This window comes from Sphingobacterium prati (assembly GCF_013167215.1).
Classification (GTDB): domain Bacteria; phylum Bacteroidota; class Bacteroidia; order Sphingobacteriales; family Sphingobacteriaceae; genus Sphingobacterium; species Sphingobacterium prati.
The window spans coordinates 57,805-288,490 of the sequence record NZ_JABJWY010000016.1; the positions used below are offsets into that span (position 1 = coordinate 57,805).

The 230,686-nt window shown below is 41.2% G+C and carries 180 protein-coding genes, 1 tRNA gene, 1 pseudogene and 1 riboswitch (2 of these 183 running past the window's edge); of the genes and pseudogenes, 123 read left to right on the forward strand and 59 right to left on the reverse strand.

What is annotated here, in order from left to right:
- The 5 genes from HPC41_RS04020 to HPC41_RS04035 form a co-directional block, all read right to left on the reverse strand.
- Positions 1-341, reverse strand: partial view of a WD40/YVTN/BNR-like repeat-containing protein gene (locus tag HPC41_RS04020; RefSeq protein WP_246250374.1) — the 5' end (the start) only. The gene continues 682 nt to the left of window position 1, outside the view; the window shows 341 of its 1,023 coding nt (coding positions 1-341); the start codon lies at positions 339-341; its stop codon lies beyond the left edge, outside the window.
- 189 nt (positions 342-530) lie between these two features.
- On the reverse strand, positions 531-719 hold the full coding sequence (locus tag HPC41_RS25270) for a hypothetical protein (protein ID WP_246250376.1): 189 nt from the start codon (positions 717-719) through the stop codon (positions 531-533).
- A 5-nt stretch (positions 720-724) separates the two neighbouring features.
- A complete protein-coding gene (locus tag HPC41_RS25275; RefSeq protein WP_246250379.1) occupies positions 725-976 on the reverse strand; it encodes a hypothetical protein in 252 nt (83 codons plus the stop codon).
- Position 977: 1 nt separating this feature from the next.
- Positions 978-1,151, reverse strand: a complete 174-nt coding sequence (locus HPC41_RS04030; protein WP_172392691.1) for a hypothetical protein — start codon at positions 1,149-1,151, stop codon at positions 978-980.
- 137 nt (positions 1,152-1,288) lie between these two features.
- Positions 1,289-2,311, reverse strand: coding sequence for a substrate-binding domain-containing protein (locus tag HPC41_RS04035; RefSeq protein WP_172392692.1), 1,023 nt, complete (start codon positions 2,309-2,311; stop codon positions 1,289-1,291).
- A 123-nt stretch (positions 2,312-2,434) separates the two neighbouring features.
- Here HPC41_RS04035 and HPC41_RS04040 point away from each other — a divergent pair, with 123 nt between their 5' ends.
- The 9 genes from HPC41_RS04040 (at position 2,435) to dctA (ending at position 16,389) form a co-directional block, all read left to right on the forward strand.
- Positions 2,435-3,919: a xylulokinase gene (locus HPC41_RS04040; RefSeq protein ID WP_172392693.1), complete on the forward strand. Its 1,485-nt coding sequence runs from the start codon at positions 2,435-2,437 to the stop codon at positions 3,917-3,919.
- Positions 3,920-3,921: 2 nt separating this feature from the next.
- On the forward strand, positions 3,922-5,250 hold the full coding sequence (gene xylA, locus HPC41_RS04045) for a xylose isomerase (protein ID WP_172392694.1): 1,329 nt from the start codon (positions 3,922-3,924) through the stop codon (positions 5,248-5,250).
- Between the two features lie 52 nt (positions 5,251-5,302).
- The gene (locus HPC41_RS04050) at positions 5,303-6,979 is read left to right on the forward strand and encodes a sodium/sugar symporter (protein ID WP_172392695.1); all 1,677 of its coding nucleotides are present in this window, start codon (positions 5,303-5,305) and stop codon (positions 6,977-6,979) included.
- Between the two features lie 232 nt (positions 6,980-7,211).
- Positions 7,212-9,164 carry a gamma-glutamyltransferase family protein gene (locus tag HPC41_RS04055; RefSeq protein ID WP_172392696.1) on the forward strand — a complete coding sequence of 651 codons (1,953 nt, stop codon included), beginning with the start codon at positions 7,212-7,214 and terminating at the stop codon, positions 9,162-9,164.
- 124 nt (positions 9,165-9,288) lie between these two features.
- On the forward strand, positions 9,289-9,891 hold the full coding sequence (locus HPC41_RS04060; RefSeq protein WP_172392697.1) for a 2'-5' RNA ligase family protein: 603 nt from the start codon (positions 9,289-9,291) through the stop codon (positions 9,889-9,891).
- A gap of 84 nt (positions 9,892-9,975) precedes the next feature.
- A complete protein-coding gene (locus HPC41_RS04065; protein ID WP_172392698.1) occupies positions 9,976-11,853 on the forward strand; it encodes an Nramp family divalent metal transporter in 1,878 nt (625 codons plus the stop codon).
- Positions 11,854-11,973: 120 nt separating this feature from the next.
- Positions 11,974-13,884: an amidophosphoribosyltransferase gene (locus tag HPC41_RS04070; RefSeq protein WP_172392699.1), complete on the forward strand. Its 1,911-nt coding sequence runs from the start codon at positions 11,974-11,976 to the stop codon at positions 13,882-13,884.
- Positions 13,885-14,075: 191 nt separating this feature from the next.
- Positions 14,076-15,131, forward strand: a complete 1,056-nt coding sequence (locus HPC41_RS04075) for an alpha/beta hydrolase (RefSeq protein ID WP_172392700.1) — start codon at positions 14,076-14,078, stop codon at positions 15,129-15,131.
- A 4-nt stretch (positions 15,132-15,135) separates the two neighbouring features.
- Positions 15,136-16,389 (forward strand): C4-dicarboxylate transporter DctA, encoded by a 1,254-nt coding sequence (gene dctA / locus HPC41_RS04080; RefSeq protein ID WP_172392701.1) that lies wholly within the window; start codon positions 15,136-15,138, stop codon positions 16,387-16,389.
- A gap of 278 nt (positions 16,390-16,667) precedes the next feature.
- On the opposite strand, the gene lon is transcribed toward dctA, so the two are convergent.
- Positions 16,668-19,145 carry an endopeptidase La gene (gene lon, locus HPC41_RS04085; RefSeq protein WP_172392702.1) on the reverse strand — a complete coding sequence of 826 codons (2,478 nt, stop codon included), beginning with the start codon at positions 19,143-19,145 and terminating at the stop codon, positions 16,668-16,670.
- A gap of 345 nt (positions 19,146-19,490) precedes the next feature.
- On the opposite strand from lon, the gene HPC41_RS04090 reads away from it, so the two are divergent.
- On the forward strand, positions 19,491-20,144 hold the full coding sequence (locus HPC41_RS04090; protein ID WP_172392703.1) for a tetratricopeptide repeat protein: 654 nt from the start codon (positions 19,491-19,493) through the stop codon (positions 20,142-20,144).
- 198 nt (positions 20,145-20,342) lie between these two features.
- Positions 20,343-20,897: a ferritin gene (locus HPC41_RS04095; RefSeq protein WP_172392704.1), complete on the forward strand. Its 555-nt coding sequence runs from the start codon at positions 20,343-20,345 to the stop codon at positions 20,895-20,897.
- Between the two features lie 106 nt (positions 20,898-21,003).
- On the opposite strand, the gene HPC41_RS04100 is transcribed toward HPC41_RS04095, so the two are convergent.
- The 4 genes from HPC41_RS04100 to gpmI form a co-directional block, all read right to left on the reverse strand.
- Complete coding sequence (locus HPC41_RS04100) at positions 21,004-23,301, reverse strand: TonB-dependent receptor (RefSeq protein ID WP_172392705.1); 2,298 nt, start codon at positions 23,299-23,301, stop codon at positions 21,004-21,006.
- 258 nt (positions 23,302-23,559) lie between these two features.
- Positions 23,560-23,859: a hypothetical protein gene (locus HPC41_RS04105; RefSeq protein ID WP_172392706.1), complete on the reverse strand. Its 300-nt coding sequence runs from the start codon at positions 23,857-23,859 to the stop codon at positions 23,560-23,562.
- A 174-nt stretch (positions 23,860-24,033) separates the two neighbouring features.
- The gene (locus HPC41_RS04110) at positions 24,034-24,624 is read right to left on the reverse strand and encodes a hypothetical protein (RefSeq protein WP_172392707.1); all 591 of its coding nucleotides are present in this window, start codon (positions 24,622-24,624) and stop codon (positions 24,034-24,036) included.
- Positions 24,605-26,137: a 2,3-bisphosphoglycerate-independent phosphoglycerate mutase gene (gene gpmI / locus HPC41_RS04115; RefSeq protein ID WP_172392708.1), complete on the reverse strand. Its 1,533-nt coding sequence runs from the start codon at positions 26,135-26,137 to the stop codon at positions 24,605-24,607. The genes HPC41_RS04110 and gpmI overlap by 20 nt, the downstream gene beginning before the upstream one ends.
- A gap of 174 nt (positions 26,138-26,311) precedes the next feature.
- Here gpmI and HPC41_RS04120 point away from each other — a divergent pair, with 174 nt between their 5' ends.
- The 4 genes from HPC41_RS04120 (at position 26,312) to HPC41_RS04135 (ending at position 29,227) form a co-directional block, all read left to right on the forward strand.
- Positions 26,312-26,770 (forward strand): DUF4783 domain-containing protein, encoded by a 459-nt coding sequence (locus tag HPC41_RS04120; RefSeq protein ID WP_172392709.1) that lies wholly within the window; start codon positions 26,312-26,314, stop codon positions 26,768-26,770.
- A 75-nt stretch (positions 26,771-26,845) separates the two neighbouring features.
- Complete coding sequence (gene nadC / locus HPC41_RS04125) at positions 26,846-27,703, forward strand: carboxylating nicotinate-nucleotide diphosphorylase (RefSeq protein ID WP_172392710.1); 858 nt, start codon at positions 26,846-26,848, stop codon at positions 27,701-27,703.
- A 16-nt stretch (positions 27,704-27,719) separates the two neighbouring features.
- Complete coding sequence (gene plsY, locus HPC41_RS04130) at positions 27,720-28,370, forward strand: glycerol-3-phosphate 1-O-acyltransferase PlsY (protein WP_172392711.1); 651 nt, start codon at positions 27,720-27,722, stop codon at positions 28,368-28,370.
- A 44-nt stretch (positions 28,371-28,414) separates the two neighbouring features.
- Positions 28,415-29,227 (forward strand): M48 family metallopeptidase, encoded by an 813-nt coding sequence (locus tag HPC41_RS04135; protein WP_172392712.1) that lies wholly within the window; start codon positions 28,415-28,417, stop codon positions 29,225-29,227.
- A gap of 74 nt (positions 29,228-29,301) precedes the next feature.
- On the opposite strand, the gene HPC41_RS04140 is transcribed toward HPC41_RS04135, so the two are convergent.
- Positions 29,302-29,778 carry a hypothetical protein gene (locus HPC41_RS04140; RefSeq protein WP_172392713.1) on the reverse strand — a complete coding sequence of 159 codons (477 nt, stop codon included), beginning with the start codon at positions 29,776-29,778 and terminating at the stop codon, positions 29,302-29,304.
- A 467-nt stretch (positions 29,779-30,245) separates the two neighbouring features.
- Between HPC41_RS04140 and HPC41_RS04145 the strand changes: the two genes are divergently transcribed.
- Positions 30,246-33,497: a TonB-dependent receptor gene (locus HPC41_RS04145; RefSeq protein ID WP_172392714.1), complete on the forward strand. Its 3,252-nt coding sequence runs from the start codon at positions 30,246-30,248 to the stop codon at positions 33,495-33,497.
- A gap of 1,264 nt (positions 33,498-34,761) precedes the next feature.
- Here the strand turns inward: HPC41_RS04145 and HPC41_RS04150 are convergent.
- Positions 34,762-35,262: a helix-turn-helix domain-containing protein gene (locus HPC41_RS04150; RefSeq protein WP_172392715.1), complete on the reverse strand. Its 501-nt coding sequence runs from the start codon at positions 35,260-35,262 to the stop codon at positions 34,762-34,764.
- Positions 35,263-36,885: 1,623 nt separating this feature from the next.
- On the opposite strand from HPC41_RS04150, the gene HPC41_RS04155 reads away from it, so the two are divergent.
- The 13 genes from HPC41_RS04155 (at position 36,886) to HPC41_RS04215 (ending at position 54,499) form a co-directional block, all read left to right on the forward strand.
- A complete protein-coding gene (locus HPC41_RS04155; RefSeq protein WP_172392716.1) occupies positions 36,886-37,698 on the forward strand; it encodes an RNA polymerase sigma factor in 813 nt (270 codons plus the stop codon).
- Between the two features lie 16 nt (positions 37,699-37,714).
- The gene (locus HPC41_RS04160; protein ID WP_172392717.1) at positions 37,715-38,809 is read left to right on the forward strand and encodes a transposase; all 1,095 of its coding nucleotides are present in this window, start codon (positions 37,715-37,717) and stop codon (positions 38,807-38,809) included.
- Positions 38,810-39,199: 390 nt separating this feature from the next.
- On the forward strand, positions 39,200-40,168 hold the full coding sequence (locus HPC41_RS04165) for an Rpn family recombination-promoting nuclease/putative transposase (RefSeq protein WP_172392718.1): 969 nt from the start codon (positions 39,200-39,202) through the stop codon (positions 40,166-40,168).
- Between the two features lie 142 nt (positions 40,169-40,310).
- Positions 40,311-41,036, forward strand: a complete 726-nt coding sequence (gene pxpB, locus HPC41_RS04170; RefSeq protein ID WP_172392719.1) for a 5-oxoprolinase subunit PxpB — start codon at positions 40,311-40,313, stop codon at positions 41,034-41,036.
- Positions 41,026-41,982, forward strand: coding sequence for a 5-oxoprolinase subunit C family protein (locus tag HPC41_RS04175; RefSeq protein WP_172392720.1), 957 nt, complete (start codon positions 41,026-41,028; stop codon positions 41,980-41,982). The genes pxpB and HPC41_RS04175 overlap by 11 nt, the downstream gene beginning before the upstream one ends.
- On the forward strand, positions 41,975-42,733 hold the full coding sequence (locus tag HPC41_RS04180; RefSeq protein WP_172392721.1) for a 5-oxoprolinase subunit PxpA: 759 nt from the start codon (positions 41,975-41,977) through the stop codon (positions 42,731-42,733). Before HPC41_RS04175 ends, HPC41_RS04180 begins: the two co-directional genes overlap by 8 nt.
- On the forward strand, positions 42,730-43,899 hold the full coding sequence (locus HPC41_RS04185) for an NRAMP family divalent metal transporter (protein WP_172392722.1): 1,170 nt from the start codon (positions 42,730-42,732) through the stop codon (positions 43,897-43,899). The genes HPC41_RS04180 and HPC41_RS04185 overlap by 4 nt, the downstream gene beginning before the upstream one ends.
- Before the next feature lie 117 nt (positions 43,900-44,016).
- On the forward strand, positions 44,017-45,153 hold the full coding sequence (locus HPC41_RS04190) for a glycoside hydrolase family 88/105 protein (RefSeq protein WP_172392723.1): 1,137 nt from the start codon (positions 44,017-44,019) through the stop codon (positions 45,151-45,153).
- Positions 45,154-45,159: 6 nt separating this feature from the next.
- Positions 45,160-47,295 carry a glycoside hydrolase family 31 protein gene (locus tag HPC41_RS04195; protein ID WP_172392724.1) on the forward strand — a complete coding sequence of 712 codons (2,136 nt, stop codon included), beginning with the start codon at positions 45,160-45,162 and terminating at the stop codon, positions 47,293-47,295.
- A 268-nt stretch (positions 47,296-47,563) separates the two neighbouring features.
- The gene (locus HPC41_RS04200) at positions 47,564-50,662 is read left to right on the forward strand and encodes a SusC/RagA family TonB-linked outer membrane protein (protein WP_216660652.1); all 3,099 of its coding nucleotides are present in this window, start codon (positions 47,564-47,566) and stop codon (positions 50,660-50,662) included.
- A gap of 12 nt (positions 50,663-50,674) precedes the next feature.
- Positions 50,675-52,219, forward strand: a complete 1,545-nt coding sequence (locus HPC41_RS04205) for a RagB/SusD family nutrient uptake outer membrane protein (RefSeq protein WP_172392725.1) — start codon at positions 50,675-50,677, stop codon at positions 52,217-52,219.
- Between the two features lie 23 nt (positions 52,220-52,242).
- Positions 52,243-53,010, forward strand: coding sequence for a hypothetical protein (locus HPC41_RS04210; RefSeq protein WP_172392726.1), 768 nt, complete (start codon positions 52,243-52,245; stop codon positions 53,008-53,010).
- 25 nt (positions 53,011-53,035) lie between these two features.
- A complete protein-coding gene (locus HPC41_RS04215) occupies positions 53,036-54,499 on the forward strand; it encodes a polysaccharide lyase 6 family protein (RefSeq protein ID WP_172392727.1) in 1,464 nt (487 codons plus the stop codon).
- 45 nt (positions 54,500-54,544) lie between these two features.
- Here HPC41_RS04215 and HPC41_RS04220 read toward each other — a convergent pair whose 3' ends face one another.
- A complete protein-coding gene (locus HPC41_RS04220; RefSeq protein WP_216660653.1) occupies positions 54,545-57,274 on the reverse strand; it encodes a DUF5695 domain-containing protein in 2,730 nt (909 codons plus the stop codon).
- Between the two features lie 574 nt (positions 57,275-57,848).
- Here HPC41_RS04220 and HPC41_RS04225 point away from each other — a divergent pair.
- The 18 genes from HPC41_RS04225 to HPC41_RS04310 all read left to right on the forward strand — a co-directional run bounded on the left by HPC41_RS04225 (position 57,849) and on the right by HPC41_RS04310 (position 93,264).
- Positions 57,849-59,618, forward strand: a complete 1,770-nt coding sequence (locus tag HPC41_RS04225) for a DUF885 family protein (RefSeq protein WP_216660654.1) — start codon at positions 57,849-57,851, stop codon at positions 59,616-59,618.
- 15 nt (positions 59,619-59,633) lie between these two features.
- Positions 59,634-61,070 carry an APC family permease gene (locus HPC41_RS04230; RefSeq protein WP_172392728.1) on the forward strand — a complete coding sequence of 479 codons (1,437 nt, stop codon included), beginning with the start codon at positions 59,634-59,636 and terminating at the stop codon, positions 61,068-61,070.
- Positions 61,071-61,153: 83 nt separating this feature from the next.
- Positions 61,154-63,397 carry a S9 family peptidase gene (locus HPC41_RS04235; RefSeq protein WP_172392729.1) on the forward strand — a complete coding sequence of 748 codons (2,244 nt, stop codon included), beginning with the start codon at positions 61,154-61,156 and terminating at the stop codon, positions 63,395-63,397.
- A gap of 139 nt (positions 63,398-63,536) precedes the next feature.
- Positions 63,537-66,602, forward strand: coding sequence for a beta-L-arabinofuranosidase domain-containing protein (locus HPC41_RS04240; RefSeq protein WP_172392730.1), 3,066 nt, complete (start codon positions 63,537-63,539; stop codon positions 66,600-66,602).
- Positions 66,603-66,714: 112 nt separating this feature from the next.
- The gene (locus HPC41_RS04245; protein WP_172392731.1) at positions 66,715-67,020 is read left to right on the forward strand and encodes a hypothetical protein; all 306 of its coding nucleotides are present in this window, start codon (positions 66,715-66,717) and stop codon (positions 67,018-67,020) included.
- A gap of 278 nt (positions 67,021-67,298) precedes the next feature.
- A complete protein-coding gene (locus tag HPC41_RS04250) occupies positions 67,299-70,490 on the forward strand; it encodes a SusC/RagA family TonB-linked outer membrane protein (RefSeq protein WP_216660656.1) in 3,192 nt (1,063 codons plus the stop codon).
- Positions 70,491-70,503: 13 nt separating this feature from the next.
- A complete protein-coding gene (locus tag HPC41_RS04255; protein WP_172392733.1) occupies positions 70,504-72,402 on the forward strand; it encodes a RagB/SusD family nutrient uptake outer membrane protein in 1,899 nt (632 codons plus the stop codon).
- Between the two features lie 23 nt (positions 72,403-72,425).
- On the forward strand, positions 72,426-73,616 hold the full coding sequence (locus tag HPC41_RS04260; protein ID WP_172392734.1) for a DUF5000 domain-containing lipoprotein: 1,191 nt from the start codon (positions 72,426-72,428) through the stop codon (positions 73,614-73,616).
- Positions 73,617-73,635: 19 nt separating this feature from the next.
- Positions 73,636-74,814: a DUF4998 domain-containing protein gene (locus HPC41_RS04265; protein WP_172392735.1), complete on the forward strand. Its 1,179-nt coding sequence runs from the start codon at positions 73,636-73,638 to the stop codon at positions 74,812-74,814.
- Positions 74,815-74,825: 11 nt separating this feature from the next.
- Positions 74,826-76,847, forward strand: coding sequence for an alpha-amylase family protein (locus HPC41_RS04270; protein WP_172392736.1), 2,022 nt, complete (start codon positions 74,826-74,828; stop codon positions 76,845-76,847).
- A 13-nt stretch (positions 76,848-76,860) separates the two neighbouring features.
- Positions 76,861-77,901, forward strand: a complete 1,041-nt coding sequence (locus tag HPC41_RS04275) for a GntR family transcriptional regulator (RefSeq protein ID WP_172392737.1) — start codon at positions 76,861-76,863, stop codon at positions 77,899-77,901.
- A gap of 20 nt (positions 77,902-77,921) precedes the next feature.
- Positions 77,922-79,517: a solute:sodium symporter family transporter gene (locus HPC41_RS04280; RefSeq protein ID WP_172392738.1), complete on the forward strand. Its 1,596-nt coding sequence runs from the start codon at positions 77,922-77,924 to the stop codon at positions 79,515-79,517.
- 21 nt (positions 79,518-79,538) lie between these two features.
- Entirely contained in the window at positions 79,539-81,779 is a 2,241-nt protein-coding gene (locus HPC41_RS04285) for a glycoside hydrolase family 95 protein (RefSeq protein ID WP_172392739.1), read from the forward strand.
- Positions 81,780-81,791: 12 nt separating this feature from the next.
- Positions 81,792-83,990 (forward strand): alpha-galactosidase, encoded by a 2,199-nt coding sequence (locus tag HPC41_RS04290; RefSeq protein ID WP_172392740.1) that lies wholly within the window; start codon positions 81,792-81,794, stop codon positions 83,988-83,990.
- A 96-nt stretch (positions 83,991-84,086) separates the two neighbouring features.
- On the forward strand, positions 84,087-86,072 hold the full coding sequence (locus HPC41_RS04295; RefSeq protein WP_172392741.1) for a sialate O-acetylesterase: 1,986 nt from the start codon (positions 84,087-84,089) through the stop codon (positions 86,070-86,072).
- A gap of 6 nt (positions 86,073-86,078) precedes the next feature.
- Positions 86,079-88,430 (forward strand): glycoside hydrolase family 95 protein, encoded by a 2,352-nt coding sequence (locus HPC41_RS04300; protein ID WP_172392742.1) that lies wholly within the window; start codon positions 86,079-86,081, stop codon positions 88,428-88,430.
- A 110-nt stretch (positions 88,431-88,540) separates the two neighbouring features.
- On the forward strand, positions 88,541-91,741 hold the full coding sequence (locus HPC41_RS04305; protein ID WP_216660657.1) for a SusC/RagA family TonB-linked outer membrane protein: 3,201 nt from the start codon (positions 88,541-88,543) through the stop codon (positions 91,739-91,741).
- Positions 91,742-91,746: 5 nt separating this feature from the next.
- Entirely contained in the window at positions 91,747-93,264 is a 1,518-nt protein-coding gene (locus HPC41_RS04310) for a RagB/SusD family nutrient uptake outer membrane protein (RefSeq protein WP_172392743.1), read from the forward strand.
- 99 nt (positions 93,265-93,363) lie between these two features.
- On the opposite strand, the gene HPC41_RS04315 is transcribed toward HPC41_RS04310, so the two are convergent.
- Positions 93,364-93,627 (reverse strand): 5-oxoprolinase, encoded by a 264-nt coding sequence (locus HPC41_RS04315; protein WP_172392744.1) that lies wholly within the window; start codon positions 93,625-93,627, stop codon positions 93,364-93,366.
- Positions 93,628-93,693: 66 nt separating this feature from the next.
- Positions 93,694-93,787: riboswitch (SAM-I-IV-variant riboswitch) on the reverse strand.
- A 212-nt stretch (positions 93,788-93,999) separates the two neighbouring features.
- Here HPC41_RS04315 and HPC41_RS04320 point away from each other — a divergent pair.
- From HPC41_RS04320 to HPC41_RS04340, 5 genes are all read left to right on the forward strand, one after another.
- Entirely contained in the window at positions 94,000-94,764 is a 765-nt protein-coding gene (locus tag HPC41_RS04320; protein ID WP_172392745.1) for a DUF3050 domain-containing protein, read from the forward strand.
- 366 nt (positions 94,765-95,130) lie between these two features.
- Entirely contained in the window at positions 95,131-96,450 is a 1,320-nt protein-coding gene (locus tag HPC41_RS04325; protein ID WP_172392746.1) for a TolC family protein, read from the forward strand.
- Positions 96,450-97,508, forward strand: coding sequence for an HlyD family secretion protein (locus tag HPC41_RS04330; RefSeq protein ID WP_172392747.1), 1,059 nt, complete (start codon positions 96,450-96,452; stop codon positions 97,506-97,508). Before HPC41_RS04325 ends, HPC41_RS04330 begins: the two co-directional genes overlap by 1 nt.
- A gap of 2 nt (positions 97,509-97,510) precedes the next feature.
- Positions 97,511-99,088: an MFS transporter gene (locus HPC41_RS04335; RefSeq protein WP_172392748.1), complete on the forward strand. Its 1,578-nt coding sequence runs from the start codon at positions 97,511-97,513 to the stop codon at positions 99,086-99,088.
- 154 nt (positions 99,089-99,242) lie between these two features.
- On the forward strand, positions 99,243-99,767 hold the full coding sequence (locus HPC41_RS04340) for a DinB family protein (protein WP_172392749.1): 525 nt from the start codon (positions 99,243-99,245) through the stop codon (positions 99,765-99,767).
- A gap of 63 nt (positions 99,768-99,830) precedes the next feature.
- Here HPC41_RS04340 and HPC41_RS04345 read toward each other — a convergent pair whose 3' ends face one another.
- Positions 99,831-100,523, reverse strand: coding sequence for an HAD family hydrolase (locus HPC41_RS04345; protein ID WP_172392750.1), 693 nt, complete (start codon positions 100,521-100,523; stop codon positions 99,831-99,833).
- 295 nt (positions 100,524-100,818) lie between these two features.
- Between HPC41_RS04345 and HPC41_RS04350 the strand changes: the two genes are divergently transcribed.
- The 5 genes from HPC41_RS04350 to HPC41_RS04370 all read left to right on the forward strand — a co-directional run bounded on the left by HPC41_RS04350 (position 100,819) and on the right by HPC41_RS04370 (position 105,145).
- A complete protein-coding gene (locus HPC41_RS04350) occupies positions 100,819-101,385 on the forward strand; it encodes a Crp/Fnr family transcriptional regulator (protein WP_172392751.1) in 567 nt (188 codons plus the stop codon).
- Positions 101,386-101,611: 226 nt separating this feature from the next.
- On the forward strand, positions 101,612-103,120 hold the full coding sequence (locus HPC41_RS04355) for a sensor histidine kinase (RefSeq protein WP_172392752.1): 1,509 nt from the start codon (positions 101,612-101,614) through the stop codon (positions 103,118-103,120).
- 17 nt (positions 103,121-103,137) lie between these two features.
- Positions 103,138-103,299: a hypothetical protein gene (locus HPC41_RS04360; RefSeq protein ID WP_172392753.1), complete on the forward strand. Its 162-nt coding sequence runs from the start codon at positions 103,138-103,140 to the stop codon at positions 103,297-103,299.
- A gap of 13 nt (positions 103,300-103,312) precedes the next feature.
- On the forward strand, positions 103,313-103,987 hold the full coding sequence (locus HPC41_RS04365; protein ID WP_172392754.1) for a LytR/AlgR family response regulator transcription factor: 675 nt from the start codon (positions 103,313-103,315) through the stop codon (positions 103,985-103,987).
- A 63-nt stretch (positions 103,988-104,050) separates the two neighbouring features.
- Positions 104,051-105,145 (forward strand): serine hydrolase domain-containing protein, encoded by a 1,095-nt coding sequence (locus tag HPC41_RS04370; RefSeq protein WP_172392755.1) that lies wholly within the window; start codon positions 104,051-104,053, stop codon positions 105,143-105,145.
- 74 nt (positions 105,146-105,219) lie between these two features.
- Here the strand turns inward: HPC41_RS04370 and HPC41_RS04375 are convergent, their stop codons facing one another.
- Genes HPC41_RS04375 through HPC41_RS04385 form a run of 3 tightly spaced genes read right to left on the reverse strand, consistent with a single transcriptional unit; the run spans position 105,220 to position 106,466 of the window.
- On the reverse strand, positions 105,220-105,525 hold the full coding sequence (locus HPC41_RS04375; RefSeq protein ID WP_420240188.1) for a hypothetical protein: 306 nt from the start codon (positions 105,523-105,525) through the stop codon (positions 105,220-105,222).
- Entirely contained in the window at positions 105,483-105,920 is a 438-nt protein-coding gene (locus HPC41_RS04380) for a hypothetical protein (protein ID WP_172392756.1), read from the reverse strand. Before HPC41_RS04380 ends, HPC41_RS04375 begins: the two co-directional genes overlap by 43 nt.
- Positions 105,921-105,974: 54 nt before the next feature.
- Entirely contained in the window at positions 105,975-106,466 is a 492-nt protein-coding gene (locus HPC41_RS04385) for a GNAT family N-acetyltransferase (protein ID WP_172392757.1), read from the reverse strand.
- A gap of 213 nt (positions 106,467-106,679) precedes the next feature.
- Here HPC41_RS04385 and HPC41_RS04390 point away from each other — a divergent pair, with 213 nt between their 5' ends.
- A complete protein-coding gene (locus tag HPC41_RS04390; RefSeq protein WP_172392975.1) occupies positions 106,680-107,129 on the forward strand; it encodes a VOC family protein in 450 nt (149 codons plus the stop codon).
- 77 nt (positions 107,130-107,206) lie between these two features.
- On the opposite strand, the gene HPC41_RS04395 is transcribed toward HPC41_RS04390, so the two are convergent.
- The gene (locus tag HPC41_RS04395; RefSeq protein ID WP_172392758.1) at positions 107,207-107,569 is read right to left on the reverse strand and encodes a DUF4180 domain-containing protein; all 363 of its coding nucleotides are present in this window, start codon (positions 107,567-107,569) and stop codon (positions 107,207-107,209) included.
- Between the two features lie 38 nt (positions 107,570-107,607).
- The gene (locus HPC41_RS04400) at positions 107,608-108,393 is read right to left on the reverse strand and encodes a class I SAM-dependent methyltransferase (protein ID WP_172392759.1); all 786 of its coding nucleotides are present in this window, start codon (positions 108,391-108,393) and stop codon (positions 107,608-107,610) included.
- Positions 108,394-108,547: 154 nt separating this feature from the next.
- On the opposite strand from HPC41_RS04400, the gene HPC41_RS04405 reads away from it, so the two are divergent.
- A complete protein-coding gene (locus HPC41_RS04405; protein WP_172392760.1) occupies positions 108,548-109,381 on the forward strand; it encodes a YgdI/YgdR family lipoprotein in 834 nt (277 codons plus the stop codon).
- 79 nt (positions 109,382-109,460) lie between these two features.
- On the opposite strand, the gene HPC41_RS04410 is transcribed toward HPC41_RS04405, so the two are convergent.
- The 3 genes from HPC41_RS04410 to HPC41_RS04420 are packed head-to-tail and all read right to left on the reverse strand — an operon-like array spanning position 109,461 to position 115,244.
- Positions 109,461-110,558 carry an efflux RND transporter periplasmic adaptor subunit gene (locus HPC41_RS04410; protein WP_172392761.1) on the reverse strand — a complete coding sequence of 366 codons (1,098 nt, stop codon included), beginning with the start codon at positions 110,556-110,558 and terminating at the stop codon, positions 109,461-109,463.
- Entirely contained in the window at positions 110,555-113,845 is a 3,291-nt protein-coding gene (locus tag HPC41_RS04415; protein ID WP_172392762.1) for an efflux RND transporter permease subunit, read from the reverse strand. Before HPC41_RS04415 ends, HPC41_RS04410 begins: the two co-directional genes overlap by 4 nt.
- Before the next feature lie 10 nt (positions 113,846-113,855).
- Entirely contained in the window at positions 113,856-115,244 is a 1,389-nt protein-coding gene (locus tag HPC41_RS04420) for a TolC family protein (protein WP_172392763.1), read from the reverse strand.
- Positions 115,245-115,415: 171 nt separating this feature from the next.
- On the opposite strand from HPC41_RS04420, the gene HPC41_RS04425 reads away from it, so the two are divergent.
- Positions 115,416-116,426, forward strand: coding sequence for a sensor histidine kinase (locus tag HPC41_RS04425; protein WP_172392764.1), 1,011 nt, complete (start codon positions 115,416-115,418; stop codon positions 116,424-116,426).
- A 2-nt stretch (positions 116,427-116,428) separates the two neighbouring features.
- Positions 116,429-117,124, forward strand: coding sequence for a LytR/AlgR family response regulator transcription factor (locus tag HPC41_RS04430; protein ID WP_172392765.1), 696 nt, complete (start codon positions 116,429-116,431; stop codon positions 117,122-117,124).
- Between the two features lie 122 nt (positions 117,125-117,246).
- On the opposite strand, the gene HPC41_RS04435 is transcribed toward HPC41_RS04430, so the two are convergent.
- Entirely contained in the window at positions 117,247-117,597 is a 351-nt protein-coding gene (locus tag HPC41_RS04435; RefSeq protein ID WP_246250384.1) for an OsmC family protein, read from the reverse strand.
- 179 nt (positions 117,598-117,776) lie between these two features.
- Here HPC41_RS04435 and HPC41_RS04440 point away from each other — a divergent pair, with 179 nt between their 5' ends.
- The gene (locus tag HPC41_RS04440; RefSeq protein WP_246250388.1) at positions 117,777-118,388 is read left to right on the forward strand and encodes a Crp/Fnr family transcriptional regulator; all 612 of its coding nucleotides are present in this window, start codon (positions 117,777-117,779) and stop codon (positions 118,386-118,388) included.
- A 5-nt stretch (positions 118,389-118,393) separates the two neighbouring features.
- Here the strand turns inward: HPC41_RS04440 and HPC41_RS04445 are convergent, their stop codons facing one another.
- The gene (locus HPC41_RS04445) at positions 118,394-119,290 is read right to left on the reverse strand and encodes a LysR family transcriptional regulator (protein WP_172392766.1); all 897 of its coding nucleotides are present in this window, start codon (positions 119,288-119,290) and stop codon (positions 118,394-118,396) included.
- A gap of 97 nt (positions 119,291-119,387) precedes the next feature.
- Here HPC41_RS04445 and HPC41_RS04450 point away from each other — a divergent pair, with 97 nt between their 5' ends.
- Together HPC41_RS04450 and HPC41_RS04455 are read left to right on the forward strand one after the other, a co-directional pair.
- Positions 119,388-119,999 carry an NAD(P)H-dependent oxidoreductase gene (locus HPC41_RS04450; RefSeq protein ID WP_172392767.1) on the forward strand — a complete coding sequence of 204 codons (612 nt, stop codon included), beginning with the start codon at positions 119,388-119,390 and terminating at the stop codon, positions 119,997-119,999.
- On the forward strand, positions 119,996-120,286 hold the full coding sequence (locus HPC41_RS04455; RefSeq protein WP_172392768.1) for a putative quinol monooxygenase: 291 nt from the start codon (positions 119,996-119,998) through the stop codon (positions 120,284-120,286). Before HPC41_RS04450 ends, HPC41_RS04455 begins: the two co-directional genes overlap by 4 nt.
- Before the next feature lie 121 nt (positions 120,287-120,407).
- Here the strand turns inward: HPC41_RS04455 and HPC41_RS04460 are convergent, their stop codons facing one another.
- The 6 genes from HPC41_RS04460 to HPC41_RS04485 all read right to left on the reverse strand — a co-directional run bounded on the left by HPC41_RS04460 (position 120,408) and on the right by HPC41_RS04485 (position 124,591).
- Positions 120,408-120,725 carry a hypothetical protein gene (locus HPC41_RS04460; protein ID WP_172392769.1) on the reverse strand — a complete coding sequence of 106 codons (318 nt, stop codon included), beginning with the start codon at positions 120,723-120,725 and terminating at the stop codon, positions 120,408-120,410.
- Positions 120,726-120,895: 170 nt separating this feature from the next.
- Positions 120,896-121,624 (reverse strand): glutamine amidotransferase-related protein, encoded by a 729-nt coding sequence (locus tag HPC41_RS04465; RefSeq protein ID WP_172392770.1) that lies wholly within the window; start codon positions 121,622-121,624, stop codon positions 120,896-120,898.
- A gap of 10 nt (positions 121,625-121,634) precedes the next feature.
- Positions 121,635-122,375 (reverse strand): YggS family pyridoxal phosphate-dependent enzyme, encoded by a 741-nt coding sequence (locus HPC41_RS04470; RefSeq protein WP_172392771.1) that lies wholly within the window; start codon positions 122,373-122,375, stop codon positions 121,635-121,637.
- 9 nt (positions 122,376-122,384) lie between these two features.
- Positions 122,385-122,924, reverse strand: a complete 540-nt coding sequence (locus tag HPC41_RS04475) for a GNAT family N-acetyltransferase (protein ID WP_172392772.1) — start codon at positions 122,922-122,924, stop codon at positions 122,385-122,387.
- A gap of 23 nt (positions 122,925-122,947) precedes the next feature.
- Entirely contained in the window at positions 122,948-123,553 is a 606-nt protein-coding gene (locus HPC41_RS04480; protein WP_172392773.1) for an FMN-binding negative transcriptional regulator, read from the reverse strand.
- 159 nt (positions 123,554-123,712) lie between these two features.
- A complete protein-coding gene (locus tag HPC41_RS04485) occupies positions 123,713-124,591 on the reverse strand; it encodes a DMT family transporter (RefSeq protein WP_172392774.1) in 879 nt (292 codons plus the stop codon).
- A 99-nt stretch (positions 124,592-124,690) separates the two neighbouring features.
- Here HPC41_RS04485 and HPC41_RS04490 point away from each other — a divergent pair, with 99 nt between their 5' ends.
- Positions 124,691-126,148: an aminotransferase-like domain-containing protein gene (locus HPC41_RS04490; protein WP_172392775.1), complete on the forward strand. Its 1,458-nt coding sequence runs from the start codon at positions 124,691-124,693 to the stop codon at positions 126,146-126,148.
- Here HPC41_RS04490 and HPC41_RS04495 read toward each other — a convergent pair.
- Positions 126,145-127,953, reverse strand: a complete 1,809-nt coding sequence (locus tag HPC41_RS04495; protein WP_172392776.1) for a mechanosensitive ion channel family protein — start codon at positions 127,951-127,953, stop codon at positions 126,145-126,147. The genes HPC41_RS04490 and HPC41_RS04495 overlap by 4 nt on opposite strands.
- Before the next feature lie 339 nt (positions 127,954-128,292).
- Here HPC41_RS04495 and HPC41_RS04500 point away from each other — a divergent pair, with 339 nt between their 5' ends.
- Positions 128,293-130,758 carry a glutaminase family protein gene (locus HPC41_RS04500; RefSeq protein ID WP_172392777.1) on the forward strand — a complete coding sequence of 822 codons (2,466 nt, stop codon included), beginning with the start codon at positions 128,293-128,295 and terminating at the stop codon, positions 130,756-130,758.
- Between the two features lie 362 nt (positions 130,759-131,120).
- On the opposite strand, the gene HPC41_RS04505 is transcribed toward HPC41_RS04500, so the two are convergent.
- The 3 genes from HPC41_RS04505 to HPC41_RS04515 all read right to left on the reverse strand — a co-directional run bounded on the left by HPC41_RS04505 (position 131,121) and on the right by HPC41_RS04515 (position 136,547).
- Positions 131,121-133,568 carry an ABC transporter permease gene (locus HPC41_RS04505; protein WP_172392778.1) on the reverse strand — a complete coding sequence of 816 codons (2,448 nt, stop codon included), beginning with the start codon at positions 133,566-133,568 and terminating at the stop codon, positions 131,121-131,123.
- Positions 133,569-133,887: 319 nt separating this feature from the next.
- Entirely contained in the window at positions 133,888-135,807 is a 1,920-nt protein-coding gene (locus tag HPC41_RS04510) for a sensor histidine kinase (protein ID WP_172392779.1), read from the reverse strand.
- Complete coding sequence (locus HPC41_RS04515; protein WP_172392780.1) at positions 135,804-136,547, reverse strand: LytR/AlgR family response regulator transcription factor; 744 nt, start codon at positions 136,545-136,547, stop codon at positions 135,804-135,806. The genes HPC41_RS04510 and HPC41_RS04515 overlap by 4 nt, the downstream gene beginning before the upstream one ends.
- 293 nt (positions 136,548-136,840) lie before the next feature.
- Here HPC41_RS04515 and HPC41_RS04520 point away from each other — a divergent pair, with 293 nt between their 5' ends.
- Both HPC41_RS04520 and HPC41_RS04525 read left to right on the forward strand, forming a co-directional pair.
- On the forward strand, positions 136,841-137,176 hold the full coding sequence (locus HPC41_RS04520) for a hypothetical protein (RefSeq protein ID WP_172392781.1): 336 nt from the start codon (positions 136,841-136,843) through the stop codon (positions 137,174-137,176).
- 503 nt (positions 137,177-137,679) lie between these two features.
- A complete protein-coding gene (locus HPC41_RS04525; RefSeq protein WP_172392782.1) occupies positions 137,680-138,123 on the forward strand; it encodes a hypothetical protein in 444 nt (147 codons plus the stop codon).
- A gap of 11 nt (positions 138,124-138,134) precedes the next feature.
- Here the strand turns inward: HPC41_RS04525 and HPC41_RS25505 are convergent, their stop codons facing one another.
- On the reverse strand, positions 138,135-138,266 hold the full coding sequence (locus HPC41_RS25505; RefSeq protein ID WP_281358779.1) for a hypothetical protein: 132 nt from the start codon (positions 138,264-138,266) through the stop codon (positions 138,135-138,137).
- Between the two features lie 44 nt (positions 138,267-138,310).
- Complete coding sequence (locus HPC41_RS04530; RefSeq protein WP_172392783.1) at positions 138,311-138,463, reverse strand: hypothetical protein; 153 nt, start codon at positions 138,461-138,463, stop codon at positions 138,311-138,313.
- A gap of 351 nt (positions 138,464-138,814) precedes the next feature.
- Here HPC41_RS04530 and HPC41_RS04535 point away from each other — a divergent pair, with 351 nt between their 5' ends.
- A complete protein-coding gene (locus HPC41_RS04535) occupies positions 138,815-139,219 on the forward strand; it encodes a VOC family protein (protein ID WP_172392784.1) in 405 nt (134 codons plus the stop codon).
- 21 nt (positions 139,220-139,240) lie between these two features.
- On the opposite strand, the gene HPC41_RS04540 is transcribed toward HPC41_RS04535, so the two are convergent.
- A complete protein-coding gene (locus HPC41_RS04540) occupies positions 139,241-139,855 on the reverse strand; it encodes an HPP family protein (RefSeq protein WP_172392785.1) in 615 nt (204 codons plus the stop codon).
- A gap of 807 nt (positions 139,856-140,662) precedes the next feature.
- Between HPC41_RS04540 and HPC41_RS04545 the strand changes: the two genes are divergently transcribed.
- Positions 140,663-142,423, forward strand: coding sequence for a tetratricopeptide repeat protein (locus HPC41_RS04545; RefSeq protein ID WP_172392786.1), 1,761 nt, complete (start codon positions 140,663-140,665; stop codon positions 142,421-142,423).
- Positions 142,424-142,543: 120 nt separating this feature from the next.
- On the opposite strand, the gene HPC41_RS04550 is transcribed toward HPC41_RS04545, so the two are convergent.
- Positions 142,544-143,227, reverse strand: a complete 684-nt coding sequence (locus HPC41_RS04550; protein WP_172392787.1) for a YceI family protein — start codon at positions 143,225-143,227, stop codon at positions 142,544-142,546.
- Positions 143,228-143,432: 205 nt separating this feature from the next.
- Between HPC41_RS04550 and HPC41_RS04555 the strand changes: the two genes are divergently transcribed.
- On the forward strand, positions 143,433-143,816 hold the full coding sequence (locus tag HPC41_RS04555) for a winged helix-turn-helix transcriptional regulator (RefSeq protein WP_172392788.1): 384 nt from the start codon (positions 143,433-143,435) through the stop codon (positions 143,814-143,816).
- Between the two features lie 227 nt (positions 143,817-144,043).
- On the opposite strand, the gene HPC41_RS04560 is transcribed toward HPC41_RS04555, so the two are convergent.
- The 7 genes from HPC41_RS04560 to HPC41_RS04590 all read right to left on the reverse strand — a co-directional run bounded on the left by HPC41_RS04560 (position 144,044) and on the right by HPC41_RS04590 (position 151,560).
- Positions 144,044-144,421, reverse strand: a complete 378-nt coding sequence (locus tag HPC41_RS04560) for a response regulator (RefSeq protein WP_172392789.1) — start codon at positions 144,419-144,421, stop codon at positions 144,044-144,046.
- Positions 144,422-145,058: 637 nt separating this feature from the next.
- The gene (locus HPC41_RS04565; RefSeq protein WP_172392790.1) at positions 145,059-145,616 is read right to left on the reverse strand and encodes a hypothetical protein; all 558 of its coding nucleotides are present in this window, start codon (positions 145,614-145,616) and stop codon (positions 145,059-145,061) included.
- Between the two features lie 255 nt (positions 145,617-145,871).
- A complete protein-coding gene (locus HPC41_RS04570; protein ID WP_172392791.1) occupies positions 145,872-148,160 on the reverse strand; it encodes a family 20 glycosylhydrolase in 2,289 nt (762 codons plus the stop codon).
- A 245-nt stretch (positions 148,161-148,405) separates the two neighbouring features.
- On the reverse strand, positions 148,406-148,957 hold the full coding sequence (locus HPC41_RS04575; protein ID WP_172392792.1) for a putative glycolipid-binding domain-containing protein: 552 nt from the start codon (positions 148,955-148,957) through the stop codon (positions 148,406-148,408).
- Between the two features lie 21 nt (positions 148,958-148,978).
- Entirely contained in the window at positions 148,979-150,517 is a 1,539-nt protein-coding gene (locus tag HPC41_RS04580) for an ArnT family glycosyltransferase (RefSeq protein WP_172392793.1), read from the reverse strand.
- A gap of 31 nt (positions 150,518-150,548) precedes the next feature.
- Positions 150,549-151,013 (reverse strand): hypothetical protein, encoded by a 465-nt coding sequence (locus HPC41_RS04585; protein ID WP_172392794.1) that lies wholly within the window; start codon positions 151,011-151,013, stop codon positions 150,549-150,551.
- Between the two features lie 49 nt (positions 151,014-151,062).
- Positions 151,063-151,560: a DinB family protein gene (locus HPC41_RS04590; RefSeq protein ID WP_172392795.1), complete on the reverse strand. Its 498-nt coding sequence runs from the start codon at positions 151,558-151,560 to the stop codon at positions 151,063-151,065.
- 780 nt (positions 151,561-152,340) lie between these two features.
- Here HPC41_RS04590 and HPC41_RS04595 point away from each other — a divergent pair.
- Together HPC41_RS04595 and HPC41_RS04600 are read left to right on the forward strand one after the other, a co-directional pair.
- Complete coding sequence (locus HPC41_RS04595; protein WP_172392796.1) at positions 152,341-152,790, forward strand: protein-disulfide reductase DsbD N-terminal domain-containing protein; 450 nt, start codon at positions 152,341-152,343, stop codon at positions 152,788-152,790.
- A gap of 452 nt (positions 152,791-153,242) precedes the next feature.
- The gene (locus tag HPC41_RS04600) at positions 153,243-154,607 is read left to right on the forward strand and encodes a Gfo/Idh/MocA family protein (RefSeq protein ID WP_172392797.1); all 1,365 of its coding nucleotides are present in this window, start codon (positions 153,243-153,245) and stop codon (positions 154,605-154,607) included.
- A gap of 503 nt (positions 154,608-155,110) precedes the next feature.
- Here the strand turns inward: HPC41_RS04600 and HPC41_RS04605 are convergent.
- Positions 155,111-155,341 (reverse strand): hypothetical protein, encoded by a 231-nt coding sequence (locus HPC41_RS04605; RefSeq protein ID WP_172392798.1) that lies wholly within the window; start codon positions 155,339-155,341, stop codon positions 155,111-155,113.
- Positions 155,342-155,709: 368 nt separating this feature from the next.
- Here HPC41_RS04605 and HPC41_RS04610 point away from each other — a divergent pair, with 368 nt between their 5' ends.
- Complete coding sequence (locus tag HPC41_RS04610; RefSeq protein WP_172392799.1) at positions 155,710-156,450, forward strand: SDR family oxidoreductase; 741 nt, start codon at positions 155,710-155,712, stop codon at positions 156,448-156,450.
- On the opposite strand, the gene HPC41_RS04615 is transcribed toward HPC41_RS04610, so the two are convergent.
- Positions 156,429-156,800 (reverse strand): ferritin-like domain-containing protein, encoded by a 372-nt coding sequence (locus tag HPC41_RS04615; protein WP_172392800.1) that lies wholly within the window; start codon positions 156,798-156,800, stop codon positions 156,429-156,431. The genes HPC41_RS04610 and HPC41_RS04615 overlap by 22 nt on opposite strands.
- Before the next feature lie 288 nt (positions 156,801-157,088).
- Here HPC41_RS04615 and HPC41_RS04620 point away from each other — a divergent pair, with 288 nt between their 5' ends.
- On the forward strand, positions 157,089-158,057 hold the full coding sequence (locus HPC41_RS04620) for an ROK family protein (protein ID WP_172392801.1): 969 nt from the start codon (positions 157,089-157,091) through the stop codon (positions 158,055-158,057).
- A gap of 251 nt (positions 158,058-158,308) precedes the next feature.
- On the opposite strand, the gene HPC41_RS04625 is transcribed toward HPC41_RS04620, so the two are convergent.
- Positions 158,309-158,590, reverse strand: coding sequence for a hypothetical protein (locus HPC41_RS04625; protein WP_172392802.1), 282 nt, complete (start codon positions 158,588-158,590; stop codon positions 158,309-158,311).
- Positions 158,584-159,393 (reverse strand): hypothetical protein, encoded by an 810-nt coding sequence (locus HPC41_RS04630; protein WP_172392803.1) that lies wholly within the window; start codon positions 159,391-159,393, stop codon positions 158,584-158,586. The genes HPC41_RS04625 and HPC41_RS04630 overlap by 7 nt, the downstream gene beginning before the upstream one ends.
- 360 nt (positions 159,394-159,753) lie before the next feature.
- On the opposite strand from HPC41_RS04630, the gene HPC41_RS04635 reads away from it, so the two are divergent.
- Positions 159,754-160,137, forward strand: coding sequence for a hypothetical protein (locus tag HPC41_RS04635; protein WP_172392804.1), 384 nt, complete (start codon positions 159,754-159,756; stop codon positions 160,135-160,137).
- 248 nt (positions 160,138-160,385) lie between these two features.
- Here HPC41_RS04635 and HPC41_RS04640 read toward each other — a convergent pair.
- A tRNA-Leu gene (locus HPC41_RS04640) sits at positions 160,386-160,467 on the reverse strand.
- 333 nt (positions 160,468-160,800) lie between these two features.
- On the opposite strand from HPC41_RS04640, the gene HPC41_RS04645 reads away from it, so the two are divergent.
- Positions 160,801-161,601 (forward strand): 3-keto-disaccharide hydrolase, encoded by an 801-nt coding sequence (locus HPC41_RS04645; RefSeq protein WP_172392805.1) that lies wholly within the window; start codon positions 160,801-160,803, stop codon positions 161,599-161,601.
- A 110-nt stretch (positions 161,602-161,711) separates the two neighbouring features.
- Here HPC41_RS04645 and HPC41_RS04650 read toward each other — a convergent pair whose 3' ends face one another.
- A complete protein-coding gene (locus HPC41_RS04650) occupies positions 161,712-162,929 on the reverse strand; it encodes a mandelate racemase/muconate lactonizing enzyme family protein (RefSeq protein ID WP_172392806.1) in 1,218 nt (405 codons plus the stop codon).
- Between the two features lie 566 nt (positions 162,930-163,495).
- On the opposite strand from HPC41_RS04650, the gene HPC41_RS04655 reads away from it, so the two are divergent.
- The 10 genes from HPC41_RS04655 (at position 163,496) to HPC41_RS04700 (ending at position 175,056) form a co-directional block, all read left to right on the forward strand.
- The gene (locus HPC41_RS04655; RefSeq protein WP_172392807.1) at positions 163,496-163,744 is read left to right on the forward strand and encodes a hypothetical protein; all 249 of its coding nucleotides are present in this window, start codon (positions 163,496-163,498) and stop codon (positions 163,742-163,744) included.
- Positions 163,745-164,042: 298 nt separating this feature from the next.
- On the forward strand, positions 164,043-164,264 hold the full coding sequence (locus HPC41_RS04660) for a hypothetical protein (protein WP_172392808.1): 222 nt from the start codon (positions 164,043-164,045) through the stop codon (positions 164,262-164,264).
- Between the two features lie 581 nt (positions 164,265-164,845).
- Positions 164,846-166,297: a TolC family protein gene (locus HPC41_RS04665; protein WP_172392810.1), complete on the forward strand. Its 1,452-nt coding sequence runs from the start codon at positions 164,846-164,848 to the stop codon at positions 166,295-166,297.
- 11 nt (positions 166,298-166,308) lie between these two features.
- Entirely contained in the window at positions 166,309-167,304 is a 996-nt protein-coding gene (locus tag HPC41_RS04670) for an HlyD family secretion protein (protein ID WP_172392811.1), read from the forward strand.
- An 11-nt stretch (positions 167,305-167,315) separates the two neighbouring features.
- Positions 167,316-168,482 carry an ABC transporter permease gene (locus tag HPC41_RS04675; RefSeq protein ID WP_246250392.1) on the forward strand — a complete coding sequence of 389 codons (1,167 nt, stop codon included), beginning with the start codon at positions 167,316-167,318 and terminating at the stop codon, positions 168,480-168,482.
- Complete coding sequence (locus HPC41_RS04680; protein ID WP_172392813.1) at positions 168,479-169,651, forward strand: ABC transporter permease; 1,173 nt, start codon at positions 168,479-168,481, stop codon at positions 169,649-169,651. The genes HPC41_RS04675 and HPC41_RS04680 overlap by 4 nt, the downstream gene beginning before the upstream one ends.
- A gap of 290 nt (positions 169,652-169,941) precedes the next feature.
- Complete coding sequence (locus tag HPC41_RS04685; RefSeq protein WP_172392815.1) at positions 169,942-170,793, forward strand: universal stress protein; 852 nt, start codon at positions 169,942-169,944, stop codon at positions 170,791-170,793.
- Positions 170,794-171,014: 221 nt separating this feature from the next.
- On the forward strand, positions 171,015-172,292 hold the full coding sequence (locus HPC41_RS04690; RefSeq protein ID WP_172392817.1) for a hemolysin family protein: 1,278 nt from the start codon (positions 171,015-171,017) through the stop codon (positions 172,290-172,292).
- Positions 172,293-172,551: 259 nt separating this feature from the next.
- The gene (locus tag HPC41_RS04695; RefSeq protein WP_172392819.1) at positions 172,552-172,920 is read left to right on the forward strand and encodes a response regulator; all 369 of its coding nucleotides are present in this window, start codon (positions 172,552-172,554) and stop codon (positions 172,918-172,920) included.
- 135 nt (positions 172,921-173,055) lie between these two features.
- Complete coding sequence (locus HPC41_RS04700) at positions 173,056-175,056, forward strand: sensor histidine kinase (protein WP_172392820.1); 2,001 nt, start codon at positions 173,056-173,058, stop codon at positions 175,054-175,056.
- On the opposite strand, the gene HPC41_RS04705 is transcribed toward HPC41_RS04700, so the two are convergent.
- The 3 genes from HPC41_RS04705 to HPC41_RS04715 form a co-directional block, all read right to left on the reverse strand.
- Positions 175,053-175,712, reverse strand: a complete 660-nt coding sequence (locus HPC41_RS04705; protein WP_172392822.1) for an MEDS domain-containing protein — start codon at positions 175,710-175,712, stop codon at positions 175,053-175,055. The two genes, HPC41_RS04700 and HPC41_RS04705, sit on opposite strands and share 4 nt — an antisense overlap.
- Before the next feature lie 419 nt (positions 175,713-176,131).
- Positions 176,132-176,701: a DUF4382 domain-containing protein gene (locus HPC41_RS04710; protein WP_172392823.1), complete on the reverse strand. Its 570-nt coding sequence runs from the start codon at positions 176,699-176,701 to the stop codon at positions 176,132-176,134.
- A 146-nt stretch (positions 176,702-176,847) separates the two neighbouring features.
- On the reverse strand, positions 176,848-177,177 hold the full coding sequence (locus HPC41_RS04715; RefSeq protein WP_172392824.1) for a hypothetical protein: 330 nt from the start codon (positions 177,175-177,177) through the stop codon (positions 176,848-176,850).
- Positions 177,178-177,530: 353 nt separating this feature from the next.
- Between HPC41_RS04715 and HPC41_RS04720 the strand changes: the two genes are divergently transcribed.
- The 7 genes from HPC41_RS04720 to HPC41_RS04750 all read left to right on the forward strand — a co-directional run bounded on the left by HPC41_RS04720 (position 177,531) and on the right by HPC41_RS04750 (position 189,635).
- The gene (locus HPC41_RS04720) at positions 177,531-178,124 is read left to right on the forward strand and encodes an RNA polymerase sigma factor (protein WP_172392826.1); all 594 of its coding nucleotides are present in this window, start codon (positions 177,531-177,533) and stop codon (positions 178,122-178,124) included.
- 90 nt (positions 178,125-178,214) lie between these two features.
- On the forward strand, positions 178,215-179,294 hold the full coding sequence (locus tag HPC41_RS04725) for a FecR family protein (protein ID WP_172392827.1): 1,080 nt from the start codon (positions 178,215-178,217) through the stop codon (positions 179,292-179,294).
- 60 nt (positions 179,295-179,354) lie between these two features.
- The gene (locus HPC41_RS04730) at positions 179,355-182,396 is read left to right on the forward strand and encodes a SusC/RagA family TonB-linked outer membrane protein (RefSeq protein WP_172392828.1); all 3,042 of its coding nucleotides are present in this window, start codon (positions 179,355-179,357) and stop codon (positions 182,394-182,396) included.
- Positions 182,397-182,406: 10 nt separating this feature from the next.
- The gene (locus HPC41_RS04735) at positions 182,407-184,098 is read left to right on the forward strand and encodes a RagB/SusD family nutrient uptake outer membrane protein (RefSeq protein ID WP_172392830.1); all 1,692 of its coding nucleotides are present in this window, start codon (positions 182,407-182,409) and stop codon (positions 184,096-184,098) included.
- Between the two features lie 8 nt (positions 184,099-184,106).
- Positions 184,107-186,110 carry an FAD-dependent oxidoreductase gene (locus tag HPC41_RS04740; RefSeq protein ID WP_216660658.1) on the forward strand — a complete coding sequence of 668 codons (2,004 nt, stop codon included), beginning with the start codon at positions 184,107-184,109 and terminating at the stop codon, positions 186,108-186,110.
- A gap of 4 nt (positions 186,111-186,114) precedes the next feature.
- A complete protein-coding gene (locus tag HPC41_RS04745; protein WP_172392832.1) occupies positions 186,115-187,764 on the forward strand; it encodes an FAD-dependent oxidoreductase in 1,650 nt (549 codons plus the stop codon).
- Positions 187,765-187,796: 32 nt separating this feature from the next.
- Complete coding sequence (locus HPC41_RS04750) at positions 187,797-189,635, forward strand: carbon starvation CstA family protein (RefSeq protein WP_172392833.1); 1,839 nt, start codon at positions 187,797-187,799, stop codon at positions 189,633-189,635.
- Positions 189,636-189,913: 278 nt separating this feature from the next.
- Here the strand turns inward: HPC41_RS04750 and HPC41_RS04755 are convergent, their stop codons facing one another.
- The gene (locus tag HPC41_RS04755; RefSeq protein ID WP_172392835.1) at positions 189,914-190,828 is read right to left on the reverse strand and encodes a diacylglycerol/lipid kinase family protein; all 915 of its coding nucleotides are present in this window, start codon (positions 190,826-190,828) and stop codon (positions 189,914-189,916) included.
- 52 nt (positions 190,829-190,880) lie between these two features.
- On the opposite strand from HPC41_RS04755, the gene surE reads away from it, so the two are divergent.
- Positions 190,881-191,615, forward strand: a complete 735-nt coding sequence (gene surE, locus HPC41_RS04760) for a 5'/3'-nucleotidase SurE (protein WP_172392837.1) — start codon at positions 190,881-190,883, stop codon at positions 191,613-191,615.
- 17 nt (positions 191,616-191,632) lie between these two features.
- On the forward strand, positions 191,633-192,757 hold the full coding sequence (locus HPC41_RS04765; RefSeq protein ID WP_172392839.1) for an aldo/keto reductase: 1,125 nt from the start codon (positions 191,633-191,635) through the stop codon (positions 192,755-192,757).
- 262 nt (positions 192,758-193,019) lie between these two features.
- Here the strand turns inward: HPC41_RS04765 and HPC41_RS04770 are convergent, their stop codons facing one another.
- Positions 193,020-193,955, reverse strand: coding sequence for a class I SAM-dependent methyltransferase (locus tag HPC41_RS04770; protein WP_172392840.1), 936 nt, complete (start codon positions 193,953-193,955; stop codon positions 193,020-193,022).
- Positions 193,956-194,245: 290 nt separating this feature from the next.
- Between HPC41_RS04770 and HPC41_RS04775 the strand changes: the two genes are divergently transcribed.
- Positions 194,246-194,851 (forward strand): NAD(P)H-dependent oxidoreductase, encoded by a 606-nt coding sequence (locus tag HPC41_RS04775; protein ID WP_172392842.1) that lies wholly within the window; start codon positions 194,246-194,248, stop codon positions 194,849-194,851.
- Positions 194,852-194,959: 108 nt separating this feature from the next.
- Here the strand turns inward: HPC41_RS04775 and HPC41_RS25765 are convergent.
- Positions 194,960-195,070 (reverse strand): annotated as a pseudogene (locus HPC41_RS25765) (winged helix-turn-helix transcriptional regulator); the annotation flags it as partial.
- Between the two features lie 685 nt (positions 195,071-195,755).
- On the opposite strand from HPC41_RS25765, the gene HPC41_RS04785 reads away from it, so the two are divergent.
- The 19 genes from HPC41_RS04785 (at position 195,756) to HPC41_RS04870 (ending at position 220,492) form a co-directional block, all read left to right on the forward strand.
- The gene (locus tag HPC41_RS04785) at positions 195,756-195,977 is read left to right on the forward strand and encodes a hypothetical protein (RefSeq protein WP_172392844.1); all 222 of its coding nucleotides are present in this window, start codon (positions 195,756-195,758) and stop codon (positions 195,975-195,977) included.
- A gap of 17 nt (positions 195,978-195,994) precedes the next feature.
- Positions 195,995-197,191 carry a GTP-binding protein gene (locus tag HPC41_RS04790; RefSeq protein WP_172392845.1) on the forward strand — a complete coding sequence of 399 codons (1,197 nt, stop codon included), beginning with the start codon at positions 195,995-195,997 and terminating at the stop codon, positions 197,189-197,191.
- A gap of 341 nt (positions 197,192-197,532) precedes the next feature.
- Positions 197,533-199,704, forward strand: a complete 2,172-nt coding sequence (locus HPC41_RS04795; protein ID WP_172392846.1) for a TonB-dependent receptor — start codon at positions 197,533-197,535, stop codon at positions 199,702-199,704.
- Positions 199,705-199,720: 16 nt separating this feature from the next.
- Entirely contained in the window at positions 199,721-200,197 is a 477-nt protein-coding gene (locus HPC41_RS04800; RefSeq protein WP_172392847.1) for a DUF4625 domain-containing protein, read from the forward strand.
- Positions 200,198-200,246: 49 nt separating this feature from the next.
- A complete protein-coding gene (locus HPC41_RS04805; protein ID WP_172392848.1) occupies positions 200,247-201,266 on the forward strand; it encodes a DUF4625 domain-containing protein in 1,020 nt (339 codons plus the stop codon).
- Positions 201,267-201,660: 394 nt separating this feature from the next.
- Positions 201,661-203,169: a choice-of-anchor I family protein gene (locus HPC41_RS04810; RefSeq protein WP_172392849.1), complete on the forward strand. Its 1,509-nt coding sequence runs from the start codon at positions 201,661-201,663 to the stop codon at positions 203,167-203,169.
- Between the two features lie 337 nt (positions 203,170-203,506).
- Complete coding sequence (locus tag HPC41_RS04815; RefSeq protein WP_216660659.1) at positions 203,507-204,082, forward strand: RNA polymerase sigma factor; 576 nt, start codon at positions 203,507-203,509, stop codon at positions 204,080-204,082.
- 151 nt (positions 204,083-204,233) lie between these two features.
- Complete coding sequence (locus HPC41_RS04820; protein ID WP_172392851.1) at positions 204,234-205,445, forward strand: FecR family protein; 1,212 nt, start codon at positions 204,234-204,236, stop codon at positions 205,443-205,445.
- Positions 205,446-205,637: 192 nt separating this feature from the next.
- On the forward strand, positions 205,638-209,180 hold the full coding sequence (locus tag HPC41_RS04825) for a TonB-dependent receptor (protein ID WP_172392852.1): 3,543 nt from the start codon (positions 205,638-205,640) through the stop codon (positions 209,178-209,180).
- Between the two features lie 21 nt (positions 209,181-209,201).
- Positions 209,202-210,983, forward strand: coding sequence for a RagB/SusD family nutrient uptake outer membrane protein (locus HPC41_RS04830; protein ID WP_172392853.1), 1,782 nt, complete (start codon positions 209,202-209,204; stop codon positions 210,981-210,983).
- Position 210,984: 1 nt separating this feature from the next.
- Positions 210,985-211,914 (forward strand): sugar phosphate isomerase/epimerase family protein, encoded by a 930-nt coding sequence (locus HPC41_RS04835; protein WP_172392854.1) that lies wholly within the window; start codon positions 210,985-210,987, stop codon positions 211,912-211,914.
- A gap of 20 nt (positions 211,915-211,934) precedes the next feature.
- Entirely contained in the window at positions 211,935-213,629 is a 1,695-nt protein-coding gene (locus HPC41_RS04840; RefSeq protein WP_172392855.1) for a right-handed parallel beta-helix repeat-containing protein, read from the forward strand.
- 1 nt (position 213,630) lies between these two features.
- Entirely contained in the window at positions 213,631-214,779 is a 1,149-nt protein-coding gene (locus tag HPC41_RS04845) for a YdcF family protein (protein ID WP_172392857.1), read from the forward strand.
- A 6-nt stretch (positions 214,780-214,785) separates the two neighbouring features.
- Positions 214,786-215,658, forward strand: a complete 873-nt coding sequence (locus tag HPC41_RS04850; protein WP_172392858.1) for a phosphodiester glycosidase family protein — start codon at positions 214,786-214,788, stop codon at positions 215,656-215,658.
- Positions 215,659-215,724: 66 nt separating this feature from the next.
- Positions 215,725-216,792, forward strand: a complete 1,068-nt coding sequence (locus HPC41_RS04855; protein ID WP_172392860.1) for an SGNH/GDSL hydrolase family protein — start codon at positions 215,725-215,727, stop codon at positions 216,790-216,792.
- Between the two features lie 235 nt (positions 216,793-217,027).
- A complete protein-coding gene (locus HPC41_RS04860; RefSeq protein ID WP_172392861.1) occupies positions 217,028-217,531 on the forward strand; it encodes an SRPBCC family protein in 504 nt (167 codons plus the stop codon).
- Positions 217,532-217,665: 134 nt separating this feature from the next.
- Complete coding sequence (locus tag HPC41_RS04865; RefSeq protein WP_172392863.1) at positions 217,666-218,031, forward strand: DUF2200 domain-containing protein; 366 nt, start codon at positions 217,666-217,668, stop codon at positions 218,029-218,031.
- Between the two features lie 297 nt (positions 218,032-218,328).
- Entirely contained in the window at positions 218,329-218,454 is a 126-nt protein-coding gene (locus HPC41_RS25510; RefSeq protein WP_281358780.1) for a hypothetical protein, read from the forward strand.
- Between the two features lie 31 nt (positions 218,455-218,485).
- Positions 218,486-220,492, forward strand: a complete 2,007-nt coding sequence (locus tag HPC41_RS04870) for a BCCT family transporter (RefSeq protein ID WP_343043787.1) — start codon at positions 218,486-218,488, stop codon at positions 220,490-220,492.
- Between the two features lie 100 nt (positions 220,493-220,592).
- On the opposite strand, the gene HPC41_RS04875 is transcribed toward HPC41_RS04870, so the two are convergent.
- The gene (locus HPC41_RS04875) at positions 220,593-221,036 is read right to left on the reverse strand and encodes a VOC family protein (protein WP_172392864.1); all 444 of its coding nucleotides are present in this window, start codon (positions 221,034-221,036) and stop codon (positions 220,593-220,595) included.
- 573 nt (positions 221,037-221,609) lie between these two features.
- Between HPC41_RS04875 and HPC41_RS04880 the strand changes: the two genes are divergently transcribed.
- The 7 genes from HPC41_RS04880 to HPC41_RS04910 form a co-directional block, all read left to right on the forward strand.
- Complete coding sequence (locus HPC41_RS04880) at positions 221,610-224,420, forward strand: PAS domain S-box protein (RefSeq protein ID WP_172392867.1); 2,811 nt, start codon at positions 221,610-221,612, stop codon at positions 224,418-224,420.
- Positions 224,421-224,708: 288 nt separating this feature from the next.
- A complete protein-coding gene (locus HPC41_RS04885) occupies positions 224,709-226,316 on the forward strand; it encodes a sulfatase family protein (RefSeq protein WP_172392869.1) in 1,608 nt (535 codons plus the stop codon).
- A gap of 190 nt (positions 226,317-226,506) precedes the next feature.
- Positions 226,507-226,989 carry a pyridoxamine 5'-phosphate oxidase family protein gene (locus HPC41_RS04890; protein WP_172392870.1) on the forward strand — a complete coding sequence of 161 codons (483 nt, stop codon included), beginning with the start codon at positions 226,507-226,509 and terminating at the stop codon, positions 226,987-226,989.
- 631 nt (positions 226,990-227,620) lie between these two features.
- Positions 227,621-228,262: a MarR family winged helix-turn-helix transcriptional regulator gene (locus HPC41_RS04895; protein ID WP_172392872.1), complete on the forward strand. Its 642-nt coding sequence runs from the start codon at positions 227,621-227,623 to the stop codon at positions 228,260-228,262.
- 12 nt (positions 228,263-228,274) lie between these two features.
- Positions 228,275-229,774, forward strand: a complete 1,500-nt coding sequence (locus HPC41_RS04900) for a phytoene desaturase family protein (RefSeq protein ID WP_172392873.1) — start codon at positions 228,275-228,277, stop codon at positions 229,772-229,774.
- Entirely contained in the window at positions 229,758-230,594 is an 837-nt protein-coding gene (locus tag HPC41_RS04905; protein WP_172392874.1) for a phytoene/squalene synthase family protein, read from the forward strand. Before HPC41_RS04900 ends, HPC41_RS04905 begins: the two co-directional genes overlap by 17 nt.
- A 9-nt stretch (positions 230,595-230,603) precedes the next feature.
- A protein-coding gene (locus HPC41_RS04910) for a sterol desaturase family protein (protein ID WP_172392876.1) crosses the window boundary here: on the forward strand, positions 230,604-230,686 show its 5' portion. Its footprint extends 376 nt past the window's final position; the window shows 83 of its 459 coding nt (coding positions 1-83); the start codon lies at positions 230,604-230,606; its stop codon lies beyond the right edge, outside the window.

The window sequence follows — 230,686 nt, forward strand, 5'->3', positions numbered from 1 at the left end:
ACCTCCTTCCAGCTTCTGCCCGCGTCAGTCGTGCGAAGTATTAAAGCCGGAGAACCAGCAGAGATAATGAGCGCCTCATTTTCATCGAAGGCTTCAATATCCCTAAAGTCGATCTTTTCATAACCAATGGGGTTCACCCATTGCCAGTTTTTTCCGGCATCGGTGCTCAGGCCGACTGTGCCATTGCTTCCACTGATCCAGATTGTTTGATCATCGACGACGTTCAATCCACGATAGCTGCTGTTCCGTTCTTGATTCAACAGCTGAATCGTATTTTTTTGTGCGGATAAAGTTTCGGTCAGAAAGATCTGAATGAAGAAGAAAAAAAAGAATGGTTTCATGTGGTTATACTAGTTATTGCAGTAAATTCAGCCCTATAAGTACATTTAATTCTGTTATATAATTGCAGCAAGTCTATTTGCGTTAAATTCGACGGTATTATTGCATAATTCTGTTCGCATTGATACAGTAAATCTACCTATATTATTTTGACAAATCTAAGTCTTATTTCGATAAATCACTGCCTCTTCTCATTCTCCTGCGCCCTTTTTTAAGATTGTTTTGCGTAATAGCAGAAAACCGACCGTCATTTTTCTGGGTGATTTAAAATAGGGGATACTCAATACCACGAGCAGCGATATACAGGCCGATGTCTCCAATGCACCGCCATAGCCATTGAAAAACTTGCTGGTGTTGAGTAAGATGGTCGTGAAGATCACACCCGCTAAGCCGAGGCCAAAATAAGTAGAGAGCGTGTTTTGGAAACCATACCGATAAAGGATGCTCCGATAAATATGGCCGGAATATATTGTGTTAGATACTTGGACAATAGCTGTGGAAAGAAACTTAAGAAAGCAGATACAATCAACGTCAATAGGGCAGAGGATCGCACAGCCCCCTGTTTGTATCGGGCATTGACATAGTATGTCGCTGTACTTCCAATAATTCCGACAAGGTATAGCATAAATGTTTTCATGTTATTTGAAAAGATAGAGCAATAAATAGGTTAGTGAAACACCTAAAAAAGCCAATGTGCCGAGTTTGCCACCGACCCCATTGAGTAGACTTTTTGAAATGACCAGAAAGACTGCTGTGAACACGCTTGCGGTCAGAATAAAAGAAAAGCCATGTGCAACTTGTGAATTGGACATGCCTACGAAAGCGCCACAATAGATGGCCGCGGGAAGATGAGCGAGATAGCTGGAGCCTTTGTTGATATTCGGGATAAACGATGCTAATGTTCCCGTCAGTGCGGCGCCCAGGACAGGGCCAAGACCAAAGGTATTAATTATTTGTCTATTCCGCCGGTAGATTTTCTTTTTATCAGGATCGGGTCAAGCACAACCTGCTGAATATCCGCATAGGGATCCTTTTGTTTGACCATTTTTAGAAAGAGTTTGGCACATTCTTCTCCCATTTTATTTGCCTGTTGATCGATACTGGACAAGGTCGGTGTAATAAACGAAGAGAAAGTCTGATTCGCAAAACCAATCACACCCGTTTTGGGGATATCGATCTTGGCGGTTTTAAGCGCTTGAATTATGCCCACAGCAGTAAAGTCGTCTCCACCAATAATGGCATCCGGCTTGATGGAAGATTGCAAGATCTGCTGAGTTCCTTTTACTCCCGCTTCAATAGAAAGCTCACCCCGGACAATGAGCTCATCCAGCTGAGGGAGATGAGCTTCTTTCAAAGCAGCTTCAAAACCACTAAAACGATCCCGAAAAATAGCAATTTCTTTGTTGGTGGTGATAAATCCAATTTTTTTATAACCTTGTTCGATCAGATGCATGGTCGCGAGATAGCCTGCTTCAAAGTCATTCAGCTTGACGACAGGAGCCGCAATATCCTTGTGTGTACGGTCAAAGATAATCAAGCGCTTGCCTTGTTTGATAACTTCTTGAAAATGTTCAATTTGTTGGGTTTCCAGAGAAAGGGAAGCGATGATTCCGTCAACCTGAGCCTCCAATAAGGTCTTTACGCCATTTACTTCATCCATATAGGATTCGTTCGACTGATAGAGCAGCAGGCTATAATGATGTTTCTTTAATTCTTTTTCAATACTGTGAACAGCTTCCGCAAAAAAATGGATTTGCATCGTAGGGACGATAACGCCAATGGTATTGGACTTGCCCGAAGAGAGTGAAGAGGCAATTTTATTAACACTGTAATTGAGCTCTTTCGCCTTCGCCAGGACCAGCTGCCGTGTAGCATCACTGATCGTAGGTACATTATTCAAAGCACGGGACACCGTTGAAACCGTGATTCCAAGCGCTCGTGCAATATCATAAATCGTTGTTTTTTTATTCACGCCCCAAAGTAAATAATTTTATTGAATATTTTGGAAAATTCAGAAACATATCCTACTTTTATGCAACCGGTTGCAATGTTGTTTCCGCTTATTGTTTTAAATAACCAGTTTTAAAAAAATCAGATGTATTTTTTAGGTATAGATGTTGGTACTTCTTCGGTCAAAGTTTCGATTGTCGAAGCATCCTCACAACGAAAAGTCTGTTCAGCGCAGTATCCTGCTGTTGAAGCTGCGATTAATTCGCCACAACCCAATTGGGCAGAGCAGGATCCCCTGGATTGGTGGGCCTATTTCAAGCAGGCACTATCCAAGGCAAATGCCACGGGACTGTACGATCCGAAACAAATTACGGCGATAGGTATAGCCTATCAGATGCATGGCCTTGTTGTCGTCGACAAAAATCAGCAGGTATTGCGCAATGCAATTATCTGGTGTGACAGCCGGGCTGTTACCTTGGGTAATAAAGCGTTTGAAGAGATCGGAAAAGAATTCAATCTGAAGCACCATCTCAATTCTCCGGGTAATTTCACCGCTTCCAAGCTGGCTTGGGTTAAGGCGAATGAGCCCGAAATCTATCAGCGAATTGATAAGATCATGCTTCCGGGCGATTTTATTGCCATGAAACTTTCGGGGACGATCAGTACATCCATTTCTGCATTATCGGAAGGTGTGTTTTGGGATTTTCAACAAAATGAGCTGTCAACTACGCTGATGGACTATTACGGTTTTGATCCCAAGCTGATTCCGTCAATATTACCTGTTTTTGCCGAGCATGGTCAAATCAAGAAAGCAGTGGCCGAAGAACTGGGGCTTTCATCCACAGTGACCATCAACTATAAGGCCGGAGATCAACCAAATAATGCGCTTTCATTGAATGTATTACAACCCGGTGAAGTAGCAGCCACAGCGGGTACATCAGGTGTGATCTACGGGGTGAGCGATCAGCTGATTGCCGATCGGGAATCCCGAGTCAATACATTTGCCCATGTCAACTATCGGAATGATGAGATTCGGACCGGCGTATTGCTCTGTATCAATGGTACCGGGATTATGAACAGCTGGGGCAGGAAACTTTTGGGAAAAGATTTATCCTACGATCAGATCAATGCCATGGCGGCTACTTCGCCGATTGGGAGCAAAGGCTTGCAGGTTATTCCCTTTGGCAATGGTGCCGAACGCATGTTGAATAACCAACTGGTAGGTGCTTCGATCTCATCCATTGACCTGAATAGACATGAAACATCCGATATCTTACGGGCTATTCAGGAAGGGATTGCCTTTGCCTTTCGCTATGGCTTGGATATTATGCGTGAGAATGGCCTGTATCCACAGATGATCCGTGCCGGCAATGCCAATTTATTTTTAAGTCCGGTATTCCGTGACGCATTCGTAGGAGCGACTAATGTTCCCGTAGAAGTATACGATCATGACGGCAGTGTTGGGGCAGCCATGGGTGCAGGAATCGGTAATGGTTATTATGCGAATTTCACGGAAGCTTTTAAGTCTTTGAAACCTGTGTATACCGTGGAGCCCCAACATGTGGAACAATACGAAGAAAATTATCAACAATGGAAGGAAATATTAAAAATTAAAATCAATACCAAATAAAAATGAATATTATTAAAGGACAAAAAGAGTTTTTCAAAGGGATCGCACAGATCGAATTTGAAGGAAAAGAAAGTAAAAATGCATTTGCTTTTCGTTATTATAATCCGAAGCAAGTGGTTGCGGGTAAAACCATGGAAGAGTATTTTAAGTTTGCCTGTTCCTATTGGCACTCGTTCAATGGTGATGGTTCGGATCCGTTCGGCGGTCCTACGCACAAATTTCCTTGGGATGAGAGCCCAGATGCAATCACACGTGCAAAGGACAAAATGGATGCCGCTTTTGAATTTATCAGCAAAATGAATATTCCATATTACTGTTTTCATGATGTGGACTTGGTAGATTATACCGACAATGTGCTGGAAAATGAAAAAAGATTGGCAACAATCGTGGATTACGCCAAAGAGAAACAGCAAGCGAGTGGCATCAAGCTGCTTTGGGGTACAGCCAATCTTTTTAGCCATAAGCGTTACATGAATGGAGCGGCAACCAACCCAGATTTTCAGGTATTGACGCATGGTGCTGCACAGGTAAAAGCTGCATTGGATGCAACAATTGCCCTTGGTGGTGAAAACTATGTGTTCTGGGGTGGAAGAGAAGGTTATATGAGCTTGCTCAATACCAATATGAAACGTGAACAGGAGCATCTTGCCAAGTTTTTACACCTAGCGAAGGATTATGCGCGTAAAAATGGCTTCAAAGGCACATTCTTTATCGAACCAAAGCCATGTGAACCGACCAAGCACCAATATGATTACGATGCTGCCACGGTGTTGGGTTTCTTAAGACAATATGATCTTTTGGACGATTTCAAACTCAATCTTGAAGTAAACCATGCTACCTTAGCAGGGCATACCTTCCAGCACGAGCTGCAGGTCGCGATTGATGCTGGAAAATTAGGCTCCATTGATGCCAACCGAGGTGATTATCAAAATGGCTGGGATACCGATCAATTTCCGAATGATATCAATGAATTGACTGAATCCCTGCTGATCATTTTAGAAGGTGGCGGCTTCCAGGGCGGAGGTGTTAATTTTGATGCCAAAATACGCCGCAATTCAACTGACCCGGCAGATTTATTCTATGCACATATCGGTGGAATGGATCTTTTCGCAAGAGCTTTGCTTACCGCCGAACGCATCTTGGAAGACTCTGAATACCGCAAAATACGGGCCGACCGTTATGCTTCGTTCGACAGTGGCAATGGGGCTTCTTTTGAGCAAGGAACCTTGACCTTAGAAGGCTTAAGGGATTTAGCAGTTGAGTTAGGTGAACCGCAAACGATTAGTGGTAGACAGGAGTATTTAGAAAATTTGATCAATAGATATATATAGTTATTCAAAATATTTCTATATTAGGCGATCAAATTAAACCAATTACCAACACATGAATAATTATTTAAGTACAAAAGATTACATCGTTTTCCTGATATACTTTGTCATTGTTGCAGGCTATGGATTATGGGTGTATTATCGTAAGAAGTCAGAATCTGTAGGCTCGAAGGATTATTTCCTTGCTGAAGGATCCCTGACTTGGTGGGCCATTGGAGCCTCCCTGATTGCATCCAATATTTCTGCGGAGCAATTTATTGGTATGAGTGGCTCGGGCTTCAAGATGGGACTAGCGATTGCGACTTACGAATGGATGGCAGCGATTACCTTGATTGTGGTTGCGGTGTTTTTTATACCGGTCTACCTCAAAAACAAGATCTTTACCATGCCCCAATTCTTGCATAAGCGATATAATGGTACTGTCGCCATGATTATGGCCGTTTTTTGGTTACTGTTATACGTTGTGGTCAATCTGACTTCTATCCTTTATTTGGGAGCCATTGCTGTCAGCAGTATCTCGGGTATTAGTCTGGAAGCATGTATGTATGCTATTGCTATTTTTGCCGTTATCATTACCTTGGGCGGTATGAAGGTGATTGGGTATACGGATATTATTCAAGTATTCTTTTTGGTGTTGGGTGGTTTGGCAACAACCTATTTGGCATTGAATCTCGTATCGGAACATTACGGTGGTTCGGGTATATTACAGGGCTATCACCTGATGACGGAGAAAGCTTCTGACCACTTCCATATGATCCTGGATCGTAAAAACGAGAACTACCTGGATTTACCGGGACTTACGGTTCTGATCGGTGGTATGTGGATTGTAAATCTGAACTATTGGGGCTGTAATCAGTATATCACACAGCGTGCATTAGGCGCTGATCTCAAGACAGCACGTAATGGAATTTTGTTTGCTGCATTCTTGAAGTTGCTGATGCCGATTATTGTGGTATTGCCGGGTATTGCCGCTTATGTGATGTGGAAAGATGGATTATTCCAAAATGAAATGATGCAACATGGCGAGGTAAACCCAGATCATGCTTATCCTGTTTTATTGAATCTATTGCCGTCAGGTCTGAAAGGACTTTCATTTGCAGCACTGACTGCTGCGGTAGTTGCTTCATTGGCGGGTAAGGCAAATAGCATCGCCACAATCTTTTCGCTGGATATTTATAAGAAAGTATTCAATACAGAGGCTACTGACAAGAAATTGGTCAATATTGGTAAACTGACAGTTGTTGTTGCCATGATTCTGGCCGTGATCATCGCGCCACATTTGGGTATCGACAAGAAGGGTGGATTTCAATATATCCAAGAGTACACGGGATTTGTGTCACCAGGTATCTTTGCCATGTTTATCTTAGGATTCTTCTGGAAAAAGACGACCTCAAATGCAGCCTTATTTGCGACGATCGGCGGATTTATCTTATCCATTATTTTCAAAAAATTACCGGATTGGGCAGATCTTTCTTTCTTGGCTTCGACGGGGTTTTCAATTCCAAATCCGACAACTGGAGTTTACGAAATTCCGTTTTTGGACCGCATGGGCTTTGTCTTTGCCATTTGTATTATCGGTATGATCATTATCAGTTTGATTGACAACAAGCGTGGTGTGGTGCCTTCCGGTTTGGAAGTAGACACGACGATGTTTAAACCACATAAAGCATTTTTGATCGGAACATTGATTGTTGCCCTATTGGTAACAGCTTTGTATTCAGTTTATTGGTAGGTCCATAGTCAAAAAGGCCGTAAAGAGAGCCCATATCAACTTCGGTTGGTATGGGCTTTTTGTTTTTGGTTTTTAAAAATTTCCTATCTTGTCATTGATAAATCGTGCAAATACTGTATTGCGCTAACCTGTCTGGTAGCTCTGTGTTACAATACAAAGGAACCAAATAGCCGGGCACTGGGCCAATACATGTTTTGTGATAGGAAAAATCAAAAGCTAATTCATGAAACGGATGAAAAGAAGATATACACTATTGACGGCCTTTGTAGCAGTCCTGGCCAACCTTGCACAGGTTCAGGGACAGACACAACGCACTGAGAAACCCCCATTGCATGGTAAGCATTGGATGGCGATTACCGGGAAGCCGTTGGCGGCCACTGCCGGTGCACGGCTATTCCATCAAGGAGGCAATGCGGTAGATGCTGCCTGTGCGATGCTTGCTGCAACCTGCACCATGTGGGATGTACTCAGCTGGGGTGGGGAGACGCAGGCGTTGATCTATCACCCCAAATTAAAAAAGGTGATTGGCATCAATGCCTTAGGGGTCGCTCCGACTGGAGCTACAGTTGATTTCTTTCGATCAAAAGGTTATGAGTTCCCGCCCGAATACGGTCCCCTTGCCGCCGTTACCCCAGGTACCCCCGGTGGTTTATGTTATATGCTGGCACAATATGGAACGAAAAGTTTGGCCGAAGTGCTGGCACCAGCACTAGAAATGGCCGCAGGCTACCCCATTGATGCGCAGACAGCCAACAGTATTGAACGTGGTAAAGCACGCATCAAAGAATGGCCATACAGCAAAAAAGTCTTCCTCGTCCATCAAGGTCAGGAACGGGAAGCGCCCGAAGCAGGGGAGCTCTTTGTGCAACAAGATCTGCTCCGGACACTAACCAAGCTTGTTGAAGCTGAAAAAAAGGCTATTGCGGCAGGAAAGGATCGAAAAGCAGCGATTATGGCCGCCTATGACCGCTTCTATAAAGGCGATATAGCCGATGAATTCGTCCGCGGGAGCAAGGAGCAGGGGGGCTTAATCACCAAAGAAGACCTTGCAAACTGGAAGCCTATTGAAGAAGAGCCTTTAGAGGTCAATTATAAGGGCATTGATGTCTATAAATTACAAGAATGGACACAGGGGCCGGCTATGTTGCAGAGTTTGCAACTGCTGAAAAATTTTGATCTAAAGGCTATGGGGTATAATTCAGCACCCTATATCCATACGCTTTATCAAGTCATGAATTTGGCCTTTGCTGACCGGGATTTCTATTATGGTGATCCTTATTTCAAACCAAAAGCACCTATTCGCGGTCTGCTAAGCGATTCCTATGCCAAGGCGCGGGCGGCGACTATTGACCCACAGCGTAATAATCCACAGGTACTTCCCGGTGATCCATACCCTTATGAAGGGAAGCAGAATCCTTTTACCAGCCTGCTTCAGCAACGGAGCAAACGATTCATGCCGAATACCGAATTAAAGAAGGATTTTGTACCCAAACACGACGTGAGTTTTGCACCATCCCTGCAGTCCATACGAGATACAGCTCGTTGGGCATCAGCGGCACCAGATAGTGTTTATATGGATCGGCTACTGCGTGGTACGACAAGCGTGGAGGCAGCGGATGCAGAAGGCTGGGTTGTTTCGATTACACCAAGTGGAGGCTGGTTACCGGCCTGTATAGCAGGGAATACGGGGATAGGGATGAGCCAACGCTTGCAAAGCTTTGTGCTTGACTCCTTGATCAATCCGTTTAATGTAGTCGCACCAGGTAAAAGGCCACGTGTAACGCTTACGCCATCCTTAGCGTTAAAAGATGGAAAACCGTATCTTTCTTTTGCGGTGCAAGGTGGTGACACACAAGACCAAAACCTCCTTCAATTCTTTCTAAACACGGTAGAGTTTGGTATGACGCCGCAACAAGCCAGCGAAGCCCCTAATATCAACAGCAATCAGCTGTGGCTTTCTTTGGGTGGCACCAAATTAGATGACCGAAAACCGCGCGCGGGAAGTTTGCTGCTCGATAAACGTACAGCCAAGGAAGTCATCGAAAAGCTTGAAAAGATGGGCTACAGCATCCAATTGGGCGAACGTAACAGTGGTCCGATCAATGCGATCTATTTCGATCAGCAGCATGGCACACTCTGGGGTGGTAGCAGCAATAATGGGGAAGATTATGGAATTGGGTGGTAAGCTCTTCAACGCGACCGGAGCTGCTGCAATCGTTGGGCTAAAGGTCAGGCATAGGAGTGATGCCGTTTTGTTATCTCCACCGTATTTGGTATCTTACCTACTGATCAAAAGGTGATTTCTTGTTATGGAGGGTAGTGTCAGTAAATATTCGTTTGTTTTTCAGCCTGATGAAGCTGGATTAATATTGGTAGATGGTTTTAAGCAACGCCTGCGGGCGGCATTGGCAGAAGAATTTCCCGATAAGGACAAGGGCTGGTACCACAGCTGCAATTCCAAAGCTCATGTGACCATTTGTGCCTTTGCGGGGAATGACGGTACCCTGGCAGAGGCCATTGCTGTGTTGCAACAAGCGCTGTTATATGAGCGTAGCCAGTATGTGTATTTTGATCATTTTTCTTCCTTTGCTGGAGGGGCCTTTTACATTGGTCCTTCATTACATGCCCGTAGCTACCTAAGGGAAAAGGCACGAAAGATTGTGCAGGTCCTTGGCCGGTTTGATCTGATCGAGATCAGTGATGAGCCACATATCTCCATCGCTCGCCGGTTGGAGCAAGAGCGACTCGAATTTGCAAAAAAACTATTGCGCTCGGTAGACTTGAATTTTATGTGTACCGGTGTGCATATCCGTAGGTTTAATCCGGATATCGGGCAGTACGAACCCGTTAACTTTGTCAAATTCGGGAATCAGTCGAAAGAAAATTCGGGACAACTTTCATTTAAATTCTAATTATATTACTGTTTAATTGTCTAATACTGTAAAGCTTTTTATCTTTAGCCCTAGCAATAAAAAGATATTGTCCTAATGTAAGCTATGCATCACGACGACTCCCATCATAAATCATTATCCGACATTCACGAAAGTGTGGATGTCAATCAAGGAAAATCCAAATTTAAAAAGGTACTCAGTTTTTTTGGACCGGCCTATTTAATCAGTGTGGGCTATATGGATCCCGGCAATTGGGCGACTGACCTTGCTGGGGGCAGTCAATTCGGTTATGCTTTGATCTGGGTGTTGTTGATGAGCAACATTATGGCGCTGTTGCTGCAGAACCTCTGTGCACGGTTGGGCATTGTACGGGGAAAGGATTTGGCGCAATGCAACCGGGAGACCTATCCCAAGCGCATGAATTTTGTGCTATATGTCCTCGCTGAGATCGCTATTGCAGCCTGTGATCTAGCCGAGGTGCTTGGGATGGCTATTGGTCTCAATCTGCTGTTCGGTATCGACCTGATCTGGGGAGTACTGATCAGTTTTGCCGATACCTTTCTACTGCTTTACTTGCAGAAACTGGGGATGCGCAAGATGGAACTCTTTATTATCGGGTTGATATCTATGATCGGTATGTGCTTTATGGTAGAAATGTTTTTGGCCAAGCCCGATTTTGCGGAGGTGGCAACGGGTTTTATCCCGAGTATTCCCAATAGTGCCGCACTTTACATCGCAATCGGTATTATCGGTGCCACCGTGATGCCACATAACCTCTACCTGCATTCGGCCCTAGTGCAGACCCGGAAGATCGACCGAAATGAAGTCTCGATACGTAAATCATTAAAGTATAATTTTTGGGATAGTGCCATCGCATTGAATCTTGCATTTTTGGTCAACGCCGCAATTCTGATCCTGGCAGCATCAGTATTCCATAAAAATGGGATGCACGATGTCGCTGAATTGGAGGACGCCTACCACTTATTGGGTAATTTACTAGGAACGGAATGGGCCTCGAAACTATTTGCTGTAGCATTGATTCTGGCAGGACAGAGTTCAACGGTAACAGGTACTTTAGCGGGACAGATCGTGATGGAGGGCTACTTGCGTCTGCGGATCAGTCCGACACTGCGGCGTATCATTACAAGGTTATTGGCGATTATACCTGCGGTGCTGGTGATTCTGATCTCTGGCGAGGGCCGGGTAGGGCAGCTATTGATCTTTAGTCAAGTGATCTTGAGCATGCAACTGGCCTTTGCGGTGATTCCGCTGATTCACTTTGTCAGTGACAAGACCAAGATGGGGATCTTTACAATTAAACCGCTGACCAAAGCTTTCGCCTGGCTAATTGCTGCTGTGATTGCGGTACTTAATTTTAAATTGGTCTACGATGAGGTCACTGGCTGGATTGTGGAGGCAAACAATCTTTTGGTCACGGTGTTACTGATTCTAGGGGCTGTTGGTCTGCTCTTTTTGCTCATTATGACCGTATTGATCCCCATTTTGCGTAAATCAAAACCGATCGAATTGGAAATACACCCCCCATTTGAAGCTTTGCACTTTGAGGACAAAGGATCCTTTAAGAAAGTGGTAATTGCGCTGGATTTTTCGAGTTCGGACCAAAAGGTGATCCAATATGCCCTGCAGCTGTCACATCCCGATACCAGCTTTGTGGTGGTTCATATTGTCGAAAGTGCCTCTGTTAAATATACCGGTGAGTCCACCGATGATTTTGAGTCCCGGCAGGATTTAGAACGCTTGAAGCTCTACGCGGATTTTTTGTTGTCCAAAGGGCATCAAACGGAGTATGAACTGGGATACAACAATCGGATCAAGAGCATTGCTGAAGTCTGCGAAAAATATCAGGCTGATCTATTGGTCGTCGGGAGCCACGGCCATACCGGTGTCAAAGACTTTGTATTTGGAGAGACAGTTAACAAGTTGCGCCATGCGGTTAGCGTTCCGGTTTTTATTGCGCAATAAGGCTTTGAGACCTATCCCAAAGGGATACTGTTGATTCACTGTAATTTTATTGCGGAAAAAGTGCAGGGAGGGATCGGTAAGTTCTAAATAATTCTTATTTTTGCGTCATCAAATCAAGATATGAGCGACGCTATTAAACACGAGTGCGGAATCGCACTAATTCGCCTGTTAAAACCCTTATCTTATTATCAGGAAAAATATGGTACGCCATTCTATGGCATCAACAAATTGTACCTATTAATGGAAAAACAGCACAACCGTGGACAAGACGGGGCTGGAATTGCAACCATTAAATTTGATGTTAAACCTGGAAATCGTTACATTTCGCGTTACAGAGCTATGGGCTCAACTGCTGTGGCAGATATATTCGAATATGTACAGAAAAAATTTGCTTCTGTTCAGAAGGCATTTCCAGATCAGTCAAAGGATACCCAATGGTTAAAAGATAATGTCAGTTTTACTGGAGAAGTACTTTTAGGACATTTGCGTTATGGAACGCATGGAAAGAACAGTATCGAAAGCTGTCACCCATTTTTAAGACAAAACAACTGGATGTCACGCAATCTTGTTGTTGCGGGTAACTTCAACATGACCAACGTGGACGAACTTTTGCAACAATTGTATGAGTTGGGACAACATCCAAAAGAAAAAGCGGATACGGTAACGGTGTTGGAAAAAATTGGGCATTTCTTAGATGATGAAAATCAGGATCTTTTTGACCAATTTAAAAAAGAAGGTTACTCCAATGTCGAAATCAGTTCATTGATTGCCAAAAATATCGATGTTTCCAAGATCTTAAAACGCTCTGCGAAGACTTGGGACGGCGGTTATACGATCGCTGGTATCTTTGGTCACGGGGATGCTTTCGTCATGCGTGATCCTGCGGGAATCCGTCCGGCATTCTATTACCAGGATGAAGAGATTTTGGTTGTTGCTTCGGAAAGGCCAGTGATCCAGACCGCATTTAATGTACCTATCGGTGCAGTGAAAGAAATTAAGCCTGGACATGCCCTGATCGCTAAAAAAGACGGCACCGTGTCACAAGAGATGTTTAGACAGCCTGTGGAGCAACGCTCTTGCTCTTTTGAACGGATCTATTTCTCTCGCGGATCGGATGCTGATATTTACAAAGAACGTAAAGAATTGGGTAGATTATTGGTACCTCAGGTATTGGAATCTGTCAAAAACAATATTAAAAATACCGTATTCTCATTTATTCCAAATACAGCAGAGGTATCGTACTATGGATTAATGGACGGTATTAATACCTACGTGCGGGATTTTCAAAAAGAAACCTTGTTAAAACGTTCAGATAAAATTTCTGACGAGGAGTTGGATGATATCTTAAGCATCAAACCCCGTTTTGAAAAGCTGAATGTCAAAGATGCGAAATTGCGTACCTTCATTACACAAGATGCCGATCGTACAGATATGGTGCAACATGTGTATGATACCACTTATGGTATCGTAAAAGATCACGAAGATACCATCGTTGCAATTGATGACTCCATTGTACGCGGTACCACGCTAAAACAAAGTATCCTCACGATCTTAGACCGTTTGAATCCGAAGAAAATTGTAATTGTTTCTTCAGCGCCTCAAATCCGTTATCCGGATTGTTATGGTATTGACATGTCACGTATGGGTGAATTCGTTGCGTTCGAAGCGGCAATTAACCTGTTGAAACAACGTGGTATGGCACATATTATTGATGAAGTGTATCAAAAATGTCTTTTGTCGATGACCCAAGATGTCAATGAAATCGAAAATTATGTGAAAGCCATTTATGCGCCATTTACAGATGAGGAGATCTCGGAAGAAATCGGGCGTATTGTCAGACCACATCATTTGAAAGCTGAGCTTGAGGTCGTATATCAGACATTGGATAACCTACATAAAGCCTGTCCGGCACATACCGGTGATTGGTACTTCTCTGGTGATTACCCTACTCCTGGTGGTAATAAGGTTGTGAACAAAGCCTATATGAACTGGATTGAAGGTAAAAATGTTCGTGCGTATTTTAGCAATTAAGTAATAAAAATATCAGACAAAGGGATGCATTTATGCATCCCTTTTTTTATATATTCGTAGAACGAATGGATAAAAATGATGCAGTAGGCCTCAAAAGGTAGTCACTGAGTTTTGCCAATATATACGTTTATGACTAGATTAACCTTTGCCATGATGCAATGATGGTGTTTAACAGCTTAAAAAATAGCTCCATGAGAGGACAGCTTTTCTATTTTTTTCTTCTTTTTACAATGGTATCCTGTGGGATAACCCATAATGTTCCTAAAGGACCTTATCCAAACTCATTCGATAAGCCGAATATCGTAAATTCATTTGTCGACCAAAATGGTAACTTCTATCCAGATAACTGGCGTAAAACCTATGGTGAGCCACCCAAAAGTGGCGATATAAATGCCTATTCGCTGATGAAGATCGCAACTGAAAAGGGGATAGAAAGCCAGCTGAAAAGTTTTGAAAAGACCCGTATGCTGGCTGTTGGTAGCAAAGTAAAGACAAAAGACCGTGTTTTCATATTTGTGCACGGCTTCAATGCACCGTCGGACGAAGTCAATGAGAGCTATGAATACATGCGCAAATTATTGAAGCTCAATTCCAACAAAGATGAGGTGATCAAATTTTATTGGGATGGTTTGCATACGACCAATCCCTTCGGAGGTGCTAAAGTATGGTTTTCTGCTACTTCGTTTAGCCAAATGGCCGGTGAATTTGGATTGCGGAATTTATTGAATAGCATTCATAATAAAAAAATCATTTTAATTTCCCATAGTCGGGGAGCATCAGTTGTGCTGAGTGCTTTAAGTAGTGCAACATTCAGCGAGAGTTTTGCCAAGGGTACGCTGGAGAACCACAACGTAGATGTTGATGCGGCTAAAAAGCTTGCTGAAAACGGTAATGACATTACCTGTATTATGCTTGCGCCGGCAATAGGCCTCGACGACTTCAAGATAAGGGATGTAATGAATGGAACAGATTCTTTCTGCCATTTAAGCAACCAAGTTAAGAAGATTCATATCACCATTAACAATACCGATGTTATGTTGAAAAAGTTTGTCGGTTTTCTGTCCAATAAATTGAAAGCTACCGATCTGGGCTACAAAGCCGACGTCTGTAATGAATTGGTCAAGCACTATCCAATTATGAAGTATACGGATTTTACCGGCATGAAGAGCCATGAGTTTAATAAATACATACGGAACCCCAAGTTTAAAACCATGTTAAAGGCAGAGGGAATTGCCGTTAATCGTTAGGACAATGCAGCATATTTTTAAGAGTCTCTATTTTCAGGTCATTGTCGGCATATTAGTCGGTATTTTCTTCGGTGCCTTTTTTCCGGATTTTGCAGTAAAGCTAAAACCGCTGGGGGATGCCTTTATTAAGCTGATCAAAATGGTCATCGCACCACTAATCTTCAGTTCGATCGTCATCGGAATTGCCGGGATGCAAGATGTGAAAAAAGTGGGCAAGATCGGGCTGACTTCCATTATTTATTTCGAGGTCATGACGACGATAGCGTTGATTATCGGTCTGATCTTTGTCAATGTAATCCAGCCCGGTACAGGCATGAATGCTGATCCGGCGACCCTGGATATATCATCGGTGTCGCACTATATTTCTGAATCCAAGAAATCGCATAGTTTCATGGATTTTATCATGGATATTATTCCGGAGAATGTCGTTGCTTCAGTGGCCTCAGATAACATGCTGCAGGTGCTGGTTTTTGCCGTGCTTTTTGGAATTGGGATGACAAAAATAGGTAAAAAAGCTTCGGAGCCCGTTATCAATGTCCTACAATCTTTTCTGAAGGTGCTTTTTTCCATTATTAAGATGGTTATGTATCTGGCTCCCATAGGGGCGATGGGAGCAATGGGCTTTACCATCGGGGCATTCGGGATTCAGGCCCTCACCAAGTTGGGGATGTTGATGTTGAGCTTCTACCTGACCTGCATTGTCTTTATCGTTATTGTGATCGGCGCAGTATTGCATTTCTATGTCAAGGTCAATATTTTCAAATTTCTGAAATACATTAAAGGCGAGATTTTAATTGTACTGGGCACCTCTTCTTCGGAATCCGCATTACCGGGGATCATGCAGAAAATGGAGGATGCAGGCTGTGCGAAATCAGTGGTGGGTTTGGTAATTCCGACTGGCTATTCTTTTAACCTGGATGGGACGAGTATTTATCTGACTATGGCGGCAGTATTTATTTCACAGGCACTCAATATGCACCTGACCTTGGAACAAGAAATCACCCTTTTGCTCGTGCTATTGCTCACCTCGAAGGGGGCAGCGGGTGTGACTGGTAGCGGTTTTGTGACCTTGGCAGCAACCCTGCCTGTTGTCGGACATGTGCCTGTGGAATCCGTGGCATTGGTTTTTGGCGTGGACCGTTTTATGAGTGAAGCCCGAGCCATTACCAATCTTATCGGAAATTCGGCGGCAACGCTGGTCATCTCAAAATATGAAGATAGCCTGGATGAGGATTTACTACATGAGAAGCTTGGCTAAAGTAGCACGGCGCCAGACTTACCAAAATTGCGTGCAAGAATAAGTGTCATGAGCGACTGTTAAGGGGAATGTGGCGGGCAAAAACGGCAATAAATAGCTGTTTATTGAATAGATGTGATGTGACAGTAGACGAAATAAAGCTGTCAGAAAGGAAAAAGCGAACCCATCGTGCAATGCGTATGCGTAAAAGAAAAGTAGGAACTGTATATAAGAAAAGGGGGATCCCAAAATGGTGGATCCCCCTTTTCTTATATATATTCGTTTAACTCCTGAGCCAGTTACGACTCTTTTTTCGTATTTTCAATTCCCTGCGATAGATCTAAGGCACCATCTACTTTCTCTTGTAAGAGAGCAAGTTTAATCACCTGGGCCATTTCGGTCACGTAATGGAATTGCATATCTTTGATATAGTCTTCCTTGATTTCAAGAATATCTTTTTCGTTGGATTTGCAGAGAATAATATCTTTGATATTCGCACGTTTGGCAGCGAGGATCTTCTCTTTGATACCGCCCACTGGCAGTACTTTTCCACGCAGTGTAATTTCACCAGTCATCGCCAATTTCTCTTTTACCTTACGTTGTGTAAATAATGATGTCAGCGCAGTGAGCATCGTTACCCCAGCTGAGGGCCCATCTTTTGGAATTGCACCTGCAGGAACGTGTATATGGATATCCCAATGGTCAAATACGCGGTAGTCAATCTCAAAATCGGCAGCATGTGCTTTTAAGTAAGCCAGTGCGATAGAGGCAGATTCTTTCATGACATCACCCAAATTACCTGTCAGGCTCAAGCGTCCCTTGCCAGGGCTTAATGAGGATTCGATAAATAAGATATCGCCCCCCACGGAGGTCCAGGCGAGTCCGGTTACAACCCCAGCGACATTATTGTTCTCGTAAATATCTTTGTCAAAGATAGGTGCGCCCAGTATATCTACGACATCCTGATCGTTGATACTTGGGTTATAATCTTTTTCCATGACGATGCGTGTGGCAATACCACGGACGATAGAGCCGATTTTCTTTTCCAGACCACGCACACCAGACTCGCGGGTATAGTCTTCGATAATCTTTTCAATGATCTTAGCTTTGAGTGCAACATCCTTAGCAGCCATACCGTGCATTTCACGTTGTTTGGGAAGTAAGTGTTTTTTTGCAATCTCTATTTTCTCCTCGATGGTATAGCCATTTACCTCGATGATTTCCATACGGTCCAATAGGGCTGGCTGAATGGAACTCAGCGAGTTCGCTGTCGCAATGAACATCACCTTGGAAAGATCAAATTCCATTTCCACATAGTGATCATAGAAATGCGTGTTTTGTTCGGGATCCAGAACCTCCAATAAAGCCGAAGAAGGGTCTCCTTTAAAATCTGCACTCATTTTATCAATCTCATCCAAGATAAAAACTGGATTGGCAGTGCCTGCTTTTTTTAGCGATTGGATAATACGTCCGGGCATTGCGCCGATGTACGTCTTGCGATGGCCTCTGATTTCAGCTTCGTCACGCACACCACCTAAAGCCATACGCGTATACTTTCGTCCCAATGCCTTGGCGATAGATCTTCCCAAGGATGTTTTACCGACCCCCGGCGGGCCTACCAAACAAAGGATAGGAGCTTTCATATCATTCTTTAATTTCAATACCGCAAGGTATTCGATGATACGTTTTTTTACTTTCTCTAATCCATAGTGATCCTTATCCAAGACTTTTTGCGCTTTATTTAAGTCAAAATTATCTTTCGTCGTTTCATTCCATGGAAGGTCCAGTAGCAATTCCAAATAGTTCAACTGCACAGAGTAATCCGCAGCAGCTGGATTGATACGCGATAATTTTTCAAGTTCTTTGTTGAAATGTTTTTCAATATCAAGCGCCCATTTTTTTGTTTTGCCACGCTTTTTAAGTTCTTCAAGCTCAAGGTCAGGTGTATTTCCACCAAGCTCTTCTTGGATAGTTTTCAGCTGTTGGTTCAAGAAATAATCCCGTTGTTGCTTATCCAGGTCTACGCGTACCTTGTTCTGAATCTGATGCTTCAGTTCCAACATTTGGATTTCGGTAGTCAACAGTTCCAAGAGAAGTTTTGCGCGGTTTTCAACCTTAGGAATTTGGAGCAACTCTTGTTTTTTGATCATTTCGACATTGATGTTTGAAGAAATAAAGTTGATCAGAAAAGAGGGGCTTTCAATATTTTTGATTGCTATACCAGCCTCGCTAGGTAGATTTGGCGAAAGCTGAATAATCTGTAATGCCATTTCTTTTAAGGTCGAAATTGTCGCCTTAAAATGTTTGGTCATTTTAGGTTTTGCTTCGTTGAATTTTTCGACACGAGCCTTGAGATAAGGTTCGGTTTCGACAATCTCCACCAAGTTAAAACGTTGCTTTCCCTGAATGATTACCGTGGTGTTTCCATCGGGCATTTGAAGTACTTTGATGATATGGGCAACGGTACCCACTTTATTTAGTTCTTCAAATCCAGGATCCTCTACTGTCATATCCTTTTGGGAGACCACACCGATTGTTTTACTGCCTTTATAGGCCTCTTTAACCAATTTGATGGATTTATCCCTTCCTACAGTGATCGGAATGACAACACCGGGAAATAATACGGTATTGCGTAAAGGCAAAATAGATAGTGCTTCTGGAATTTCAGCGTTAGCCATGTCGTCTTCATCCTGCTGTGTCAATAAGGGGAAGAACTCTGTATCTTCCGCAACGATTGGAATAGCCTGACTGAAATCAAAAGTTTCGAATTTGCTCATAGTGTTTATTTTGTGTCTTTGGCAGTCGCTGACATGTTGTCGGTAGACCTTCAAATTTTAAGCTTCAAATATTGTTTCCCCTATAGTGCAAGGGAAGTGCCAATTGCTAAAAGGTAGCAAAATTACAAATCTATTTTTTTAGAATAGGAAAAAAAGGCAGGTTAAATAAAATTTATCTGCCAAATGTTGGATAAATAGGCATAATAATTGTAATATTGGAGTGTGAAAGAATAAACGATGGCAGACTCTTACGGAGCTGAAATATTATGGTTATTTTTTCCTAGGGTAATAAACGATCAATAATGATCATAAAGGTATATTGAAAAAAAACGTAACTATTTAGATATGAACATAAAATCACTTAAATTAGGTTTGTTTACAGGAGTTTTTGCTTTGGTTGCACTTGGTGCCAATGCACAACAAAAACAAGCTGAGCATAGCAATGCGAATGTGAGAATGGGGCAAAAAGCTCTTTTGGATGGTGACTTCAAAAATGCAGAGTCATACTTGACAAAAGCTTTACCTGCAGAGGGCAAGGATCCGGATGTCTTGTATATGTTGGGATACTCCCAATTTCAAAATGGTGATTATAAAAAGTCTGCTGAAACATTCGGAAAAGTGGTTGCATTAAACCCTAAAAATGCAAACGCACTATACTTTAAAGCGAAAGCGAACAACACACTTGCTGTTCAAGCTTCGAGCAAAGTTTCAGTAGCTAATAAAGAGCAATTATTGCGTGTAGCAATTGAAGATTATTCAAAAGCGATCGCAATCACGCCTACGGACTCAAAATTCTACCAAAATAGAGCGATTGCCAATCGCGATTTGGGTATTTTGATCGGTACAGCAGGTACACCGAACTATAACAAAGCAATGGCTACAGATGCTTACAATAATGCGATCAAAGATTATGAAAAAGTATTGAGCTTTGATTCATCGAAAAAAGATATTCAAACTGAGGTCAAAAAAGCTAAAGTATATAGAGACAACTTGAAATAATCTATAATACAGAAAAATAAAAAAGGGAAATGCAACTGCATTTCCCTTTTTTTGTGAACTTACCTGCCATATACGTTTTCCATACTATTTTAATTGATTTGTTGGTTTCCGATTGTTGTATCTAGTTTACTGCTTACAAAATTGCAAACGAAATGCTTGGGATACTGTTATATTATTGAATCAACAAGAATTTAGCATATGGAAACGAATCGATTGTCAGCGGAAATGCAGGACATTCTAATCAGTCAAATGACGAAAGAAGCCGAAGCTGCACAAATTTATTTAGCTCTGGGTATATGGGCCGATGATCAGGGCTATGGCGGAATTGCCAATTTTTTATATCGGCATGCGCAGGAAGAAAGGAATCATATGACAAAAATTATGGGCTACATACTCGAAAGAGGAGGTCGTCCCCGAATTCAGGCGATTGCAGCGCCGCCTGCGGACCCTCAAACGTTGACCGAGTGTTTCCAACGTGTATTTAAACATGAGGTGGACAACACCGAAGCAATTTACCGCATTGTCAATCTGGCTATGGAACAAAAAGATTGGGCAACTTGGAACTTCGCACAATGGTTTGTCAAAGAACAGATCGAAGAAGAGAAACTAGCCCTTGAGCTGATTGACAAATTAAAGATAGCGGGTGGAGACCGGGCTTCGGACGAATCCCTGTTTGCGTTGGATTCGTCATTGGAAAGTATGCCTGACGATGTGCCTTTGGCACGGGAGGCAACAGCCGACGATCCTAAATAATGGATGCCCAAATCATGTAAAAAAGGCTTTCCGAGCAATTAAAGTGGTAGGAAAGCACATAAAAAACAGGGATTTCTAAGGATCCCTGTTTTTTATGTGCCTGATTTTATTTTTTTATACTGAGTGGAAGGTAGATTCCGAAGGTAATATTCCTTCCCATATTGTAAACACCATAGCTAGGATCCTCCTGCGATAACCTTCCAGGACGTAATCTGCTCAACGCGTCGTAATAGCGTTTGTTGGTTAGGTTAGAGGCCGTAGCATACAGCTTGACTTGTTGTGTCCCGAAATGCAAGGTAGTACCAATTCCAGCGTTGATCAAAGAATACGAATCTGCAGCTGTTTCAAAAGTTTCGTCGATGCGATTCTGTTTAAAATAATTGTCTAGGCCTACGGATACGTAGAACGCATGGAGGCCATTTATTTTAGGTTCCAGACGTAGTGTGTTATGTAAAACACCGGCGGGAATCAATGCCAATGGTCTATCAAAAGTCTTATTTTGTGCGTATGTATAGGTAAAAGTGTTGTCCAAGTGTACCCAGTTCAAGGGATGGAAGTTTAAACCTCCTTCAAAGCCAAAGAGATTGGCATTCACCTGACCATAGCGATAGACGTCGTAAGTCTGTTCGTTATTATCCTCATCCACGACAGTTTTCGTGTCGCCCTTTTTCGCCGAAGCATAAATAAAATTATGGATATAATTTTCGTAGATTCCGATGCTTCCGGTGACGATACTATGCCCGAATTCAAGGGTGGCATCGGCCTGAAAACTACGCTCTGCTTTCAGGTTCTCATTTCCGATTTCGAACCGCGATGTACCTTCATGTACACCATTGGAGCCAAGTTCTGCCGGATTAGGAGCTCTAAAAGCCGAACCAGCATTTGCTTTGAAGTTGAAATCTTCGCTGAAGCTATGCGTGTATCCTAAGGCACCACTAATGTTGCTGAACTTATTTTTAAAACCTGGAAATTGTTCCTCATCATCGACAAAGAGCTGTTTACCTTTAGTATGAACGAAATCGTAACGTAATCCCATATTAAAGGTGTTCTCGCCCCAGCTTTTCTTGGCATAACCAAATGCACCCAGTTCGATCTGGTCATAAGCAGGGATCAAAAATTCAACGCCTTTATTGATGCTATGTTCCTGACTGGCGCTGATGCCAACAACATGCTGCCAACCGTTTCTTTCCGCCAGGTAATATTTGGCATCCAATGAATAGGTATTCAGATCAAAAAATAAGGATGGGGTTGCCGATTCAAGTTCGCGACGTTGATTTTTTTGGTAGCCCAGATCCAGTTTTAAATTTCCCGAACCGATCACAAAATTATTGTTGAGTGCAAGCTTATAATGTCGGATGTCCTGTTTTGGGAAATCCAATGTCCGGCTTTTGGATTCATTATATAAGGGATCCCCAGGTTCGGCATCGTAAAAACCGATGTTATTTTTGAGGTAGGAGAAGTTAAGGTGTGAATAACCCCATTGTTTATTTAAACCCAGCATTCCACTAAAGCTGGTATTATTAAAGCCACTATTGATGTAATGTCCAGCAGGTGTGCTGAAAGCGTGCGCATTTTGATAAGAACCACGGCCGCGCCATACAAAGCCGTTTTCATTACCCGTGAGCATGAGCGAGTTGTTGGTCAAGCCATTGTTGGTCGAGTAGCTCGAAAGCAATTCCCCTTTTATCTGGCCCGAAGTGGGGACGCTGGGTTCAAGGATATTGATAACACCGCCGATGGCATCCGATCCGTACATCAACGAAGCTGCACCCCGCAATACCTCTACCCGGTCTGGCTGATTTTGGTCGATCTCGATACCATGCTCGTCTCCCCATTGTTGGCCCATTTGCTTCACCCCATCGTTGACGGTCACCACACGGTTGTATCCCAAACCACGGATAACAGGTTTAGAAATACCCTGTCCTGTAGTGATCTGACTTAGGCCCGGTACCTGGCGAGCCAGTGCGTCGATCAGGTTTGTGCCCCCTCCTTGTAATTCGTCTTTGGAGATCACCGAGACAGATGTGCTATTGCGGCGGCTCTGCGCAGTAACGAGCGTACCAGTGACTACCACTTCATTTGTTTCGATAATACTTTCGTTCAATGCAAAATCGACAGTTACATCCTCTGCTGTCAGATCTATCGTTTTGATCAGCGATTGGTAACCAATAAAACGCACCTCGACAAGATAACGTCCACGCGAAGGGAGTGATTTAAAAGAATAACGCCCCTGTTGATCCGAGGAGGTGTTCGAACGGAGTTGGAGCAGCGATATCGTTGCCCCGGCGATCGGTTGATTAGTTTTTGAATCTGTAACCTGACCTGATATGGTTGCAGCGGTAGCAGAAAATAGAAGGAAATAGCAGACAAGCATTAATATGCTGCCCTTAATTTTGAGTTTCATCTGTAAATATTTTTATTCCACCAGTAGATAGCGCTTATTCAAATCATCACCTGACGAATTTAGCGGTTGCATGTACATCTGTCTTGTATATGGCCTTTTAAATACACCGGGATTTATCCAATAAATCGCTTGAATGTGAATGCAAGGGAAATCCATTATGTAAATAGTCAGCACGAACTCGCAAAGGAGTGGTGACTATATTATCATAGTGCACAGCTCATTTTGTTTAAAAAGTTGGTGCTGTACATTGGATAAACGTTAACAAGTTGGGGGACCGCGATTGCCGGATAACAGTGCCCTGACCATCTGATCGCCGGGCACAAAGAAGCCAAATTCTATTTCCCGTTCGGGAAGGGAAAATTCGCTTTGGCTAAAATGAAAGAGTAGCTGTGGATGTGAATTTTGATCACAGATGGAGCATTTGGGATGGTCTGCATGGTGTTTTTTAGGACTGCAGTCCACGATACTTAATGCTGCTGGCTTATGGGAATGGGTATAGACAATGAACTGACCAATTAAAAAGGTCATTAAAAGCGTAAACGCTGCTAATTTGTTCAATGAAATACCGCGCACTTTATTTTTCTAAACTATTGCCTTCGCCGACATATGATGGGTCAAATATAAGGAAAATAATAAATGAAGCAATGATGTTGCATTTATTTATTTTACATGAAGAGGAACAAATATAAAAATGTCTTTATATATGTGTATAAAGACATTTTTCAGCGAGTGCTATTTTTTTTGTTTTACGAATTGCCCGATAATTTCATATTGGTTTGCATCGAGCCCTTGTACATCTTGGAGTTTGACGATACTGTACAATGAATCGCTATAATAATCCAGCTTTTCATTGCTATCATAGAGGGAATTCGCAATTTTTTTATCGATATGGATATGTTTTACCTTCTCGTTGTTGCGATCAAACTCAATCCTGAGCTTCTGTATCTGTAATTCTTTCTTTTTGGCGGTAAACTCTGTTATACAGTCGACAGCTTTGACGTCATATAGTGCGGGGTCAAAGTTTTTACTGATATCTGCCGACTGAAAAGCTGATAACTCATTTTTCCAGTTTGCAATTTTGATTTCACGTTGTTCCTTTTCGCCGTCTTTATTGACCGATTTTAATACCGATGGGTTGAGCTGCTGCAGGCGGTGTGCCTCAGCATTGAAAAAGGAGTCTACCGAAAAAATATCCGTTGTCTTTTTAGATGCTTTCTCGCCTGAGGGGGAGCTGCAGCTCCAAAAAAGCAGCGCACTTCCCACCAATAGTGGAAGTGCGCTGCTTATATTTTTATATAAATTATTATTCTGATACCAATACATTTCCTGTCATTTCAAGAGGGATATCTACGCCCAAGAGTTTGAGGACGGTTGGAGCGATATCACCCAATTTACCATCTGCAATTTTTTTATAGTGATCATCAATTAAGATGCAGGGAACCAAATTTGTTGTATGTGCTGTATTTGGTGAGCCATCCTCATTGATCATAAATTCCGAATTGCCGTGATCAGCCAAGATGATAAATGAGTAACCATTTTTCAACCCGGTTTCCACCACTTTTTTGGTGCATTGATCTACCGTTTCTACTGCTTTTACGACAGCCTCAAAAACACCCGTGTGACCTACCATGTCTGGATTCGCAAAATTCAGGCAGATAAAATCAGGTTGAAGTGTTTCCATATCGTTGACGATCGCTTCAGTAATTCCTTGAGCAGACATCTCCGGTTGAAGATCGTAAGTCGCTACTTTTGGTGATGGAACCAACAGGCGGTTTTCACCTTCAAATTGTTGCTCGCGGCCACCCGAAAAGAAGAATGTCACGTGTGGATATTTCTCTGTTTCGGCAATTCGGGTCTGCGTTTTATGATTGGCTTCCAAAACTTCACCAAGCGTATTTGTCAGGTTATCTTTTTGGAAAACAACGCGTACGTTTTTGAAAGTCTCATCATAGGCCGTCATGGTAACATAGTACAGGTTCAATGGAGCCAGATCATATTCAGGGAAAGCTTTTTGCGTCAGTGCAATGGTAATTTCACGGCCACGGTCTGTTCTGAAATTGTAACAAAAGACCACATCACCTTCCTGAATTGTGGCAACAGCTGTACCATCTGCACCAACCAATGCAATTGGTTTAACGAATTCATCGGTCACCCCTGCATCGTAAGATTTTTGGATGGAGGCAACCAAGTCATTGGATTTTTCGCCCTCAGCTTTCACCAATAGGTCGTAAGCCAATTTAACACGTTCCCATCTGTTGTCACGGTCCATCGCATAATATCTACCGATGGCAGAAGCGAAGGTACCTGAGCTTGTTTTGAGGTATTCCTGCAAATCTTTGACATAGCCGATTCCAGAATTGGGATCCGTATCACGACCATCTAAGAAGGCATGGATAAACACCTGATCACTAGTTAGCCCGGCATGTTTTGCAGCGTCGCAAAGGCCTTTCAGATGTTTGGTGTGTGCATGCACGCCACCGTCAGAAAGCAAGCCGATAAAGTGTACTTTTTTATTGTTTTCAAGGGCATATTTAAATGCATCCTGGATAACGGTATCTGTATTGAATACGCCGTCATTTACGGCTTTATGAATACGTCCTAATTCTTGATAGACAATTCTTCCGGCGCCCAGATTCATGTGGCCCACCTCTGAATTCCCCATCTGTCCTGCAGGAAGGCCAACGGCTTCACCGGAAGCTTCCAGACTTGAATTTGGGTATGTGTCCAATAAATGATCTAAAAATGGAGTATTTGCAGCTTCAACTGCATTTGATTTATCATGTTTTCCGTATCCTAGTCCGTCTAGGATCATGAGTGCAACTTTTTTCTTATTCATCGTATAACAAAGATAACCTTAATTTTAGAATCTATCAATGCATCTTTAAAATCTTCCCTTGTTTATATCTAATAATTTTATAGGTTTGTGGCATAGTTTATGTTTGGTGTAAGCTATGCTACCTAATGATTGATACATCTATTGTGGAAACTGTTCTATTTTATTCTGAGCTATATGAAACTTTTGAGCTATTGCGTATTTATATTTGTCTATAGTCTTTTTATACACACTGGCGCTTCAGGGCATAATTCGAAAGATTTTAATGACTTAGCGCAGCCTGCTTTACAGATCGAGGAATTGTCTTTGGGAAGTATTTCCGAAGAACTTAAAACCTATTTAAGGGAGGGGAATGCAAAGAATTTAGCAAAATATTTTGGATCCAATCTGACCTTATCCATTTTGGGTGAAAACGGGGTGTATACCAAATACCAGTCCGAGATTATGTTGAGTACATTTTTTAACCAGCATAAGCCCAAGACAGTCAAACTGACCCAGGCCAGCAATGCGAATAATGGTTATCAATACTTCACCTTTTCATTGGCTACCGAACAAGCAAATTACCGTATATTTATTAAGATCGGAGCTGGATCCAATAACCAGTCCATCGAGGAACTTCGAGTCGATAAAAATTAAGCCAGACACTATTTTTTTATCATTCTATTTTTCGATTAAAAAATTATTCCACATCTTAGCCCAATAAATTGTATTATGGAGAAGGAAATCAAGGACTATTTGGCGCAATTTGTAAAACAATCAGTCGCGGAAGATGTTGGGGATGGCGATCATACCTCGTTATCCACGATTGCAGCAGGAGCGCAGGGCGAAGCGAAACTGATTGTGAAAGACGATGGCGTCTTGGCGGGTGTTGAAGTTGCCCAGGAGATCATCAGCTACATCGATAAGACCTTAACCTGTGAAGTGTTTATTCAAGATGGTTGTCAAGTAAAAGTTGGTGATATAGCCTTTTTTGTCCGCGGGAATATTCAGAGTATTTTGTTGGCAGAGCGTTTGGTGTTGAATGTCATGCAACGTATGAGTGGCATTGCGACGACAACCCGAAAATATGTAGACCTGTTAAAAGGTACAGGTACCCAAGTATTGGATACCCGCAAGACGACGCCTTTACTCCGTGTATTGGAAAAAGAAGCTGTCAAAATCGGCGGGGGTACCAATCACCGTTTTGGTTTATTCGACATGATCCTGATCAAGGACAATCATGTGGATTATAGTGGCGGAATTGTACCTGCATTGACACGTGCAAACGACTATCGGAAGAAATTAAATAAACCAATAGAAATAGAAATTGAGGTCCGAAATTTTGCGGAACTTGACGAAGTTCTTAACTTTGGCGAAGTGGACCGAATCATGTTGGATAATTTTTCACCTGCGGATGTAGCTAAAGCGGTTGAAATTATCGACCATCGATTTAAGACAGAAGCCTCTGGGGGAATAACAATTGATACGATTCGGTCATATGCAGAGGCGGGCGTCGACTATATCTCCGTTGGAGCTTTGACGCACAGTGTCAAGAGCTTGGATCTTAGTTTGAAGGCCAAATTAATATAAGAACTGATTTAATTTAATGATATCGATTTATTTAGTAATTGCAGTATTACTAGCTTATTTGTTTGGTTCTATACCTACAGCAGTTTGGTTGGGACAAGCATTTTATGGCGTAGATGTTCGTGAGTATGGGAGTGGTAATGCTGGAGCGACTAACACCTTTCGCGTATTAGGACCGCGTGCCGGATCCATCGTGATGTTTGTAGATATATTTAAAGGTTGGACAGCGACAAACCTGGCTTATCTGATTGAGCTCGGGCAGAATACCAGTGATGTTCAGTTTGTTAATTTTCAGTTGGCATTTGGCGTGATTGCTGTGATTGGGCACTTATTTCCTGTATTTGCTGGTTTCCGGGGCGGAAAAGGGGTTGCAACATTGTTCGGAATGATCTTAGCAATACATACACCCGCTGCATTGCTCTGTGTATCTGTATTTATCGTTATCCTGTTGACCACCCATTATGTATCACTCAGTTCTTTAGCTGCAGGTTTTACATTTCCCTTTAGTTTGGCCTTTATTTTTAAGACCACAATTCCATCTGTCTTACTTTATGGGATTGCTATCTGTACGCTCTTATTAATTACCCATCAAAAAAATATTGAGCGTTTGCTAAAAGGGCATGAATCCAAGATTTATCTATTCAAGAAAAAGACCAAAGAAAAAGAATAGGCACAATAATTGCAAGCTCTTATTAACGGATTTAATAGATTATTATGAAAGGAATATATAAGTATTCGGCTATGGTGTTGGCCTGTGCTACACTGGCATCGGGGTTGTCAGGTTGCGCAACTTCAGCTGTTACGGGTAAAAAATATTTGAAATTGGTCAGTGCTGACCAGGTCAATCAGCAAGCTGCATTGGCCTACAAAGATTTCTTGTCAAAAAATAGTGCTAAGGTTGTTACCGGTACTGCTGATGCGGCGATGGTAAAACGTGTAGGCAACCGATTGGCGACAGCGGTCAATCAATATCTGCAGAGCAAGGGCATAGCCAATAAATATAATTTCAACTGGGAATTTAACCTGGTGAAGAGTGATGATGTGAATGCATGGTGTATGCCAGGAGGTAAAGTGGCTGTCTATACGGGGATATTGCCTGTTACGCGCACTGAGGCAGGAATGGCTACCGTAATGGGGCACGAGATTGCGCATGCTATTGAGGAACATTCCGTCGCGCAGGCGTCCAACCAGATGGCTTTACAGATGGGCGGTCAGATTTTGGGATCGGCAGCAGGGATGACCGGTAGCAGCTCCCTTGGTATTTTTAACAATCTATATGGTTTGGGAGGTAGCTTGGCACAGTTAAAATTCTCGCGAAGTGATGAGTCCTCTGCGGATCAAGCGGGTTTGATTATTATGGCATTGGCCGGTTACGATCCCAACGAAGCCATTGGTTTTTGGAAGCGTATGGCAGCGGGCAGCCAGAAGGGCCAACCGGAGTTTTTGAGTACCCACCCGAGTGATGCACGACGTATTGCAGATATCGAGAAACAGATTCCAACTGCGATGCGGTATTACAAAAAATAGAGCGTAATTTAATTATAATAGAAAGGGAGCATCAATCAGATGCTCCCTTTTTTGTTTCAGTCTGCTATTTTAGTTTATATGCCAGCAATAGCATCGGATATTCCTAAGACAACACCGAGCATCAGTCCAAGGAGATTAAATCCGATTGTAATGATGACGATGATTCCGATGAATTTATAGTGTTTTTTTAAGGCATCGAAACAAAGCTCCAGCTGGATACTATCGCGGTTTTCAATGGCTTTTTTTGCCTTTGATCCAAAATTATACAAGTAAAAGATCGGTAGACAGGAGAAAGCCAGTAACAGGAGATAAAGTACTCCGAATGTGGAGAGCGTGCCGGCTGTGACAAATTCACCCTGACCAAGGGATAAGGCACTGGCGCCAAAGATTAAGCTAATCATGGTTATGGCCGAGATCCCGATAAAAATAAAACAGACAATGGCTAAAAAATTAGCCCATTTAGCTGCTGAAGCTAAAAAAGAAAGCCCTGCTGGAGACAATTTAATGTCTGCGGGTTCCTGAAAAGAAGAATTTTGAATACCGTCTTCCATGAAAAGAGAATTATAAAGGTGTGCGAATTTCTAAAAAGTTCTCCGTTTTTAAAAACAGATTTTTATAAAAACCATTTCTAAATAACAATAGTTTACAGTTATAATATAAATACTAGGTTAAGTAGCGCAATTGCTACAAAGAGCGAGTTGATCAATAAAATGCTCGGCTGGTAGAAAGTTAGTGATTTTTTTGAATAAAGACGATGTTGGAATGGAAGAATGTTGTTACAAAAACAATCGATTGATTTGGTGTGGAAAACTATTTTGTTAGGATTTGATTCTTTGCTAATGGCCGTTTAAAAGATGTTATAACGTTTTTTTTGTGCAAAAATTGTGTTAAAAAACAGAGATTTGCTGACGAATAATAGAAAGTGGATGTGTTGTAGTGTGTTAAGTTTATATTAAGTCCTTTGTTATTTGAAATCTCTTAGTAATTTTGCTTAACATTTTTTAACAAATCACATTATATGAAAAGATCTTTACTCTTTTTCGCTCTTGTAATGGCCAGTTATGGTGCTGTACAAGCTCAGGTCACGACAAGTAGCGTTACAGGTATTGTAAAAGAGGCAAACGGCAGTGTTACTTCGGGAGCTACTATCAAAGCGACACACGTGCCATCAGGAACTGTTTATTCGGGTTCTTCAAACTCAGTAGGCCGTTTTAATTTACCAGCAATGCGTGTTGGTGGACCTTATAGGATAGAGGTAACCTATGTGGGACAGAATCCGATTGTTTATAATGATGTTTACATACAATTAGGGCAACCGTATGTATTGAACAGTACTTTTGGAAGTGCTGAAACTGTTTTGGATGAAGTTTCTGTTACAAGGACCAGCGGATCAAAAAATTTAAAAACTGGTGCTGAAACATCAATTTCTAGAAAACAGATGGAAAATTTGCCAACTGTTTCACGTTCAATTGAGGATTTTACAAGATTAACTCCCCAAGCTGATGTAAAAGGAGGTTCTGTTTCAATTGGAGGTATGAATAATAGGTTCAACCAATTTACAATTGATGGTGCTGTTACAAATGACGTATTTGGTCTTAATGCAAATGGATTAAATGGAGGGGGTAGTGGTACTAACCCTATTTCTTTGGATGCGATTGAGCAAATGTCTGTTCAAGTTGCTCCATTTGATGTTCGTTCAAGTGGGTTTGCTGGCGGCGGTATCTCAGCTGTAACTAAATCTGGTACTAATCAATTTCAAGGTTCGGTGTATCACTATTTCCGCAATCAGGATTTTACCGGAAAAACACCTAAATCCTTGGTTAAAGATGGCGAAGAAAGGACTAAGTTAGCAAACTTTTCTGAGAAGACTTATGGTGTGCGTTTAGGTGGGCCAATCATAAAAGATAAGTTATTCTTCTTTGTGAATTATGAACATACTAAAAATAACACCCCTGAAAATTATCCAGTAGGATCGTCCAGTTCCAATTTGTTAGAAGCTGACGCACAACGTATTTATGATATTGCATTGAGTAAATATGGTTATGAAGCAGGTTCATTCACAGATTTAAACGATGAGAATACATCCAATAAAGTAATGACGCGTTTGGATTGGAATATTAATGAAAAGAATAAACTTTCATTAAGATACAACTATGTGGACGGTGTTGATATGGGTAATACGCGGACACAGTCGTCGTTGACTTTCGGTAACGGTGCAATTTTAAAAGATTTTAAGTCGAATACGCTTACTTTGGAACTCAGCAGTCGCATTAATAATTCATTAGCGAACAGTTTTATTGCTGGTTATTCAAGAGTGAGAGATGCTAGAAGTTATAAAGGACAGTTATTTCCAAATGTAAGGATAAACACTACGAGACAAATTGAGGTAGATGGAGATCCTCAAACTTTGTCGGGGACGTATTATTTAGGCGTTGATCCGTATAGTAATATCAATCAGTTAGATCAGGATGTTTATACTTTATCGAATAATCTGACTTGGTATAAAGGGCTTCATACATTAACTTTCGGTACGCACAATGAATTTTATAAGATGTATAATGCTTATACACAAAATTCGAATGGTGCGTTTGTGTTTAGTAATTCCAAAGCAGGAGATATTAATCCTGAAACAGGCAATGCTTATACTGCAATTGAAAACTTTGAAAGAGGATTGGCGAATAGTATGAACTATAGTTATAGTAATACCGATGATCCTCGTCAGGGAGCTAAATTTAACGCATTACAGCTCGGATTTTATGTTCAAGACGAGTACCAAATGCAAGACAATTTGAAAATAACAGCTGGTCTTCGTGTAGATATTCCAATTTATTTGGATAAACCTATGGAAAATACTGACTTTAATAACTCAATTTTAGCAAAGCAATATAACGTACAGACCAATCGCATGCCAAGTGCTCCTCTGATGTTCTCTCCTCGAATTGGTTTCAACTGGGATGTGAATAGAGATCGGTCGACCATTGTACGTGGAGGAATGGGGATATTTACCTCACGGGTTCCTTTTGTTTGGGCAGCAGGTGCCTTTACACAAAGTGGTGCATTATTGGGCGGAAATAGCTTAGGTAATGGTACGGATGCCAATGTTCCATTTATCAGCGATGTTAACAAATTGCCTAAATATGATGGAGCGGTTACGCCATCAGGAAATATTACTGTACTTGATAAAAATTTGAAGCTGCCACAAATTGCTCGTTTTTCTGGAGGAGTAGATCAGGTATTGCCCTATGGAATTAAAGGAACTTTAGAGTTTATCTATTCAAAAAATTTAAGTGCATTCAATTTTAGAGATCTTAATCTAGAGAGACCTATTGGTACATTAGAAGGAGCTGATAATCGGATTGTGTATGATGCAAACAATAATAACCGTCGTGTCTTAGATAACTATACAGAGGTTATTTATGTGAACAACGTGAATAAAGGTTATTCTTGGTCTACGACGGCTTCACTTTATAAAAGCTTCCTATTTGGTCTAGATGCATCGGTAGCCTATACTTATACAGCTGCGAAAGATTTGATCTCTGGTACATCTTCCCAAAATCAATCCAATTGGTATAGAGTTGCATCAGTTAACGGTTCAAATAATGTTACACTTGCCCATAATCCTTTTAGTACAGGAAGTCGTGTTATCGGATTTTTATCTTTCTCTAAAGAATATTTAAAACATTTAGGTACTTCAGTTTCCCTCGTTTATACAGGGCAGTCAGGAGCTAGATTTTCTTATCTAGCAGGAGGTAATCTAACCGGTTATGCAACTTCATCAAGTAATCAGTTTAACTTGATGTATATTCCTAAAGATCAGTCCGAAATTACATTTGTACAGAATGGTAAACAAACGCCACAGCAACAATGGGAAGCTTTCAATAATTTCATTGAATCAAATGACTATCTGAAATCGAGAAGAGGACAATATGCAGAAAGAAATGGGGCAAGATCACCATTTTCACATAAATTTGACTTAAAGATTGTTCAAGATTTGTTTACAAATATTGGAAATACTAAAAATAAGCTTCAACTTTCAGTCGATATTATGAATGTTGGTAACTTATTAAATGGTGACTGGGGTAAGCAGTATACAGGTTCTGGAAGTTTTTGGGATAATAGTTTTGTTCCTGTTGCATTCGCTGGTTATGAAGGAACTACAAAGAAGCCTACTTATAGGCTAAATGACACAAACGGTAATGTACCTTATTATGTTCAAGATCTCTCCTCAAGATGGTCTGCACAAGTTGGTATCCGTTATATCTTCAATTAATTTGAATACATATTAAGAAGACCGTCCTAAATTTTAGGACGGTTTTTTTTATTAGCTAGAAGAGATCAATCAATATATCGAGTGCTAATGGGGCAATATCACCAGCTATTCATAACCAGGGCCTTTCAATTTTATTAGTTGTATTGTATAAAATAGCTGATCTGTTTAGTTATTTGTCTGTGTATGTTATTTCACCGCTCAGATTTCTCTGAACTAAAGGTAATTTAATAATGATTCTACCGTCCGGTTGCAGTCTAACATATATTTTAAGTTGGTTTCGAATGGAACTGCAGTTTTTAATCTTACTGCAGGAAGGAATTTGGAAGTACCATTTTTTAAAACTTCGAAATTTGTTCTCTCTTTTTTGAAAACTAATGCTTTCAAAATTTTTTTCTATTTTCAATGAGTAGTTTATAGAAATATTTTTAAGATAACTTTCGGATGTAAGTTGATATATCTCTGGGTACTTTTTTAAAAGAAAATATATCTCCTTCAAAATCGAGATTGTAGCGGTATTGAAAACCAAAGAATATTTGGAAATGGAAAGGACGGAAGGAATGGCTCTCTTATTTCTTTTTGTTCGCTGTGGAAAGAAGATCGAAAAGATAGATTTTGACGATATACGCTATATAGGATCTGTAGGGCATTATGTTTGCATCCATGCCTGATCATTAATCCTTAAATGATCGCGAAGATTATTTTTATACGGAGAATAAACTGTTTATTCTCCGCTTTTTTTGCGGTAAATAATATTTGTACTTACTGAATATCATTTTGATGTTATGGCAGTCTACATACACGAACCCTATAATTGAGCAGATCTCTAGTAGAAAGATGAAAAGATACTCAATTTATTAAGTGAGGTTCGATTTCTCCAAAGAAATAGCCTGATTGGGGCATAGTTAATCAGGATAAACATTAAAACGGAAACATATTAATACCAAATTATACCTAAAAACAAATTTCAATCAATATTTAGACAGTAGTCAGTCACTGTTTATTCAGTTATTACTGAGTAATCACTGAGCAAGCACTGAACAAGCACTGTCAAAACGCATAATTTGGTCACCACTTGGTCTCCGTTTGGTGCAGCTAAAAATTATTGCGAAAAAAAGGAAAAGCGACGCTTGTGGAAAAGAATAGCTGAGAGTTATAACAAAAGAACCTAAGGTTCTGATCTTTAACCAGAATGGCTGTTGTTTCATTTAATGATGGGAAAGGTATATAAAGCTCTTGCACTCACAGATAGCAAGTTTGGCAATTTTCATTTATATTTTTTGACAGGTTTTGGAGAATGCTTTTTTCGGTATTCTTTATAATTTCCATGTTTTTCGTATTCCAGCGTACCTTCTTCACAGTAACTGCTGAGATAAACAGAAAATTTATTGCTTTGCTCTTTGTTGGCATTCAGCTGTTGGATTATTTCAGAAACACGGCGGGGTATCTCGAAAAAATTGGAATTATAAACAAGATCATCCAGTTCTTTCGTCAGTTCGATACGGCGCTTTGACTCAGGAGGAATATTGTAGAGCGGTGTTAAATCTATTTGTTTTTTGAATATCGTATGTGGTTGAATTTTTAAGGCGCGGCAGATCAGGATAAAGTTATTTAGTGAGGCACCTTTTCCTTTTTCAACAGCTGCTATTGTGTTGGTGGTTAATCCCGTCATATTTGCTACATCTTTCAGTGTGTAGTATAATTTTTCACGTTGAATGCGCAATTGCTCGCCAATTTCTTCCAGTATATTCTCATTGATATCTCCCATAATACAAATGGAAAACTTATTTGCGCATTTTTAGAATAATAATATTTGTATTTTTATTTGTGCAAATGAACATTTGTTTTTATATTTGTTTCAACGAGAGCCGATAACTAAATATAAGCTACAAAAACAGGCTTGGATCGGAAGTTTAATCTGTTGTTGTAAGACTAAAATCTAAAAATGAGAAAATTAAGTGTTAAAAATATCGCAAAGTCACCGGAATAGCATTGATTTCTATTTTATAGACTTGTATCTAGCATCCTATGTTGATAACCCCTATTATTGACGTGTAACTGCCATTCGAAGCATAGGATTAATAATAAATAAAATTATTTGAATCGTTGAAATAGACTCTTTATTGAGTTTATTGAAAAATTGTTTTTGCGCAAAAATAAAGTAATTTTTTTGCGTGAGAGGTGTTCTTTGACTTATTGGTATTGAAAAAGGAGAATATAAAAATATAGGCTGATCGGCTGTTTTGCTGATCGGTTTGATGATGATAGGAGGCATCTTGTTATGCCGTAGGGTGAGCGCAATGGCGACTCACTAAATACCCTTTTTTTTAAAAAGTGTTGAGTTACATTCTACGCTATGTTCTTGATTATTATTGGGATACTAGGAGGTAGGGTGTTAATGATATTGAAATGAAGGTATACGCAACCCTGGATAGATTATTTAAATCACTAAAAACCGGTGTTAATGATATTGAAATGAAGGTATACGCAACCTATCATATTTTCCACATTCATCTGTTTGGATGTTGATGGTCTCAAATAGTAGGGTATACACAACTCGCTGCGAAAGCTCTATAATTGATCAATGATGTTGATGATCTTAAATAGTAGGGTATACACAACTGAACCCACTTTCTCATTTACCAAAGCACAGATGTTGATAATCTCAAAATGTAGGGGATATGCAACTTATAGACATTTATAATGTCATTTATTCCAGATGTCGGTTATATCAAAAAGTAGGGTATATATAAATCAAATCACGTGTAACTGTCTTGCGCCGACAATTGATGATGTCATAATATAGGATATACACAACCTTCCCGTTGCATTCATTACCATTTAAACGATGTTAATGATCTCAAAAAGTAGGTTTCAGGCTATTGACACATGGGTTACTACCGTAATTCCCTTGTATAGTACTTGAAAAGTATAAAAATTTTCAAAATTATATATTGAGGCATCTTGTTATGCCGTAGGGTGAGCGCAATGGCGACTCACTAAATACCCTTTTTAATAAAGATATACAGTTTAATGTTACATTAAGTTGTTGATTATTATTGCGATACCGAGAGGTAGGATTTCGGTGATGTCTAAATGTAGGCTATACGCAACTGGGCGTTTTCATGAATCGCAGTATTAGCTGTTGTTGACCACATAACATAGGGGGGATACACAATAACGAGTTATGAAGAAATAATCTGATAGAGCGCTATAGCATAGCCACCATAACTATTTTAGCCTTTATAACTTTAATATCCAATTCAATACCAATAAGTTTTTATAACAAAACAGCGATTTACGCTTACCCAGCTTCGGTTTCCAAAAAATCCGTCAAGTCCGCCGGAGCTGTGGTAGGTTGCTGATATATTGCTAACCATAAAAACGAATTATGAAACCAATTTTACTAAACAAGGACATAAACGCTGCCATTGAACACCTGCACAATGGGCATGAAAAAGGACTTAAATTTTTCTACCAGAAATTCTATGAACATTTCCTTTTTCGCGCACGCCGTGCCACCGACGATGAATGTACCGGAGAAAGTATTGCGCAGGAAGCATTTCTAAGGCTCTGGCTGTTCCGCGAAAATGTATATTCCGAATCGGAGATCTTTGACTTTCTGAAAGCCCAGGTGAAGTCTGCCATTCAGGCTTTTTATCAGAAATCGCGTAATAGATTTCACCGAAGCTTACTCCGCCTCGACAGCATCGAAGACTATCAGGAGTTTATGCTGGGCTATGAACTGGAAGAGGAAAGCGAAGAAGATATGCTCTATATCGAGCAACTGGAACTGGAAAAGAAAAAGAAAATGGATCAGCTCAATGCCATCCTACCTAACCTCAACAGCGATCAACAGCTCTTTATTCGCCTTTGCCTCAAATATAGTTTTAACTACGAACGTATCGCTTATTATATGGGGAACATCTCCGATTATGAGGTAGGTCTTCAAATCGAGAAAACAATCGAATACCTGCGATCCATCATTCATAGTGAAGAGAAAATGCAGCTCATGGCTAAACCTGTCGAATTTAAATTGAATGGCGAAATGACTGAAGAAGAAGCTGAAGTCTTCCGTATGCGCTATGAACTACAGTATTCCTTTGACAAGATTTCAGAAGCATTGCAACTCGACGGCGGACAGGTGCGTACTTTATTTATCAATGCACACGCAAAAATTAAATCTGTTAAGAAAACGGCATAACTAAACATAAAAAGATATGGCAACTGATACAATGGTATTAACACGTAAAATACAGGTTTTTGTGGATTGTGACGATAAAGAGAAACGATCTGAGTATTTTAAACAGCTCTTTGAATGGCAGGATCTTGTCTTTCGTGGTGCTAATATGGTCATCACCCACCAATATGTACAGGAAAATCTGAAAGATCTGATTTATCTACAAGAAGATGTTAAAATCAAACTAGCCGATCAGGCGAAAGATCCCGAAGGTGTATTGAATACTTCACGGATGAATACAACTTATCGCCTGTTGTCCAGTTATTTTAAGGGACGAATTCCTACGGACATTCTATCACAGATAAACACGGCGTTAATCAAATATTTTCAGGCGGATCGTCTCTCGTACTGGAAAGGTGAAAAATCACTTCGCAATTATAAAAAAGACATGCCGATTCCTTTTTCCGGTAGACAAATTAACTTGAGTAAAGATGAGAATAATAGAGATTTTAAATTCACACTATTCAAAATACCTTTTCGGACTTACCTCGGTAAAGACCGATCGGATAAAAGGGTGCTGCTCCAACGTGCACTCGTTGGGCAGATCAAAATCTGTAGCAGCGCACTCAAGATTGTTAAAGGTAAAATCTTTCTGCTCTTGGCTCTGGAACTTCCCAAAAAGATCCAAGAGTTGAAAGATAATATTATCGCCGAAGCGTCGCTTTCCATTGAACACCCTATTGCTGTAGTTATCGGTAAGGAATCCTTTCAGATCGGCAATAAGGAAGAGTTTACTTACCGCCGTATGGCCATTCAAGCAGCGCGACATCGCTTACAGAAGGCAGCTGCATTTGATAAAGGTGGGCGTGGGCGTAAGCGGAAAATGAAAAGCTTGGAACACTATAATGAAAAGGAGAAAGATTATGTAGATACAAAGCTCCACCTGTATAGTCGGAGGTTAATAGAACTTTGTGTGAAAGCACAAGCGGGTACACTCTTGCTAGTCAACCAATCCAATAAGGAAGAAATTGCAAAAGGCGATGAATTCCTGTTGCGCAACTGGAGCTACTACGGCCTTATCGAAAAGATTAAATACAAGGCCAAAATGGTCGGTATTAACATCATTATTGAATAGTAATTGTAAAAAAAAGAGCGAGCGATGTATAACTACAAGCCTAGACTTGGGGAATACCGAATGAGTTTCGAAGATGGGATCAACAACTAGTACAAAATGTCGATCGTACCAACTTTCTCTTTTGTTTGCTATTTTTCCTAAACTTATTCGCCCCTTGAGTCAAGTTCGGTATACTATTAGCCTATTGTTGGCCTACTGTAGTAGGTACACAATAGGCTAATAGTAGGTCAACAGTAGGTGAAACTTAAAACAAAGCTAGGAAATTATAGAAGGAAAGTGTAATTGAGTTCTGGAGAGAACCATAGTAACGAATATTTATTTTTTTTTGCTAATTATTTTAGTTTTTAAATTATTATTGATTATATTTAATTCATAACCAGTTGTAATGATATGGCCAGTTTAAAAAAGCATCTTGGTAAGTATGTTGATCCACGTACTGATTTCGGTTGGAAGTTTTATTTTGGGAGAGAAGAGAACAAAATTTTATTGATTGAATTTCTGAATAGCCTGTTTGAAGGAGAAAAGGTCGTTAAGGATCTGCGCTATAAGACCGTGGAGCATGATGGAGATCATGAGGACATGCGTCGTGTAGTTTTTGATCTGCTCTGTATTAGCGATGATGGTAAGCATTTTATCGTTGAGATGCAGCAATTATTTCAAGAGTTCTTTAAGGATCGAGCCATTTATTATACTTCAAGACTGATCAATAAACAATTGACTCGTGGCAAGAAAGGTAGCAGTTATTGCTTACCCGAAGTGTATTTTATTGGTATTTTGGAATTTCGAATGGATGAGAAGAAAAGTTTCGAACATCGGGATACAGGTCATCCTTATTTCTATGATGTAGCTTTATGCGATAAAAATACACATGAAATATTTTACGATAAGCTGGGCTATAAAATGGTATCCTTACCTCTTTTTAATAAAACTCCCGAAGAGCTGATAACGGTCATGGACCAATGGCTGTATCTTCTTAAACATTTGAGTACCATGGATAAATTGCCTTCTTTTTTGGATAAGCGAATATTTGGCCTTATCTTTGAAATAGGAGAGATAGGCAAATTAACGGAGGAAGACCTGATGTCATACGAAGCAAGCTTAAAACATAAAAGAGATGCGGAAAGTGTTTTCAATTCGGCGTTAAATGCCGGACGTGAAGAAGGTCGTAAAGTTGGACGTGAAGAAGGTCGTAAAGTTGGACGTGAAGAAGGTCTTGAAGAAGGTAGAAAGGTTGGTCTCGAAGAAGGCAAACATGAAAAAGCTATTGAACTTGCACGTACAATGAAACAAGATGGTATTCCAATGGCACAGATTATGCGTTATACAGATTTAACTGCCGAAGAAATCGAAAAACTTTAGTCATACAGTCTGCTACAATTTTTAATGTCTTATTCTTCGTATGACTATTTGTAAATTGTTTTTTAACTCAAACCACAACCTAATTATTTTTTGATTATCGTGTGGTATTTATAATCTTTGTAAAGATTATAACACACAAATTATGGGAATCCCCCACACGCAATCTTTCGGTATAACCTTGCCTAATTCCATTGGACATTATCCATTAGGGGATCAGGCGCTCGTTCTCTCCTTTGGCGATACAATTTCCGAGGCTGTCAATGCGCGCGTTCGTCAGGTTGCTACGCATATCGAGAACTGGTCGCAACCTGGCATAATCGAATATGTTCCAGCTTATACAACGATTACGATTTATTATGATCCGCTACTAACCTCCTATAATGACTTACTATCTGCCTTGCAACCAATTGTGCGGGATATAGCCGAAAATCAAGAATATAAGCGTGTTAAAAAGGAGATCCCCGTCTATTACAACGGGGAAGATCTGGCTTATGTAGCACAATATAACGGATTGTCTGAGGATGAGGTTGTCCGTATACACAGCGAAGGGGAATACTTAGTGCATATGCTTGGTTTCGTTCCCGGCTTTCCTTATCTGGGTGGGATGGACAAGCGGATCGCAACGCCACGAAAGGATGTACCCCGTCTCAGGATCGAAGCCGGAGCCGTAGGCATAGCCGGACAACAAACTGGCGTGTATCCCATGACGACTCCCGGAGGTTGGCAAATTATCGGACATACACCGCTACAATTATTTGATCTTAGCAAGGAGAGTCCCTCACTCCTTGAAATGGGAGATTGTGTACGTTTTGTTCCCATAACGTATGATGAATTTATACAACTAAAAACAAAAAGCAATGGGCATTAAAGTCGTTAAAGCGGGTATGCTGACTACGGTACAGGACTTGGGACGCTACGGGCTACAACGTTACGGTATGCCCGTCAGTGGTGCAATGGATAGCTATGCGCTGCGCCTTGGCAATCATATCCTTGGTAATCCGGACAATGAAGCTGCAATAGAATGTACAGTCATGGGGCCGACGATTTACTTCGAACAGGAGCAACTTATTGCCGTGACTGGGGCAGATTTGTCGCCCACGCTCGATGGTAATCCACTGCCTATGTGGAAACCGGTTCTCGTCGAGGCTGGTTCATTGATTTCTTTTGGCCGGCGAAAATTTGGTTGCCGGGCTTATATCTGTTTTCAGGGTGGGCTTGACATCCCAGAATTGCTGGGCAGCAGATCGACCTATTGTAAGGGGCAAATAGGTGGTTGGAAGGGAAGACCGCTTCAAGAGGGGGACAGGGTCGCTTTCCGACATTGCTATAAGGGGAAAGATAGCTTGTTTCACTGGAGCATGGATTCAAGCCTATATCCGGACCTCGCTACGAACACCATTCGGGTAATGGATGGGCCGCAATTGGCCTGCTTTGAAAATGCGGGTCAAAAGAGTTTTTTTTCCAATGTATTTACCATCAGCAACAACTCGGACAGAATGGGCTATCGGCTCACATCCAAACCGCTACGGTTTAAAGAACAAAAAGAACTGTTGTCAACGGCGGTGACATTCGGCAGTATACAGGTGCCACCTGACGGCAACGCAATTGTCCTAATGGCTGACCATCCGACCACGGGTGGCTATCCGGTGATTGCACAGGTAGCGACTATCGATCTGCCGCTCCTAGCGCAAAAAGGACCAAATGATCACATCAGCTTTGAACGGATCAGCCTCGATGAAGCGCACAGCCTGTTAAAGAAACAGCATGCTCAATTTAAAAAACTGAAAAGCGCAATCGCATTGAAATATGAATAAACCACTTACTGTAGATTTAAATTGTGACATGGGCGAAAGCTTGGGCGCTTGGAAAATGGGCGATGACGAGGCAATCCTGCCGTATGTTTCGGCTGTAAATATTGCCTGCGGTTTTCATGCGGGAGATCCCGCTACGATGATGAGGACGGTGCGGCTTGCCCTGAAATACAAGGTCAAAATCGGTGCTCATCCCGGCCTCCCGGATCTGGTAGGCTTCGGGAGGCGTGAGATGCAGCTGACGGCGCAGGAAGTGTACGAGCTGGTCGTCTATCAGGTCGGTGCGCTTGCTGCTTGCGCCAAAGTGCAGGGTTCAGCGCTACACCATGTCAAACCGCACGGGGCGCTCTATAATATGGCAGCGAAGAAATCTGAACTGGCAGATGCAATTGCAACAGCCATGTATGACATAGACCCTGCACTTATATTATATGGTCTTTCAGGGAGCGAACTGATAAAAGCTGGCAAAACCAAAGGACTGAAGGTTTATAGCGAGGTCTTTGCCGATCGTACTTATCAACAGGATGGTACATTGACTTCCCGTTCGGATAAACATGCGCTGATCCACGATCCCAAGCTGGCCGCAGAACAGGTGGTCCACATGATCAAAACCGGAAAAGTTATCTCCCTGCAAGGTACTGCAGTCGATATCCAGGCGGATACCATCTGCCTTCATGGCGATAGCAAGGAGGCTGTTCAATTTGCCATGATAATCAATCAGACGTTGAAAGATAATCATATCCTTATCCGATGAAACAAAGAAATACCTCAGCACTTATCGGTGCGGCATTATTGATGGCAACATCCGCTATAGGTCCGGGTTTCTTGACCCAGACCACAATTTTCACCAAATCACTGGGTGCTAGCTTTGGATTCGTTATTCTGGTATCGATCCTGATTGATATTGGTGTGCAGTTAAATATCTGGCGCGTGATCGCGGTGTCTGAAATGCGGGCGCAGGATATCGCTAACAAGCTGCTGCCCGGACTGGGGGGCTTTATTTCCTTGCTTATTATCCTCGGTGGACTGGCATTTAATATTGGTAACGTCGCTGGGGCTGGACTGGGACTGGAGGCGCTCTTCGGTGTTAATGTCATGACCGGAGCCTGCATCTCTGCATTGATCGCCATTGCTGTTTTTATCAACAAGCAGATCGGCAAAGCCATGGACCGTTTTACGCAGCTTATGGGAGCAATTATGATATTGGCTTTTATTTACATCACACTGATATCTTCGCCACCATTGGGCGAGGCGGTACTGCGTACGGTGGCTCCTGCAAAAATTGACTTTGTCTCCATCATTACACTGGTCGGGGGGACTGTAGGTGGCTATATCACTTTTGCGGGTGGTCATCGTCTGATTGATGCGGGGGTAAAGGGGTTTGATGCTTTACCTACCGTCAATAAAAGTGCGGTCATGGGGATATCGGTTGCCTCGCTGGTCAGGGTCTGCCTGTTTTTGGCTGCGCTGGGCGTGCTGAGCCAGGGCTTGCTGATTGAGGATGGTAATCCTACAGCTTCGGTTTTTCGGCTCGCAGCAGGCAACTTTGGTTATCGTCTGTTTGGCCTGGTGATGTTCGCAGCTTCGATAACGTCCATTATCGGGTCGGCTTACACTTCCGTCTCGTTTATAAAAACATTCAGCACCCGGATTGCCAAAAATGAAAATTGGGTTATTATCGGCTTCATATTAATTTCCACCCTAATCTTCGTTTCAGTGGGTAAACCTGTCCAGCTATTGATTTTCGCAGGTGCAGTAAATGGGATTATATTGCCCGTCTCGCTGACGCTGATGCTAATCGCTGCCTATAAACCGGCGATTGTAGGTGTCTATAAACAACCGATTATCCTTACGCTGATTGGCGCAACAATCGTGATTTTAATGGCATTTATGAGTCTGCGCGTAATATTGGATTTATAATTTTTTGGCTGTACAACCGCAGATGTCAATATTTCCACCTAATTGACCGAAAATTACTCCTCGAAAAAGCAGCGGCATAACGATATTTGGTATAATAACTAAATATAATCCCAGCTAATGATAACGATTGTGAGGTCAATACTTTCGGGTATTGCTATGTCCTTGGCACTATATGCTACTGCACAAAGCGTAGATTTAAAAAACTGGCCTGAAAAGGCCAATCCAATAAGCGTTGGCCGCTTGGTCGTACAGCGTTTTGTCGAAAGTCCACATAATAGCTTTAAACCGCCATCACCTCCCAAATCCATTACTTATCCCGAAGTATGTACCTGGTATGGCGCATTGAAGTTTGCCGAAATCAGCCAAAATAGGACGCTGCTCGATAAACTGACACAACGTTTTATGCCTTTTTTTGATACAGAGAAGCACTTGGTACCTCGACCTTGGCATGTGGATTATGCGGTATTCGGAACTGTCCCGCTGGAACTTTATCGGCAGACAAAAAACAATACTTTTCTTGAGATGGGGATGCGTTTTGCTGATGCACAATGGAGCATTCCTATTGATTCTCCTCAAACGGTGAAAGATGCTTATCAAAAGTTTCTGGATAAGGGGCTGACCTGGCAGACCCGTTATTGGATAGATGATATGTATATGATTACCATGGTGCAGTCCAAAGCATTTCAGGTGACTGGCGAGCGTAAATACATCGACCGTGCCGCCCATGAAATGCTTGTTTACCTCGATACCATTCAAAAGGAAAACGGCTTATTCTATCACGCCCCGGATGCACCTTTTTTTTGGGGGAGGGGAAATGGCTGGATGGCCGCAGGCATGAGCGAACTGCTGTCGGCCTTACCCAACGATAACCCCAATAAATCCGCAATATTGGCCGCTTACCGCAGAATGATGGCCAGCCTCAAAAGGTATCAACGTGAAGATGGCCTCTGGGGGCAGCTGATAGACAAGCCGGAATCTTGGCCGGAAACCTCGGGCTCGGCCATGTTTACTTATGCGCTGATTACCGGCGTGAAAAATGGCTGGCTCGATGCTAAAGAATATACTCCGATAGCACGCAAGGCCTGGATAGCACTGGTCGGATATATCAATAAGGAGGGGGACATCGCCAATGTCTGTGAGGGTACCAACAGAAAAAATGATTATCAGTATTATCTGGATCGAAAACAAAACACTGGTGATATGCATGGACAGGCGCCGATACTCTGGTGCATATATGCCCTGTTAAAAAAATAAGCTGTTATGGAGAAAATCCTGATTATCCTGATGCTGTTGCTCTGCAGCCTGGCTGAGGGACAACCCATTCAATGGAAAGAGCAATATCCCGGTGTGTGGAAAGGAACCTTTGGGCAACCTGAGCAATATACCTTATTGGGAGCTGCGGGTAGTAAACCTCGCGCTTCGACGCTCGAACAGCTGCAGTCAACCGACTTTCCACTGCCGAAAATGGACGTGCATGCAGAACTGATCGACGGGAAAACGTATGTGCGGATGCCATTGACAAAAAATGAGCAGATCTACGGTTTGGGACTGAATTTTCAAACGGTTCACCAACGTGGCAAAATACTTAACCTGCATGTGGATCACTATGGTGGCAAGGATAATGGACGCACACACGCGCCGGTTCCTTTCTACGTTTCCTCCAGAGGGTATGGTGTCCTTGTCAATTCGGCGCAGTACTTGACCTATTATGTGGGGACCGGAGTTCGTAAAGATGCGAAAGAGCCAGCGGAAGCCAAGGATCGCAATACCGATAAAAGCTGGAGCTCACGCCCTTATTCGGATGCGGTGGAAATTTTTATTCCAGCTGCAGGCGTAGAAATTTATGTATTTACAGGTGTAAATCCTTTGGATGCAGTCAAACGTTATAACTTATTTTGCGGCGGTGGTACCTTGCCTCCACGATGGGGGCTGGGCTTTACGCAGCGCGTACAAAAGCTTTATACGGCCGAAGAGGTGCTCAATGAAGCCTCCCAATTTGAAGAGCATGGTTTTCCGCTCGATTTCATCGGTCTTGAACCTGGATGGCAATCCCGCGCCTACCCATGTACATTTGAATGGGACAAAGGACGTTTTCCCGATCCAGCTTCTTTAACTCAAAAATTGGCCGCTAAGGGCGTGCGTTTGAACCTTTGGACAAATCCATATATCTCACCGGAAGCTGGAATCAGCAAGGCGATCGAGCCCTTTACTGGTTCGCACACGGTTTGGAGCGGTACAGTTCCGGATCTGAACCATCCAGAAGCTAAAAAAATCCTTGCCAAACAGTTCACCGATGCGCAGCTTAATATCGGTGTCAGTGGCTATAAAATAGATGAAGTTGATGGCTACGATTATTATCTTTGGCCTGATATGGCCAAGTTTCCATCGGGTATCAGTGGTATCCAAATGCGGCAAACCTATGGTGTACTTGCACAGAAGCTTACCGATAGTTTATATCGGAGCAGGAATACACGAACGTATGGGCTCGTACGTGCGTCGAATGCGGGTGCCAATAATTTACCCTATGTCATTTACAACGATTATTATAGCCATCAAGATTTTATCACAGCACTGGTCAATAGTGGATTCTGTGGTGTACTATGGACGCCGGAAGTAAGGGGATCAAAGACGGGAGAGGAATGGCTGCGTCGTTTTCAATCCGTTGTCTTTTCGCCAATGGCAATGATCAATGCCTGGTCCAGTGGGACAAAACCCTGGTCTTTTCCGGAAGTCGCTGATCAGGTGAAGTACTATGCGCAATTGCGGATGGAACTGATGCCGTATTTATATTCCGAATTTGCCAAGTATCACTTTGAAGGGACGCCGCCTTTCAGGGCAATGGCCCTGGAGGAGGGCTTTCAGGGGCAGACAAAGGCGGTGTTGGGCAATCGGGACCTGGAAACAAACCCTTACCTGGAAGCCGTCAACGGGGAGGTCAAGGACCAATATATGTGTGGCGAATATATACTAGTTGCACCGCTATTCGCTGGGGAGTCATTCCGTAAGGTGCTACTGCCCAAAGGGAATTGGTATGACTTCTACACGGGGAAATATGTGGGCAATGGAGAAGAGATCACAGCCGATCCGGGTATGGACCGTATACCGGTCTACGTCAAAGATGGGGGTATCATACCCATGATGGGCAGTCGTTTACACGCGCCGCTCCCCAACGAGAAAGTTGATTTGACCATCCGCTACTATGGAGAAAAGGAAGGGAACTATCAGCTATATGACGATGATGGGGTGAGCTTTGATTATGAAAAAGGAAACTATGCCTGGCGTCGGGTGTTGGTCAAAAAAAATGCACAGGGGAATCTGACCGGGGAAATATCCAAACCGCAACAAGGAAAACCAAATTCGTTTGGGACAGTTAGATTTGAATTTATGACAAAGTAAGAATACTGAAATTTCGTACGGCAGTAGGCAAATAGATGGTTTTGGGCATAAATGACCAATTTTTACTGCTAAAAAGAACAAAATTTACCCTCTTGTATACGACGAACTGCTCGATATTTGGGTATAACGAATTATAAACAATAACCAATTAAGGAATTTAAGTTGAATCAGCTAGAAACGTTGATCGGCGTTGACGCTGAGTTAAACTGAAGCTGTAATAAAGCTGAATACCTTTGAATAATAATAACCAATTAATAGTATCTATCTTATGATGAAAAGTATCACAAAAATGGGGTGCTTGGTACTCTGCCTATTTGTTATAATGGGAAGTATGGGTTTACCGCTTTTTGCTCAACAAGATGTCCGAATTTCAGGCAAAGTGAGCAACAGCAAAGGTGAAGCGCTACAAGGAGTGAGTGTCCGGGTTAAAGGGAAGAACCAGGGAACAAGCACAGATGCCGCAGGGAAATACCAGATAGCGGCTGCACCGGCAGCAATTCTGGTTTTTAGCCAGGTAGGCATGAAAGTGGAAGAAAGAACAGTCGGCAGCCAACGGCAGATTGATGTACAACTGGGTGAAAATGAGAATGCACTGGATGAGATCGTCGTTACTGGCTATGGTAGCGTAGCCAAAAAGAGAGATTTAACTGGAGCGATTTCTTCAGTAAACGCGAAAAAAATTCAGGAAAGACAACCCGTTAATCTATTTGATGCCTTACAAGGACAAGCAGCTGGTGTACTTATTGTTAATGATGGTGGTGGCGCTCCTGGTGCAACAGGATCGATTCAGGTACGCGGTACATCAACGCTAAATGGTGGTAATGGTCCTTTATATTTGGTGGATGGTGTTATCAATCCGGATGGCGCAAATATTAATCCTACGGATATCGAAAACATCGAAGTGTTAAAAGATGCTGCATCTGCCTCCATCTATGGATCGCGTGCAGCGAATGGCGTTATTTTGATCACAACCAAGCGCGGGGCAGAAGGGAAACCTTTGATTAATGTCAATTATAACCATCTCTTTGGCCGTTTGGCGCATTATATTCCCGTGAGTAATTCGGCTGAAGTGCGCGAATTTAGGAACATACAAGGGCAGAATAGCAATATTGACTCGCTGAATCCAAGCTTTAACGCGGATAACGATCTCCAAAAATTGCTTCTAGGCAATCTTGCACAAAAGAAAGAAATCAAGTTAAGTATAGGTGGCGGCCAAAAAAATCTCCGTTATTATAGCAGTCTAAATTATTTGGATGATAAGTCTATTATCTTGAATAGTTATGCAAAACGTTTGCAGTCGCGGATCAATGTGGAATATCAAGCCTCATCAAAACTGAGATACGCGAATAATATCTCCTTTGCCTGGCAAAAAGGCAATTCCATTCCAATTGCCAATACGGTGCGCGTCGTGATGGACAGGCCGGCGTATTCGTTGATTTACTATCCTGACGGATCATTAACAAGTTATATCGGATCTAAACGAAATCCTATTGCGAATGCATTGTATGAACAGAACATGAGTGAGACGTATTCCGGTCAATTCAATAATCAATTGGACTATCAGTTGATGAATGACCTCAAACTGACGACTTTATTTAATGCACGGTTGGATAATTTGCAAAATACAGGTTTTTCACCGCGTTTTATATCGGCTAATAAAGACCAAAATAGTGGATCGAACGAATTTACCAAGACTTTCACTTGGGAATTCCAGGCATTTGCCAATTACAATAAAACATTTGCAACGGACCATAATGTATATGCCCTGTTAGGATTTAGCGCTGATCGTAGACGTTTTGATCGTTTCCATTCTGAATATTTGAACAGTGTAAACGAAGAGGTCTTGGTCACATTTCCGGATTATCTGACCTCCTCCAAGACGTATACATCAGCGACAGCAAATGCAACAGCTTCGATATTTAGTCGAATTGGTTATAACTATAAGAGCCGTTACCTCTTCCAGGCCTCGTACAGAAGAGACGGTTCTTCAAGATTTGGTCCGAGCAACAAATGGGGAAACTTTTTCTCAGGATCTGCCGCTTGGCGTTTTTCGGATGAAAACTTTATGAAATGGACTAAGCCGGCATTACAGGATGCGAAACTGCGCTATAGTTTTGGCCAGCTTGGAAATGATAAGATCGGGGATTACGAATCTTATGCTAAGGTAGCATTTGGTGGCAATTATAATGGTGTGGGCGGAGCGGCAATGACCCCGACTTTAGGTAATTATCTGATTAAATGGGAAATGACGACACAGAACAATGTGGGGCTAGATCTTACCTTTCTCAATGGAAGATTGGGCTTTACCGCTGATTACTATGTGAAAACCACAACGGATCTGTTATATCCGAGAGAACTACCTAAAGAAACCGGATACACAAAGCTTCAGGTGAATGTGGGATCGATCCGAACCCGGGGAATGGAGTTTGTCGTCACTGCCCGGCCGATCGTCAAGCCTAACTTTACCTGGGAAATCAATGGAAATATCTCCTTTGAACGAGGTAAGGTTGTGAAATTGGCGGACGGTGTTCCTTTCTTTCCGGGTAATAAATGGTATCTCGAAGAGGGGGGACGTATTGGTAATTTTTACGGATGGCGTAATCTCGGTGTATATGCCTGGGATGAATCCAATGCCTATAACGACAACTGGGATAAATTGACGCTTGTGCTTGACGACCAGGGAAAACCATTGTACCGCGATGGTAAACCTGTATATACTTCAGGTGGCCAAAATTATGAAGGTACAGTGCATCACCTTTATGCTCCCGATGGCAAGCTGAAAGGTGGGGATGCCGAATGGCTCAACAGCAAACGCGATAGCTTGATCAATGACGATGACCGTATGATCCTAGGCAATCCTACCCCTGATTTTTACTTTGGTTTTATGCAGACATTTACTTACAACCGATTTTCTTTAAATGTACTGTTCAACGGTGCAATCGGCGGAGAAGTGTACAATGCTTTGTTACAGCGTCAGAACTATCCTTCCAATACAGGCGCGGGATCACCGGATATGGTGTATAATGTATGGCGGAAACTGGGCGATGAGGCCAAGTATCCCTACTATCCTGAGCGAAACAATCGTGGAAACATGAAAACCAACCAAAATAGCCTGTATATCGAAGATGCTTCCTTTATTCGGCTTGCCAGCGCGCGTCTGGCCTATAATTTTAGTCCACGATTGGCCAATAAATTGAAAATGAAAGGCCTCACAACGTATATCTATGGAACAAATTTGTTGACCTGGACGAACTACCGCGGCTATGATCCTGAATTCAGTACCTCAAACCCGCTAACACCGGGTGAGGATGACGGCCGTTATCCTAGAAGAAGGGAATTTGGCTTCGGTGTAAATGTTAATTTTTAGAAGATTTTAATTATGTACAAAATAAAAATTTTAGCAGCATTACTTTTTTTAGGCACTTTGGGCGCTTGCAATAAGTTTCTGGATGAAAAGCCTCTTTCAGATGGGACATTGGATCAACATTACAAAAACCTATATGATGTACAGGCGGCAATGGCTGGTATGTATAGTGCTTTTCAGCTTGAAATGGTCGGTAAAGATCAATATAGTGAGAAATATCTTTACTGGGGAGAATATCGGTCAGACAATTTTGATCGCTTTATTAGTTATACCAAGGACTATGTGGATGAAATCGTGTTAAACAGTATCACGCCTTCCAATGATTTTTCAGATTGGAGCGGGCTGTATACAACCATAGGACGGGCAAATAACAATATTAAATATATTCCCCAGGCAGCTCAATTGGATAGTCGGATCACAACGGCCATGCAAAACGATTTCTTGGCACAAAGTTATGCACTTCGCGCGATGTCTTACTTTTATATCGTCCGTGTATGGGGGGACGCACCTATTTGGTTGGAACCCTATGAAGATGTGGAAAAGCCCGCGGAAAGAGCGCGTGAACCAAAAGATAAAATCATAAAAGATTTGATTATCCCGGATTTGGAAAATGCCTATTCCTTGACTACAAAAAACGCCAAAAGCCCCTTATGGACAATCGGCGAAGCTGGAATATGTGCGATCCTGGCTGATGTATACATGTGGCAGGGAGATCATGAAAATGCAATAAAGTGGATAGAAAAATTATTCTTGGCCAAGTCGCCGACCAACGCCGTTTATGCGGGCTTAAACGAAACCAACTTACAGGATGCAGCATCCTGGAAAACGATCTTTACAAATCCATCGTCCAGCAAAGAGACGATTTGGAGTATCCATTGGGATTACCTGAAAAATGGCTGTGCCTGCATGCAGACTTCCTGGACGGCAAATAACAAGCAGGTGATTGTGGATGAGGGGATCTGGACAAGTTGGTTCCTGCCACAGACGACAGCAACCCCAAGTCCGGATATTCGGCCAAAACAAACGCTGGATGTCTATTTTGGTATGCCAAGCAATAAACGGGATCGATTTATAAAATGGTATCCAACAGAAACAAACCCGACCAAGGCGGATCCCTGGCCGGCAACAAATCAATTGCTTCCGGTCTATCTGACCATGTACCGACTGAGTGACATCTATCTGCTGTATGCAGAAGCTTTGAATAGACGTGGCGATCGGGAACAAGCTATTAAATACGTAAATTTTGTGCGTAAACGAGCGCAACTGCCAGTATATGATGTGAGTGCACCTGAATTGGCAACCTCTTATGCGCTGGAAACCGCAATCCTGAACGAGCGGCAGCTGGAGCTTTTTGGAGAAGGAAAGAGATGGTTTGATCTGGTCAGAACAAATCGTGTCAAGGAAGTGATGGATCCTATTCTGAAACGTAGGCAGGAGGATGCCGGAAACCTGGAAATGCCGGGATTCTTGGACCCTCAAAATAGAGCCTATTGGCCATTGAATCGAAATGTTTTGAATTCCAATAGTTTATTGGTTCAAAACCCAGGATATACAGATTAGTAGGAGACGTAGAAAAAGAAATTATGAAAAGAAATTTTAACATCAAGTGGATACAGGTAGGGGCGATGCTTCTGACCTTATTGACAACAGGCTGTTCCCTCTTCGATATGGAATTGCAGGAAAATTACGACTACGAACATAAAACGCTGGATCCTAATATGGGCATTAGTGCGAAGAAATTTTTAGAAGATCGTTCTTATGGAACGCCCGAGAAGCCAACAGATACAGTCTTCAAGTGGATGCGTATGGGGATGGAGTATGCGGATATCGATCTGAATGAGTTTGAAAAATCCGATCGGACATTTATATTTTTACATAATGATGCGGTCAAAATTTGGGATGCCAAGACAAAAAAAGTGACCGGCGGACTTTTCTTTGATTTTCCTATTGTGACCGGTATGGATGGTGCCGGTACACCGCTGACCAGGCCCGCTACGAAGTGGGAAGATTATAGCAAAGAAGATGTACGGAATTATTTTCTTTACCTCATTTTGGAGGGCAAATATAACTTTGCTGATCTGAGTATCAATAATGTGAAAGCAAAGACGCTGTTGCCAGCCAATACTGTAGCGAGTAAAGGATCTTTACTGGGCTACCTGAACGAAGGGAAAGGTTTTGATCAGGAGGGAGCGATGTATTTAAAATTGGTCAATAATAATGACCTTGCGCCGATTCAGATTAATAACAAAACCACTAATAGATCTGGCGGATATGGTGTTACTAATGGCGTGGTCCATGTATACGGTGTAAAGGGAAATACCACCGTTTATCCTTTTAGTTCCCTGCAGTAATTAAACACCTTAAATAAACTTAACTATGATCAGGAAAAAATCAGTCTTTGCTTCCCTATTACTTTTATTGGTGATCGGTAGCAGCTGTGAAAAACCGGCTGCGGTAAAATTAAAGTTAAATGGTATCGCCTGCGCGCAATGTCATACCATTCAATCTGCAGCCGAGCTGCAAGCGCTAAGTCTTCAGCCCGGAGATACAGTGATCATGAAATCGGGGCAATGGACCAATCAGGAACTTACATTTAACGCTCAGGGAACCAGTCAGCAGCCTATTGTATTGATGGCCGAACAACCGGGGGCAGTGTTTATGGAAGGAACTTCCTCCATCAGTATTACAGGAAAATGGCTCGTGGTGAGTGGACTTGTTTTTCAGAATGGCTATACTTCAGGCAAAAACGTCGTTGATTTCACGTCCTCGTCCTCAAATTGCCGCTTAACGAATACAGCAATTGTGGATTACAATCCGCCTACTGTAACAACAGACTATCGTTGGGTGTCCATCAATGGATCCAACCATCGTGTCGACCATTGTTATCTCAAAGGCAAAGCTCATCAGGGCCCTACAATGGTTGTGTGGGGAACGAGCAAAACGATGAAACATCGGATTGATCATAATTTCTTTGGTGAACGGGCGGCATTACCAAACAATGGGGGCGAGACCATCCGTATCGGTACAAGTGATTGGTCTATGACAAGTGCATTTACGACCATTGAAGATAATATCTTTCAACGTTGCAATGGGGAAACAGAAATTATCTCCAACAAAATGGGGGCGGATACCATCCGTAACAATTTCTTCTACGAGAGTCAGGGAACGCTGTGTCTGAGACATGGAAATGGCTCTGCGGTCTACGGTAACTATTTCGTCGGTAATGGTATCAGTGCCGCAGGTGGAATTCGTATTATAGGCGAGGATCATATCGTCTACAACAATTATTTTCAGAATATGGCTGGAACAGGGCAAAAAGCACCTTTGGCTGTAATGGATGGCGTACCAAATTCACCCTTGAGCGGTTATTTTCAGGTCAAACGTGTGAAGGTGGTGGCCAATACCATGATCAAATGCCAACAATCTTTTGATATCGGTTCGGGAAAGGGGGGAAACAATCGTACCTTACCGCCAACAGATGGGCATATTGCAAATAATGTGGTTTCACAGGCTTCGCAGTCAACCATGCTGACCTTTACAGACCAGCCCATTAACTTTGTTTATCAAGGAAATATCGTATTTGATGTGCCGACAAGCCAACAGCTACCTGCCGGCTTCAGCCGTCAGAATCCTCAATATACATTGACGACCGATGGCATTTATGAACCAACCAGCAATAGTCCGGTATTAGGAGCTTTTGTTGGTAATTATCCTTTCGCTACAGCGGCCGATGCCGGAGCTCCTAAGCTGGACAACAAACATCGGGATTTATTGAAAGCGCAAAATATAGGTCCTGGATTTATGACAGGACTGGGAAATAGCTTGGTTATCAATCCATAAGAAAAGGTGCCCATTTTATCGGGCACCTTTTGCTTTTCACGTTATTTATTTTGATTTTGTCAGGATGACCGTTTTCGTTGACAAGGGGATACGATATCGACCATGGTCATCTTTGTGCATACCTTTTATCTCATAGCCACTTTCGGGATTTATGTTGAGTAAAACATGCGTATTATGCTCCTGATTCCCTATGTGAAAATGTAAGACAATGCTTCTATCCTTCAGCTGGTAAGTGAGACGCTCAATTTCCCCGGCATCGGTTGTGAGCCAAAGTTGTTCTTTTGCTAGAAAAATTCGGCCCCGAGAGGCTGTTGTTATAGCAACGTCTACAGTTTTCTTGTTCGCTTTGAGGTTGCCACTGAATGCCAGCCATCCAAATTCGGGATGTTCGAAAATATAGGTTCCAGAGTTGACTGCATAGCCATAGAATCCCGTACCATAGTCTCCACTGATTCCATCATTTGCCAATGTGCTCGGATAAGAATGGAATGCTGCTGGGCCAAAACCATCTTCCGTAACATTGGCAAGCGCTCCCATCATGCCTGCGTGTCCGATTCGCAGTAGGTAGAAATCTTCGGGATGACGGCGAAATTCTGTCAGAACGGGGATCGCATTGAGTGCAGAACCGTAATGATGCAATTGACGCTCAATGCGCGACAACTTTCCGCCGTAAACAAAGTCCCAATAGCGTCTGGCACTGCCGTTGTAACCCCAGTGCGGCACCGTTGGCATATAGGCAAGGATAGCGTTGAGCGTCACCTGGGCTTTTTCATCGAATCCAAAGAAGCGTGACCACAGGTAGACTTCTTCCTGGCCGGTGGAGTCCCAAGGCATTTCACTGCCAAATGGATAATTGAGTGTTTTCCAATGTTCGGCTCGTTTACGCATCGCTGCCTCCAATTGATCCGCTCGCGTCATCATCCCTTCCCTGCGGAGATCTTGTAAGATAATCAGGAATATGCTACCTTCCATCTGGCCAAACTGGGCATAATAGGGCGCTTTCTCTACCATTGCTATCGCCGTATTGAAGGCACGGTCCAGATAGGTATCCCATGTTTCTTCCTGTACAAGATTGTTGTAGTTGCGTGCAAGTCGATACATTACCCAGTGTGCAGCGGCAACATGTGGATAGTTATAGGATCTTCCAATATCGTCGGCTTCTTTTTTAGGCCAGGCCGACCAAGTCTTCCAATTAATTTTATCGTCGTAAGTGCCTACTGGTAAAGAATCAGGAGCATAATAAAATAGACTTTTTACTACACCGTATTTTTGTGCACCCGAAGCATGCTGGATACGGCCATACATGGTTTCGTTGACAAAATGCTTAAGCTTTTCAATCTCCTGTTGGTCGGGTTGTAGGACCTGTTTCATGATGGCTGCAAGCCAGCTCGCAGCACCTGCTTCGTCGCTTAATCCCGCATACCAAGCTCGTCGTTCTTGCGTAACTTGTTTTTGCTCTTCATAATCGTAAGAAATGACAGCAGGGGAGCGTCCAAATAGATCCTTGTCGTTTTCATACCATTGCTTTGTGGTCAGAAAGTGGCCAAGGTTATTGACGACCTCTTTCTCGGATTTGATGACTTTATAATGTATTGTCTGTTCATTGCCATCCTGATAAGTTACAGTAACGCGTGCGCGCCCCCAACGGTTTCCTTGTACCTCGTATTGTTGCCATTGGCCCGCAGTTTGCTTTAGCTTGCTCAGGGTGAGTGCATGATCAGGGGATACACTAATTTTTTTAATTTCTTTGTTGTGCTTTAGAAAGAGCTTTACTGGATTATCTAATGGTATGACATAGCCTGGAGCGCCAATGGCTACAGGGCGATTGTTTTTAAGCAATTCTGCTTCTATATCCCGGATACTTGGGGCGAGCACAAAGCGAAGTGCAAATACCTTGGAAGCTTTGGGCGCTAATATTGTTGAGGTCGCTTCATTCCATTGTTCTACACCCTTCCATTCTGTTTCGGTATGTGCTTTGGTATGGACCATCCATTCATGAAATCCTTCAAAAGTTATGCTTCGGGGGGTAGGATCGCTATTCAAGGGATTATAGGCTTCAAAACCTGCATTCTCATAAGGCAATACCAATAAGCTTGGTCCGCGTCCATGCAGATGGTTTACTTGGACATAACCCGCATCTTTGCCAATGTAAGGGTCAAAAAAGACGTTCTGGGCGTGGGCTTGATCAAGGCTTTTACCATCCATGTTATTATTGAAAGGAAGCGGGATGCCCAGCGATCCGATTTCTATTGTTTGTTCTGTTGGATTACTGACTTCGAAGCTCAAGATCAGGTCACCACCGATATTCTTCCAGCTCCGGATCACTTTGAGCGGGATACCTCCCAATGTCGGGGAGATATTTGCGGCAGCTAAAGCTGTTCCCGATGCATTGAGGGCGATTACCTCTTTGCGGTCTTTGGCGGATGAGTAAGTAGACCAAGTTGTTTCACCCTGTTTTCTCAAACTGATATTAATATCTCCAAAATGAAAAAAATTATTACGGTCTCTCTTACGCAGCATTTCCACAGGCGTGTAATCGAAGTTGTCGTCTCCGCCTATTTGTTGTAATGCCGCTAAAGTCTGTGAGGAATTTACCACTTTGATCTTCAACTTTTCGAGTCGAAAACTTTTATCTCCTTTGTCAATACCCAATGTTGCTGTTTGTGTTTTGACAGCTTGCCATACGGGATGTTCATCCTGCTGGCCAAAGACCGTGAGGGCAGCATGTAAATATAATAAGGTAAAAAGAAGGTAGTGATTTTTCTTAAAGTTCATGTTCTGTAAGATTTAACAAGTAACGACTTGCTTTATCAGCATTGTCAATTAAGTACAAATATGTGTTATTGAGCCCGTTCTTTATACTTGAAATTTAACCTACGATATTACTTTTTTAGCCTATTTCAGCTAAAATTTGGTTTATCATTTACGAAAATATACATTTAATGTATAAATAACATTTATTACACAGAGGTTGTTGGCGATTGGTAATGCTATCAATTCCATTTTTAGAATGCGTACAATAAGCCGTTTGATCACAAAAGACGTATTAAAAATGCTTGGATCTGAAGGCAGAGGTCAATATCCAATAAGTAATGATCAAAAGTCGGTTAGTTAAGTTGTCCATCAGTTGCTTTCTTTGATAAAGAAAAATAAACATAACTCAAGTGAGTAAAAAGACAGTACCTATAAAATGTTTATGTATTTTATGACTTTAACACAGGCAACTGATCAACTGATTTGATAATAAAAGTCCGTGGACAATCGGGAACTTATTTTGTTGGAGATATTTGACGAGCTATAAAAATGCAAATACGACAGATTTCAATAACGCTAACAATAAACTTAAACAATGATAAACACTGACCTTAAAGTAAAGCCATGTGTTGGTCTAGGTATACTCTGTATGGCAGTGCCAATGACATTAAATGCACAAAAAATGGACTTGTTTCAACACACCACGCCGATTGAACCCTACGTTGTTCAGTATGAACATGATCTGCAGGCAGTAAATTATTTTTATGGGCCTATGCCGAAAGGCTGGGGCTTCCAACAAGCTAGCCCGTCTCCTGAACAAATTAATAGATTAATCACTTTGGATAAGTCGTATCTGGCCAAATTAAAAGCTTTTGACTATAATCAGTTGAATACAAATGGACAGGTAGACTATATCCTGTTAAACCGAAAGATCTTACGCCATCAACAAGAACTAAATGACGAGATGAATGCTTATCATCGGCTCAAATCTTATTTGCCATTTGCAGATAGCATCTTTCAGTTTGAACAAAAACGCAGAAGGGGTACTTTTGTAGAAGGCAAAGCGATTGCAACAATGCTTGAACAGGCAAGTGAATCGGTATTGCGGGAGACAAAAGCGCTGGTGCAGAAACCTGCAATTGATGCCAATGATGTAAGCTATTTAGTCAGTATGGTTGAGTCTTTACAGAAGCGTCTGCAAAGCTCATTTGATTTCTATAATGGTTATGATCCCAATTTTACATGGTGGGTGCCCAAATCTTACGAAGGCCTTGATGCAGCGCTGGTAGCTTATAAAGAAGCGCTTCAAAGTAAAAGCAACTGGAAGGTTTTTGATGACGGAAGCAATATAGGTGGCAGACCGATCGGTAAGGCGGTACTCAATAAAAAGCTAAAAGATGAAATGATTGCCTATGATGCCGACGACTTATTGAAGATTGCCGATAAGGAATGGAAATGGTGTGTAGCTGAGTTATTGAAGGCATCTCAGGAAATGGGATTTGGCGACGATTGGAAAGCGGCACAAGAAAAGGTCAAAAATACGTATGTGGCTGAGGGCAGACAACCTGATCTTATCAATGCATTGTATGCCAGGGCACAGGACTTCATAAAAGCACATAACTTGATCGATATTCCCGAATTGGCGGATGAGACTTGGGGAATGATTATGATGACTCCTGAACGGCAATTGGTCAATCCTTTTTTTACGGGCGGTCGTGAGATCAGTATTTCTTATCCGACAAATACAATGACTTACGAGCAGAAGATGATGAGTATGCGGGGAAATAATCCACATTTCTCTTTGGGAACGGTTCAGCACGAGCTTAATCCAGGTCACCATCTGCAGTATTTTATGAATAAAAGATATAAACCCTACCGTGAACAGAGCTTTAATACACCTTTTTGGACGGAGGGCTGGACTTTGTACTGGGAATTGCTCTTGTATCGGATGGGATTTGCAAAAACACCAGAAGAACGTATTGGTGTCTTGTTTTGGCGAATGCACCGTTGTGCACGTATCACGTTCAGTATCAAATTTCATCTAGGCGAATGGACACCACAGCAATGTATCGATTATCTTGTGGATCAGGTAGGACACGAACCGGCAAATGCGCATGGTGAGGTAAAACGCTCCTTCGAGGGGTCTTACGATCCTTTATATCAACTTGCTTATATGATAGGGGGCCTACAATTATTGAGTATCAGCGATGAGCTGGTGGGCAAGGGTAAAATGTCTTATAAAGATTTTCATGATCGCGTTATCAAAGAAAATTATATGCCTATGGAAATGCTAAGGGCGATATTGACTGATCAACATCTTGACGCCAACCACCAGACAAAATGGAAATTTTACAACTTTGACTAAACACCTTCCTAGATTATGGATACAAACACGCGGAATCAAGAATTTAAGAAATCGTTGGGACTATTGGATGCCACGATGTTAGTTGCTGGAAGTATGATCGGATCAGGGATATTTATCGTATCCTCAGATATTGCCCGCCATACTGGGGCTGCGGGTTGGTTAATGGTCGTATGGTTGATCTGTGGGTTTATGACTTTGGCTGCGGCGTTGAGTTATGGTGAATTGAGCGCAATGTTTCCCAAAGCTGGCGGACAGTACGTTTACCTCAAAGAGGCTTATGGCCCCTTGGTGAGTTTTACTTTTGGCTGGACCTTTTTTGCCGTCATCCAAACGGCAACAATTGCAGCTGTGGGGGTGGCATTTTCAAAATTCACCGCGTATTTATTTCCTGTTCTGGATGAAGATGTGTATCTACTTGTTTTAGGAAACTATCATGTCTCCTCCGCCCAGCTGTTGGCGATAGTAGTCATATTATTTTTGACATTTATTAACACCAGAGGTGTACAAAATGGTAAAACATTACAGACAGTACTTACCTTGATTAAAATATTGAGTTTGATTTTGTTGGTGTTATTTGGTTTTGCAGCTTTTGATCTTAATGTGTGGGAGCAGAATTGGTCGGCAGGCGCTCGGTGGGATTTGCATCGCTTGAATGCTGATGGCTCAATAGCAAGTTATTCGTTGTTTGGTACTTTTGCTGCGATGTCCGCAGCACTGGTAGGTGCCTTATTCAGTAGTGATTCTTGGCATTCCTCATCTGCTGTGGCAGGAGAAATAAAAAATCCTCAACGTAATATTGGACTCAGCTTAGCATTGGGGACAGGTATTGTGACCTTCATCTATATTCTGACCAACTTGATGTATACTGGAATATTGACGGTCGAAGGGATGGCAAGTGCCCCCAAAGATCGTGTAGCGATGGTAGTGGCTCAAGAGATATTCGGACCTTTTGGTATAACCATTTTAGCCATAATGATTATGATAAGCACTTTTGGATGTAACAATGGACTAATTTTGGCGGGAGCTCGAATTTATTACTCCATGGCTAAAGATGGTTTATTTTTTAAAAAGACAGGCCGTTTAAACAATCGGGCGGTGCCGGCTTATGCACTTTGGCTGCAAGGAATAATTGCAGGAGTGTGGTGTTTAACCGGTAAATATGGAGATTTACTGGATATGATTACCTGTGTCGTCGTTATCTTTTATGTCATGTGTATAGCTGGGATTTTTTTGCTGCGCAAAAAACGCCCCGAACTTCCGAGGCCCTATAAGGCTTTTGGTTATCCCATAATTCCGGCGGTCTATATCTTGATGGGACTTTCCTTTATCGTTTTACTGGTGATCTATAAACCTCAATTTACCTGGCCGGGGATAATTATTACACTTCTGGGAATCCCCCTCTATTATGTTGTCAAAGGTCGTGGGCATACAAAACAGATCACTGAAATTTGACCAATAAAACGTCTGCAGACTGAAATAAGATTGACCATATAACAATGCAATTGAGATAAATACGAATGAATAACTATTTACATATGAAACTGAAGTTAATAGCTGCCTTATGGATACTCTGCCAGACTTCTGTGATGGCACAGGGGACATTGGATGATTATAGACGGGCGAAGGAAATAAGAGAGTCTTTTGGTAAAGTCTATCAAGTACCACAACAAATTCTTTGGTCAGAAAAAGGAGAGTGCTTTAGCTACCGTGCCACTGCCAAAGGTGGCAAGCTTGAATTATATATCGTTGATGCGGTAGGTAAGAATAAGCTTGTTACCGACATCGCAGAGATTGAAAATCAGCTTAAAGCCGAATTGGGTACTGATGTTAAATTGGGTACCTATTGGGGTAAAGGCACCAAGGTGTTAAATGCACATGAAATTGAATTTGTCGTACAGGAGGTGACTTGGAAATGGGATGCGGCTACACAAAAATTGGTCAATAAAGGAAAGGCTATAGGTAATGCGCTTGATCATAGCGGTGGAGAATATTGGGGGGTACGCAGAGATGACAGCAAGGGCGAAGCCGTTGACTCTCCTGACAAGAAATATACCGCCTATATTAAAAACAATAATATTTATGTGCGTAAAAATGGAGATGTGATGACAGAGAAACAGTTGACATTTGACGGTAGTCCTGGCGAGTATTATAGGTCACAGATACAATGGTCAACGGATTCAAAAAAAATAGCTGTGTCAAAAGTGCGGAAAGCAGAAGTAAGAAAACTTACACTGTTTGAATCCTCTCCGGTTGATCAACTGCAGCCTAAGTTGCAGATAAGGGATTATGTAAAACCTGGGGATGCTTTACCGCAATATTATCCAGCTATCGTCGAAGTGGAGACGGGTAGAATCTTTAGCGTTGATCCAACTCAGGTGACCAATCAGTTTTCCTTATCTAACCTTGCTTGGCGGCCGGACAACAGTGGCATTACCTTTGAATATAATCAACGCGGTCACCAACGCTATGATGTCCTTGAGCTAAGTGCCAATAATGGGAAAACCAAAGTAATTATCTCCGAAACCAGTCCTACTTTCATAGATTATAGTAGCAAAAAGTATAGAAATGATTTGTCGCGTACGCAAGAAATCATCTGGGCTTCGGAACGTGATGGGTGGAACCATCTCTATCTTTTCGACAGCAATACCGGTGCCCTGAAAAACCAGATCACTAAAGGAAATTGGGTCGTGCGAAAAGTGATTTATGTCGACGAAGCAAAAAGAAAAGTGTTTTTTGAGGGGAGTGGGCTAAAGAAAGGTGAGGACCCCTACCTGATTCGTTATTATTCGATCGGACTAGACGGTAAAGGATTGAAGGAATTGACCCCAGAGATGGCAAACCATCAAGCAACCTTTAATAGCGATCACAGTCTGTTTATAGATGTGTATTCTTTAGTCAATCAAGCGCCCAAATCAGTTTTGCGCGATGCATCGGATGGTCGGGTCGTCATGGCGTTAGAAAATGCAGATATCACTGAGCTAGAGGCTGCAGGTTGGAAGGCTCCCGAGGTTTTTAAAGCACTGGCGAGAGACAATAAAACTGATATCTGGGGTATTATCATACGACCCAGGAACTTTGATCCTCAGAAAAAATATCCAGTGATCGAATATATTTATGCTGGACCACATAGTTCTTTCGTGCCAAAAAGCTTTTACGCCAACCCTTCGGGGATGTATGAATTGGCAGAATTGGGGTTTGTCGTGGTGCAAATCGATGGAATGGGAACGTCTAATCGATCCAAGGCATTTCATGATGTAGCGTGGAAAAATTTAAAGGATGCCGGTTTCCCTGACCGCATGGCATGGATGAAATCTGCGGCGTCCAAATACCCTTACATGGATATCGAGCGGGTAGGTATTTATGGTACTTCTGCAGGCGGGCAGTCCGCTACTGGAGCTTTGTTATTCCACCCCGAGTTTTATAAAGTCGGCGTTTCATCCTGTGGTTGTCATGATAACAGAATGGACAAGATATGGTGGAATGAGCAATGGATGGGCTGGCCAATAGGACCTGAATATGCGGCTTGTTCAAATACCGAGAATGCTTACCGCTTACAGGGCAAGCTGATGTTGATCGTAGGTGAGCTAGATGATAATGTAGATCCTGCTTCAACCTACCAATTGGTCAATCAATTGATTAAGCAGGGCAAAGATCATGAGTTTATTATGGTGCCTGGAATGGGGCACGCGTCCGGAGGCGATTTTGGAGAGAAGAAGCGAAGGGACTTTTTCGTCAAGCATCTGCTGGGGGTAAATCCGCCGGCATGGAACCTATATTAAAATACCATCGTAGTCATAAAGTGATCCATTAAAGAATCAAAAGCAGGGTAATATCCAATAATTTTAGGCTAAAATATTTCCATAGTTGGCAATAGATTCTTTTTATTTTTATAAACACATACGAATTAGCTATAATAACATGAAGAGATACAAAATGCTTATACATATTGTCCTTTCAGTAGGTTGCTTTTTAGGGACAATATCCACTAGTCGGGCCCAAGGTGGTGATCAGATTTTGGATGGTATCGGCGAAACAGAAATGATTGCACGCTATCTTTTTAAGGACGATTTAAAAGATTGGTCGAGAAATAACCTCCATGCTACCCATGGTGCTCAGCCAAAATTTGTAAACGACAAGCGATTTGGCAAGGTCTTATCACTTTCTGGAGGAAACAGCGATTTTGTCATGATTCCGGGAGCTGCTTTGGCCGACATGGAATCGTTGAGTATATCCGGGTGGATCTTCTTAAGGTCGAACAAAGCCAATCAGCGCTTTTTTGATTTCGGCAGAAACTCGGAGGCACATTTTACGGTTGCCCCGCTGGGGATTACCGGACAACCTGGGTATCATGCGCTGATTACAGCAGGCGGCGGTACCGAAAAAGCCGCGGTCGCTCCAGCTATTGCATTGAATAAATGGGTATTTCTTACCATTGTGGTGGATATGCCTTCAAGAGCGTTGATCACCTATCTGGACGGCAAGCCTGTGGGCAAAAGCAACGATATACCTAAAGAGTTAAGCGATGTTTTTGGAGCATCTTCGGGCGGTAAAAGGCAGCTCTATCTCGGTAAGTCGCTTTTGGCTGGCGATTCTAACCTAGATGCTATGGTACGCGATTTCCGTATGTATAGGGTTCCGCTCACCGAAAGTCAGGTGTTTGGCATTTTCACGAATGCGCAGCAGGGAAACAGAAATAGCGCAGCAGTGAATGTAAAGGATACGGAAGGAGATCTACCCAGTTTTCCATTAATACAGGCGCAGCTTTATAACGCCTATTTGCTGGCGGTTTCTGATGTGTCGGTAGAGACCGAAGTCGGTGAATTGCCCAGATTGCCAAGCTATGTAAACGGAACCTACAAAGATGGAATACAGGGGCCAAAGGTGCGCGTGCTATGGCCATCGCCGAATGATAACAGTACCGTATTGGAGGCTGGCCGTTATACGGTTATGGGGCAGGTGCCGGGAACAGAGTTACGCGTTAAAGCCATTGTCTCGGTAAAAGGAACAAAAAAATCGGTGGCACCAAGTGCTATGCTTGAACCATTCAGCCTAAGCCAGGTGAGTTTGGAAACCGACGCTGAAAACGAGAAAACAAAATTTATCGAAAACCGAGACAAGTTTATCCGGACATTGGCTACAACCGACCCTAACTCTTTTTTATATATGTTCCGCAATGCATTTGGAATGCCCCAGCCAGCGGGAGCAGAACCCTTAGGCGTGTGGGACAGTCAGGATACCAAACTTCGGGGGCATGCTACAGGACATTACCTAACAGCTATTGCGCAGGCCTATTCAGGTACGGCATATGATAAAGCACTCCAACAGAATTTTGCCGATAAAATGACTTATATGGTCAACACATTATACGAGCTCTCCCAGTTGTCCGGTAAACCGAAAACATCGGGCACTGCCGCTATTTCAGATCCAAGCAATGTGCCCACGGGCCCCGGCAAACAGGATTTCGACTCGGATCTCAGTGAATCGGGTATTCGTACAGACTATTGGAACTGGGGTAAAGGATTTATCAGTGCCTATCCGCCCGACCAATTTATTATGTTGGAAAGAGGTGCTAAATATGGAGGACAGGTAAACCAGATCTGGGCTCCTTATTATACACTGCACAAGATTTTGGCAGGTTTGATTGATATATACGAAGTAAGTGGCAATAAAAAAGCATTGGATGTTGCTGAAGGAATGGCCAACTGGGTGTATACACGCTTGAGTAAACTGCCGCAAGATACACTGATTAAGATGTGGCATACTTACATTGCTGGTGAATTTGGCGGTATGAACGAAACTATGGCGCATCTTTATCGTATTACGAAGCAGGATAAGTATCTGAAGACGGCACGGATGTTTGATAATATCGAGGTCTTTTTTGGAGATGCCCAACATAGCGATGGACTGGCCAAGAATGTTGATACTTTCCGTGGACTCCATGCAAATCAGCACATACCGCAAATCGTGGGAAGTATCGTGATATATGATGTGTCCAATATGCCAGAATACTATAAAGTAGCGGACAACTTCTGGTACAAGGCAGTCAATGATTATATGTATAGTATCGGTGGAGTGGCCGGGGCCCGTAATCCCGCCAACGCCGAAGTTTTTACTGCTGAACCTGCGACCCTCTATGAAAACGGATTTGCGGCAGGTGGACAAAATGAGACCTGCGCAACGTATAATCTATTGAAGTTGACAAGTAATTTGTTTCTTTTTGATCAGCGCGCAGCGTATATGGACTATTATGAGCGGGGGCTATACAACCATATCCTTGCTTCGGTAGCAGAAAACTCGCCTGCGAATACCTACCATGTTCCGCTAAGGCCCGGCTCGGTGAAGCAGTTCGGAAATCCGGATATGAAAGGTTTTACCTGCTGTAATGGCACGGCAATCGAAAGCAGCACCAAACTTCAAAGCGCAATTTACTTCAAGAGTAAAGATGATAAAGCACTTTATGTCAATCTATTTATTCCGTCAACGTTAAACTGGACATCCCGCAATGTGATCATTGAACAGACGACAAGCTTTCCAAAGGACGACCACAGCAAACTGACGATAAAAGGTAACGGCCAATTTGATATCTATGTACGTGTGCCGGGCTGGGCGACCAAAGGATATCAGGTCTCGATCAATGGTAAAGTTGAGAAAGTAAACGCGCAACCAGGTTCTTATGTCAAATTGAGCCGCAATTGGAAAGCTGGAGACGAGATCGCACTGCATATGCCATTTCAATTTCGTCTAGATCCAGTGATGGATCAACAAAATATCGCCAGTTTATTTTATGGGCCTATTCTCTTGGCTGCTCAGGAGCCGGCTGCAAGAAAAGACTGGCGCAAAATCACGCTGGATGCAAAAGATATTGGCAAATCCATTCAAGGAGATCCCAAACGGTTGGAGTTTACCGTGGATGGGGTGCGGTTTAAGCCATTTTATGATACATATGGCCGCCATTCTGTCTACTTGGATGTCACTTTAAATTGATTTATCGATGTATGGCTCAAGACTAGCCCGTAATAGTCATTGCAAAGTCGATTTTGATTAATGAAAGCGATCCGATTTTGCAATACAATATTTTTTTTGTATATTGCTGGTTATGAGTTTTAAAGAAAAATTAGAAAACTGGCGTACGTCAATCAATCGCGCCGGTAGTGGTGAGGAATTGTATATTTTGCTTTTGAACTATAAAAAGTTTATTAACAAAAATTGGATGAACGATTTTGGTGATCCGGGCAACTGGAAATCCGAGCTAAATCAGGTCATCAGCAAAGTAAGAACGAAAGTGGATGTAGCAGACATCCGACATTGTGAGGATCTGTCATCTTATCAAGATGATGCTAGACAAACTGCACATTCGCTCAATCATACCTTAAAATATCATCACTCATTGACAAAAGGGTAGGCTAGGCCTACCCTTTTTTTGTGATTAATTTTAGATAAAAAAATTTCTAGGCGGCATGTATCGTTATTTATTACGGTACATGCCGCCTAGATTTTTATAAACCACCTACATTTCCTAATTCTCCGCTAACACACGAGAGCGCACAAATTATACCCTTATTTTAAAAAATATTTGCGCATGTCAGAAAATGTTTTTACTATTGTAAAGTAGTATAGAATAGTATAGATAAATCATATGCTATACTATCAATAATAACCAATCTATAAGAAGACCAATTTATGATCTACCACATGTATTACCGAATCTGTAAATGGCAGCGATGTAGTCTTGTCTTCCTCTTTATGTTAATAGTTGGCTTTGCACAGGCGCAGACCAAGTCGTTTGACTTAAGAGGAGTTGTATTGGATAGCGTCGGACATTTACCCATTTCCAATGTTACAATTGCCTTTGTGGGAAAAAATGCAGTTGTATCAACGGATGCACAGGGACAATTCCTGATTAAAGATGCGCATATCAACGATCAGCTTGTCTTGACTTCGGTCGGATTTGACCGTAAGACTGTCCAAGTGACGAGTACTGACCGGATGACCATTTACTTAGCCTCATCAAGCTCCAGCTTGGATGAAGTAACTGTTGTGGCTTACGGTACACAGAAAAAAACAAGTATGGTGGCATCCATCACCTCCATCAACCCAAAAGAAATTAAAGGGCCAACGTCTAATCTGACCTCCATGCTGGCAGGTCGGGTGGCGGGATTAATTGCTTACCAGCGGAGCGGGGAACCGGGTAACGACAATGCCTCCTTCTTTATTCGCGGAGTGGGATCCTTTGGTGCAGGGAAAAAAGATCCGCTGATCCTGATCGACGGAATGGAGTCCAATACCACTGCACTAGCACGGTTACAACCAGATGATATTGCTGGCTTTTCAGTGCTGAAAGACGCTGCAGCCTCTTCGTTATATGGTGCTAGAGGTGCGAATGGTGTGGTTTTGGTGAACACCAAAAGTGGTATTGTTGGTAAGGCAAAATTCAATGCACGATTTGAGAATTCCATTTCAACCAACACACGTAATTTTAAATTCGCCGATAATATTACTTATATGAAAATGGCTAATGAGGCCGTGTTGACCAGAGACCCTAAAGGTACGCTACCTTACAACCAAAATAAAATAGACCATACCGAACGGGGAGACGATCCACTTCTTTATCCAAATAACAATTGGATTGACCAATTGATAAAGGATTATACCAACAACCAACGTTTTAATTTTAATGTTACCGGCGGTGGAAATCTTGCACAATACTATGTCGCTGGTACTTTTAATAATGATAAAGGAATTCTACGCTCCGAGAATAGCAACAGTTTTGATAATAACATCAATCTAAAGAACTATTCCTTACGCTCTAATATTACGTTGAACATTACGCCGACAACAATAGGAATTATTCGTACTTCGGCTCAATTTGATGATTATACAGGGCCAATAGGAGGTTATGATAAATGGGGAAATTTGATCAATGGCGGGCAGCGTGTATTTCGTGAGGCAATTTGGTCCAACCCAGTCATGTTCCCCGCAATTTATCCGTCTTCCTATTCTCCATTCGCGACCCACCCGCTTTTCGGAAATAACTTTATTCCAACGACCAAAACGTTATATAACAATCCCTACGCCAATATGGTCAATGGTTTTCAGGAGTATAACAGCTCAACTGTCAATGTGCAATTGGAACTTAAACAGAATTTTGACTTCATTACCAAGGGCTTGTCCGCGCGTTTAATGGCGTATACACAACGCTATTCTTATTTTTCTGTCATGCGGAGCTTTAAACCATTTTATTATAACCTGGTGCGGATCCCGGGGACCAGCGATACAGTTTTAAGCCTGCTCAACGAAAATGAAGGCACGGAATACCTGGATTACAACCAGGGAAATAAAATCTTAAATACGACGACCTATGGTGAGTTTGCTGTCAATTATAATCGTACAATTGCTGACGACCATGATATCACCGGGATGTTGATCGGTATTATCCGCAACTATCAGACGGCCAATGGTGGTGATCTGCAGGCCTCTTTGCCGGCCCGTAACCTGGGTGTGTCAGGCCGGGCAACCTATGCGTACAAAAACCGATACCTTTTTGAGTTCAACTTTGGTTATAACGGTTCCGAACGTTTCTCCAAAGATCATCGTTTTGGCTTCTTCCCCTCTTTTGGTGTGGGATGGAATCTGAATGAGGAAAAGATGTTTGAATTTATGAACCCTGTCGTTTCCCGCTTTAAATTGAGGGCGACCTATGGTCTAGTGGGTAACGATCAGATTGGTAATGATCAAGATCGTTTCTTTTACCTATCGCAAGTCAATCCTAATAATGGAGGTAGAGGGTTCTCTTGGGGTAATAATTGGGATTATACGCGACCTGGTTATTCCATTTCGCGCTATGAAAACCGCAATATTACCTGGGAACGTGCAAAAACTTTCGATGCTGGATTTGACCTGAATCTAAAAAACGGATTGGGAGTTGTGTTTGATTATTATAATTCTACCCGCAGCAATATCCTGATGGCGCGTTCTAATATTCCTTCTACAACTGGCTTTCAGGCCGATATTCAAGCAAATATAGGAAAGGCGCAGAGCAAAGGATTTGACCTGGCGCTGGATTACAACAAGTCTTTTCAAAATACCTGGTGGACACAGCTGCGGGCGAATATGACTTATGCTACCAACAGCCTGCTGGTTAATGAGGAGCCAGATTATCCGGAAAACTTAGCCTATCTGTCCCGATTGGGACATCCGATCAAACAATCGTATGGTCTGATTGCCGAACGCCTTTTTGTGGATGATATCGAAGCGGAGAACTCCCCATTGCAAAATTTTGGTGGTGCGTTTGGAACGATGGGCGGCGATATTAAATACCGAGATATCAATGGTGATGGTAAAATCACCGATTTGGATAAAGTGCCGATCGGTTATCCAACAGATCCACAAATTATTTATGGAATGGGCTTTTCCGTGGGATTCAAGGGTTTTGATGTCAGTGCATTCCTACAGGGCTCGGCGCGTTCTTCATTTTTTATTGATCCGGGAAACATTACGCCTTTTGCCATAAATGGTCCTTATCAGAATGGGTTGTTGCAGCAAGTGGCCAACAGCTACTGGTCTGAAGATAACCAGGACGTAAGGGCACTGTGGCCACGCTTAACGGATGGTTTTAACGCCAATAATAATCAGTTTTCGACCTGGTGGATGCGTAATGGCGCATTCTTACGATTGAAATCTGTTGAATTGGGCTACAATCTACCGAATGAGTTTCTTAACAAATTTAAGATGTCCAATGTGCGTTTTTATGTCAACGCCCTCAACCTTGCCGTGTGGAGCAAATTTAAGATGTGGGATCCTGAAATGGGCGGCGAGGGATTAGGCTATCCTGTGCAGGCCGTATATAACGTCGGTATTAACGTGGGATTTTAAAAGGCAATTTATCATGAAAAATCTAAGATTAATTAAATTACTGGTTGCATCGGGTCTATTATTCTTTCAATCCTGCAACTATTTGGATGTTGTGCCGGACAATGTGGCGACAATAGATAATGCATTTACCATGCGTAGCGAGGCGATAAAGTACCTGGCTACCTGCTACTCTTACCTGCCCCCGGATGGTGATCCAACCAGAAACCCGGCATACCTCGCGGGTGATGAGTTCTGGTTGGACTACCCAACCCTCAGTATCGATGGGACAAATTGGAATATTGCCCGCGGAAATCAGAACGTCACCAATCCTTACGTGAACTATTGGGATGGCTATATGTTTAATGCCATTCGTGACTGTAATATTTTTCTGGAAAATATCCGTAACCCCGAAAAGGTGCGGGATATGACACAGGACGAACGCACCACTTGGGAAGGGGAGGTGATGTTCCTAAAAGCATATTATCATTTTATGTTGATGCGGCATTACGGGCCTATTCCTACCATGGATGTCAACTTATCTGTTAATACCTCCATCGAGGATGCAAAAGTTAAACGTCAGCCTATTGATGAGGTCGTCGATTATATCGTCAAGGTTCTTGACGAGGCAATTCCTAAACTACCTAATACGGTCCAGTCGCCCGTTACGGATCTGGGCCGTATTACCAAGCCTATTGCCTTGGGGATTAAAGCAAAAGTGTTACTGTATGCCGCGAGCCCGCTATTCAACGGTAATACGGATTATGCGACCTTTAAAAATGTCGATGGTACCCTGTTTTTCAATCAGCGCTTCCAGCTGGAAAAATGGCAAAAGGCCGCTCGTGCTGCGAAAGATGCGATTACCGCCTGCGAAAATCTCGGAATGGGGTTATACCAATTTCCGGGCACTGTATTTCCACTCTCCGATACGACAATGATTCAGATGAGTATCCGTAATGCTGTGACTGAAAAATGGAACAAGGAAATTATCTGGGCAAACCCGACTTCACGGGCTTGGCAGATGCAGTATTCATCCATGGCACATATAGATCCCAACAACGCGGGTAACAATAGTGTACATGGTACCCTGGCGCCTTCTTTAAAAATTATCGATCAGTTTTATACCCGAAATGGCGTGCCGATGGACGAAGATAAAACCTTGGATTTCAGTAATAAGAATCAGCTTCGGTCGGGTAATTATGATGAACGGTTCAATACTATTGAGAATTATCAGACCGCGCGAGTACATTTTGACCGTGAAAATAGATTTTATGCAAATGTCGGATTCGACGGTGGTATCTGGTTTATGGAAAATAGTCCAAGCCGTAGTGATGAAAATACCTGGACCACACAGCTACGCCTAGGACTGTTTGGTAGTGGACTTTCTATTCCGGTGACCACGTACTATCCAAAAAAATTGGTGAACTGGAAATTTGCTTTTAAGGATGGCAACAGCTCACATATTGAAGAATATCCTTGGCCGATGATGCGCCTGGCAGATCTGTATCTGATGTATGCCGAAGCTTTGAACGAAAGCGAAGGGCCAAGCGCCGATGTGTTTTTATACCTGGATAAAATTCGCAAAAGGGCTGGGTTGGAAGGGATCAAAGAATCTTGGTCAAAGTATGCCCTTAATCCTGCTAAACCGACAAGCAAGGAAGGCTTGCGCGGCATTATCCAGCGGGAACGAAATATTGAAATGAGTTTTGAAGGATCACGCTTATGGGATCTGAAACGCTGGAAATTAGCAGCACAGGAACTGAATAAAAATATTACTGGCTGGGATAGAAACCAGGATAAAGATCATCCAGAACTTTTCTATAAAGAACAGACTTTCTTTCAACAACGTTTTGTGGCACCGAGAGATTACTTTTGGCCGATACGGGAAAATAATCTTTTGATCAATCCGAATTTAGTGCAGAACCCGGGCTGGTAATTCCTTATTAAAAATAGAAAATCATGAAAAATCTAAAATATTTAAACTATTGCTATATCCTGGTCGGCCTTTTTTATCTATTGGCCGGTTGTAAAGAGGAAAGGGGATGGACGCTGCTTGAAGATGACCAAATGAAACCGGGTGTTGTACAAAATACAACTGTAACCAACGGTTACGGACAGGCAACGATACATTATAGTTTACCGTCCAGTCAAAATGTATTGTATGTGAAGGCTGAATACGTCATGGCCAACGGACAGACACGGGTTGTAAAATCATCGACCTATAAAAATGAGATCTTAATTGATGGTTTTCCAGATACACAAAAACATACAGTTAAGCTGTATGCCGTCAGTAAGGCTGAAGTGGCATCAGATGCTGTCGACGTTATTGTAGAACCAAAGACACCGATCTTTGATCTCGTATTTGGACAGCTAAAAATTGCACCGACCTTTGGTGGCGTCCGGATCAGTTCGATCAATCGGGAAAAAGGCGATGTAGTGATCGTCCCTATGGTTGATTCGCTGAATAATGGAGAATATTTACCCTTGGACAATTACTATAGTCAGGATTCCCTGATCCTATACAATATCCGTGGAATGAAATCCCGTGAAATGAAATTTGCCTTTTATGTTCGCGACCGATGGTTAAACAAATCGGATACCTTATATACCTCGCTGACACCTTTGGAAGAAAATCTTTTTCCAAGACAACAGTTTTCGGCTTTGCATTTACCGGGCGATGCCCAATATATGTACGGGACAACTTCGGAAATGATGTGGGACGGCAATATGAATCCCTCGCGGTGGCCGGCCTTATACACGGTTGAAAGTGCAGGTGCGCCGCAGTCTTTGACTTTTTCTATCGGAAAGGAAGCGAAATTAAGCCGTGTCGTGATTTTCCCGCGTAGAGAAAATGGTTTTTACGATAAGGGCAACATGCGTGAATTTGAAGTTTGGGGTAGCAATAGCCCAAATCTGGACGGCTCCTGGGAATCTTGGTCTAAACTGGCCACCTGTACCGTGCGAAAACCTTCGGGGACTCCTGCCGGAACAAACACCAATGCCGATGAAGTATATGGAATCGCTGGTTGGTCTTTTGACATGCCCGAAGACGCACCAAAATACAAATATCTGCGTATCCGCAATCTGCGCAACTGGCGTGGTAGTTACTTTATCCAGATTGCTCAAGTACAAGTGTGGGGAGTTTATTAACTATTAAAAAGAAAAAGAGATGAGAACATATCTATGCATACTGGCCTTGTTCGCCGCTTGTTTATTTGGTGCATGTTCCAAAATGGATGAATTTACCGAATTCACCAACGGGCAGGAAATTGTGTATCCTGCGAAGCTCGATTCCATCAAAATACGTTCGGGAAAATATCGCGTACAAGTTGATGGCATCTTTCGGGTGAATGCAGGAGTTTCGGAGCTGCGCGTGTATTGGAACAGTAAACAGGACTCGATGAAGTTTCCTGTAAAATTGACTGATGCTATTGATACCGTACATTATGTGATTGAAAACCTACCAGAAGGGCCCATGAATTTCGAAATCCGTACGATAGATCAGCAAGGCAGATTTTCTGTTCCTACCTTTCTTGTCGGAAACGTTTATGGCGACCGTTACCGTGAGGGGCTTTTCCAACGAACAATATTGGACCAAAATTTTATGGTTGATCAGCAACTCCAACTTTCGTTACAAGATGTAGCGCCAAGCTTGGGGTTCTATGCGGTGCGTATTGCTTATAAAAATCAGGATAATGCAATAACGGATACAGTCGTGCAAACTAAAGAATTGAATGAGAAAATTAACCTTTTGGACTATCTACCCAATCAGGAGATCGCTTATCAGACTGTGTTTAGGCCGGATAGCAATGCGATTGACACCTTTATGGTACAGCCTAGTAAACTACCTGTCAAAAAAGGCGATATCACCGTTTGGTGCCTGAAAAACTATAAGAATCCATTTACAGCGACAGCCTATGACGGCAACCGTTGGGGAAATTTGGATCACTGGATCACCAATAATAGTATGAAAAACCACAATGGATACGGCGGTTTCGGATCGGATGATGGCGGTGTGGTTAATATTGAAGCCGGATGGGGCGCTCCGGCGATTGTCAACGGCAAAATAGAGCAAAAAGTAACCTTATTTCCCGGTAAATATCGTTTTTTTTGTAACTTATCCTGGACAAATTATGATCAACCGCCAGCAAGACTTGTCGTCAGCACGGCAAATAATGGCATTCCAGATCTTGAGCAGATTCAACAGGCAATGGCCCACGCGGATGTCAAGTCTGATGGGGTTTATTTTGAAATCAAGGAAAAGGTCACCGTGAATATGGGGATGCTGGTCAATTTTCAACCGGACCATTATATGAAGATTAACGGATTTCAAATCAATTTACAATAATATTAAGCAGAATGAAGACAGCTATTTTCGCGCTATGTTTCATGCTCATTACGTTCATGTTATCTGCACAGCCTTTTCAGGTTAAGAAAAATGGGATAACTTTGACTTACAATAAGCAAACTGGAACCTATTCACTAAGCAAAGATCAAATTACTTATATAAAAGATGCAAGTGCTTATCTGATGCTTGCCAATGGACAAAAAGTTAGTACGGACAAACTGAAGGATGGCCGCCAAGTGACCGAGATGTTCATCAAGAATAATTTTGGGAAAGGAAAACGCTATACGGTATCGTCCAAAACATCCACAGGAATTGCGTTGCTGCAGCATTTTTATTTCTACGACACGATAGATGGTGTCATCCTTGAATTGGAAGTCAGGGGTAAAAATATAGCTAGTAACGAACTTGTGCCTATTTTGTCAAATGCTTCAGTTGCCAGCTTGGGAAAATCCTTGTATCAGCTAGCTGTTCCTTTTGATAACGATACGTTTATTTCCTATGAAAACAATGTCCTCGCGATGAATAATAAGAGCAGCGCCGAGGTCGGTGTTGTATACGATAGAGACAGTGGAAAAGGCCTGTTGATTGGTTCATTGGATCAATCTGTTTGGAAATCGGGTATTGCTATCAAAGGAGACCCGGGACAATATACCCACCTCGCAACACAGGCCGGATTTACAGATGTGAATATCACACGGGATTCCATGGCGCATGGGGCTATAAAGGGGGATGTTATTCGCTCACCAAAATACCTCGTATCTTATGACAAGGATTGGCGCATTGGGCTTGAAAACTATGCTAAAATCCACCGGAAACTATCGCCGGCTTATGTGAAATCTTGGCAAGGAGCTACACCGGTCGGCTGGAACAGCTGGGGTGTGATACAGGAAAAACTCAATTTTCAGAATGCCGCAGGTACAGCAGACTATTTTGCAAAAGATATTCCTTATTTCCGAAATGCAGATGGTGAGGCTTTTATAGATCTTGACTCTTTCTGGGATAATATGACGCCCGGAGGTATGTCAGGTGACTACACACAACTGAAGCAATTTGTTCGCTATTGTGATTCGCTGGGCCTCAAACCCGGTGTGTATTGGGCTCCTTTTACGGACTGGGGTCATGGAAGTGGACCCGACCGCAAGGCGGAGGGAAGCCAATTTACCTTTGGTCAACTGTGGACTAAAACCCAAAAAGGCTACCATAATTTGGATGGTGGACGGGCCTTGGATCCGACACATCCGGGTACTTTGGCGCGCATGGATGTGATCTTGGGGAAATTAGTCGACTGTGGTTTCCGTATGATCAAAGTTGATTTTCTTTCTCACGCAGCAATCGAATCCACCGGTTTCTACGATAAGAAAATTCAAACAGGTATGCAGGCGTACGAGGTAGGGATGAAGCATTTGGTCGATGCGTTGCAAGGTAAGATGCTTATCTACGCAGCAATTTCACCTTCCTTGGCGACAGCCCAATTTGCACACATGCGCAGAATAGCCTGCGACGCCTGGAAAACCATCGACCAAACACAGTATACCTTAAATAGTGTGAGCTACGGCTGGTGGCAGACCTATCTCTACGACTTTATCGATGCCGACCACCTTGTCTTTCATGATGAAAGCCCTGAAGTCAATAAGGCAAGATTGCTTTCAGGTGTGGTAACAGGTACCATTATCCTTGGCGACGATTTATCGAAAAAAGAAAACTGGCAACCTAAAATGAATCAGTACCTGCAGGATCCTGAAATTTTAAAGATTATAGCCGACGGTAAAAGCTTCCGTCCGGCAGGATTTGCCGAAGGCAAAGCGGCAAATACGTATTATTACAAAAAGATGGGAACAGAGCTGTATGTAGCCGTATTTAATTACAATACGGCCCCGGCAGCAATAAAGATAGATTTTATACAGATTGGCCTGGTGGTAGGTAAAAAATATCAGGCGGTGGAACTGTTTGAAAAAGCGGAAGCGGAACTTAGTGCTGAAAAATCCATTGCCTTTGAGCAAGCGGGAGCAAAATTATTTAAAATTGCTCTTTAGTTAATAATAATATATGAAGATAAGCAAAGAAGAACATTTTAAAGCATTGATCGAACGAATTAAGCGATTGGAAGCGTTGAATACACTCTCGAAACACGAATGTATCGTACAGGGAGTATTGGATGCTATTGATGCCAATGAACTGGAGGTGCATTCCAGTTTGCCATCGGTCAATAATCTGATCCAATACTTAGGGTATGCGCGCGAAACATTTGCCAAGGCTTACCGGGATCTGATTGCACATGGGGTGGTGGAGTCTAAAAATCGAAAGGGTTATTTTGTGGTCAGCAATAATACGCAAATGAAACAAAAAGTGGCGGTGCTGCTCTACGCATACGATACCTTTCAAGATACCTTGGTGAATGAATTGCGGGCCAATCTTCCAGAGGAAGTGACAGTGGACCTCTTTTTCCATCACAACAATATGGAAACCTTTGAAGATATCTTCAATCGAATCCAAGGGCGATATACCGTATATATTGTCGCTCCGATTGAAAATAAGGATTCGGAACTGTTACTGCGTTCCATTCCGGCTTCCAAATTATTGATTATTGATCGTTTGATGGATCTTGGAGATGACTATTCCTATGTTGCGCAGGAATTTGAAGCGGCGACCTACGCTGTGTTTCAGGAGCTTTATCCAAAGGTCAAAAAGTATAAAGAAGTGATCTTCTATTTTAGGGAAAATACAGCCGAACCCAATGAAATCAAAAATGCATTCTTACGCTTCCTAAAGGAGTATAAAGTAAAAGGGCGTATCGAAAAGCAATACCATGTGGGGGATCTAAAAAAGGGAAAACTGTATTTTACCATTCATAATCCGGAGCTCTATCAGATGCTGAAGGAGGTGTTGCAAAAAGGTTGGACCTTGGGGCAGGATCTGGGTATTCTCTCACATAATGATGATGTGATTAAAGAGATCATCAGTGGTGGTATCACCACCTTTTCGACAAGTTTCGCACGGATCGGATCGGAAGCCGCCAAGTTTGTGCTCGAAAGAACATTAATTAAAGAAGTGGTGCCAACGACATTGGCAGACCGCAACTCTGTATAAAAATAGAGAAGTTTTTTACGATGATAGTTTTTAGTTTTTGTCTTTTTACCGGTCTGGTTGCTTTGTGGTCCTTATGGAAGTTCAAGATCAACTATTCCAATACCTTAAATGGTTTCTTTCTTGCGGGAAAGAGCAATAGTTTTTGGATGGTTGGCTCGGCTTTGCTGTTGACCAACCTGAGCGCCAACCAGTTTATTGGTGAAAATGAATCAGTCTATATCAACAATCTCTCGGTTATCGGTTGGGGCGTTAGTTCTGTACTTGCCATGCTTCTGGTTTCGGAATTTCTGTTGCCCATTTATTTCAAACATGGCTTTCGGACCGTACCTGATTTTCTGGCCCTCAGGTTTGACCCCAAGACAAAAATGATGGTTTCTATACTGGTGCTGACTGGGTACATCGTTAACCTATTGCCACCGGTATTATACGGTGGTGCCCTAAGTCTAGCGACTATGTTTGACGTGCCGGGACTACTGCACATCAGTTATTGGCAGAGTATCTGGATACTGGTCTGGGCGCTGGGGATCATCGGGAGCTTATACAGTATATTGGGAGGATTGAAGCTGATTTCCTTGTCCGACATGGGCCTAGGCCTCTGTCTGTTTCTACTGGCGCTGCTGATTCCTTTGTTTGCGTTTTGGCAGCTTGGCAACGGCGATATATGGACGGGTGTAACCCAGCTATTTCATGATAAAAAGGAACACCTCAACGCGGTGGGATCCAAACAGGATGCGGTACCATTCTCCACCTTATTTACCGGGATGCTGTTGATCAACTTTTACTATTGGGGCATGGAACCTTATATTGCACAACAGGCATTAAGTGCCAGGAACTTAAAGGAGGCGCAAAAGGGAATGACTTTGGCTGCAGGTGGAAAACTCTTGATGCCACTGCTGATTAATTTACCTGGGCTTCTAGCAGTCCACCTATTGCCTCAGGTACAGCCGACAGCTTCTGTTTTTCCGAAACTTATCGTACTGATCTTTCCGGATATCCTAATTGGCTTTTCGCTCGCATTGGTTTTTGGCGCGGCGATGACCACCTATACGGCTGGATTACAGAGCTGTGGCAGCTTATTTATTTTTAATATCTATAAACCTTATCTAGAGCGTAAGAAAAGAGTGCTTAGTGAAAGAGAATTGGTTAAAAAAGGGAAGCTATTCGAATTGATCATCTCTATCTCGGCCATGTTTATTGCACCTTTTATCCTTTTTGCCCACGACGGGTTTTATACGTACCTGCAAACCGTATCGGGGCTGTTCAATATGCCGATCTTCACCATTATGATCTTGGGGATTCTATCACGCCGTGTGACGCCAAGGATGGCACAAATCGGCCTGTTCCTGTACATGTTCAGCTATTTCATCCTGGTGTTTGTCTGGAAGACAGAGCTACACTATCTGCACTTGTTCGCGCTGTTGTTTATCGCTGTGGCACTGGTCATCTGGGGGGGAAGTAAATTGAGCCGGCCAGACTATCTATCGGAGTATCAATTTGAGTTTTCGGGCCAGGACAAAGGTACCTATTGGAAGGGAAGGTACCGGATCGGCACCTTTCTCATCCTATTGATGATTGTCATCTATTTTGTTTTTTCACCATTGGGCATCGCTCAATAAATTGTATAAGTTGCTATGTTAATGTACAGAAAAATTAAATGCCTCATCTTTATATGCTTGCCCCTCTGTTCGACCACATCGTATGCACAACGCTATTACCTCTGGGATAATAAGCCCGCAACGGATTGGATGACCGAAGCATACCCCATCGGAAATGGACGAATTGGCGCCATGATCTTCGCCGGGGTAAATCAGGAACATATTCAATTTAATGAAAACAGCTTATGGACAGGTAATGAGCAGGAAACAGGTGCCTATCAGGCTTTTGGTGATCTTTTTCTTCGCTTTGACTCCGACGTTAATAAATCCTTTACCGCATATAGCCGAAAATTGAATTTGGATAAGGGCCTGCATGAAATAGCCTATCAGCAGGATGGACAGCAGATCAACCGTCGGTATTTTGCGAGTCGGCCCGATCAGGTCATGGTATTTGACTATGCTAACAGTGAAAAAGGGAAACTCAATGCCCAGATTGCACTCCAGGATGCACATGGGCAGGCGGTGCAGGTAGAAGATGGTCATCTGTGGTTTCAGGGAACGCTCGACAATGGTATGCGGTATGCCGCGCAGCTACGTGTGCAGGTCGTAGGTGGTTCACTTTCCAAAACGACAGATGAAAAAGGACAGGCTGTTCTTACCGTAAAATCTGCCGATCGAATTGTTTTGCTGCTGAGTGCCGCAACAGATTATGCCAATACACGGGCTACCAAATGGAAGTCGGCCGATGAACCGATGAAGGTCAATGAACGTTATCTGCACCAAGCGGAGAAATATGGCGTAAATAAGCTATTGGCACGGCATGTTGCAGATTATACAGGGCTGTTCAACCGGGTGGAGCTTGATCTTGACCATAGCCAGCTGGACAGCAAGCAAACAACAAAAGCGCTGTTGGAAGCCTATAAAAAACAGCCGATCCCGGCTCTGGAAGCATTGGTATACCAATATGGACGTTATCTGCTGATCAGTTCCTCACGGAAAGGCGGTTTGCCTGCCAACCTGCAGGGCCTCTGGAACAACAGTAACAATCCACCATGGCGCTCAGATTACCATTCCAATATCAATGTACAGATGAACTATTGGCCTGCAGAAGTCGCTAATCTACCTGAATCGGCCTGGCCATACCTCGATTATATCAATAGCATGCGTGCCGTGAAAAAAATAAATACACAGAAGGAATTTCCGGGCGTAAGGGGCTGGACCGTAAAGACCGAAAATAATATCTTCGGTGGCGAGAGCTTTCTTTGGAACACCCCCGGAAGTGCCTGGTATGCACAGGCACTGTGGGAGCATTATGCCTTTAACAGGGACAAGAAATATCTACGCGAATTTGCATACCCGATTTTAAAAGAAATAAGTGAGTTTTGGGATGATCGTCTGCTGCGAAGAGCAGACGGAACTGTGGTGGCGCCGAAGGGCTGGTCGCCGGAACATGGCCCCACAGAGGATGCCGTGAGCTATGACCATCAGATTATTTACGATCTCTTTAACAACTACATCCAGGCGAGCACAATTTTAAATATGGACACCGATTACCGTAAACATATCACGGCACTTCGCGATGCGCTGCTCAAACCTAAAATCGGTAAATGGGGACAGTTGCAGGAGTGGGAAACGGATCGTGATGATCCACAGGACAAGCATCGCCATGTCTCGCATCTGTTTGGTCTGTATCCCGGTAACCAATTCTCTGTTTTAAAAACACCGGAATTGGCCAAAGCTGCACGAGTTACGCTGACCGCGCGTGGTGATGAATCTACCGGTTGGTCTATGGCCTGGAAGGTGGCTTTTTGGGCCCGCTTGCAGGATGGGAATCACGCCTATAAAATCTTGACTAATTTCATTAACCTCGTTGGCGGCGATGGTATTGATTACAACAATGGCGGTGGCGTTTACGCCAACTTGCTCTGCGCGCATCCACCCTTTCAGATTGATGGCAACTTGGGTTATGTTGCTGCGGTGAGTGAAATGTTGCTGCAGTCGCAAACGGATGTACTGGAATTACTTCCTGCTCTGCCTGATCGCTGGTCGGCCGGAACAGTCAAAGGACTCAAAGCCCGGGGCAATGTACACATTGAAAAGATGGAATGGAACAACAGCAGCATTAGGCAGCTTATTCTTTCATCGCCGCAAGATCAAACGATTCAGGTATTGAGCCCTTCGCCATTGGCAGGTCTAAGCCCAGAGCAGGAAATCAACGGTAAATACCTTTATAAGATTCAATTGAAAGCAAACAAAATAGTCAAGTTCATTAACAAATCCTAAATCTATTGATATATGCCAACCCATCACTTTAAACATGTTGTACTCGGGCTTTTGATGACCCAGGGGCTTGTGCATCTGGAGACACAGGCGCAGTCCAAACAGATTCCTATTGAAACCAGATCGAATGCCCTAGTGTTGGAGTACGATTCCACGAAAACACTGAAAATGCGCTATTACGGTGAAAAATTGAATGATGCTAAAGAGTACTCGGCCATGGCAAGCGGTTATAGACAATTGACAGATTATAGTGGCCTCTCCGACGCGGCGTATACCCCCTCAGGTTCAAAAAACCTACTGGAACCCGCCATCAGTGTCGTTCATGCCGATGGCAACCGCTCCCTGGACCTGCGCTATGAAAAGCATGAGGTGAAAAACCTGGATGCCAATGTCGAACAGCTTGATATCACCCTAAAAGATCCGGTATACGATATTTATGTCGTTTTACACTACAAATCGTTTTTGAATGAGGACGTCATTGAGCAGTGGGCAACCATCCAAAATAAGGAAAAGAAAATCGTCACGCTGGAAAAATTTGCTTCGGCCAACCTGACTCTGCGCTCCAACGCGTATTGGCTACGGCAGTACCATGGCGACTGGGCAAAAGAAATGCAAGTGGAGGAGACTCCACTGACACACGGTATCAAAGTGTTGGACAGTAAACTCGGAACACGCGCAAACTTATTTCAACCACCTTCTTTTATGGTGTCATTGGGCAAGGCGGCATCCGAAGATGAAGGAACGGTCCTGATGGCAAGCCTGGGGTATAGTGGAAATTTTAAGGTGGATTTTGAAGTGGATTACCTCAATAACCTACGTATCATTGCCGGCATAAATAACTATGCTTCCCATGTGAAATTGGCCAGCAATCAAGCGTTTATAACGCCCAAATTGATCTATACCTTGTCGACGAAGGGAAAAGGCACCGCCTCCCGAAATCTGCACAATTGGGCCCGAAAATATCAGTTGCTGGATGGAAATGGCGAACGCTTGACTTTACTCAATAATTGGGAGGCGACTTATTTTGATTTTAATGAACAAAAATTAAAAGGTTTGCTCCAGGATACCAAAAAACTAGGGGTAGACCTATTTTTATTGGATGACGGCTGGTTTGGAAATAAATATCCGCGTAACAGCGATCACTCCAGTCTGGGAGACTGGCAACCGAACCGGACAAAACTGCCCAATGGTATCGCGACACTCGTGGAAGAAGCGACCAAGCAGGGCGTTAAATTCGGTATCTGGGTAGAACCCGAAATGGTTAGCCCCAAATCCGAACTCTACGAACAACATCCGGATTGGGTCGTCAAACAGCCACAGCGTGAAGAACATTACTTCCGTAATCAGTTGATCCTGGATCTGACAAACCCCAAGGTGCAGGATTTTGTTTTTAATATACTGGATGATCTTTTTACCAAGAATCCATCTTTGGCATATATCAAATGGGACTGCAATGCGGTTATTTACAATGCGCATTCTGCATTTTTAAAGGATCAGGGGGCATTCTATATCTCGTATGTGGAAGGACTGTATAAAGTCCTTGAACGTATACGTTCGAAATATCCGAAAGTGCCGATGATGTTATGTTCAGGCGGGGGTGGTCGTGTGGACTATGCGGCACTTCGGTACTTTACCGAATTTTGGCCTTCGGACAATACAGACCCTTTGGAGCGTATTTTTATGCAGTACGAGTATTCGTACTTTTTCCCGGCAATCAGCACTTCAAACCATGTGACAGACTGGGGAAAACAGTCCCTCAAATTCCGCACGGATGTAGCTATGATGGGCAAACTGGGTTTTGATATTGTGGTGAGCCACCTGAAAGAACAGGATCTGTTATTCTGCCAGCAAGCGGTAAAGAATTATGACGCACTTAAAGCAACAATCTGGCATGGGGAGCAGTATCGTTTGGCCGATCCACGTGAAGGTGACTTTGCCGCCCTCAGCTACGTGAATAGCCAAAAAACCGAGGCTGTCATCTTCAACTACCTGGTCAATAACCGCTATGGTATCGGAACAACCGATCCCGTCCGTTTAAAAGGACTGGATGCGCAAAAGCAATACCGGGTGGAGGAGATCAACTTGTATCCGGGAACCAAGTCGAGCTTAGGCCAGGGACAAACCTTTTCGGGCGACTACCTGATGAAAGTTGGCGTAAATCCAGACCTGAATAGCAACCGTCCCAGTGTTTTACTAAAAATATCGGCACGCTAAAAAATAACTGTGGCACATCCGAAGCTCCGACTCCAACAGTCAGGACTTCGGATGCGCCAAATGTATAAACCCAATTGAGCAACAAACTCAAAAATCATGATAAAACCTAAAAAGTATAAACGGACTTTGTTGGCCCTGCTACTCAGCCTTGCCAGTGGATTTTCTGCCCTACAGGCCAAAGTACAGTTGCCGGCTTTTATTGGCGACAATATGGTGCTGCAGCAGAAAGAAAAGGTCAAGATCTGGGGAACGAGTACCGCAATAGGCAAGGAACTTAGCGTAAATACCAGCTGGAACAACAAGAGCTATCAGGTTAAGGTCGATCAGCAGGGAGGCTGGCAAGTCTATCTGGAGACGCCGAAATACGGTGGACCCTACCAAATTACAATCAACGATGGGGATCAATTGATCCTAAATAATATTCTGATCGGTGAAGTATGGTTTTGTTCAGGACAGTCAAATATGGAAATGCCCCTGGCGGGCTGGGGTAAGATCAATAACTTTGAGCAGGAAATCAAAGCAGCCAACTTTCCCAATATTCGTATTTTACAGATTCCAAAAGCAACGGCCAATCAACCTACCACAGCAGTGAAGGTGGAGTCCGGTGGATGGAATCCGGTGACACCAGAAAGTATTCCGGAGTTTTCGGCTACGGCCTACTTTTTTGCACGTGAGATCTACGAGAAAACAGGCATTCCCATTGGCCTGATCCATTCCTCCTGGGGCGGAACAATCATTGAAGCCTGGATGAGCCGGGAGGCACTTACACCTTTTTCAACCTATACAGCAGCCATTGATAAAATCCAGCGCCCGGAGGCGCAGGAAATCTATGCGAAAGAGCTGGCCGAATGGAATCGCGTCGCCGAACAGCAGGATCAGGTGAAAACAGCAACGGAGGGCGAGTGGTTTGCGCCACAACTGGATAAAAGCAGCTGGTCTACGATCACAATTCCGAGTTTTTTTGACAAGAACCTGTTTCCGGGAATGGATGGTGTCGTTTATTTTGGCAAAGACGTTGCGTTACCGGCACATTGGCAAGGCAAACCCCTCAAGTTGATTTTGGGAGCGATTGATGACAACGATATTACCTATGTCAATGGTACAGAGGTGGGCGAGACTGTCGGTTACGACCAGATTCGGAAATATACTGTTCCTGCAGCGGCCAACAATGGCAGCCAGTTGCATATTGCGGTTCGTGTATTTGATGGAGCTGGCGATGGCGGAATATATGGCGGTACAGAACAGCCGCGACTGGAAGGCCCAAATGGCGAACAGCTATCTCTCGTTGGAAACTGGAAATGCAAAGTGGGTTATGATCTGGCGAAACTGCCCACAAAACCGAATGCCATGGAAGGCCCTAATAGGCCTACTGTGCTCTACAATGCCATGGTTAAGCCTTTTGTGGATTTTAAAATAAAAGGCGCCATTTGGTACCAGGGAGAAAGTAACGCGGATTCAAAAGACGTCCCCTACCAGCAACTGCTGCCCGCACTGATTCAGGACTGGCGCCAGCAATGGAACAATGATAAGATGCCTTTTTATTTTGTGCAACTGGCCAACTTTAAGGCGAAAAGTTTAACACCGCAGCCTTCTTCTTGGGCGAGATTGCGGGAGGCACAGCGCCAAACGCTCAAACTACCTTACACGGATATGGCGGTCATTGCTGATATTGGCGATGCAGCGGATATCCATCCGAAAAATAAACAGGATGTCGGTAGAAGGCTTGGCTGGATTGCGACTGCTCAGCTCTATGGCAAGAAGATTCCTTATTCTGGGCCTGTTCTCGAGCATTGGACGACAAAGGGAACAGCAATGCAACTCAGCTTCAACCCCATGGGCAAAAAGCTTGTGCTGAAAGGAGCGGATAAACGCAACGGTAGTTTCACAATTGCTGGTGCCGATCAGGTCTTTTATTCCGCAGAAGTCAAACAGGTCGGAAATAAGCTGATCGTATCTACCAAAGAAGTACCGTCGCCTGTCGCCGTGCGTTACGGCTGGGCCGATAACCCGGACCTGACTTTATACAACGAAGCCGGGATACCCGGTTCTCCCTTCCGAACCGATGACTGGACAAAAAACTAAAACCACATGAATAGATCATCAAAAATAAACAGTCGGAAAGGTAAGTTACTCTGCACGCTTGTGGTTTTCTTTTTTTCGGGCAACTTATTTGGGCAAGTGCAGGGGGGCAAACTTTGGTATCGGCAGCCGGCAAAACAATGGGAAGAGACCTTACCCCTGGGCAATGGAAAAATTGGCATGATGCCCGATGGTGGATTGAAGAATGACCATATTGTACTCAATGATATCACACTATGGTCGGGAAGCCCCCAGGATGCCAATAATTATGAGGCCAGCAGGTATTTGGATAGTATTCGAAATCTGATCAAAAACGGGAAAAGCGACCTTGCACAGCGATTGATTGACCAGCATTTTATCTGCAAAGGTCCCGGATCGGGCGGCAAGCAATGGGGCTGCTATCAAGTCCTGGGCAATCTAATGCTTGCATTTGATGGACAAACAGATGGCACTACAGTACAAAACTATCGCCGGGAACTGGATCTTGATAAGGCCATGGCAAAGACAAGCTATGAGCTCAAAGGCGTTAATTATAGTCGTGAATATTGGACAAGCTTTGCCGATGATGTGGGCGTTATTCGCCTCCAGAGTAGCAAAAAAGGGCAGCTAAGCCTGGAAATCAAGATTGACCGTCCTGAAAGGGCAACTGCCAAAACCGAGGATGGCGAGCTTGTTTTGGTAGGACAATTGGACAATGGTGTAGACGGTAAAGGAATGCAGTTTAAAACACGTGTCAGCGCGAAGATTATAGGGGGGAAACAGCTTGTAAAAGGACAATCTATTGTTATTCAACAGGCTGACGAAGTGCTGATTTACGTGGCGACAGACACTGATTTTAAAGGTAAGGATTTTGAGCGTACGACAGCTGAAACGCTAGCAAAGGCTTTGAAAAAATCCTATAGCCAGCAGTATGCTGAACATCTGCAAAACTATTTGGCAAAGTTCAACCGTTTGTCGCTCCGATTGGGGCAGTCGAAAGATGACTTACCGACCGACCAGCGTTTGGTGGCTTTCGGTAAAGAACCGGATCAGGATCCAGGGCTGGCTGCCTTATTTTATCAGTATGGTCGTTACCTTAGTATCAGCAGTACGCGTTTAGGCCTGCTGCCTCCGAATTTACAAGGGCTATGGGCAAACCAGATTCAGACGCCCTGGAATGGGGACTACCACCTGGATATCAATGTGCAGATGAACCATTGGCACCTCGGGGCGGCCAATCTGGGCGAACTCAATGAACCCTTGGTGGGTCTTGTGGAAGGCCTTATGGTCCCAGGGGCAAAGACCGCGAAAGCGTACTATAACGCACCGGGCTGGGTGGCTCATGTGATCACCAATGTATGGGGCTATACCGAGCCGGGAGAGTCTGCCTCCTGGGGCATTGCTAATGCAGGTTCCGGTTGGCTCTGCAATAACCTCTGGGAGCATTACCTCTATACCGAAGATGTGGATTATCTACGGCGGATATATCCTATCCTCTATGGTGCAGCACAGTTTTATTCCAGTGCCCTGACTGAATACCCGGCTAAGGGTTGGTTGTTGACTTCACCCTCCGTATCTCCCGAAAATTCTTTCAAACTCCCCAATGGACATCAGGCAAATGTGACCATGGGGCCCACGATTGATAATCAGATTGTACGTGAATTATTTGAAAATATCATCCATGCAGCGGGATTATTGGACAAACAATCGGATCCTTTTCTAACGCAGGTTGCGGCGCAACTGAAACGTTTAGCACCCGTGGTGCAGCTAGCCAAAGATGGCCGCATCATGGAATGGATCGAAGATTATGAAGAGGTGGATCCACAGCATCGGCATATCTCGCATCTGTACGGCTTGTATCCGGGCTATCTGATCCGTTATGATGAACATCCAGACTGGCAGCTTGCCGCTAAAAAAAGTCTAGACGTGCGGGGGGATGATGGACCGAGCTGGGCCATTGCCCATAAACTCCTATTCTGGACGAGGCTGCATGAAGGCGAACGGGCGTATAAATTATTCCGGCAGCTGATGACACCACGTGTTGATACACATATCAATTATGGCGCCGGTGGTGGGGTTTACGCCAACCTGCTGACAGCAGGACCTCCTTTTCAGATCGATGGTAATTTTGGTGGAGCAGCGGGAATTGCCGAGATGCTGGTGCAGTCGCATAAAGACAGCGTGTATCTCCTGCCGGCGGTCCCTGAAGCCTGGAAAAAAGAAGGCCGGGTGGGGGGCATGCGCATCAAGGGAAATCACACATTAGATATGGAATGGAAAGATGGTAAGATACTGAACTATCAGATTTATTCACCTAAATCACAACAACTTCAAGTATGTATAGATCATAACTGGATCGCCTATCGTACAAAAGAAAAATAACAAAACATAGCGTCCTCAACAGAATTGGATCATGCAATTTTTTGCATGATAGGGGATGCTTTGTGCCAAAAATTTCAAGATAAAAGCACCTTATAAACAAAAAAGTAAATATGAAAACAGAAAAGACAAGACAATGGCCTTTGATCAAGGGCCTGTCCTTCAGTCCTGAGACCAGTATAATGGCGCTCTGTCTTTCGATTGCTGCACCCTACACGGCCTCATCAGCATCGCTAAGGACTACAGATTGTCGTTTTGTCCCAACAGAAAAGGCGACTATTGCAGTCAGGGACATTGCGACCCGTCAACAGCATACGCTAAATGGAAAAGTGTTGGACAATACGGGCCGGCCTATTCCGGGCGTGACTGTGCGGGTCAAAAATACAACGCAGGAAACACAAACGGATCAGCAGGGACAATTCGAACTCAAGCTGGGAGACGGGATTGTCGTACTGACTTTCTCTTCGCTGGGATTTGAAACTAGGGAAATGTCTGTTGCTGCCAATGAGGGAACCGTGAATGTGCAGCTGAATGACGCTTCATCGAGTTTGGAAGAGGTCGTTGTGGTCGGTTACGGTACACAAAAGAAAGTGAATCTAACCGGCGCAGTAGCTACAGTTACTGGTAGCGATATGGTAAAACGTCCAGTTGTCAATACAGCATCCATGCTACAGGGGAAAATACCCGGTGTTCAGATCAACCAAGGATCGGGTGAACCCGGCAATGAAGGCGTGTCAATCCGTATTCGTGGTAAGGGAACTTTTAGTGGCGCCGGATCGGATCCATTGGTACTTATTGACGGAGTACAGGGGAAATTCTCCGATGTCAATCCCAATGATATCGAAAATGTCAGTGTGCTGAAAGATGCAGCCTCCGCAGCGATCTATGGTTCGCGTGCAGCCAATGGTGTTATTCTGATCACGACGAAACAGGGGAAATCTGGAAAGACAACTGTTCAGTATGACGGTAATGTGGGGATCTATAAACCCACGAAAATGTTTGATCTGATCACCAATTCGGCACAGTATATGGAACTGTACAACGAAGCGCGCAAGAATTCCAATCTCAACGATGGCCTATATCCAGCTGACGTGATCGCTGCCTATCGCAATAGCAATGATCCTGTTAAATATCCAAATACGGACTGGTTGGGGCTTATTTTCCAAACTAAACCGACCTATACCCACAATCTCGGTATCCAAGGCGGAAACGAGAAGACAACCTTTAATGTTGGCTTGGGCTACGTCAATCAGGACGGAATGATCAAAGGTTTTAACTACGACCGTTATTCCGCCCGACTCAACCTGACGACCAAAATCTCGGAAGGTATTAAATTCGGAACAAATATCTTGCTCAAGACAGGACATACCGAATCTATTCCAGGGGGATCCAAAGACCTGTTCCTGTCAGCCATGTCACAGGCACCAAGCTATGGTCCATTTTTGCCGGATGGTAGCGGGCGTTATACTTACAAAGCTTACGACTGGGAATACAACAACAAAAACCCAATGGCCGTATTGGACCGGAAATTTACGTACAATACCGATGACTATGCTGCCAATCTACAGGCCTGGATGGAGGTTCAGCTGTTTAAAGGTCTTTCCTGGTATACCAAAGGTGCCTACAATTTCAATATGGACAAGTACAAGGATTATAAATCGACTTTGGATGAATATTATTACCATACGGGTACGCTGGGAACAACATTGGATCTTGGAAAGGGCCTTACGGATCAGGATCAGCAAACCATATACACCAATTTATTTACTTACCTGAACTATGATCGCGAGTTTGGCGAGCATCACCTCAAAGCTCAGGTCGGGTATAGTATTGAAAAAAGTAAGTATACCTACCTTCAGGGCTTCAGACAGAATTTTGTCGATGATACCTTAACGGAGTTAAATGCAGGTGGATCGGATATTCAACGGGCAAATGGAACAGCCAACCAATGGGCACTGATTTCCTATTTTGGCCGATTGAACTATGATTATCAGGGAAAATACCTCCTGGAAGCCAATATGCGTTACGACGGTAGTTCGAAGTTTTACGGTAAAAACCGTTGGGCAGCGTTTCCTTCTTTCTCCGCGGGCTGGCGTGTCTCTGAAGAATCTTTTGTCAAGGAATTCGGTTCCGGTTGGCTGGATAATTTGAAGATCCGTGGATCCTGGGGACAGTTGGGAAACCAGAATGTAGTTGATGTAAATGGCTACGCTTTGAATTATCCATACCAACCTGTATTGGGACTTACAGGTAATTATTCTTTTGATAACAATAGCCTGCAATCTGGAGTTGCACAGCAAAGGCTGACCAACCCATTGATCAAATGGGAAACAACGACCATGACAGATGTTGGGGTAGATTTAAGTCTGTTCAAAAATTTGGATATTACTTTCGACTGGTATAAAAAGCGAACAACAGACATTCTACGCCCGTCGCAAATTACTGCAATTGTCGGGTTGGGTGCCCCAAATATCAATGACGGTATTGTTGAAAATAAGGGTGTTGAATTGGGAATTACTTATCGCAATCAAGTTACTACAGGAGCAATGGAAGGTCTACGCTATCAGCTAGGTGCAAACCTCGATCGTTTCAAAAACAAGCTGGTGAAATTTGGTGAGCCGGAAATCGGGGGCTATACAATCAAGAAAAACGGCTATGCGATGGACAGCTTTTATACCTACGAAGTCATGGGTATATTCCAATCGGAACAAGAAGTCGCTGGTTCGCCTAAGCAGTTTAACGATAATACCCTACCTGGAGATCTCAAGTATCGGGATGTCAATGGTGATGGAAAAATAGATGCGAACGACAGAACAATTATTGCTGGTGTAGATCCAAAGCTCAACTATAGTTTTAATCTAAGCGCAAGTTTTAAAGGCTTTGACTTTTCGGCCCTATTGCAAGGGGTATATGGTGTCAAATCCTATGTTTCGGGCTGGGGTGTAACTCCATTTGTACAAGGTAGCCCACCGACAAAAGATTGGTTAGACCGTTGGACTCCTGAAAATCCTTCGACAACGATGCCTCGTATTTATTGGGGTTGGAGTGCTCCGGAGAAATTCAGCCGGGCTTCCAGCTATTTTATACAGGATGCTTCATACTTCAGACTGAAAAATCTTGTGTTAGGATATACTTTACCTGACGGGCTATTAAAAAAATATAAAATTGACCGTCTGCGGGTTTATTTTTCGGGTGATAACCTCTTTACTGCAACCAAATTTAAGGGCCTGGATCCTGAGCGCTATGGAAATGGTGATCTGGTACAGTATCCGCAAAACAAGATTTATTCATTTGGTGTACAAGTTAACTTTTAATTGCTATGAAAAAGAAATTTATAACAGCGTTGATGCTATCCGGTCTATTTTTGGGTTCTTGTAACAGTGCCCTGGACCTCAATCCTTTGGATCAGATTGCCTCGGACAACTATTTTGGCAAGAAATCGGATTTTGATAATGCCTTGGCTGGTGTATATGCATCGTTGCAGAGTGAAGCCTTCTCCTATGGGATGCCTTTTCGGGACTGTCTGACTGACAATGGCTATAATCAGTTCAACTCAGGTAGCGTCAATGAAATCGTAGGCGGGAATTTGAATCCGACCACAGGGGGCTACGAAACGGGTATCTATAACGATGCTTATGTGGGAATAGGACGTGCCAATCGCCTGATCGAGAAGCTTCAGAGCTATAATGGCTCCGATATGAACGATGCAGAGAAAAAGAACATGGAGGCCGAAGCCCGCTTTATCCGTGCTTTTGTTTATTTCCAATTGTACAGTATCTATGGTGAAGTGCCGCTTGTGCTGACTTCCCTCAGTTTGGAGAATCAACGTCAGCCAAAGGAAAGTGCGGAGAATATTCTAAAACAGATTCGGGCCGATCTGGATTTTGGCATCGCGAACTTAGCGGCTAAACCTTATTTCAATAATGGGGGGCATGCGACCGCAAGTTCAGCAAAAGCCTTGAAAGCACGAGTTTTATTGTTTGCGGCTTATGGTGACAAAGGAGTGCCCGATTTAGCAATCTTGAAAGAGGTAAAGGACTTATGCACCGATGTCATGAAAGAATATACCTTGAGTACGGCTTTTGAAAATGTCTTTCGCGATGCAACACAGAAGAACAATACCGAGATTATCTTTTCGGTCAATTTTCTGGCACCGAATAATACAGCGCCCTGGGACATGTACCTAGGGGATTGGATAGCAGCTTCGCCGTTGCAAAACCTCGTGGATACCTATGAATGCAAAGATGGTCTGCCTTTTGGCGAATCACCGTTAACTGATCGAACCAATCCGTTTAAAGATCGGGATCCGCGCTTGAGCAAAACAATTTTTGTGGACCATCCCGATTTTGGTGGTGGTAAGATCCATACACCGTCCAATCCACGGCCTACGGGGTATGGCGTATTGAAATTTCTGGATCCGGCTAACCTACCTTTTGGCTTTTCAACATTGAGCCAGCAGGACGCGGTGGTACTGCGATTTGGAGAGGTGCTGTTGATGTATGCCGAAGCACAAAATGAAATCGCCGGACCAGATCAGTCGGTCTATGATGCGATGAACACCTTACGAAACCGTGTACAGATGCCTGGAATTCCAGCCGGTTATACCAAGGAAAAAATGCGTGGACGTATCCGTCACGAAAGAAGGGTCGAACTTGCTTTCGAAGGACTACGGCATTATGACCTAATCCGTTGGCATATCGCTGGAGAGGTACTCAATAATGTCAAAGACAGTAAAGTGCCCTATCATTTTGAAGACAAATTTTACCGCTGGCCATTACCACAAACAGAAATTGAGAAGAGCGCAGGTGTGTTAATTCAGAATCCAGACTATAAATAATAAGATTATCGCCTTCTTTATATCGGCAATTTCCTAAACCAACAACAACAGCGCGCACGAAGTCCTTTCGATGCGCGCTATTTTTTGTGGTGATAACGATTACTGTAAAGGAATCAAGACGTTCTGTTCCAAACGTACAGGCACCTGCTTTACTGAGGTAAAACCATCTTCCTTGGTAATGATGTTGGAAAGATCCAGCCCTCTTTTGGAGAACGTACTGATCAAAGCAGTCCGAAAGGTTGCCTTGGCTGAACCCCAGCCTTGTCCTAAGATGGTGTCGTTGTTGAGCTGTATCAGTTCGTCCGTAGAATAATAATTGAATTTTTCCAGTAAGTGTTGGTAAAGATTTGTTGTTGTAGCCATACAATTTAAAAATTTAAAGGATTAAACCATAAATTGTATCCAGATCTTGTTGGGAAAATAAGCGTTGTGTAACGTTTATTTTGGTCGAAACCCGTATTAATTTACCACCGCGGTGTCTACACTCGGTTGGTATTGCATCATGCAATTCTGAATACTCTACAAATATAGTAGATTATTTTTTAGAATGAAAAATATTTTTTGTTTTTATCGGCAAATGAGCATTAACAAGGAGATTAGGGGGAGATCAAAAGTAGAGCTGGCTGTTGCCTGTGATTTGGTTATGAAGCGGATAGCCGGACGGGAATTTATCATGTTACTGTAATCTCATTGAAAATACTTTAAAAAACAGCAATAAGACAATACTTTTGCGGCATGAATAGAATTGCGGAAATTAATGAATACATTGCTGCCGAACGCGAGGTATTATTGCAACACCCCTTGTATCGTAAGATCAAAACGATCAAGAATCTACGTTCTTTTACAGAAGGGCATGTGTACGCTGTGTGGGATTTTATGTCTTTACTAAAAGCTCTACAGATTAAACTGACCTGTACGACATTGCCTTGGTTTGCGAGCGAGCATCCTTCGACACGCTATTTGATTAACGAGATTGTATTGGCTGAGGAATCGGACGAATACATTGATGGTCGTCGGTTGAGCCATTTTGAAATGTATCTGGACGCAATGCGTGAAATGGGAGCAGATCTGCACCTGATCAATAAGTTTATCGCCCATGCCAAGAAATCCAAAAGTATTTTCGATGCTATTGCTTTGACAACCTTGGACAAACGGGTTAAAGATTTTCTGAATTTTACATTTGAAGTGATCGAAGAGGGACAGGTACATAAGATTGCCGCAGCTTTTACATTTGGTCGTGAGGATCTGATCCCGGGCATGTTTACTTCGATTTTACAGGAATTGAAAGCCAATTTTCCCGAATCAGGTCTGGATAATTTTATCTACTATTTTCAGCGTCATATTGATCTCGATGGTGATGAACATGGTCCTTTAGCCATGCAAATGATTACCGATTTGGCCAAAGAGGATGACGAGAAATGGGAAGAAATGAAAATTGTGAGTAAAGAGGCGCTCCAAAAGCGCATTGAACTCTGGAATGCAATAGAAGATTCCCTGTAAGGAATCTTCTACTTTTTTAAGTTGCTTTTAGCCTCCAAAAGAAGCTTCATGTCGTTTTACGGACCGTTTTCTCAAAAACAGGTCATTGGAATAGGATACAAATTTATTTTTTTAACATAGTTCTGTGGATCTGGTGTCTGCTTACAGAAACCATCGGCGATCTTGTTTTTTAGCCGATTAAAAGATATGGATTTCTATGTGATAGACGTAACGATAAAGAAGTTAATTCCTGTTTTTGGCAGATTTTGTTCTTTTATTAGAAATTGATTGAAAAATGTCTTTTTTCCATAACATATTGGCATTTGTGAAGAAATGCATATTCCAATTAGTATCTAAGTTTGCTACGCAAAAAATAACATAAGCACATTGAACTTTTTTCCGTCGTATTGGGCAAAAGCAATTGGCACCATTTCAGTGCTTGCATGCTCGGTTTTAGAAACACAGGCCCAGGACTCGCTACGCATCTCACTCGCTGATCTGATCAGTAAGTCGCTGCAAAACAGTAAGTACATTGAACTATCGCATTTGCAGCTGCAAGAAAAAGCGATTGCTGTACAGCAGCAACGGATGGAATTGCTACCGAAAATCAGTGTCAGGGCTTCCGCAAGTTATGCGAGCAACATGCCGGTCTACGATCGGGGCTTATTCGCCAAACCATCACAGCATGATGTGATCCATTATTTATATGACACAGGACTTGATTTTTACCTGAATCTCTACAATGGCCATCGGGATCTGATGAAGATTGAATCGAAAAAGCTGGAACTTGAATTAGCTAACATTGACTGGAAGAGTGCCAGCGCGGCGATTAAACTGGAAATCTCCAACTTGTTTTTGGATTTGGATTTAGCCTATCGCAACAAGTTCCTCATCGAACAGGATATCAACGATCAGCGGACACAATTAAAAGAGATCGAACATCGTTATACCGCAGGGGTTGTATTGCATAGCGATGTATTGCGTATTTCACTTGAATTGTCCAAGCGCGAACTGCTTTTGGTTCAGATCGCAAATGATATCAAGGCAATTAACCAAAAATTGCAGCTTATTACAGGTATACGACAAGACATTGTTCCAATGTGTACTGCAACGGCCAGCCCCCCATTAAACTATGCGGAGCTTGTTGCTGTTGCGAAACAGCAGGCTTTTGTACTATTAAAATCGGAACAAGAAGTTGCGTTAAAAAAACTTGATATCAAACAGGCAAAGTCGAATTATCTGCCTGAGTTGGGGCTGACCAATACGTTTACTTTTGCGAATCCACAGGTGTTTTTATACCCTTATAATAGTAGTTGGTACAATCTAAATATTGTAGGGTTAAAATTAAATATCCCGATCTCGGCGCTCTATCTCAATAAAAATATCGTTCGGGGCGCCCAGGTGGCGCTAAAGCGGGAGGAGGTCAAACATCATCATGAAGAAGAAAGTGTAGAAAACGAACTGTTACAGGCTTATTTGGATTATAACCTTGCGCTGGAACAACAGGAGGTTTGTCAAAAAAATCTGGCCCTTGCTAAAGAGAATGCCCGTATAATAAAAAATAGGTATTTTAAATCTTCCGCACTTGTTACAGACCTATTGGATGCAGATATGCAATGTCTTAAGAATAACTTTGATCTGGAATCCGCCCGGATCGCAATACAGAAACACTATTATTTTATTGAATTTTTGAAGGGTACTATCTAATGAAACCTAAATCAGGCCGGTCTATGACCGATGTACAATTGACCCGAATCACCAATTGGTTTGCTGGGATTGCTTTGTTGGCACTTTTACTATGGGGCGGAAAGATACTTTGGCTTCGCATACACTATACGTATACAAATGATGCCCAAGTGACCCAATATATTAATCCCATCATCTCCCGCGTGGGCGGTTATATTGTTTCGGTCCATTATAAAGATCACCAGTCGGTCAGGCGTGGGGACACCCTGTTGCTGATTGATAACCGGGAATACAAATATGAAGCGGCTCAGGCTTCCGCTTCGATAAACAAGGAAAATGCAGAGATCAGTGTGCTGGGTAGTCAAAAAGAAATCTTGCAGGCCGAACATGAATCATTGGAAAAATCCATCGCTGCTGCTGAAGCGCGGGTGACCAAACAGCAATTGGAATACGACCGCTATAAATTTCTATTCGATGAAAAATCGGCCACAGCGCAGCAGCTGGAAGATATTAAAGCAACATTGGCGGTATACAAAAGTGAGCTTGCCTCGCTAAAATACAAGCTGGAAGCCTCACGGGATCGTGTGAATGATGTTGATGTAAAAAAAGGGGTCATCAATGCAGAGAAAGCGCGGTTGTCAGCCGCGGCAAATCGAAAGCACCTTGATGTAGGCTATACAGTCATCCGTGCACCCTATGATGGTCGGGTAGGAAAGCGTACTATTGAAAAAGGGCAGATGGTAAATCCTGGAGAGGTACTGGGATTTATTGTAAATGGGGAGACACCAATTTGGGTAACTGCCAATTTCAAGGAAACACAGCTGCGCTATCTTCATCTTGGTGGCCGGATACAAGTTGTTGCCGACGCCTACCCGGATGAAACATTTTATGGAAAAATAATTTCTATTTCCCCAGCGACGGGATCTTCTTTTTCCCTACTCCCACCGGACAATGCAACAGGAAATTTTGTGAAGATCGTACAGCGTGTACCCGTCCGTATTGAGCTGGACGAAGGTAAAGGGGCAACAAAGTTACGCTCAGGAATGAACGTCAATGTTTCAGCCATAAAGAATCAATAACCGTGAAAGGAATTTTCAAAGACTGGGTGCCCGAATGGCTAATTAAGCTGATTTTATTCAGTGGGTTGATGCCGAGCATGGTTCTGTTTTTTCTGCCGGGAGCCAATGTCAATGTCACTGCGGGGTTCTATGGTGCGCAACCCAGTGATGTGCAATTCCTCATTATTTTATTCTATGCAGGATTTGTAGGATTTTATGTGCTTGAACGTCGCTTCTTTCGATATTTTCCGGTCAAACAGTACTATATTATTTTTAACCTGCTGCAATTGCTCAATTGCTACCTGATGTATTGTATTAGGGAGATTGATTGGATATATGGTTTACGTTTTTTTCAGGGCATGCTCTTCGCATCGGCTGTCAACCTCTCCATCTCCATGATATTTTCCAGACTGAAAACGGAACGTGCAAAGGAGGTAAGCTATGCAATCTTTTTTGGCATGCTCCTTTGTAGTTCGCCTTTCAATACCTTTGTGACGGCTGAATTTATTGATTCATTCAACTTTGATGAACTTTATTTCTATGCCGCCCTTTCCTTTGTCCCCGGGCTCCTGCTGATCCTGATTACCATGAAGCCCGTTCGCCATAATAGGCCTTACCCGTTATTTTCCCTAGACTGGGCCAGTTTTATCCTCTACAGTTTTGTCGTTGTAAGTTTTGGCTATCTAATGGTGTACGGGCAGGAGCGTTATTGGTTTTCGGACAGCTCCTTGTTGAACATATTGGTCGGTGGAATTTTATTGCTGGGCCTGTTTATTATTAGGCAGAAAGCGACCAAACGTGTTTATATTGAGCTATCCATTTTTGGAAATAAAAAATTCCTGCTAGGAATTCTGGTTTTGTATATGATGTATATCGAACGATTTTCCCTGACGATCTCCAATCAATATTTTCTTCAGGTTATCCATCTGGATCCCATTCACCTGTCTTATATTCAATGGTTCAATATCCTGGGCATCGTATCTGGTGTCATGCTTTCGCTCTATTGGTTGTTAAAACGGCGCACCGTAAAATGGATCTGGGTTATTGGCTACTGTTGCCTGCTGGTTTTTCATCAATATCTATTTTTTTCATTTGAAAGTGAGGGCAATGAAGAGCATTTCTGGCTGCCGTTGGTCTTGCATGGATTGGGTGTTGGCCTGATCATGGTTCCGACAATTTTATTTGTTATCGCCAGTGTACCTCCCCAATTGGGTGCGTCGGCAGCAGCAGCTTGTCTGGCAGTACGTTACATGGGGTATACCAGCAGTATTGGATTACAGAATTTCTTTAGATTATTTGAACACGCGCAGCACCGGGAGGTCTTTCGGGATCAGCTGCAGCCAAGCAATCCGATTTTTGAAAATTATCTTCAGCTGGAGTCTCACCGGGTAATGCATCAAGGGCTGCTCGTTAAGCAGCATTCGGCGGCATTAAAACTCATCAGTGAACGCGTCAATATGCAGTCTTTTGTCCGGTATAGTATGGACTACTACGAACTGATGTCGATCGTCAGTATCAGTATTTTACTGCTGATATTGATTTCTCCTTCCTTGAAAAGTATGTACAAGAAGCTTAAAAATAATCAGATATCACCTGTGTAATCGTCTTCGGTTTTACAGTCTATCAATATCCCAAATGGCTGCTGTACGTTTCAGTTCGTGCTTCATATTCTTGCCATACGGCAAGCGTATCATGCGCTAAATCAGCTAACTTTGGTAAATAACCAGGTGCCTAGCACCTATAGATCAATGAGCAATGGATAAACCAAAATCAGCAAAATTAGAAGTCATTATTCCTGCGTATCGGATGCATAGTCAAAATTTTATCAATGTTCTGGATGGTATTTCCGAGGAACATGCACGTCAACGTATCAACGGGCAGACCAACCACATGGTATGGATGGCTGGTAACTTTGTCAACGTACGTTATGGAATCGCATACATTTTGGGCCTTCAGGAGGAAGATCCCTATCATGACTTATTTTTTATGGGTAAAACATTGGATGAACAGTTTAACTACCCAAGTTTAAAAGAACTAAAAGATAGTTTCTATGCCATTTCCCCAAAAGTCTATCAGCGTCTGCTGGAAGTAGACGATGCGCAATTGGCGGAGATTTTCAAAATTGATATGAATATTCCCTTTGTCGAGGAGAACAAACTCAATTTTATAGGCATGTGCATTGGACGGCAGGATTATCTCTGCGGTCAGATGGCATTGATGCGGCGTATACTCAATTATCCGAGTATGAAATACGATGTGGACGAGCAGATGACCTATTAAGAGTCAAACAGCATAAGCTAGCGTTTTGTAAACAATGTGCTGGCTTATGCTGTTCAAATGTCCTTAGCCCAAATGGGTCAGGATCTCATCGACTTGCTGAAGGGCGATAAAGCGTTCGTGTTCTAAATTAACCTCATGCTGTTCATGTGTCCAGGTCACATGATAGGGGATATGAACACCAAAGCCGCCAAGTTCGAGGACAGGTAGAATATCGGATTTGAGGGAATTGCCCAGCATCATAAAATGCTCGGGTGTACAATCCAGATGCTTCAGTAATTTACGATAGTCTTTTTCTTTTTTGTCGCTCATGATTTCGATGTGATGAAAGTAGTCCTCCAGTCCCGAATTTTTTAATTTCCGTTCCTGATCCAACAGATCACCCTTGGTTGCCACGACCAGTCTGTAATTGTCCTTTAGGTGTTCTAGGGTTTCGATCACTCCGGGAAGCAATTCGATGGGTTTCTGCAAGAGCTCATGTCCGATCGCTATTATTTGATTGATAACCTGAACGGAGACTGTATTTTCGGAGATTCGATTGGCAGTCTCAATCATACATAGCATAAAACCCTTGATCCCATAACCATACAGGTGCAGATTCTGCATTTCGGTAGCGAAGAGCTCCTGCGAGATGGTATGCTGTGGAAGGTAGTTTTCCAAAAGCATGCAAAATTGTCTTTCTGCTTCCTGAAAATAGGATTCATTGGCCCAGAGGGTATCGTCGGCATCAAAAGCGATGGTTGTTATCTTATTTTTCATTTGTATCATTCGTTTTTTATCAATTATTTTCAATGGTATTCACGAACTCAATCGTTCGGTTCACACTAGCTTGCGGGTATAGTATTCATGAGTTCACCTGAATGTTTGGATTGAATAGGTATTCATTCGTAATTTGTGTTCTTGAGCGCGCTGCGCTGGGTTCTTCATATTTTACGATACCCGCTCACATAGAAGACTCATCTTGAATGCTTGTTTTAGCCATACTTTTGTATTTTTATGAAGCTAATTTCTCAAAAGGAAATCATTATTAAATGGACATTTGTCCCGGATCATTATGTTAAGAACAAATCAATTATTTTTGGATCGTACGATAACACTTTATGCTCAACAGCAGCGTCAGGAGGATATCGTGGTCAGAAGGTATACCAAGGGGCAAAACTTATATGATCAGGGGACAGTATCCACCAAGGTCATGGTTATCAGTGAAGGGTTAGTCAAGTGTTATTTTACCGAGGCCAATGACAAGGAGTATATCGTGGAATTTCTTTCGGTGGGGGAAATTGTCGGGGACATCGAAAGCATTCGTCATATTCCCAATCTGTGTAGTATACAGGCCATGACCGATGTGACGGTATATGCATTTTCCAAAGTGTATTTTAGGGAGCTATTGGAAGGAGATATCACATGGAGCAATATGTTGCTGGATGTGATGGCACAACGTATTGTGCATACCTCGAGCCGGGCATCTTACCAGCAGTTATACAGTCTGGAACATAGTTTACACCGTTTATTGGAAATCCAATCCCAGCAGGATATTGCGATCAAGAAAGGGGATATGGCTGCTTATCTCGGTATTTCGGTCAGAAGCCTCAATCGGGAGCTTAAGAAACTCCTAGAATAATTACCCATCCCATTTTTTAGGGCATTCGTCACATTTTTTCTATTTATCTTTTCATTTCTATTAGCATTGTATCATCAAAACCAATCGTAGATGAAATATCCATGTTGGAAAGACACAAACAATGTGAAGAAAAACTGGATATTCCATTTTGATCATTTAACAACAAAATTGCGAAGCATTCGTGAATACCATTGAATGCAAACACAAATGAATAATTGTTTACATTATGAAACTAAAAGATTTTAGAAAAGTAGAATTCTGGTTAGCAACGCTGCTTTTTATACTATTCAGCTATAACCTTGTATCGGACACCAACCAACGGAATGATGGTGGTATCCATGAACAATTCATTGCCGTAGGCATAAGTTATTCCTATTTCTTTAACTTTTTTGTACCCAAGTTCCTTTATATTTTGGCATTCTATCTAAGTTTTTTGGCACTAAATTTTATGCTGATCCCCACAATTATCGATAAGAAAAGCGAAGCATTAAATTACTCCCTGATCGTTCTTCTGATAGTTGTCGTTAGCCTTGTTCTAGGTATTTCAAAGACATACAGTCATACCTATGAATTGCTGGGATATAAGACTATTCAACAGGGATATAATCGACTATTTTTTGATGCATTTAATAAGACGGCATTAATGGTCATTCTTATTTCAGTTTATACCTGTGGCAAGTATTTTATTGCCTATCTGCTCAAAAATATGGACGGAAATACCACTGTGCAAAGGCAGATGAAGACGGATCTGGCTTTCGGGATAGGTTTTTGGTTCGTCGGATTATTTTTATGGATTACATCCAGATCAAATTTTCAGTTTGCGATCCTCTGGACCATGGTGGTGCTCTCTGCGGTCGGTATTGTAATTTATTCGCTTTACTACCTATTGCCTGAGCTGTACAGGCAACAAAAGAAATTTGTTAGCTATTTTTGGAACATCTTTGTGATTAGTTTGGTCCTCATGTTACCCTTATGTATTTTGGCACTGTTCTTCTTTAATCGGACTTCGGAAGTAATTTTTATTGTAGCGTTGTTTCATCTACCTACACAGCTATTGGTCAGTATTCCGCTTTCATGGTGTTTGTATAAAAAACGTGTTTTACAAAATTCTGAGTTGACCTCTCTACGTACCGAACTGGGTAAATCAGATGCTAATCTTAACTTCTTAAAGTCACAGATCAATCCGCATTTCCTGTTTAATGCGTTAAATACATTATATGGTACCGCTTTACAGGAAAAAGCCGAGCGGACAGGAGCGGGGATCCAACAGCTGGGTGACATGATGCGGTTTATGCTCCATGAGAATACACAGGATAAAATTTCGCTGATCCGAGAGGTCGAATACCTGAATAATTATATTGCATTGCAAACTCTCCGGACTTCACAGTCCGCCGGAATCAAGATCGAAACCTTGATTGAAGAGCAGTTTGAAAATTACCAGATTACACCGATGCTGCTTATTCCTTTTGTTGAGAATGCATTCAAACATGGTATTAGTTTACAGAAGCCCTCGTATATCAAAATATCCCTGCAGGTCAGGGGTAATGTGCTATTCTTTGATGTCAGTAACAGTATCAATCTCAAAAATGACAATGATCCTGAAAAGTTAAAAAGTGGCGTGGGGCTTGACAATGTACGGAAACGGCTGTTGCTGTTGTATAAGAACAGGCATGAGTTGATCATTCGTGAAAATGCGCAGGAATTTTTTGTTCACTTGACCTTACATATTGACTAGGTAAAAATAGGAAACAGATGGATCCTTTTTGGAAGGATCTGCTACGAAATGCCAAGGACAAAGCGGAATATTACCCACAATATTTTATATTTGATAAAACAGGGAAATTGATCGTTGAAAAAGCGCTTCGGCCAAGTCATGGACAGCAGCGCTTTACGAGCAGCTTGACAAGATTTTAAACCAATAATTTGTATGATAGCCATAGCGATAGATGATGAGCCGCTGGCGTTGGAGGTCATTAGCCACCACACCTCAAAAGTTCCTTTTATTGAATTGAGAGAAACATTCACAGATGCTTTTATGGCGATCAGTTATTTACAGCGGCAACATGTTGATCTGATTTTCCTGGATATTAAGATGCCTGATATTTCTGGTATCGAATTTCTGAAAAGCCTGAGTACGGTTCCCATGATTATTTTTACAACCGCTTATTCCGAACATGCTCTGCAGAGCTTTGAACTGGATGCGATTGATTATCTGTTAAAGCCTTTTTCTATGGCTCGATTTTTAAAGGCCTGCAACAAAGCACACGAACTGTACCATCTGCGATCGACAAAGGCTGAAACCAACAAGGGCTATTTTTTTGTAAAAGATGGCTATGAGCATGTAAAGGTGGAATTTGGAGATATATACTATATTGAAGCGTCTGGCAACTATACACAAATACACCTATCGGATAAACTGATTAGTTCAAGGATCACCATCAATGAGCTCAGTGAATTGCTGCCAAAGTCTGATTTTGTGCGTTGCCACAGAGCGTTTATCGTTGCTAAAAGCAAGATGACAAAATTTGATCGGGTCCAGATCTGGGTAGCCGACAGAATAATACCTATTGGTACTACATATACAGATCTTAAATTGTATTAATACACGAAAATAAAAGCAATGCAACACGATAGCGTCAGATACCTAAAACTCGTTTTACTTTTTATGTGCGTAACAAGCTATGCGATGGGACAAAATATCGAAAAATCTGTATTGGATAAAATGCTTTCCAACTATTATTCGAATGGAAATGAACCTGGGATAGTAGTTGCGATTAGCCAGCATGGACAGATCCGTTACCACTATGCAGTTGGAATAGCGGATCAAAAAACGAAACAAAAGATCACAGAAAAGACCCATTTTCGAATGGCTTCGGTCAGTAAGCAGGTGACAGCGCAAGCTATTTGCAGTTTATTTGCTCAGGGAAAGCTAAAACCAACGGATCAACTGGGACTGTTCTTTGACAATTTGCCCTTAGCCTTGAAGGGTGTTACCGTCGCTCAATTACTTCAACACCGTTCGGGAATAATGGATTATGAGGCATTGATACCAAGTGATCGAACAGCGCAGGTTTCGGATAGAGATGTGCTTGATTATATCCGGCAGACCGATACGGTTTATTTTCCATCTGGGAGTCAATTCAGGTATAGCAATACGGGCTATTGCCTGTTAGCTTTGATTGTGGAACAGGTGGCAAAGGAGTCTTTTGCGGGATTTGTAAAAAAGCATTTGTTTCTGCCGAATGGTATCCGTGATGGAATTGTCTATTCAATGGATTCAGATATCCTCAATCGGGCATTCGGTTATCATCCTAAGGAGGATACCTTTGTGTTTGCTGATCAGAGTGTGACCAGTGCAACTCAAGGTGATGGCGGTGTGTACCTATCGGCTTTGGAGTACCATCAATGGGCTAATTTTTTGCTTCATAAGCGTTTTTCCGAAGCCCTTGTACAAGGTTTTCTGGGAAAAGAAAGTATTCCGGTAAAAGATGGTGTTTCCTACAATTTAGGTTGGTTTATCTATCCTTTGGAGGGAAATAGGCTGTTCTTCCATTCGGGAGAATCAACGGGTTTCCATAATATTGTTTATTTAGATCAGCAGAAAGACCTTATTATCACTTTATTTAGCAATCGTGATGACCTTCTGATTGGAGACGCATTTGACGCGCTGCTTGCTATACTTAAACTGCCTAAGCCCATGGGGCCAAGTGCCCAAAACAAATCTGTTTTTGGCTGGCTGAATGCCATATATGCGAATTAGTATATCTGCGAATTGAAAATAAAATCGCCTATGTCTTTAGAAAAGACATAGGCGATTTGGCGTGTGGATTAGAATTAACCCTTAATTCCTTTTAACCAATCTTTGAATTTACCGAACTGCTCAGCCAGAAACGATTCATGATCTTCACTTTCCTCCTCTCCTCCGGGAAGAATATGTTCAAAATAGGAGCCTTTCAGGATTTTACGTAATAATCCTTCGCCTATGAACGGCTTATCATCATTGAGCGTCCGTGCGGCTTTCAATAAATGACGGAAATCGTATTGTAGCGGGTTGATATCGGGCACTGGCTTGTTGAGATTCAAGAGCTCGTACACAGCTATACGTGCAGTTCTGACCGAACTTTCCATCGTAAATACCACATCGTTATTGGTTTCGACGAACTGGCCAACAGTCCCAGTTTTTCGATGAAAAATGGGTTGGCAATGTTTTTAAGTAAAAACAACTTGTCAAAGAAAAGTAGTTTCATTCTGAAATCCTTGCTTACCGCTGTAAATTTGATGATGGTGGAAGGAGCCGAAACAAGTAAGCTATGCTGTGAAAGTGTATATTCTTGATTATCAATTTCCGCTATAATTGTTCCGGCCCTGCAAATGCAAATGGCATAAAAATCCATACGGAATGAATTTCTGGGGTACTCGAAAAGGGGATTGCCGGATGAGATGTAATATGGGCGATTGCAATCTACACCAAAGAAAGATAAAGTGTCTTGTAGGCTGTTGTGTGTATTTGGATTGCTTTTGATACTAAACTTCATCGTGGGGTATTGTCATGTGCAATTGACCTTATTCTCTCGGTTGGATAAAATAGGTTATGTTCGTTTTAAGATTAGTTTTTCTGTTGAAATATCGTCCTCTACACCAATGAAGAAGCTTTGAAATCCAAATTTTGTCAGTAATTGCTTTGACGCAATATTAGCTGGATCTATAATACCTACAACATTTTTGTTGGCATCGATATCTTGAGCCATGGCCAGCAGAGATTCGCAGATTTTGGTGCCTAGACCTTTACGCCAAAACTCCTTTTTAAGCAAATAACCAATTTCAAATACGGTGGGATCTTTTCTATAGTTGACCAATTTGCAGTCTCCTAAAAATAACTGGCTAGCCGAATCGATGACCTTAAAATAACCTAATAATGGATCTGCATTGATATCGAGAATGGAGGTGAATTTTTTTTTGGCCTGTTCGGGTGTTAATCCCTTGCCTGAAATATATTTCATGATCACATCGTCTTTGACAAGTTCTTTAAACAGCGTGAAATCTTCAGGCATATATTTTTTAAATTCTAGCGTGTTGTGCATGGCAAAAGTGTCTTCTACACAAGATAAGGTTGTTTTTTTATTAAATCAAACTGTTTGGATTCACATCATCATTTTTCTGTCTTATTTGTGATTTTGCCAATTGTGAGATCGGAATTTAACTTAAATTGTCATGGAGGAATAAATACATTGGTTTATGCCAACAAAAGTTTGGAATAATGTATGGAAACTGGATCACATTTAACTATTGAAACAATGAAGATAGCAGGATTATATGAAACGCATATCCAGGTACGTAATCTGGAGGAGTCTGTCAATTTTTATACGAAGGTGCTTGGTCTGCGGATGGCCCATCGCGATCCAAACCGGCCTATTGTCTTTTTGTGGGTCGGGACGGATAAAGAATATATGTTGGGACTTTGGGAGGAGGATGCAAATTTTCAGCCACGGCATTTTGCTTTTAGAACAAGTAAAGAGGATATTTTAAATTATGCTATTGACTATCTCAAGGAGCGGGATTTACAGCCTTATAATTTTCTGAAGGACGGTCTAGAAAAGCCAATGGTATTCGCTTGGATGCCTGCATTAGCAATTTATTTTAACGATCCCGACGGAAACCAGTTGGAATTTATTGCCTTATTGGAAGGCGAGGGGAGGTCAGAATTGGGGGTAATGTCCTATGAAGATTGGTTGCAGCAGTCATAAAAAGTAAGCGGCTATTTACTAGACGCTTACTTTCTATTGAACCTCTAAGTGCTGTCTTGAATGGATCAAGCTGCGCATTAACCTTTTGATAATCTGGTAATGGCTTCTTCCCGTGAGGGAACAAAGCTGATCTTACGACCCTTATTACTTTCATAAATGAAATCATTTAAACTCTTGCTGTTATAGCTGGAAAAATTACCAACAATAGCAATCTCAAAATCGTACTGGATATACTTTTGAAGGATATCCCCAGCCAGCCTAGTTTTGAGTTCGAAAAAATCAGCTGAAATATTTTCTTGGTATAAGATCGCTTTGTATGCTTCTTGTGCGCTGCAGTCTACCATGATCTGTAGACCATCATCGAGATTGTTGATGAGTATGCCCGCGTCCTTGACTTCAGCGATATTTTGGCCGTTTACTTGAAAAACGTCGATTTGCATAGTTGTATTATTTCGTATTAGTGATCACCATATCCGGCCTATACTTTGCCTCTTACATCATTCATCTTGAGCGTCATAGACAAGGCTTCTGTTTCGATCCAGCTATTGTATTCTTCGATTGCTTTTAGACGCAGTTCATCTGTAAGATATCCTTCTATCACCATTTGTCGAGACTGGGCGACCTTGATCCAAATCCCTAGATTGGTTTGAAAGTGGTCCTCGCCCCTTGTATAGGTCTGATCAGCATTGATGGTCTCAATCGCTGTAAATCCCTGTTGCTCGAGCATGGCTGAGATTTCATCTGCCACACGATTGTTCATACCCGCGTCGGCACGCCATTTCAGAAAAGTTTGATAAAATTCCAGCATACTGGATGGAGGTGCGGGATTCCATTCGATCGCAGTATGGTTATAATCCAAAATCGAAAGTTGTCCCCCTGGTTTTAACCAGGATCTGAAACGTTTTAATGCTTCAGGAATATCACTTAACCATTGCACTGTTCTTGCTGTCATAATTAGGTCAAACTGATGCGGTGGTTCATAGCTGAATATATTTTCGCAAACGAGGCTGAGATTAGCAGTATCAGCATAGTGTTGACTCCCACTATCGATAAAAGATTGGGTGTTGTCTAAACCAATGGCCGTCCCCTCTTTAATAAGTGACGCTGCTTCATTTGTGAGTGTTCCTGTACCGCAGCCTACATCTAGAATATTCAATCCTGGTTTTAACAAAGGAAGGATAGTTCTGTAGTCATTTCCGAGTGTTCGTCTCTCAAATATTTTATTTGCCTGTTGATCTTTTCTGTCAATAAGTTTCTCTTTCATTTGATTGGTTTGGTATATCGTAAATATAGTTTTCTTTGGTGATAAAAAGAATTTATTCGAATCCATGTTTGTCACGAATAATTTTTATATTAGAAGATAATGATTCCGAACCACTAGCTTACTGCTAACTATGCTAAAAAAACAATTTAATAATATGAAGAAAATAACCAAAGTCCTTATGCCAATTTGTTGCGCTTTTTTATTATCAGCATGCTCATCAAACTATCTGATGACTTTTAATGGCGGAAATTTAAAAAAGAGCGAAGAGAACGGAACTTTTTCATTCAATAATGACACGATACAGATTGATTATTCTTTTGCTGGTAAAGAGGGGAAAGTTTATATGAAAATAGAGAATAAACTGGATAAACCTATTTTGTGGGACCTGAAAAGCTCCGCATTGGTTATCAATAATAAAGCATTTAGTTATGCTGCCGAAAGTGTCCCGATTAAGGGACAGATTGATGGATCAGTAACTGGTTTTAGAAATAAAGATTTAAGTACATTCAGTGAAGATTGGGTGCGTGGATATTTCAATGGAAGCATAGGTCTTCCTAAAGATATTGTGCTTATCCCGCCGCATGCTTATGTCGACGGCAGTTACTTTGATCTTCGAAATGATGTAAAAGAAATCACAACGTCATCAAAAAAAGATAAGGTGTACATGTATGATATGAACGGAAAAAGCTATGCAGTAAAGTTGGCAAAATTTAAACAGGGCGAATCGCCATACAATCTGCGTAATTTCTTGAGTTATTCGGTACTTTCCGATGGTCAGGCAATTTCAAAAACCACCGAACAACAATTTTATGTGGAACAACTCTGGCAGACTGGGGCAGTATCGCTAAATAATATTATAGAGATATATACAAAGAGGAGTGACGTTATGGCTTACAAAGAAAAGAAGGGGCAAGATGCCTTGCTCGTGGGCGGGGTAGTGGCATTGACAGCTGCTGCTGTTGCTATTGATGATAAACAGGTCAATTAAAATGAGATAGTAATGCCTTGGCTGCATTAATAAAATAAAGACAAAAGGCCTTACTATTTTTCAGTAAGGCCTTTTGTCTTTATTTCACAGCGGTACCATCGACGATCTCTTCATCGGCTTTACTGAGGAGCCGCATGGTCGGACTAAGGCTTCCAAAGACTTCTACCTGACCATCGATACTCCGGCCTTTCTGTACGGAAACACGGCTGGTTTTATTGTCCACAACGGCGATGACAAAACTTCCTTCACCTGAGGTAAAGACTGCTGTTTTGGGAACAACAAAAGTACTATCCTGGGAAGTTAAGGGTAGTTCGACTTCGGCGACCATACCTGGAAGGAGTTTGTTGTTGGTATTGGTAATGTCGATTTCCACTCGTTCAGATCTGAATCGGCTGTCCAGCGCTCCTGACTTACGTGCGATCTTACCCGAAAACTGTTGGCCCGGCAAGGACTTTACAGTAAATTGTAGCGGTTGATTCGCTGCCAGAAAGCCAGCATACTGTTCGGGCACCGCAACGGCCAAGCGGAGCTTGCTCTGTTGCTGGATGGTCATGATGGGCATTTCCGAACCTCTTCCGGCCGGCCCGACATAAGCCCCCTGATTGACATTCCGCGTGGCGATAACGCCGTCAAATGGTGCGCGTATTTCGAGATAGTTCAACAAGTTCTGTACTTCCGCATAGGCCGATTTTGCGGCCTGAAATTGGGCAAAATCAGCGTTCTTTTTCGCTTCGGCTACCTCAAGATCCAGCCGGGCAACCGTACCTTCGACTTTACTGGTTTCAAATAATCTGTCGTAGGTGCTTTTGGTCGCCATGTAAATGGCTTCCTGTGACTTTAGCCTTGATTTTGCTGCCGACAACTGCGAGCTTAATTCCGGTGCTTCCAGGACAGCTAATAATTGGCCGGCCTGAACCCGACTGCCAATGTCAACTTTTAACGCCCGCACATAGCTGCTCACTTTGGCGTAAATTTCCACCTGCTGAAATCCGCTGATCTCGCCGGGTATTTGCATCTTGTTTGTTAGCTTCTGTTTGGACGGTACAAATGTTTCCATCGCCGGGCTGGTTGTCACTGCTGCTACTTTTTGGCCATTTTCTTCAGCAGCGGACTGACATCCGGTTAAGTAGACGAGTAGGCCGGCTGCGGATAATATTTTTAAGAAATTCTGTTTCATGCTAAAGGTTTTAATGCTGCAATATAATGTTTACTTTCTTCATCTTCGGGATCTAAGGAGATCGATTGGGTGCTACTTTTCTCTTGTGCCCAGGCAAATATCAGCGGTAATATCACCAGTACGGCAAAAGTAGAAAATAGTAAGCCTCCGATAACGGCACGTCCCAATGGGGATACCTGTTCACCGCCTTCCCCATGGCCTATTGCCATAGGCAACATCCCGACAATCATGGCCAAACTGGTCATAATAATAGGGCGTAAACGGAGTGAGGCGGCTTCGCGTGCGGCAGCCAATGCGTTTTGATTGTGCTTGCGGATATGTTCGGCATTGGTGATCAGCAGCACCGCATTAGCGATGGATACACCAACAGACATAATAATACCCATATAAGACTGCAGGTTGAGCGTTGAACCGGTCAATAAAAGCATCAGCAGGGACCCAAGGACAACAGCTGGAACAGTGGTGAGGACGACCATAGAAACTTTAAATGACTGAAAGTTGGCCGAAAGCATCAGAAATATCACGATAATCGCTACAGCTAATCCAGCCTGTAGACTATCCATTGTTTCGCTCAGCACTTTTCCTAATCCGATTTGCTCTACAGAAAGACCACGGGGTAATTCACCTAACTCTTTAATGCTACGTTGTACATCTTTAGAGGCTGTTTTTAGATCGGTATGATCAATATTGGCCGTGACGGAAATGTAAGGCATAGCACCTAAGTTGTCGTTTTCGCCATAAGTAAAGGACGGTGTAATGGTCGCGATGTCACTCAGTATTGGTCTTGACGAATTTTTTAACAGCGGAATTTCACCGATCTCTTTCTCGTCTTTCATTTTATCAATGGGTACCTGTACTTGCACATTGTAGGAGAGTCCGGCTTTTTCATCAATCCAGGTATTTTTCTCTGTATAGCGGGAGGACGATGTTGCCGCAATCAATGAGCGGGTTACTTCTGCAAGGTCAATACCTAGCTGGGCGGCACGCACCCTGTCGATATTGATGTCATAGGACGGGTATTTGATGGATTGCGTCAGCTGTACATCCCTGAAATAAGGAATAGCTTTCAGTTCTTCGATTAATTTGCCTGCATATTTTTCATTATTCTTTTTGTTCTTACCCGCGATACGTACCTCGATAGGTGTCGGCGAACCTTGGCTCAATACCTTGTCTGTGAGTTCGATCGGTTCAAAAGAGACCTGCACATCAGGAAGAGCGGCTTTGAGGCGTTTTCTGTATTCATCGCGGAAACTGTCCATATCGTGGTGATAATCTTTGAGAGCGATTTGAAAAACGGCTTCATGGGGACCTGCCATAAACAGGTAGATCGGTGATACGGAGAACTGCCCGGGGTGTTGACCAATATAAACAGACGATATGCTAATATGTTCTTTACCGACCAGTTGTTCAAGTTCAGCTAATGCCCGTTTGGCCTTTTCTTCCGTACGTTCAATGCGGGTCCCTTCGACGGCGCGGAGGCGCATCTGAAATTGACTTGAGTTGACCTTTGGAAATACGTCCTGTCCAATCGTATTGAGCAAAACGAGTACCAGGCTTATGGCACCAACCAGGTAGACGACGGTGATAATTTTCTTCTGTTTGAACAGTCGATCGATCATTTTCATAAACTGATTTCTGAATCGTTCAAACAGGCTGATTTTACCGTCGTTATTAAAATCTTCCCGTTCGACAAGAAGTTTCTTTTGATTCAGGGTATCTTGTTCGGATTCGACCGAAAGACCTGTTTCGGCAAATTGAACTTCATCTGCATTCAGTCCTTTTGGATTTATTTTATGTGCACCGGTTTTATGATGATCTTTCATGAGCCAATTGGCCATGATCGGTACAAAAGTCTGTGATAACAGGAAGGAGATGATCATGGAGAATCCGATGGACAGGGCCAGCGGTAAGAATAGGGATCCCGGAATACCTGTCATTGTAAATGCAGGTGCAAATACAGAAAGGATACACAATAAAATCAACAGCTTTGGCAGGGCAATTTCCTTACAGGCATCCCAGATTGCCAATGCTTTGGGTTTGCCCATATCGAGGTGCTGGTGTATATTCTCAATCGTCACCGTACTCTCGTCAACGAGGATGCCGATTGCCAATGCCAATCCACTCAGTGACATTAGATTGATCGTCTGTCCAAATAGTTTCAGGAACAGTACGCCGGAAATAACAGAAATTGGGATGGTTAGGATAACGATTAAAGCTGCTCTACGGTCGCCCAAAAATAATAAGACCATCAGACCGGTGAGTATTGCTCCAATAGCGCCTTCGGTGATCAAACTTTTGACGGAGTTGATGACATAGACGGATTGGTCAAATTCATAGGATAATTTGACATCTTCGGGCAAGGTATTCTGTATTTTTGGAAGTGCAGCTTTCAAATTTTGGACTACTTCCCAGGTGGAAGCATCACCGGCTTTGGCAATACTGACGTAGACCGATCGTTTGCCATTGACGAGGGCATAACCTGCCGTGACATCGGCACCATCTTTCACCGTGGCAATATCACCCAGATAGAGATTTTGTACCCCACCTTTAAAGAGTGGGATTTTCTCAAAATCCTTCACATCACGAATGGTGTTATTTGTCGGCGTAATATAGTTTTTATCTTTTATACGGACATTTCCGGCAGGTGCGGTCTGATTGTTGAGTTTTAACGCTTCGACGACCTGATCAGGAGTCATATTGTGACTGCGCATCAGATCGGGATCAACATTGACTTCGATTGTACGCGGACTACCTCCAAAAGGTGGCGGGGAAAGTAATCCTGGTATAGATGTAAATGAAGCCCGAACGTACACATTGGCCAGATCCTGTAATTCGTTGTTAGACCGTTTATCGCTGCTAAGTACCAATTGACCAACGGGAAGTGAAGATGCGTCAAACCGGATAATAAAAGGCGGTTGTGACCCCGGGGGAAAGGAAGCCTGGATCCTATTGGCGAGTGCGCTCAATTCTGCAGCTGCCTGTGCCATATTGGTATCCTCGTAATACGAGATCTTCATTAAGGTCAGGCCCTGGATGTTTTTGGTTTCAATTGACTTGACACCATTGGCAAAAAGCAGGATATTGACGTAGTTTTTGGCAAAATAAGACTCCATCTGATCTGGAGAGTAACCCCCAAAGGGGTGTGCAATATAAATAACAGGAAGGTTCATTTTGGGTAAAATGTCGACCTTGATCGTGCGTACTGCGCCAATTCCAAATACAATAAGTCCCATGACCAGTACAAGAATGGATATCGGCTTACGTAAGGCAAAACGTATTAAATTCATGCTGTGTTATTTATAATTCTTTGTTGAAAATATCGAAATCTCCAGCTGCAGCAGCTTTCAGTAACAGTGACTGCCACAGGTTGATATGGACGATTTCGCGATCTGTTTCGGCTCTATTCAGGGTATATAAGGTCTGGGTGACATCCACAAGTGTCGCCAGGCCGTTCTTGTACATGGCCATCTTCTGATTGTAGGCCTGTAGGGCAGCTGACACCTGTCTTGGTGCTTCGATATCGCTCTGCTGGGCTAACTTGATTTTAACATCAGCGGCATCGAGCTGCGCGGCAAATTGCGCCGCAGTAGTTTGATATTCCTCCCGCAAGGCATCGTTGGTGTACCGCTGTGCACTGATTTTTTTGTTGACACGCGCGATTGAGGTTAGGTTCCAGTTGATCCCCAAACCCAAAAGATAGTTTTGTCGGTTGGGACGAATACCTTCCCAATAATTTCTTGTAAAGGCTTGAAGGTCTGTAGTGTAATCGCTTTTGAAGCCGGATCCCCTTGCCTGGAAAACTCCGAAAGCGGAGAGGGTTGGTAAAAATTCTTTGTTTGAAAGCTTCAGCTGTTGTTCGCCCACTTCAATCCGGCTTTTGTAATATTGAAGTACCGGATTGTTGTCTACCAAAGTCGGGACGGTGTTCAGCAGCTGAGCCGGTGTTTTTGTTACTAGGGAAGTGTCAATCTGAAGGTCTGTCGAATTGATTCCCATCAATACCGTTAATTTGTTGTTTTGCTCCTTCACATTCTCTCCGGCCTGATTCAAACTGATCTTCGCGCGGGAGACCTCTGCCGAAGCCAAGGTTGAATCGACACCGGGTAAAATTCCGTTCTTGGCTTTAGTGGCCGCGATGTTAAAGAATACCAGCGCGCGGTCAAGGTTTTTCTGTTGATTTTTTTGGAGGCGTTGGCTCGCCAGAAGATTCAGGTAGGCTGCGGCAATCTTGATCTTGTGTTGAAACTGTTCTTGTTGAAGATCAATTTCCAGACGTTTGCTGTCCGCTTTGCTCAGTTCAATGCGTTCTTTTTTACGACCAAAGGTATAGATATCCCAATTGATGTTGACGAGATAGAGCGCTCCGAATGCGGAATTCCAGTTTTGTTCAGGAAGTGCCGCCCCCGAAGACGCAACCCCCAGTCCACCAAATCCATATAACGGACCATTTTGTCCGTTGATGGTGCCATAATCTTGTTGGGCTACAACGGTCAAATTGGGCCAGAAGTCACGTTTTACCTGTTCGTTGGTCTGTAGTGAAGATTGGAAATAATACGCTTTCGCCTTGATAATTCCATAATTTGCCAGACCTTGGTCCACAGCATCACGAATGGTAAGCTTTTGTGCAAATAAGGTTGAGGTCGCAAGTGATACAGCCAATGACAGCACTAAATTCAATTTCAGCATAGGTTATATATCATTTTATGGACACGAAGATAAGGACCATGTCTGCTGTAAAGTCCGTTTAAAATGATCTATAGCGTTTAAAAGTGACCAATTTAATTCGTCATTTATTTTTCGGTGGTTATAAACTTAATACTTTTACTTTGTAACAGATTTTTAACAAAACAAGGGATTATGAGAAAGGTGCTGGAGAATAAGATCATACAGGAAATTACATTATTGATCTTTTCGTTTATCCTCTTTACGTTGAATGACTGGATCCTTATTTTAAGCTGGAAAGGTTTTTTAATGGGGGTGATCTATTTTCTGATCTTATACGTTCATGCACAGGTAAATCGTTTTTTTCTGCTTCCGCTGCTACTGAAAAAGAATAAAGCCGTACTGTATGGGCTGTCCTCCATCGCAATACTGCTGGTTTTTGCCCTCATTCTAAAAGAAATAACGGAAAATGTAATCTACAAAAATTGTTTTCTGTACAAAAATCTTGCTCAGAAAACATTTCATTACCAATTGGGGGTATTATTAGGATCGTTAATCTGTATTTTGGGCAGTATCCAATTTATCGAATTCTATCGCTTCCAGCGATTGAAAACACGTAGAGAATTGCTTTCCAACCAGACGCAGTTGTCTAATTTGAAAAAACAGTTGAATCCTCATTTTTTGTTCAATACATTAAATACCATTTACGGCATCAGCCTCAAATTTCCCGAACGTACTTCTGAACTGATTATCAAGGTGTCACAATTGCTGCGTTATCAGATGGAAAGTAGCGACAAGGAATTTGTTTCAATGGATGATGAGATTGATTTTATTTCGAGTTACATTGAATTGGAACGTGAACGGTTGGGCTATCGAACCAAGATTGACTTTGATTATCAACGGGAAGAAGGGGTAAAGTACCAGATTGCGCCAATGCTACTGATTACGTTTGTTGAAAATGCTTTTAAACATGGTACCTGTAGTATAGAAGATTGTTACGTAGCGATTTCCATCAAGATTGAAAAAGGGAACTTATATTTGCATGTACGGAATTCCGTTCCTGTCAAAAAACGCAATGTTTTTTCGGCAAAAATAGGTCTGGAAAATACAGTAGCGCGATTGAAGTTGTTATATCCCAACCGCTATCAGTTAAATACAAATGCAAGTAAAGAAGAGTTTGAGGTGTCCTTAGTCATAAATCTTTAGCCATGGAGAAAAATAGATGTATTGTGGTTGACGACGAACCAGCTGCACATTATGTATTGGTAAATTATATCGAAAGAAGTGCTGATCTGGAATTGGTAGCCCAATGTTACAACGCTTTTGAAGCGTTGGAATATTTACGGAATAATACGGTTGACTTGATTTTCTTGGATATCGATATGCCTGAGATCACAGGAATGGAATTCCTGAGAATGTTGGACAGTCCACCTAAAACGATATTAACAACAGCTTACTCAGAGTATGCATTGGAGAGCTATGACTACGGCGTTGTTGATTATTTATTAAAACCGATATCTTTTCCCCGTTTTTTTAAGGCTGTACAACGTTTTCTTTCCTACACGAATAGTCTGGTGCCACAAGAGGAGGAACCAAAAGCAATTAGTATCCGCATGGATGGTCGGTTGATTGAAGTGAAGCTTGCTCAAATTGATTTTATTCAAAGTTTTGGTAATTATGTGAAAATTGTGACACCGGCGCAGACATACCTTACGGCCAGTACCACCCAACAGATTTTAAAACAAGTACCTGCATCCAAATTTATCCGTATCCATAAATCGTATATTGCCTCTATCAATAAGGTCAGTAAGTATGAGCATGGTATGGTGCAGATCAATGATACAAACCTACCCGTTGGGATTACTTTTAGAAGGGAACTACAAGAGCGCTTAGGGAATAGGTAAGATTATTCTTCAGCGCTTACATGAGGTTGATGGATCACGGGAAAATTCAGTGAATTCGCGATAAAGCAATATTCATTGGCTTTTTTGTGAAGTGCTATCGCTTTGGCGATCATTTCTGGTCGCTATACACGGATCGAGGGGCTAAGTACGACCTCTTTAAAAAAGCCCTTGCCACTTTCTTCTTCCACCATTGTTCCTATGGCATGATCGATGTACGATTCCACAATAATATTGTTGACCGAACAGAAATGAAGATACCATAGCATATGGCAGGAAGATAACGAAGCAAGTAGTAGTTCTTCAGGATTGTGCTTGTTGGGATCCCCGCGAAATGCCGGATCAGAAGAGCCCTGGATAATCACTTTGTCCTTTATGCTGATCTGGTGACTTCGTTCATAGTTTTTATAATGATCTGTACCACTTCCTAAATTGCCCGTCCATTCAACGGTCGCTTTATATTGATGTTCTTTCATCGACAAATGATGTTTTTATTGCTTAATCCTTGTGAAGTTATAAAATATCAGAGATATATTTCCAATAAAATCCGATAGTCTAGGGAGTTGCTCCGGGTTTGGCAATCCTCTTGTCCGGGCGGACTTCCTTAGCTTTCTAAAGGGAATAAAACAATTGTCGGAAACCTTGGTTCAGATTTATGGATAAACTATATTTGTCGTATACCAATCAGTATTATCGTATGGATCAAAAGCTATTAGCGGAGAGTCTCCTGAATCAGATTCATCTCAATGCGGAGGAGAGGGAGCTTTTCTTCTCTTTTGTTAAAGAGAAGAAGGTTAAAAAAAAACAATTTCTATTGTTGGAGGGGGATATCAGTCGTTATGCGCTATTTGTCGTTTCGGGCTGTCTGCGCAGTTATTGTGTAGATGAAAATGGTTATCAGTATATTCAGCAATTTGCTCCCGAAGGCTGGTGGATAGGGGATATGTATAGCCTCGTAACAGGCCAACCTGGACATCTTGCCGTGGATGCTGTATTTGATTCTGAGATCGCAATGATCGCAAAGGCAGATCTGAATAAGCTGTACAAGGAAATCCCACAATTGAATATTTACTTCAGGGTACTTGCAGAGAACGCCTTGGTATATTACCAAAGCCGTGCGATGGAAAACCTTCGTTTGACTGCTAAGGAACGTTATGAACGATTTTGCACACGGTACCCCACCCTGATCGCCTGCCTACCGCAAAAGCAAGTGGCAGCTTATATCGGCGTGACTCCCGAATTCTTAAGTAAGATGCTGAATCAATAAGGAAGCTACCATTTTTCCTGTAACAATGTTTCCAATTGACTGATTTCCTCTTGGTACATTGTTTTCTTACGTGTTCCAAAATAAAGTGTGTTCTCAACAGGAGATTGACCTTCCCATACAAGTTTGATTTTGCCCGAAGCAATAGCCTCTGCACATAAAAAATCGGGAACAATGGAAAAGCCTTTATTGTTGCTAAGACACCGTATAATGGAACTGATATTGGGCACAATGTAATTGGGGCTGAAATCTGGATGTTCGCCAAAATGCGTTGACCAGAAATTTCTGAGGTGATCCATATCTGCTGCGGTACTGTACCATAATTGTTTTTTTAAGAGCTGAGAAGCTTCCTTAATCTTACTGTCCTGCAATAAGACTTCTACGTCAGCAGTATCTGTCTGGCAACCGGCAATCAATACGATGCGTTCTTTCGAAAAGGCCTCATAAATCAAATTCTGTTGATTGCCCTTTTGCGGTGTTATAATCAAGTCGAGCAGACCATTGTCCAGATCTTGTTGCATCTGCGGGTATTCACCAAATTTAATGATCAGGTTAAATGGAAGTTGCGCAATATGCTCCTCTAAGGTATATTGGAAGGTTTCAAAGCACATCCCGATGCTTATGGTAATACGTTCATCGAGCGCCCGTTTGTGAAAGTGCTGTTCGCCTGTCTCAAGCTTCTTAAGCGGATCAATTATATAGTTGTATAAAATTTTACCTTTCTCGGTCGGCACCATTCTACGTGCTGAACGATCGAATAGTCTGTGTCCAGTAAAAGCTTCCAAAGAGTTGAGGTGCAAGCTTACACCAGGTTGCGAAATAAACAATTCTTGTGCTGCTGCAGACAGTGTACCGGTCTCATAGATCGCTTTAAAAGTGCGAAGCCATTCTAAGTTCCATTTCATATCTATTATTTTAATGATACAAATATACAATTTAAATTATTTGTATTATCTATAATAATGATAGAAATTTGTATTATCAATAAGAAAAATTATAGAAATGAATATATTTATTATCAATGGCGGACAGGAATTCGCACACTCGGGTGGTTCTTTTAATACCACAATTACGAATTGGACGGTACAAACTTTAGGTAAAAACGGATTTGAAACCCGTGTGACAAATGTAAATGATGCATTTGATCCAATGGTAGAAGCAGAAAATTTTAAATGGGCGGATATTATTGTGTATCATTTTCCTGTATGGTGGTTTCAGGTACCCAATCGTCTGAAGCTTTATATCGATGAAGTTTTTACGGCTGGACATAATAATGGAATTTATAGGAGTGATGGTCGTTCACGTAAGAATCCCGCAATCAATTATGGCACCGGTGGTCTAATGCATGGAAAAAAGTATTTTGTAACCTCGAGTTGGAATGCGCCAGATACGGCATTTACGATGGAAGGAGAGTTTTTCGACCAACATTCTGTCGATGAAGGTGTCCTGTTTGGTTTCCATAAGATGAATCAATTTGCGGGTCTGGAAAGTATTGGAAGTTTCCATTTCCATGATATGGAAAAAGGTGCGACACAAGAGCGCGTCGATAATTATGAAAAGGAGTATAAAGAATATCTGGAAGAAGTATTTTACTTTGAGAATCAATTATCATGAGGATTTATATAACTGCTATTTTAAAAGCAAATCCGGTGTACCGAGGCGAAGTTATGGCCGCTTTGCAACATATGGTCGAAGAGAGTCGTAAAGAAGCTGCTTGTGTTCAATATGACCTACATCAGACGACTGAGGATGAGAACCAATTTATCTTTTATGAAATTTGGGAAAGCCGAGCGGGATTGGATCATCATAATCAGCAGCCTTATATTCTTGCGTTTGGTGAAATGGCTGGTGAGAAGTTGCAAGAGGACCCTCAGATTTATTTAATGGAAAGAATAGCTTAATTCCATTTTGGCAGGAGTGTTAAAACTTCTGGCCTAAGCAAAGGGATAACTACACACATCGCTATATGAAAATTTGTGGAGATCATTCGTGTTAGCGTTGCAAACTACAAGCTGCTTATTGTTATTTGTCGACACGAATGATTTTATTGGTTCCTTTTTCTACGCCGATCGTAAGCAAATCCCGTTGTTTTAAACTCTTTTGTAAAAGGTTTAATTCATCCTTTCGTTCGGCATTTTTGTTATCCAGCCAAAAAGAAGCGGCCATCATACCGATCTGTATTCTGTAAACCGAATCTTGTTCAGGTACAACCTGTTCAATAATTTGGTTTTCATACCAGATCAGATTTTCATCATTCTTTTTTATGGAACAGGAAAAGAGCAAAAGACCTGTGATTAATAAAAGACTTCCGTACAAAAGATACTTAAATTTAAAATCCATCAGCGTTTTGTTTGATCATTAAATCTACAGTTTTTTTCTATACCTGACCGCTAAAATATACGATAAATCTGGTATTGGTTGTATTATTTTCAGCGGAGCTTGGTATACAAGGTGGAGATAGCTTAGCGTTTACTCGCTGAACGATACGTATTTTTACTACGGAATTCCTTTTAAATGCTATTTTGTTGCTGATATGCAGCTTCCAAGTGATCAAGAAATTGAAATAGCTTGTTGTTCATGTCGGCATAATCATAGCCACGGATTTCATCCGGAGCCTGCACAAATTTATGCTGTTGGCTTTTGTGTAAAAGGTCTTTTTCGGAATGGATCAGTGGTTCGATAACTTCTGAATTGAGTTCCATATGGCATTGGAAGCCGTACACCAGATCGGCGTATTTTACGATCTGCCGCGGACAGCCGGCACTGGTTGCGAGTACCTGACTGGCTGTACTGATTCCGGGCATATCATTATGCCAATGGCCGACAGCCAGAAATTTACCAAAATGCTGTATTTTCCCATCCTGTAAACCGTCTTCAGTTAGTTGGATCGTGAAGACACCTATTTCTTTTTCTGGGCTAGGTTCGTATGTTGCCCCCATGGCTTGACCAATTAACTGTGCTCCGAGACAAACTCCAACAACGGCTTTATCAGCGTGAATGCATTGTGTGATCAATGCAATTTCAGCAGCGGCATTATAATAGGGATATGCTTGTTGAGGCGAATCTGGGCTCTGGGGCCCACCCATAATAACCAGTAAATCTATTGCAGTGCAGTCTAGCGGTAGCACATCATAGCGATATACCCTGGAGAAAGTTATTGTATGTTGCCGCTCGACTGCCCAATCCAAGTAAGCCCCTGGAGCCTCAAACTCTTCATGTTGAATAAAATGAATATGCATAAATTGTATTTTAAATCAACTGTTTATTTTCATTCCAATAATAACTATCAGGAGTATTTCGCTGACCGAATATTGCAGTACCCACCCGTACAATAGTTGCGCCTTCAGCGATAGCAATATCCAGATCACCGCTCATCCCCATGGATAGTTCTTGCATGGCTACGTTTGGGATATCGAGTTCAACAATTTCTTGTTGAATCTGTTTGAGTAACTGGAAACACTTGCGTATTTGTTCAGCCTCGGTACTCAGGAGACCGATCGTCATCAGCCCTCTTATATGCAAGGTGCTGAAAGTTGCAATCTGCCTGACAAGGTCAATGACCTGATCTGGGGCAACACCATATTTACTTTTTTCGTAAGATGTGTTTACCTGAATGAGTATATCTAAGGATTTATTTTCAGAATTGAGTCTTTGATGTAGCTTCTGAGCCAACTCCAGTCGGTCCACAGATTGCACGCAGGAGATATTGTACCTAAGAATTTCTTTGATTTTATTGGTTTGTAGGTGTCCGATAAAATGACTGCAGTGAGGAATTTCCTGCAGATCTTCATATTTCTCCTTTAATTCCTGCACTTTGTTTTCGGCAATTAAGGTCTGTCCAGCTTGTAAAGCGATTTTAATACGTTCCGCTGTTACGGTTTTTGTTGCGAGCAGTAATTTTACTTCCTGTGGATCCCGGCTGCTTGTTTCGCAGGCCTTTTCAATACGCCGCAGTATCGCATTTATATTGTCGATAATAGTCGCGTTCATTCTTTGGAATTATTGATTAACTATATTTTTTTTCATCATAATATCGGTTTGCTCATCGTCACCTAATCTAAAAATATGTTTATCGAAGGGGATGAAACCATTTTTTTTATAGAAGCTAATTGCACGAAGGTTTTCCTCCCAAACGCCCAACCAAATAAACTGTACGTTTTTTAACTTAGCCACCTCCAATGCTTTTTCATAGAGGAGCTGCCCCGCTTTTTTTCCGTGAAATTCCTGTAGTACATAAATACGTTCTATTTCTAGTGCATGTTCATGCTGTAATTCGGTTTGTGCCTGTTCGCTATTTATTTTGAGGTAACCAATCATGCTATCATCTTGTTGTGCAAAATAAAATTCCGACCCTTGATTGCTCAATTCGGCTAGTAGTGTTTCCTTTGAAAACTTTTCTGCCAAATATTTCGCCATATTGGCTGCTGTATTGCCCTCAGAAAATGTTTCTGCGAAAGTCTTCTGACCTATGCTTTGCAATAGATCAATATCTGTCATTTTGACTTTAAGGATTTTTATGTCTGTTGAATTTTTGTTCATTTTACGTATCTTTTACATTGAGACTATAGATTTCTAATCGATTCGGCAATACTTTTTTCGACCTGGTTGTCGCCGTTTTCCAAATAGGCCGCAATACGCTCCCTTTCTGAAGCAGTTTTGTTCTGGCTAATCTTTTTTTGCCCCTGAATAGTGGTTACCTCCAATTCGAAGGCGACGATCCCTCGCATCATCCCTTTTTTAAAACGATCGGATAGCCCTTGCCATTGGGTTAAATAATCATTGTCATAAGTTCTGATCATTTGTTCAAGTGCGTTAAGTTTTGCTTCTTCTTCGGTTATAATCTTTGCCGTTCCGTAGGCATGTACGGCGATGTAATCCCAGGTCGGAACGCTTTCTGCTTTGTCATAATGTATAGGGGATATGTACGCATGCGGTTCCGAAAAAATAACCAATGAAGTATTTGCTTCGATGTAATTGGTCTGTTCATTTGCAATGGCAAAATGAGAGGTTAAAAAAAGTTTATTTGCCTGTTCGTTTATCTCAAAGGGCAGTTGAGTGGCTATTGGACGATCGTCTTTAATGGATACGATCGTTGCAAAACTATATTGTTTCATAAATGCAACCTGTTCCTTATAGTCTTCAAACTGAAAATGTTTGGGTACATACATACAAACGATATTTTTTTGTTCACTACAAAAATAAGGCTAAAATGAAGCAACTAAATGGGCCAACTTTAATAAAGCGGGTAGTCCAGTAACTATTTTAACGTCTTTACTAGATATTGTTGCCGATTTTACTTTTAACAGGTTCGGCAAGCTCATTCTTTGTTACTTGGCGAACTTTTTAGCACCACCTACACATACGATGATACCGACAGTGACAAATAACATTCCGACACTCACTTCTTCATGAAGGAGACTGGCCGCTAAAATTAGACCAAAAAAAGGTTGAAGGAGCTGCAACTGGCCGATGGTGGCAATTCCGCCTTGCGCTAATCCTTTATACCAGAAAATAAAGCCAATAAACATACTAAAAAGAGAAACATAGGCGAGACTTGTCCAGGCTCCTATACCAACATGTGTTATTGTGGCTGGAAGAAAAAGAAAACTCAGTGGAAGGACGACCGGCATTGAAAATACAAGGGCCCAGGAAATTACCTGCCAACCGCCTAGCGTCTTTGCAAGTTTTCCCCCTTCTGCATAGCCAAGTCCACAGAGAATAACTGAAAAGAGCATTAGCATATCACCAATTGGGGAAGAGGCTATTCCCTGCACGAGCGCATAGCCAACAACCAGGAGACTGCCCATTACTGAAAATATCCAAAAAACCGGACGCGGGCGCTCGCCACCACGAATAATACCAAACACTGCTGTCGACAGCGGTAATATTCCGACAAAGACAATGGAATGTGCTGACGTAACATACCGTAACGCTAATGCGCTCAATAAAGGAAATCCAATGACTACCCCCAAAGCTACAATACCAAGTGATAAAAATTGTGTTTTTGGAGGGAATTTTTCCTTGTTGATCGACAAAACCAATAGCGCAAGCAGTCCCGCAATAGAAGCACGGGCTACTGTCACAAAGAACGGATCTAAATCTAAAACAGCTATGCGTGTAGCTGGCAGTGATCCGCTAAATATAATAACGCCAACTAAACCATTTAGCCAGCCACTTGATTTTGTCTCTCCTGTATTGATACTCATCGTCGGATTAATTAAACTCTGTTACAAATCTCGCTAATACTAAGGATTGAGTACAGTTACAGTTTTTGTTTAATTGATGGATACAGTTATCTTTACGAGATGGGAAAAGACTTTTTATACCGTGTTTTGGCTCAAAATATAGCTGATAAAATATATAATGGTGTTCTCAAGGCCAATGAACGGCTCCCTTCTGTACGTATGTTGAGCAAAGAACACGGCATCAGTATGAATACAGCTAAACGTGTTTTTGTGGCGCTGGAGGCACTGTCGTTAGTCTATTCGAAACCGCAATCTGGGTATTTTGTCAATGCTTTGAATCAGCATAAGTTGCAACTTCCACAAATGCCCCAAATGGGGCTTATGAAAGATGGTGCGGAGCCTGATGAGTTGATAAGTAGTGTTTATGCCAATATGGGACGTCATGATCTAACTTTGTTTTCCATAGGTGTTCCCTCGGGGAAATTGCTGCCTTTGGCAAAATTAAAAAAAGAGATTTTGATGGCGACCCGGGAATTGAACGGTGGTGGTGCCGAGTACGAATCTTTGCAAGGTAACTTGAAACTGCGTAGGATGATAGCGGTACGTTCGATGGCTTGGGGTGGTACATTGACAGCAGAAGATGTTATTACGACAAATGGCTGTATGCATGCGCTATCACTCTGCTTGATGGCATTAACCAAACCTGGGGATACCATTGCATTAGAAAGTCCATGTTATCCAGGGATTTTACAGTTGGTACTGAGTTTGGGATTAAAAGTCATCGAATTGACCTGCGATCCAATTTTGGGGATTGATACCCATTCGCTTGAGCGCTTATTGCCTCAAATTGATGCTTGCCTGCTTGTTCCCAATTTCAATACGCCCTTAGGCTATTGTATGCCTGATAAGAATAAAATGGAAGTAGTCCGCTTACTCGCCAAGTATAAGGTTCCGCTAATAGAGGATGATACCTATGGCGACATCTATTTTGGCCGTGAACGCCCTAAATGTTGTAAAACGTTTGACGAAGAAGGGAATGTCCTATGGTGTGGTTCGGTATCAAAAACATTAGCACCCGGCTACCGGGTGGGGTGGGTCGCTGCGGGTAAATATAAAGATCAGATTCTCCGGCTGAAATTAATCCATGCCTTATCATCTACTGCATTAATTCACGAAGCGGTAGGTAACTTTTTGAAAACAGGAAGATATGATCACCATCTTCATCAGCTTCGAAAAACATTAATGGAAAACTATCAACGTTATGCCAATGTGATCGCAGAGTTTTTTCCAGAGGGAACCCGAATAAGTCGGCCTCAAGGAGGATTAGCTTTATGGGTAGAGCTTCCTAAAAGTATTGATACAATCAAGCTTTACAACTACGGATTAAAAATGAATATGAGTATTGCTCCGGGGAGGATGTTCACCCTGCAAAATCAATTTCAAAATTGCATGCGTCTCTGTCTTGGACTGCCCTGGACGGATGAGCTGAGATTTGCCTTGGTCCAACTAGGAAATCTGGCAAAGATGATGCTACAAGTTGAACAATCTGATATGACAACACAGATTAACGAGTTTTAGCCTTTTGTACTTGTACTATCATTTTGGTATTGTGGTACATGGTCCACTTTTGCGAATAGGTGCGGTCCATTCATTTCGATACCAGCCGCTAGAAAGTCATTTAGAATGAGCTGATAGATTTCGGACTTGGCTAGCTCAATTTCGGCTGATCTAGAAATATAAACATTCAGTTCATAAAGAACGTAGAAATCATCGAGTTTCTTTTGCAATACAAATGGCGCGGGAAGTTGGTTTACACGTGCGATACGAGGAGGAATTTTAAGTAGTAATTCGTGTATACGTTGCCACGATTCTTCATATCCTACGGTAAGTTCAACCTGAAAGCATATTCCTTCTTCTGAAAAGGTCGAATAATTGACCGTGTTGCCCGATAGGATGGAGGAATTTGGAATCGTGATTTCCTCATTTTTAATCGTGCGTAACCGGGTTACCAACGGTGACTTTTCAATAACAATGCCAGTCTTATCTGCAATTGTAATGCGGTCCCCAATGCGGAAAGGACGCATGTAGGTAATGACGAGACCGGCGATGATATTTGAAATGGCTGAGGATGACCCGAGGGAGAATAACACACCGATAAAAACAGATATTCCTTTGAAGATGTCTGAATTCGCTCCAGGAAGATAGGGAAATACAAGTACTAATGTAAAGGCTTGAAGTAGAAATCGGACAATGGTAAATGTAGGCATGGCAAACTCACGATGAAATCCATTGATCTCCAATTTACCCTTATCAATTTCGTTAAAGATATATTTGACAAAGCGTATCGCATAACGCATGACAAATAGAATGACGAAAACGGTGATCAGGTTTGGAATATAATCCCAAATGGCCAAGACAGCTTTTTTCAAGGGTTTGGTAAAAAGTCCGATTAGATTGGAGGCCCAGCTCTGTGTAAAAGGGAAGACACTGAAAACGATCGGAAGCATGATAAAAGCAATCAGTGTGATCAGTCCCCAACGTGCGATATTGATTGTGTTAATGAAAATACGAGTTTTCTGAACAGAGGTAACGAGTACGTAGTTTTTGATCTTCACATCCTTGATCCGCTCTGTACGTTCGGTCAAAAGGCGATTGGTACCATACTTTTTTAGTCTGTTGATTAAAAATACCAAAATCGAAAAGATGATCAGTATAAGGAGGACAAGTCCTGTCCGGATCAGAATTTTGGTGATACTATTGTCTGCGCGTTCCTGATTGATGGCCTCTTGGATACGCTTGAGGTATTGTGTAGCAATCTCTTCTTTACTTTTCCCCTCAAGTAGGGCGTCAAGCTCTGTTATGGAGGTAATGATCAGGTCTTTGTAAACAATGTCTGCGCTGATTTCATTGTTTTCAATTTTAAAGGAATCTACTTTTACAAAGTCATCTTCATAGAGGTTCTCAATTCTGTTGACCACATTATAGGCGCGATCTTTGGCCAGGGATGACCCTAATTTGTTATAAATATAAAAAAGAGTGTCATTAAATGGCGCGACTGCATATCGTTTGGTATTTTTTTTGATCGAGTCAACTTTGATTTTTAACTGTTGCTTGCGCAAGTTATTTTCTTCGTCAAACTCATTGAGTTGCTGTTTTAGATTTTCTTTCTTGGGGCTATTTTGACTTTTGAGATTAGCGATTTCCTGCTGTAGTTTCTGGCGTTCAAGCGAATCGTTGATCTGTTGTTGTCGGATATCATTTAACAATGTGCTTAGCCCAAGTTCTTTTTTATTGATTGAATCACTTTCTTGTGCGTAGATCCCATTGATCATTGAACAAAAGCAAAGTATAATCGTTAAGAAAAAAATGTAAAATCCTTTCATATTCTCCAAGGTAAAATTGATTCAAAATCTATAAGCTTAACCCGCCTGATCGAATAGCCAAAGATAATAATGTTTTTATGGAACCTAGCTGTCAGCTGCTGTAATATTCCTCAATTCTTTTCTTTGTTGATATCTTATGGTGAGCACCTGCTGTAATTATGATATAAATTGCATATAAAATGATACGAAGAGGCGGTTGAATGTCAGTTATTCCAACGTAATTTGCTATGAAGCATTTTTGGGCATTATGGTTATCTAACTATTTTCGGCACTGAAATAGAGCTGTGGCTAATTTTATCAAAATATATGATTAAACCCTTTAAAAAACCTATTTATAAGATGAACAAACTCGGAAAAGTGAGTTTTTGTTGCTTGCTAGCTTGTATATCGAGCTTTTTTACAGTACAGGCCCAACAACGAAAGGCTCCAGCTTACCCATTGATTACACACAATCCAAACTTTAGTATCTGGTCAATGACGGACCAGCTGAATGCATCGACTACCAAACACTGGACGGAAGCTGACCATTCACTTCTCGGACTGATCAATGTTGATGGTAATATCTACCGTTTTCTCGGCAAGGAGGAACCCAGTTATAAAACTATTCTTCCTACAGCGGAGGAGCAGCCCTTTACCGTACAATATACGGAATCTAAACCTGAAGGAGGCTGGGAGTCTTCTTCTTATAAGGGCAGTAACTGGAAATCTGGTGCTGCTCCCATAGGAGATGACCAAAGACATGCCAAGACTTTGTGGAAATCCGATGATATCTGGGTACGCCGAGCTTTCAATGTGACCGATCCGCAACGCATCAACGAACTGTTCTTAAAATTGAACCATGATGATAATGTGGTGGTATTTTTAAATGGAAAAAAGGTTTATGAAAAAGCAGGTTGGACAAACAGCTTCACGTATCTGCCAATAAATAAATCTGACCTAAAAGCGGGACAAAATCAAATCGCTATCCATCTGCGCAATACTGCTGGCGGCCGTTATCTTGACTTTGGCTTGGTAGATAAACTTAAAGAAAGCGGGCCTAAAGTGCAAACTGCCCTACAGAAAGACGTAGAAGTAACAGCCACTCGGACCATATACAGCTTCCAGGCTGGTAACGTCGATCTAAAACTGACGTTTACATCACCGCTATTGATGGATGATCTCAATCTATTGGCTAGACCAGTATCTTATATAACCTATCAGGTTAAGGCAAATGATGGAAAACAACATGCCGTGAAGGTTTTTCTAAGTGCTGCATCCAATATTGCGGTTTATAAGCCTTCACAGGAGGTCACTGCTGAAAAATATGAAACCGATAAATTAGCTATTTTGAAAGCGGGGACTGTCGAACAACCTATTTTACAAAAAGGTGCGGATGATATGCGGATTGACTGGGGGTATTTTTATGTCGCTTCCCCAAAAGCGGATCAAGCCCAACAATTTGTAAGTCCAATTGCAACCGCAGTAGACGACTTTAGAAAGGGGAATACGAAGTCAACAAGTACAAGGGGAACAGCATTATCATTGAATACAATCATTTCTTTTGGGACAGTGGGAAACAAAGAAGTTGAACGCTTTGTTGAACTTGGGTATGATGAAATTTATGCTATCCAATATTTCGAAAAAGATCTGCGGCCCTGGTGGAATAATTCCGGTAAAGAAACCATCGAAAATCAGCTCACGTTAGCGGCCAATGAATATCGCTCCGTGATGGACAGGTGTATGGCTTTCGACAAGGAAGTCTATGCTGATGCATTGAAATCAGGAGGAAAGGAATATGCCCATTTAACAACATTGGCTTATCGGCAAAGTATTGCTGCCCATACACTGGTAAAAAGTCCGCAGGGTGAATTGTTGTGGTTGTCTAAGGAAAACAACAGCGGCGGTTTTATTAATACGGTCGATGTCACTTATCCATCTGCACCATTATATCTGATCTATAATCCGGAATTGCTGAAGGGCATGTTGACCGGTATCTTTTACTTTAGTGAAAGCGGCAAATATCCTCACCCGTGGGCGGCACATGATTTGGGGACATATCCATTGGCCAACGGGCAGACGTATGGCGAACCGATGCCTGTTGAAGAGTCTGGAAATATGATTATTTTAACGGCGGCGATTTCGAAAGTACAGGGCGATGCGAGCTATGCAAAGAAGCACTGGAAGACGCTTACCACTTGGGTGGACTATCTTGTGAAGGATGGTTTTGACCCTAAAACACAATTGTGTACGGATGATTTTGCCGGTCACCTTGCTCGCAACGCAAATTTATCGGTGAAGGCGATTGTGGGGATTGCCTGTTATGCACAGATGGCCGAAGCGATCGGTGAAACTGAGACCGCAAAGAAATATCGTGCCATCGCCGAGGAGATGGTGCCAAAATGGATGGAAATGGCCGATGCCGGAGATCATTATGCACTGACATTTGACAATAAAAATACCTGGAGCCAAAAATATAATCTGATCTGGGACAAAGTGCTTGGACTAAATTTGTTTCCGCAAAAAGTCTATAATACGGAGATCAAGTATTACCTCACCAAACAAAGTAGATTTGGAATTCCATTGGATAGCCGAAAAGCGTATACCAAAAACGACTGGATTTTGTGGACTGCAACATTTGCACCGACTCAAGAAGAATTTGAAGCTTTGGTACACCCGGTTTACAATCATGCGATCCAAACACAATCGCGTGTCCCACTAAATGATTTTTACGATGCCAATACCGGAATACGGGAGAATTTTAAAGCACGTAGTGTCGTTGGCGGTTTTTATATGAAGCTTTTATCGGATAAACTTCAGCAAGAATAGGTATAAGAATACCTTATAAAAAGTACTTTCATTATAAAAAGTAATTTGATTTTAATATGAAAAATTAAGGGAACCAACGGTTCCCTTTTTTGTGATAGACTATGGCTTTCTAATAAAAAAAACAGAAATTGGGCTATTTTTTTTAAAATCAAGGATCAGTTCAATCCGTTACCATATACGTTGGAGCTTGTTACACAGTATCCTGTAAGTTTTTTACAATCAATTCCAATGCGATCTCTGTTTTTTGCCTTATGTTTTTCTGTAGGTATTTTCCAGCTACCGTAATCGCTTCTTGCCTGAGTAGTTGATCGAGCTGCCTTGAGGAAAGGTTGAGAAGAGAGGTTTTGTGTCTGAATGCAAATTTATTCGTCTTTTAAACTATTAACTGGATTTATTCGCGCTATTTTTAGCGCATGGTAGAAGATGGTTCCAAATGCAATCAACATGCTGGCGATTCCTGCAAGTAAAAATATCCAGGCCTGAATACTGATTCTGTAATTGAAGTCCTGTAACCAAGTGTTCATTGCCCACCAGCCAATGGGGCAGGCGATTAGAAAGGCGATGAAAATAAGTTTTATAAAGTCAGTTGATAGCAATTTTATTATTCCAGGCAAACTCGCGCCGAGAACCTTTCGGATGCCGATCTCTTTTGTCCGTTGTTGGGTAACAAATGCAGCAAGTCCAAACAAACCTAAGCAGGCAATTAATATAGCCAAACCCGCAAAGGTTGAGACAATAACCTGCGTCCGTTGTACATCTGCATACAACATAGCAAAGCCTTCATCCAAAAAGGTGTATTGGATCTTCTGATGTGGAGAGAATTTGTTCCAAACGCCTGTAATTTGATCAATGCTTTGTTCAATTTTGTCCGATTTTAATCTGATGGACATCATATTAGGACTACCACCAACAACTAATGCCAGTGGTTTAGCATCCTCATTGTGCATATTTCCGAAGATAAAATCTTCGACTACAGCAATTATAGTAAGCGGTGCATAATTTCGGATTTTTGAGCCGATTGGATTTTTGAGGTTTAACTCTTTTACCATTTTCTGATTGACAATTACGGCTGCTGAATCTGTTGGCATGTTCATATTGAAATTACGCCCTTCGAGGATTTTTATACCGAAGGTGGAGATATAATCATCATCAACGATCCAGTTTTGACCACTTACACCTACCTCTTCGTTTTGTCTACCATCGATCCAAAATGAGTTTCCATTACGTTTTACACCGTCCATCGTAACGGGTAAATAATCACCAATAGAGACAGAAGCTACGGACGATAATTCCTTTAATTCATTTTTTAATGACTTTTGCTTTCCATCCAAAGTGCCTGTCCCTCGTAATACGAGAACCTGTTCTTTATCGAAACCCAGATCTCTATTTAAAATATGTTTTATCTGCTGGTTGATGACCAAGGTGCCAATAATTAGGATAATAGATGTTGCGAACTGGAAGATAACAAGTCCATTTCGAAACCAATTGCGGGTTGATTTTAGATTTACATGTCCTTTTAATACTGTAATCGGTTTAAATTTAGAAAGATACATTGCAGGATAAATTCCCGATACAATGGCTATGAATAAACCGAAGACGACAAGGGATGGGATGAAATACCAAGTTGCCCATGGGAAAACCAAAGATTTACCTGCGATGTTATTGAAAAAAGGGAGTAGAAGCACCGCGAAAAATAAAGCAAATACGATCGAGATTCCACTGTATAAAAAAGATTCTGTCATGAACTGGATGACGAGCGCCCCTCGATCAGAACCAATGGTTTTTCGAATACCCACTTCTTTTGCACGTGCAGCGGCATTGGCCGTGGACAGGTTAATAAAGTTGATCATGGCGATAATCAATATAAATGCTGCTATTCCCCCAAAGATATAGACCAGTCGAATATCGCCTCTATTTTGACTTTCGATCTTATGGGTTTGTATATCGTTGGAATATAAGTGAATCTTTTCCACGGGTTGCAAGGTCATTTTTGCGGAATTCCACATCTCTTCATTAACCGCCATGCCTGCTTGTATAATAGCAGGTTTGTAATGATCTTGAATATAAGATTTTGTGATTTTCTTTTCCAGTTGCTGAATATCGGTACCTTCTCTGACTCTAAAATAGGTTGTATAGTTGGAGGCAAGCCAATTTAATTTTTCTCCTTCATAAGGCTCATGACCACTTAAAGTCATAAAGAAATCAAATCCATATAGATTGGAGTTTGTGGGAATGTCATCGATGACTGCTGTAATGGAATACTCATTTGATCTATCATTATTTAAATAGATGCGTTTTCCGATCGGATTTCCGTTAAAGAGTTTCGCTGCTTTCCGCTTAGTGATTACAATAGTCTTTGGATTGTCGAGTGCATGGCTTAATGAACCGAAGATTGTCTTGGTTGGAAAGAAATCCATGATCGCCTGATCCGCAAAACAGAAGCCTTCTTCGGAAAATAGTTCGGCATTGCCTGTTGTGGCGATTTGATTGGTTCCAGCACCAAAAAGAGGGTTTGTTAATAATCTTCCAGAGGCAATAATTTCTGGAAATTCTCCCTTCAAAGTTGCTCCGGCCGGAGCTGGAAGCGATAATCCTTTTAGAACAGTATTGTCTTTATTGATTATGCCTACGACCCTGAAAAGTAGATTGGAATCTTTGTAAAATTTATCATAGCTCAACTCGTGCTTTACGTACAAAACAATAAGCATACAGATCGCCATGCTAAAGGCAAATCCGCCTATTTTTATTAATGAGAAGAAGCGTTGATTTTTTAAACTTCTCCAAGCAGTTTTTATGTAGATTTTTAACATAGCGCTATCAATTATCAATAGATGACCATTTTATATCAAAATGAAATTGCAATTGATTTGCCATTGTTTTAATAATTTGATTTTTAGTTGTTTATGTTTTTTTATTGTGTAGCGGGACTGTTCATATTCGAACATGTTTTTGTTCAGTTGCGGACAATTAGACGCTGCAATCGGTGCTGGCGAAATCTATCATTGTTAACCACCAAGCAATGATATTTACCCTTATTTGGGACAAATATGCCTTTTTTGTAGATTGTTTCGCACTCGAAAAAAGGCCGATCGCTATACGATATTTTTTTTGATTGCCTTACAGAGATAATCAGGATGCTACAGGTATTTGCAATTTGACAAGTGTCCCTCCTTCAGGATTTTTCGTGATTTTTATGCTTGCTTTCCTGCCCAGGAGTTGCATCCTTTCATGACTGATTGTTCCCGAGAGCGAGCGATGTGGAGTTTCTTGGATATCTGGCTCAGACTTGCCGCTATCAAGGATATCTACAGATAAAATATCTCCTTCCAATTGAAAATGAATGTCGATATTGCCTTTACAGGTTTCGAGGTCAATACCATGTAAGATCGCATTCTCGACATAGGGTTGTATCAACATCGGCGGTAACATGATGGCACTGAGATCCTGTTCGTCCGGCTGCGTAATGCGGTAGGTAAATGCATATTCAAAACGCATTTGCTGTAGGATCAGGTAATTTTCCAGTGTTTCGATCTCCTCACTCAGAGGTACCAGATTCTCTCGGCTTAGTTCCAGGTTGCTCCGTAATAAACGACTAAAGCGATTGAGGTACTTGATGGCGCTTTCTTTTTTGTCTAATCGCACAAAACTCTGTACTGCGGACAAGGTGTTAAAGATGAAATGCGGCTCCATCTGCGTCCGTAATAATTGTTGCTGCAATAGGACTTTTTCTTTCTCTTGGCTTAGACGTCGTTGTCGAAAACTATAATAGAGGAATAACAATACAATGATCAATAGCATAAGACCTAAAGAGGAAATGGCTAACCACAACCGATTTTGCTGTAACTGCAGTTTATTGATCTTAATGCTTTCGTTCAATGTACGAATGGACTGATCTTTGGCTTGCAATTGATATAAAGCGTTCATTTCGGCAATTGCCTGTGTATTTTCCGAGTGATAGACACCTTTCTGTAACTCAACAATATCGTGTAAAACGTTGATTGCTTCTACATTTTTGCCTTGTAAACGGTACAGTTCAGCTAAACTTTGTTGAAATAGTATTTCATTGTGCGGAAAGATAAGTTTCGGGAATTGGGCTCTCAGCTTTTTGGCTTTTACTATATATTGTGTAGCTTGGATTGGCTTCTTAAATAACACATAAATTGATGCAACATTACAGTAGTTTACAAAGAGATTATTCATCAATACGGAGGACTCCCTGATATTACTTAGACGCTCATCAATTTCAATTTTCATGAGCTGGTAATGTAATAATGAATCTTGCTGGTTTGTTGTTTCGAAGTACTGTATTTTCGAGTCGTACAAAAAGCTGATGTTATACTTATCTGGAAATAGTCGGTGGAGTTGCTCTAATTTATGGAGGTATGTCGCTATTTCTTTGGCAGACCTTTGTAAGGCATTTAGTGTATAGATCATCTGTACGAATACACGTTGACGATTGATATGATCCTTTGGGAGCGAATCTGAAAGACTGAGGGCTGCCCGATTCATTTTTTCAGCAAGATTGTATTGAAATGAGCTCAGATTATTTTGTGCAGCAGAGAGCAACATGGCTGATTTCGCTTCGGCTGAGAGTCCTGCCGTCGTGTCTGATAGAACGATAGCAGCGGCTTTGTTGTAATAGTAACCTGCTTCACGCTCTTTTGCTTCAGTACTACGGATATTACCGATGCCGTTATAAATAAGTGCTTTGTATTTTAGATTACCTACTGTAGGTTCGATCAATTCGAGTGCTTGCTCCACAAAAAAATGGGTAGAATCTTGTTGAAGCATGGCATATAACCGAGCAGTATTGTATTTAACTCTTGCAAAGAATATGGTATCATTTTTTATACCTGGATTTTCGCCAAGATTTTGCCAGGCTCTCTTTAGTGAGTCACCGTTGGTAGCGGTCAACCTTTTGTCTTCGAGTTGTTTTATCTGTGCTGAAAGAACATCGCGATCTTGGGAAGAAAATTTGGGTCTTTTGCCACAAGATACAACGTGTAAAGTAAGCAACAAAAAGAAGATATTTTTTAGTAGATTTTTCATTTCTCGGGGAAAAGCTGGTTTAAAATTATGTTTTTCCTTCGTGATGAAATAGGGATTTCCTCTTTGTTTTTCAAAACGATATATTCCGAGCGATTAACTCCAGATATATATTTGCGGTTTACCAAGTAGGATTGATGGGTACGTAGGAAATATGGGGCGGGTAATAATTCTTCATAGTACTTTAATGGCTTGGATATGAGTTCTTTGGATCCGTCGCTCAGAAAGAAAAAAGTATATGGTCCATCACCTTTACAGTATATGATGTCAGTGACAGCAACTATACGTATATTATGGATGGATGTCAAAGCAATGCTTTCTGGTAAATCACCAAGGTGCAGTGCATGTTGGGCCGTATTTAACTGTTGCATCCACTGTGGATTATTATCGCTCCGACGACGATAGCGTTCCAACGCTTCTTTTAATTCGGTCTGATCTATAGGTTTTAGCAAGTAGTCCAAAGCACCGTATTTAATTGCTTTGATGGCAAAATGATTATAGGCTGTGATGAATATTACGTTTTGCGGGATAACATTGAGTTTTTTTAGAAGATCAAAGGCTGTACCGTCCTTAAGTTGGATATCCAGCATGACCACATCTGGTTGCTTTTCTTCAATTAGCTTTATAGCAGTTCGAACACTTTCGCTCCAACCAATTAGTTCGGTATCAGTTTCTTGTTGTATAAGGTAACTTATTTCCTTACGGACAGCGGGTTCATCTTCTATTATTGCTACTGTTATCATATTTCAGTTTTTTCTGTTCGGTAAAAATAATAATTGTGAGTAAAGAAAAGTTGTTGATTTGCAATTTGTGCTCGTTTTTTATGGTGGGCTCTATAGATCACTGTTTTGGAGATTTCTTTGTCTCAGTAAAGCGATTTCCAATCAAGACTCCGTGACCAAAAGTACACTCTCTGAAGAATTTGAGGTACGATTAATTCAAGCGCTTGAGCAAGATGATATAATAAGCTTTAAGACCTTTGGTAAGGTGTTGGGTAGTTTAAATTCAGCTTTTAGTTTGAAAAAATCTGGAGAATATGAGCTGTTCACTCAGAAGTATTTTTGAGCACTGGAATTATGTGCTGAAAAACAGGCATGTGATCCATAAGCAAGAAAGAACCTTCGATTACTTCTATGCGGTCTATTCGCTTGATCAGCATAGTTACTTACTAATCAAAAGAATGGATGAATTATCTTTTTCCTGTTATAAGGCTTACATTTATAAAGATAATTTGGGTTTGATTGATTCTAATAATCATGCCGGGGAGTTGATTAAAAGTTCTTCATCTGTGCTTAGCTGGAAAAAAGTTGATGAAAGTTTGTTGGGGAAAAACCTGTTTCCGAAAGAGAGCAATCGAATAGGAATTCCTTAAACTCCTATCCGCCGATACCCATAAAATTCGACGCAAAAAATAAGGAAACCTCTTCCTCTTTTATCGTCAATCGGATGGGAAGAAAATAACGAGAAAAGCGAGATACTTGCATGGAAGTCCTGTGATCAAAAGCTATGATGTAAGAATGTTTGAAGAATAGCGGCGTGTTGAAGCTTAAGATGAAGAAGGGGACAGCTGGTTTGCGATGGCTTTTGACAGGCAAACGAGAGAAAGCGGTTTTTGATGAAAAAGAAAAATAAGAAAACTCTGATGCTTTAATTATTGTTATGAACTAGAATAGGGGTGAAAGATGACCTCAGGATAAATTTTATATTGGAACGGCAATCTGCGTAAATAATCTGATAAGACAATTTATTGTTGAATTCATCTAGATGATACGCTGATTTTATTTAATCGAATCTGGAATGGTAATACGTTTTTTTGTTTGTGTTTCTCTTATATTAAGTACAATTTGTTGTTTCGGACAAATAAATGTGGATAAAATGCGGGCTGATTATGCCGTCGCGGTTAAAGACAAAAAACTTTGTGAAGCCAATCTAAGGACCTTGGAAGCAGCGGCGAATACGGCGACTGAAAAAGGGTATCTTGCCGCTTATACGATCCTTTGGGCAAAGCACATGGGAAATCCCTTTTCGAAGTTGGGCCAATTTAAAAAAGGGAAAAAACTATTGGAATCGGTTATCATAAAATATCCTGATAATATTGATTTACGTTTTATTCGCTGGAGTGTACAAACACATGCACCATCTTTTTTGAATTATAGTAAAGACCGATTACGGGATAAAGAGTTTTTGGTACATAATCTATACAAGCTGCCTAATCCAGAAGCTAGAAAAATAATCTATATCTACCTGAAAGATGCAAATAGCTATCTCAAGGGGGAGCATATATTCTCCCAAGCAGAACTTACCGAACTTTCCAAATAGGCTGATATAAGTTAATGCAGGTATTTGGTGCGAATGGCTATGATGCCAAAGGTTATCATGATGATGCTTATGATGGAAAAAACAGCATATACAACCGTAAAACCATCACTTATGCCGATATCTTCCTCATAATATACGTCCATATGAGTAGGTGCTTTTTTTGGATTAATACTACTTAAATCCTTCACTAGGCGAACTTGTTTTTTACACTGTCTATCCCAATGACATCGGCTTTAATTTTGCTGCCAAAGAGCATCAATCTGCTGTCTTTGGATAGCCTGTATGCGAGAAATAAACCTAGCAAGAGCAAAATAACACCGAAAGTTCTTATGATGATCATGTTTAAGAATTAAAGGATAACATTATACTTAGTAATTAGACAAATATAGCTTTTGTAGCTTCTTTCTACCAGCTGATATGGAATTTTAATCAGATACGAATTTTATTGTCTTATGCTAAGAGCATATAACGATGTTAAGATTATTTTTGTACCAATAGCGTGGGAGATTGGTATTTGCTGTCGGAAAACGGTGATTGGAAACAATTTATTACACTTAAATTAGAAAAGCATTAAAGTAAAGATTCCATGCAGAGCATTTTCCCAGAATCTTTAAATCCTGCCCTATGCCAAGATTTTTGTAATCCATAATGCGCAATTTTGTGTTATCAATAGCAATTAAAAATTTAAAAGATGAAACAGGTATTTATTAATCTCGCCGTGGCAGATGTAAACAGATCAATGGATTTCTATAGTCAATTGGGTTTTGAATTAAATCTACAATTTTGTGATGATGATGCCAAATGTATGGTTTGGAGTGAGCATATTTTTGTAATGATCATGACCCATGATAAGTTTAAATCCTTTACGAATAAGCCGATAGCTGATACAAAAACTCATATCGCTGGGCTGTTTGCTCTCTCCGTGGAGAGCCTGGATCGGGTAAATGAAATTGTTGATAAAGGGCTGGCGGCGGGAGGAATAGAGCCAATGCCAATGATGGATCATGGTTTTATGCAGTTAAGAAAGGTGGAAGACTATGATGGCCATACCTGGGAGATATTTTATATGGACATGAGTAAATTCCCAAGTACTTAACATCGCTTATAATAAAGTAGATTATGACTCCCCGTTGGTTCGTCCAAATCGTGATCTTAAATGCTGCCGACGTGAACGACGCAAACGTGATCTCTTAACTGGATAGTGCCGATTTTTAGTGATATTATTAAAAATAAGCGCTACTGCGAATAGAATCAGGCATCCGGAAAGCACAGGACTCAAAACATACCAATACCCTAACGAGGAAATTTTGGTTCCGCTGCTTACAGCGATTAGTGCTGTTGCTCCTCCCGGCGGATGTAATGTACGTGTATGTTGCATGCACACAATGGATAAGGCCACAGCAAGGGGAGCGGTAAGCCAGATGATATCTGGAAGCAATTGTGCTACGGTAACTCCAGCTATAGCTGAAACAAAATGACCTCCGATTAAATTTCGGGGTTGTGCAAGTGGACTCTGTATGGCACCGTATACCAAGACCGATGAAGCGCCAAATGACCCGATCAAGAAAATATTTTCTAATTGCGGAAAATGGAACGATTGAATAAAAGCGATGATAAATATGCCCACAAAAGCTCCGATGAAAGACCAGAAATGTTCCCAGGGATCTATTAATGTCTCCCGATAAAAAACATACCTATAAATGCGGAGTTGTCGATGAAGTTGATTTTTCATTTTTGATCTGTACAAAAATAGTGAATTTTAACAACTCGTTTTTATATCTTTTATATTAATCCTAGCGGTATTTATAACTTAATATTGGTTATTAAAATTTTCTGTTTTCTATTTTGACGAACTTATTGAGCGAACAATTTAAAGTATCTTATGGGATCGGGTCAGTCTTAAGCCTAATTTCAAGTACTGCAAAGGCATCAGACTGTTGCGCAGGTTTAATTGTCAAATGCATAATCAGTATTTTCTATTCGTTGGTTAAATTATCTGCTTTCTCTTTAGGTGCTGTAATTATAGAGCTCTTAATGGTCGGTAAAATAGAACGAATATGTATTGATTTCTCCTGAATATGAATTGCTAAATTATTATTTTAATAACGGATCAAATTTTCACGTGTCTAGTAATATTATAATCATTACTGTCAAAAAGGTGTTGCAGTTTTATTGGCATCTGCCTTTCGGGCCGTGATCTCCATTGCTATTTATCGATATATACTTATTTGAATAAAGGCATATGAGCTGTATTTTTTATAGTCATGTGCTAATAATTTTTTCATATATCTTATTGATCTCTTAGGCGAATTAATTGTATATTTACAACTGTGAACCGGGGCCTAAACCCTCGTTTTAGGAGTCAAGATTAGCCATTTTGCTAAAAAAATTAAAAAGTCATTCTGATAGAGGTTGGGAAGTCCGACTTATAAATGAGTATGAGCTTGTCAGATTTTGATAGCGCCGCATTTGTTATTACGTTCTATTGGGAATAACTTGTTATTATTAGCCATTTACACAAAAAATTGACCTTTTGAGAATGAAAATTTATTTGCTTTCGCTGTTTTTCCTAGTTATACTGATCATTAAAAATACGAATATAGTTGTTGGGCAATCTATAGAAGAAATAGCGCGTATTGAAGATCCCCTTCGTCAGTTGGAAGCTGTGCTACAACTTCCTGTCAATTTTGGGAAGGATACCGTAACATTAAAAAAGTCATTGCAGCCTGTATTAGAAATTGCTAACGAGAAAGATAGCTTTGTATTGAAATGGGGATACTACATGCGTATGGCAGATGGATATTCCATAGCGTTTGACCGAACGAATGGTATTTCTGAACAATATTATCAACTTGCGGAACAATTGCTTCAAAAGCACTATAATATTGAATTGGAAATGATAGGCTATGCACGGCAGGGGTACTATAATTATGTTTACCGGAAGGTAAAGGAGGCATTCCCATTCTTTTTACGGGCAAATGATTTAAAATCTAAAATTGATATCCGAAAGATACCATTGGTTGTTAAGCATTACCAATTTATTGCTAATTTTTATGGTTACATTGGGGACCATGGTAGTGCCGTTAATTATCTACAGGAAGCGTTGCCTTTTTCGAAAGCAGTCTCTAGAGAACGTGTAGATTTAACGAATGCTGTCGCCGTTTACTTATCAAGGGACTCACTCAATCATCAAGCATTAATTTACCTGAATCGAGCGATGGAAGAGGCCAAATTGGCCAAAGATTCGGTATGGATTGGTATTATTTCCGGCAATCTAGCTGATCAGGCATGGAAGGCAGGAGATAAACAAAGGGCAATTGCTCTTGTTCAAAAAAATATTGATCTTTCTATGCGATATAATGAACACAAGGATGCGATGCGGGCAAATCTCACTTTGGCAAGCTGGTATCTTGTTCTTAAGGAATGGGAGTTGGCTAAGCAGCATGTTGTATCTGGAATCAATTTGATGGAAGAAAAGCCTTATTTCTTGAAATATAAGATGGATGCATCAAAATTGCTAGCAGATATCGCCCATGGATTGAATCAAAAGGAGGAAGAACTCAAGCAGTTACATGTTTATCTGACACTGAAAGACTCATTAGAAAAAAGAATAAACGATAAAGAAATACAAAAGATTATGTGGCAACGGGAGACAGAGCGATATAATCGAACTATTCAATCTACGGAAGAAAAAAGACTTCACAGCAAACGCATATATCAATTTATAGGTATTTCCTTGGTTTTAGTTTTCACGATCATATTGCTTCTAATCAATAAATCAAAAACAAAGATAAAAATGAGGAATACCCTTTTGGAGAAGGACCAGCTCACACTCGCGTACGAAAAACAATTACTTGATCAAGAACTTGTGATTTTAAAGGATTCCCTAGGCGAATTTACCGATACGATTAAGCAAAATGATACCACAATTCAACAGCTTAGGCAAGAAATTGTTAAAGTATCCGAGCAGAATCCAGCTTATATGGCTCAGGTATCTGATAGCTTAAATGCCATGTTGCAAACGCATATTATGACGGACGAACGATGGCTGAAATTCAAACATGTTTTTGATAAGGTCTATCCGGGATATCTATCACAAATGAAGAAAAACTACTCAAAAATAACAGATAATGATTTACGTATACTTGCTCTTCAAAAGTTAGATCTAAACAACAGCAGCATGAGTGAACTTCTTTGCGTGTCAATGGAAGCTATCAAAAAGGCGAAACAACGTCTAAAGAAAAAAATGGAATCACAAGATCAGGAGTCAATCTCTGCTGACCGCACTATTTCACGTTGATTATCATAAATAAAAGGGATAAAAATAACTGTAGCATAAAGGTAGTAAACAAGCAAGCTCAGAGAAGAGCTTACTTGTTTATATTTAGTATCCTAGAAAGCTGTGTTAGCTGTTAGGAGTCTATTTGGCATTGTTTGCAGTAACATTAAGTTCAATGTCAACATTCTGTGCGATCATCCAATCTTGTGGATTTCCTTCTGTACCATAGGTAAGTCCCCAATCCTGTCTTTGAATCGTAAATTTAGAGTAGAAAATAACTTCGTCACCGTTGAAAGTGATTTTTGCAGGGAATGTTACATTTACTGTTTTGTCTTTAATTGTCAGATTTCCACTGACGGTATTTGTAGCATCAGCAACAACACTTTTTCCTTGAGCAGCATCAAATGGAGCGACTTTAGTGATTTCAAACTTAGCTGTCGGGTATTTTGCTGTATCAAAGAAGTCAGCACTTTTCAAATGCGCATCCAAATCTGTAGATTTTTTACCGCCAGCAGTCGTTGGATCAACTGAAGCACTATCAGTTACAATCGAATTGATGTCAATTGTAAAAGAACCACCAGTTACCGCATTATTTTCAACTGAAAGTGTGCCCTCGCTTTTTAAAACACCATATCTTGGATTCAAGCCACCTTTGTGGTAACCTGTCCATTTTAATGTGCTTTTGTCTGCGTCTACAGTATAAGTCTGTCCTTTTTGTTCAGTCACTTCTTGTGCTGATGTTGTCTTAGCTTTGTCGCCACCTGTATTCTGACAAGATGCGAATAACAAAATAAGGGCTAAACCCGAGATTAATTGTTTTTTCATTTTTTAATCGTTTTATTTTTAATATGATGTTTGCACTATTATATCTAATCGGCATCAATCATGCCATTTCAATTATCAATACAAAGGTATAGCATAGATAGTTTATTTTTGGTATTAGTTTCCTTAAAGAAACTACTTTCCAAAAAGATAGTATGCTGTCATCCTGTAATTCCGTATTTTTGTACTATATAAGGAGATTGGGTCAATGAAAAAAGAAGCGTTATCAAGTTCATCCAGTGGTTGCAAAACAAGGATACTAGCCATAAAAGATACCATGGAGATTTTGACTGGTAAATGGAAATTTCACATAATAGGTTCGTTAATGTTATTTGAGAAGCTGCGTTTTATGGAATTATTGCGCGAGGTTGATGGCATTGGCGCAAAAATGTTGTCCAAAGAGCTGCAAGATTTGGAAATGAACCATCTTATTAGAAGAACCGTATTGAATACCAAGCCACTGACGGTAGAATATGAACTGACTGATTGTGGGCGTACACTCGGTCCTATTATCGACGAAATCGCAAAATGGGGGATCACCTATAGAAAGACACTTTATCATAAAAGTGAGACTAGCGAATCGCTTGTGTAGCCCTTTGATTCTAGAAGTTTATTATAGCGCAGTAATTTAGTTAGATGATAAGCGAGAAAAAGGACAATAAATTCAGCTCAATTTCTGTCGCAGTATTTTTACTAGCGCTGTGTTAATTATCTTATTTAATGAATTCATAGCGACGCTTATTCATTGATACTAATCAGGGAAATGAGCAAGAATAAATACTCTCTGTATGTTTGATTTCAGCCTAAGAAGTATTAAAATTACTTGGCAGAAGAACAACATAGTAGGTCTGCTACCATATTTTCTAAATCTTCAAGGTCGAAAGGCTTTGCTAAATAGTTGTCGGCTCCCGCTTGTTTGGCTAATTGTTGTATATCGGTATTTGCAGATAGATATATGACAGGAATGTCTCTGAATGTCGGATGCGATTTAAGCAACCGTGTAGCTTCCATACCTCCAATTTTAGGAATCCAGTTGTCCATTAAAATCAAATCGGGCTGCACCTCTTTAACTTTTTCGAGAATATCGTGAGAAGTCTCCGATACTTCGACCCGATAACCAATAGTTTCGAGAATGATGGTGCAAACTTCAAGAACATGCTTGTCATCATCCAGCATGAGTATTGTTTTATTTGACATAGTAGCTGATAAAAAAGGTAGAGCTAAAATAGATAAAAACAAATACGGTAGAAAGCGGGTAAATACTTATTTTTTTTAGGGTAAAAAATACCCTTTTTGTTAACATAAACTACTTTGCTTAGATATAAATTGCTTTTCCATCATTGATAAGATATACTATCTTTATGTGAAAATTGATTTAAATTTTTCGTGTTATATCCAATATATTGTAAACATTCCTTCCTTATGAAATATCGTTTTACGGTTTTATTACTTGTAATTATGATGATGAGCCAACTGCCTGTGTTTGGAGTTGCGAAGCAAGTATATTATCAATTAAAAGATACCATTATGAAACGGATAAACAGGAGGAATGCATTGACCAATATCTCGAACATGCTTATTTACCGGCATTACACAAATTAGGGTTTGCTCAAGTGGGGTATTCAAAATCACAAAAACAATGAGAGTAGATCGGCTAATTTATGTTTTTTTAAATTCCCCTGATCTTGATCGGTTTGTGACTTTAGATATGCAGTTCACTGGTATTTAGCATCTATTGAATCAGCGAGATAAATAAAAAAAGAGATCTTGAAATCCGAATCAATAAACGAGACCTTTATCTGAGGAAAATTTCATCAAAAAAGGTGTATTAAAACTAATTATTTGTCAGAATATTAATGATGTTTTTTCGATATTCCTGATCTTTTTCCCTTAGCTCAAGAACCCTGTTTTTTAGGTCAATATTCACATACCATTCTGCATACTTCTCTTTTTCGTTGGTATCGTCGAAGAAAACTTTGGTTTTTACATATTCTTCATCAAAGTACTCTGGCTGACCGCTTAGTACAAATGCTGTGGAAACCACAGCCTCACTCATCTTGCAGGAGGCAACCTCTGTTTTGAACAAAGCACTTAGAGCTTTTGTAAAATTATCACTTAACTCTCCCATAGAATAAAAGTTAATACCTTCACGATAAAATCTTTTTCTGTCAACTTCAGTGTCAACAATTCCTAATTTCATGTCGCGTCGAAATGAGACTTCTATACCAACAGTTTCTTTTCCCCAGAGACCTTTTGCCTGAACAATATGATTTTGATTTTCATCATTCCAGTTCTTTGTGATGGTAAGTTTTAGATCAACAAAATCTTGGTCTTCACTGACGTCAATCTGCTTTAGTTTATCCTGTCCTTTTAAGAAATTTAAAAAGCTCATAGTGTATTGTTAATATTTCTTTGAGCATGATTTTAACAAATTTGTTTCAGTGTATCTGCTATATGTAGATGGCGCTGTATTTGTAATGATCGTAACTCAGGCTAAGTATAATAAAGATAGTAAAAGTTTTGATTCAATATAGTGCTCAATGGAAGACGATGTGTTTTTCAATGATAATTATGGGCTGGATGACAAGAAAAAAATAAGTCTTCAAAAGATGTAACAAAAAAGCCGCCCTATTGCGGGCGGCCTTACCTAATTTTTATGAAAGAAGCAATCATTGGGTATGTCAGTGACTTTAGAACCGTTAACACTATATTGAAGTTTTAGTGTAAAGCCTCCGCCGGCTTCTAAAAAGTCAACGGTTATCGGATGATATCCGGATTCGAGGGCTATCTGTCCACTTTTCATGATTGGTGCATGTTGTCCGTCATTGTCTACGACCACCTGATTATGAATGCGCAAGACGCCGCCGTCATCACAAGTGAAATAAAAATTATAGATTCCCTTTTCTTTTACATGTAAATAGCCACAAATTTTTGTGCCAAAGGCGGGCATTTTGATTGTATCACTCAAATGGATATTCTCGATAATTTCTTTCCGTACTGTCTCGCCCATTATTGACGCTGTGTTTGTAAAAGTGCCTTTAAAGAACGTTGCAGTTAATCCTGAACTTATATTCTTTATACCTTCAGAAACTCCCCGTTTCCAGGAGTCATTTTTTAAGTTTACTTGATACAATTCACTTTTTGCTCCCGAGGAAGATATTGTTGCAAAGCGTATGGTTCCTTCTTGTTTGACGATAAGTGAATCAGTTAATACCGGACTATTCTGAGTCGGTAAGCTTCCATCAATAGTGTAATGGATAGCATTTTCTGGAAGTTCATTTTCAATTTTCAAGATCGATTGTCCATCAACAATCACCTGAGTATCGGCAAAGCCTTTTAAATCTGGCATACGGTAGCGTAGCCCCATCTTGTTCCAAAGCCCAAAGTGAGCGATTAATCTGGTTCTGTAGCTTTCATATAATGACTTGTTAGTCCAGACTCGTTCAGCCAGAGCGCTTAACCTTGGCAGAATCATAAATTCTAACCGTGCTGTCGACGGGATCATTTCCGTCCATATATTTGCCTGTGCTCCTTGGATTAGACCTGATTTTTCGTTTAAGATGTCTGAGGGGATTACGGACATATTATAGACGGCATCGAGGCTGCTGCTATTAGGCAGGTAGTCAAAATACAGGGGATTGGTCGGTGTCATGATTACTCGATGACCGCGATTGACCGCCTCCCGAGGTGCATTTTTAACCCATCCCCGCCAATACATGACCGTCATTGATGTATCGGAGCTACCATCAAGTATTTCATCCCAACCTATACTACGTTTATTTTTCGAACGTATAAAATTATTAACACGTTTCACAAAATAGCTCTGTAGGTCATGTAGATTTGCGATGCCTTGTTCTTTCATAAATGCCTTGGCCGCTTCTGAGTTTGACCATGAATCTTTTTCTACTTCGTCAGCGCCGATATGAATATAGGGCGATGGAAAAAGCGCAATAACTTCACTGAGTACGTTTTCAATAAATGTATAACTGCTTTCTTTCCAGGGGCTGATCGGTACAGAGAATTGTTTCCCCCATCCCGCCGTCTGACTGTCCAACAATAATTCAGGATAGGCCTGGGTCGCGATCATCATGTGCCCGGGCATGTCTATCTCCGGAATAATCTCGATATGTCTGCTTGAGGCGTAGGCCACGATATCTTTGATATCCTGTTGGGTGTAAAAACCGCCATATTCTTCACGTCCATTATTGACGCGTTTGAATTCTTGGGGTAGATTAAAATCCGGATTCTCTTTCGCTTTGACGAAACACGCCGAATCTTGGTTGTTATATGTCCTCCAGGCACCCTGTGATGTTAGCTTCGGGTATTTTTTTATTTCGATACGCCAACCTTGATCATCTGTTAGATGCAGGTGAAGCTTGTTTAATTTGTAGGATGACAGGAGATCAATAAATTTGTATAGATAATCTTTTGAGAAGAAGTGCCGGGCCACGTCTAATTCGACACCGCGCCATTGAAATGCCGGTTGATCTTTAATTGATACATAAGGTAAAACGATAGGATTGTTTTGCTTGGCAAGTAGGTAGAGCTGTTGTATTGTCTGTAATCCGTAAAAAAGTCCTTGATCGGTAGAAGCAGAGATTTCAATTCCTCTTTTATCAATTGTTAGTTCATAACCTTCCTTGGAAATCTTACTTTTTTTAATCAATCTTAGTGTTGCATTGGCATGTGCTGTCTTTTTTTTGGGGATGTTTCCGAACAGCGATCGATCTATCCACTGATCTAAAGAGTTTGGGAAGAAGTCGGAATCAATCGTATAGGAGAGTTCTCCCTTCGCCAGTCGAAAGAAACCCGCAGATGATTCCAGTTGTTGGGGAAAAGGGATCAGCTGAGGGATAAGTTTTTTTTCTTGCGCAAAATTGGTTCGCGGCCAATAGCATACAAATAATAAAAGGATCAGTGAAATAGCTTTAAACATGAAAGGTGTTTTTTGTGATTTCTTAATATGTTATGTGTTTAGGAGTTTGCCCAATAGCATTTATCCATTTGGCATGAAAAAACCCGGAGCCAATATAAATATATTTTGCGTAAACGGAAGCAATAAAAAACTGTACTAGTAACACTGGATAATACCTATAAGCATGTTGTTTGGCTTGTCGGTTGGACAACATTGAATAACATTGACGGCGGGTTTTGTGTTGTTTCTGCTTTGGGTGATCGAGACTAGTTTTCAGCTATCTTTTCAAATAAACCGGGATAGGTGAGGACCAACCCGCTCTCATCTACCTGAATATGAGCGGTGAAATCACTAACAATATTTTCATACAGATACTCGTGTAAATCTGTCCTTGTATAACGTTGCCGAACGGCTTTGATATCGCTGTTGATCAGGTCGATATACATGATATCTATTTCTTTTGAATCACCAGTTTTAAGCTGTAGATTGTTTATCGGTAGTGTGTTTGTAAATGGAGTCAAGGAGATATCTATATATTGAAAACCCTTGAAATTCGGATCGACGGAATGATTGATTTCCCAGTTGGTATCTGTTTTTCTCCCGGTGAGGGTATTTTTGACAGCATTGACCTCGGAATCAATTAGAAACTCATTGATCTCCCACTGCTTATTTATAATCAGTCGATAGGAGGCCGAATAAATTTTTTGCTGATAGGAACCTATTATTTTTGATGCTACAACATGATAATCTTCATTTTCCTGTAGACTGAAATACTCCAGAGAGGGGAAAGCGATTCCCTGCCATAATAATGTTTTCATCTGATGGTCCTATAGTAAGTTTTATTTAACGGACAGCATATGTTGTCGTTGTTGTTCTTGTTCGACTTCATTCTTGACACGCTGGTTGATATTTATTTTGGCATTGATGAATGTGAAAATCACAGTTCCAAATTCTCTTGAATAGCTGTTTGTGATGGAATCCGAGCGCATACTTTGTGCAAAGTAAGGAGCTGTTTCATTCATTTCAAGCTGGTTTTCCCAGGAATTTTTTATACGGATCAGGTTGCGGAATTCATTACTGAAATCAAACCAGTTGATATAGTCAGCGTTGAAGGTTACTGCACGGATCCCAAGTTTGGAATAATAATTTATTGCGCCCGCCTGACCGTAGTTGTCACAGAGTACGAGTGTGTTTTGTGGGTTTGGAATTTTGCCGTAGATGCGATCTACTTTTTGGGCGAGCTCTCGCCACCCCAACATATCCGCAAAATCTTGTGGAAGTTGATGATCCTTGCCATCTTCCCAGGTTAACATGCCAATTTTACGGTATTTTTCGGGGTGATCCGCGATATATCGGGGACTTCTATTGGGGAACGTCAGCATATAGACAGGAATAAAGAAAACGAAGGGTAGTACAATTAAAGGAGGTCTCAGAATTCTACCGGTTTTATTCTCTAAAAGTGTTGAGATATAAACTGAACCAAAGGCAAAGTAAATAGGATAGATACCGATTGCATAATAATCTTTGGCTTTTAAAAATAGAAAAACTCCGATTGTAATAAAAAAAGACAAAAAGAATAAACGGTATTTTCTAAATGCGGGATAGGCTAATAAAGCATATAGGCCAAATCCGATAACAGGAAAAGTTCCGAAAAAAAATAAAAACTGGGATCGGATAAAGCTCCATTGGTTGACATTGACGAGCTGGGTTTTTGCAAGTTCTTTAAAACGAAATATAACGGGAAAATTATTCTTGTATTGCCAGATTAAATTAGGCAGTATGATTAAAAATGCAATTAGAACACTGTAATAAAAATGTTTATTGAATAGTACTTTACGTTCTGGGACGGCTATAATAGCCGGTATAAGACCGAGTATTAGAAAGGCGATATTGTACTTGTTTAAAAATCCCAAAGCGAAGGCGACTGCAATAAAATACAACCATTTAAGATGTCCGCTGTTTAAATACTTTATGATAAAGTAATAAATAACTGTCCACGACAGGACATCAAAAGAATTGGGTTGGTACAGTGTATTTAAACGAAATAAAACCGAAAAAATAACACAACATGAACCAAATATCAGTGCAAAAAGACTTCCTTTGAGTGCTTCAATGGTTTTCCAGACCACAAGAATAGTTAGTGCACCAAACAGTGCAGGGAAGAATTTGATCCAGAAGACGGAACCTCCTAAAATCTTGATGAGGTAGGACAGCCAGGATGTCAACGGTGGAACCGATAAATACCCCCAAGCCAAGTGGTTAGCCTGATCTAAATGTAGAAACTCATCCCGATGTAACTCATATATTGGACTTATCAATTGATACTGGAGGATAAATTTCAGCAGAATAAGGCTTACCAGAATAATGTGTTTTTTCATTTAAGAACAGATTTGTGCATAAGCACTGGTTCTATTTTCTTTTTCTTTCTATTGTCGATATCCGATTATCAGCTTCCATTTTGATCAATTCCGTGCGTGCTAAAGTGACTTTTTCTGAATAACTATCACCGCTTTGTTCTCTCAATTTACGAAGACCTTTTGTTCCTTCTGCTTCATAGTTGTTGACATCGAAAGTAATGGAATCCGTTGTCACATTGGCAATCCGGTATAAGGTATATAAGGAATTCCCATTTTCTTTCCGTTTGATCTCATATATATCACCTGCAACAGGACTGTCTAGGTATTTTTTCGTTTTAACGGATCCGGATATTCCTACGGCGGCGGCAGATCCAAAAAAAAGGCGATTAGAATTAATCCGGAGAAATATCCAATAGGCGTTTTTGGCATGCCACATGCTCGGATGGAGCTCCCAGATAGCGAACTTGCCTCTTTCCAGGAGCATGGCGAAATTGTATAAAAAATAAATGTAGATCATTAATCAGTTGTTGATAATGGGGATTATTTTTTATTACGTTGGACTTATCCTAAAAGTTTTGTGAATCGGCAGAGGGCCCGTAGCTTGATGGCAAGGGAATATTATTTAATCTATAATATACACCCAATTGTGCTCTATGATGTGTGATCTGATTTAGAGAGTGGCGAATTGCTTCATATTTTGTCCAACTTGCCAATTGATGGCCCGCATTCTTAATTGTCCAAGTGGGAATTAAATCCTCTTCAGTTGCATTTTCTAATGCTTTTTTACCTGCCTCAAAATCTTGGTCCAGTTTTTTAAGCAATTCTTCCCGTGTCGATAGAATTGTAGGCTTATATCCGCCATCAGCGAAATCTAATTCAGATGTTTTTAAAATGGTACTTGGCCATTCAAATACTTCTACTAAATGAGTCGCTAGCGGCATTATTTTCATGCTTCTTTCATGCGGAGCATAGTCATTGTTACCCTCTGGGAAAAGAGCGATAAAATTTTTGGTGATCTGATACTCGTTTTCAAGTTCGGATTTCAATTGTTGAAGTGTATTCATCTCGTTTTCTAAATTAAGTAGTTTATGTTCTAATGTTCCTTGGATTAGGCTATTCACTTATTTTTTGAGCAGCATTTAACTTACTCTTGTTGCGTCAGCCAAACAAAGGTAATGTCAGGTATTGACAGCCTTATGTCAATATAGCTGGAAAATTTGTTATTATTGCGACTATCGTATTCATATGCGTTCGACTTTACTTGCAACGATTCGAATTTAATAATGTTTGACAATATGTGAAATTTTTACAAGTTATCATGTTCTGGATACGGTGGATATAGAATAAAAACGCTTGAAGCGGGGAACTTCAAGCGTTTTAATCTAACCAATTATTAACCTAAATTATGAATTTGAAATAAAGCTATTTTTGTGCCAAAAGTGATCTGTACCAAAATATTATGATGTAACAATTCTGTTGTGTTAAATTTACTTTTCGTAATAAAAGTTTGCTCATTAATGGTAACGTGAGGCAATTCTTTTTTGTAGAATACAAAAAAATAAGGTTAGCACATTGAAAAGACTGGATGAAATGAGAATTATATTGTTTTTGAATCTTTTTTCAATAAAATTTTTTGTTTTAGTTGCATGTTATTGTCTTTTATATTGTTTATAACGAATATTGTTGGAGCTATTTGTGTCATTTGATTAGATCTAAGATCATGTCTAACGTATCAATTGGGAAACGATAAAAAGCACATGATATGACATTGATATCTTACAAGTAAAAGATTGACGAAGATGGATAACAAATATTAAACAACAAACCTCAATAAATATAAAAAAATGAAAAAATTAGTATTGTTAATGACTGCGGTTATTCTTACGATCGCTGGAGCATTTGCTCAAATTCACAAGCCAGTAAAATGGACTGTAGCTAGCAAAAAGGTAAACGATAAAGAGGCAATAGTCTTTGTAAAAGCAACAATCCAAGATGGTTGGCATATCTATTCGCAAAATGTAAAGGATGGAGGGCCTATTCCGACCTCTTTTAGCTTTGCTAAAGCGACTGATTATGTACTGACAGGTAAAACTGCAGAACCTAAACCGAAAGTAAAACATGAAGAGGTATTTAAGATGGATGTTGGGTATTTTACGAATGAAGTGATCTTTCAACAAAAAGTAGCATTGAAAAAAGGAGCTGCTATAGTAAAAGGTACAGTGGAATGGCAAGCATGTGATAAATCACAATGCCTCCCGCCAGATGAGTACGCTTTTGCTGTAACGATCAAATAAAAAAATATTATTTTTGTGTCGAGATAAAATATCCCATTTATAGCATTATAAATGGGATATTTTTATGATTATTATTTTTTTTTATATCCAACAAAATAAGTCGCACAAATAATACGTTAATAATGCAAATACTTTTCATAAAATAGGTTAATATATGGCTAAGACCCTAGAGTTCCCCGCTCTAGGGCTTTTTTATGTTCATCACTTTGGGCTATGAACGAGATTTAACATTCCGTAATATTTTTCACTGCTTTAGAGAAAGAAAACCTGTGGTGTATTGAGTATTTGTTTTCTTTAGATGCCTTATGTACAAAATGTAAACAAAGAGGTTAAGACCCGACAGATTATAAAGCCCTGTGTTGATAATGGAAATTTATTGAAAAATACGATCGGCGTAAACATTATCTTCAGTTTATTGTTTTTTATTACACTAAACAATACGCCAATAAATTATGATTGATTACACGTTAAACCGAAGAAAATTCATTCAGGGGACGGGTGCTTTTTTGACACTATCAGCTTTGGAAGCGCAAGGATTGCCCATAAATGAAATGCCTAAAAAAAATATGAGGGTTGGTTTGATCGGAGCGGGATGGTATGGTAAAAGTGATCTATTTAGGCTAATGCAGATTTGCGAGGTCAACGTTGTTGCCATTTGCGACGTAGATAATAGGCATTTGCAGGATACAGGACGATTGGTAGCGCAACGGCAGATCTCAGGTCAAATACCCAAACTGTACAAGGATTACAAGAAAATGCTTGAAGCTCAACAATTCGATCTCATTCTTATCGCTACACCTGATCATTGGCATGCGAGACAGGCAATAGACGCCATGCGTTCAGGAGCTCATATTTATTTACAAAAACCCATTAGTGTTGACGTACTTGAGGGCGATGCGATACTTCGTTGTGCTCGGGAGTATAATAAAAAGGTACAAGTAGGTACTCAACGACGAAGCACGGCACATCTCATTCATGCTAAACAGCATGTGATGGATCAAGGTCTACTGGGTAAGATATCGCATGTGGAAATGTGCTGTTATTATCCTATGAGAAAGAATGGTAACCCTGGGCTAGAACCAATTCCGGACTTTCTTGATTATGACATGTGGACTGGCCCAGCTCCTTTACGTCCTTACGACGGCTTACCCCATGGAAGTTGGTGGCGAACTTTTATGGAATATGGTAATGGTATCACGGGTGATATGGGGATGCATATGTTTGACACAGTCCGTTGGTTATTACAATTGAAATGGCCAAAGAAAATTAGCGCAACTGGTGGAATCTATGTGCAAAAAGGGGGAAAGTCAACCATATCCGATACACAGACGGCAGTATTCGAATATGATGAGCTTAATTGTGTATGGCAACATCGTACGTGGGGCAACCCTGTAGATCCTGAATATCCTTGGGCATTTATTATTTATGGAGATAAGGGAACTTTAAAAGGAAGCGTAATGAAATATGAATTTATTCCAGTTGGTAAAGGTGAGCCGATAACAAAGGATGTTGTTTATGAACGCGAGAAATTCCCAGCAGATCTGGAAGAACCGCGAATTGAATTGCATACGGCACCAGCCACAAGACAACATCTATTGGATCTCTTATCTGCTATAGAAAATGATCGCCTCCCTGTGGCAGACATTGAGGAAGGATATATTTCCACAGCCTGTTGTATCCTTGCCAATATTTCTATGCAACTAAACAGACCATTGGTGTACGATCCGCTAAAAAAAATATGCATCGATGATCTAGAAGCAACCAAGTTGTTGAAAAGGCCATATCGCACACCCTGGCAACATCCACATTCGTCATAATATGAATTTCATAGGGATTAATGTTTGTTCTAAAGTAATGGTCATGTGCTTTTTTTTAGAAATTTAGGCTGTAATATAGGATCATGTAATTTTTCAAAAAAAGTCTATTGTTTTTGTAGATTTTTTTTGTTTTATGCTTTTAGATCTCTATATTTGTACTATCATAATTTAGGTTTATAATTGGTTATTTAAAGGTTTTCATTCTCCCCGTTTGAAAACCTTTTTTATGCACCCCACTCGCCTTCGTTGAACCTGTCATTTAGTATATATCTTAAGAATTTTGATCTGAAAAATTTCCTATGAATACAGCATGCTAATTTAAATTGAAGATGGACCATTAGATTGTAGTGGTTGATTTAAGCAAAAGCGGTTGCCGAGAATGAATGTTTTTGTTGCGACATCAGCTAGGAAAAGTCAGTATGGTTTTATGCTGCGATGGTGCTGAGCGTATGTATTGTAGCAAATTAAAACTATTTGAATAGGAGTTGACCAATGTAGGGTTATTACGCTTTTTTGGGGAGGGTAGGTTTTATTATCTGGATTTCTTGTTGTTTCGATTGCGCAGCCTCTTTCTTTAGTTTTTGAATCTTCTTGAGTCCTTGGATAATACTAGACGCTGGAACTCCGTATTTGGCAACGGCCTCCTCCAATAATAAATATCCGTTCATAATTTCAGCGATTGCTAATTGAAGCCTGGTTTTAGCTGACTCTGAATTTTTATCATAACTTTTCATATTCATTATTATTTTAATTTGTGCGATGTGTGTTATTTCAATCGGCATGATATCGATAACAAATATTACTTTTTTTCTATATAGCCTAATTTTTTTATGAAAGTCATTTTTCTATTGTAGGTATATTTTTACATCATGTAGTCTGCTCTTTACAGTTTCCTCAGCGAAATCTACTCAAACTATGTGATTGTCTTTGGTGGAAAGAAGGATTATTCCTCATACAAAAGACGAAGTTTTAAAAAATATGAAGAAAATGCATTTTTGTATATTTAGTTTTCATTCTATTAAAGAACGAAAATGTAGCAAGTTTCGGATTTTATAATTTTATATTTTAAAATAGTTTTGTGTTAACTAACACATAAAACGAAATGGATATTTTTGAAGATAAAGTTATTCTCGTTACCGGAGCTAATAGAGGTATAGGCAGAGCATTAGTGAAAGCACTTCTCAATCACGGAGTAAGAAAGATTTATGCCACCTGCAGAGACTTGAATACCATGCCATCATTAGACGATGACAGGATAACAGTATTATCCTTAGATATTACAAATGATGAGCAGATCACAACTGTTGCTGTTCTTGCTCAAGACACTGAAATCCTTATTAATAATGCCGGCGTGATAAACGCTGGAAATATTTTGGAAGGTGATTTAGAAGGGATGGACAATGATATGTCAGTGAATTATTTTGGAACGATAAAGATGATGCGAGCATTTGCACCTATATTGAAAAAAAACAATCCATCCAAAATCATCAACATCGTCTCAATTGCAGCTTACTCGCCCTTACCATCTATTGCAGGATATGCCGCCTCGAAAGCAGCGCTTTTTTCCGCTACGCAATCTGTCCGTATCGAATTGGCTAAAGAAGGGATTGCAGTGTATGCGATCAATCCTGGAGCCATTGATACAGATATGAATAAAGGTAGTGATTGGGACATGCCAGATCCAGAAAGCACTGCTGTAAAGATATTGGAATATGTAGCCGACGGCAAGTTCGATATCGTACCCGATGAAATGGGGCAAGGCATGTACAATGCTTGGCGGGAGGACCCTGCGAAACTATCGAAGATTTTTTCCGATCTGTACTATGGAGAAATTAGCGAATAAGTGCTCACAAAGAAAATCTTCTCCAAGAAATATCCAAAAGACTGTGTCGCCGCATTTGTCAAAAGTTTACCTATCGAGCCAGATAATGTCGTGATCTCCACTACAGCTTGGGTAAAGTTGTTTTCACCAACATATATAGGGTCTACAACGGCACCGACCCCAGTGTCGTTGCTTTCTGTAATCCAGGGTTTTTGATTGGCTGCACCACCGCCACGAGCACGTCGCATCTGACGTATATGTGAAGCATGTCTGGCCTCAACAGAATGGATCTGCAACGCAGCAGTCAGCACAACTCGGTTACCAAGCAATATGCCTGCCCGTTCTTTGTAAGCCCGCACTCCTGTCTTCAAAGTTCACTGTACTTATATCCACTTACGACTTTTTATGGCACCTGGATTTCTAAATCTGTTTTTTTAGTATGATTTTTAAAATCGGTATTACATAAATCAGCAGATAAACTTAAATAACCAGTAATACTGTTGTTACAGCTCCTTTTTTATCTGAGGACAATACGAAAAAGAGGATAGTCGCGGAAAATTCTTGGTTTAGTCGAGAAACTAATGAACTAATCTCTTGCTTAATTCCCGATAAAATATTATCTTTTTTATAATTTTAGAACTTAGAAAGAAGAAATAGCAATGTCATTAATAGATTTATCAAAACGCGTAGCGTTGGGAATAGATATCGGCGGTACTAACACAAAATTTGGAGTGGTGAATCATCGCGGTGAAGTACTTGAAAAGGGAAGCTTAAAAACAGATGATTATGAGCATGTTGAAGAGTTTATCGATGCTTTATATGAAAAGGCCCACCCTCTTATCGAAATGTTTGGTGGTGAAAATAACTTCGATGGAATTGGAGTTGGAGCTCCCGATGCAAATTATTACACAGGTACAATAGACCACGCTCCTAATCTACCTTGGAAAGGGGTGATCCGCTTTAGTGACCTAATAACTGCCAAATTCAAAATTCCTTGTATCATCACCAACGATGCGAATGCCGCCGCCTACGGCGAAATGCTTTTTGGGGCTGCGCGGGGAATGAAAGATTTTATTATGATTACCTTGGGAACAGGTGTGGGAAGCGGTATTGTTGCTGGAGGTAAGCTTATTTATGGACATGATGGATTCGCAGGAGAACTAGGACATACTATTGTCAAACCAGGAGGTAGAAAGCATTGGAGTACGGGCTCAGAAGGAAGCTTAGAGGCCTATGCTTCTGCAACGGGAATCACAATTACGGCAAAAAAAATGAGGGCGGAGTTTCCTGAGTCGATGTTAAACCAGTATCCTGAAGACGCGATCAATTCTAAAACCGTTCATGAGTGTGCAGTGAAAGGTGATCCAATAGCGATTGAAGTGTTTAGGTATACCGGTCAAAAATTAGGGGAGGCATTGGCAAATTTTGTGATGTTCTCTTCACCTGAAGCTATCCTATTATTTGGTGGTGTAATTAAAGCCGGAGACTTTATTTTGAAACCTGCAAAATTACATATGGAAAGGAATCTCTTCCCCTTGTTTAGAAATAAGGTGAAGTTGGTTTTCAGTGAGCTGGCAGAAGCTGATGCCGCAATTCTGGGCGCAAGTGCTTTGGTTTGGGAAAAATAATCAATGGGATATTATTTGAAAAAATTAAAAAATTTTGTTGATCCCGTTTATTCAATCTACAGTAACCCGGCGAGTAAATTGAAATAATTAGCATGCAGGTAAGTTCTGCGTGAAGTAAGAGAAATAAAGGTGCTTAGAAAGATCATCAATACGATCCGGGCAATATATTCATTTGTAGGAGGGAAGTTGTGACTGTTAGCATAGTCTTAATAATTATAATTAAGACTATGCTAACAATATTGGATGAGCGTTTACGGGTGTTGCTGAGCCAAACTCTCATACATAGTATTAATCAGCTTACGTATCGGTGCATTGCGCTGCTCTGAAAACACAAATTCGTCTGCATATCGATTTACACTTCTCAGGAATTCCAGCAGATCATCGTTGTTTGAATCTTGTCCAAAATCGGTAAAACTTTCTGCCTTAGATTTTAAGTAATGTAAAAAGGGCTCCACGGTTGTGTTCATTGCAGTTTCCAATTGTATCTGTTGGACTAATAATAGATAATCTTTTTCTATTTTTGGATTTACCATGGTAATGGAATTTCTTGGATTAATGTTTTAAACGCTTCATCTCTGACTACTAAAGGTATGAACAATTGGATTTCACCACCGGGGAGATGCGGATTGATGATACCTTGAGCGATAGGCTGCCTCGCCGTCACACCCGACCAAACTTTTAATGCTTTTTGCTGTGGCACGGTGTAGATATAAAATTTGCTGAAGTTATTCCATGCCGGCTGTACAGCTGTTCCTCCAATGACTGCACCAATAGAGCTGGGTGGTTTTTCTGTCCAATATCCACCAGCAGGATTACCACCTGTAACGCGATATATTTTAGTTCCCGCCGGGAGTTCTCTAGCCTCGGCACTGACAAAGTTTGCAGCTTCAATCGCTGGGAGATCAAGCGCTGGATCGCCCCATGCTGTATGTTTTTTACCCGATGTTGCTCCATTGGCTACATAATCTGATTTAGCAATTCCTGGAATATTATCCCAATCTGCAATATATACGCGTTGATGGTAAATACTTTGGGCTGTTTCCAAATTTTTGAATAGCTCAGCTTTCTGGGTTGTTTTTGCAAACGCTTCTTTAAGCTTCTCCTGATCAAGACCTTTTTCAATCCAGGTATTTAATTTACTTTTCGTTCCGGCGCCAAGTGAAGATTCCAGATCATTCATCCAAGCTGTCGAATTTTCCATCTCTTCATTGATGATGTCATCATCAGAAGAACAGCTGGTTATAAAATGCGAGGAAGAGATCAAAGAGAGTATTAATAAGCACTGAAAAAAAAATGTGATAATCTTTCCCCCTTTTTTAATGTAAGTTGATTGCATGGTCACTGAATGTTTAATTTTTGTTTTATTTATGGTTTGTTATGGTATTAGTTTAATACTTTTATTAGATATAAAATTAAGAATTTTAATCTTGTGTCCAAAGTTAAAATTTATGTTTTTTATTAAATTTTTGGTTGTAAATTACAACTCAATTGTCCCATAGAAAAGCGATTTTTATCACTTCTTGTCAAAGATAGCCTTTGTAAAGGCCAAGAAAAACTGGAGCGCATGATTCTGTCGGATGGTTTCGTTTAGCGATGCCTTTTGACCTCATTAATTTTCCTGTATCAAAGGGCATAGTATTTGCTGATCAATTTTTTGAAAACTAAAGAACTCAACAAAAAAAATAAATTTAAATTGATGAAAAAAACCATTTTACTTTTTGTGCTATTATGTACAGCTTTTTTTTCAAGGGCAGATCAACTCCACGCGCTGACACAGGCACAGGCAGAGAAAGCCGTCGGATATCTTAAAAAAGAACCAATTGTCATTTTATGGTGCAGTTGTTGCGATAATGAAACACCTAAGAAAATTACCGTTAATGAAGTCTTCTACAAGAAATATCCTGATGGAAAATATTATTCTGTCGTATTGAAGGGTCGGGATGAAAGTGGAAAGGAAGTTGAAGAATCTTTAGATCTTGCTTATGTTTTTGTAAAAAAAGGTAAGAAAGCAAAAAGCTTGGGTAAAGTATTAAAGTTTGAGTGCGACCCGTGCACACAACCGTTTGAATGGTCTATTTAAGATATTCTTAAAACAAACTTTTGTAACCATCAAGAAGTGTAGTCTAAAGTCTTTACCTCTTGTCTATTTTCATGTATAAAAGAGGTGAAAATAGCTACAGTTCCTATTATACGCAACCGTACTATTTGGTAAAGCTTTGTACGACATGCATAGCTTGAAGCTAAATCCGAGGGATGAAGCCCCGCTAATTTTGATCTTTTCTGTAATAAAAAAATCCTCCCGAGATTTTAACCTAGGGAGGATTTAAGTGCGGAAGAAGGGACTCGAACCCCCACGCCTCGCGGCGCCAGATCCTAAGTCTGGTGCGGCTACCAATTACGCCACTTCCGCATTAGGACTTTTTTGATACCGCAAATATAGAAACGAAACCTATATCTTACAAATGATCTTTTTCATATTTCTTGTATCACACACATTATGAGCTAAATATTTTCAATAGGAATCTCCAGTGCTCTTGATCAACTGGCTGGAAGATCGCTACGGAAGGATAATTGATAGACTTCTCAACAATGTGAATAATGTTTCCGTTTATCGCGACATTTTTGTAGATTGAGTGCTACCAAAATGGAGATAGGATGGAAAATATAAAGGTTTGGCGCGATGTACGTTAATAGAATATATCGTATATTGCTAGTCAATTTAAACCAAATAATTAATTATCAAATGAAAAGATTAATCTGTATAATTTTAGCTATTACCTTTATTTTCTCCAGCTGCATAGGAAAAAAAGGACAGCGGGACAGCACGGATTGGAAGTCATTATTTAATGGAAAAGACATCAAAGATTGGTTTGTTAAAATTCATCATCATGAGGTTGGTGTAAATTTTGGGAATACCTTTAGTGTTGAGGATGGAATTATTAAGATTAGATATGATCAATATGAAGATTTCAACGATCAGTTTGGCCATTTATATTATAAAACACCATTTTCTTATTATCACTTAAAGTTTGAATATCGATTTGTCGGCGATCTTCACAAAGGGGCGCCTTCTTATACGTTACGGAATAGTGGAGTCATGTTTCATTCGCAGGATCCTCGAACAATGTTAAAAGAACAGGATTGGCCAATCTCCGTCGAAATGCAACTTTTAGGAGGCTTGAGCGATGGTAAGCCGCGATCTACAGGTAATATGTGCTCCCCAGGGACAAATGTGGTTTATAAAGGCAAGATAGCTTCTTCACATTGTTTAAATTCGACTTCCAAAACCTATGATGGTGATCAATGGGTTCGCGGTGAATTGATTGTACTGGGGGATTCATTGATAAAACACATCATTAATGGCGATACTGTTCTCGAATACTCGAAACCGCAGATCGGAGGTGACGTCGCGAATCGGTACGATCCGAAAATTAAGATCGATGGTAAGTTGTTAGCCAGTGGATATATCGCATTACAAAGTGAGGGGCAACCTGTAGACTTTAAGAATATCTGGATCAAAGAATTATCCGTGCCAAAGAAATAAAACTATATGATTTGTTCAACAGATTTTTGTTTTCCCAAGACAACAGGATGACACAGACCCCATCCTTGTCTTAAATCTTCGTCCCATATCGAATAATAGCGAGTAGTTGCTTATATCTTTTTCAGCAGCGTCATTCCGAAGCCCGGGCTGGAAGGTGGGATCAACTTTCCAGCCTTAATGCTGTATCCCGATAAGTCAACATCCTCTGATGTGCTTGTAATACCTTCAATAGTGACTGTATTCCCAAGTCCACCGGCCAAGTGGGCTGTGTAGTAGCTTTTGAGGAGTGAGCCCCAGGCGTGAGGAGATGCCTGGGCTCCCAAGTTTTTCAACTCAGGCATTAACCTTCTCCAATTTGTAAATCCGAGGCCTTCAATATCGGTCAAGTGCACGTCCAGCAGTTTTTTTGTGAAAAGCTCTTTCAATAAAGCTGGGTTGGGGTCAGCCTCACCGTCTGCCAACAACGTATTGATGCCTTCTGTCTGGATATAGTTTTTTAATTTTTGATAATCCGCCACCGTTTCGTGAAAAGGTTCTTCTATCCAGAAAAGATTTACCGAAGAGATGCCTTTGAGATAGTCGATAAATTGGTCAATCGTAAATCCATTGTTGCCGTCCACTAGAATACCGCAGTCTGGAAAGGCTGCTGCTACAGCCTTCGTGACCTCAATATCCCGCTTTAAGCCTTGCTGAAAAGGCATCCATTTATGGCCGCGGCCTATCTTCAACTTGAACTGCCTGTAACCAACATTATAGTCGTAATGGCATTCCTCCAAAATGCGGTCTATTCCCGCGGGTTTATCACTAGGTTCCAGGTCATCGAAATAGATCATGCCACTGTAATAATCTGTGGTAAAAGGGTTTTTGTTGCCCAGCAACTCATATACGGGTTTCTGTAATATTACTCCAGCCAGATCATGGAGCGCAATATCAAACGCGATGTGATTGTCATTTATCGTACCAACTTGGGAAGCGAAGAGTTCAGAAACCTTTTTACCTATCAGTCTGCTTGCGATCTGTTCGGCCTCCTGTCTTGATCCGCGCAGCGACGCCCAGCCCATTGCCCCCTTATCAGTTCTGATACTGCATATCGTGACTTCTGGGCCATAGCCGTGAAGGTTAAGCCGTGCATTTTTTCCAACCAAACGTGGATATTTCAGCTGTACTGTGGAGAACCGAATATCTTGTATCCTATGGTAGGATAGTTCATTGTCATCGTTATTTCTATCCAATAAATCTTTTAAGAATATTCCGTAACTACGACCACTGTATAATGTTGCAGATATAATGCCCAAATTTAAGGTTTGTAAAAAAGCTTTCCTTTTCATACTAAGTTTATTTTTATTGGTTTTCCCACTTCCTTTATCGAAATAGAGATTATTTTTATCACAGTCGATTCCGTTGGGCCATAAGGTTAACCAGGGAAATTTTGTAATACAACAAATTACAGCTATTTTAATTATCTGCATATCTATGTTGTATCATTTTATGTGCAAATTGTATCAAAATTATAGTGCATTGCACTAGGAGAACTATTTTGTTTTTGTGAAATTAGTAAATAGGTTTTTCTTTTCTGTTTTTACGCAGACCGTTGATGTGTCCTAGGATTCAGGTTGGCGTTATGAGCTTTTTATTTTATTGTTTGTACAGTGAAGGAAATTTTATGATTCCCAATAAGTGCTTGTTTTAACAATTTTTACACCTATTAGACCAAAATGAACCCCAATTGACCTTCCTATTTATGTAGATTTGTTTATAATCCAATTATTAAAGGAAATTTCAGGGGGGGGAAATAGGTAGTCAATATGCTACTTAAATTAATGCGCTAAATCACCCAACGAGATGTTTAAGGGCTATGTTAACTTTTTTGAACCAATAAAAACAAATAGAAATCATGTTAATTAAAATAAATGCATATATGCATCTAAAGAAACATATCCGTATGAATAAGTTTGCTGATCTTGAGATGAGTATCTTCTACTTTAAGAGAAGGCCATTTGTTGTTATGGATTTACTTAATGAGAAAATTTATTTTAACGAAAACGGATTGGAATGGTTACTTACCGAGAAGCAACTTGAATTGTCCAATCAATGGATTCGAAGTAAATATCTGCCATCCAAAAATGGGTCGGACTTGCTTTAAACCATAAGAATAATGGGTTGGTGATAAAGCTGATAGACGAGTTTTATTTAGCGACATCCCGTATGTTACTCGGAAATTAGTTGAACTTTTTTAAAACGTATTACTTGCCTGATTTTTTCATAATAGGACAGTTCTGCTTATTGTGTCGCGGTCCACTGTGCTCTAATGTCCGCTATATCATGCTATTTGTTGAACTAATTTACCAGCCTGAGGTCAATTTGAAAAAACTGTGGTATAATTTTAAAGGAATTGTTTTGCCGGGCTTAACTTTTCTATTTTTGGAAAAACTTAAGCCCTAGTGAAAAGATATTTTACCCTTCTCTGCCTTTTATTTTTAACGCTAACGGGACATGCTCAAAAAGCTATCTTAACCGGAACTGTTAAAGACTCCATTGCTCATTTACCTGTGTCATTTGCAAGCATTGCCCTTATTGATGCCCATGGGGCAGTGGTGGATGGGAATTGTCGAAAGCCGCAACCTTTAACACTTTTTGAGGTTCGAGTTTATCTTTTACAATGATTTTTTCGCCGATCACGTAATTTTAGTTTGGTGAGTAAAAATAAAAGAAATCATTATAAATATTAGGATGTTTAGAAATAAAAATTCTTGTTTCTTGATGATGAAGTTCCGATGACGTAGGCACCGGAATATTTGACGAAATTGGCCGACAGCTGGAAAAATAAATCTACAACATTAAATAAGAAAACAATCTAGTTACTTGCCTGTTATTTTAGTATAGCAATTTTTTAGATATTGAGGCTGTTAACCTTTAATGCTTACTATGGATAAGATTTTTTCGAAGTTGCATCAATATTGTAAATTAATGATTCTCATGGTGCTTTCGTCAATATATTTAATCGGATCTTGCGAAAAAGAGACCTTTTGGCTGGTTACTAAAGACAATATGCCGTTTATAAGTGTTTAGAAGAAGTAACTGTATATGTGGTTGACGCGGGTGTGAAAACGCTGTTCGAAAATTATAACCAGAAGTTATATTATGCTTTTGTAGTAGGATTTATAATTATAGCAATTCAACAACCGTCGGGATCATGCTGGGGCTATCTTCGCCGTTAGGATTCTTTAAAATGATAGTAATATATATGAAGCTGATTCTTTCAATAATTAAATTGAGCGTACCTTTTAGCGCTTTTTTGGTATTGGTTCCCGAGATAACGTCTGCTCAGCAATTTACCTTATCAGAATGTATCGAAAAAGCAGGACAAAATAACACCCTTGTCAAAATAGCCAAACAGTCGCTTGAAACAAGGGAGAAACTCCTTGAATCCAATAAAAATAATTATCTGCCAAAAGTAGACCTGCTGGGTGGTTATAATTATATCGGAAAGCCGATCGAAGTCAATTTGCAACAGGTCAAAGAAGGGATCGTCGAGGGAACGGCAAACCAAAATCTGAACACGGCGAATACCATTTTCCAACAGATCACCGGAAATCAGTTGCCGCAGTCGATCCAGGATATCGTGTACCAGACATCCAAAGATCTGGTGAATGCTATTTACCCCAATTATAATCCCAAAATAAGCAAACAAAGCTATTTTCTTGCCGGACTGATGCTGCGTCAGCCTATCTATGCCGGGGGGAAGATCAAAGCTTCGCAGGAACTTTCTGCCCAACAGGTTGAAAGCGGAAATGCAAATCTGGCATCGGCCAGAAATCTGTCCGTCTACAATATTGCCTTACAATATATTCAAATCTTGTACCTGAACGCTATGATTGAGAAACAACAAGATATTGTGGCGGCGCTGCAACGCAATGAAAAATTTGCTCAGAGTCTCCTCAGCGCAGATGTGATACCACCTTATCAGAAAAATTGGGCTGATATTGCCCGGGTGCATGGAGAAACTAATCTGAAGAGTCTTAATCTTGAAAAAAACAATGCACTGCTAACCTTAAAAGACTTAATGGGGATCGGGCTGGATGAACCTTTGGAAATAACGCAAAAAATAAGTGAAGAAATGCATGTACCCGCTTTCTTGGATCCGACAAACAACACGGACCTGAAATTATTGGAGAGTAAAAAATCAGAAGCAAAAATTGGACTCAAGGTAAGTAAATCTTTCTCCAGACCAAATGTGTTTGCGATTGCCAACTATCAGTTTTTTAGGAAAGACCTGCCCCTGATCACTCCACCATGGCTTGTTGGGGTTGAATTTCAGTGGACGCTGTTCGATCCGGAACGTAAATCCAGAAATCATGCAGCCGAGTCGCTCGTTAAGGAAACAGACCTGTTGATCGAACAAAAACAGCAAGCTGTAAATCTTGCTGCGCGGGTAACACAAAATAAACTGATCAGTCTTAAGGAACAATGTGAAACATTTAATGCCTCGCGAAAGCAATCCTATACAACAAGTGAAATGGTTGAAAAACGAATGCAGAATAGCCTGTCATCTGTTAAAGATGTAAATGACGCACTCCAGCTTCAGTATGAAACAGAGAAATTGTACCACACTTCATTGGTGACCTATAATACGGTACTTGCAACTTATTTCTATATCATTGGCGATGCGCAGGGTATAACGAGTTTTGTGCATTAAACTGGAAGAATATGAAAAAATTTATAAAAAACTACTGGGCCGTTTTTATTCCCATCATTGTCCTGACAGTAGCGCTCGTTTACCTTTTGAAGGGTAAATCACCCAAAGAGCAGGGCGATACGATCATTGGCATGGTAGACGCCGAATTTGTTGATGTTTCTGCCTCTCTGCCCGGTCGATTGGTCGATTTGAAGGTAAAGGCAGGCGACAAGGTAGAGGAAGGTCAGCTTGTCGCTCAGCTGAAAACAACGGAAATCGAAACGATACAATCGCAGGTGGCCGGTGCTGTTGCGATCGCTCAAAATCAGCTTGATAAGGTCAACCGTGGGGTTGAACCTGAAGTGTTGGCTTCAGCAAAAAATCTGCAACAGATAGCCAAAGAACAAATGAACCTGATGTCCAAAACCTATAGCCGCTTTCAGAACCTGTATGGCGAAGGGGTGATATCCGGACAGGAAAGAGATATTGTATATTTCAAATACAAAGCAGCACAAAAAGAACTTGAAACTGCCAATCTGAATGTACAGCTGTTACAGCGAGGGGCGAACGATGAACTGAAGAATTCGGCTCAAACGGTGTTACAACAGGCCAGGGATGCCGACAGACTGGCGCAGGAAATTAAAGACAACGCTAGTCTTAGGGCGCCGGCTGCAGGTAAGATCTCGACATTGATCTCCAATACGGGCGAAATGGTGAATGCCGGTTATCCCATTATGACTATTCAAAAGGACAATTCTTTTTTTGTGAAATTCAATCTCCGTCAAAATCAGATGGATAAGATTGATAAGGGCATGCTGGTACACATGAATATCCCAGGTTGCAAACCTGAAAATATCGCAGGTACTGTAACCGAACTTGCACCTGCTCTGGGATATGCGGATTGGGTGCCGGAAAAACAAAACGGCGAATTTGAACTACGTACCTTTCAGATAAAAGTGAAACCGAAAGATTTGAACGCAATCACTGGACTTCGTTCGGGAATGACGGCGCAGTTAATATTACCCTAAATCCCTTTGATTTGAAAACCATAAGCCTTATCATGATCCGGGAATGGAAACGAATTTTTTCGATTCCCAACTTCTATGTGATCTTGCTGGTGATTCCGCCTCTAATTTTTTTCTTTTATGGCTTTATCTACCAGAAGCAGTTTGCGAAAGAATTGCCGATGGCGGTCTGGGACGAGGACAGATCGTTCACTTCACGTACGCTGACCGATATGATGGAGCAAAATGAAAATATACATTTTACCGCCACTGTCTTCAGCAATGCCGAAATCGAAAAGCTCATGAAAGAAGGGAAAATTTTTGGAGCTGTGCATTTTCCGAAAAATATGGAAGCTGATGTTAAGAAAAATCACCAGTCAAACATTACGCTATATACCAATGGCGCTTATTTGGTGCCGGCAAAATTGATCTATAAGGGAGCAGCGGAGATTATCATCAAAGGGGGGCTGGCCGTGGTCTTACAAAAAGCAGTGAAACAGGGAATGCCCGCCGGAGAAGCCAATATGCTCGTGCAGCCGATCAAACTCAATACAACCGTCTTATACAATCCGGATTTTAATTACCAGCGTTATCTCACTCCCGGACTCATTACGGTTGGCATACAGATGGCCCTGATTGTGGCCGCTGTGCTGATCCTGAATCTGGAATTTAACCGAAATACCATGGATGAGCTGCTGCGGATCTCCACTTCCTCCTCGCAGATCATTGTGGGAAAAATGCTGGCGCATCTATGTATATCCTGGGTGCTGTTTGTATTGGTAGCCTGGGTAGTGTTTCCGGTTTTTGAATTGGGGAAACCGCAGACGGACTTCAATTTCTTTATCTTGTTTACGTTGATGGCGCTTGCTTGTATCGGTATCGGTATAATGCTTTCGGCAATCTCTAATAATATGCTATTTGTCACGGATGTGGCACTATTTTTTACGTCTCCGGCTTTTGTGTTCAGCGGGTTTACGTTCCCCCGATGGGCGATGCCCTGGTATGATCAATTTTATGCCAAAATCATGCCCTATACGCATTTTTTGGACGGTTTCATCAAATTGTATTTTATGGAGCTTCCCTTAGTATACGCTGCGGATGAAATGATTAAGCTGCTGCTTTTTATCGGTGCCACATTTCCCGTTGCAACCCTGTTTTTTCAGAAACGAATCAGTCAATACCTTAAAAATCAGCAACAGTGAAACAGACTTTTCAGCTATTCAAAAGAGAGTTAAGAAAGGTGTCAGGCGATTCTAGCCTATTTCTTATTTTGCTTCTTGCTCCGATCCTGTATGCTTTTATGTACGGAAGCATTTATCTGAATAAGGGCGAGGACCAGGTAAAGATCGCGTTAATTGACGATGATGGAACAGCTATTTCGAGGACATTGACCGAACAGCTGCGCTCAACACCGATGATTAGTATGGTATCAAGCGCCACTATTGCCGAGGCACAAGAAAAGATGTATCAGGGCGAGGTACAAGGATACTTTTATATTCAGCATGATTTTGAGAAAGATCTGCTTTCCATGAAACAGACCAATGTCAATCTGGTGTTAAATGCTTCCCGTTTTTTACCCTCCAGTGATTTGTTGAGTACAGTGACCAAAGTGTGCATGACGGTAGGAGCAGGCGTACGGAAGACCTATTTTAACAAGCAGGGAATGGGAGAAGATGAATCTATGAAAATGACTAATCCGATCAATATGGATTACCGTCCCCTGTACAATGCGAGCATGACCTATGGGGCTTTCCTCTTGCCTGGTTTGCTGGCGATCATATTGCAGCAAACACTGTTGATCGGCGTAGCAGCAAGTTTTACCTCGGAGAGGGAAGATGATCAGCTGGGCAAGTTATACCAACTTTCGGGACAAAGTGTTTCCAGCCTTATTTTTGGAAAAAGCCTGTTGTACTTTGTTGCCTTTATGATTTTTGGGCTTTTCTTTATTGCGATTAATTTCTCTGTTTTTGGCATACAGATTCGTGGGAGTTCTCTGGACTTAGCATTGATTACTGCGCTCTTTATCTCGGCCGTGATCGTCTTCGGGATGTTTATCGGTAGCTTTTTCAAGACAAAGCTTTTTGCTTTTCAGGTGCTGGTATTTTCATCTTACCCCATTTTTTTAATTACGGGATATTCGATGCCTTACCAAGCGCTGCCCAGAGTGGTGCAATGGATCTCCGATCTGCTGCCAACTTCACCTTTTTTAAAGATCTATATTTCTGTAGTTCAGGCAGGGGGCTCACTTCAGGATAACTTACCGACAATAATTCATTTAATACTCCTTTGGGGATTATTTTTTATTCTGTTGGTTATTAGAGTCCAGTATATCCTAAAAAAACAAGCGAATAAAAGAGACAGTCTACATTGATATCATTTTATGCAATATTATCACTTGAACTATATGTTAAAGGCGCATGCTGTAAGTCACATTTGTTTCCGAATAGATGTCAGCTACCGGCATGTGTTATTATAAACAAGACGGAACAGAAGGGCAGATGGGGTATGTCGAATAGGCATTAATGGCAAAAAGTATTTCTTTTTTGTCACATGATCCCTGTTGCTACCTCTGATCTAATAAATACCGAAAATAATCGCTAAATGCGATCAAAAACTTTTGAAACGCTTCCATGTAAGTATAATATGTGCTAATTTAAACAGATGAAAAAAAGAATTCTAGTACTTATTGATTTTTCTGAAAATTCCTGGACCGCTACCAGGTATGCAGCGTATTTGGCCCAGACCTTTAATTGGTCATTACAATTATTACATAGCTATTCAGATTCTCTCAAAGATAAAATTGATCATCATTTTGAAGGAGTACCACCGGTTTCGAAAAAAGAAAAGGCCGAGTTTGGATTGAACGAATGGGGCCGCCGGGTACAACAAGAGTTTACGGACCTCACCTATGAGACCATATGTTTGCCCGGAAAATTAACAGAGACCGTATCAAACTTATTATTCCAAAATCAATATTCATTTGTCGTCATGGGAGCTAAAGGGGGGAGCAAAATAAAATTGACCCTATTGGGGAGTAATACGATAGCATTGATAAAAAGCTGTCCTATTGGTATTTTGGCGGTTCCATTAAAAATGCCTAAGTTCCGTTTGAAAAATGTGGGGATGCTGACAAATTTTAAGGACTCTGAATTTGATCTGCTCGAAGGGATTAAAGACAATCTGTCTTTAGAATTTAATCTCGACCTATTGCATGTTACTGAGGGATATAAGCCCGCCCATCAGCAGGATGTAGCTCAGCTGAAACGAAAATCAGCTGTAATGTTTCCATTGAGCCATATCAATTACGTTGAAAAAAATGCCGTTTATAGGCTAGATTATCGTATGCCTATCCCAAGTTGTGTCGATTATATGGTTAGATCTAGAGCGATAGATTTATTACTTGTATCCTACAATCAAAAGAGCTTTTTTAAACAGCTTTTCTCCCGTAGCCTCAAAAAGGCAATTTATCAGAATTTATCGATACCTACGTATTTTAAACGGACAGCTGGATAATGGGTCATTTAAAGTTGGCTTATAATATTATCAGACACAAACTAAGATCGCACTATTCTTGTTTTCTAAACGTTTAAATACTGCATTCATAATTTTAATCCGTTAAAATAATAGTGAGGTTGTCGCAATAGGAATAGAAAATATTCTTCTGTACAGATAATCTATAAATCGATTTAAAGATTGCCCATATGGTACAGTAATGATTATCTTTATGGTGTAATATGGAATTAATAATAATTATAGGGCTCGTTCTATTGAACGGTATCTTTGCCATGTCGGAGATGTCGCTCGTATCCTCCCGGAAATTCAAGCTTGAAAATTTAAGGAAAAGGGGAAAATCTGCGGCGAAGACGGCCCTTGATTTATCGGCTAACCCTACTCGCTTTTTATCGACTGTTCAAATTGGTATTACATTAATAGGTATTTTATTGGGTGTATATAGTGGCGAAAACCTTACAAAAAATTTGGCTGCTTTTTTGAGCCAATTTGACCTACTTAAACCATACGCAATGACCTTGTCGACTACGCTGATTGTTGTGTTAATCACTTATCTCTCCATAGTTTTGGGAGAGTTATTTCCTAAACGGGTTGCGATGAAATTTCCCGAGCCAATTATCGTGATATTGGCTAAGCCCATGTTTATTCTGTCAAAGATTACGGCTCCATTTGTGTGGTTGTTGAGTGCTTCAAATAATCTGTTATTGAAAATTTTTGGAATTTCTGCAAAAAATGATGATACTTTAAGCGAGGAGGAAATCAAATCTATAATTGCAGATAGTACTATAGGAGGGGAGATTCAAGAGATTGAACAGGAAATTGTAAAAAGGGTTTTTGAACTTGGAGACCGGAAGGTTACATCTTTGATGACACATAGGCCAGACATTGTTTATTTTAAAATGAATGAAAGTTGGGAGTTGGTCCGTTCAAAGATTAATGCTGAAAAGCATTCAGCTTATCCCGTGTGTAGCGAAAAAGGTTTGGAGGAGATTCTTGGAATAGTACTTATCAAAGATCTATTCGTAGATGCGGATCCTAATGAATTTAACTTAGAGAGATTTATTAAGAAGCCTGTATTTTTTAATGAGAACTCTGATGCATATAAGGTGCTTGAACGTTTTAAGCGAGAAGGCACGCATTATGGTCTTGTGGTAGACGAATATGGTGTAATTTCGGGGATCGTCACGATGGATGATGTTTTGGATGCATTGGTAGGTGATGTATCTGAAAATTCTGATGAGGATCAAGAAATTGTACAGCGAAGTGAAAACAGCTGGTTAATAGATGGTCAGTATTCCGCATTCGAATTCATCAAAAATTTTGAGATTGAATTGCATTATGAATTAAGCAACCAATATTCTACCATAGGAGGAATGTTTATGTTTCATGTTAATGATATACCCAATGTAGGGGACAGGATTCAAATTGGTCAGTATGAATTGGAAATTGTTGATAAAGATGGGCAACGTATAGACAAGATCATGCTGACCAAGTCTTATTAGTTTTTCACCTATCGGAAGCGAATAGATTCAGTAACCGACTGAGAGGCATATTATCTGAAAATTACTCCTAAGCGTTAGGTAACAATTTCGTGTGTGAGCTAAGTGTACGGAAACGAGCTCGATCGCGGGCACGGTTGTTGCGTCGACATTCATTCTACTGATAATAAACAAGAAATCATCTTTGTCAGCTTGATTAATAATTGGAGATCCGATTAATTGGAAAGCAAACTGACAATCTGTTTTGTCTTTAATAAAAAAAATGAATAAGAAAATCTTTATTTGTGATGATGACAGTAATATAGTCGATATGTTAGCGATGGTACTACGGGAGTTTACTGATGCAACAGTATTAACTGAAACGGACAGTCGAAAAGCCTTATCGCGCTTAATAGAAGAATGTCCCGATATTTTTATCGTTGATCTCTCAATGCCATTACTCTCAGGTGATCAACTGATTAAGGAAGTTAGAAACAATGTTCTATTAAACAAAATATTGATTATTTGTATGTCTGCAAAACTGGATGCAAAAGAGATAGCAATTGAGGCTGGTGCTAACATTTATTTGCCAAAACCATTTGATATAAACGATATGATTAGCGCTGTTTCTAAAAACTCCAACAATGGTTAGGAACTGTTTTTCTTATAACGTGTTCTAAAAATGAATTTGTATAATTTCCTGTGTATTTTGCAGTGATAATCAATTCTGTCGGATGTTATTGCATAGAAGGATTTGATGATCATTTTTTATTAATTTAGATTTACCATGAATAAAATTGAACATCTAGTAATCCAGCATGTCCATAATCTTAACAACATGCCAATACTGGCTGTAGATATTTGTGGTATTATTACCTATGCTAATAATGCTGCTTGTCAACTTTTTCATGTGGAAAACAAAGTATTGCTCGGTCAACACCTTTCTCGTTTTTTTAACTTCCTTAAGACTGCACAAAGCATTCAATCCGAATTTGTGGAAAAGGAGCCCAACGTGAGTATGGAGGTTTCTCTTCCGTGTGCTACAGGCGAAGAGCGATGGGGGTTGGTAAATTCTCAACCATTGGCAGATGATAATGGGCAGATATTGGTTTATTTTTTTATTCAGGATATATCAACGTTGCGAAAGAGAGGAAATCTACAAGATATAACTGATCAAAAAGTGCACAAAACGCTGCTCAAAGAAAGTATGGAGCGTCAGGCCCGGCTTGCAGCAGTTGTTAGTACCTCGGACGATGCGATCATTAGCAAGACTTTAACAGGTTTAATTACCAGTTGGAATGCATCTGCCGAGCGAATGTTTGGTTATACAGAGGCAGAAGTACTAGGGAAACATATATCGTTGATTATTCCGGCTGACCGGATAGACGAAGAAGAAATAATTATAAGACGGATTAGTAAAGGTGGGCGGATTGAACACTTTGAAACAGTGCGTATAGGTAAGAGCGGACAAAAAATATATGTATCGCTTTCTATTTCACCTATCGTAGATGGAAATGGAATGATCATTGGGGCATCGAAAATTGCCCGAGATATTTCCCGGCAGAAAGAGTTTGAAGAAAAATTACAACGTTATACCAATAATGTTGAGATTTTGAATACAGTAGGAAAATTGGTATCGGAAAGTTTAGACGTAAAAGAGATTCTTCAAATAGTCATTGATGCCTCTACAAAAATTATCGGTGCGGAGTTAGGTATCTTTATTTACCACGATCAAAATAAAAATGATGAACCCGATTTCGCATTTGCCAATTCTGGTGTTTTTTCTGAGCTTTTGATAAAAGAAAAGATATTGGAGTCGAATTTTTTATCCAGTGAACCCAACTGGGAACAAGTTGCAAGAAGCACAGATCTGACTCACGATAACCTATACAAGGACAAGTTCCTAGTTTCCTCTTGGTTTAAAGATCAATCGGTAATCAAGAGCTATCTAGGAGTACCCGTCGTTTCGAAATCAGGTAAAACAATTGGTCGTCTTATTTATGGACACCAAGAGGAGGGACAGTTTATGGAAGATCAGGAAAAACTTGTTATTGGGATTGCTACACAGACTAGTACGGCGCTTCAAAATGCCAAACTTTATGAAAAGATTCAGTTTCTCAATAAGAAGAAAGATGAGTTCGTTGGACTTGCCAGCCACGAATTGAAAACACCAATTACTAGCCTCGTTGGTTTTTTGCAGCTATTGAGTATGCGAATGCAGACAGGAGACATAAATAAGCCCATTGTTGATAAAGCGCTTAAGCAATCAAATCGCTTGTCGATTCTCATCGATGACATGTTGAATGTGACTAAAATAGAATCGGGTCAGTTGTCGCTTTCATACGCTTTATTCGATCTCGGATGTATGGTACAAGAAATCATTGAAGAGGTACAGTATACGACGCACTCACACCATATTGAGTTTCACAGTGAGAAGCCATCTTTTTTGATATCAGCTGACAAATTGCATTTAGAGCAAGTGTTGGTTAACCTGCTTAACAATGCTATCAAGTATTCTCCAGGAGCACATCAAGTCAAGGTGTATCTTGCTGAATATTCAGGGTATGCGATCTTACGCGTGCAAGATTTTGGTATGGGAGTACCTGTCGGGCAGCAGGAACACATTTTTTCAAGATTTTATAGAGCAGAGGGAATAAATCCTCATATTTCCGGCCTCGGACTTGGACTATATATCAGTAAGGAAATTATTGACAGACATGGAGGAGAACTAACCGTTGAAAGCCAACTTGGTGAGGGATCAATATTTGTTGTAAAAATACCAATTTAAATTATGATTCCTGAGCTGTGTTGTGGCACTGTTTTGAAAAAAACTTTCGTCCTCGAGCTATGTTCTCCAGAGATCATTTTTGAGTGGGCGCAACAAATAGTATGGGCAGATGAGTTAATATCTTGCATAAACCCATTGCTTGGATAGGCACATAATAGACAGAAGACTTGTGTTTGGCAAAAACGGTTCCATAAACTTTCCAAATGCACTGTAGCTGATCTTTCGCCTTTGGCCCATAAAAGTGCTACCATTTCTCCAAAGGCTCTTACAATTCGGTTTCTATCAGTCGCACGTTTAATGATTCTCGTGATAGTTTGTTCAAATAGCTGTGCTTCTGGCCATCCGTTGACCATGAATTGGGCTAATGTTTCTTCGGCATCCAAAAGAATTAGTTGGTCATCGGAAATTAGCTCCGTTAAAGCAATGTCCTGATCAGTCAAGCGATCGGTTATTGCTTTCAGGTGGGCTGCGGTAGCTATCAGTACAACGCATTCACCAGCTGTTAAGCCACTGCTGACAAATCCTTCTAATGTAAGGAGAAAAGACTCATCATTTTCATAAATCTGTACGACATGTTCTGTCGGAGCAATCTCTCCCCAAAATATGCTGATGTCAGCAGTTTGCCATTCCGCATTTTCGAGTTTTTTTATCATCATTATTGTTTAATTATAACCTCAGTCGCTATTTATATATTAACGAATCCCGAAGAGATATGTTTTGTTTTCTGTCTTTAGAATTTATGCTTCGGTAAGCAATTATAAGAAATAGTCTTATAAGATCTGAAAAAAATAGATACTTCTGTCATATTGGACTGTTAATCGATGTCTTTGCCTGATGTCTTTGTCATCAAAAATTATTTACAGTGGAAGGTGTTGATAAATCCAATAAAGGCCAAAGTTGCTTAGTGACAATACGTTGTGGTTTGGTACAAAAGGACTTTTCTGCGTAAGAAAACGTGGGCTTAGAAATACCAAGATTAGGAATGGTGAGTTTAATTAAGGATGAGGTGAATAAATAATCTTATATTCATCTGAAAACCATGCAACAGTGAATAACACATCAAGGAATAACCTTTTTATTGAATGTTATCCTGCAATTCTGTATCTATGATCGGATTAATTAAGTATTTACCATTTTCTGTTCTTTCGATAAATTTTGATAGATCAAACTCAAGGAACAAAGTGTGAATTTGATTTGCTATCAGTTGATTGTTAGTTGGGATGAGGATTGGAATATACCGTCCTTCGGGAGCTTCTAGTTTATGAGAAGCTCCATCTACCACGATTTCATTTCCCTCAGTTGCTAATTGGAGAATCACTTCGTGTATAGTACCATGGGGTACATGGCCAGTGGCGATGAGACTATCTTTTTCTATAGAGAGGATATTTAACCTTTTGTTGGCCCTAATCTTTCCTGCTCCTGACGACGTGCGGGTCCATATCTCTTCCATATTTAGATAAAGCGCATCATAATGATTGGTGGCATCTTTTATTTTTACCTTTAAATGTGCCTGCTCAGCAGCCGGGCTATCATCATCATGACAGGCAGCTAAGAACGTCAGAAGTGTGACGATTATGATATACCTTAAACGAGTCGCAAGCGTATAAATAGATTTGTCTTTCGTCTTGGGTGAATTACAGCTCATAATATTTTTTTGTTGGAACAAAAGCTAAAGACTTATCGTTTGATTTTGTTCCAATAAAAAAATAGTTATTTCTAACTGTACCGCTAAATAAAATTACTTTATAAAATATATGATGCTTTGGCGGCTTGAACGACATATGGCGGATGTTACATATCATCCAGTTCTTCTTTGGTATAACCTCCTGTACAGTCCATACATGCATCCGCATATGCGCTGTATTCGTCATAGGCGGCGCCTATTTTTCCAAAAAGGGTGATAATACGGTCTATTCTTATCTGAAGTCCATCTTCCATCACAATAAAGACTCCGCTATTTCTTTCTTCTCTTAATTCAACAATGGTCCCCTGCGCCTCGCTGAGCTTCTTATCCTCTTCAAAATAGAAGATTTTGCCCCTGTTTTTATTGTTAATCTGTTCGTTGATACTCTCCCTATATTCCCAGGCTACTGGGAGATATGCATTATGTTTAGTCTTCATACCCAAATTTTATCAAATGTTCAGTACTCTTCTCAGACTTTGTTTACTGTAAGTTACATATAAAAAGTCTTTTGGCGAACTTGAACAAATATGCTAGTGTATCTCAGATACACACATATACAGTTGTTTCTATGAATGGATTTAGGTCTTCACTTTTCGATAACTAGGCTATCTACACCTAAATCCTTGTCTTTTTACATGTCGTGATGTAGTTTAACCATGGAGGCGATATTGGAAGGAACTTGAGTTTTGGGGATATAAAATTTTTTATTTGGGTAATAATGATTTTGATTTAGTAAAATCTATCTTTACATTAAGTTCGTTATTCGTATCAATTAGATGAATTATACCAAATGAAATCTCCTAAAGAAATTGCTAAACTCGAAAAACTCAAAAATGGAGATCTTGATTCATTTAATGAAATTTATTTCCAATATTCTCCCAAGATCTATGTCAGGTTGATCCGATTGGTTAAAAATCAGAGTATTGCAGAGGAGATTCTTCAGGACGTATTTACTAAAATATGGCTTCATCGGGAAAGCATTGATCCCGCCAAAGGATTTGTCTCTTTTCTTAACCATATTTCCGATAATTTAGCCATGGATTTTTTTCGAAAAGTGCAACGGGATAAAGCACTTCAATTGGAAGTATGGGCTTCAGCGATAGAATTGTATTACCATACCGAAGAAAAACTGTTCTTAAAAGATAAACAGCAGATATTGTCAAAAGCTATTGACTCATTGAGCCCTAAGCGAAAAGAGATTCTGATGCTCAATAAATTTGAGGACAAAAGCTACAAGGAGATCGCGGATATGCTGGGTATTTCTGTTTCTACGGTCAGCAATCAGTTGGTCAGTGCACTCAAAGATATCAAGGAATATATCCGAAAAAATTATCGTGACGAATATATAATCAGCCTTTTTGCGGCTTTTTTATTCAATTTATAAAAAAAAATGAAAAAGCAATAGTGTGATTCTATCTACCAAGCGTATAGAGAAGTACAATGCAGCAATGTGTTGAACTAATTATGGACAATTTTGAAAGAGCATACCTTTAAAGATCAGCTGTTTGCGTATATCCACAACCGATTGGAGGCGCAGTATTACGAGTCTTTCTTTGATGAAATGGCGAAGACGGATACTGTGCTTCTTGAATCATGGGTAGCGGAGATACTAGACCCGGATGAAACGCAGCTCCAGCAGATCCCATTGCCTGACTTGAAAAGTGTTCATCTGAAAATATTAGAAAATATCTATACCATAGACCCTCCTAAACGCACCGTCCTACGAAGAATGCGCTTTTGGGCATGGGCGTCCTGTGCCGCAGTGCTGCTATGCGTACTGTCGGTTCTTTATGTAAAAAAATCCTCTACATTACCAGATGATCGTATAATTTGGTATGAAAATAAAAATACATACACGGTCTATAAGCTGCTTCCAGATAGCAGCACTGTTATCCTTTATCCACAGGCGAAAATCGGTTTTGAATATAATAAACCAGGCAGCCGTAAAGTACAGCAGTTGCAAGGACGTGTCGTCTACAAGGTATATAAAAACAAGGGAGCCCCGTTTCAGGTCAATTACAAAGGTTATTTGACGACTGCTTTGGGGACAATATTTAGCGTAGATCCTAAGGATAGCGATCATGTACTGATAAAATTAATGGAAGGTAAAATTGCTGTAGGACCAGTTGCCGCGGACAGCCGAAGCTTAATATACCTCAAACCAAAAGAGGAAGTATTGGTCAACTTAAATCTCCAGCAGATGATTAAGTTTTCTGAGCCCGAATTGACAAAATCTCAGCCAGCTCGGGTGGATAAAGCGTTAAGGAAGCTCATTCCAAATCTTACCGCCAATGTAGAGTGGAGCAATCAATCCGTCAAATTCAACCAAACCAAAAACCTTCAGCTGTTGAGAGTAATCGAGAGCCTCTATGATGTGTCGATTATCTGTGATAGTCCCGATTTATTGAATAGTTCATTCACAGGCAGCTTAAATAGTAAGGAACCATTGGTGAATTTCTTAACAAGTTTCTGTCAATTGAACAGTTGTACATTCCAGGTGAACAATGGCATTGTCCACATTAGTCATTCGGGAAGAAAGGAGGACGTACAGTAGGATAGAACCAACCCAAGTCAAATTAAATCAATAAATCAGAATAACCAACTGTAAACAATTATGAAGCATATTCTAATCAAATTAATGCTCGTGGGATTGCTATTTTCCTACTTTTCTGTAGGATTTGCGCAATCTAACCTGAAAGTAAATGGTAAAATAGTAGACAATGAAGGCAATACATTGCCGGGCGCTACTATTGATCTTATCCATGAAAAGACCAGCAAAAAACTCCATTTTGTAGCCGATAACAATGGATTGTTTGTTTTGGCCCCACTGCTTGCTGGCGAAAATTACTCGATCTATGCCCACCATCTCGGATACGATACCGATTCGGTTAAGCATTTTGTGGCAACGGCGACCAGCAAAAATACCGTACTCATTCGCCTGAAATCAAACACAGGAATGATGGACGAAGTTGTTGTCGTCGGTTACGGGACGCAGAAAAAAGTCAATCTGACGGGTGCAGTATCTGCTGTATCGGGTGATGATTTGAACAATAGACCTGCGGGGCAAACCTCTTCAGCCCTTCAGGGCATGGCCTCGGGAGTAACTGTTACGCAGCGTTCAGGAAAGCCGGGGGCAGACGGCGCTGATATCCGTATTCGGGGTATTGGTACACTCGGCAATGCAGCACCTTTGGTATTAATTGACGGAATCGAAGGCTCTATTAATAATATAGATCCCAATTTGATTGAGAATATCTCGATATTAAAGGATGCCGCGTCGTCGTCAATCTATGGCTCTAGGGCAGCCAATGGTGTCATCTTGGTTACGACCAAAAGAGGGAGTTCCGATAAAGTCGCGATAGTGTACAATAATTATTTTGGCTGGCAGTCGGCAACCAATATGCCCAAGATTGTCAATGCATTGGATCATATGCTCCTGACAAATGAAGCCTATACTAATGTTGGAGCAAGCCCACTGTATCCCAAAGATATCATTGCCGCATATCGTAACCAAGGCAACGGCAGTTCGGATGAGTATCCAAATACAGATTGGCAAAAGGAGTCATTGCAGGGAAATGGATTCCAGCAAAGTCATTTCCTAACGGTCAATGCCGGAACAAACAAAGTGAAAATGCTGACTTCTGTCGGTTATTTCGATCAAAAAGGTTTGACACTGAATAGCTCGTTTAAGCGCTATACCATACGGAACAACGTGGATGTTAAGTTTTCAGATCAATTGGCGCTAAAATTTGATTTCCAATACGTCAATCCGATCGTGACCTCACCTGCGGCCAGCATCGAAGAGCTTTTTCAGTGGATGAGCAGTATTCCGGCCAATCAATCCTTTAGAAATTCCAACGACACTTGGGGATTGGGTTGGAATGGAAATAATCCCGTGTCGGCGGCGGCCGATGGCGGTGTTGCCACCAACAAAAGCCCATTTGGCAGTATCAACGCTTCATTGATCTATAAACCCAAAGCGTGGTTGACTGCTGAGATCAATTATGCACCGAAATATGCGACCCAGGTCAACAAGAATTTCAGAAAGGCAGTACAGTCGTATTTCCCAAACGGCACGCCGAGCTTTTCAGTTCCGGTCCGCACGGCACTTACCCAATACAATAGTCAGGAACTTTTTAATAATATGAGAGCCACCCTGACGCTCAACAAGGATTTTGGTCCACATCAGTTAAAGGCATTGGTTGGTGGTTCGCGGGAAGATTATAAGATTGATTATACCCAGGGATTCAGAGACAGCTATGTGCTCCCTGACTATGAAGTGCTCAATGCGGGGTCTGCACTGAATCAGTCAGCTACTGGAAGCGCTTCTGAGTGGGCATTACAATCCTTATTCTCCCGTATCAATTACGTATTCAAAGATCGTTATCTTTTGGAGCTTAATGCACGTTATGATGGCTCCTCCAGGTTTGCCAAAGGGAACCGCTATGGATTTTTCCCTTCGGCATCAGCCGGATGGCGTTTTTCCGAAGAGGAATTCCTGGCCACATCTAAAAGCTGGCTGACGGAAGGGAAAATTAGGGCGTCATGGGGGAAATTGGGAAATCAGAATATTGGGACTTATCCAGCGGTGGCATCATTGAACCTCGGATCATACACGCTGGGCAATGGTATCGTCAATACAGCAGCATTAAATGATATGTCCAATCCCGATATTACCTGGGAGTCAACCGAGGAAAAAAATATCGGTATTGATCTCACCTTATTTAAGCGCTGGACAATTACGGCCGATCTCTACAATCGGAAAACCAGCGACATATTACTCCAACTGGACATCCCACTGATTATTGGATTGAACAAACCGTATCAAAATGCGGGAGTCGTCGAAAATAAAGGTTGGGAACTTTCCATGGGCTATCGGAGTGATCCGGGCAAAGCCTTTAAATATAATTTTACGTTTAACCTCTCTGATGTCAAAAACAAAGTGTTGGATATGCGGGGAATCAATCAGACCGGTTTGACCGTCAATCGCGAAGGCTATCCCATTAATTCCATCTTTGGCTATCTTTCGGAAGGTTTTTTCCAGACCGCCGAAGAAGTGAAAGCACATGCTACACAGTTTGGTACCTTGGCTCCAGGTGACCTCAAATATCGCGATCAAAATGGCGATGGCATGATTAATGAGTCCGATAAGGTCATCATCGGGAGTACGATTCCACGATATACCTATTCGCTCAATTCCAATTTAAGTTTCAAAGGATTCGACCTCAGTTTTCTGTTACAGGGTGTGGGGAAAGCCGATGGTTACCTCTATGGTGCCGGTATCCAGCCATTTACAACGACCGGGGCAATTGGCGGTACGATCCGTGAGGACAATAAAGACCGATGGACACCTGACAATACCACGGCCAAATATCCGCGCTTAGCTTTCGGGCAGAATAACAACCAGCAATCCTCCCAGTTTTGGATGAAAAATGCCGCCTACCTTCGGCTGAAGAATTTGCAGCTCGGCTATACGTTTCAGGCAGACGTGCTAAAGTCTATCGGACTGAACAGGCTCCGGGTATTTGTCAATGGCTCAAACCTCTTCAGTGTGGATAAGTTCTGGGACGGTTATGATGTCGAAGCACCAGTAGGCTATGGTAATTTTTACCCACAGGTCAAAGTATATTCTTTTGGACTGGATATTACATTATAAACTTTGGATTATGAAAACTCTAAATAAACTCGCTTTATATATTGCATGTATTGCTGTCCTATTTTTGGTGGGGGCATGTGAAAAATACCTGGATAGATCTCCATTGGATGGCCCTTCGGACGAAAATTATTTCAAAAATCAGGATGAATTAACTTTGGTTGTTAACGGTTTGTACAGTGCCTTGGCATTTCACCCTACGGATGATATGCCCATCAACCTGACACTTGATGATGCCACAGATATCGGCTGGGATCGTAATACCTCTGATCTACAAGCAGTAGGAAGAGGAGATCACGATAGTAACAATGGTTATATTCGGAATATCTGGACCAACTCCTATAAGGTCATTGGCAAATGCAATTTCATTTTGGACAATATCCAGAAGTTGGATGGGAAGATGGATGCCAATCTTCAGCAGCGCTATAAGGCTGAGACACAATTTATCCGGGCCTATGTCTACCAATATTTAATCGATTATTTTGGTGGAGTACCTTTGGTAACGAGCAGCCTAAGCCTTGTTGATGCGAATGTTCCGAAAACAGCTAAGGCTGAAATTGTTAGCTTCATCCTCAAAGAACTTGATGAAGCTGCAGCGATTTTACCAGTTAGCTATGGCTCGACAGATATTGGGCGTGCGACCAAAGGGGCTGCATTGGCCATACGCGCTCGGGCAGCACTTAATAATGGGTTATGGGAAGAAGCAGCGCGTTCTGCTAAAGAAATCATGGACCTGAAAGTATATGCCTTACATGCTGATTTCGGCCAATTATTTACCTACGATGGGCAGACTTCTAAGGAGATTATTTTTGCTTTTCAATATCTGCGATTACAAAAAACAAAGACCCACAGTGCTACCCGCGGATTTCTGTCGCGTAACGCACAGGGGACTTCCAACAAAATCCCATCGCAATCCATTGTTGATAGCTATCTCTGCACCGACGGATTGGCCATTGACAAATCTTCCAGATTTGATCCTAAAAAACCTTTCGTCAATCGGGATCCACGCCTAGGGTATACTATTGCACTTCCCGGTACCACATTTTTTGGTTTTCAATTTGAAACCCATAAGGATAGCGTATCGTGTTGGAATTATTCTTACAATAGATCTTTACCTGCTCGGATTAAAAATGAGGATGCGATCAATGCTTACGCAAGCTTTTCGGGCTATTGCTGGAAAAAATATGTCGACATCAAGGACAAGGATTTTACCATGGAGTCGGAACTAAATATCATTCAGAGTCGATACGCTGAGGTATTATTGATTTACGCTGAGGCGATGATCGAGAGCAATAAAGCAGACCAAACGGTGTATGATGCGATCAATAGTATTAGGCAACGCCCTAGCGTCGATATGCCAGCAATCCCAAGCGGTAAAACACAAGCTGAACTGCGTGAGATCGTACGAAAAGAAAGACTTTATGAATTGGCCAATGAGGGCTTTCGCCTGGTCGATTTGAGACGTTGGAAACTGGCCGATAAATTTATGAATTCGACCCTTTATGGTCGAATTCCAAAAGGTTTGCTCGCCGATGCGCCTACGATCGATGCAGATAGTTACGTGAATTATAAAAATGTAGCCAATCAGAAAGATATGCGTGTCATTGAACTTCGTAAGTTTGATCCGAACAAGAATTATCTTTGGCCGATTCCGAACATTGAAATTGTAACCAATAAAAATCTGGAGCAAAATCCAGGCTATTAAATCAAGACATGATGAGAAAAGCAATTTTAGCGACTATGGGACTTTTGACTATTTTCTTTCAAATAGTTAAGGGTCAAGCCGACAAGCAGGTAGATTTATGTATTTATGGAGCCACTTCTGCGGGTGTGATCGCTGCCTATACCGCTTCACAGGCCGGCAAATCCGTCTTGCTGATCGACCCGGGGACAAGGCTAGGTGGACTTAGTTCGGGCGGATTAGGGCAGACAGATATCGGGAACAAATATGTGGTGACCGGATTGGCTTTGGATTTTTACCGTAAAATGGGTAAGCATTATGGTAATTTTGAGCAATGGATCTTTGAACCCAAAGTTGCAGAATCTATTTTTAAGGATTATTTACGGCATTCGCAGACGCAACAGCTTTTGGGATATAGGTTGACAGAGGTGACCGCCAAAAATCGATCGATCAAAATGATTACGCTAATTCCAAGTGAAAGTAGGGACGGCAAAAAGATGATTATTGCGGCCAAAATATTTATGGACTGTAGCTATGAGGGCGACCTCATGGCCAAAGCAGGCGTATCTTATCATGTGGGCCGCGAGTCGAATAGCACCTATGGTGAGACCATCAACGGCGTACAATTGCTGGATGGTCATCAGTTTCCCGATGACGTAGATCCCTACAAGGTAAAGGGGGATTCCAAAAGTGGTATTTTATGGGGTATAAATAATGAGTCTTTAAAAGAAAATGGAACGGGAGACGCCAAGGTCCAAGCTTATAACTATCGGATTACATTGACCAATGTTCCTGTTAACAGGATAGCAATTACCAAGCCTGAAAATTATGATGCGTCCAAATATGAACTCCTAAAAAGACAAAAGGAAATTCAACCATGGAAGAGTATACAAGATGTCTTTATATGGAGTTTGATGCCTAATGGAAAAACAGATATCAATAACAGAAATGGATTTTCAACAGATATGATAGGCATGAACTGGCGCTATCCCGAAGCGGATTATTTCGAGCGGAAGGAGATTATCAAGGCGCACGAAGACTATACCAAAGGGTTATTATATTTTGTTGCGAATGATAGCTCTGTGCCGGAGTCAATCCGAAAGGAGTTTAAAAAGTGGGGTTACCCCAAAGATGAATATCTTGACAATGGGCATTGGTCTCCACAATTATATATCCGCGAAGCGCGAAGGATGATTGGTGATGTCGTCATGACACAAAACCACTGTCAGGGTCGTGAAGTCGTGTCCGATGGGGTAGGCTACGCCGCATATACTATGGATTCGCATAATTGTGATCGATTGATTATCAATGGTATGGTCAAGAATGAAGGCAATGTTGAAGTTGGCGGATTTTCTCCCTTTCCGATATCCTATAGGGCTATTGTTCCCAAAAAGGAAGAAATCAACAATCTGCTAGTTCCTGTATGCCTGTCAGCAAGTCATATCGCCTTTGGTTCCATTCGCATGGAGCCCGTATTTATGGTGTTGGGGCAGTCCGCTGCTGTGGCAGCCTGCGAGGCCATCGACAACAAAACTACCGTTCAGGATGTTGATATAAAACGGGTGCAAAAAACATTGCGTAACAACCCGAAGGCGGATGGCCGTAGAGCCGATTATTTGATCCATGTGGAAAATAAAGATCAGGTTACTTTGAAGGGTGCTTGGCATAAATCCGCAAAAAAAGGTTATGGTATGAGTTATCAGGAAGTAGACAATGATCCGGCAGCAGCAGCATGTTTCATTCCGGGAAAAGATTTTACTGGGGGGGAATATAAACTCTACAGCTATTTCCCCAAAACTGCTGAAAGTACAGTTACGGGGAAATTTATTATTAATACAGGGAAAACAAGTATCGAAAAAAATATAAATTTTAAGGAGGTAAGTATTATGGGACAGACAACAAGTACCTGGGTAGAGCTGGGAGAATATGAGTTTGAGGAAGGAAGTAACAAACCTTTTGTTGAAATTACGCCCAATGCGAAAGGAGTACTGGCCGCAAATGCTATATTATGGGTACCTGTTTCAGACCAAAATTGATCGTATGAAAAAGATAAAAATAGGTTTAGAATTAATACTTGTATTAATTTTTCATCAGGTTGAGGCACAGCATCCGACCAAGAAGGTAGATGTCGTGGTTTATGGCGGTACTCCGGCCGCTATTACTGCTGCATTGGAAGTGAAGCAGTCGGGCAAATCTGTCATTGTCATATCTCCAGATAACCATTTAGGTGGGTTGAGTTCAGGCGGACTTGGTTTTACGGATACCGGCGACAAAACAGTTATTGGTGGCCTAGCCAGAAAATTCTATCAGGATGTGTATGATCATTACAACAAAGAATCGAGCTGGAATTGGCAATCCCGCACCTCGTTTGGCAATCGGGGGCAGGGCACCGTTGCGATGGACAGTGCGCATCGGACGATGTGGATTTTTGAACCCCATGTAGCCGAGCGTATTTTTGATTCCTGGGCGCGTGATCATCAGATTGATGTTGTCCGCGGAGCCTATTTAGATCGGCAGGAAAGTGCCATGACTAAAGAGGGCACAACAATCAAATCCATCAAAACTTTAGACGGAAACATCTATGAGGCGAAGATATTTATTGATGCCACCTATGAGGGGGATCTGATGGCACTGGCCAAAGTAAGTTACACAATCGGGAGGGAGGCCAACCAGACCTACGGGGAGCAGTGGAATGGCGTTCAGACCGGGGTCTTTCAGCATCGGCATCACTTTATGGCGCAGATTAGCCCCTATAAGCATGAAGGAGATCCGGGCAGTGGTCTGGTATTTGGCGTTTCGGAGCAAGATCCCGGGCAATATGGAGCGGCAGATCAGAAACTGCAGGCCTATTGCTTCCGCATGTGCCTGACTAATGATGCACGTAATCGGAAGCCCTTCATCAAGCCAATGGGGTACGATCCGCAGCACTACGTCCTGCTGCAACGCTTAATCCGAGCAGGCTGGGATGAAGCCTTTCAAAAATTTGATCTGGTGCCCAACCATAAGACAGATGCCAATAACCACGGTCCGTTCAGTACCGATTTTATCGGGATGAACTATCGCTATCCCGAAGCTGGATATGCGGAACGTAGGTCCATTATCGAAGCCCATCGCAGGTATCAGCAGGGTCTATATTATTTTATGGCTAATGATCCTTCTGTGCCTACTGCAATCAGGACGAAGATGGCAGAATGGGGGCTGGCAAAAGATGAATTTAAAGATAATGACAATTGGCCTTCTCAATTATATATACGAGAAGCCCGGCGGATGCTGGGACAATATGTGACGACCGAACACAATATCCTGGGCAAGCGCAGTGTGGAAGATCCGATCGGTATGGGCTCCTATACCCTAGATTCGCACAATGTTCAACGTTATGTGACCAAAGAAGGATTTGTTCAGAATGAGGGTGATATCGGTGTTCATGTGCCCCATCCTTATGCCATTTCTTATGGATCGATTATCCCAAAAAGCAATGAATGCAGCAATTTACTCGTCCCGGTCTGCCTATCCAGTTCACATATTGCCTTTGGTTCGATCCGTATGGAGCCCGTATTTATGGTGTTGGGGCAGAGTGCAGGTGCTGCAGCAATCTTAGCAATTGATAGTGATGGTGTTGTGCAACACGTGGACTACGGCTTGTTAAAAAAACAACTGCTGGATTCGGGGCAAGTATTGGAACAAAAATAATATATTGTGATAGAATTAAACCTGAATATAGGATGGATTTAGATAATATGAACGCCCTTACGCTGGTATTTGCGTCAATTTTAATCTTTGCGATTGCCTACCGTTTTTACGGGGTCTTTATGGCGCAGAAAGTACTCCGTCTCAATGATGCCGTTACGACCCCAGCAGTCGAGTTTGCCGACGGTAACGATTATATTAAGACGGACCGCAAGGTGTTGTTTGGGCATCATTTTGCTGCCATAGCTGCGGCGGGGCCATTGGTCGGTCCAGTGCTGGCGGCCCAGTTTGGTTACCTTCCTGGGACACTCTGGATTTTGATCGGTTGTGTATTGGGCGGAGGTGTGCATGATATGGTTGTCCTATTTGCTTCGGTTAGACACAAAGGGCAGAGCCTGGCGACTATCGCCTCCAAGGAGATCGGTCCCGTTGTCGGCGGAATAGCCGGTATGGCCGTTCTGTTTATTCTGATCTTGACATTAGCGGGCCTTTCTCTGGCCTGTATCAGCGCCATGCATGAGGCACCCTGGTCCTTATTTACAATTATTCTGACCATGCCGATTGCCATATTTATGGGCCTATTGATGCGGTATAAAGCCGGTTCAGTCACCTTGGCCAGTATATTGGGGGGCATTTTATTAATTGTAGGCATTATTGCGGGGCATCGCTTGATGGATATCCCTATGATACACAACCTTTTCGATTGGGATGTCAAGACCATTTCAATAGCGATTGCTATTTATGGATTTTTTGCTTCTGTACTCCCTATTTGGTTGCTTCTTGTTCCCCGGGATTACCTCTCTACCTATTTGAAGATCGGTACGATCCTGATGTTGGCCGTAGGCATTGTCTTTGTGCATCCGACAATACAGATGCCCGCCTTGACCAATTTTATCCATGGCGGAGGTCCCGTGATCGGGGGGCCTGTGCTGCCATTTATTTTTATCGTGATCGCTTGCGGTGCGATTTCGGGTTTCCATGCGATTATTGCCACGGGTACGACACCCAAGATGTTGGGTACCGAAAGAGAGATCCTTTTTGTGGGCTACGGCGCGATGCTAGTGGAGGGATTTGTTGCCATAATGGCTTTGATTGCTGCCTGTACCCTGCTACCGGGCGACTATTTTGCAATCAATACCCCAGTCAGTGACTACGCGCATTTTCTGGCACAGCATCCCGAATTAAAGGCTGTGGATCTCCAACATTTTTCAGAGCGGATTGGAGTAGACCTCCATGGTCGTACAGGCGGAGCAGTTTCCCTGGCTGTGGGGATGGCCCATATTTTTGATAAGGTCCCCTTTATGGACAATGTGATGGCTTACTGGTACAATTTTGCCATTATGTTTGAAGCCGTATTTATCCTTACAGCCATCGATGCAGGGACACGGGTCGGACGATTTTTTTTGCAGGAAATGCTGGGGAATGTTTTTCCAGCTTTTAAAGACAAAGATTGGAAACCGGGAGTTTGGCTATGCAGCGCTATTTTCACTTTTTCATGGGGCTATCTTGTTTTTACCGGCAATGTAAGCAGTATCTGGCCATTATTTGGCATCAGTAATCAGCTCTTGGCTGCCTGTGGGCTTATCGTCTGTACGACGATGCTTATTCGGATGAATAGAGGAAAATATGCTTTATTTACGGCCATACCGGGCGTATTTATGGCCGGGATTACCTTTTGGGCCGGATATCTGCAGGTAGTGAATATTTATTTACCCAAGGGGCAGCTGCTATTAGCTTCACTGGCAATATTGGCCATGCTATTGATGCTGCTTGTTTTTATGGGTACATTCCGAAAGTGGTATCAGTTATTTAAAAAGGAGACCACATTTATCGACCAAAATGGCGAATTGGTAAAAACTTTGGTTGAGCGCTAAATTAGCACGGTTACAGTCCGAACAAATTCTAACGTTTATAAGTTCCTTCAGGATGAAATGGCTATCGGCCCAAAAGAAATAAGGATACTTAAGGCAAAGTATACGCGCTAAAAAAGTATAAAACTTTAAATTAAACAGACCTGATAAGCATCGGGTCTGTTTGTAGTTCAATGTATGTTTTCTAAAGCTAACAAAGAGATGTACAAAATGCCGATGAAAACTTGTTGAAATAGCAAATGTGGTGAAAAATCTCCTACAGTATTATTTCATTTTAAACTTCAGGGATCAATTTCTCCTACAACGATCTCGACCAAGCTATTGAGCAATGAAATCTTGAGTTGCTGCCCACTATAGCTTTTACATTCATCATCAATGTGCAGTTCTGTTCCCTGCCATTCCATAGATATGCGGTTGGCTCTAATGGGTTTGATATTAAAGTCCACATTTTTTTCATTCAATAGCCCTTCTATATAGGCAACCAGTTCCTGACGCTGATCGGTGGTCACTATTACAATATCAAATTGTCCATCTCCGGGGTCCGCATCTGCAGCTAGCACCAGTCTAGGTCCCATGCTAGCAATGTTCATGACTTCAACCATGATGCATTCCGCTTTAATGTTACCGGCAGCGGTCGCAAGTTTAAGCACTTTTCCCGGAAATGTCAAAGCTAGTTTTCGAAGCTGCTGGAGCGCGATCTTGATCTCATCTTCAGCACTGGCAGCGTGCGTGTTTTTTTTGTCCATTTTCTCCATTAATATAGGAAATACACCAAAACCAATAGATTCTATAAAATGGAGTGGCTTTCTGCCTAAACCTGTCATCATTCCGACATCGAATTTTTTAAGCTGAAAATTTTCCCACAGATGCATGGCCTGTTTACAGTCCAAAGGGATACCTAAAGAATTGGCAATATTATTTGCTGTGCCTTGAGGTAGGATAGCAATCGGTCTTTTGAATCGTAGCTTTTTTTCCAACAGTGCCATAATGGTCATTTTTATGGTACCATCACCTCCAGCTAAGACAATGAGATCCGTCTCTGGATGGATCTTTTTGACAGCATCTTTTTTTGTAACTACCGTGCAACGGTGCCCAAGGTCTTCGATCAGCTGACATAGTTCGTCTTCGCTTCCATTGTCTTCATCCCCAGCAGCGGGATTATGCACTAGCCTTACCTTTTTGCCATGTTCTTTCATATCACCTGAACAAAGCGTACATGAGATTGGTTTTCATATAAAAGGTACAACTATGAATATACTTATTACAAATGATGATGGTATCTATTCGCCGGGCATAGCAGCACTAGCGAAAACCGCGAGGCAGTTTGGTACCGTTAGGATTGTTGCGCCAGATGTAGAACAGTCGTCTATGGGACATGCTATTACCCATTCCCGGCCCCTAAGCTACCGAAGCGCGCCTATTACCTTTGAGGGAATTGATGCTTTTAGGGTTAATGGGACGCCGGCGGACTGCGTGGCATTGGGCCTACATATGTTTCCCGATACACAGGTGGTCCTTTCTGGCATCAACATGGGCCCTAACCTAGGGAATTCCATGTGGCACTCCGGTACCCTTGCTGCAGCAAAACAGGCTATGCTCCTCGGTATTACCGGTATCGCTCTAAGCACACCTGTTGGCAAGTCGGAACCAGATTTTGAAGGGCTATCTGAATGGACAGCTGATGTCCTCAAGATCTTGCTTGACAATAAGGGACCGGCTCTCTATAACGTGAATTTTCCGCCAAAACCCAAGGGAATCTCATGGACTAGGCAATCGGTACGGCTCTACGATGGCAACGTAGTGCCCGGTCAGGACCCTATGGGAAGAAAGAATTATTGGATTACAGTGATACCACTTGAACCGGCAGAGGAAGGGACAGATCGTTGGGCAGTAGAAAATAAATTGGTATCAATTACACCCTTACGGCTGGACCTGACTGCGCATGATGAGCTTTCGGCCAGACTGGCGAGTCAAGGAAAATGAGATAGAGGATAAAGTATATGAAAAGAAGAAAATTTTTGGTACAGGCCAGCCTTGCAGGCGCAGGCTTTGCACTGAGTGCAGCTACACCTGATATTTTGCTAACAACATCAAAAGAAAATAAGATGACAACACCTGAAAATTTAACACAGAAGAAGCGATTTCGTCCTATCGATAAAGCTGGACTTGGCGGGGTAGCATTGGGTAACGGATTTCAGTACAACTCAGATCTTGAATGTCTACAGACGGTAGAGGCCGCATGGAATGCTGGGATACGTTTATTTGATACCTCCCCTTGGTATGGTCTGGGTATTAGTGAACGTAGAATGGGCTTATTTCTAAAAGACCAACCCCGTGACAGCTTTACTCTTTCCACCAAGGTGGGACGAATTTTAGTGCCAGAAGAGAATTTTAAAAAGGAACAATTACTTTGGAAAGGGAAGCTAAATTTTGGTTATCAGTACGATTATAGTGCGGCAGGCGTGAGGCGAAGTGTAGAGGATAGCTTACAGCGTTTGGGCTTGTCGTCAATAGACATCGTATTTATTCATGATCTTTCACCAGATAATGGCGATATGAAAGACACCTATGCGCAGTATTTCGAACAAGCGGTTAAAGGAGCAATGCCCGAACTAACTAAAATGAGAGAGGAGGGGCTAATCAAAGGCTGGGGTCTCGGGGTCAATACCGTAGAGCCTATATTGCAAACATTGGAGGTTGCAGATCCAGATATCTTTCTCTCCGCCTGTCAATATTCATTGATCAAACATGACGATGATCTGAATAAAGTTTTCCCAAAGGTGGCGGAACGGGACGTGTCGATTGTTGTAGGAGCTCCTTTATGTGCTGGATTTCTGTCCGGTAAAAACCGTTATCTGTATGATGGTAAATTCCCTGCTGGAGTGAAAGAAAAGCTCAGTGCTTTACAGCGGGTTGCGGCGAATCATGCGGTAGACCTACGTACGGCGGCCTTACAATTTGCTGCTGCACCAGCCGAAGTGTCCGGCGTGATACCCGGCGCACATACCGCCGAGCAGGTGGTTCAAAATGCTCAATCTTTCAAGACTAAGATAGCACCTAGCTTTTGGGAGGAATTAAAGTATGAAAAACTAATAGAAGAAAATGCGCCGGTACCAAAGGCTTAATTAATATATTAAATAGAAAATAAGGTGCGATATGCGCATCCTTATTTTCTATTTAAATTTTACGATTAAAATCCTAAGAAAGACTTCCATCATAGCGGTACGTATGAGTGGAGACCCAAACTCAGATCAGCTACAAGTTAATACTCTTAGATTAGGGATCCCGATGCTTCAAAGTTGTTGCACCGACCACTAGAGCGGTTATCTAATATCCAATTATTGCGATTTAATATTATATAAAAAATTAAAGTATGACTATTTAGCTCTAAAGATGGGGATTTGGGGGGATTTCAATCAATCGATACCCCTCTTCAACAAGAGATTTTCTAAGTGAATCGTCGGGTTTTTTCTTAAAAATGGCGATAGCAAGTGTTTGGCTCGGCAATATCCCGAGAGTAGACAAAAAATCACGAATTTTCTTTTTCAAAAGAATCTTTCTGAAAGCTCGCGTTCTTTTATTTGCGCTGATCTCTTCGCTACCGGGAAACCAAAAGTTGGGATTAATTCCCTTGATCGCTATCATAGGTAGATTAAGTCCTGCGGCAAGTTTTTCAAATTCCCTTTCAGAGACTTTATATACGAAATTCCCGACCTTCTCAAAAGAAAATCTATTTTTCCAGATCTTATTGATTATTCTGTCATTGATTTTTCCCAATTGATTGGCAAGGAACAATAAAATTGGCATTTTAGAAATAGGATCCTGCGGTTCAATGATCACAATGGCTTGTCTAGCCACTCTTATCATTTCGTAGAGCGCAGCATAGGGGCGCGGAAAATGATGGTAACTTTCCTTACAGAGTATATAGTCTATACTATTGTTTTTAAATGTTAACGATTCTGCATTTTGTGCGCAGTATGCTTTAATAAAACCTGTTTCTTGAGATACTTTGAGAAAGCTATCGTCCAGGTCGCTTGCTGTTACATTTTCAATACCCTGATCTATCAGATGTCGTGCATCATGGCCATAAGCATCACCAATGGTCAGCCAGTGAGTATTCTTTTCTTGGGTGAAAGGATCTAAGCATCTAAAGAAAAGATTCTGTAACCAGTGGTTTATACTCCCATCGTAATGCTTTAAGGTTTCGAGTATTTTTATTTTCTGGGTTCTTTCTGGATAGAGTGTGCTATACCATTTTGCATGCCGTGCATAGCTATCTTCATTAAAGCCTTTATTTTCTTTAATTTTAATATTGTTATTCATATCTAAGTTTATCGTACGTTTCTTTGCTCAAAGAAATAAGTCTCCAGGCTTGTTGACTTATTTAAGTCAACGAATAATTATTTATAGACGCTACAGGCTAGAAAATAAATACAAACAATTTACATATACTTACATTTTGGCAACAATCATCGACAGATATTGTGGAGCGTACATTTCAATAAGGGGGAGAAGGTTCAAAAGAGTTTATGAAGGTAAAAATTCATGGGTCTTTTTTAGTGAATAGTTTGTCATTTATAGTAATTTAGGAAAACCAACCTTAAGTCCTTAATATGAATATTTTAATTATTTATAGTCATCCAAGTAGAGAATCCTATACTTTCGAGATATTGAATCAATTGAAAAATATGTTTAACGCGCAAAATTGGCATGTTGATGTCTCTGATTTGTATGCGAATAACTTTCAAAGTGTAATGACTGCCGAAGAGTACGAAAGAGAAGGGAAATCAAATACCACTTTACCAATCCCCCAAGATGTACTCGAAGAGCATCGAAAGATAGAAAACGCAGACTGTGTTATCTTTCTTTATCCACTTTGGTGGAGTGACTGCCCAGCAATGATGAAAGGTTGGTTTGATAGAGTATATTCCGTTGGTTATGCTTATGGACAAAAGCCCGACTTACCGAAAATGAAAATCATCAAGTATGGAGCCGTTATCTGTACCGCAGGTCATCCCAACAATTTTTTGAATGAAATTGGTATTGCACAAAGCATGGAGAAAGTTATGCTTGAGGATAGATTAGGAAAACGCTTTCAGCACAAAGAAATGCTAGTACTGGGAGGGACATTAGAAATTGATAAAGTGAAAGAACATCACAGGAATGAAATTAGCGCATTAGTCAAAAATATAAAACTTGTAATACATGAAGCACTTTAACAGGCAATAGTCTATTTCCATGCGATAAGATTCCGTACTCCAAAGGATATCAACTCAATGTGTATCCGATTATTTTTCAGAAATAGGTTTGGGGATCCTACGAATGGGTTACCGTTGATTAATATACGTTTTTTCCCATTTTTCTAAGGCTAAATGGATTTCTTCCAGCGATTTATTTAAATTTGTTAGGTGGCATTCCTCTTTCGGCGGTACGACGGGAAAAACTTCCCGAAGCTTAAAAACCTATCATGCATATTCAAATCGGTAGTAGTCTTGTTGAATTTAATTGTATTAGGATATAGAATTTGTGGTCACGTTGCTCTTTGCATTTAGATAGAAAAACAATATGTTTTTGTCCAATTCAGATATCCAACCATTAATTGTAAACATATTCAGGACGCCCTATCTCTTGGCGAAGACGCTCGACGGATATTTGTCCTGTCAAATTGGAGAGAAACACCGTTCTTCTCAGAAGAGGAAAAGGCCATCTTGGCATTAACGGAACATATGACCCTTATCTCTCAGCAGGGCATTCCTGACGAAGTGTATAATAACGCCTTGGTTCTCTTGGGCCAACAATACCTAACAGAGGTATAACCTATTTATTTCTATAATTCACTAGCTAACCAAATGTTTACTACCGTATTGTCCATCTCGGCAATATGGGTGCCCTAAGATGTAAAGGATCTTTTCCGTTTCCTAACCTGATGAATTGTACTTCCACGTGAATTTGTTGCACAGACAAGACATGGGGTGGGTATCATTCAATATTTTTCTACTGCTTAAGTCACATAATCTTTATTCGTGCAGCTTGCTTGTCATTCAAGTATACAATAATTTATAAATGCAACTAAATTGCTTTTATAAATTATTGTTCCTAATTTAGCTTTTAAATCAAAAGACAATGAGCGCAATTCCTAAAAACTTTGAAGACTGGAAATGGTGTATCGAGAAAAAATGTGGTATTCCGTTAACCGTAGAATTTGTCAAAAGCCGATTGGCGGTTTATGAAGATTATTCAAATGCCGAAACTCAGCGTTTTGCTGCTAACTATGGAACAGAACATCTTGAGAATATAAAGATTTGGATGAAAGTTATAGTGACATTGGGAGAAGGAAAAAAATAGAATTTAATTTAGGTCATATGAAAAGAAAACTACCAGTCACGGTGTTAAGTGGCTTTTTGGGTGCAGGCAAAACATCCTTGCTGAACCATGTATTGCATAACAAGGAAGGGAAGAAGGTTGCCGTAATTGTTAATGATATGAGTGAAGTAAACATCGATGCGCAATATTTTGAACGTGAAAATGTTCTTTCGCGGACCGAGGAGAAACTTGTTGAAATGAGTAATGGATGTATATGTTGCACGTTAAGAGAAGATCTAATGATCGAAGTCGAGCGTTTGGCTAAAGAAGATCGGTTTGATTATCTTTTGATTGAAAGTACAGGGATCTCGGAGCCAATTCCTGTTGCTCAGACATTCAGTTACGTTGATCCGAATAATGATATTGATCTTTCATCATTCAGCTATATCGATACGATGGTGACTGTAGTAGATTGTTTCAATTTTTCCAGAGATTTTGGTAGTTCAGAAACGTTGTTAGATAGAAAGTTGGCAGATGATGATATGGATAATCGAACTATTGTAAACTTATTAACCGATCAAATAGAATTTGCTAATGTCATTGTGTTAAACAAAGCAGACCTTGTATCCGAGGAAACAATAGGTACTTTAGAAGCTGCAATTAGTAAACTTAATCCGGGCGCCAAGCTTATCCGTACCCAATTTGGGCAAGTTGATCCAAAAGATATTATGGGAACGGGTACATTTGACTTTGATGAAGCTTCTTCCTCTGCAGGTTGGTTAAGAGAGCTGGAAGTAGATCATGTTCCGGAAACAGAAGAATATGGGATTTCATCATTTGTTTTTCGCTCCCAGCGACCTTTCCATCCGCAACGGTTGCACCGTTATTTACACGAACATTATCCTCATAATATCATACGTGCTAAAGGCCTATTTTGGCTAGCATCTAGACCAGATACTGCAATCAGTTTTAGCCAAGCTGGAGGAAGCATCCGATTGGAAAGTGCCGGTTCATGGTGGAGTAGTATGCCCGAAGAAATGCGGTATCAATACCCGATTTATCCCGAAATAAGAACTGATCTATTAAAACGTTGGCATTCCGAATGGGAGGATCGTAAGAATGAATTGGTTTTTATAGGGCAACACTTAGAGAAAGAAAAATATCTTAAAGAGCTGGAATCTTGTTTATTGACTGAAGATGAGGCTGACGATTGGCGTTTCACTTGGTGGAAGGACGAATTTCCCAAAAATCTCTAACGATCGTTTTCCCTCCTTTATAGCGTAAGTAAATAGGTTGATTATGTAGGTGAGGCACAAGTAAATTTACAGTTGCCCCCTTAATCTAAACCAATACTGGAGTGATTTTTAAAATCTTCCATGAATATTTTAAAATGCTAGTCATGCACATTCACCTTCAATGCTGTTAGGCCCGCACATAAATCAACGTTTCATTTTAAGGATTTGGATTTTAGGCACTGACCCTCTTATCAAATCAAATTCTAATTCTTTTTGCAACTTTGTGTATTTTATAAACTATTTTAGCTACTTTTGTTGCAACTAAATTGCAAATTGTTTTTTTGACAATCTCACAAATATTAATGAACAGATCTTTTTTATTTTTTTCACTCTTTTTTATTCATGGAAGTTTTCTAACGCTATATGCACAGGAAAAATTAAAAAAGAAAATAGATCTACAGGAAGTCATGGTAGACGGCAAGCGCTATAAGAATGCGATGGAAGGGCCTTTATCGGTAAACTATATTCACATTGATTCTTTACAAAAATTCCAGGGCGGTAGTTTGATGCAGACATTGAGTAGAATTCCAGGTGTAGGATCTATAGGTATCGGTGCGAGTCAATCGAAACCTCAAATTAGGGGGTTGGGTTTTAATCGAGTAATAACCGTAGAAAACGGCGTAAAGCATGAAGGGCAACAATGGGGATTGGACCATGGTCTTGAGATAGACCAATACAGTGTCGGCTCCGCTGAGATTATTAAAGGCGCGACATCTTTTATGTACGGGTCAGACGCGATTGGCGGAGTTATTCGTCTATCCTCTCTCAAAGAAACCCAAGAGGATGGTTTAAAAGGAAGTCTAAATCTTATTGCAAAGTCTAATAATAGTACGCTTGGGAGTTCAGTCCAATTTATTGGTAAAGAAGGGAAATTTGTCTTTGGTGGTGGGCTTACCCATCTAAATTATGGAGATTACCGCGTTCCAACCGATACGGTCTATGTCTATAATTATGCTGTAGGCTTGAAGGACAACTATGTGAGAAATACAGCCGGAAGGGAAACTGATTTTCAATTAAAAGGAGGATATGTAACTGAAAAATTCTCTTCGATATTTTATTTAAGCAGTTATGATACCAAAATCGGTTTTTTTGCCAATGCACATGGTCTTGAGCCAAGAGGGGTAAATACGGCTTTGTATGACAAATCAAATAGGGACATCCTTTATCCAAGCCAGAAAGTAAATCATTTTAAAGTTATCAATAGAAATTATATTGAAAAAGATGATCAAAAAATTTGGATAGATATTGGCTATCAGCGAAATAATAGGAAGGAGTTTAATCACTACGTCGCCCATGGCTATATGCCTGCTATCTTCCCTGATAATATGGGTATTCCAGAAGACTTGGAAAGATTGTACGATAAAGATATATACAGTATCAATGTAAAAGATCAATTTACCAAAGGATCACATCAGATTACTTTAGGTGGGAGTGGTGAAATCCAGCATAATAATATTGGCGGTTGGGGCTTTCTTATTCCAGAATACCGTCAACGCTCTGCAGGCGCTTTCGTGCACGACCAATACAGCATTGATAAAAATACAATACTATATGCGGCATTGCGATATGATTATAATCACAACCAAAGTAAAGCCTATCGTGATTGGTTTGAATCCGAGACAGCAGATGGGGCTAAGGAGAAGATTCTAAGAGCTGATAATATATCGAGAACGTTTAATAGTCTGGTTTGGGGACTTGGAGTTGCAAGGCAATTTGGAGATATCGAAACCAAGTTTAATGTTGGGAAGAGTTTCCGGAATCCTGCAACTCAAGAGTTCGCGTCGAACGGTGTTAATTATCATTATTACAGTTATGATATAGGAAATAAAAATCTTTCCCCTGAGCAATCCTATCAAGCAGACCTCTCAATAGGTTGGAGAAGAGAAACGGCCGATATCACGTTGACACCATTTTATAATTATTTTTCAAACTACATTTATCTCAATCCAACATCCCGTTTTGATCAATTTCACGGAGCTGGCAACCAGATTTTCGAATATTCAGAGAGTAAGGTCCGGCGATTTGGAGGAGAAATTAATGCCAACTTTCGCTTGACTAAGAACTGGAAGTTAGCGCTCTTAGGCGAGTATGTCAAATCAAAGCAGCTCTCAGGTGCTAAGAAAGGGTATACCCTGCCTTTTTCTCCAGCGCCCTCCGTTTTAATCGGCTTGGATTGGTCTCCCAAAATAAGTCAATATTTAAATAGTACATATTTCGCTATTGATTGTAAATGGACGGCGGAGCAGAATAATATCGTACCCCCTGAAGATAAGTCAGCCAGTTATACACTTTTCAATTTTAGGGCCGGAACAGATTTAAAGTTGAACAGCTCTGTTGTTCAACTTAGATTTCAGATTCAGAACCTATTAGATACTAAATATATGGATCATACGAGCTTTTATCGTCTTATAGCACTCCCCGAGCAGGGGCGGAATATCGTTTTATCAGCACGTGTACCCTTTGGAAAAAATTAATAAACTAAATAATACTATGAATAGAATTAGCAGATCCTTATTGATGTTATTTTTTTTGACATCGGTAATAGCTTGTAAAAAAGAAAATGAACGTATAGATGAGGAAAAACCAAAGATAGATTTGACAGCAGAAAGTGCTTTTCCTAAGCAATGTAGCCAGATTAAACGGGGCGAATCTTTTAATTTCCAGATGCATTTATCTGATAATGTTGCCTTAGGGAGTTACAGCATTGATGTGCATAATAATTTTGACCATCATTCTCACTCTACAGAAGTTGAAGAATGTACGTTAGACCCAATAAAGAGACCTGTTAAACCATTTTCGATAGTAAAAACTATGGATATACCAGGGCAACCTAAAGACTACGTTGCTCAATTAAAAATTGATGTTCCGCTGGATATTGATCCTGGGAATTACCATTTCATGGTGCAAGTTACCGACCAATCGGGGTGGAGTACCCAGCGGGGGATAAGTATTCGAATCACAGAGTAAATTTTGGAAATAATAAATTAAATACATTTTTAAACTAAATTCTTTTTAAATGAAAACTACAAAAATTGGTTTTATTACGCTTTTTACTATGCTCTTCTTCGGACTGTTGTCATCCTGTAAAAAGGATGATGATGATATTCCAGCATTAGCAAAGCCAGAGATTGGTACGATGGAAATCGGTACTGATAATAGTAAAACTGCCGCTGCAGGCTCGGATTTACACCTTGAGGGAAATATTGTTGCAGAAGCTTTGATCAATAAAATAGATATTGAAATTCATCAAGAAGGTGGTGGAAGTTATAAAATAACTAAAGCATATACAGAAGGGAAATACATTGGGGTGAAAAATGCTACTTTTCATGAACATATTGATATTCCTTCCGTTGCTCCTGCTGGAGAATATCATTTACATTTTACGGTGACTGATAAAGCAGGAAATACTACTACCGTTGAATCGCCTATAACAATAACGGCAGCAGAGGCTAAAGCGGCATTCAAACTTGTATTGACAGAAGTGAAAGGTGAGGGGCATGGCGACCATTTCCATGACTTAGCGGATAAAGAAGGAGTAGAACCTCTTTCGGTAAATTTCGACGCAAGTGGGGAAGCTATTGGGCATAGTCATTTTCATATCAGTCCTAGCGGAGTGTACAAAGTGGAATTGAAACAATACGATGCAGCTGGAGTAGAAATTCAGGGGCAATACATAAAAGATAAGGCCACTGCAGACAATTATAAAGTATTCATTACCGGCGGTGCATTTATTTTGAACCCAAATAGTGAGAACTCCACAGGTGCGATTTTTCAACCAAAAGAAACAACTTACAGTGATGGAACTGCTATCCCTTCAGGGGCGATTGAAACAACTGGAATAATTTCATATTTTACGGCGGGTGCTGCTAATGCTGGTGAAAAAGATGTCAAATTTGTACTTAGGAAGTTTAATGATAAATCTACTAAAGCTACAATCACTAGGACAGATTGGAATTTAACAAATTATGATGTGAAGTTTCCAGGTGAGGATGTATTTCGTTTATCTTTCGAACTGCATGCTGAGGACGGAGAATAATTAAGCTTTAGAACATAGCCCATAGTTAAGATGGGCTATGTTTCTCCCCCTCCAAATTTCACACTATAATTTTACGGTATTCCTGTAAGCTTTCCCAAAGCTATATGTCAGAATCTCTGAAGCTCTTCAACTTCGTACTTCTTTTGTTTGTGCAAAGATGTCTTCATATCGTTGTACTATCTCCTAAATGCTTTTGTTAATATGATCAGGATTGAAAATTCTGTGGAGGCTCCATCCAAGACACGGACGTTTTCTAATCGATACTTCGCATTTTAAATGCAAGGGTACAGTGCAGCCGACAATCTTATATAATAATTTAGAAATCTTCGCTTTACAATTTGCTAATATATATATTCTTCTTTTGCTTAGTTTATTTTGAACATTAAATCAATTTATGAAACTTAGACAGTTATTAGCTTTTGCGGTGCTTATTCTTTTGGGTGCTTGCGACAAAAACGAGGAGCCAATTAAGAACGAACCAGCGTTGAACGAAGATCCTGCAACGTTTAAAGAAATCGGTACCCTTGATATTGGTGATGTTGGTGCCGCGGAAATCAGTGCCTATGATCCCGTCACAAAACGTTTATTTGTTGTCAACAACGGAGGATCTAACAAGATCGATGTCGTCGATATGTCCGATCCGAGCAAATTGAAAGTGATACATGCTATTCCCACCAACAGTGGCGCCGTAAATAGTGTTTCTGTTAGTAATGGACTATTAGCAGCAGCCGTTGAATCGACCAATAAACAGGCACCAGGAAAAGTGACCGTTTACAATACCGATAGCTACGCCGAAGTAAAGAGCATACAGACCGGTGCGCTACCGGATATGGTAACGTTCAGCCCGGATGGAAACCTTATTCTCACAGCAAATGAAGGCGAGCCCAGTTTCGATTATAGCAATGATCCTATCGGTTCAGTGTCCATTATTAGTGTGAAGGAAAACTATCAGGTCGTCAATGTCGATTTCAGTAGCTTCGAACAACAGCGAGAGGCACTACAGCAGAGAGGACTCCGCATCTTTGGTCCGAAAGCCACCCTCGCGATGGACATCGAACCGGAATACGTGACCATTTCGCCAGATTCCAAAACAGCATGGGTGACACTGCAGGAAAACAATGCTATTGCAAAAATTGACCTGACAAGCAAAAAAGCAACAGAAATCTTTCCGCTGGGTTTCAAAGATTATAGCTTGCAGGATAATGCTGTCGACCTGTCTGATAAAGACGATGTTGTATCATTTAAATCCTGGCCCGTAAAGGGCATCTATATGCCGGATGCTATTGCAGTTCTGCAAAACGGCGGCAATCCTTACCTGTTCACCGCAAATGAAGGCGATGCACGCGAATACGATGCCATTAAGGAGGCTGTCCGGGTCAAGGATCTTACCCTCGATCCATCTGTTTTCCCCAATGCCGCGCAACTCCAGAAAGACAGTCAGATTGGACGCTTAAACGTGACCCGGACGTTGGGTGATAATAACAAGGATGGCTTATATGATGCACTTTACTCTTTCGGTGCACGATCGTTCAGTGTTTGGAACGGATTGAACGGCGAACTGGTATACGATAGTAAAAACGAACTTGACACAAAGGTGCAAGCTGCTGGATTTTACGAAGATGGGCGTAGCGACGACAAAAGCATCGAACCGGAAGGCATAGCGCTCGGAAAAATTGGAGACAGATATATTGCTTTTATAGGCATGGAACGTGTTGATGCCGTTGCTGTTTATGACGTCACTGATCCGCGTACACCACGTTTTCTGCAGTTACTGAAAACAGGTGACGCACCGGAGGGGGTGCTATTTGTCTCAGCAGAAAATAGTCCCACTAAGAAAAGCCTACTTATCGTAAGCAGTGAAGAAGATGGCGTAATCAAGGTATATACACCGGATACCATTTAACCAATACTACATCTCCATACTCTTTTAGCATCCCCGGATGAACAAATTCCGGGGATTTTACATTTTCTCTTCGGAACCAAAGACAGGACAAAGAAGAACCGCATTGGTTTAATTGCATGGCTTACCGGCTTTGACAAGAAAACGTTAGCGAGTACTGTTTGCGGAGAAAGGCGGTTGAACACTGGCCGCGAAGGTCAACTTACTGTAGTTTACTTTCAGAGACCGATCATTAGCTTTTTATGTCTCAACAAAAATAGAAATTACCGATATTAATAGTAATTTTATATGAAATTAACATCTGTTAGGTTAATTTGCATCAATTAAACATACCAAATTCATGATATCAGGGCTGAAACATATTTCCATATCAATGGATGATTTTCGCTTACTACAAGCTGGAGATCAGTCGGTTTTTGGTGTGGTGTTTAACTATTGGCAGCCTATTATCTATTTTAAAGTGAGGCAACTATGTAAGACGGATAGTGACGCTGAGGAAGTCACACAGGAAGTTTTTATCGAATTTTATCTAAAAAGGACTCAACTTTCAAACCCTGAATCCATCTTTCCCTTTCTATTCACCATCGCAAAACGGATGGCCATTTCTAATTTTCGTAAATCCCTAATTCGGTCTAATTATCTCCAATCACTTGGCCAGACTTGGTTGGAAAGCAGCTTTTCCCTACAAGAAGAATTAGATGCTAGAGAGCTAGAGGTAATTTTAGAATCTATTATTGAACAATTACCACCTCAACAACAGGCTATTTATAGGAGGAGTAAGTTTGAAGAGCAGTCTTATCAAGAAATAGCTGATGAAGAAGGACTCTCTAAAAATACAGTGCGTAATCACATGAGCCTCGCCTCAAAATTTGTTCGTTTTAAACTGGATAAAATTCTATCAATCTTTTTTTTCTAAGTTATCTACTTTGAATGCGGTATAGATGATTTTATGCTATCCGATAGATCGCCTTCCAAAAAGCGTTCACTATGATATTAAAAAAAATGTTTTTTCTATTGGTACTTTTTCAAAGCTGATGCGATTATGTCTTTGAAATCGATCCAAAGGAATGAATCAAATTGAATACTACAACCAATTAATACGTAAATATTTTGCTAATCTGGCCAGCGAAGAGGAACAGGAGCAGATGCGGGGACTAATGAATGATCCGACCTTCCTCCAAGCTTGGGAAAAAATATGGAAGGAGCAATCGTACCCCATACAACCTAAGGAATACCCTGATCTTCAGCGGATGTTGGGAGATATCTTATCTGATCCTAGAATTGGAAAATCGACATCTTCTGAGCTAGCCACTACAGAGAGACCTTTCATTTTCTTTCGAAAATGGTGGCAAATTGCAGCCCTATTCCTCGCGACTTGTGGCGCAGCGCTATGGGGTTATGATACCTACCGCACAAATGATGTGAATACAAACGTGCTTGTATCTGCCCGACCCATAGTCCCCGGTACGGATAAAGCGGTGATTATCCTTGAAAATGGCCAACAGATTGACCTAAGTTTGATTAAAGGTGATACAGTCATTGATCAAGGCGAATATCTTATTACCAAAGATAGTAAAGGCCAGATCAGTTATAGTCTCAAAGATGTATCCGTACAGACAAATAAAGTCGCCTATAATACCATTATTACACCCAAAGGTGGTGAATATAATTTAGAGATGGCTGATGGGAGTTTGGTACAGCTCAATGCCGGTAGTAAGATTAAATACCCCGTTAGATTTATAGGTGGCACACGATCTGTGGACCTCGAGGGGGAAGCCTATTTTGAAATTGCCAAGATGGAGTCTGGAGGCAAACGAGTACCTTTTGTTGTAACGAGTGGAACTCAGACGCTAGAAGTTTTGGGAACCCATTTTAATATTAAGAATTTTGGCGATCATATCGTTACGACCCTAATCGAAGGCAAGGTCAAGCTCTCTTTCGCTGATGTAGCGTTAAAAGAACAGGTGCTTGTGCCCAATGATCAGGTTGTTTTCAATGCAAGTCGTGCTACGATAAAAAAGGAACAAGTGGATCCTTTCTATAGCCTCGCTTGGAAAAATGGAAATTTCGCTTTTGACAATGCATCTATCCAGAGTGTTATGGACGAAGTGGCACGCTGGTACGATGTCGAAGTAAAATATGAAGATCAATTGGAAGGGCAGCACTTCTCAGGAACAATCTCCCGCTATGAGAATATAGACAAATTATTGAAAACAATTTCGTTCGCCGGGGGAGTACATTTTGAACGTAAAGGAAGGAGGATACATGTACTAAAATAATACCAAAGCGATTATTAAGGACATGAATACAATCAGGAGCGCGCCAACGCCCCTGAAAGTTTGTCTTTTTCTCGACGTTGATTGAATCTTAAAACTGTAAAATTTTATCTCAACCGAATGCAATTTAATAAAAAAAATTCGATCGGACCGACTATGTTATGTCAGGTAAGATCCAAGAAAATACCAATTTCTATGAAATTGTCTTTAGCAATTCCACTTTTATTTGCTGCCAATTTGCAGCTGCATGCATTTTCTTTTGGTCAGACCGTCAATCTGAAGCGAAGCAATGTAAAGGTGAGTTCCGTATTGAAAGAACTTCAAAAGCAAAGTGGCTATAATATTTTTTACAACCAATCACTGATCGCCAAAGATGATCGTATCAGCGTTAGTTATAACAATATTTCTTTTGAAGAAGCACTGAGAGATTTGTTGGGCCAGCTTCAGTTATCTTATGTAAAAGAAGATAAGAACATTGTATTGAATAAAAGATTGGATCCTGTATCAGGTCAAGCTTTTATCGGTCAATCGCTACAACGCTACACGATTAAAGGACGTATCAAAGACTATCAGGGGCGACCTCTAGGTAGTGTCACTATTAGCGAAAAGGGGACAAAAGAGAAAGTGTTCAGCCAAGGAGACGGTAGCTTCGAAATCCAGGTCAAAAGCCGCAATGCCGTACTTGTGTTCACTATGGTGGGATACCAGCCGATGGAAACGCCTTTGGTACAGCAATCGACTGTAGAAATTAGTATGAAACCAGCTGTAAATGCGATGGAAGAAGTCGTTGTCGTCGGCTATGGGGTGCAGAAAAAAGCCAATCTGACTGGCGCTGTATCCCAGGTCAATGCCGAAGATATTGCACTACGGCCCAGCGCTAATATTGCTGGAACCTTGCAAGGGCTTATGCCAGGTTTGAATATTCAGCTGAATAATGGAGATCCATCCAAAACGCCTGATATCAATGTGCGTGGATTCAATTCCATCAACGAAGGTGGTCCCTTGGTACTGATCGATGGGATTGAAGGCAACATTACTCGGGTCAATCCCAATGATATTGAAAGTGTATCTGTTTTGAAAGATGCCGCTTCAGCAGCTATATATGGAGCACGGGGAGCCTTCGGGGTGATCTTGGTGACGACAAAAAAAGGAAAGGCTGGAACAGTTAAGGTCGATTATGTCAATAATTTTGCCTGGACCACCCCGGCATCGCGTACCGATTATATTTCCGATCCTTATATCTATGGAAAGACCGTAGATGCCGCGCTGTATGGATATAATGGAAGTTCCTATACGCGCTACAATGCAATGGATTGGGAAGCTATCAAAATGGTCGCTGCAGGAGAAATTGCTCCTTTCCATGAGAAACAGGCTGATGGAACTTATAAATTTTTCTACAAGACCAATTGGTGGGATTACCTCTTTAAAAAACAACAACCTTCCAATTTTCATAATATTGCCATTTCTGGTGGCAGCGAAAAACTGAAAGCTTATCTTTCGGGAAGAGTATTTAAACGTGAGACCATCAATAATATCAATGATGACACAAATATGGATCGGCAGAATATGAAATCCAATTTGGTATTCACGCCCAATAGCTGGCTGGAAATCTCCAATAATACACAGTTTATCAATGAAAAGGATAAAGAATACGGCGGGTATAGCAATGGTCTTGGTGGGTTGTGGAGTACAACCACCTGGTATAACCTAATGCCTTTTTATCCAAATTTCGTTGATGGTATTCCAACGGATATTGGTGTGGGTACAGGTGGGCAGGGAGCTAATGCCGGATTGGAGTCGGGAAAGAGTTGGGAGGTGCGAAATAGTGAAGAGTTTACCAATACCTTCCGTGTTCTCCTAAAACCATTAAAAGGACTGCAGGTAAATTTTGATTATAGCAATCGCATCGAAAACTTCTCGCGAAGCACACGTTTGAACCCTTTTAATTACTATTCTGGAAACAAGCTTAACTATACAACTGCCGGACTCAACCGCTTAACAGAATACCGTTGGAAAGATAAGTATAATGCGATGAACCTTTTTGCGACCTATGAAAAGAATATCGTACAAAAGCATCAGTTCAAATTGCTAGTCGGATACAATCAAGAATCCTTTGATCGCGATCGTATTGCCGGAGCCATGGACGATCTGCTTATCGAGGATCTATCCAATTTAGCACTGGGTACTTCAATGTACAGCCTTAGTGGAACAGCGGAGAACTGGGCGATTCAAGGCGCTTTTGGCCGATTTAACTATTCTTATGATAATAAATATCTCTTAGAAGTCAACTCCCGCTACGACGGTTCGTCACGTTTTCCAAGTGGAAGTCGATGGGGGTTTTTTCCATCCGTTTCTTTAGGTTGGCAGCTTGATCGTGAGCAATTTTGGGAGTCGATCAAAAGCAGCATCCCAACTTTAAAATTAAGAGCTTCTTATGGAAAGCTTGGAAACCAGACCGTAGGAGTCAATACTTTTAAGGAGTTGATGACGGTGCAGCAGCTTGCCTGGTTAAACGGTGGTTCACGTCTTATTGGAGCGAGTACGCCAGCTCCTTTGCCCAATGTTGTTACCTGGGAGCGAACCAAGAGTATTGATTTTGGTGTTGACATGGGGCTAATCCAAAATAAGCTGAACATCAACTTTGACTGGTACCAAAAAGATGTTGAAGGTATGTACCTTCCAGGACAACCTCTTCCAGCTGTATTTGGTGCGAGTGAGCCCCGTGAGAACTACGCTGCACTGCGCAATACAGGTTTCGAGGTTGGGGTTAATTATCGGGACAAGTTTGACCTTGCCGGTTCACCTTTTCGTTTCAATATCGGGGTGAATACAACCAATTTTAAAGGTATAATTACCAAGTATAACAATCCACAGGGCTTGTTGAGTTCCTACTATGAAGGGCAGGTTTTAGGTCAGATCTGGGGATACCATATTGACGGACAGTTTCAGTCTGATGCCGAAGCATTGACCTATCAAAATAGTTTTAAAGATCCACAATTGTCTCTTTCTAAGGTTTACAACGATATCCTGAGTGTGTCGCAAAACAGCGAGTGGAATATGTTGCGTGGCGGCGATGTGAAATACATCGATCTCAACGGTGATGGTCGTATCGACAAAGGGGACAACACCTTAACAAGCCATGGCGATATTAGACCCATTGGCAATGCCATGCCGAAATTTCCATTCGGAATCAATCTAAATGCTTCCTGGAATAATTTTGATCTATCGGCGGCCTTTGCTGGGGTGGTCAAGCAAGACTGGTACCCAACAGGTGATTTATACTGGGGTTCCTACCAGCGTCCCTATCTTTCTTTTGTACGCAAAGATCTGGTGGACAATGCATGGACCCCAGACAATAAAGCCAACAAGTATCCCCAAATCTATCGTGGGTATTCATCTTTGCAGAGTGGAAGGTCGCTTTACGAGCTGAATGATTATTACTTGACCAATGTTGGTTTTCTACGGATGAAGAATTTTACGTTAGGTTATACTTTACCTCAGAAATGGACGCAGCGTTTTAAAGTTGAAAAATTACGGTTTTACTTTAGCGGTGAAAATCTGCTGACCTGGAATTTTGGTGACCTGACAAAATATATCGATCCAGAGCAAGCGGGGGCGATGATTAATTACAATTCGCCGGCGAGCGCCAACGATCCTGCCGATTCCTCCGAAAGAGGTTTGCTTAGAGATTACCCAATGGGTAAAACCTATTCTTTTGGTTTAATGCTTACGCTTTAATTCATGAAAATCGCAATTACAATGAAACTTACAACTAATACATATAGGTTACTTGGTCTTTTGATCCTGATTTCCTTGGTCGCTTGCCAAAAAGATTATCTGGACCGTCCTTCAGAAGATCAAGTCGAGGCGCCCTACTTTTTCAATACAGCAAAAGATTTGGAAGTCGCGACGAATGACTTCTACACCTTTTTGCCCAATGAGTCATGGTATACAAATGATGGCAATTCGGACAATATGATCCCCCTTACTGTGGCCGATCGGATCAAGGGGAACCGTACTGTCCCCGTAGGAAGTGGCTCGGGGGGCTGGTCCTGGACGCAGCTCCGCAAGATAAACTATTTCTTGGCTAATTATCACAAGGTGCCTGATGATGCGGCACGAAAGAAATACAGTGGTATAGCCCGATTTTTCAGAGCTCATTTTTATTATGATAAGGTGAAGACGTTTGGTGATGTGCCTTGGTATGGAAAAGTGCTGCATGCTAAAGATGAAGATCTTTATAAGGCAAGGGACTCACGACAGCTGGTAATGGATTCCATCATGGCGGATCTTGACTATGCAATCCAACATATACCAGCAGAAAAGCAACTCAATTTGATTACCCGATACACGGCTCTTCTGCTGAAAGCAAGAGTAGCACTCTTTGAAGGTACATTTAGAAAATACCACAACATCGTAGGGTATGAGAAATTCCTCAACGAAGCTGTCAGTGCATCGGCCGAGCTAATGAATTCTGGAGCTTATACCTTGTATACACAGGGCGGAGGAGAGCAGGCCTATCGGAGTTTGTTTGCAAGAAACAATCAGGATCAGGTTGAGACTATTCTGGCTATTGATTTTGAACTTGGGATGCGTGTCCACGGCTTAGGATACTCCTTTACCTCAGCTACTTCAGGCTCCTATGGAATAGCTAAAGATATGATTAATAGTTATCTGATGAAGGACGGAAGCCGCTTTACTGACAGGCCGGGTTACAAAACGATGGAGTACTACCAGGAAATGCAAAATAGGGATCCCAGACTAGCACAGACAACAGCGGGGCCCGACTTTCGTGCGAATGGTGAGAACACAAATGAACCTGTTAACTTGACGATCACAACCACAGGATATCGCCTCATCAAAGCCTTGCCTGATAGATTGCAATGGGGTGTTTCGGCGTCCTATTTTGACGTTATCCTATTCCGTTATGCTGAGGCGCTGTTAATTAATGCCGAAGCAAAAGCAGAACTCGGGACCATTGGTCAAAGCGATCTCGACCTGACCATCAATAAACTTCGAGCCCGTGCGGGGATGCCAATATTGTCCCTAGCAGAGGCAAATGCCAAGCCTGATCCTTATCTGCTCGCCATGTATCCTAATGTCGATGGGGGAGCATCCAAAGGCGTTATTTTGGAGATACGCCGGGAAAGACGGATCGAGCTGTTCAACGAGGGGCAACGCTGGGACGACCTGCTGCGTTGGAAAGCAGGTCTCAAACTAAATCAACCGATCGTTGGTGTCTATTTTCCCGGCGTTGGAGCCTACGATTTTACCGGCGATGGCAAAGCTGATGTATACGTCCATACAGGCAATACTTCTGGTGCCCCGGGTACGGTTACCTCTTTGATTAATATCAATCAGCGAACACTTTGGGATCCTATTTCCGATACCCAGAACGCCAATAAAGGTTCGTTGGACCCTTTCTATCAACGTGGTAAGTTTGACGAAAAACGAGATTACTATGCACCGATCCCTGTTGAAGATCTACAGTTGAACCCGAATTTGAAACAAAATCCTGAATGGGAAAAATTATATAAATAACATGAAACGACTAATTTTTATTTTAATTCTCTGTTATTTGATCCCTGCATACACATTTTGCCAAAAACAGGATAAGGGGGGCAGTTACCCCGTCGGATACTCACTCGACATCAAGAAAATTGAGCTGGACAAACTAAAAGCCGATAAACAGATAGGCATGGATTATATCGAGATAGCAGGGCTAGGGAGCTTTGTCAATACAGATCTTACCTTGAAAATATCTGTAAATGATTGGTTACAGAAATGCGATTCCTTAGCACTTATTCTAAAAAAAGCGAAAGTAAAAGTATGGTCTGTGCATATGCCTTTCTCCGCTAAAATAGATATTTCCACATTGGATGAACTGCAGCGGCAGCAAGTGATAAAAATGCATTTACAGCTACTTAAAGGCTTATATCGGCTCCAGCCTCAGGTTATTTTGTTTCACCCTTCCTATTACCTCGAGCCCAATAAACGCAATGCACGTAAGGACCAATTGGTACGTTCGGTAGCGGAATTGTACCGCGCAGTTTCCGAGAACGGCTTGCAGCTCGTGATTGAAAATATGTTAGGTCCCACCTTGACCGTGGGTGAGCGCGAGCGCCCCTTGCTTCGCACAGTGGAAGAATGTCAAGAATTATTTGCCCGTTTTCCAGCAGGGGTGGGAATAGCGGTAGATATGAATCATATTGCACACCCTGAACAATTGTTGTTGGCTTTCGGATCGCGGGTCAAGACCCTCCATGTCGCCGATGGCGATGGAACAAAAGAAAGCCATTTTCTCCCCTGTAATGGAAAGGGGCAGAACGACTGGAATAAAATACTCGCTACGCTGGAAAAAATACACTATAAAGGCGTATTCATGTTTGAATGTCATTACGATACCACGACGCAACTGATCGAATGCTACCGTCAGTTACAGGAGAATTATAGCATGCAAAAGAAAATGTAGTTTTTAAAACATAGATTTCAATGAAAAAATCATTATATATTTTTATGGCTTTATTCCTTGCCTTGGGCATACAGAGCTGTAAGAAGGATAAAGTCGAAAGCGAGCAGCGGCTCCTAGTCAACCAGGATTACGTGGAAGTTGGTAGTAGGGCTGATACCTACCAATTGGAGGTACTGGCCAACGCGGAGATCAAAGTGAGTTCGGAAATGGACTGGATTAAATTGGATACCACAGTTTATCCGAAAGGGAAAAATAGGATCAAATTCTCGGTGTCGAAAAACTCGGACGATGAGCGCTCGGCAACCCTATTGCTCAGGGTAAATGATAACCTGTCGCAAGAGATTCTAATTTTGCAGGAATCGGGAAAAGTCCCTGTCTTTTATGTGACGCCCAAGGGCACGGGCGATGGCAGTTCATGGAGTACCGCTACTGATCTCAGCCTAGCTCTCGAAAAAGCAACGACAGGCAGTACAATATTTTTGGCAGAAGGAACCTACGTTCCTACCAAGACGATACGCAATGGCGATGTGAATGAGGAATCTGATAAAACGATTGAGATTTCCAAGAATGTCAGTCTTGTCGGCGGCTATGCATCCAATGCTAAACCTGGTGACCTGCCTGACCCAACGCGCTATAAGACGATTTTTGACGGGAAGCTTTCCACAGGGAAATCAGTGTTTCACACCGTCACTGTCACTGCCACATTGGACCCTGAAAATGGGGTCTCTCTGGAGAATATCAGTATTAAGGGCGGCAATGCGACCGACCGGAGTAGCAGTACAACGATCGATAACGTGAAATTTAGCCGGGGGCAGGGTGGAGGGATGTTGATTGCTGCTGCCAAAGTTTCACTCAAAAATGTCGATGTGGTTGAAAATAAGGCTACGGCAGATAAGGGTACAGCAGGGTTTGCCGCGGGCATATATGCTTTCTCAGGAGCCCAGCTAATTTTAGAAAACTGTCGCATAAACAACAATATCAATAGTGGAAATAACGGGGGTGGGCTGTGGGTTGCCGACGGGTCACTGACGGCATTCGAAAGTCAGTTTAATAACAACAGTGCAAAAGGTACCGCCGGCGGAGTGCACGCCTATCCCAATGCAGAAATCCGGCTTTACAATTGCGAGGTTATCGGCAATTCAAATACTTCTTATGGCGCGGGGATCTATCTGCGTGAAGGATCGAAAGGGATTTTTGTCAATTGCCTATTGGCCGAAAATTCGAGCACATCAGCCAATGGCGGCGGCGGACTGATGCTCTATGATAACTGTAAGGCCGATGTGATCAGCACGACCATTACTGGTAATCATGTTGTTGGACCAGGGGGTGGTATTTACCGTCGCAGCAATGTCAATAATCTGACGCTCATCAACTCGATTGTTTCTGGTAATACCCAGGCGGGCAGTTCGACCGATGTCGATGCCTATTCAGATAATACGTCTATTATTCCGCTGATACTGCATTCCGTGGCGGCGAAATCGGTCTATGGTAGCGACGGAACCCTTATTCCACAGGCTTCCTTTGAGCCATCGACGATGCTAAACCAAGCTTATGTACCTGTTGGTAATGACAACCCGGCCATGAGTGACGGATTGGCTTTTTCCGCTTTGCTGGAACTTGCCAAAAAATATAATCCAGTCTTGGATGCCCGTATGCAATATGATATGAATAATAACCCGCGCTCTTCCGGCTGGATGGGGGCAAAAGTCAAATAGGATGAAACAATTAAGCTGTCTATTTATCATTACCTTTCTTTTATTGGGCAACAGCTGGGGCGCTGAGCACAAAAATATCCTGCTGCTATTGGGCTCCGCTAACCCTGAGGTCCTAGCGAGGCGGGTAGACGTCGCTGCTCAGTTGTACCAAATACGGCCGATGGATGCTATTGTTGTTTCCGGTGGTTGTGGTGCCCATGGCTCGAACATCTGTGAAGCCTCTTCGATGGCACTACAATTGACGAGTAAGGGAGTCCCGGCAAAGTTGATCTTCAAAGAAGAAAACTCCAAAACCACCGTGCAGAACTATATTTTCAGCAGGCGTCTGAAAAATAACGATGGAGAGCGAATTATTCAACCAGGAGATACCGTGTATGTGGTTTCCGATCACTGGCATGCGATCTCTGTTGCCGCTCGATTGGAGAAATACGATGGAGTGATCGCAAAGTTTTTTATCGAAGGAGCCATTCAGCCCAAAAAAGAAGATCGTCTTGATTATGCGGCTATATTTAACGGTTACACGGATAATCATCTTTTTACTTTAAAAGGAACCTGGTTGACACCTGAGGTCGTATGGACGAAAAAAGATAGCCTATGTTATCTCACTCAGGATATCATTTATACCACAGATATTGCTAACACAACATTTAGTATCACGCCTGTACAGAAGTTATTTCCGTTTTTGAAAAACAGTTCCGAGTTTAATCCTCCCGTATTTATTGACGACTCGTCTGTATGGTATATCTTATTCGAAGGACTCTGCCGCAAAGTCTCAAAAAAGGATTTCAAGGTACTGCAGGAACAACCTATAAAGGAATGGTTGGCACTGCCTGAATCATTAGATTGGAGCAATTTTAATACAGGATACATCCAGGGCGAAACACTTGTATTGATCGGAAACGAAAAGATGGTATTGGCGGAGAAAAAAGGGAAGCAGTTTCTATATGCCCAGGAAACTTTGCCACAACAGTATTATGTCAACTGGCCGTATAGCTGGGGCAAAGGCAATCTAAGTGCTGCAAGGTTACTTCCCGCGGATAATAAAGTGATTTTTTATCGTAATATGGAATCTATAACATGTACGATTGACCGTAAAATAATTGGAAATGCTGTTCCATTAAAGTTAAAATGGATCGGCGAAACAAAATAAAAACAGATGACACGAAATTATATATATAGTCTTATCCTGTTTTTTCTTGTCATTTCATGCAAGAAAAATGACGGTGGCACGCAGTTGCCCTATGACTACAGTATTGAACAACATGAAGAACTTACTGAACTCATTAGCACGACCAGCTGGAGTACGAAAAATGTTGCAGATGGTATCGTTTGGAAATATTATCAATTTCCGAGAATATTTGATTCCAAGCAATACGTCAATGTATTTGAGATTGATTTGAAAAAAGGCTTAAAGATAGAAATCCCGTATGTGAAGACTGGATTTCTGAAAACAAGTGATGCTGCCACGTCCAAGGGAGCTTCGGTTGCCTTCAACGGAAGCTATTTCAATACCAGTACAGGCGGGTCGACCGTATTCTTCAAATACGATGGTCAGATTATCAACCAGACCGTAAATGGATTTAATAGTTACCGTGAAAACGGCGCCTTTACTTTCACCGGATCAAACTATCAGATTGTACACAAGCCCGTCGGGGGCTGGGGGGCTGTGAGCTCCACGGTTGCATTGGCCGGAGGACCCTTATTGATGCAGGATGGCAAGGTATTGGAGCAGCTAAATGTTGATTTCAATACCAGCAGACATCCCCGTACGGCCGTAGGGCTTACCAAGGATAATAAGCTGATCGTGGCCGTTATCGATGGTAGGTCATCCCAGTCACAAGGGCTAACGATACCCCAGCTGGGAGAACTCATGGCTGCCTTGGGCTGTACTTCTGCCTTAAATTACGACGGTGGAGGGTCGTCAACGGCTTGGGTCAAGGGAGAGGGTATTGTAAACTATCCGTCTGACAATGGAAAGTTTGATCATGAGGGCGAACGATCCGTGGCTACTGTATTCACGGTGAAATAAAAAACAATATATTTATGATGTAAATGCCGTCTCGTGAAATATCGAGACGGCTTCAATTAAAGCAAAATGGAAAAAAAGAACATTATTCTTATCTTTCTCTTTCTTACTTGTGGCTCACTTTCTATTTACGCGCAACAAGTTGTGCCGGCCTCCAGATTTGAGATCCAAGGAAGACCTTTTGACAATACACCAAAATTTCATAGAATAGATACGGCAAAGTACATAGGGCTTCCGGCCGCGGTGAAGAAACTGTATACCCATGCTGCGGGACTATTTGTAACTTTCAAGAGCAATACCAGCAAATTATCCCTACGATGGAAGACTGTTGATGCGGGGCTGGGTAATAATTCTACTCCGATTATGTCCCGGGGTTTTGATGCATATATAAAGGAAGTTAATGGTTGGCGTTTTGCAGGAGTTGCTCGTCCTGATCTAAAAAATATGGAAAGCACGGCTACTGTGGTCGAAGATATGGCGAAAACCGAAAAGGAATTTCTTCTTTATTTCCCTTTGTATAAAGAATTATTGGATTTTGATGTAATTATTGATGAGAATGCATCCTTTATCGATACCAAGCAATCTTTTGATAAAACCATTGTGATTTATGGATCTAGCATTGTTCATGGAGCTTCGGCAAGCCGCCCAGGGCTAGCTTATCCGGCTCAGCTGGGGCGTAAGTTGAATGCAAATGTGATTAATATGGGAGTTAGTGGCAATGCCCGTATGGAGCCAGCTGTGGCCGATATGCTAAGTGATATTGGTTCTGCAGATTTGATCATTATGGACTGTGTGCCAAATAGCAGCCCCGAAGAGATCAAAGAAAGAACGTTTAATTTTGTGAAGCGGCTTCGTAAATCACATCCTCAGACACCTATATTGATGGTAGAGAGTATTACGCGTCAGCTTGGTAATTATAATTTAAAGTGGAGAGCACGATTGATCGAGCAGAACACGAATTTTAGGCTACAGTATGAGAGACTGCAGCAGGCAGGTTATAAAAATTTGTATTACATACCTACAGATCATTTAATAGGTGATGATTCAGAAGGTACCGTGGATGGCACTCATCCGACGGATGTCGGATTTGAAAGGATGCTAAAAATTATAGGAAATAAAGTAGAGGTAATTTTTTAAAATTGTCTGATAGTAAGGTGATAACTTTTCTTGCATCTATAAAACCTATATCGCCTACAAATTACGATTTGAGGAAGGTTAGCGCGCGCCATTCGTCACTGATCGAATAAAGTCTGGCAGTTGGGAGGGCCAGGAGGAATTGATATATTTTTGTTGTAATATGTTGATATAGAAAACTTTTGATATCGGAACGGTGTTATGTAAGTTATAATGCAGACAAATAATTACGACAATCATGAACAGCAAGCTATTATTTGATTTCATTATCAACAAAGAAAACAATACCATTAACATTACCCGTGAATTTGATGCAGGTATAGAACTGGTATGGAAGGCATGGACAACCGCGGATTTACTTGACCAATGGTGGGGGCCTGAGCCTTGGAGAGCAGAAACAAAAACATTGGATTTTCGGGAAGGTGGCTTCTGGCTCTATGCAATGGTCAGCCCTGAGGGGGATAAAGGTTGGTCCAGGACTAATTTTATTTCCATTGTAAAAGAGAAATTCTTTTCATCAAAAGGTGGTTTCAGCGATGAAAACGGTGTGCTGAACTTGGAGTTGCCACAAAACTTATGGGAGAATACATTTGTACCTGTAGACCATAAAGTACGGGTAGATATGCTCCTAACCTACGACAACCTTGCAGACCTTGAAAAGGAGATCGATATGGGCTTCCAAGAAGGTATGACCGTTGACTTTCAACAATTGGACAAATTGCTCTCGAAGTTGAGAAAGTAAAAATTTGCCTCATAATAAGTGGTAGATATACGGTGTATTTCGTAGCTTAACGGTAAAATTAGTGTACAAGTTCTGTTTATCCCTGATACTAGGAGTCTTGGTCGGGTTGGCGGAGCAAATTAGCAAATAATCGTATGAAAGCCACAGCGGAACATAACAACAGGATAGCAAACATGACTTTCGCATCTGTCTATCCCCATTATGTGAAAAAGGTAGAAACCAAAGGCAGAACAAAAGAAGAACTGCACCAGGTAATTGAATGGCTGACCGGCTTTGATGAGACTAAGCTGCAGGCACTTATTGAGGAGAAAGTAACCTTTCAAACCTTCTTCGAACGAGCTGATCTTAACCCCAATGCTCATCTCATCACCGGCACGATCTGTGGTTATCGGATAGAGGAGATTGAAAATCCACTTACGCAGAAAGCAAGGTATCTGGATAAACTGATAGATGAATTGGCCAAAGGCCGAAAAATGGAAAAGATTTTGAGAACCGCTTAAAGCTTAAAATGCTTCCCAAAATACCAAGTTATCCAATAGTATTCCTACTTAATCAGGAGCCAATCAGCATGTAAAGTTCCCTCTACGTCTTCAAAACCTAATCGTAAGCGAAATAAATGCCATAGCCTTGACTGGGATTATGTCTTTTTAATTTCACTTTTTTCTGAACAATATCCGCCCTCAATTGTTAAAACCTCAATTGTTAAAATTTAAATAAAATACTTTTTGTTTGAAATAACGTCAATATTTAACTATATTAATCCCCTTACCTTACATTTTTAATAAAAATTTGTGCTTATGAACAACTTAGAATTTAATGAGGTCCAGCACCGTTGGGAGAGATTTATCTCCGCAGTTATTGCCAGGTTAACCCGTAATATTACTGCAGTCAATGGTCAAATCAGCAGCGTAGATCGCTATTGATCTACGGTTTTTTTACATAATTTACATTCTAGTGATCCTGTCCAAATCAACTTTTAATAAAGGTATTGTTATCCCAAGTCTGGTGTTTATCATCGGGGTATGTCTTTTATCTGTGTTTCTCCCAACATTGACCGCACGTATATTAGATACGGTCAAAGAATTTATATTTGTTAACCTCAATTGGGTGTATGTGTGGGGTGTGACGCTGTTTGTCATCTTTCTGGTCTATCTGATGTTTAGCAAGTTTGGGAATATTAAGCTAGGAAGCAACGATAGTAAGCCAGAATACTCATTCTTCTCCTGGATTTCAATGCTATTTGCAGCGGGTATGGGCATTGGTTTGATGTATTTTAGTGTAGCCGAGCCTATGCAGCATTATTCGACCGATGTTTTTTCCGCAAATCACTATATTAATCGTGCTAAAAATGCACAGCTGTATACCTTCTTTCATTGGGGGATCCACGCCTGGGCTATTTACGGCGTGGTAGGATTGGCATTATCGTACTTTGCTTACCGCTACCGGCTGCCGCTTTCACTCCGCAGCTGCTTTTATCCGCTCTTAAAAAACAAGATCAATGGAAAAATGGGCAATGCTATTGATGTATTTGCGCTATGCAGCACCTTCTTTGGTATTACCACGACCTTAGGATTTGGCGTGGTGCAGGTGAATGCAGGCTTACAGACATTGGGAATTGTGCCCGAGAGCAGTTTTACTTACCAGATCATTATTGTGGGGATCTTGACCCTGCTCTCGATTATATCAGCAACTTCAGGGGTAGATAAGGGCGTGAAGCTATTGAGCAGCATCAATATCATTACGGTAGTAGTGCTGTTGTTGTTTGTGTTATTTCTCGGCCCTACAGTTTACCTTATCGGTAGTTTTACAGAGGGGGTTGGAAATTACATCAACAACTTTTTTAGTCTGACGTTTGACACGCATGTCTATGACGAGGCTACGCTACCCTGGTTTTACAACTGGACGATCCTCTATTGGGCCTGGTGGATATCCTGGTCACCCTATGTAGGGCTTTTTATTGCCAAAATTTCAAAGGGGCGTACCATTCGTGAATTTGTAGCAGCAGTGCTGGTCATCCCGACTTTATTTAATTTCATATGGATGTCTGTTTTTGGCAATAGCGCAATTTGGTTTGACGTCAACATTGCAAAGGGAGCTTTGAGTGCTTTGGCAGACAATCCGGATGCACTCATGTTCGAATTTATGGAATACATGCCGTTCTCTGAGCTGGTCAGTTACCTGGTCATCCTGATCATCGTCATATTTTTTGTAACCTCGGCAGATTCCGGAATATTTGTGATGAACAGTATCGCGACAAAGAACGCAGCCAAATCGCCCAAATGGCAGATGGTTTTCTGGGGAGCACTGCTGGCTATCCTCGCCCTGATGCTATTAAATACCGGGGGCTTGCAAGCTTTGCAGACGATGACCCTTATTACAGCATTGCCCTTCTCTGTTATTATGATACTTTTCTGCGTCAGCTTGGTGAAGGCTTTAATTATTGACCGTAGCTATTATGACCGGGATTTTTCCGTGAGCACTGTCCCCTGGTCTGGCGAATTTTGGAAAGACAGGTTGAAACAGATCGTTTCATTTAAAAGCAGTGCTTCTGTGGATCAATTTATCGATACAACAGTAAAGATGGCGTTTGAAGAGCTCCAGTCAGAATTTAAACAGAATGGGATTGAAGCCAAGATTCAGCGGCTGGACGATCCCAAAAGGATGGAAATTGAAATCCGCTATGATGTTGTCAACAACTTTATATATGGTGTCAAAAACCAGGTCAAACTGGTATCCGATTATGTCATGGATGAGGATAACCTACCCGATCTTGAAGACAATAAAACGTATTTTCCGAAATCTTATTTTGGTGATGCCCGTGAGGGGTATGATGTGCAGTACTTTACCAAGAATGAGCTCATCAGCGATGTGCTCAAACATTATGAACGCTTTTTAGAGATTATTTCGGAAGAGAAAAATGAAATGTTTATCAGCAGCAATGCCAATAAGAAAATGAGCTGAACTACATCAAGTGTTTTGGCTCATCCCTCGCGCTGTACCGACGCCTGGTATGTGCCCTTTTCTGTACATACAGCATGTACAGAAAAGGATACTGGTCTGTCTAGCCCATTTTTTTGTTGCCTTCAAAGTGGATCATCCAGGCTATGCCAAATTTATCCTGAAATGAGGCAAATAATTCAGCAAAAAACTGTTCACCCAAGGGCATTTCGATGTTTTGAGCATCTACCGAAAGTTTATCATAAAGCGCTTTGGCCTCTACAGCCGATTGCGCGTCCAGCATCAAATAGCTGCCCGTTCCAAATGTGGCTTTTTGCCCGAAGCTTTCGACACAATCTGAACCCATTAGCATAACGGAATCATTGATGTGAATTGCAGTATGCATAATTTTATTCTTATCAGCATCAGCGATCGGATATGCAGGATCTGCCGGCATGTCGCCAAAACGATGAACTCCGATCAGCGGAGTATTAAATACGGTCCTGTAGAATTCAAATGCTTCTTCACAGTTGCCGTTAAAATTTAAATATGCGTGTAATAGTGCCATGATATATGATTTTTGTTTGATACATCAAAGATAAGTTTGCTAATGACAACTGTCTGTCACTAGCGTTTGGTAAATCCTCTTTATAATATAATTAATAATAAGTGTTTGAATCTGCCGCTATCTTCAGCAACTTGTCAAATAATTTGTTGTCATGGCAACTTGATATAAAACAACTGTTGTACTGCATTTTTATTGAATAGGATTTTCCGTTTTTTTCCCTGCGACGTAAATGTGCACGATCAATATCATATGGTTGCATTCTTGTTCAACTGTGGTGAACCTATGAACAGGTAAAAAAAACTAACAACTTTTGATTTTTAGCTTTATGAGCTCGAGCCTGTCTTCAATGGACATTTAAGGTACTTGGGTTTATTATGGTTCTTGTTTTTTTATTAAACGATTTTTAGTTAGCTTTTGTTAAACCAAATAGAACCATATAATAAACTTAAATAGGAAATATTATTGAAACTCCTTATTTAGATGATGGTCCGCTAGTATTGAAAGATAGTAGTGAACTTTTATAGGGGCTATAAGAGTCAGCTTTGGATTATAGTAAACCTTTACAGACGTTTTATGGACGCTAAATCACCAATAAAAGATGAATCTGAACGGATCCATGCATTGTATGATTATGAAATTCTAGACACAGCGGCAGAAAAAGAGTTCGATCGTATCACCGAGATCGCGTCACGTGTATGTAATATGCCTATCTCATTGATATCATTGGTAGACAAAAAAAGACAATGGTTTAAGTCTCGTGTCGGACTTGAAGTTGAAGAAACTTCGCGCGATTTATCTTTTTGTCAATATGCGCTTCCAAACGATCAGCTATTGGAAGTTGTGGACGCTACGGAGGATGAGCGGTTTAAATCCAATGCGCTCGTTATCTCGGATCCACATATCCGATACTATGCAGGCTTACCTTTAGTCGACCCTAATGGATATGCTTTGGGGACATTGTGCGTTATTGACAAGGTTCCTAGACAGCTCGATGAAAACCAAAAAAAGATATTATCACTGCTTCGGGACGAAGTTGTCGCACTCATTGTAAATCGAAAGGAAAAGGAGAAGTATAAAGAAAGTGAGCAGAAGCTGAAAGCCTTTTTTGACAATTCACAGAGCCTTATGTGCACCCATGACCTTGAGGGAAATTTTATTACCGTCAACGAGGCTGGAGCGAAAATACTAGGATATGAAAAAGCCGAAATTGAAACCCTTTCTCTTTTTGATATTGTGCCCAAGGTAGGCCATCACAATTTACGAAATTATTTAACTGAAATTGTAAAAAAAGGGGTCGTAAAAGGCGAAATGCGCACGTTGTCAAACAATGGGGGAATGCGTGTTTGGATGTTCAATAATATCCTCCAGACCAATGGAAGCAAGCATGCTTATGTTATTGGAAATGCGGTGGATATTACAGAACAACATTACTTGGAGAAAGATCTGAAACATGCACAGGCCATGTTGATAAGGACTGGTCGGGTAGCGCGTGTAGGCGGATGGGAGTATACCCTCAAGGATGGAAAAATTATCTGGTCAGAAATTACTAGAGAAATCCATGAAGTTCCGGCAGATTACGAACCCGATCTCACGACGTCGCTAAATTTTTATAAAGAAGGACGACATAGGGAAAATATTATCCAAGCCGTTGAACAAGCTATTTCCACAGGTAGACCCTGGGACCTTGAACTAGAAATTATCACATTTAAAGGCAATAAATTGTGGGTACGCTCACTAGGCAATGCTGATTTTGAAAACGGAATCTGCGTACGTCTGTATGGTACTTTCCAGGATATTGACAAGCGCAAACGAATGGAAGCTGAGTCCTCGAATTCAAAAAAATTATTGGAGGATGTATTGGAAGCCACCTCCGCAGTGGCTATAATAGCGACGGATCCCGAAGGAATAATATCGTTGTTTAATAAAGGTGCCGAAAATCTGTTGGGATACAGCAGTGAAGAAATGATCGGTAAGTTCAGTCCGACGCATTTCCATCTGAAGGAAGAAGTAGACTCAAGGGCTGGAGAGCTGGAAATAACATTGGGCCATTCTGTAGAAGGTTTTAGGGTCTTTGTCGAAACGGCTGAACTTCACGGTGCGGAGCAGCGTGAATGGACTTATATCCGCAAAGATGGTTCGCGGTTATTTGTGTCATTGGCGGTGACCATTATCAAGGATATCGAGGATAAGGTTGTAGGTTATCTTGAAGTCGCTACTGATATCAGTAAAATTATTAATCAACGTCAAGAACTCGAAAAAGCAAAAATACTTGCTGAACAGGCAAGTGCAGCAAAGTCCGAATTCTTAGCCAATATGAGTCACGAGATCCGGACACCCCTTAACGGAATTGTAGGGTTTACCGATTTATTGACAAGGACCTCGCTGGACCATACACAGCGCGAATATCTGGGTATGGTTGAACAATCCACCAGTTTATTGCTTGGAATAATCAACGATATTCTGGACTTTTCCAAAATTGAAGCTGGTAAGCTAGATCTGGATATAGAACAAACACAGCTCTATGAACTGGTTATTCAACTTAATAAATTTTTTAACATTCAGATTCAAGCCAAGGGATTGGCGTTTCATTTAAATATCGCGTCTGATGTCCCGAGCTATATTTGGACAGATGCGCTTCGCATTAAACAGGTATTGATGAATCTGTTGAGTAATGCTACTAAATTTACCCAAAAAGGAAAAATTGTACTGAATATATCGGTCATTTCACGTGAAGCCGAAAATGCTGTTTTGCGTTTCAGTGTTCAGGACACGGGAATAGGCATCAAGGAAGATAAGCAAGCAAAAATATTTGAAGCTTTTTCGCAAGAGGATACCTCAATGACCAAACGCTATGGTGGCACAGGGCTTGGGTTGACCATATCCAACCGACTGCTAAAAATGATGGGGAGTGAACTGAAGCTTGAAAGTACTGTTGGCATAGGAAGTCATTTCTTTTTTGATATCCATTTACGCGCAGTATGGGGAATGGATGAATGGGAAGAGCTTGCCAACATGAAAACTGTGCTGGTCGTTGCCGATGATGAATCGGAGCGAGAATCGTTGGTCAAAATGTTGACCCTAAAAAAAATCAATACAGTGCAGGCAAAAAATGGATTTGAAGTTTTACAGATGTTGATGCGGGGTAGTCGCTATGGAGCAATACTTATTATGAATAATTTGCCTATTATGAGCGGCATAGATACCGTACGGAAGATTCAGGAAAAGATCTTTAATGAAACATATATACAGCCCATTATTCCCATATTTGAACCCCATGAGTATGAAGCGGCCTCGGTTTGTCAATCCCTGAACATCCAACAATGGCTTTTCAAGCCCGTTAGACAAGAGGATCTTTACCGGATGCTGGCAAAAGTTAAGAGCTAAAGAAAAATATAAATACGAAATAGTATCATTTCTGCTATGCTATTCTTCAACAATGCTCTTTGCCAAGTATTTGGACGAGTATAGCAAAATACTTATTGGTTAGTTCAGCAGTTATCTATATTCCTTATCTTTATTGCAGCAGTGAGATCTTACGTTTTCTAGCATGATTGCTTTTAAAGTTTAAAAAGATTTCAGTGAAATTGGCTGCTCCGTAAAAATGAATTTTTTGGGCTGCTGTTCAGTTGAGCTGAAGAGTAATCCGATAGGTAAAACAACAAAACTAAATAAATGAAGGTGAATATAAAAAATGAACTCTTAGCGCTTGTTACAGTTCTTTTCTTGCAACCAGCCTTTGCGCAATCATTAAAAGCTTCCAAGCAAAGGCCGAATATTGTTTATATCATGAGCGATGATCACGCCTATCAGGCCATCAGCGCATATGGGCATGGGTTGAACAGCACACCAAATATTGATCGACTTGCAAAAGAAGGTGTTCTTTTTACAAGAGCATCAGTCACGAATTCGCTTTGTGCACCTAGCCGAGCAGTACTTTTAACAGGCAAACATAGTTTTATCAATGGCAAAGTAGATAATGAAGCACGCTTTGATTGGAACCAGGACAATTTTGCCAAAGCGCTTCAGCAACATGGATATCAAACAGCGTTAATAGGTAAAATACATATGGATGGTTTGCCACAAGGTTTTGATCACTCCGCTGTGCTTATAGATCAAGGGGAATATTACAACCCTAATTTTATTATCAACGGTACCAAGCAACAGCTCAATGGCTATGTGACTGACCTGACAACTGACATGGCAATTGACTGGATCAAAAACCGCGACCAGGGCAAACCCTTTTGCTTACTCTTTCACCAAAAGGCTCCACATCGTGAATGGTTGCCGGCAGTCAGACACCTAGCTGAGTATACGAAAATGAAGTTTCCGGAGCCCAAGACATTGTTTGACGATTTTAAAAATAGAGGTACCGCAGCTAAAACCGCTGAAATGAATATTCTGAAAAATATGAATTGGGCTGGTGACAATAAAGTACCCCCTGCAATGATGGACGAATTGGGACTGAAGGGTTTTATGAGCTGGGACAAAACCGCTTATAATAATATGCTAGGAAGGATGACCACACAGGAGCGCGAAGCTTGGGATAAGGTATATAATCCTATTATGGAGGATTTCAAAAGTAAATATCCATCCATGAGCCAGGAGGAACTCATGCGTTGGCGCTACCAACGCTATATGCAAGATTACCTGGGAACAGTCGCTGCGGTTGACGAAGGGGTAGGGCGTATGCTCGATTTTTTAAAAGAAAATGGACTGGACGAAAACACAATAGTGGTCTATACATCCGACCAGGGTTTTTATTTAGGCGAACACGGCTGGTTTGATAAAAGATTCATGTATGAAGAATCTCTGCGCACCCCGCTATTGCTGCGCTATCCGGCTGAAATAAAGGGGGGAAGAACATCTGAGGCTCTTGTCCAAAATCTTGACTTCGCCCCGACATTGCTTGATTATGCAAATGTAGCTATCCCCCCAGACATGCAAGGTAAGTCGTTCAGAAAACTGGCTAGCGGCAAAGACGAAAACTGGCGTGATGCAATCTATTATACCTATTATGAATATCCTGGTATTCATGCTGTAAAAAGGCATTATGGCGTTCGAACCGATCGCTACAAGCTTATCCACTTTTATTACGATGTGGATGAATGGGAGCTTTACGATTTAGAAAAGGATCCCCAAGAATTGAATAATGTGTATCAGGATCCCAAGTATAAAGATGTGCGGGCCAGAATGCATAAAAAGCTCGAACAGCTTAGAAAAGAGTATAAAGATTCGACTGTAAATGATAAGTCCTTTCTTCCAAAGAAGCCAAAAGTATAATTGATCCGAAAAGTAAGAGAGAGGCATCGCCTCTCTCTTACTTTTAAAGTTGTTTATACTTTCTTTTTGCTCTTATCCACATAGAATCTAGGATTATTGCGTAATAACCCTAGTCAAAAAGCGTAGAAAGTCTGAAACGGTATTATTTTTAGTTCTGTTCTTTTATATTATAGTAATAATTAAATACAGCATGAAAAATAAATACATAAACAAATCCGAAGTCGATAAGCTAAAAATGATGGTCGCCGATATTGATGTAGGAATGATGTGCACGTTTTCAGGAAATGAACAATTTCCAAATGTCGTATCCTTAAAAAGACAAGAGTTGGATGACGATGGTGTTATTTGGCATCTGATTTCTTCTGAAAGCATCTCCTTTAAAAACTTACAGACAAATGATAACGTAACGCTCATCTATACAAAGCCAGGGGACCTTCAGTTTATTCGTATCGTTGGCAACGGTATGGTCAGCGACAGCAAAATCCGAATTAAGAAATATCGAAATCATATAGACACAAAATTGTTTGAAAAAGGTGCTGATGATCCTAAAATTAGAGTGTTAAAATTAAAGGTGACAGCTACCCAATATTGGAAATCCGATTCCGGGAGTCTTATCACAATTTTAAAAGTGCTAGGCAGAGCAATTTCCGGACGCGATACAGATTTTATTTAGCCAGGGTTGAGCAAAAAGTTAAGTATTTTACACATGCTCCGTGATTTTCAAGGATGAGGGGGAATCAAAGAATATTGCAGGAAAATTTTAAGAACTTATGTCGATCCAAAAAAAAGCATCATTAATTAAACAATAGATATCGCCACTGTCGTAAATATCTTGAATGCTCTTCCGGACTAAACAAAAACGCTTTCTTAACCTCTTTAAGCAGTTGTGAGAGCGTAATTTTTTATAAAGAGGATCTAGGTCATATATATTTCTGAAGTAAACCTTGATTACACATTTTTAGATTATTTCTATCCTAAACTTTTTTTCCAAACCGCTATATAAGCTATCAATGGGCAAAGGCTTTTCCGTATTCTGTGAATGTATACTCTACGAAAGGAGGAAACTCCTCGAACTGTTTTTCAGCTGATTTAAAACCACATCAGCTTCAAGTTATTTCAATTGTTCCCGATCTCAATATCGAATTAAAACAACAGAATATATTGAAAAAATCTAAATGTAAACATCCTAACTATAGTTTAAAACAGCTGTTAAAATAGACTATTTGGTGTATTTTTATATCAAAATTATGTAAATTTAAAATAATTAAAACTATAATGGTATATTTATGTTCTAATATGGTGTTATGAAGTATAAACTTTTACAACAAATCCTGCCGTTGATTGAGCTATTCGAAGATGAAAATAAGAATGGTAGCTATAGTGATGATGCTGAAGGATTTAAAGGCTGGGTGGTAAGCAAGCAAAGTGGTTTACTTGCTGAACCGCAATGGGAAGGTAAAGAAAATGGGCGTAGTCCAGAGAGTGTGATAAGTACATTAATTGTGCATATGAACAGATTTGCAAAAAGTTATTCAAAAGCTGCTATTTGGGGATCTGCTTTTTCTACACAAGAGGAATTTATCTATTTGATTACGTTGAAATCATTTGGACAGATGACAAAAATGCAATTGATCAAACGGAATATCCATGAAAAGCCAGTAGGTATGGCCATTATAAACCGCTTGATCAAGCAAGGGTGGATTAGTCAGGATGATTCTGAAATGGATAAGCGTAGTAAAGTAATTCACCTGACATCAGCCGGTTCAAAGGTATTGGATCAACAAATGGAGAAAATACGGCATGCTACACAGCTTGTTTCTGGCGATCTTACTTATAATGAAAAGATGGCATTAATCAACTTATTGAATAAACTTAAGGATTTCCATCAGTTAATTTATGATAAAAATATTGCGTCTAACAAATTGTTGGATGGAGCCAACATATAAATTCAAAAGAAAATGAAGAAGAAAGTAGCTGTCATTGGTGCAGGTTTTTCGGGGCTTTCGGCTGCGGCCTATTTGGGTCGAGCTGGGTATGATGTTCATGTTTTTGAAAAGCATGGACAGCCAGGCGGACGCGCTCGACAATTTTCTACGCCCGAGGGCTTTAAGTTCGATATGGGGCCCAGCTGGTACTGGATGCCCGATATTATAGAATCCTTTTTCTCGGATTTTGGCTACAATAGCGCAGATTTTTTTGATCTCGTGTCGCTCAATCCACAGTTTGAAATGATTTTTTCTTCTGGAAAGATCAGTGTTCCCGAGTCATATGAAGAGTTAAAGCGGCTCTTCGAAAGCATTGAAGCTGGGGCCGGGGCGCAACTTGAAAAATTTATGCATGCCGCAAAATTCAAATACGAAGTAGGGATGCGTGATTTTGTCAATAAACCTTGCCATAGCTGGCTCGAATTCATATCTCCCAAAATCGCACGTAGTGCATTCAAATTGGATCTGCTTTCTAGTTTTAGGTCCTATGTCGCAAAATATTTTACTGATGAAAGGCTACGTACGCTGATGGAATTTCCGGTTATATTTTTGGGGGCTTCGCCCAAAGATATCCCAGCGCTATATAGCTTGATGAACTATGGTGGCTATGTATTAGGAACACATTATCCCAAAGGAGGGTTTTATCAGTTGGTATTGGCTATGCAGCAGGTAGCCGAAGCGCAGGGTGTAACATTCCATTTTAACCATAATGTCGATGCAATAAATATAGAAAACAAAAAGATCCGTTCGCTCAGGATTAATGGCGAAAATCAGGAATTTGATCTCGTGGTTGCCTCGGCCGATTATCATCATATTGAAATGCAATTACCCGAAAAGTTTAGGAATTATGATACCGCATATTGGAAAGGTAGGACATTTGCGCCTTCCAGCCTGATTTATTACCTCGGACTGAAATCATCCATAGCTAACCTGACACATCATACGCTTTTCTTCGAGCATCCTCTGGATGACCATATTGATTGCATTTATGCCGATAAAAAATGGCCTGAAAATCCACTTTTCTATGCCTGTTGTCCATCCAAATCGGATAGGGATGTTGCTCCTGTTGGGCAGGAGAACCTCTTTTTGTTGATGCCATTGGCTACCGGCGTCTCGGATGACGAAGAAACACGTGAGGAGTATCTGATACATATGCTCGAACGCCTCGAAAAACAAACCGGAGCAAAAAATCTCTATCAACAGATTTTATATAAGCGGAGCTACTGTGTCAGTGATTTTGTACAGGATTATAATGCCTATGGTGGAAATGCCTATGGGCTGGCAAATACCTTGAAACAGACCGCTGTATTAAAACCTAAAATTAGAAACAAATCCGTTCAAAATCTTTTTTATACGGGCCAGCTTACGGTGCCTGGACCAGGCGTGCCCCCCTCGATTATATCGGGAAAAATCGTTGCCAAAGAAGCCATTGAATTATATCATAAATTATTAGACCATGAAGAAACTATTTGATGAACTTGCATATGAAGTAAGCAAAAAAACAACTGAGAAGTATAGTACCAGCTTTTCTTTTGGTATTTTGGCGCTGAAACCTAGTATTCGTGACAGTATTTACGCCATTTATGGCTATGTGCGACTTGCTGATGAAATTGTGGATAGTTTTCATGGTTATGATAGGCAGCGCTTGTTGGGAAGGCTATATTTAGAGACAAGCTATGCCTTGGAGGAGCGTATTTCTTTAAATCCAATATTACAATCCTTTCAGGAGACCGTACATAAATATAACATCGATATTGATCTTATTCGTCAATTTCTCCATAGTATGAAAATGGATTTGAACAACGTGGATTATAACGCCGAACTTTATAAAGAATATATTTATGGATCTGCAGAAGTCGTTGGATTGATGTGTTTACAGGTCTTTACGGAAGGAGACAAGCAACATTACGAGGAGTTAAAACCCTATGCGATGAAACTTGGTTCTGCTTTTCAAAAAATAAACTTTTTGCGGGATCTTAAAGATGACTATCATATCCTTGGACGTACCTATTTTCCGAACTTGGATATGGCTGTTTTCGACAACGCACTCAAAAGCCAGATTGAGGATGAAATTCACAATGAATTTAAGGAAGCTCTTTTAGGAATCAAAAAATTGCCTGCATCGGCAAAATTTGGTGTTTATCTGGCTTACAAATATTATCTTTCGTTATTTGCCAAGATCCGGAAAAAATCTTCAAAAGAGATTCTGGAAAATAGAATTAGAGTTCCGAATGCAGAGAAAGCTTATGTTGCTTTAAAAAGTTACCTGCGTTACAAAACGGCTTATTTATAAAATAGAGATATGAATTTTATTATCGTATTGATCACTTTTATTGCGATGGAGGGCGCTACCTGGCTTATTCATAAATATATTATGCATGGCTT

Coding starts and splice junctions, on each gene's coding strand:
- HPC41_RS25275 (WP_246250379.1), bottom strand. CDS start 976: ATGAAAACATTTATGCTATACCTTGTCGGAATTATTGGAAGTACAGCG.
- HPC41_RS04030 (WP_172392691.1), bottom strand. CDS start 1,151: ATGTCCAATTCACAAGTTGCACATGGCTTTTCTTTTATTCTGACCGCA.
- HPC41_RS04040 (WP_172392693.1), top strand. CDS start 2,435: ATGTATTTTTTAGGTATAGATGTTGGTACTTCTTCGGTCAAAGTTTCG.
- xylA (WP_172392694.1), top strand. CDS start 3,922: ATGAATATTATTAAAGGACAAAAAGAGTTTTTCAAAGGGATCGCACAG.
- HPC41_RS04050 (WP_172392695.1), top strand. CDS start 5,303: ATGAATAATTATTTAAGTACAAAAGATTACATCGTTTTCCTGATATAC.
- HPC41_RS04055 (WP_172392696.1), top strand. CDS start 7,212: ATGAAAAGAAGATATACACTATTGACGGCCTTTGTAGCAGTCCTGGCC.
- HPC41_RS04060 (WP_172392697.1), top strand. CDS start 9,289: ATGGAGGGTAGTGTCAGTAAATATTCGTTTGTTTTTCAGCCTGATGAA.
- HPC41_RS04065 (WP_172392698.1), top strand. CDS start 9,976: ATGCATCACGACGACTCCCATCATAAATCATTATCCGACATTCACGAA.
- HPC41_RS04070 (WP_172392699.1), top strand. CDS start 11,974: ATGAGCGACGCTATTAAACACGAGTGCGGAATCGCACTAATTCGCCTG.
- HPC41_RS04075 (WP_172392700.1), top strand. CDS start 14,076: ATGAGAGGACAGCTTTTCTATTTTTTTCTTCTTTTTACAATGGTATCC.
- dctA (WP_172392701.1), top strand. CDS start 15,136: ATGCAGCATATTTTTAAGAGTCTCTATTTTCAGGTCATTGTCGGCATA.
- lon (WP_172392702.1), bottom strand. CDS start 19,145: ATGAGCAAATTCGAAACTTTTGATTTCAGTCAGGCTATTCCAATCGTT.
- HPC41_RS04090 (WP_172392703.1), top strand. CDS start 19,491: ATGAACATAAAATCACTTAAATTAGGTTTGTTTACAGGAGTTTTTGCT.
- HPC41_RS04095 (WP_172392704.1), top strand. CDS start 20,343: ATGGAAACGAATCGATTGTCAGCGGAAATGCAGGACATTCTAATCAGT.
- HPC41_RS04100 (WP_172392705.1), bottom strand. CDS start 23,301: ATGAAACTCAAAATTAAGGGCAGCATATTAATGCTTGTCTGCTATTTC.
- HPC41_RS04110 (WP_172392707.1), bottom strand. CDS start 24,624: ATGTATTGGTATCAGAATAATAATTTATATAAAAATATAAGCAGCGCA.
- gpmI (WP_172392708.1), bottom strand. CDS start 26,137: ATGAATAAGAAAAAAGTTGCACTCATGATCCTAGACGGACTAGGATAC.
- HPC41_RS04120 (WP_172392709.1), top strand. CDS start 26,312: ATGAAACTTTTGAGCTATTGCGTATTTATATTTGTCTATAGTCTTTTT.
- nadC (WP_172392710.1), top strand. CDS start 26,846: ATGGAGAAGGAAATCAAGGACTATTTGGCGCAATTTGTAAAACAATCA.
- plsY (WP_172392711.1), top strand. CDS start 27,720: ATGATATCGATTTATTTAGTAATTGCAGTATTACTAGCTTATTTGTTT.
- HPC41_RS04135 (WP_172392712.1), top strand. CDS start 28,415: ATGAAAGGAATATATAAGTATTCGGCTATGGTGTTGGCCTGTGCTACA.
- HPC41_RS04140 (WP_172392713.1), bottom strand. CDS start 29,778: ATGGAAGACGGTATTCAAAATTCTTCTTTTCAGGAACCCGCAGACATT.
- HPC41_RS04145 (WP_172392714.1), top strand. CDS start 30,246: ATGAAAAGATCTTTACTCTTTTTCGCTCTTGTAATGGCCAGTTATGGT.
- HPC41_RS04150 (WP_172392715.1), bottom strand. CDS start 35,262: ATGGGAGATATCAATGAGAATATACTGGAAGAAATTGGCGAGCAATTG.
- HPC41_RS04155 (WP_172392716.1), top strand. CDS start 36,886: ATGAAACCAATTTTACTAAACAAGGACATAAACGCTGCCATTGAACAC.
- HPC41_RS04160 (WP_172392717.1), top strand. CDS start 37,715: ATGGCAACTGATACAATGGTATTAACACGTAAAATACAGGTTTTTGTG.
- HPC41_RS04165 (WP_172392718.1), top strand. CDS start 39,200: ATGGCCAGTTTAAAAAAGCATCTTGGTAAGTATGTTGATCCACGTACT.
- pxpB (WP_172392719.1), top strand. CDS start 40,311: ATGGGAATCCCCCACACGCAATCTTTCGGTATAACCTTGCCTAATTCC.
- HPC41_RS04175 (WP_172392720.1), top strand. CDS start 41,026: ATGGGCATTAAAGTCGTTAAAGCGGGTATGCTGACTACGGTACAGGAC.
- HPC41_RS04180 (WP_172392721.1), top strand. CDS start 41,975: ATGAATAAACCACTTACTGTAGATTTAAATTGTGACATGGGCGAAAGC.
- HPC41_RS04185 (WP_172392722.1), top strand. CDS start 42,730: ATGAAACAAAGAAATACCTCAGCACTTATCGGTGCGGCATTATTGATG.
- HPC41_RS04190 (WP_172392723.1), top strand. CDS start 44,017: ATGATAACGATTGTGAGGTCAATACTTTCGGGTATTGCTATGTCCTTG.
- HPC41_RS04195 (WP_172392724.1), top strand. CDS start 45,160: ATGGAGAAAATCCTGATTATCCTGATGCTGTTGCTCTGCAGCCTGGCT.
- HPC41_RS04200 (WP_216660652.1), top strand. CDS start 47,564: ATGATGAAAAGTATCACAAAAATGGGGTGCTTGGTACTCTGCCTATTT.
- HPC41_RS04205 (WP_172392725.1), top strand. CDS start 50,675: ATGTACAAAATAAAAATTTTAGCAGCATTACTTTTTTTAGGCACTTTG.
- HPC41_RS04210 (WP_172392726.1), top strand. CDS start 52,243: ATGAAAAGAAATTTTAACATCAAGTGGATACAGGTAGGGGCGATGCTT.
- HPC41_RS04215 (WP_172392727.1), top strand. CDS start 53,036: ATGATCAGGAAAAAATCAGTCTTTGCTTCCCTATTACTTTTATTGGTG.
- HPC41_RS04220 (WP_216660653.1), bottom strand. CDS start 57,274: ATGAACTTTAAGAAAAATCACTACCTTCTTTTTACCTTATTATATTTA.
- HPC41_RS04225 (WP_216660654.1), top strand. CDS start 57,849: ATGATAAACACTGACCTTAAAGTAAAGCCATGTGTTGGTCTAGGTATA.
- HPC41_RS04230 (WP_172392728.1), top strand. CDS start 59,634: ATGGATACAAACACGCGGAATCAAGAATTTAAGAAATCGTTGGGACTA.
- HPC41_RS04235 (WP_172392729.1), top strand. CDS start 61,154: ATGAAACTGAAGTTAATAGCTGCCTTATGGATACTCTGCCAGACTTCT.
- HPC41_RS04240 (WP_172392730.1), top strand. CDS start 63,537: ATGAAGAGATACAAAATGCTTATACATATTGTCCTTTCAGTAGGTTGC.
- HPC41_RS04245 (WP_172392731.1), top strand. CDS start 66,715: ATGAGTTTTAAAGAAAAATTAGAAAACTGGCGTACGTCAATCAATCGC.
- HPC41_RS04250 (WP_216660656.1), top strand. CDS start 67,299: ATGATCTACCACATGTATTACCGAATCTGTAAATGGCAGCGATGTAGT.
- HPC41_RS04255 (WP_172392733.1), top strand. CDS start 70,504: ATGAAAAATCTAAGATTAATTAAATTACTGGTTGCATCGGGTCTATTA.
- HPC41_RS04260 (WP_172392734.1), top strand. CDS start 72,426: ATGAAAAATCTAAAATATTTAAACTATTGCTATATCCTGGTCGGCCTT.
- HPC41_RS04265 (WP_172392735.1), top strand. CDS start 73,636: ATGAGAACATATCTATGCATACTGGCCTTGTTCGCCGCTTGTTTATTT.
- HPC41_RS04270 (WP_172392736.1), top strand. CDS start 74,826: ATGAAGACAGCTATTTTCGCGCTATGTTTCATGCTCATTACGTTCATG.
- HPC41_RS04275 (WP_172392737.1), top strand. CDS start 76,861: ATGAAGATAAGCAAAGAAGAACATTTTAAAGCATTGATCGAACGAATT.
- HPC41_RS04280 (WP_172392738.1), top strand. CDS start 77,922: ATGATAGTTTTTAGTTTTTGTCTTTTTACCGGTCTGGTTGCTTTGTGG.
- HPC41_RS04285 (WP_172392739.1), top strand. CDS start 79,539: ATGTACAGAAAAATTAAATGCCTCATCTTTATATGCTTGCCCCTCTGT.
- HPC41_RS04290 (WP_172392740.1), top strand. CDS start 81,792: ATGCCAACCCATCACTTTAAACATGTTGTACTCGGGCTTTTGATGACC.
- HPC41_RS04295 (WP_172392741.1), top strand. CDS start 84,087: ATGATAAAACCTAAAAAGTATAAACGGACTTTGTTGGCCCTGCTACTC.
- HPC41_RS04300 (WP_172392742.1), top strand. CDS start 86,079: ATGAATAGATCATCAAAAATAAACAGTCGGAAAGGTAAGTTACTCTGC.
- HPC41_RS04305 (WP_216660657.1), top strand. CDS start 88,541: ATGAAAACAGAAAAGACAAGACAATGGCCTTTGATCAAGGGCCTGTCC.
- HPC41_RS04310 (WP_172392743.1), top strand. CDS start 91,747: ATGAAAAAGAAATTTATAACAGCGTTGATGCTATCCGGTCTATTTTTG.
- HPC41_RS04315 (WP_172392744.1), bottom strand. CDS start 93,627: ATGGCTACAACAACAAATCTTTACCAACACTTACTGGAAAAATTCAAT.
- HPC41_RS04320 (WP_172392745.1), top strand. CDS start 94,000: ATGAATAGAATTGCGGAAATTAATGAATACATTGCTGCCGAACGCGAG.
- HPC41_RS04330 (WP_172392747.1), top strand. CDS start 96,450: ATGAAACCTAAATCAGGCCGGTCTATGACCGATGTACAATTGACCCGA.
- HPC41_RS04340 (WP_172392749.1), top strand. CDS start 99,243: ATGGATAAACCAAAATCAGCAAAATTAGAAGTCATTATTCCTGCGTAT.
- HPC41_RS04345 (WP_172392750.1), bottom strand. CDS start 100,523: ATGAAAAATAAGATAACAACCATCGCTTTTGATGCCGACGATACCCTC.
- HPC41_RS04350 (WP_172392751.1), top strand. CDS start 100,819: ATGTTAAGAACAAATCAATTATTTTTGGATCGTACGATAACACTTTAT.
- HPC41_RS04355 (WP_172392752.1), top strand. CDS start 101,612: ATGAAACTAAAAGATTTTAGAAAAGTAGAATTCTGGTTAGCAACGCTG.
- HPC41_RS04360 (WP_172392753.1), top strand. CDS start 103,138: ATGGATCCTTTTTGGAAGGATCTGCTACGAAATGCCAAGGACAAAGCG.
- HPC41_RS04365 (WP_172392754.1), top strand. CDS start 103,313: ATGATAGCCATAGCGATAGATGATGAGCCGCTGGCGTTGGAGGTCATT.
- HPC41_RS04370 (WP_172392755.1), top strand. CDS start 104,051: ATGTGCGTAACAAGCTATGCGATGGGACAAAATATCGAAAAATCTGTA.
- HPC41_RS04380 (WP_172392756.1), bottom strand. CDS start 105,920: ATGAAGTTTAGTATCAAAAGCAATCCAAATACACACAACAGCCTACAA.
- HPC41_RS04385 (WP_172392757.1), bottom strand. CDS start 106,466: ATGCACAACACGCTAGAATTTAAAAAATATATGCCTGAAGATTTCACG.
- HPC41_RS04390 (WP_172392975.1), top strand. CDS start 106,680: ATGAAGATAGCAGGATTATATGAAACGCATATCCAGGTACGTAATCTG.
- HPC41_RS04395 (WP_172392758.1), bottom strand. CDS start 107,569: ATGCAAATCGACGTTTTTCAAGTAAACGGCCAAAATATCGCTGAAGTC.
- HPC41_RS04400 (WP_172392759.1), bottom strand. CDS start 108,393: ATGAAAGAGAAACTTATTGACAGAAAAGATCAACAGGCAAATAAAATA.
- HPC41_RS04405 (WP_172392760.1), top strand. CDS start 108,548: ATGAAGAAAATAACCAAAGTCCTTATGCCAATTTGTTGCGCTTTTTTA.
- HPC41_RS04410 (WP_172392761.1), bottom strand. CDS start 110,558: ATGAAACAGAATTTCTTAAAAATATTATCCGCAGCCGGCCTACTCGTC.
- HPC41_RS04415 (WP_172392762.1), bottom strand. CDS start 113,845: ATGAATTTAATACGTTTTGCCTTACGTAAGCCGATATCCATTCTTGTA.
- HPC41_RS04420 (WP_172392763.1), bottom strand. CDS start 115,244: ATGCTGAAATTGAATTTAGTGCTGTCATTGGCTGTATCACTTGCGACC.
- HPC41_RS04425 (WP_172392764.1), top strand. CDS start 115,416: ATGAGAAAGGTGCTGGAGAATAAGATCATACAGGAAATTACATTATTG.
- HPC41_RS04430 (WP_172392765.1), top strand. CDS start 116,429: ATGGAGAAAAATAGATGTATTGTGGTTGACGACGAACCAGCTGCACAT.
- HPC41_RS04435 (WP_246250384.1), bottom strand. CDS start 117,597: ATGAAAGAACATCAATATAAAGCGACCGTTGAATGGACGGGCAATTTA.
- HPC41_RS04440 (WP_246250388.1), top strand. CDS start 117,777: ATGGATAAACTATATTTGTCGTATACCAATCAGTATTATCGTATGGAT.
- HPC41_RS04445 (WP_172392766.1), bottom strand. CDS start 119,290: ATGAAATGGAACTTAGAATGGCTTCGCACTTTTAAAGCGATCTATGAG.
- HPC41_RS04450 (WP_172392767.1), top strand. CDS start 119,388: ATGAATATATTTATTATCAATGGCGGACAGGAATTCGCACACTCGGGT.
- HPC41_RS04455 (WP_172392768.1), top strand. CDS start 119,996: ATGAGGATTTATATAACTGCTATTTTAAAAGCAAATCCGGTGTACCGA.
- HPC41_RS04460 (WP_172392769.1), bottom strand. CDS start 120,725: ATGGATTTTAAATTTAAGTATCTTTTGTACGGAAGTCTTTTATTAATC.
- HPC41_RS04465 (WP_172392770.1), bottom strand. CDS start 121,624: ATGCATATTCATTTTATTCAACATGAAGAGTTTGAGGCTCCAGGGGCT.
- HPC41_RS04470 (WP_172392771.1), bottom strand. CDS start 122,375: ATGAACGCGACTATTATCGACAATATAAATGCGATACTGCGGCGTATT.
- HPC41_RS04475 (WP_172392772.1), bottom strand. CDS start 122,924: ATGAACAAAAATTCAACAGACATAAAAATCCTTAAAGTCAAAATGACA.
- HPC41_RS04480 (WP_172392773.1), bottom strand. CDS start 123,553: ATGTATGTACCCAAACATTTTCAGTTTGAAGACTATAAGGAACAGGTT.
- HPC41_RS04485 (WP_172392774.1), bottom strand. CDS start 124,591: ATGAGTATCAATACAGGAGAGACAAAATCAAGTGGCTGGCTAAATGGT.
- HPC41_RS04490 (WP_172392775.1), top strand. CDS start 124,691: ATGGGAAAAGACTTTTTATACCGTGTTTTGGCTCAAAATATAGCTGAT.
- HPC41_RS04495 (WP_172392776.1), bottom strand. CDS start 127,953: ATGAAAGGATTTTACATTTTTTTCTTAACGATTATACTTTGCTTTTGT.
- HPC41_RS04500 (WP_172392777.1), top strand. CDS start 128,293: ATGAACAAACTCGGAAAAGTGAGTTTTTGTTGCTTGCTAGCTTGTATA.
- HPC41_RS04505 (WP_172392778.1), bottom strand. CDS start 133,568: ATGTTAAAAATCTACATAAAAACTGCTTGGAGAAGTTTAAAAAATCAA.
- HPC41_RS04510 (WP_172392779.1), bottom strand. CDS start 135,807: ATGAAAAATCTACTAAAAAATATCTTCTTTTTGTTGCTTACTTTACAC.
- HPC41_RS04515 (WP_172392780.1), bottom strand. CDS start 136,547: ATGATAACAGTAGCAATAATAGAAGATGAACCCGCTGTCCGTAAGGAA.
- HPC41_RS04520 (WP_172392781.1), top strand. CDS start 136,841: ATGAGCTGTTCACTCAGAAGTATTTTTGAGCACTGGAATTATGTGCTG.
- HPC41_RS04525 (WP_172392782.1), top strand. CDS start 137,680: ATGCGGGCTGATTATGCCGTCGCGGTTAAAGACAAAAAACTTTGTGAA.
- HPC41_RS25505 (WP_281358779.1), bottom strand. CDS start 138,266: ATGGACGTATATTATGAGGAAGATATCGGCATAAGTGATGGTTTTACG.
- HPC41_RS04530 (WP_172392783.1), bottom strand. CDS start 138,463: ATGATCATCATAAGAACTTTCGGTGTTATTTTGCTCTTGCTAGGTTTA.
- HPC41_RS04535 (WP_172392784.1), top strand. CDS start 138,815: ATGAAACAGGTATTTATTAATCTCGCCGTGGCAGATGTAAACAGATCA.
- HPC41_RS04540 (WP_172392785.1), bottom strand. CDS start 139,855: ATGAAAAATCAACTTCATCGACAACTCCGCATTTATAGGTATGTTTTT.
- HPC41_RS04545 (WP_172392786.1), top strand. CDS start 140,663: ATGAAAATTTATTTGCTTTCGCTGTTTTTCCTAGTTATACTGATCATT.
- HPC41_RS04550 (WP_172392787.1), bottom strand. CDS start 143,227: ATGAAAAAACAATTAATCTCGGGTTTAGCCCTTATTTTGTTATTCGCA.
- HPC41_RS04555 (WP_172392788.1), top strand. CDS start 143,433: ATGAAAAAAGAAGCGTTATCAAGTTCATCCAGTGGTTGCAAAACAAGG.
- HPC41_RS04560 (WP_172392789.1), bottom strand. CDS start 144,421: ATGTCAAATAAAACAATACTCATGCTGGATGATGACAAGCATGTTCTT.
- HPC41_RS04565 (WP_172392790.1), bottom strand. CDS start 145,616: ATGAGCTTTTTAAATTTCTTAAAAGGACAGGATAAACTAAAGCAGATT.
- HPC41_RS04570 (WP_172392791.1), bottom strand. CDS start 148,160: ATGTTTAAAGCTATTTCACTGATCCTTTTATTATTTGTATGCTATTGG.
- HPC41_RS04575 (WP_172392792.1), bottom strand. CDS start 148,957: ATGAAAACATTATTATGGCAGGGAATCGCTTTCCCCTCTCTGGAGTAT.
- HPC41_RS04580 (WP_172392793.1), bottom strand. CDS start 150,517: ATGAAAAAACACATTATTCTGGTAAGCCTTATTCTGCTGAAATTTATC.
- HPC41_RS04585 (WP_172392794.1), bottom strand. CDS start 151,013: ATGATCTACATTTATTTTTTATACAATTTCGCCATGCTCCTGGAAAGA.
- HPC41_RS04590 (WP_172392795.1), bottom strand. CDS start 151,560: ATGAATACACTTCAACAATTGAAATCCGAACTTGAAAACGAGTATCAG.
- HPC41_RS04595 (WP_172392796.1), top strand. CDS start 152,341: ATGAAAAAATTAGTATTGTTAATGACTGCGGTTATTCTTACGATCGCT.
- HPC41_RS04600 (WP_172392797.1), top strand. CDS start 153,243: ATGATTGATTACACGTTAAACCGAAGAAAATTCATTCAGGGGACGGGT.
- HPC41_RS04605 (WP_172392798.1), bottom strand. CDS start 155,341: ATGAAAAGTTATGATAAAAATTCAGAGTCAGCTAAAACCAGGCTTCAA.
- HPC41_RS04610 (WP_172392799.1), top strand. CDS start 155,710: ATGGATATTTTTGAAGATAAAGTTATTCTCGTTACCGGAGCTAATAGA.
- HPC41_RS04620 (WP_172392801.1), top strand. CDS start 157,089: ATGTCATTAATAGATTTATCAAAACGCGTAGCGTTGGGAATAGATATC.
- HPC41_RS04625 (WP_172392802.1), bottom strand. CDS start 158,590: ATGGTAAATCCAAAAATAGAAAAAGATTATCTATTATTAGTCCAACAG.
- HPC41_RS04630 (WP_172392803.1), bottom strand. CDS start 159,393: ATGCAATCAACTTACATTAAAAAAGGGGGAAAGATTATCACATTTTTT.
- HPC41_RS04635 (WP_172392804.1), top strand. CDS start 159,754: ATGAAAAAAACCATTTTACTTTTTGTGCTATTATGTACAGCTTTTTTT.
- HPC41_RS04645 (WP_172392805.1), top strand. CDS start 160,801: ATGAAAAGATTAATCTGTATAATTTTAGCTATTACCTTTATTTTCTCC.
- HPC41_RS04650 (WP_172392806.1), bottom strand. CDS start 162,929: ATGAAAAGGAAAGCTTTTTTACAAACCTTAAATTTGGGCATTATATCT.
- HPC41_RS04655 (WP_172392807.1), top strand. CDS start 163,496: ATGTTAATTAAAATAAATGCATATATGCATCTAAAGAAACATATCCGT.
- HPC41_RS04665 (WP_172392810.1), top strand. CDS start 164,846: ATGAAGCTGATTCTTTCAATAATTAAATTGAGCGTACCTTTTAGCGCT.
- HPC41_RS04670 (WP_172392811.1), top strand. CDS start 166,309: ATGAAAAAATTTATAAAAAACTACTGGGCCGTTTTTATTCCCATCATT.
- HPC41_RS04685 (WP_172392815.1), top strand. CDS start 169,942: ATGAAAAAAAGAATTCTAGTACTTATTGATTTTTCTGAAAATTCCTGG.
- HPC41_RS04690 (WP_172392817.1), top strand. CDS start 171,015: ATGGAATTAATAATAATTATAGGGCTCGTTCTATTGAACGGTATCTTT.
- HPC41_RS04695 (WP_172392819.1), top strand. CDS start 172,552: ATGAATAAGAAAATCTTTATTTGTGATGATGACAGTAATATAGTCGAT.
- HPC41_RS04700 (WP_172392820.1), top strand. CDS start 173,056: ATGAATAAAATTGAACATCTAGTAATCCAGCATGTCCATAATCTTAAC.
- HPC41_RS04705 (WP_172392822.1), bottom strand. CDS start 175,712: ATGATGATAAAAAAACTCGAAAATGCGGAATGGCAAACTGCTGACATC.
- HPC41_RS04710 (WP_172392823.1), bottom strand. CDS start 176,701: ATGAGCTGTAATTCACCCAAGACGAAAGACAAATCTATTTATACGCTT.
- HPC41_RS04715 (WP_172392824.1), bottom strand. CDS start 177,177: ATGAAGACTAAACATAATGCATATCTCCCAGTAGCCTGGGAATATAGG.
- HPC41_RS04720 (WP_172392826.1), top strand. CDS start 177,531: ATGAAATCTCCTAAAGAAATTGCTAAACTCGAAAAACTCAAAAATGGA.
- HPC41_RS04730 (WP_172392828.1), top strand. CDS start 179,355: ATGAAGCATATTCTAATCAAATTAATGCTCGTGGGATTGCTATTTTCC.
- HPC41_RS04735 (WP_172392830.1), top strand. CDS start 182,407: ATGAAAACTCTAAATAAACTCGCTTTATATATTGCATGTATTGCTGTC.
- HPC41_RS04740 (WP_216660658.1), top strand. CDS start 184,107: ATGATGAGAAAAGCAATTTTAGCGACTATGGGACTTTTGACTATTTTC.
- HPC41_RS04745 (WP_172392832.1), top strand. CDS start 186,115: ATGAAAAAGATAAAAATAGGTTTAGAATTAATACTTGTATTAATTTTT.
- HPC41_RS04750 (WP_172392833.1), top strand. CDS start 187,797: ATGGATTTAGATAATATGAACGCCCTTACGCTGGTATTTGCGTCAATT.
- HPC41_RS04755 (WP_172392835.1), bottom strand. CDS start 190,828: ATGAAAGAACATGGCAAAAAGGTAAGGCTAGTGCATAATCCCGCTGCT.
- surE (WP_172392837.1), top strand. CDS start 190,881: ATGAATATACTTATTACAAATGATGATGGTATCTATTCGCCGGGCATA.
- HPC41_RS04765 (WP_172392839.1), top strand. CDS start 191,633: ATGAAAAGAAGAAAATTTTTGGTACAGGCCAGCCTTGCAGGCGCAGGC.
- HPC41_RS04770 (WP_172392840.1), bottom strand. CDS start 193,955: ATGAATAACAATATTAAAATTAAAGAAAATAAAGGCTTTAATGAAGAT.
- HPC41_RS04775 (WP_172392842.1), top strand. CDS start 194,246: ATGAATATTTTAATTATTTATAGTCATCCAAGTAGAGAATCCTATACT.
- HPC41_RS04785 (WP_172392844.1), top strand. CDS start 195,756: ATGAGCGCAATTCCTAAAAACTTTGAAGACTGGAAATGGTGTATCGAG.
- HPC41_RS04790 (WP_172392845.1), top strand. CDS start 195,995: ATGAAAAGAAAACTACCAGTCACGGTGTTAAGTGGCTTTTTGGGTGCA.
- HPC41_RS04795 (WP_172392846.1), top strand. CDS start 197,533: ATGAACAGATCTTTTTTATTTTTTTCACTCTTTTTTATTCATGGAAGT.
- HPC41_RS04800 (WP_172392847.1), top strand. CDS start 199,721: ATGAATAGAATTAGCAGATCCTTATTGATGTTATTTTTTTTGACATCG.
- HPC41_RS04805 (WP_172392848.1), top strand. CDS start 200,247: ATGAAAACTACAAAAATTGGTTTTATTACGCTTTTTACTATGCTCTTC.
- HPC41_RS04810 (WP_172392849.1), top strand. CDS start 201,661: ATGAAACTTAGACAGTTATTAGCTTTTGCGGTGCTTATTCTTTTGGGT.
- HPC41_RS04815 (WP_216660659.1), top strand. CDS start 203,507: ATGATATCAGGGCTGAAACATATTTCCATATCAATGGATGATTTTCGC.
- HPC41_RS04820 (WP_172392851.1), top strand. CDS start 204,234: ATGAATCAAATTGAATACTACAACCAATTAATACGTAAATATTTTGCT.
- HPC41_RS04825 (WP_172392852.1), top strand. CDS start 205,638: ATGAAATTGTCTTTAGCAATTCCACTTTTATTTGCTGCCAATTTGCAG.
- HPC41_RS04830 (WP_172392853.1), top strand. CDS start 209,202: ATGAAACTTACAACTAATACATATAGGTTACTTGGTCTTTTGATCCTG.
- HPC41_RS04835 (WP_172392854.1), top strand. CDS start 210,985: ATGAAACGACTAATTTTTATTTTAATTCTCTGTTATTTGATCCCTGCA.
- HPC41_RS04840 (WP_172392855.1), top strand. CDS start 211,935: ATGAAAAAATCATTATATATTTTTATGGCTTTATTCCTTGCCTTGGGC.
- HPC41_RS04845 (WP_172392857.1), top strand. CDS start 213,631: ATGAAACAATTAAGCTGTCTATTTATCATTACCTTTCTTTTATTGGGC.
- HPC41_RS04850 (WP_172392858.1), top strand. CDS start 214,786: ATGACACGAAATTATATATATAGTCTTATCCTGTTTTTTCTTGTCATT.
- HPC41_RS04855 (WP_172392860.1), top strand. CDS start 215,725: ATGGAAAAAAAGAACATTATTCTTATCTTTCTCTTTCTTACTTGTGGC.
- HPC41_RS04860 (WP_172392861.1), top strand. CDS start 217,028: ATGAACAGCAAGCTATTATTTGATTTCATTATCAACAAAGAAAACAAT.
- HPC41_RS04865 (WP_172392863.1), top strand. CDS start 217,666: ATGAAAGCCACAGCGGAACATAACAACAGGATAGCAAACATGACTTTC.
- HPC41_RS25510 (WP_281358780.1), top strand. CDS start 218,329: ATGAACAACTTAGAATTTAATGAGGTCCAGCACCGTTGGGAGAGATTT.
- HPC41_RS04875 (WP_172392864.1), bottom strand. CDS start 221,036: ATGGCACTATTACACGCATATTTAAATTTTAACGGCAACTGTGAAGAA.
- HPC41_RS04880 (WP_172392867.1), top strand. CDS start 221,610: ATGGACGCTAAATCACCAATAAAAGATGAATCTGAACGGATCCATGCA.
- HPC41_RS04885 (WP_172392869.1), top strand. CDS start 224,709: ATGAAGGTGAATATAAAAAATGAACTCTTAGCGCTTGTTACAGTTCTT.
- HPC41_RS04890 (WP_172392870.1), top strand. CDS start 226,507: ATGAAAAATAAATACATAAACAAATCCGAAGTCGATAAGCTAAAAATG.
- HPC41_RS04895 (WP_172392872.1), top strand. CDS start 227,621: ATGAAGTATAAACTTTTACAACAAATCCTGCCGTTGATTGAGCTATTC.
- HPC41_RS04900 (WP_172392873.1), top strand. CDS start 228,275: ATGAAGAAGAAAGTAGCTGTCATTGGTGCAGGTTTTTCGGGGCTTTCG.
- HPC41_RS04905 (WP_172392874.1), top strand. CDS start 229,758: ATGAAGAAACTATTTGATGAACTTGCATATGAAGTAAGCAAAAAAACA.